Source organism: Novosphingobium sp. FG137 (assembly GCF_057809735.1).
On the sequence record NZ_JBMDKN010000003.1, the window covers coordinates 227,474 to 456,162 of the forward strand.

Annotated in this window: 201 protein-coding genes and 3 tRNA genes (2 of these 204 running past the window's edge); 95 read left to right on the forward strand and 109 right to left on the reverse strand. The window is 65.9% G+C overall.

The genetic code is table 11. The annotated features are described in order from the left end of the window. The 3 genes in view from ACODS2_RS10635 to ACODS2_RS10645 are tightly spaced (at most 10 nt apart) and all read left to right on the forward strand, a layout consistent with a single transcriptional unit that may run on beyond the window. A protein-coding gene (locus ACODS2_RS10635; protein ID WP_488998780.1) for a TIGR03087 family PEP-CTERM/XrtA system glycosyltransferase crosses the window boundary here: on the forward strand, positions 1 to 1,078 show its 3' portion. Its footprint begins 149 nt before the window's first position; only the last 1,078 of its 1,227 coding nucleotides appear in the window; its start codon lies off the left edge, out of view; the stop codon is at positions 1,076 to 1,078. Further along, positions 1,068 to 2,642, forward strand: coding sequence for an exosortase A (gene xrtA, locus ACODS2_RS10640; protein ID WP_488998781.1), 1,575 nt, complete (start codon positions 1,068 to 1,070; stop codon positions 2,640 to 2,642). Before ACODS2_RS10635 ends, xrtA begins: the two co-directional genes overlap by 11 nt. A 10-nt stretch (positions 2,643 to 2,652) precedes the next feature. Next, positions 2,653 to 4,542 (forward strand): XrtA/PEP-CTERM system amidotransferase, encoded by a 1,890-nt coding sequence (locus ACODS2_RS10645; protein WP_488998782.1) that lies wholly within the window; start codon positions 2,653 to 2,655, stop codon positions 4,540 to 4,542. Positions 4,543 to 4,668: 126 nt separating this feature from the next. Here the strand turns inward: ACODS2_RS10645 and ACODS2_RS10650 are convergent, their stop codons facing one another. Beyond that, complete coding sequence (locus ACODS2_RS10650) at positions 4,669 to 5,019, reverse strand: hypothetical protein (protein ID WP_488998783.1); 351 nt, start codon at positions 5,017 to 5,019, stop codon at positions 4,669 to 4,671. Between ACODS2_RS10650 and ACODS2_RS10655 the strand changes: the two genes are divergently transcribed. Continuing rightward, positions 4,999 to 6,912, forward strand: a complete 1,914-nt coding sequence (locus ACODS2_RS10655) for an EAL domain-containing protein (RefSeq protein ID WP_488998784.1) — start codon at positions 4,999 to 5,001, stop codon at positions 6,910 to 6,912. The two genes, ACODS2_RS10650 and ACODS2_RS10655, sit on opposite strands and share 21 nt — an antisense overlap. Before the next feature lie 291 nt (positions 6,913 to 7,203). Here the strand turns inward: ACODS2_RS10655 and zapE are convergent, their stop codons facing one another. From zapE to ACODS2_RS10675, 4 genes are all read right to left on the reverse strand, one after another. Continuing rightward, positions 7,204 to 8,322, reverse strand: a complete 1,119-nt coding sequence (zapE, locus tag ACODS2_RS10660; protein ID WP_488998785.1) for a cell division protein ZapE — start codon at positions 8,320 to 8,322, stop codon at positions 7,204 to 7,206. Continuing rightward, the gene (locus tag ACODS2_RS10665) at positions 8,319 to 8,789 is read right to left on the reverse strand and encodes a PaaI family thioesterase (RefSeq protein WP_488998786.1); all 471 of its coding nucleotides are present in this window, start codon (positions 8,787 to 8,789) and stop codon (positions 8,319 to 8,321) included. Before ACODS2_RS10665 ends, zapE begins: the two co-directional genes overlap by 4 nt. 39 nt (positions 8,790 to 8,828) lie before the next feature. After that, on the reverse strand, positions 8,829 to 9,611 hold the full coding sequence (locus ACODS2_RS10670; RefSeq protein WP_298165550.1) for a succinate dehydrogenase iron-sulfur subunit: 783 nt from the start codon (positions 9,609 to 9,611) through the stop codon (positions 8,829 to 8,831). Positions 9,612 to 9,860: 249 nt separating this feature from the next. Then, positions 9,861 to 10,043 (reverse strand): Flp family type IVb pilin, encoded by a 183-nt coding sequence (locus ACODS2_RS10675; protein ID WP_298173024.1) that lies wholly within the window; start codon positions 10,041 to 10,043, stop codon positions 9,861 to 9,863. Positions 10,044 to 10,346: 303 nt separating this feature from the next. Here ACODS2_RS10675 and ACODS2_RS10680 point away from each other — a divergent pair, with 303 nt between their 5' ends. Then, positions 10,347 to 10,979, forward strand: coding sequence for a class I SAM-dependent methyltransferase (locus tag ACODS2_RS10680; protein ID WP_298173026.1), 633 nt, complete (start codon positions 10,347 to 10,349; stop codon positions 10,977 to 10,979). Positions 10,980 to 11,069: 90 nt separating this feature from the next. Here ACODS2_RS10680 and ACODS2_RS10685 read toward each other — a convergent pair whose 3' ends face one another. After that, positions 11,070 to 13,877 carry an Rne/Rng family ribonuclease gene (locus ACODS2_RS10685; RefSeq protein ID WP_488998787.1) on the reverse strand — a complete coding sequence of 936 codons (2,808 nt, stop codon included), beginning with the start codon at positions 13,875 to 13,877 and terminating at the stop codon, positions 11,070 to 11,072. Positions 13,878 to 14,547: 670 nt separating this feature from the next. On the opposite strand from ACODS2_RS10685, the gene ACODS2_RS10690 reads away from it, so the two are divergent. From ACODS2_RS10690 to ACODS2_RS10720, 7 genes are all read left to right on the forward strand, one after another. Continuing rightward, a complete protein-coding gene (locus ACODS2_RS10690) occupies positions 14,548 to 15,432 on the forward strand; it encodes an N-acetylmuramoyl-L-alanine amidase family protein (protein WP_488998788.1) in 885 nt (294 codons plus the stop codon). Positions 15,433 to 15,481: 49 nt separating this feature from the next. Continuing rightward, a complete protein-coding gene (locus ACODS2_RS10695; protein ID WP_488998789.1) occupies positions 15,482 to 18,025 on the forward strand; it encodes a penicillin-binding protein 1A in 2,544 nt (847 codons plus the stop codon). A gap of 96 nt (positions 18,026 to 18,121) precedes the next feature. Then, positions 18,122 to 18,664, forward strand: a complete 543-nt coding sequence (locus ACODS2_RS10700; RefSeq protein WP_298173038.1) for a peroxiredoxin — start codon at positions 18,122 to 18,124, stop codon at positions 18,662 to 18,664. Between the two features lie 89 nt (positions 18,665 to 18,753). Continuing rightward, complete coding sequence (prfB, locus tag ACODS2_RS10705; RefSeq protein ID WP_488998790.1) at positions 18,754 to 19,881, forward strand: peptide chain release factor 2; 1,128 nt, start codon at positions 18,754 to 18,756, stop codon at positions 19,879 to 19,881. Positions 19,882 to 19,910: 29 nt separating this feature from the next. Further along, complete coding sequence (locus ACODS2_RS10710; protein WP_298173044.1) at positions 19,911 to 20,630, forward strand: class I SAM-dependent methyltransferase; 720 nt, start codon at positions 19,911 to 19,913, stop codon at positions 20,628 to 20,630. A 9-nt stretch (positions 20,631 to 20,639) separates the two neighbouring features. Further along, on the forward strand, positions 20,640 to 22,049 hold the full coding sequence (locus ACODS2_RS10715) for an NAD(P)H-dependent flavin oxidoreductase (RefSeq protein ID WP_488998791.1): 1,410 nt from the start codon (positions 20,640 to 20,642) through the stop codon (positions 22,047 to 22,049). Between the two features lie 4 nt (positions 22,050 to 22,053). After that, positions 22,054 to 22,761: a lipase family alpha/beta hydrolase gene (locus ACODS2_RS10720; protein ID WP_488998792.1), complete on the forward strand. Its 708-nt coding sequence runs from the start codon at positions 22,054 to 22,056 to the stop codon at positions 22,759 to 22,761. Positions 22,762 to 22,778: 17 nt separating this feature from the next. Here the strand turns inward: ACODS2_RS10720 and ACODS2_RS10725 are convergent, their stop codons facing one another. From ACODS2_RS10725 to ACODS2_RS10735, 3 genes are read right to left on the reverse strand one after another with little or no spacing between them, the layout of a single operon-like run. Next, the gene (locus ACODS2_RS10725) at positions 22,779 to 23,204 is read right to left on the reverse strand and encodes an ester cyclase (RefSeq protein WP_488998793.1); all 426 of its coding nucleotides are present in this window, start codon (positions 23,202 to 23,204) and stop codon (positions 22,779 to 22,781) included. A 1-nt stretch (position 23,205) separates the two neighbouring features. Then, positions 23,206 to 24,513, reverse strand: coding sequence for an ammonium transporter (locus ACODS2_RS10730; protein ID WP_488998794.1), 1,308 nt, complete (start codon positions 24,511 to 24,513; stop codon positions 23,206 to 23,208). Positions 24,514 to 24,546: 33 nt separating this feature from the next. Continuing rightward, on the reverse strand, positions 24,547 to 25,590 hold the full coding sequence (locus tag ACODS2_RS10735; protein ID WP_298173058.1) for a 2-hydroxyacid dehydrogenase: 1,044 nt from the start codon (positions 25,588 to 25,590) through the stop codon (positions 24,547 to 24,549). A 105-nt stretch (positions 25,591 to 25,695) separates the two neighbouring features. On the opposite strand from ACODS2_RS10735, the gene ACODS2_RS10740 reads away from it, so the two are divergent. Next, on the forward strand, positions 25,696 to 26,166 hold the full coding sequence (locus ACODS2_RS10740; protein ID WP_298173062.1) for an SH3 domain-containing protein: 471 nt from the start codon (positions 25,696 to 25,698) through the stop codon (positions 26,164 to 26,166). A gap of 93 nt (positions 26,167 to 26,259) precedes the next feature. On the opposite strand, the gene ACODS2_RS10745 is transcribed toward ACODS2_RS10740, so the two are convergent. Further along, complete coding sequence (locus ACODS2_RS10745) at positions 26,260 to 27,468, reverse strand: acetyl-CoA C-acyltransferase (protein WP_488998795.1); 1,209 nt, start codon at positions 27,466 to 27,468, stop codon at positions 26,260 to 26,262. A gap of 118 nt (positions 27,469 to 27,586) precedes the next feature. Here ACODS2_RS10745 and ACODS2_RS10750 point away from each other — a divergent pair, with 118 nt between their 5' ends. The 23 genes from ACODS2_RS10750 to ACODS2_RS10860 all read left to right on the forward strand — a co-directional run bounded on the left by ACODS2_RS10750 (position 27,587) and on the right by ACODS2_RS10860 (position 48,508). Next, positions 27,587 to 28,336: a prepilin peptidase gene (locus ACODS2_RS10750; RefSeq protein ID WP_488998796.1), complete on the forward strand. Its 750-nt coding sequence runs from the start codon at positions 27,587 to 27,589 to the stop codon at positions 28,334 to 28,336. 199 nt (positions 28,337 to 28,535) lie between these two features. Continuing rightward, the gene (locus ACODS2_RS10755) at positions 28,536 to 28,910 is read left to right on the forward strand and encodes an NADH-quinone oxidoreductase subunit A (protein ID WP_298173075.1); all 375 of its coding nucleotides are present in this window, start codon (positions 28,536 to 28,538) and stop codon (positions 28,908 to 28,910) included. Continuing rightward, positions 28,907 to 29,464 (forward strand): NuoB/complex I 20 kDa subunit family protein, encoded by a 558-nt coding sequence (locus tag ACODS2_RS10760; protein WP_488998797.1) that lies wholly within the window; start codon positions 28,907 to 28,909, stop codon positions 29,462 to 29,464. Before ACODS2_RS10755 ends, ACODS2_RS10760 begins: the two co-directional genes overlap by 4 nt. 13 nt (positions 29,465 to 29,477) lie before the next feature. Continuing rightward, positions 29,478 to 30,407: an NADH-quinone oxidoreductase subunit C gene (locus tag ACODS2_RS10765; RefSeq protein WP_488998798.1), complete on the forward strand. Its 930-nt coding sequence runs from the start codon at positions 29,478 to 29,480 to the stop codon at positions 30,405 to 30,407. Further along, a complete protein-coding gene (locus tag ACODS2_RS10770; protein WP_488998799.1) occupies positions 30,404 to 31,615 on the forward strand; it encodes an NADH-quinone oxidoreductase subunit D in 1,212 nt (403 codons plus the stop codon). Before ACODS2_RS10765 ends, ACODS2_RS10770 begins: the two co-directional genes overlap by 4 nt. Continuing rightward, positions 31,612 to 31,962, forward strand: a complete 351-nt coding sequence (locus ACODS2_RS10775; RefSeq protein ID WP_488998800.1) for a nuclear transport factor 2 family protein — start codon at positions 31,612 to 31,614, stop codon at positions 31,960 to 31,962. Before ACODS2_RS10770 ends, ACODS2_RS10775 begins: the two co-directional genes overlap by 4 nt. Next, positions 31,962 to 32,630 carry a complex I 24 kDa subunit family protein gene (locus ACODS2_RS10780; protein ID WP_488998801.1) on the forward strand — a complete coding sequence of 223 codons (669 nt, stop codon included), beginning with the start codon at positions 31,962 to 31,964 and terminating at the stop codon, positions 32,628 to 32,630. Before ACODS2_RS10775 ends, ACODS2_RS10780 begins: the two co-directional genes overlap by 1 nt. Further along, a complete protein-coding gene (locus ACODS2_RS10785; protein ID WP_488998802.1) occupies positions 32,630 to 32,806 on the forward strand; it encodes a hypothetical protein in 177 nt (58 codons plus the stop codon). Before ACODS2_RS10780 ends, ACODS2_RS10785 begins: the two co-directional genes overlap by 1 nt. Continuing rightward, positions 32,796 to 34,079, forward strand: coding sequence for an NADH-quinone oxidoreductase subunit NuoF (gene nuoF, locus ACODS2_RS10790; protein ID WP_488998803.1), 1,284 nt, complete (start codon positions 32,796 to 32,798; stop codon positions 34,077 to 34,079). The genes ACODS2_RS10785 and nuoF overlap by 11 nt, the downstream gene beginning before the upstream one ends. Further along, positions 34,076 to 34,774, forward strand: a complete 699-nt coding sequence (locus ACODS2_RS10795; RefSeq protein ID WP_488998804.1) for a hypothetical protein — start codon at positions 34,076 to 34,078, stop codon at positions 34,772 to 34,774. Before nuoF ends, ACODS2_RS10795 begins: the two co-directional genes overlap by 4 nt. 42 nt (positions 34,775 to 34,816) lie before the next feature. Continuing rightward, a complete protein-coding gene (nuoG, locus tag ACODS2_RS10800; RefSeq protein WP_488998805.1) occupies positions 34,817 to 36,826 on the forward strand; it encodes an NADH-quinone oxidoreductase subunit NuoG in 2,010 nt (669 codons plus the stop codon). Continuing rightward, positions 36,823 to 37,866 carry an NADH-quinone oxidoreductase subunit NuoH gene (nuoH, locus tag ACODS2_RS10805; protein ID WP_488998806.1) on the forward strand — a complete coding sequence of 348 codons (1,044 nt, stop codon included), beginning with the start codon at positions 36,823 to 36,825 and terminating at the stop codon, positions 37,864 to 37,866. The genes nuoG and nuoH overlap by 4 nt, the downstream gene beginning before the upstream one ends. Beyond that, positions 37,863 to 38,336 (forward strand): hypothetical protein, encoded by a 474-nt coding sequence (locus ACODS2_RS10810; RefSeq protein ID WP_488998807.1) that lies wholly within the window; start codon positions 37,863 to 37,865, stop codon positions 38,334 to 38,336. The genes nuoH and ACODS2_RS10810 overlap by 4 nt, the downstream gene beginning before the upstream one ends. Next, complete coding sequence (gene nuoI, locus ACODS2_RS10815; protein ID WP_488998808.1) at positions 38,333 to 38,818, forward strand: NADH-quinone oxidoreductase subunit NuoI; 486 nt, start codon at positions 38,333 to 38,335, stop codon at positions 38,816 to 38,818. The genes ACODS2_RS10810 and nuoI overlap by 4 nt, the downstream gene beginning before the upstream one ends. A 12-nt stretch (positions 38,819 to 38,830) precedes the next feature. Further along, positions 38,831 to 39,448 (forward strand): NADH-quinone oxidoreductase subunit J, encoded by a 618-nt coding sequence (locus ACODS2_RS10820; protein WP_488998809.1) that lies wholly within the window; start codon positions 38,831 to 38,833, stop codon positions 39,446 to 39,448. 130 nt (positions 39,449 to 39,578) lie between these two features. Further along, the gene (nuoK, locus tag ACODS2_RS10825) at positions 39,579 to 39,884 is read left to right on the forward strand and encodes an NADH-quinone oxidoreductase subunit NuoK (protein WP_298166096.1); all 306 of its coding nucleotides are present in this window, start codon (positions 39,579 to 39,581) and stop codon (positions 39,882 to 39,884) included. Between the two features lie 6 nt (positions 39,885 to 39,890). Continuing rightward, a complete protein-coding gene (gene nuoL, locus ACODS2_RS10830) occupies positions 39,891 to 41,939 on the forward strand; it encodes an NADH-quinone oxidoreductase subunit L (protein WP_488998810.1) in 2,049 nt (682 codons plus the stop codon). Continuing rightward, positions 41,936 to 43,519 carry an NADH-quinone oxidoreductase subunit M gene (locus ACODS2_RS10835; protein ID WP_488998811.1) on the forward strand — a complete coding sequence of 528 codons (1,584 nt, stop codon included), beginning with the start codon at positions 41,936 to 41,938 and terminating at the stop codon, positions 43,517 to 43,519. Before nuoL ends, ACODS2_RS10835 begins: the two co-directional genes overlap by 4 nt. Further along, positions 43,519 to 44,982 (forward strand): NADH-quinone oxidoreductase subunit NuoN, encoded by a 1,464-nt coding sequence (nuoN, locus tag ACODS2_RS10840; RefSeq protein WP_488998812.1) that lies wholly within the window; start codon positions 43,519 to 43,521, stop codon positions 44,980 to 44,982. Before ACODS2_RS10835 ends, nuoN begins: the two co-directional genes overlap by 1 nt. A 15-nt stretch (positions 44,983 to 44,997) precedes the next feature. Continuing rightward, the gene (locus ACODS2_RS10845) at positions 44,998 to 45,753 is read left to right on the forward strand and encodes a biotin--[acetyl-CoA-carboxylase] ligase (RefSeq protein ID WP_488998813.1); all 756 of its coding nucleotides are present in this window, start codon (positions 44,998 to 45,000) and stop codon (positions 45,751 to 45,753) included. Next, the gene (locus ACODS2_RS10850) at positions 45,737 to 46,522 is read left to right on the forward strand and encodes a type III pantothenate kinase (RefSeq protein ID WP_298166588.1); all 786 of its coding nucleotides are present in this window, start codon (positions 45,737 to 45,739) and stop codon (positions 46,520 to 46,522) included. The genes ACODS2_RS10845 and ACODS2_RS10850 overlap by 17 nt, the downstream gene beginning before the upstream one ends. Positions 46,523 to 46,578: 56 nt before the next feature. After that, the gene (locus ACODS2_RS10855; protein ID WP_488998814.1) at positions 46,579 to 48,231 is read left to right on the forward strand and encodes a ribonuclease J; all 1,653 of its coding nucleotides are present in this window, start codon (positions 46,579 to 46,581) and stop codon (positions 48,229 to 48,231) included. Between the two features lie 4 nt (positions 48,232 to 48,235). Further along, on the forward strand, positions 48,236 to 48,508 hold the full coding sequence (locus tag ACODS2_RS10860) for a DUF1467 family protein (protein WP_421838900.1): 273 nt from the start codon (positions 48,236 to 48,238) through the stop codon (positions 48,506 to 48,508). Positions 48,509 to 48,627: 119 nt separating this feature from the next. Here ACODS2_RS10860 and phoB read toward each other — a convergent pair whose 3' ends face one another. The 7 genes from phoB to ACODS2_RS10895 all read right to left on the reverse strand — a co-directional run bounded on the left by phoB (position 48,628) and on the right by ACODS2_RS10895 (position 55,871). Then, complete coding sequence (phoB, locus tag ACODS2_RS10865; RefSeq protein ID WP_421838899.1) at positions 48,628 to 49,317, reverse strand: phosphate regulon transcriptional regulator PhoB; 690 nt, start codon at positions 49,315 to 49,317, stop codon at positions 48,628 to 48,630. A gap of 78 nt (positions 49,318 to 49,395) precedes the next feature. Then, on the reverse strand, positions 49,396 to 50,079 hold the full coding sequence (gene phoU, locus ACODS2_RS10870) for a phosphate signaling complex protein PhoU (protein ID WP_488998815.1): 684 nt from the start codon (positions 50,077 to 50,079) through the stop codon (positions 49,396 to 49,398). Between the two features lie 21 nt (positions 50,080 to 50,100). Continuing rightward, the gene (pstB, locus tag ACODS2_RS10875) at positions 50,101 to 50,928 is read right to left on the reverse strand and encodes a phosphate ABC transporter ATP-binding protein PstB (RefSeq protein WP_421838897.1); all 828 of its coding nucleotides are present in this window, start codon (positions 50,926 to 50,928) and stop codon (positions 50,101 to 50,103) included. Between the two features lies 1 nt (position 50,929). Beyond that, the gene (pstA, locus tag ACODS2_RS10880) at positions 50,930 to 52,201 is read right to left on the reverse strand and encodes a phosphate ABC transporter permease PstA (RefSeq protein ID WP_488998816.1); all 1,272 of its coding nucleotides are present in this window, start codon (positions 52,199 to 52,201) and stop codon (positions 50,930 to 50,932) included. A 9-nt stretch (positions 52,202 to 52,210) separates the two neighbouring features. After that, positions 52,211 to 53,593: a phosphate ABC transporter permease subunit PstC gene (gene pstC, locus ACODS2_RS10885; protein ID WP_488998817.1), complete on the reverse strand. Its 1,383-nt coding sequence runs from the start codon at positions 53,591 to 53,593 to the stop codon at positions 52,211 to 52,213. 17 nt (positions 53,594 to 53,610) lie between these two features. Next, positions 53,611 to 54,657, reverse strand: coding sequence for a substrate-binding domain-containing protein (locus ACODS2_RS10890; protein WP_488998818.1), 1,047 nt, complete (start codon positions 54,655 to 54,657; stop codon positions 53,611 to 53,613). A gap of 59 nt (positions 54,658 to 54,716) precedes the next feature. Further along, positions 54,717 to 55,871, reverse strand: a complete 1,155-nt coding sequence (locus ACODS2_RS10895; protein WP_488998819.1) for a sensor histidine kinase — start codon at positions 55,869 to 55,871, stop codon at positions 54,717 to 54,719. A 356-nt stretch (positions 55,872 to 56,227) separates the two neighbouring features. Between ACODS2_RS10895 and ACODS2_RS10900 the strand changes: the two genes are divergently transcribed. Continuing rightward, complete coding sequence (locus ACODS2_RS10900) at positions 56,228 to 56,869, forward strand: DUF2490 domain-containing protein (protein ID WP_488998820.1); 642 nt, start codon at positions 56,228 to 56,230, stop codon at positions 56,867 to 56,869. Between the two features lie 11 nt (positions 56,870 to 56,880). On the opposite strand, the gene ACODS2_RS10905 is transcribed toward ACODS2_RS10900, so the two are convergent. The 4 genes from ACODS2_RS10905 to recJ form a co-directional block, all read right to left on the reverse strand. Then, a complete protein-coding gene (locus tag ACODS2_RS10905; protein ID WP_488998821.1) occupies positions 56,881 to 57,126 on the reverse strand; it encodes a hypothetical protein in 246 nt (81 codons plus the stop codon). Between the two features lie 56 nt (positions 57,127 to 57,182). Beyond that, positions 57,183 to 57,257 (reverse strand) — tRNA-Glu (locus tag ACODS2_RS10910). 87 nt (positions 57,258 to 57,344) lie between these two features. Continuing rightward, positions 57,345 to 57,419 (reverse strand) — tRNA-Glu (locus ACODS2_RS10915). 103 nt (positions 57,420 to 57,522) lie between these two features. Next, positions 57,523 to 59,298, reverse strand: a complete 1,776-nt coding sequence (gene recJ / locus ACODS2_RS10920) for a single-stranded-DNA-specific exonuclease RecJ (protein ID WP_488998822.1) — start codon at positions 59,296 to 59,298, stop codon at positions 57,523 to 57,525. 219 nt (positions 59,299 to 59,517) lie between these two features. Between recJ and ACODS2_RS10925 the strand changes: the two genes are divergently transcribed. The 4 genes from ACODS2_RS10925 (at position 59,518) to ACODS2_RS10940 (ending at position 62,744) form a co-directional block, all read left to right on the forward strand. Beyond that, positions 59,518 to 60,810 (forward strand): hypothetical protein, encoded by a 1,293-nt coding sequence (locus ACODS2_RS10925; RefSeq protein WP_488998823.1) that lies wholly within the window; start codon positions 59,518 to 59,520, stop codon positions 60,808 to 60,810. Positions 60,811 to 60,817: 7 nt separating this feature from the next. Next, positions 60,818 to 61,297: a flavodoxin family protein gene (locus ACODS2_RS10930; RefSeq protein ID WP_488999033.1), complete on the forward strand. Its 480-nt coding sequence runs from the start codon at positions 60,818 to 60,820 to the stop codon at positions 61,295 to 61,297. 111 nt (positions 61,298 to 61,408) lie between these two features. After that, positions 61,409 to 62,143 carry a hypothetical protein gene (locus ACODS2_RS10935; protein ID WP_488998824.1) on the forward strand — a complete coding sequence of 245 codons (735 nt, stop codon included), beginning with the start codon at positions 61,409 to 61,411 and terminating at the stop codon, positions 62,141 to 62,143. A 52-nt stretch (positions 62,144 to 62,195) separates the two neighbouring features. Beyond that, positions 62,196 to 62,744, forward strand: a complete 549-nt coding sequence (locus tag ACODS2_RS10940) for an AHH domain-containing protein (protein WP_488998825.1) — start codon at positions 62,196 to 62,198, stop codon at positions 62,742 to 62,744. On the opposite strand, the gene ACODS2_RS10945 is transcribed toward ACODS2_RS10940, so the two are convergent. The 3 genes from ACODS2_RS10945 to leuA form a co-directional block, all read right to left on the reverse strand. Next, positions 62,741 to 63,718 (reverse strand): NAD(P)H-dependent flavin oxidoreductase, encoded by a 978-nt coding sequence (locus ACODS2_RS10945; RefSeq protein ID WP_298167245.1) that lies wholly within the window; start codon positions 63,716 to 63,718, stop codon positions 62,741 to 62,743. The two genes, ACODS2_RS10940 and ACODS2_RS10945, sit on opposite strands and share 4 nt — an antisense overlap. An 88-nt stretch (positions 63,719 to 63,806) precedes the next feature. Further along, complete coding sequence (locus ACODS2_RS10950; RefSeq protein ID WP_488998826.1) at positions 63,807 to 64,853, reverse strand: amidohydrolase family protein; 1,047 nt, start codon at positions 64,851 to 64,853, stop codon at positions 63,807 to 63,809. A 552-nt stretch (positions 64,854 to 65,405) separates the two neighbouring features. Beyond that, on the reverse strand, positions 65,406 to 67,076 hold the full coding sequence (gene leuA / locus ACODS2_RS10955) for a 2-isopropylmalate synthase (RefSeq protein WP_488998827.1): 1,671 nt from the start codon (positions 67,074 to 67,076) through the stop codon (positions 65,406 to 65,408). A 195-nt stretch (positions 67,077 to 67,271) separates the two neighbouring features. Between leuA and ACODS2_RS10960 the strand changes: the two genes are divergently transcribed. Then, a complete protein-coding gene (locus ACODS2_RS10960; protein WP_488998828.1) occupies positions 67,272 to 68,411 on the forward strand; it encodes an epoxide hydrolase family protein in 1,140 nt (379 codons plus the stop codon). A 41-nt stretch (positions 68,412 to 68,452) separates the two neighbouring features. On the opposite strand, the gene ACODS2_RS10965 is transcribed toward ACODS2_RS10960, so the two are convergent. From ACODS2_RS10965 to miaA, 6 genes are all read right to left on the reverse strand, one after another. Beyond that, on the reverse strand, positions 68,453 to 69,121 hold the full coding sequence (locus ACODS2_RS10965; RefSeq protein ID WP_488998829.1) for a YceI family protein: 669 nt from the start codon (positions 69,119 to 69,121) through the stop codon (positions 68,453 to 68,455). A 70-nt stretch (positions 69,122 to 69,191) separates the two neighbouring features. After that, on the reverse strand, positions 69,192 to 69,485 hold the full coding sequence (locus ACODS2_RS10970) for an I78 family peptidase inhibitor (protein ID WP_488998830.1): 294 nt from the start codon (positions 69,483 to 69,485) through the stop codon (positions 69,192 to 69,194). 151 nt (positions 69,486 to 69,636) lie between these two features. Next, on the reverse strand, positions 69,637 to 70,656 hold the full coding sequence (gene ilvC, locus ACODS2_RS10975; RefSeq protein ID WP_298167267.1) for a ketol-acid reductoisomerase: 1,020 nt from the start codon (positions 70,654 to 70,656) through the stop codon (positions 69,637 to 69,639). Positions 70,657 to 70,835: 179 nt separating this feature from the next. Continuing rightward, positions 70,836 to 71,357 carry an acetolactate synthase small subunit gene (ilvN, locus tag ACODS2_RS10980; RefSeq protein WP_488998831.1) on the reverse strand — a complete coding sequence of 174 codons (522 nt, stop codon included), beginning with the start codon at positions 71,355 to 71,357 and terminating at the stop codon, positions 70,836 to 70,838. Positions 71,358 to 71,370: 13 nt separating this feature from the next. Next, positions 71,371 to 73,119, reverse strand: coding sequence for a biosynthetic-type acetolactate synthase large subunit (ilvB, locus tag ACODS2_RS10985; RefSeq protein ID WP_488998832.1), 1,749 nt, complete (start codon positions 73,117 to 73,119; stop codon positions 71,371 to 71,373). 256 nt (positions 73,120 to 73,375) lie between these two features. Then, positions 73,376 to 74,326 carry a tRNA (adenosine(37)-N6)-dimethylallyltransferase MiaA gene (miaA, locus tag ACODS2_RS10990; protein WP_488998833.1) on the reverse strand — a complete coding sequence of 317 codons (951 nt, stop codon included), beginning with the start codon at positions 74,324 to 74,326 and terminating at the stop codon, positions 73,376 to 73,378. On the opposite strand from miaA, the gene serB reads away from it, so the two are divergent. After that, positions 74,319 to 75,227 (forward strand): phosphoserine phosphatase SerB, encoded by a 909-nt coding sequence (gene serB / locus ACODS2_RS10995; protein ID WP_488998834.1) that lies wholly within the window; start codon positions 74,319 to 74,321, stop codon positions 75,225 to 75,227. The genes miaA and serB overlap by 8 nt on opposite strands. A 57-nt stretch (positions 75,228 to 75,284) precedes the next feature. Beyond that, on the forward strand, positions 75,285 to 76,109 hold the full coding sequence (locus ACODS2_RS11000; RefSeq protein WP_488998835.1) for a Coq4 family protein: 825 nt from the start codon (positions 75,285 to 75,287) through the stop codon (positions 76,107 to 76,109). A gap of 153 nt (positions 76,110 to 76,262) precedes the next feature. Here ACODS2_RS11000 and purL read toward each other — a convergent pair whose 3' ends face one another. Genes purL through ACODS2_RS11015 form a run of 3 tightly spaced genes read right to left on the reverse strand, consistent with a single transcriptional unit; the run spans position 76,263 to position 79,580 of the window. Next, the gene (gene purL, locus ACODS2_RS11005) at positions 76,263 to 78,476 is read right to left on the reverse strand and encodes a phosphoribosylformylglycinamidine synthase subunit PurL (RefSeq protein WP_488998836.1); all 2,214 of its coding nucleotides are present in this window, start codon (positions 78,474 to 78,476) and stop codon (positions 76,263 to 76,265) included. Between the two features lie 39 nt (positions 78,477 to 78,515). Then, positions 78,516 to 79,175 carry a hypothetical protein gene (locus ACODS2_RS11010; RefSeq protein ID WP_488998837.1) on the reverse strand — a complete coding sequence of 220 codons (660 nt, stop codon included), beginning with the start codon at positions 79,173 to 79,175 and terminating at the stop codon, positions 78,516 to 78,518. A 6-nt stretch (positions 79,176 to 79,181) separates the two neighbouring features. Continuing rightward, entirely contained in the window at positions 79,182 to 79,580 is a 399-nt protein-coding gene (locus ACODS2_RS11015) for a DUF2177 family protein (protein WP_488998838.1), read from the reverse strand. Positions 79,581 to 79,641: 61 nt separating this feature from the next. Between ACODS2_RS11015 and ACODS2_RS11020 the strand changes: the two genes are divergently transcribed. The 5 genes from ACODS2_RS11020 (at position 79,642) to queA (ending at position 83,326) form a co-directional block, all read left to right on the forward strand. Then, complete coding sequence (locus ACODS2_RS11020) at positions 79,642 to 79,899, forward strand: exodeoxyribonuclease VII small subunit (RefSeq protein WP_488998839.1); 258 nt, start codon at positions 79,642 to 79,644, stop codon at positions 79,897 to 79,899. Next, positions 79,896 to 80,813: a polyprenyl synthetase family protein gene (locus ACODS2_RS11025; protein WP_298171079.1), complete on the forward strand. Its 918-nt coding sequence runs from the start codon at positions 79,896 to 79,898 to the stop codon at positions 80,811 to 80,813. Before ACODS2_RS11020 ends, ACODS2_RS11025 begins: the two co-directional genes overlap by 4 nt. A gap of 2 nt (positions 80,814 to 80,815) precedes the next feature. Beyond that, positions 80,816 to 81,337 carry a pantetheine-phosphate adenylyltransferase gene (coaD, locus tag ACODS2_RS11030; protein WP_421838869.1) on the forward strand — a complete coding sequence of 174 codons (522 nt, stop codon included), beginning with the start codon at positions 80,816 to 80,818 and terminating at the stop codon, positions 81,335 to 81,337. Positions 81,338 to 81,469: 132 nt separating this feature from the next. Further along, a complete protein-coding gene (locus ACODS2_RS11035; RefSeq protein ID WP_488998840.1) occupies positions 81,470 to 82,192 on the forward strand; it encodes a peptidylprolyl isomerase in 723 nt (240 codons plus the stop codon). Between the two features lie 99 nt (positions 82,193 to 82,291). After that, positions 82,292 to 83,326 (forward strand): tRNA preQ1(34) S-adenosylmethionine ribosyltransferase-isomerase QueA, encoded by a 1,035-nt coding sequence (gene queA, locus ACODS2_RS11040; RefSeq protein WP_488998841.1) that lies wholly within the window; start codon positions 82,292 to 82,294, stop codon positions 83,324 to 83,326. On the opposite strand, the gene ACODS2_RS11045 is transcribed toward queA, so the two are convergent. The 3 genes from ACODS2_RS11045 to ACODS2_RS11055 all read right to left on the reverse strand — a co-directional run bounded on the left by ACODS2_RS11045 (position 83,327) and on the right by ACODS2_RS11055 (position 85,320). Continuing rightward, positions 83,327 to 84,001 (reverse strand): lipase family protein, encoded by a 675-nt coding sequence (locus ACODS2_RS11045; RefSeq protein ID WP_488998842.1) that lies wholly within the window; start codon positions 83,999 to 84,001, stop codon positions 83,327 to 83,329. 244 nt (positions 84,002 to 84,245) lie between these two features. Further along, positions 84,246 to 84,482, reverse strand: coding sequence for an HP1242/YdcH family protein (locus ACODS2_RS11050; RefSeq protein ID WP_488998843.1), 237 nt, complete (start codon positions 84,480 to 84,482; stop codon positions 84,246 to 84,248). Positions 84,483 to 84,549: 67 nt separating this feature from the next. Then, a complete protein-coding gene (locus tag ACODS2_RS11055; protein WP_488998844.1) occupies positions 84,550 to 85,320 on the reverse strand; it encodes a TSUP family transporter in 771 nt (256 codons plus the stop codon). A gap of 62 nt (positions 85,321 to 85,382) precedes the next feature. Between ACODS2_RS11055 and tgt the strand changes: the two genes are divergently transcribed. The 3 genes from tgt to ACODS2_RS11070 all read left to right on the forward strand — a co-directional run bounded on the left by tgt (position 85,383) and on the right by ACODS2_RS11070 (position 91,146). Beyond that, positions 85,383 to 86,510 (forward strand): tRNA guanosine(34) transglycosylase Tgt, encoded by a 1,128-nt coding sequence (tgt, locus tag ACODS2_RS11060; RefSeq protein WP_488998845.1) that lies wholly within the window; start codon positions 85,383 to 85,385, stop codon positions 86,508 to 86,510. Positions 86,511 to 86,797: 287 nt separating this feature from the next. Further along, positions 86,798 to 88,765: an alpha/beta hydrolase family protein gene (locus tag ACODS2_RS11065; RefSeq protein ID WP_488998846.1), complete on the forward strand. Its 1,968-nt coding sequence runs from the start codon at positions 86,798 to 86,800 to the stop codon at positions 88,763 to 88,765. A 68-nt stretch (positions 88,766 to 88,833) separates the two neighbouring features. Beyond that, positions 88,834 to 91,146 (forward strand): penicillin acylase family protein, encoded by a 2,313-nt coding sequence (locus tag ACODS2_RS11070; RefSeq protein ID WP_488998847.1) that lies wholly within the window; start codon positions 88,834 to 88,836, stop codon positions 91,144 to 91,146. Between the two features lie 131 nt (positions 91,147 to 91,277). On the opposite strand, the gene rpsD is transcribed toward ACODS2_RS11070, so the two are convergent. From rpsD to rpiB, 6 genes are all read right to left on the reverse strand, one after another. Beyond that, complete coding sequence (rpsD, locus tag ACODS2_RS11075) at positions 91,278 to 91,889, reverse strand: 30S ribosomal protein S4 (protein WP_421838861.1); 612 nt, start codon at positions 91,887 to 91,889, stop codon at positions 91,278 to 91,280. 356 nt (positions 91,890 to 92,245) lie between these two features. Continuing rightward, positions 92,246 to 92,983 carry an RNA methyltransferase gene (locus tag ACODS2_RS11080; protein WP_488998848.1) on the reverse strand — a complete coding sequence of 246 codons (738 nt, stop codon included), beginning with the start codon at positions 92,981 to 92,983 and terminating at the stop codon, positions 92,246 to 92,248. Further along, positions 92,980 to 93,456 carry a transcriptional regulator NrdR gene (gene nrdR / locus ACODS2_RS11085; protein WP_488998849.1) on the reverse strand — a complete coding sequence of 159 codons (477 nt, stop codon included), beginning with the start codon at positions 93,454 to 93,456 and terminating at the stop codon, positions 92,980 to 92,982. Before nrdR ends, ACODS2_RS11080 begins: the two co-directional genes overlap by 4 nt. Before the next feature lie 6 nt (positions 93,457 to 93,462). Beyond that, positions 93,463 to 93,666 carry a hypothetical protein gene (locus ACODS2_RS11090; protein ID WP_298174153.1) on the reverse strand — a complete coding sequence of 68 codons (204 nt, stop codon included), beginning with the start codon at positions 93,664 to 93,666 and terminating at the stop codon, positions 93,463 to 93,465. Positions 93,667 to 93,669: 3 nt separating this feature from the next. Then, a complete protein-coding gene (gene glyA / locus ACODS2_RS11095; protein ID WP_488998850.1) occupies positions 93,670 to 94,980 on the reverse strand; it encodes a serine hydroxymethyltransferase in 1,311 nt (436 codons plus the stop codon). 12 nt (positions 94,981 to 94,992) lie between these two features. Continuing rightward, the gene (rpiB, locus tag ACODS2_RS11100; protein WP_488998851.1) at positions 94,993 to 95,433 is read right to left on the reverse strand and encodes a ribose 5-phosphate isomerase B; all 441 of its coding nucleotides are present in this window, start codon (positions 95,431 to 95,433) and stop codon (positions 94,993 to 94,995) included. 216 nt (positions 95,434 to 95,649) lie between these two features. On the opposite strand from rpiB, the gene ACODS2_RS11105 reads away from it, so the two are divergent. The 3 genes from ACODS2_RS11105 to ACODS2_RS11115 all read left to right on the forward strand — a co-directional run bounded on the left by ACODS2_RS11105 (position 95,650) and on the right by ACODS2_RS11115 (position 99,136). Next, on the forward strand, positions 95,650 to 97,335 hold the full coding sequence (locus ACODS2_RS11105; RefSeq protein WP_488998852.1) for a M20/M25/M40 family metallo-hydrolase: 1,686 nt from the start codon (positions 95,650 to 95,652) through the stop codon (positions 97,333 to 97,335). A gap of 65 nt (positions 97,336 to 97,400) precedes the next feature. Further along, positions 97,401 to 98,684 (forward strand): flavin-dependent oxidoreductase, encoded by a 1,284-nt coding sequence (locus ACODS2_RS11110; RefSeq protein ID WP_488998853.1) that lies wholly within the window; start codon positions 97,401 to 97,403, stop codon positions 98,682 to 98,684. After that, complete coding sequence (locus tag ACODS2_RS11115; protein WP_488998854.1) at positions 98,681 to 99,136, forward strand: DUF3237 domain-containing protein; 456 nt, start codon at positions 98,681 to 98,683, stop codon at positions 99,134 to 99,136. Before ACODS2_RS11110 ends, ACODS2_RS11115 begins: the two co-directional genes overlap by 4 nt. Positions 99,137 to 99,217: 81 nt before the next feature. Here the strand turns inward: ACODS2_RS11115 and ACODS2_RS11120 are convergent, their stop codons facing one another. The 5 genes from ACODS2_RS11120 to ACODS2_RS11140 all read right to left on the reverse strand — a co-directional run bounded on the left by ACODS2_RS11120 (position 99,218) and on the right by ACODS2_RS11140 (position 105,520). Further along, entirely contained in the window at positions 99,218 to 100,525 is a 1,308-nt protein-coding gene (locus tag ACODS2_RS11120; protein ID WP_488998855.1) for a hypothetical protein, read from the reverse strand. Between the two features lie 86 nt (positions 100,526 to 100,611). Further along, positions 100,612 to 102,624, reverse strand: a complete 2,013-nt coding sequence (gene rpoD, locus ACODS2_RS11125) for an RNA polymerase sigma factor RpoD (RefSeq protein WP_488998856.1) — start codon at positions 102,622 to 102,624, stop codon at positions 100,612 to 100,614. A 45-nt stretch (positions 102,625 to 102,669) separates the two neighbouring features. Further along, complete coding sequence (gene dnaG / locus ACODS2_RS11130; protein WP_488998857.1) at positions 102,670 to 104,541, reverse strand: DNA primase; 1,872 nt, start codon at positions 104,539 to 104,541, stop codon at positions 102,670 to 102,672. Further along, positions 104,541 to 104,993 carry an endonuclease domain-containing protein gene (locus tag ACODS2_RS11135; protein ID WP_488998858.1) on the reverse strand — a complete coding sequence of 151 codons (453 nt, stop codon included), beginning with the start codon at positions 104,991 to 104,993 and terminating at the stop codon, positions 104,541 to 104,543. The genes dnaG and ACODS2_RS11135 overlap by 1 nt, the downstream gene beginning before the upstream one ends. 74 nt (positions 104,994 to 105,067) lie before the next feature. After that, positions 105,068 to 105,520 (reverse strand): GatB/YqeY domain-containing protein, encoded by a 453-nt coding sequence (locus ACODS2_RS11140; protein WP_488998859.1) that lies wholly within the window; start codon positions 105,518 to 105,520, stop codon positions 105,068 to 105,070. Between the two features lie 162 nt (positions 105,521 to 105,682). On the opposite strand from ACODS2_RS11140, the gene carA reads away from it, so the two are divergent. After that, entirely contained in the window at positions 105,683 to 106,852 is a 1,170-nt protein-coding gene (carA, locus tag ACODS2_RS11145) for a glutamine-hydrolyzing carbamoyl-phosphate synthase small subunit (RefSeq protein ID WP_488998860.1), read from the forward strand. A gap of 140 nt (positions 106,853 to 106,992) precedes the next feature. Here carA and ACODS2_RS11150 read toward each other — a convergent pair whose 3' ends face one another. Beyond that, positions 106,993 to 107,352, reverse strand: coding sequence for an endonuclease domain-containing protein (locus ACODS2_RS11150; RefSeq protein ID WP_488998861.1), 360 nt, complete (start codon positions 107,350 to 107,352; stop codon positions 106,993 to 106,995). A 66-nt stretch (positions 107,353 to 107,418) separates the two neighbouring features. Between ACODS2_RS11150 and carB the strand changes: the two genes are divergently transcribed. Next, positions 107,419 to 110,778, forward strand: a complete 3,360-nt coding sequence (carB, locus tag ACODS2_RS11155; RefSeq protein ID WP_488998862.1) for a carbamoyl-phosphate synthase large subunit — start codon at positions 107,419 to 107,421, stop codon at positions 110,776 to 110,778. Positions 110,779 to 110,887: 109 nt separating this feature from the next. Further along, positions 110,888 to 111,364 carry a transcription elongation factor GreA gene (greA, locus tag ACODS2_RS11160; protein ID WP_421838848.1) on the forward strand — a complete coding sequence of 159 codons (477 nt, stop codon included), beginning with the start codon at positions 110,888 to 110,890 and terminating at the stop codon, positions 111,362 to 111,364. A gap of 127 nt (positions 111,365 to 111,491) precedes the next feature. Here the strand turns inward: greA and ACODS2_RS11165 are convergent, their stop codons facing one another. From ACODS2_RS11165 to ACODS2_RS11185, 5 genes are all read right to left on the reverse strand, one after another. Then, a complete protein-coding gene (locus ACODS2_RS11165) occupies positions 111,492 to 111,716 on the reverse strand; it encodes a DUF4170 domain-containing protein (RefSeq protein WP_421839855.1) in 225 nt (74 codons plus the stop codon). Positions 111,717 to 111,805: 89 nt separating this feature from the next. After that, the gene (locus ACODS2_RS11170) at positions 111,806 to 112,246 is read right to left on the reverse strand and encodes a hypothetical protein (protein WP_488998863.1); all 441 of its coding nucleotides are present in this window, start codon (positions 112,244 to 112,246) and stop codon (positions 111,806 to 111,808) included. Beyond that, on the reverse strand, positions 112,243 to 112,548 hold the full coding sequence (locus ACODS2_RS11175; protein WP_488998864.1) for a hypothetical protein: 306 nt from the start codon (positions 112,546 to 112,548) through the stop codon (positions 112,243 to 112,245). Before ACODS2_RS11175 ends, ACODS2_RS11170 begins: the two co-directional genes overlap by 4 nt. Continuing rightward, positions 112,545 to 112,928: a hypothetical protein gene (locus ACODS2_RS11180; RefSeq protein ID WP_488998865.1), complete on the reverse strand. Its 384-nt coding sequence runs from the start codon at positions 112,926 to 112,928 to the stop codon at positions 112,545 to 112,547. The genes ACODS2_RS11175 and ACODS2_RS11180 overlap by 4 nt, the downstream gene beginning before the upstream one ends. 8 nt (positions 112,929 to 112,936) lie before the next feature. Next, complete coding sequence (locus tag ACODS2_RS11185; protein WP_488998866.1) at positions 112,937 to 113,581, reverse strand: hypothetical protein; 645 nt, start codon at positions 113,579 to 113,581, stop codon at positions 112,937 to 112,939. A 262-nt stretch (positions 113,582 to 113,843) separates the two neighbouring features. Here ACODS2_RS11185 and eno point away from each other — a divergent pair, with 262 nt between their 5' ends. The 3 genes from eno to ACODS2_RS11200 all read left to right on the forward strand — a co-directional run bounded on the left by eno (position 113,844) and on the right by ACODS2_RS11200 (position 117,354). Further along, positions 113,844 to 115,127 carry a phosphopyruvate hydratase gene (eno, locus tag ACODS2_RS11190; RefSeq protein WP_488998867.1) on the forward strand — a complete coding sequence of 428 codons (1,284 nt, stop codon included), beginning with the start codon at positions 113,844 to 113,846 and terminating at the stop codon, positions 115,125 to 115,127. Between the two features lie 71 nt (positions 115,128 to 115,198). Beyond that, positions 115,199 to 116,293 carry a phosphotransferase family protein gene (locus ACODS2_RS11195; protein ID WP_488998868.1) on the forward strand — a complete coding sequence of 365 codons (1,095 nt, stop codon included), beginning with the start codon at positions 115,199 to 115,201 and terminating at the stop codon, positions 116,291 to 116,293. Continuing rightward, on the forward strand, positions 116,287 to 117,354 hold the full coding sequence (locus ACODS2_RS11200) for an Rv3169 family protein (RefSeq protein WP_488998869.1): 1,068 nt from the start codon (positions 116,287 to 116,289) through the stop codon (positions 117,352 to 117,354). The genes ACODS2_RS11195 and ACODS2_RS11200 overlap by 7 nt, the downstream gene beginning before the upstream one ends. Before the next feature lie 199 nt (positions 117,355 to 117,553). Here ACODS2_RS11200 and ACODS2_RS11205 read toward each other — a convergent pair whose 3' ends face one another. Next, positions 117,554 to 118,612, reverse strand: a complete 1,059-nt coding sequence (locus ACODS2_RS11205; protein WP_488998870.1) for a peptidylprolyl isomerase — start codon at positions 118,610 to 118,612, stop codon at positions 117,554 to 117,556. Positions 118,613 to 118,691: 79 nt separating this feature from the next. On the opposite strand from ACODS2_RS11205, the gene ACODS2_RS11210 reads away from it, so the two are divergent. The 3 genes from ACODS2_RS11210 (at position 118,692) to ACODS2_RS11220 (ending at position 120,760) form a co-directional block, all read left to right on the forward strand. After that, positions 118,692 to 118,782 (forward strand) — tRNA-Ser (locus tag ACODS2_RS11210). 103 nt (positions 118,783 to 118,885) lie between these two features. Then, a complete protein-coding gene (locus ACODS2_RS11215) occupies positions 118,886 to 119,185 on the forward strand; it encodes an Arm DNA-binding domain-containing protein (RefSeq protein ID WP_488998871.1) in 300 nt (99 codons plus the stop codon). Positions 119,186 to 119,233: 48 nt separating this feature from the next. Beyond that, positions 119,234 to 120,760: a pyridoxal phosphate-dependent decarboxylase family protein gene (locus tag ACODS2_RS11220; RefSeq protein WP_488998872.1), complete on the forward strand. Its 1,527-nt coding sequence runs from the start codon at positions 119,234 to 119,236 to the stop codon at positions 120,758 to 120,760. A 183-nt stretch (positions 120,761 to 120,943) separates the two neighbouring features. On the opposite strand, the gene ACODS2_RS11225 is transcribed toward ACODS2_RS11220, so the two are convergent. Then, positions 120,944 to 121,282, reverse strand: a complete 339-nt coding sequence (locus tag ACODS2_RS11225) for an HAD family hydrolase (RefSeq protein ID WP_488998873.1) — start codon at positions 121,280 to 121,282, stop codon at positions 120,944 to 120,946. 17 nt (positions 121,283 to 121,299) lie between these two features. Here ACODS2_RS11225 and ACODS2_RS11230 point away from each other — a divergent pair, with 17 nt between their 5' ends. The 4 genes from ACODS2_RS11230 (at position 121,300) to ACODS2_RS11245 (ending at position 124,229) form a co-directional block, all read left to right on the forward strand. Beyond that, positions 121,300 to 121,863, forward strand: a complete 564-nt coding sequence (locus tag ACODS2_RS11230) for a hypothetical protein (RefSeq protein WP_488998874.1) — start codon at positions 121,300 to 121,302, stop codon at positions 121,861 to 121,863. Positions 121,864 to 121,969: 106 nt separating this feature from the next. Continuing rightward, positions 121,970 to 122,317, forward strand: coding sequence for a YciI family protein (locus ACODS2_RS11235; protein WP_488998875.1), 348 nt, complete (start codon positions 121,970 to 121,972; stop codon positions 122,315 to 122,317). Between the two features lie 4 nt (positions 122,318 to 122,321). Continuing rightward, positions 122,322 to 123,539, forward strand: coding sequence for an RNA polymerase sigma factor (locus ACODS2_RS11240; protein ID WP_488998876.1), 1,218 nt, complete (start codon positions 122,322 to 122,324; stop codon positions 123,537 to 123,539). Positions 123,540 to 123,590: 51 nt separating this feature from the next. Continuing rightward, entirely contained in the window at positions 123,591 to 124,229 is a 639-nt protein-coding gene (locus tag ACODS2_RS11245) for a glutathione S-transferase family protein (RefSeq protein ID WP_488998877.1), read from the forward strand. Positions 124,230 to 124,709: 480 nt separating this feature from the next. Here ACODS2_RS11245 and ACODS2_RS11250 read toward each other — a convergent pair whose 3' ends face one another. The 22 genes from ACODS2_RS11250 to ACODS2_RS11355 all read right to left on the reverse strand — a co-directional run bounded on the left by ACODS2_RS11250 (position 124,710) and on the right by ACODS2_RS11355 (position 159,148). Beyond that, positions 124,710 to 127,283: a hypothetical protein gene (locus ACODS2_RS11250; protein WP_488998878.1), complete on the reverse strand. Its 2,574-nt coding sequence runs from the start codon at positions 127,281 to 127,283 to the stop codon at positions 124,710 to 124,712. 31 nt (positions 127,284 to 127,314) lie between these two features. Then, positions 127,315 to 128,145, reverse strand: coding sequence for a fimbrial biogenesis chaperone (locus ACODS2_RS11255; RefSeq protein WP_488998879.1), 831 nt, complete (start codon positions 128,143 to 128,145; stop codon positions 127,315 to 127,317). Positions 128,146 to 128,244: 99 nt separating this feature from the next. Continuing rightward, positions 128,245 to 128,748 carry a DUF4402 domain-containing protein gene (locus ACODS2_RS11260; RefSeq protein WP_488998880.1) on the reverse strand — a complete coding sequence of 168 codons (504 nt, stop codon included), beginning with the start codon at positions 128,746 to 128,748 and terminating at the stop codon, positions 128,245 to 128,247. Between the two features lie 313 nt (positions 128,749 to 129,061). Next, positions 129,062 to 129,979: an NAD-dependent epimerase/dehydratase family protein gene (locus tag ACODS2_RS11265; protein WP_488998881.1), complete on the reverse strand. Its 918-nt coding sequence runs from the start codon at positions 129,977 to 129,979 to the stop codon at positions 129,062 to 129,064. A 45-nt stretch (positions 129,980 to 130,024) separates the two neighbouring features. Further along, positions 130,025 to 130,741: a hypothetical protein gene (locus ACODS2_RS11270; protein WP_488998882.1), complete on the reverse strand. Its 717-nt coding sequence runs from the start codon at positions 130,739 to 130,741 to the stop codon at positions 130,025 to 130,027. Between the two features lie 16 nt (positions 130,742 to 130,757). Beyond that, positions 130,758 to 134,177 (reverse strand): DUF6519 domain-containing protein, encoded by a 3,420-nt coding sequence (locus ACODS2_RS11275; RefSeq protein ID WP_488998883.1) that lies wholly within the window; start codon positions 134,175 to 134,177, stop codon positions 130,758 to 130,760. A 1-nt stretch (position 134,178) separates the two neighbouring features. Next, positions 134,179 to 136,404, reverse strand: a complete 2,226-nt coding sequence (locus tag ACODS2_RS11280; protein ID WP_488998884.1) for a hypothetical protein — start codon at positions 136,402 to 136,404, stop codon at positions 134,179 to 134,181. Positions 136,405 to 136,412: 8 nt separating this feature from the next. Beyond that, the gene (locus ACODS2_RS11285; protein WP_488998885.1) at positions 136,413 to 138,749 is read right to left on the reverse strand and encodes a baseplate J/gp47 family protein; all 2,337 of its coding nucleotides are present in this window, start codon (positions 138,747 to 138,749) and stop codon (positions 136,413 to 136,415) included. Beyond that, positions 138,749 to 141,196: a baseplate J/gp47 family protein gene (locus ACODS2_RS11290; protein ID WP_488998886.1), complete on the reverse strand. Its 2,448-nt coding sequence runs from the start codon at positions 141,194 to 141,196 to the stop codon at positions 138,749 to 138,751. The genes ACODS2_RS11285 and ACODS2_RS11290 overlap by 1 nt, the downstream gene beginning before the upstream one ends. Further along, positions 141,193 to 141,573: a GPW/gp25 family protein gene (locus tag ACODS2_RS11295; protein WP_298173987.1), complete on the reverse strand. Its 381-nt coding sequence runs from the start codon at positions 141,571 to 141,573 to the stop codon at positions 141,193 to 141,195. The genes ACODS2_RS11290 and ACODS2_RS11295 overlap by 4 nt, the downstream gene beginning before the upstream one ends. Before the next feature lie 13 nt (positions 141,574 to 141,586). After that, the gene (locus ACODS2_RS11300; RefSeq protein ID WP_488998887.1) at positions 141,587 to 141,928 is read right to left on the reverse strand and encodes a hypothetical protein; all 342 of its coding nucleotides are present in this window, start codon (positions 141,926 to 141,928) and stop codon (positions 141,587 to 141,589) included. 12 nt (positions 141,929 to 141,940) lie between these two features. Beyond that, on the reverse strand, positions 141,941 to 142,504 hold the full coding sequence (locus ACODS2_RS11305) for a phage baseplate assembly protein V (protein WP_488998888.1): 564 nt from the start codon (positions 142,502 to 142,504) through the stop codon (positions 141,941 to 141,943). Between the two features lie 3 nt (positions 142,505 to 142,507). Further along, a complete protein-coding gene (locus ACODS2_RS11310; RefSeq protein ID WP_488998889.1) occupies positions 142,508 to 143,572 on the reverse strand; it encodes a contractile injection system protein, VgrG/Pvc8 family in 1,065 nt (354 codons plus the stop codon). Between the two features lie 13 nt (positions 143,573 to 143,585). Beyond that, the gene (locus ACODS2_RS11315; protein ID WP_488998890.1) at positions 143,586 to 143,864 is read right to left on the reverse strand and encodes a hypothetical protein; all 279 of its coding nucleotides are present in this window, start codon (positions 143,862 to 143,864) and stop codon (positions 143,586 to 143,588) included. A 17-nt stretch (positions 143,865 to 143,881) separates the two neighbouring features. Further along, positions 143,882 to 144,673, reverse strand: coding sequence for a hypothetical protein (locus ACODS2_RS11320; protein WP_488998891.1), 792 nt, complete (start codon positions 144,671 to 144,673; stop codon positions 143,882 to 143,884). 4 nt (positions 144,674 to 144,677) lie between these two features. Then, positions 144,678 to 151,436 carry an eCIS core domain-containing protein gene (locus ACODS2_RS11325; RefSeq protein ID WP_488998892.1) on the reverse strand — a complete coding sequence of 2,253 codons (6,759 nt, stop codon included), beginning with the start codon at positions 151,434 to 151,436 and terminating at the stop codon, positions 144,678 to 144,680. Continuing rightward, the gene (locus tag ACODS2_RS11330) at positions 151,433 to 153,319 is read right to left on the reverse strand and encodes an ATP-binding protein (RefSeq protein WP_488998893.1); all 1,887 of its coding nucleotides are present in this window, start codon (positions 153,317 to 153,319) and stop codon (positions 151,433 to 151,435) included. The genes ACODS2_RS11325 and ACODS2_RS11330 overlap by 4 nt, the downstream gene beginning before the upstream one ends. Then, positions 153,316 to 154,611 (reverse strand): Pvc16 family protein, encoded by a 1,296-nt coding sequence (locus tag ACODS2_RS11335; protein ID WP_488998894.1) that lies wholly within the window; start codon positions 154,609 to 154,611, stop codon positions 153,316 to 153,318. The genes ACODS2_RS11330 and ACODS2_RS11335 overlap by 4 nt, the downstream gene beginning before the upstream one ends. Before the next feature lie 5 nt (positions 154,612 to 154,616). Continuing rightward, positions 154,617 to 155,408, reverse strand: coding sequence for a hypothetical protein (locus ACODS2_RS11340; RefSeq protein ID WP_488998895.1), 792 nt, complete (start codon positions 155,406 to 155,408; stop codon positions 154,617 to 154,619). Next, on the reverse strand, positions 155,405 to 156,169 hold the full coding sequence (locus tag ACODS2_RS11345; protein ID WP_488998896.1) for a hypothetical protein: 765 nt from the start codon (positions 156,167 to 156,169) through the stop codon (positions 155,405 to 155,407). The genes ACODS2_RS11340 and ACODS2_RS11345 overlap by 4 nt, the downstream gene beginning before the upstream one ends. Next, positions 156,166 to 156,666 carry a phage tail protein gene (locus ACODS2_RS11350; protein ID WP_298174010.1) on the reverse strand — a complete coding sequence of 167 codons (501 nt, stop codon included), beginning with the start codon at positions 156,664 to 156,666 and terminating at the stop codon, positions 156,166 to 156,168. The genes ACODS2_RS11345 and ACODS2_RS11350 overlap by 4 nt, the downstream gene beginning before the upstream one ends. 22 nt (positions 156,667 to 156,688) lie before the next feature. Further along, positions 156,689 to 159,148, reverse strand: coding sequence for a phage tail sheath family protein (locus tag ACODS2_RS11355; RefSeq protein ID WP_488998897.1), 2,460 nt, complete (start codon positions 159,146 to 159,148; stop codon positions 156,689 to 156,691). A gap of 511 nt (positions 159,149 to 159,659) precedes the next feature. Between ACODS2_RS11355 and ACODS2_RS11360 the strand changes: the two genes are divergently transcribed. Then, positions 159,660 to 161,186: an acyl-CoA carboxylase subunit beta gene (locus tag ACODS2_RS11360; protein WP_488998898.1), complete on the forward strand. Its 1,527-nt coding sequence runs from the start codon at positions 159,660 to 159,662 to the stop codon at positions 161,184 to 161,186. Here the strand turns inward: ACODS2_RS11360 and ACODS2_RS11365 are convergent. Further along, entirely contained in the window at positions 161,183 to 162,055 is an 873-nt protein-coding gene (locus ACODS2_RS11365) for a LysR family transcriptional regulator (protein ID WP_488998899.1), read from the reverse strand. The two genes, ACODS2_RS11360 and ACODS2_RS11365, sit on opposite strands and share 4 nt — an antisense overlap. Before the next feature lie 99 nt (positions 162,056 to 162,154). Here ACODS2_RS11365 and ACODS2_RS11370 point away from each other — a divergent pair, with 99 nt between their 5' ends. Then, entirely contained in the window at positions 162,155 to 163,159 is a 1,005-nt protein-coding gene (locus ACODS2_RS11370) for an alcohol dehydrogenase catalytic domain-containing protein (RefSeq protein ID WP_488998900.1), read from the forward strand. Between the two features lie 10 nt (positions 163,160 to 163,169). Beyond that, positions 163,170 to 164,051 (forward strand): oxidoreductase, encoded by an 882-nt coding sequence (locus tag ACODS2_RS11375; protein WP_488998901.1) that lies wholly within the window; start codon positions 163,170 to 163,172, stop codon positions 164,049 to 164,051. A 41-nt stretch (positions 164,052 to 164,092) separates the two neighbouring features. Here ACODS2_RS11375 and ACODS2_RS11380 read toward each other — a convergent pair whose 3' ends face one another. After that, a complete protein-coding gene (locus tag ACODS2_RS11380; protein ID WP_488998902.1) occupies positions 164,093 to 164,569 on the reverse strand; it encodes a nuclear transport factor 2 family protein in 477 nt (158 codons plus the stop codon). Between the two features lie 15 nt (positions 164,570 to 164,584). Further along, the gene (locus tag ACODS2_RS11385; protein WP_488998903.1) at positions 164,585 to 165,328 is read right to left on the reverse strand and encodes an SDR family NAD(P)-dependent oxidoreductase; all 744 of its coding nucleotides are present in this window, start codon (positions 165,326 to 165,328) and stop codon (positions 164,585 to 164,587) included. Positions 165,329 to 165,463: 135 nt separating this feature from the next. Between ACODS2_RS11385 and ACODS2_RS11390 the strand changes: the two genes are divergently transcribed. Then, positions 165,464 to 165,802, forward strand: a complete 339-nt coding sequence (locus tag ACODS2_RS11390; RefSeq protein ID WP_488998904.1) for a helix-turn-helix domain-containing protein — start codon at positions 165,464 to 165,466, stop codon at positions 165,800 to 165,802. Positions 165,803 to 165,823: 21 nt separating this feature from the next. On the opposite strand, the gene ACODS2_RS11395 is transcribed toward ACODS2_RS11390, so the two are convergent. The 5 genes from ACODS2_RS11395 to ACODS2_RS11415 are packed head-to-tail and all read right to left on the reverse strand — an operon-like array spanning position 165,824 to position 172,186. Continuing rightward, complete coding sequence (locus tag ACODS2_RS11395) at positions 165,824 to 166,474, reverse strand: TetR/AcrR family transcriptional regulator (RefSeq protein WP_298174028.1); 651 nt, start codon at positions 166,472 to 166,474, stop codon at positions 165,824 to 165,826. Positions 166,475 to 166,482: 8 nt separating this feature from the next. Next, complete coding sequence (locus tag ACODS2_RS11400; protein WP_488998905.1) at positions 166,483 to 168,129, reverse strand: long-chain-fatty-acid--CoA ligase; 1,647 nt, start codon at positions 168,127 to 168,129, stop codon at positions 166,483 to 166,485. Beyond that, a complete protein-coding gene (locus tag ACODS2_RS11405) occupies positions 168,126 to 169,154 on the reverse strand; it encodes a phosphotransferase family protein (RefSeq protein WP_488998906.1) in 1,029 nt (342 codons plus the stop codon). Before ACODS2_RS11405 ends, ACODS2_RS11400 begins: the two co-directional genes overlap by 4 nt. Beyond that, positions 169,142 to 169,885, reverse strand: a complete 744-nt coding sequence (locus tag ACODS2_RS11410) for an SDR family NAD(P)-dependent oxidoreductase (protein ID WP_488998907.1) — start codon at positions 169,883 to 169,885, stop codon at positions 169,142 to 169,144. Before ACODS2_RS11410 ends, ACODS2_RS11405 begins: the two co-directional genes overlap by 13 nt. An 18-nt stretch (positions 169,886 to 169,903) precedes the next feature. Continuing rightward, the gene (locus tag ACODS2_RS11415; protein WP_488998908.1) at positions 169,904 to 172,186 is read right to left on the reverse strand and encodes a TonB-dependent receptor; all 2,283 of its coding nucleotides are present in this window, start codon (positions 172,184 to 172,186) and stop codon (positions 169,904 to 169,906) included. 338 nt (positions 172,187 to 172,524) lie between these two features. Here ACODS2_RS11415 and ACODS2_RS11420 point away from each other — a divergent pair, with 338 nt between their 5' ends. From ACODS2_RS11420 to ACODS2_RS11445, 6 genes are all read left to right on the forward strand, one after another. Next, positions 172,525 to 173,280 (forward strand): SDR family NAD(P)-dependent oxidoreductase, encoded by a 756-nt coding sequence (locus ACODS2_RS11420; protein ID WP_488998909.1) that lies wholly within the window; start codon positions 172,525 to 172,527, stop codon positions 173,278 to 173,280. Between the two features lie 19 nt (positions 173,281 to 173,299). Then, on the forward strand, positions 173,300 to 174,604 hold the full coding sequence (locus ACODS2_RS11425; protein WP_488998910.1) for an acyl-CoA dehydrogenase family protein: 1,305 nt from the start codon (positions 173,300 to 173,302) through the stop codon (positions 174,602 to 174,604). After that, positions 174,604 to 175,065: a nuclear transport factor 2 family protein gene (locus ACODS2_RS11430; RefSeq protein ID WP_488998911.1), complete on the forward strand. Its 462-nt coding sequence runs from the start codon at positions 174,604 to 174,606 to the stop codon at positions 175,063 to 175,065. Before ACODS2_RS11425 ends, ACODS2_RS11430 begins: the two co-directional genes overlap by 1 nt. Positions 175,066 to 175,091: 26 nt before the next feature. Then, entirely contained in the window at positions 175,092 to 175,895 is an 804-nt protein-coding gene (locus ACODS2_RS11435; protein WP_488998912.1) for an alpha/beta fold hydrolase, read from the forward strand. 11 nt (positions 175,896 to 175,906) lie between these two features. Further along, positions 175,907 to 177,028 (forward strand): NADH:flavin oxidoreductase, encoded by a 1,122-nt coding sequence (locus tag ACODS2_RS11440; protein WP_488998913.1) that lies wholly within the window; start codon positions 175,907 to 175,909, stop codon positions 177,026 to 177,028. Positions 177,029 to 177,107: 79 nt separating this feature from the next. Beyond that, complete coding sequence (locus ACODS2_RS11445; protein ID WP_488998914.1) at positions 177,108 to 178,769, forward strand: flavin-containing monooxygenase; 1,662 nt, start codon at positions 177,108 to 177,110, stop codon at positions 178,767 to 178,769. A 9-nt stretch (positions 178,770 to 178,778) separates the two neighbouring features. On the opposite strand, the gene ACODS2_RS11450 is transcribed toward ACODS2_RS11445, so the two are convergent. The 6 genes from ACODS2_RS11450 to ACODS2_RS11475 are packed head-to-tail and all read right to left on the reverse strand — an operon-like array spanning position 178,779 to position 186,271. Next, the gene (locus tag ACODS2_RS11450) at positions 178,779 to 180,053 is read right to left on the reverse strand and encodes a TolC family protein (RefSeq protein ID WP_488998915.1); all 1,275 of its coding nucleotides are present in this window, start codon (positions 180,051 to 180,053) and stop codon (positions 178,779 to 178,781) included. Beyond that, a complete protein-coding gene (locus tag ACODS2_RS11455; RefSeq protein ID WP_421837969.1) occupies positions 180,050 to 180,349 on the reverse strand; it encodes a DUF3240 family protein in 300 nt (99 codons plus the stop codon). Before ACODS2_RS11455 ends, ACODS2_RS11450 begins: the two co-directional genes overlap by 4 nt. Next, on the reverse strand, positions 180,342 to 183,419 hold the full coding sequence (locus ACODS2_RS11460; protein ID WP_488998916.1) for an efflux RND transporter permease subunit: 3,078 nt from the start codon (positions 183,417 to 183,419) through the stop codon (positions 180,342 to 180,344). Before ACODS2_RS11460 ends, ACODS2_RS11455 begins: the two co-directional genes overlap by 8 nt. 13 nt (positions 183,420 to 183,432) lie before the next feature. Further along, positions 183,433 to 184,545 (reverse strand): efflux RND transporter periplasmic adaptor subunit, encoded by a 1,113-nt coding sequence (locus tag ACODS2_RS11465; protein ID WP_488998917.1) that lies wholly within the window; start codon positions 184,543 to 184,545, stop codon positions 183,433 to 183,435. A 29-nt stretch (positions 184,546 to 184,574) separates the two neighbouring features. Beyond that, positions 184,575 to 185,600, reverse strand: coding sequence for a sensor histidine kinase (locus ACODS2_RS11470; RefSeq protein ID WP_488998918.1), 1,026 nt, complete (start codon positions 185,598 to 185,600; stop codon positions 184,575 to 184,577). After that, entirely contained in the window at positions 185,597 to 186,271 is a 675-nt protein-coding gene (locus tag ACODS2_RS11475; protein WP_298170280.1) for a response regulator, read from the reverse strand. Before ACODS2_RS11475 ends, ACODS2_RS11470 begins: the two co-directional genes overlap by 4 nt. Before the next feature lie 219 nt (positions 186,272 to 186,490). On the opposite strand from ACODS2_RS11475, the gene ACODS2_RS11480 reads away from it, so the two are divergent. Continuing rightward, positions 186,491 to 189,301, forward strand: a complete 2,811-nt coding sequence (locus tag ACODS2_RS11480; RefSeq protein WP_488998919.1) for a winged helix-turn-helix domain-containing protein — start codon at positions 186,491 to 186,493, stop codon at positions 189,299 to 189,301. On the opposite strand, the gene ACODS2_RS11485 is transcribed toward ACODS2_RS11480, so the two are convergent. Both ACODS2_RS11485 and ACODS2_RS11490 read right to left on the reverse strand, forming a co-directional pair. Next, complete coding sequence (locus ACODS2_RS11485) at positions 189,302 to 190,393, reverse strand: alkene reductase (protein ID WP_488998920.1); 1,092 nt, start codon at positions 190,391 to 190,393, stop codon at positions 189,302 to 189,304. Between the two features lie 25 nt (positions 190,394 to 190,418). After that, positions 190,419 to 191,180, reverse strand: a complete 762-nt coding sequence (locus ACODS2_RS11490) for an SDR family NAD(P)-dependent oxidoreductase (protein WP_488998921.1) — start codon at positions 191,178 to 191,180, stop codon at positions 190,419 to 190,421. Between the two features lie 130 nt (positions 191,181 to 191,310). Here ACODS2_RS11490 and ACODS2_RS11495 point away from each other — a divergent pair, with 130 nt between their 5' ends. Beyond that, a complete protein-coding gene (locus tag ACODS2_RS11495; RefSeq protein WP_488998922.1) occupies positions 191,311 to 192,228 on the forward strand; it encodes an SMP-30/gluconolactonase/LRE family protein in 918 nt (305 codons plus the stop codon). Here ACODS2_RS11495 and ACODS2_RS11500 read toward each other — a convergent pair. The 4 genes from ACODS2_RS11500 to ACODS2_RS11515 form a co-directional block, all read right to left on the reverse strand. Then, positions 192,218 to 193,324 carry an NAD(P)/FAD-dependent oxidoreductase gene (locus tag ACODS2_RS11500; protein WP_488998923.1) on the reverse strand — a complete coding sequence of 369 codons (1,107 nt, stop codon included), beginning with the start codon at positions 193,322 to 193,324 and terminating at the stop codon, positions 192,218 to 192,220. The two genes, ACODS2_RS11495 and ACODS2_RS11500, sit on opposite strands and share 11 nt — an antisense overlap. An 88-nt stretch (positions 193,325 to 193,412) precedes the next feature. After that, complete coding sequence (locus ACODS2_RS11505) at positions 193,413 to 194,384, reverse strand: DODA-type extradiol aromatic ring-opening family dioxygenase (RefSeq protein WP_488998924.1); 972 nt, start codon at positions 194,382 to 194,384, stop codon at positions 193,413 to 193,415. Then, on the reverse strand, positions 194,384 to 195,259 hold the full coding sequence (locus tag ACODS2_RS11510) for an alpha/beta fold hydrolase (protein WP_488998925.1): 876 nt from the start codon (positions 195,257 to 195,259) through the stop codon (positions 194,384 to 194,386). The genes ACODS2_RS11505 and ACODS2_RS11510 overlap by 1 nt, the downstream gene beginning before the upstream one ends. Position 195,260: 1 nt before the next feature. Next, complete coding sequence (locus ACODS2_RS11515; protein ID WP_488998926.1) at positions 195,261 to 196,490, reverse strand: LLM class flavin-dependent oxidoreductase; 1,230 nt, start codon at positions 196,488 to 196,490, stop codon at positions 195,261 to 195,263. A gap of 286 nt (positions 196,491 to 196,776) precedes the next feature. Between ACODS2_RS11515 and ACODS2_RS11520 the strand changes: the two genes are divergently transcribed. After that, positions 196,777 to 199,128: a TonB-dependent receptor gene (locus ACODS2_RS11520; RefSeq protein WP_488998927.1), complete on the forward strand. Its 2,352-nt coding sequence runs from the start codon at positions 196,777 to 196,779 to the stop codon at positions 199,126 to 199,128. A gap of 9 nt (positions 199,129 to 199,137) precedes the next feature. On the opposite strand, the gene ACODS2_RS11525 is transcribed toward ACODS2_RS11520, so the two are convergent. Beyond that, positions 199,138 to 200,583: a helicase HerA domain-containing protein gene (locus ACODS2_RS11525; RefSeq protein ID WP_488998928.1), complete on the reverse strand. Its 1,446-nt coding sequence runs from the start codon at positions 200,581 to 200,583 to the stop codon at positions 199,138 to 199,140. A gap of 144 nt (positions 200,584 to 200,727) precedes the next feature. Between ACODS2_RS11525 and ACODS2_RS11530 the strand changes: the two genes are divergently transcribed. The 3 genes from ACODS2_RS11530 (at position 200,728) to ACODS2_RS11540 (ending at position 204,517) form a co-directional block, all read left to right on the forward strand. Continuing rightward, a complete protein-coding gene (locus ACODS2_RS11530; RefSeq protein WP_488998929.1) occupies positions 200,728 to 202,299 on the forward strand; it encodes an AMP-binding protein in 1,572 nt (523 codons plus the stop codon). 87 nt (positions 202,300 to 202,386) lie between these two features. After that, positions 202,387 to 202,791, forward strand: coding sequence for an MAPEG family protein (locus ACODS2_RS11535; RefSeq protein ID WP_298170314.1), 405 nt, complete (start codon positions 202,387 to 202,389; stop codon positions 202,789 to 202,791). A 4-nt stretch (positions 202,792 to 202,795) separates the two neighbouring features. Further along, a complete protein-coding gene (locus ACODS2_RS11540) occupies positions 202,796 to 204,517 on the forward strand; it encodes an N-acyl-D-amino-acid deacylase family protein (protein WP_488998930.1) in 1,722 nt (573 codons plus the stop codon). A 3-nt stretch (positions 204,518 to 204,520) separates the two neighbouring features. Here ACODS2_RS11540 and ACODS2_RS11545 read toward each other — a convergent pair whose 3' ends face one another. Next, complete coding sequence (locus ACODS2_RS11545; protein WP_488998931.1) at positions 204,521 to 205,309, reverse strand: SDR family oxidoreductase; 789 nt, start codon at positions 205,307 to 205,309, stop codon at positions 204,521 to 204,523. A 147-nt stretch (positions 205,310 to 205,456) separates the two neighbouring features. On the opposite strand from ACODS2_RS11545, the gene ACODS2_RS11550 reads away from it, so the two are divergent. Then, complete coding sequence (locus ACODS2_RS11550) at positions 205,457 to 206,317, forward strand: enoyl-CoA hydratase (protein WP_488998932.1); 861 nt, start codon at positions 205,457 to 205,459, stop codon at positions 206,315 to 206,317. On the opposite strand, the gene ACODS2_RS11555 is transcribed toward ACODS2_RS11550, so the two are convergent. From ACODS2_RS11555 to ACODS2_RS11565, 3 genes are read right to left on the reverse strand one after another with little or no spacing between them, the layout of a single operon-like run. After that, positions 206,314 to 208,488: a GH92 family glycosyl hydrolase gene (locus ACODS2_RS11555; protein ID WP_488998933.1), complete on the reverse strand. Its 2,175-nt coding sequence runs from the start codon at positions 208,486 to 208,488 to the stop codon at positions 206,314 to 206,316. The genes ACODS2_RS11550 and ACODS2_RS11555 overlap by 4 nt on opposite strands. Beyond that, positions 208,485 to 210,047 (reverse strand): alpha-amylase family glycosyl hydrolase, encoded by a 1,563-nt coding sequence (locus ACODS2_RS11560; protein WP_488998934.1) that lies wholly within the window; start codon positions 210,045 to 210,047, stop codon positions 208,485 to 208,487. The genes ACODS2_RS11555 and ACODS2_RS11560 overlap by 4 nt, the downstream gene beginning before the upstream one ends. Next, on the reverse strand, positions 210,044 to 210,853 hold the full coding sequence (locus ACODS2_RS11565; protein WP_488998935.1) for a phytanoyl-CoA dioxygenase family protein: 810 nt from the start codon (positions 210,851 to 210,853) through the stop codon (positions 210,044 to 210,046). Before ACODS2_RS11565 ends, ACODS2_RS11560 begins: the two co-directional genes overlap by 4 nt. A gap of 132 nt (positions 210,854 to 210,985) precedes the next feature. Here ACODS2_RS11565 and ACODS2_RS11570 point away from each other — a divergent pair, with 132 nt between their 5' ends. Together ACODS2_RS11570 and ACODS2_RS11575 are read left to right on the forward strand one after the other, a co-directional pair. Next, entirely contained in the window at positions 210,986 to 211,831 is an 846-nt protein-coding gene (locus ACODS2_RS11570; RefSeq protein ID WP_488998936.1) for a helix-turn-helix transcriptional regulator, read from the forward strand. Positions 211,832 to 211,922: 91 nt separating this feature from the next. After that, positions 211,923 to 212,600, forward strand: a complete 678-nt coding sequence (locus ACODS2_RS11575) for a TetR/AcrR family transcriptional regulator (protein WP_488998937.1) — start codon at positions 211,923 to 211,925, stop codon at positions 212,598 to 212,600. 8 nt (positions 212,601 to 212,608) lie between these two features. Here ACODS2_RS11575 and ACODS2_RS11580 read toward each other — a convergent pair whose 3' ends face one another. From ACODS2_RS11580 to ACODS2_RS11590, 3 genes are all read right to left on the reverse strand, one after another. Continuing rightward, on the reverse strand, positions 212,609 to 212,962 hold the full coding sequence (locus tag ACODS2_RS11580) for an EthD domain-containing protein (RefSeq protein ID WP_488998938.1): 354 nt from the start codon (positions 212,960 to 212,962) through the stop codon (positions 212,609 to 212,611). 84 nt (positions 212,963 to 213,046) lie between these two features. Continuing rightward, a complete protein-coding gene (locus ACODS2_RS11585; RefSeq protein WP_488998939.1) occupies positions 213,047 to 214,642 on the reverse strand; it encodes an amino acid ABC transporter ATP-binding/permease protein in 1,596 nt (531 codons plus the stop codon). Then, complete coding sequence (locus ACODS2_RS11590) at positions 214,639 to 216,165, reverse strand: ATP-binding cassette domain-containing protein (RefSeq protein WP_488998940.1); 1,527 nt, start codon at positions 216,163 to 216,165, stop codon at positions 214,639 to 214,641. The genes ACODS2_RS11585 and ACODS2_RS11590 overlap by 4 nt, the downstream gene beginning before the upstream one ends. Positions 216,166 to 216,249: 84 nt before the next feature. On the opposite strand from ACODS2_RS11590, the gene ACODS2_RS11595 reads away from it, so the two are divergent. From ACODS2_RS11595 to ACODS2_RS11630, 8 genes are all read left to right on the forward strand, one after another. Further along, positions 216,250 to 217,839 carry a cytochrome ubiquinol oxidase subunit I gene (locus ACODS2_RS11595; RefSeq protein WP_488998941.1) on the forward strand — a complete coding sequence of 530 codons (1,590 nt, stop codon included), beginning with the start codon at positions 216,250 to 216,252 and terminating at the stop codon, positions 217,837 to 217,839. Between the two features lie 12 nt (positions 217,840 to 217,851). Then, complete coding sequence (gene cydB, locus ACODS2_RS11600) at positions 217,852 to 219,000, forward strand: cytochrome d ubiquinol oxidase subunit II (protein WP_488998942.1); 1,149 nt, start codon at positions 217,852 to 217,854, stop codon at positions 218,998 to 219,000. A gap of 14 nt (positions 219,001 to 219,014) precedes the next feature. After that, entirely contained in the window at positions 219,015 to 219,131 is a 117-nt protein-coding gene (gene cydX, locus ACODS2_RS11605; protein ID WP_298170350.1) for a cytochrome bd-I oxidase subunit CydX, read from the forward strand. A gap of 27 nt (positions 219,132 to 219,158) precedes the next feature. Continuing rightward, entirely contained in the window at positions 219,159 to 219,956 is a 798-nt protein-coding gene (locus ACODS2_RS11610; RefSeq protein ID WP_488998943.1) for an SDR family oxidoreductase, read from the forward strand. Then, positions 219,956 to 220,939 (forward strand): NADPH:quinone reductase, encoded by a 984-nt coding sequence (locus ACODS2_RS11615; protein WP_488998944.1) that lies wholly within the window; start codon positions 219,956 to 219,958, stop codon positions 220,937 to 220,939. The genes ACODS2_RS11610 and ACODS2_RS11615 overlap by 1 nt, the downstream gene beginning before the upstream one ends. Positions 220,940 to 221,034: 95 nt before the next feature. After that, complete coding sequence (locus tag ACODS2_RS11620) at positions 221,035 to 222,414, forward strand: peptide MFS transporter (protein WP_488998945.1); 1,380 nt, start codon at positions 221,035 to 221,037, stop codon at positions 222,412 to 222,414. Then, positions 222,414 to 223,154: an aldolase gene (locus ACODS2_RS11625; protein ID WP_488998946.1), complete on the forward strand. Its 741-nt coding sequence runs from the start codon at positions 222,414 to 222,416 to the stop codon at positions 223,152 to 223,154. Before ACODS2_RS11620 ends, ACODS2_RS11625 begins: the two co-directional genes overlap by 1 nt. Continuing rightward, positions 223,144 to 224,379: an MFS transporter gene (locus tag ACODS2_RS11630; protein ID WP_488998947.1), complete on the forward strand. Its 1,236-nt coding sequence runs from the start codon at positions 223,144 to 223,146 to the stop codon at positions 224,377 to 224,379. The genes ACODS2_RS11625 and ACODS2_RS11630 overlap by 11 nt, the downstream gene beginning before the upstream one ends. 98 nt (positions 224,380 to 224,477) lie before the next feature. On the opposite strand, the gene ACODS2_RS11635 is transcribed toward ACODS2_RS11630, so the two are convergent. The 4 genes in view from ACODS2_RS11635 to ACODS2_RS11650 are tightly spaced (each overlapping or abutting the next) and all read right to left on the reverse strand, a layout consistent with a single transcriptional unit that may run on beyond the window. Next, positions 224,478 to 225,257: an enoyl-CoA hydratase-related protein gene (locus ACODS2_RS11635; protein ID WP_488998948.1), complete on the reverse strand. Its 780-nt coding sequence runs from the start codon at positions 225,255 to 225,257 to the stop codon at positions 224,478 to 224,480. Beyond that, the gene (locus ACODS2_RS11640; RefSeq protein ID WP_488998949.1) at positions 225,254 to 227,335 is read right to left on the reverse strand and encodes an acetate--CoA ligase family protein; all 2,082 of its coding nucleotides are present in this window, start codon (positions 227,333 to 227,335) and stop codon (positions 225,254 to 225,256) included. The genes ACODS2_RS11635 and ACODS2_RS11640 overlap by 4 nt, the downstream gene beginning before the upstream one ends. Then, on the reverse strand, positions 227,332 to 228,480 hold the full coding sequence (locus ACODS2_RS11645; RefSeq protein ID WP_421838006.1) for an acyl-CoA dehydrogenase family protein: 1,149 nt from the start codon (positions 228,478 to 228,480) through the stop codon (positions 227,332 to 227,334). Before ACODS2_RS11645 ends, ACODS2_RS11640 begins: the two co-directional genes overlap by 4 nt. Then, a protein-coding gene (locus ACODS2_RS11650; RefSeq protein WP_488998950.1) for a thioesterase family protein crosses the window boundary here: on the reverse strand, positions 228,480 to 228,689 show its end. The gene runs 357 nt beyond the window's last position; 210 of the gene's 567 nt are visible here — the last part of the coding sequence; its start codon lies beyond the right edge, outside the window — the gene reads right to left on this strand; its stop codon occupies positions 228,480 to 228,482. The genes ACODS2_RS11645 and ACODS2_RS11650 overlap by 1 nt, the downstream gene beginning before the upstream one ends.

Sequence of the window (228,689 nt, forward strand, 5' to 3'; positions counted from 1 at the left end):
GGAAAGCGCAGTCGCCGCGATTGCGACCAGCCACTGCATCGTGCGCCGCAGTGCGCCGCTTCCGCTCGCAGCACTTGCGGCGCTGGGGCAGGGGCTGCCGGTCAGCCTGGCCGCGTTTGCCTCCGCCAAGTTGCAGCGCTGGGTGCATAAATTGCTGGAAACCCGCCCGATTTCGGCGATCTTCGTGTTTTCCGGGCAGATGGCCCAATATGTGCCGCCCGAATTCCGGGGGCGGGTGGTGATGGATTTCGTCGACGTCGATTCGGCGAAGTTTGAAGCCTATTCCCAGACCGGTGCGCTGCCGCGCCGGCTGCTCTATGCCCGCGAGGCGCGGCTGCTGCGCCGGTTCGAGGAACTGGCGGCGCGCCGCGCGACAACGAGCCTCTTCATCAGCCGCGAGGAGCGCGCGCTGTTCGAAAGCCGGCTGACCGGAAGCGCGCGGCCAGATGTGCGCGCGCTGGGCAATGGCATCGATACTGAACTGTTCGATCCGGCGATGGTCGAACCCGCACCGGAACTGTCGGGCGAAGGCCCCGGCATCGTGTTCACCGGGCAGATGGACTATGTGCCCAACGTGACTGCGGTGGAGCTCTTCGCGCACGAAGTGATGCCGCGCATCCGGGCGGTCCATCCGGATGCGCGCTTCGCTATCGTCGGCCGTGCGCCAACGGCTGCGGTGCGGGCGCTTGAGGGGATCAATGGCACTTTCGTGACCGGCGCTGTTGCCGATGTGCGGCCGTGGTTGGCGGGGTCGGATCTGGTCACCGCGCCGCTGCTCATCGCGCGCGGGGTGCAGAACAAGGTGCTCGAGGCGATGGCCATGGCGCGCCCGGTGCTGCTGACGCCTGCTGCGGCGACGGGCATCGGCGGGGCCGACGGGGAGCACTTCGCGCTGGCCGAGGCACCCTTGGCACTAGCGGATCGCGCGCTGGCGCTGCTGGCGGACCGCGCTGCGGCTGCCGCCCTGGGCGCTGCGGCGCGGCGCTTCGTCGTGGCCGAATGCGGCTGGGACCGCGTGCTGGCGCCCTTGCGCGAACTGATTGCCGGTCCGCCGGAGTCGGCAGCCGATGCTGCCTGAAAGCGCGCTTCCGGCGCGGCACCAAGGCCTGCTGACGCGCCTGTTTGCGCGCGTGCCGGGCCACTGGCGCGCGCCGTTGATCCGGCTGGTCGCGGTGTGGCTGGCGCTGATCGTCCTGTTCTTCGGCGATTGGCGCGACATGGCCTGGCAGTGGTGGGAGAGTTCCACCTACAACCATATCCTGCTCATTCCGCCGATCCTCGGTTGGCTCGCCATGCAGCGCGGCGCCGAAACCGCACAGATCGTGCCGCGTGCCTGGTGGCCGGGCCTGATCGTGACGGGCGGAGCGGTGTTCCTATGGGTGCTGGGCGACTTTTCGGGGCTCAATCTGGCACGGCAGCTGGCGGTCGTGGTGATGCTGCAAGGGGCGGCGCTGGCGCTGCTGGGGCCGCGGGTCGCTGCCGCACAGCTCTTTCCGCTGGGCTACATGCTCACGCTGGTGCCTTTTGGCGATGAGCTGATCCCGTTTCTCCAGACGATCACCGCCAAGCTGACCATGCTGCTGCTGGCGCTGAGCCAGATCCCGGCAACGATCGACGGCGTGTTCATCACCACACGCTTCGGCTACTTCGAAGTGGCGGAGGCCTGTTCCGGGGTGAAGTTCCTGATCGCGATGCTCGCCTATGGCGCGCTTGTCTCCAACGTCTGCTTTGCGAGCTGGCGGCGCCGTGCGGGCTTCATGGCGCTGTCGCTGGTGGTGCCGGTACTTGCGAACGGCGTGAGGGCGTGGGGTACGGTCTACATCGCCAGCTGGCGCGGGATCGAATTTGCCGCAAGCTTTGACCACATCTTCTATGGCTGGGTGTTCTTCGCACTGGTCATGGGGCTAGTCATGGCTGTCGGATGGCGCTTCTTCGACCGCAAGATCGATGCGCCGCTGGTCGACGGGGCGGCCATTGCAGCCTCGCCGCTGCTGGCGCGGCTGGAGCGCATGGCGCTGCCCACCACGGCTGCGCTTGGCGGGATCGCCGCCCTCGCTCTGGCGGGCCTTGCCTGGAGCGCGGCGGCAAGCCGGATCGCAGCACCCATGCCAGACCTTATCGCGCTTCAGACAGTACCTGGCTGGCAGTTTGACAACGGCAGCCCGAAAGCCGAGTGGCACCCGCTCCACGGCGGCGCCGATCACCGGCTGGTGGCGCGCTACACCGATGGCAAGGGCCACGTGGTCGATATGTCCTTCGCGCTCTACGCCGCGCAAGGCGATGGCAAGGAGGCCGGGGGCTTTGGCCAGGGCGCCTTGCCGCTCGGCAGCCGCTGGGCATGGGAGGAGCCGGGCCCGGGCTTTGCCGATGCCCGCAGCGACGTGATTCAGGCGCCGGGCCCGATCCACCGCCTTGCCGTGACCTGGCTGCGCAGCGGTGATCTGCTCACAGGGAGCAACACCCGGCTCAAACTCGCCAACATGGAGGACCGCCTTCTGCTGCGCGCGCGCCCGACGATGACCTTGATTCTTTCCGCCGAGGCCGGTGAGGGCGCGCCGCCGCCCGATGAATCGATCCGCAGCTTCCTTGCCGCCACCGGCCCCATCGCGCCGTGGATGGACCGCATGGCGCGCGTCCGGTAAGCGCTGGCTTATGTGCGGCATTGCCGGGATCTTCCACACCGAGGGCCTGAAGCCCGTCGATCCCGACCGGGTCGCGCGCATGTGCGCGGTCGCGGCGCATCGCGGGCCGGACGGGCAAGGGGTCTGGACCGCGCCGGGGGTGGGGCTTGGGCACCTGCGCCTTGCCATCATCGACCTTGCGGGATCGCCGCAACCGATGGCCTCGTCCGATGGTGCGGCCATGCTGGTGTTCAACGGCGAGATCTACAATTTCCGCGAATTGCGCCGCGAATTGCAGGCCGAGGGCGCGACGTTCCACACCGACGGTGACAGCGAGGTGATCCTCGCGGCCTGGCAGCGCTGGGGGGTGAACTGCCTGCCGCGCCTCCACGGCATGTTCGCCTTTGCGCTCTATGACCTGCGGCAGCGCACATTGCTGCTGGCGCGGGATCGGCTGGGGGTGAAGCCGCTCCATATGGCGACGCTGGCCGATGGCAGCGTGATCTTCGGGTCCGAGCTGAAGCAGCTCCTCGCGCACCCTTCGCTGCGGCGCGAGATCGATCCGCTGGCGGTGGAGGACTACCTCGCCTGGGGCTTTGTGCCCGATACGCGCGCGATCCTGAAGGGCGTGGAAAAGCTGCCGGCAGGGCACTACCGCCTGCTGCGCCACGATGCCCCGCCGCCGCCGCCGGTGCAGTGGTGGGACGTCTCGTTCGAACGCCGCGAGCGTGGGAGCGAGGCCGATCTCGGCGCGCATCTGCTGCACCACCTGCGCGAGGCAGTGACTTCGCGCATGGTCGCCGACGTGCCGCTGGGCGCTTTCCTTTCGGGCGGGGTGGACAGCTCCAGCGTCGTCGCGCTGATGGCCGAGGCGAGCCGCGAGCCGGTGAAGACCTGCACGATCGGTTTCGATGTGAAGGCGCTCGACGAGACCGACTATGCGGGCCGCATAGCCGCGCAATATGGCACCGAACACCATCAGCGGATCGTCGGCGCGGAAGACTTCGCGCTGGTCGACACGCTCGCGGCGATGTTCGACGAACCGTTCGCCGATGCCTCCGCCTTGCCGACCTACCGCGTCTCGCAACTGGCGCGCGAACATGTGACCGTGGCGCTATCGGGCGATGGGGCGGACGAAGCCTTTGCCGGATATCGCCGCCAGACCTTCCAGCACCGCGAGGAGCAGGTGCGCGCCTTCCTGCCCGCTGCGGTGCGCCGTCCGCTGCTGGGCGGGCTCGGCGCAGCTTATCCGAAACTGGACTGGGCCCCGCGCCCGCTTCGCGCCAAGACCACGCTGCTCAGTCTCGCTGGGACCGGCGAGGAGGGCTATGCGCGGGCGCTGGCGGTGACCGGGCCGGAACTGCGCATGGGCCTCTATTCCGACGAATTTCGGCGCCTGCGCGGGGATTACCGCGCCGAGCAACCATTCGTGGAGCTGATGCGCGGAGCGCCAGCGCGCAGCGGGCTGGACCGGGCGCAATATGCCGATCTCAAGTTCTACCTGCCCGGCGACATCCTGACCAAGGTCGACCGCACGAGCATGGCGGTGAGCCTTGAGGCGCGCGAGCCGCTGCTCGATCATCGCCTGATCGAATTCGGCGCGCGCCTGCCCGAACGGGTGCGCGTGCGCGGGCGGACAGGCAAATGGCTGATGAAGGAGGCCATGCGGCGCTATCTTCCCGAGGATATCCTGTTCCGGCAGAAGATGGGATTTGTCACCCCCATCGCCGCGTGGCTGCGCGGGCCGCTGGCAGGAGAGGCGCGGCAGGTGGTTTCCGGCGGGACTCTCGCCCGCACGGGCTGGTTCGACACCGCCCGTCTGGCGGCTTTGGCCGAGGCGCATATCGCCGGGACGAGCGATCACAGTCGGCTCATCTGGCAATTGCTGATGCTGGACCGAAGTTTGAAGATAATCCTTTAAAAACAGATTATTAAAGGCGTACACGGCTGAATCCGTTTGTCGAATATTAAACCTATATAAACCATTTCGGACTATGGCCGGGTGTCACCAACCCTATTTGGGCGGTCCATGCGGCGGGTTTTGCGATCAACATTGGGTTTTTCCCTCCTGGTGGCGTTGCTCCTCGCAATGTTCGCCACGGGAGAGCCGTTGGCGCATTCCTACTGGAATGTGGTGTTCAAAAGCCTCCGGCGTGACGCTCCCACGAACACCGTGCTGCTGACTGTGGATGACCGCAGCGGGTGGACGACTGCCGAACAGGCCGATCTGCTGAACAAGCTTCGCCGGCAAATGCCGCGCCGGGTCTTCTTCGATGCGACAATTCCGGCCGGAGAAAGCAAGGCTGGCGACACCGCTTTGATGCAGGCGCTGCAAAGCTTCGATTCCGATATTGCCGTTGTCGCGCGCGCCGAGAAGATGGACGACTTCGACGATCACGCCTTCACCTTGCCATCGGCACAGGTGGTGAGGAACACGAAGGTCGTGGCGTCCGCTTGGCGCTCCAATTTTGTCTACTACGCGATTTCCGCACCCTACACGGTCACGATCCATGGCCGGGAATATCAGACATTGGGTGCGGCGCTGGCTGGCGTGCAGAGCGGCGTCGAATCCGACTACTATCCAGATTTTTCAATTGATCCCCAATCAATTCCCCGGGTCCGCTCGCAGGACATTCTGAGCGGGGCACCCCTGCCATCCGGTCTCGCCGGGCGTACGGTGATCGTGACCTCGCTCGAGCGGGTTCCGTCGATCCGGTACTTCGGGCACCGGCTGGTTCCGGCCGTCGCGCTCGATATCGCTGGTGCGGCGGGTCTCGCCCTGCCGTTCTCTGTGTCATTCGGCCAGAAGTTCGGTTCGATCCCCATGCTGCTGTTGGCCGCGTTGATGGTGGTGCAAGGCGCTCGGGCAAAGCGGCGCGCCAAGCTGGCATGGTACGTCGCGACCGTTGCCACGATCATCGGTCTGCCTGCTCTTTTGCGCACACAGGGTATCGTATTTCCGCCGGACTGCGCGCTGATCTTCATTTCCGTCTATGCCGCGCTGCGCCTTTGGCAAAAGCGGGCACGGCGAATCCAGCTGACGAGCGCTGCCGGCCTGCCCAACCTCCTTGCGTTCACCAACGGCACGATGCCGGTGGGGGCAGACATGGTCGTGGCAGTTGTCGCGCGGTATGAGGAAATGCTCGCAACCTTGCCGCATGAACTGCACGGCGAATTTGCCCGTGCCATTGCAAGACGCATAACCGCAGGTTCCGGAACGGACACGATCTACCATGGCGAAAGCGGCCAGTTTGCCTGGTCCGAAGAAGCGCGTCCGCTCGAAACGCAGCTCGACCACCTTGAAGGGCTGCGCGCCCTGTTTGCCTCGCCGCTCCAGATCGGGGCGCATACGTTCGATACGAACATCCATTTCGGCCTCGATCGCAACGAGGGGCTCGATGTGCCGACCCGGCTCAATTCGGCTCTCGCCAGCGCCAACCAGGCCATGGCGAGCGGCCGATCGATCGAGATGTTCGAGGCCAGCCGCCTGGCAGAAGCGCCGTGGGAGCTTTCGCTGCACGCGCGGATCGAGGAAGGCCTGCGCAATGGCGAGATCTGGCTTGCATTCCAGCCGCAGTTCGACCTGACCAACAATCGCATCTGTGGGGGCGAAGCGCTGATCCGCTGGAACCATCCGACACGCGGTGCGATTGCGCCCGATGCCTTCATTCTTCAGGCAGAACGCGCCGGCCGAATCGATGCCCTGACCTACTGGGTGCTCGATCTGGCGATCACCGCGACACTGGCGCTCAATACGCGAGGGCCGCGGTTCCAGATGAGCATCAATCTTTCGGCGCAGATGGTCGACAAGCCTGATCTCGTCAGCAACTTTTCCGAGATCGTGCGCCGCCGGGGTATCGATCCTGCGCTGCTGACGGTCGAGATCACCGAGACTTCCAGTGTCCGGAACCGGCCCGCAGCCTGCCAGAATCTGGCACGTCTGCGTGAACTGGGCTTCCGCCTTTCCATTGACGATTTCGGGACCGGCGAGGCGAGCCTTGCCTATCTGGCCGACCTGCCGAGCGACGAACTCAAGATCGATCGGCGCTTTGTCGCCCGGATGATCTCGAGCCCGCGGGACCGGATCATCGTCGCCAATACCATCAGTCTTGCTCATGCACTGGGCCAGAGGGTCGTCGCCGAGGGTATCGAAGACGCGCCGACGCTCCAACTCCTGCGCGACCTCGGGTGCGACTGCGCGCAGGGTTATCACCTCGGCAAGCCGATCGCCTTTGCCGAATTCGAGAAGGATTACGATGCCAGTCTGAGGCAAGGACGGCGATCCGTTTAGACGTTGTTAACCAAACCCATTAGTGATAAAAGCGTGCAGTCCACTTTTCGGGAGGCACTCATGCTTTGGCACTGGCTGTTTAAGTGATCGACCCAAGATCACCGGTTTCCCGGTGGTCTTGCATCGTGAATGGCGCGAATCGCTCAATATGAGCGCTCAAGGTGCAACTGCCTTGGGCGCTCATATTTTTTGTTCGGGTCACGCAGACTGACTTTCGAAGCGGAAGACGGTTAACGCAATCGCTTCGGATTTGGAGCAATTTGCTCTAGCTGCGTACGCAGCGGCGAAAGTTCAGGCTTCGCCGTGGCCCAGCGCGAGATACTCGCGGCTCTGCATCTCGATCAGACGGCTGACCGTACGCTCGAATTCGAATCGGCCGTCACCCGCAGGGTAGAGATCCGCTGGCTCTGCATCGGCTGTCGCGATCAGATTAACCTTGTGCTCGTATAGCGCGTCGATCAGCGTGACGAAGCGCGCGGCCTCGTTGCGCTGATCTGGCCCGAGCTGCGGGATGCCGACCAGGATCACCGTGTGATAATTGCGCGCGATGGCAAGATAGTCTGCCGCGCCGCGTGCCTCGCCGCAGAGGCGCTTGAAGCTGAACACGGCCACGCCTTTGAGGCTCTTTGGCACGTGCAGCACCCGCCCGCCGCCAAGATCGAGCGAACCGGTGGGAACATGCAGACTGTCCTCCGGCGGATAGTCCGTCATGCGGAAGAACGCCTCGCGCACCGCGGCCGTTGCCTCGGGTCCATTGGGCACGTGCCAAGTGCCGACACCCTGCATGCGGGCCATGCGGTAGTCCGTGGGGCCGTTGAGCGCGATCACCTCGAGCCGGTTTTCAATCAGCGCGATGAAGGGGAGGAAGTGCTCGCGGTTGAGCCCGTCCTTGTAGAGCTCACTCGGCGCGCGGTTCGATGTGGTGACCACGGTAACGCCGAGATCGGCAATCAGGGCGGTGAACAGGCGGCCCATGATCATCGCATCGGCGCTGTTGTTCACCACCATCTCGTCAAATGCGAGGACGCGCGCTTCGGCCGCGATGGCAGCGGCGACCGGGGGAATCGGGTCGCCGCGCTCCTTCTGGCGCTCGACGCGCAGACGGGCATGAACGTCGAGCATGAATTCGTGGAAGTGCGCCCGGCGCTTGGGGCCTGCTTCCAGCGTATCGTGGAACAGGTCCATCAGCATCGACTTGCCGCGCCCCACTCCGCCCCACATGTAGAGGCCGCGCGGCGGGGCAGGGGGCTTGGCTCCCAGCAGGCGGCCGACGAGGCCGGGCTTTGGGGCGGGCCGCTCCAGCTCCTGCTGGAGCGAATCGAGCCGCGCGGCTGCCGCAGCCTGTTCGGGATCGGGTTTGAGTTCGCCAGCCGCGACAAGCGCGGCATAGCGCTGCACAAGGCCGCTCATCGCGCCGAGGGCTTGCGCACGGTTCCATTGAAGGCGGCGACGAGATGGTCTTCCTGCACCACCGTGCCGCGCAGGAACAGGAGGCGGCGCGTTTCGCGCAGGACTTCCACCACGGCATCAAGCGGCTTGCCGACAATGCCCGCACCGATGAACTGGGTGGACAGATCCAGCGTGACCGAGCCTGCAGCATCGCCATCGATCGCGTGGCGCATGCAGGCGAACAGCGAGACGTCGATCAGCGAAAGCGTGATGCCGCCGTGGACCGCATCGAGCAGGTTGCTGTGGCGGCGCTCCGGAAACATGCGCAGCCGCACCGCCGGGCCGCCACCGGGCAAGTCCTCGCGGCGCACCAGCAACCGGCCCATGACATAGGCATTGAACCGATCCTGATCCTTCAGGTCCCAGGTATACCAGCCGGGATGGTCCGCAGCGGGGCCATAGGTGAAGGCAGCGTTGTCGACGGTCATATCGGTCGGGGGCATGTCAGGCGCGGGGCCGGATGCAGGTCAGAGCGAGCGCTCGACCTGCATCTTCTTGATTTCCGCGATCGCGCGCGCCGGCGAGAGGCCCTTGGGGCAGACGTTGGCGCAGTTCATGATCGTGTGGCAACGATAGAGGCGGAAGGGGTCTTCCAGCTCGTCAAGCCGTTCGCCAGTCATCTCGTCGCGGCTGTCGGCCAGCCAACGGTAGGCCTGGAGCAAGATGGCCGGACCGAGGAACTTGTCGGAGTTCCACCAGTAGCTGGGGCATGAGGTGCTGCAGCAGGCACACAGGATGCATTCGTAGAGGCCATCGAGCTTTTCGCGCTGCTCGGGGCTCTGCAAGCGCTCCTTACCCGAAGGCGTGGGCGAGACAGTCTGCAGCCAGGGACGAATCGAGGCGTACTGCGCGTAGAAGTGGGTGAAATCGGGGACGAGGTCCTTGATCACTTCCATGTGCGGCAGCGGGGTGATGCGAATCTCGCCCTTGAGGTCCGAAATCGCGGTGGTGCAGGCAAGGCCGTTGCGGCCGTTGAGGTTCATCGCGCACGAACCGCAGATGCCTTCGCGGCAGGAGCGGCGGAAGGTCAGCGTCGGGTCCTGTTCGCCCTTCATCTTGATCAGCGCATCAAGCACCATCGGGCCGCACTGGTCGAGATCGATCTCGAAGGTATCGTAGCGCGGGTTCTCGCCGCTATCCGGATCGTAGCGATAGACCTTGAACTTCTGGATCTTCCCTTGCGTGGCCGCCGGGAAGTGCCGCGACTTGCCATTGACCTTGGAATTCTTCGGAAGCGTGAAGGTCGCCATCGAGCCGTCCTTGTTGATCAGATACGTTGATCGGGTTCGAAAAAAGGATGAACAGTCCTTAGCGAAACCGTGGCCGTGGGCAAGGGGGCAGGGGGGCATTCGCACCCTGTCCAAGGTGACAGGTAATCCCTTGTTCGGTGTCCGTGGATGACGGCACCGGCTCACAAGTGGCAACAAGCACTGAGCACAAACGAAAGGGGCGGGGAACCGAAGTTCCCCGCCCCCGAACGTTTCGCTTGCGCGAAGCTCTTAGAGCTTGCCGTCCGAAGCGTTGTTCATCTGGGTCGAAACCAGGTTGAACGTGTTCGACAGCGAGTTGCCCAGCGCGCCCATGGCGGTGATCGCGGCAACAGCGATGAGAGCGGCGATCAGGCCGTATTCGATTGCGGTCGCGCCATCTTCGTTAGCGAGAATGTTCTTGAAAAGCGTCATGTTCGATCTCCTGAGTTGGCGCCCCACGCGCCACTCACCCCTCGTGTCTTCCGTGGTGAGCAAGGCCTTATCTACGCACAACCTTCTAACAATCCCCTAACGCGGAAAAGGGTATGCAGGTTTGGCTGCCGGTAAAATACTTTTATGAATCAGGTGGATGTGGCGCTGAGCGGGCTGTTTGGCGCGAAAACTGTGACACAAAATAGAAATCAATCGACTCGGTGAAACGCTTCACCGCGGCGCTTGTCGGCCTGCGCCGGGGCGTGCAACAACAGCGCCAGTCGGCATGGAGGGGTTAGCGGCATGGGATTCAAGGCATTCTGGGATCGGCACATGGTGCCACGGCTCATCCGGACCTGCTGCGGCGCGGATGCGATCATGGAGCTGCGCGGGCAGGTTGTGCCCAAGGCGCGCGGCGCGGTGTTCGAGATCGGCTGCGGCGGCGGCTACAACCAGCAGTTCTATGACCAAGGCGCGGTCACGTCCTTCGCCGGGATCGACCCATCGGACAAGCTGCTCGATTTCGCGCGGGCGGAAGCGGCGAAGAAGGGCTGGGCAGCGGATATCCGCCATGGCGTGGGCGAAGCGATTCCCTTCGCCAGCGAGAGCTTCGATACGGTGGTGTGCACCTACACCTTGTGCTCAGTGAGCGATCCGCAGCGCGTGCTGGCGGAGATGCGCCGCATCCTGAAGCCGGGCGGGCAGTTCCTGTTCCTCGAACACGGCAGCGCGCCCGATGAGGATGTGCAGCGCTGGCAGCAGCGCATCGAGCCATTCTGGAAGCCGATTGCCGGGGGCTGCCATCTGACGCGCCCGGTTACTGCGGCGGTGCGTCATGCGGGCTTCGAGGTCGACCCTATCGGCAAGGGCTATCTGCCCGGCAATCCGCGCTGGGCAGCGTGGATGGAATGGGGCACCGCAACGCGCCTCGCCTGACCAGGCGCGCTGCGCCCCAGCAAACGAAAGGCCCTCCCCGGCATGGGCGCCGGGGAGGGCCTTCGTGTTTGTGCGCCAGACTGATCTGGATCAGGCGCCGAAGGTGCGCTGCCACCAGCCGCGACGAGGCTCGCCCGGCTTGTCATCAGCCGGAGCAGCGGCGGCAGCCGGTGCTTCTGCCGGTGTTTCCGGCGCGGGCTCGGTGGCAGCGGTTTCCTCTGCGGGTGCAGCGGGTGCCTCTGCTTCGGGCGAATCGCTCTTCTTGCGGCGCGAGCGTTTCGGCTTGGCGGGGGCTTCGGCTTCCGCTTCTGCAACCGGTTCAGCCGCAGGGACTTCGGCAACAACCTCGGCAACCGGCGCTTCCGCTTCGGCGGCTTCGGCCTTCTTGCGGCGCGAGCGCTTTGGCTTGGCAGGGGCTTCGGTCTCGACCTCGGCCACTACCGGTTCCGCAGCGGGCTCGGCTACGGGAGCCTCGGCTTCGACCTCGACCGGCTGGGCATCTGCCTTGCGGCGACGCGAGCGACGCGGCTTGGCAGGTGCTTCCTCGGCTGCCTCGACCAGAACGGGCGCTTCGGCGGCTTCGGCAGCTTCGTCGCCGGCCTTGGTCCCGTCACCTTGGGCCCCGTCATCCTGCGCTTCGTCGCCCTGTGACTCATCACCCTGAGCATCGCCGTCACCACGGCCTCCGCGCCGACGACGGCCGCGGCGGCGGCGCTTGCGCGGTCCGCGCTCGTCATTGCGATCTTCGGAGCGTTCGCCGCCTTCGCTGCGCTCGCCGTCCTCCTCGCCTTCGTCGTCGCCGTCGGCCTCGCCGCCTTCACCTTCGTCGGCTGCCGACTGGGCGATCTCGTTGCCATCACGATCGCGGCCACGGCCCCGGCGGCGCTTGCGGCGCTTGCGACGACCGCCTTCGCCATCTGCCTCATCGCGGTCCCGCCGTTCGCTGCGCGGCTCGTCCTGCGCCTCGGTCTCTTCCTCTTCGGCGTAGTCGTCGTCCTCGTCGATGTCCGTTTCAGGCTCGATGATCGGTTCGAAGCGCGGCACGAACGAGGGCTTGGGCCCACGCGAGGCAACGCGCATCTTGGCGCCTTCGTTCTCGCCTTCAGGGATTACCTCGACCGAAACGCCATAGCGCTCCTCGATCTCGGCCAGATCAGCGCGCTTGGCGTTGAGCACGTAGATCGCCGCTTCCTGGCTGGCATAAAGCGAGATGATCGTGCCCTTGCCCTTGGCGGCTTCGTCCTCGATCATGCGCAGCGCCGAAAGCCCGGCAGAGGACGCTGTGCGGACAAGGCCCGAGCCATCGCAGTGCGGGCAGGCGCGGGTCGTCGCTTCAAGCACGCCGGTGCGCAGGCGCTGGCGGCTCATTTCCATGAGGCCGAAGCCCGAGATGCGGCCGACCTGGATGCGCGCGCGGTCGTTGCGCAGCGCTTCCTTCATCGCCTTCTCGACCTTGCGGACGTTGGAGCCGTACTCCATGTCGATGAAGTCGATCACCACGAGGCCGGCCATGTCGCGCAGGCGCAACTGGCGGGCAATCTCGCGCGCGGCTTCAAGGTTGGTGGCGACCGCAGTTTGCTCGATGCCGTGTTCCTTGGTGGAACGGCCCGAGTTGATGTCGATCGAGACGAGCGCCTCGGTCGGGTTGATCACGAGGTAGCCGCCACTCTTCAGTTGGACGACAGGATCGTACATCGCGGTAAGCTGGTCTTCGGCGCCATAGCGCTGGAACAGCGGCACCGGATCGACATATTGGCGCACACGCTTGGCATGGCTGGGCATCAGGAGCTTCATGAAGTCCTTTGCGGCACGGTAGCCGTGCTCGCCTTCGACGACGACTTCCTCGATGTCGCGATTATAGATGTCGCGGATCGCGCGCTTGATAAGGTCGCTGTCCGAATGGATCAGCGCGGGCGCGGAGGACTTCAGCGTGCGTTCGCGGATCTCGTCCCACAGGCGGGCGAGGTAGTCGAAATCGCGCTTGATCTCGGGCTTGGTGCGCTGGAGGCCAGCCGTGCGCACGATGCAGCTCATCGTGCGGGGCAGCTCGAGCTCGGCCATGATCGACTTGAGGCGCTTGCGGTCTGCCGCCGAGTTGATCTTGCGGCTGATGCCGCCGCCATGGCTCGAATTGGGCATGAGCACGCAGTAGCGGCCCGCGAGGCTGAGGTAGGTGGTGAGGGCAGCGCCCTTGTTGCCGCGCTCTTCCTTGACGACCTGGACGAGCAGCACCTGGCGGCGCTGGATCACGTCCTGGATTTTGTAGCGGCGGCGCAGCGCCATGCGGCGGGCGCGCAGATCGTCTGCCTCACGCGCCTGGGCGCGGGGCGCGCGCTGGCGACGTGGGCGGCGCGAACGGCCGCCTTCGTCGTCGGAGCCTTCCTCGCCCTGTTCGTCACCGGCTTCGTCGCCGCCGTTGCCGTCTTCGTCTTCAAAGCCATTTTCGACGACGCCGCCCTCGATCGTGGCGACTTCGTCCTTCTCCGAAGTATCGACTTCGGTGACGCCTTCGTCGCCATCGTAATCGTAGCGGTCGTCGCCGCCTTCCTCGTCATCGAGGTCGTCGTGCTCGGCCTCGTCGGCAGCGCGCAGTGCGGCTTCTTCCTCGGCGTGGGCCGCTTCCTCGGCTAGGAGCGCCTCGCGGTCTTCCTTGGGGATCTGGTAGTAATCGGGATGAATCTCGCTGAAGGCGAGGAACCCGTGCCGATTGCCGCCGAAATCGACGAAAGCCGCCTGCAACGACGGTTCGACGCGGGTTACCTTGGCGAGATAGATGTTGCCCTTGATCTGCTTGTGATCAGCAGATTCGAAATCGAACTCTTCAATCCGGTTGCCATTGAGCACCGCCACCCGGGTTTCTTCCGGGTGGCGCGCATCGATCAGCATGCGCGTGGTCATTATAAAGTCTCCAGCCGCGCGGCCACGGGGGTGAACCCGGGTTCTGGGCGCGGTTCAATGTGAAAGCGCGATAGCCGTCTTGGCCGGGCCTGGCAGATGCCGGGGCCGGGGCGAGGCGTTTCGCGAATGCGGGTTTGCCGGTTCGGAGCGCGGGAAAGGCCGCTTTTGCGTGCCCGATGCGCTCGCCGCCCGGCGGCGGTTGGTGCGTGTCTGCCCAGATGGCATTCCGTGGGATGGTCCGTGGCGACTGGCACGGACCTATGCACGCCAAGCCTGCGCGGGCCCCTGTGGGGCTCCTCGGCTCGAACGTTGCACGGATTTCCATCAAGACATCAACCTCTGGCGCGAAAAAGGTCGAATACGGCCAAAACCAAGGCCGCGATCCCTTCTTCGCTGGTACTTCAGGTCCGGGCAAAAACCGTGTCAGGGCAACGCCTTGTCCCGATTATCTGTGACGCGCGCGTTAGCACTGCGGCAGGTTTCGGAGGCGGAGCCGAGGCCGATCCGGGCTCGTTCCAGATTGGCACTGCTAGCACCGGAATTACCAACCAGCAATTAAAACCATGACCGGGCGGCTGCGGTCCGATGGCGCTCCCCGATGGCGCTCTGGTGGAACACGTAGCAATTCCTGCTGGACCGCCCGGCAGTCTGCATTGCATAGCCGCGAGCCATGAGAGGGCGTGTGCTGATCGGGGTGGTGCTGGGCGTGCCGTTGGCCGTCATGACGGCAGCCGCGATCCTCATGGCCCTGGCGTTTGCCGCGCCGGCCCGCAATCCCGACTATGTGATCCGGATCGCCCTGCCTTCGGGGGCGGCGCAGATCGGGCTGCCCAAGATCGAAGGCCCGGCCGATGCGAGCCGGCCCCTCGTGGTGATCGATGCCGGGCACGGCGGGCATGACCCCGGCGCGAGCGGGCAGCATGGCGAGCGGGAGAAGAAGATCACGCTTTCGCTTGCGCTGGCGCTGCGCGATGCCTTGCTCGCGGGTGGCCGTGTGCGGGTGGCGATGACACGCGATGGCGACCGCTTCCTCGCGCTCGAGGAGCGATCGGGAATCGCGCGGCGGCTGAAGGCCGATCTGTTCATTTCCATCCACGCCGATGCTTCGGAATCGCCCGAGGCAACCGGAGCGACGGTTTATACTCTGTCCGACCGGGGCTCCGACGCGGTGGCCGATGCAGTCGCGCGGCGGGAAAACAAGTCCGACACCGTGAACGGCGTGGAACTGGGCGGCAAATCCGATGCGGTGACGGCGATTCTGGTGAGCCTCTCGCAGCGCGAAATGCGTGAGCGTTCGAGGGCGTTTGCTGCGCTTGTGCTGCGCGAGGGAGATGGCAAGATGCGCTTCCACACCGATCCGGAGCGTGAGGCGGCGTTCGTCGTGCTGAAATCGCTCGACCTGCCCTCGGCCCTGATCGAGGCTGGCTACATCAGCAGCCCGGACGACGCGCGGGCGCTGGCCAATCCGGGCTGGCGCAAGGGGTTTGCCGCATCCGTTGCCACTGCGATCGAGATCTATCTTGCGCGGACCAACATCGCCTTGGTCGTTCCCTGAAGCTCGCCACTGGCATTTCCGCGAAAGGCCATGCTAAAGCGCCGCGCAGATGGCGAATGATCCCAACCTTCCCGGCGGTGATGGCACTTCGGTGCGTTGGCGCATCCAGCGCAATGCAGCGGGGCTGCTGGGCCGGGCGCGGGAGCTCTGGCGCACGCAGGTCTGGGTACGCCGTGCGGGCTATGCGCTGGGCGTGCTGGCGGTGCTCTATCTGATCCTCTGGGTCACCGTGATCCGCACGCTGCCATCGGCGGACAAGCTGCTCACCTATCAGCCGCCGCTGCCGACCATGGTGCGCGGCAATGATGGCGAGATCGTCTCCAGCTATGCGCGCGAGCGGCGGGTGCAGCTGCGCTATGTCGATTTTCCCGAGCCGCTGATCCACGCCTTCCTTTCGGCTGAGGACAAATCCTTCTTCAGCCATGGCGGCGTCGACATTACCGGCCTGATCGGCGCGATGGTGGACTACACGCTGAAATTCGGTTCGGGCGAGCGCGCACGCGGCGGCTCCACCATCACCCAGCAGGTGGCCAAGAACATCCTGATCGGCAACGAATATTCGGTCACGCGCAAGCTCAAGGAAATGATCCTCGCGCGGCGCATCGAGAGTGTCCTCAACAAGCAGCAGATCCTCGAGCTTTATCTCAACGAGATCCCGCTGGGGCGGCAGAGCTTTGGCGTGCAGGCGGCGGCGCGGGCCTATTTCGACAAAGATGTGGGCGATCTCAAGCTCCACGAAGTCGCGTTCCTCGCGATCCTGCCCAAGGCGCCGGAAACTTATGGCCGCGCCAAGTTTGCCGAAAAGGCGCTGGAGCGGCGCGCCTATGTGCTGGACCAGATGGTCAAGAACGGCTGGGCGACTCCGGCTGAGGCGGCCGAAGCCAAGGCGCAGCCGCTGGGCCTCGTGCCCCGGCGCGCTGAAAACTACACGGCAGATGCGGGCTATTTCCTCGAGGAAGTGCGGCGCCAGCTGATCGACAAGTTCGGCGAGAACGCCGATGGCGGCCCCAACAGCGTCTATGCCGGCGGCCTGTGGGTGCGCACCTCGCTCGATACCGAGCTCCAGACAGCGGCACAGACAGCGCTGCGCACGGGCCTCCTTCGCTTCAGCGGCGGACGGGCCTGGAACGGACCGATCGCCAAGCTCGACGTTTCAGGGAATTGGCAGTCCGAACTCGTCACCAGCAACCTTGCGATCCGCTATCAGGACTGGCGGATCGGCGTGGTGCTGGAGAAGCGCGGCGCCAATAGTCAGGGAGGGGATGGGCGGATCGGATTTTCCGACGGCACCACCGGGCCGCTCTGGGCGATGCCGAGCGCGATGAAGCCCGGTGACGTGATCGCGGCAGCGCCTTCTGGCGGCGGCTGGGCCGTGCGCGTCATCCCCGAAGTTTCCGGCGGCATGGTGGTGGAAGAGCCATTCAGCGGGCGCGTGCTGGCGATGCAGGGCGGGTTTGATTCCCGGCTGGGCTCGTTCAACCGCGCAACACAGGCGGTGCGCCAGCCGGGTTCGACGATCAAGCCGTTCGTCTATGCAACGGCGCTCGACAACGGGATGACCCCAGCCTCGATGGTGCTCGATGGCACGTTCTGCGTCTATCAGGGTGCGGCGCTGGGGCAGAAATGTTTCCGCAACTTCGGCAATGAAGGCGGCTCGGGCAGCCACACGATGCGCTGGGGCCTTGAGCAATCGCGCAACCTGATGACCGTGCGCATCGCCAACGACATCGGCATGGACAAGGTGGTCCGCACGATCAAGGGCGTCGGGATCGGGGATTATCAGCCCTATCTTTCGATGGCGCTGGGCGCGGGCGATACGACCGCGGCGAAGATGGCGAATGCCTATGCTGCGCTCGCCAACCATGGCCGCCAGCACGAGCAGACGCTGATTGACTATGTGCAGAACCGCGATGGCAAGGTGATCTGGAAGGCCGACAACCGCGATTGCTCCGGCTGCAACATGGCGCAGTGGGACGGCAAGCCGATGCCGCGCATGAAGCCGACCGGCAAGCAGGTGATGGACTCCCGCACCGCCTATCAGGTGGTACACATGCTGGAAGGCGTTGTCGTGCGCGGCACGGCGCTGACGCTGGCGGACCTCAACCTGCCGCTGTTCGGCAAGACAGGCACGACCAGTGGGCCTACCAACGTGTGGTTTGCCGGTGGCTCGCCCGATATCGTAAGCGCGCTCTATCTTGGCTATGACCAGCCCCGCAGCCTCGGCGGCTATGCCCAGGGCGGGCGGATCGCCGCGCCGATCTTCAAGGAATTCGTGCAGCGGACCCGGGCGCGCTGGAGCGATACGCCCTTCACCGTGCCCGAAGGCATCCGCATGGTGAAGATCGACCGGGTGACCGGACGGCAGGTCTTTGGCGGGATACCGCAGGATTATGAGCGGCAGGCTTCGGTGATCTGGGAAGCGTTCAAGCCCAACAGCGAGCCGACCCGCACATTCCGGCCGGAAGACCAGACGCTGAAGGACGCGGTGCTCGAGGCGATCCGCAAGGCGCGCGCGGCCAAGGGTGACGGCGCGGGCGAGGACGTACCGGTGGAAGAAGGCGACTTCGTCGAGGACAAGGGCGGCATTTATTGAGTCGTGCCGGGCTGGCAGGAAAATGGGGACTGTCCCTATTTTTCCTGCACCAATTGCCGGTTCCCGCTCGGCAAACTTGCTGATATGCTCCTCTCCATGATCAAGCCAGTTATGGCCGCTGCTGCGGCGCTCGCCCTTCTTGTCCCCGCTGCCGCCAACGCGGAGCTGACCCAGGGTGCTGTCGCGCCCGATTTCACGACGATGGGGGCACTCGCCGGCAAGCCGATGAAGGTGAACCTCAAGGCGCTGCTCGCGAAGGGGCCGGTTGTTCTCTACTTCTACCCCAAGGCGTTCACGCAGGGCTGCACGATGGAAGCGCATGCCTTTGCCGAGGCGACGGCCGATTTCGCCAAGGCTGGGGCCACGGTGATCGGCATGTCCAACGACGACCTGCCGACGTTGCAGAAGTTTTCCACGGCCGAGTGCCGCGACAAGTTTGCGGTGGCGGCTGCTTCGAAGGACGTCATCAAGGCCTATGACGTGTCGCTCAAGGTCGCCGGGATTTCGAGCGGGCTGACCAAGCGCACCAGCTACGTGATCGCGAAGAACGGCAAGATCGTGCTTGTCCATTCGGACATGGACTACAAGGATCACGTGAAGCTCACGCTTGAGGCGGTCCAGAAGCTCAAGAAGGGCTGAGCGCGAGGCGCCAAGCCCCAAGCGCCTCTTTACAAGGCGCGCCGCTTCGCTAAGCGGCTGGGCTCCCGCAATCTGGAGTGAGACCCGTCATGCGTGCCGAAGGGCAGGCCCATATCGACCGCATCGAGGCCGCGCTGCGGCTCGTGCGCAAGTTCCTCGACTGGGACCGCGCGGTGCGGCGGCTCGATGAACTCAACGCGCGGGTCGAGGACCCGAAGCTGTGGGACGATCCCAAGCAGGCCGAAGTGGTGATGCGCGAGCGGCGGCGCCTTGAGGCGTCGATCGGCACGGTGAACGAGATCAGCGCCGAAATGGCCGATGCCATCGAATTCGTCGAACTCGGCGAGATGGAAGGCGACGAAGCGACGGTTGGGGAAGGGCTGGCGAGCCTTGCCGCTCTCGCTGAGCGCGCGGATGCGGACAAGGTTCAGGCGTTGCTGGCGGGCGAGGCGGACGGATCGAACGCGTTCCTCGAAGTCCACGCCGGGGCAGGCGGCACCGAAAGCCAGGACTGGGCCGAGATGCTGCAGCGCATGTATACGCGCTGGGCGGAGCGCCACGGGTTCAAGGTCGATCTACTGGACTATCACGCCGGCGAAGCCGCCGGGATCAAGAGCGCGACGCTGCTGATAAAGGGCGAAAACGCCTACGGTTATGCCAAGACCGAGAGCGGCGTGCACCGGCTGGTGCGCATCAGCCCCTACGACAGCTCGGCACGGCGGCACACCTCTTTCAGCTCGGTCTGGGTCTATCCCGAGATCGACGACGACATCGACATCGAGATCAACCCCGCCGATCTCAAGATCGACACCTACCGCGCTTCGGGCGCGGGCGGGCAGCACGTGAACACCACCGATTCGGCCGTGCGCATCACCCACGTGCCTTCGGGCATTGTCGTGGCCAGCCAGATCGACCGTTCGCAGCACAAGAACCGCGCGACCGCGATGGGCATGCTGAAGGCGCGGCTCTACGAGGCGGAGCTGGCCAAGCGCGAGGCGGCGGCGAGCGGCGAATATGCCGCCAAGACCGAAATTGGCTGGGGACACCAGATCCGTTCCTACGTGCTCCAGCCCTATCAGCAGGTGAAGGATCTGCGCACCGGCGTGGTTAGCACCAACCCGACCGACGTGCTTGATGGCGCGCTCGATCCGTTCATGGCCGCGGCGTTGGCGCAGCGGGTGACGGGCGAGAAGGTGACCGTGGAAGACGACGATTGAGAACGGCTGCGGCCTTTTTGGCCGGGCTGATGGCGCTGACGGCCTGCCGCGCGGCAGATGCCGGCGATACTGATCGTGCGCCGCGCAATCGCGCGTTTCCCAGTGCCGACCGTCCGGTTGCGAAAGTCGTCTCGACCCAGTGGGCGCCAGAGGAAGCGCGCGACAAGCAGGGCGAAGCGACAAGCGTGATGGACGAGGCCGAGGTGGCCTCGGGCATGACCGTTGCCGATATCGGCGCGGGTGAGGGGTACTACACGGTGCGCCTTGCCGCACGGGTGGGCCCCAGGGGGCGGGTACTGGCGCAGGACATCGACGAGGGCGCGCTTGGCCGGCTGGGTGCGCGGATCGAGCGCGAGCAGCTTACGTCGGTCTCGATTCTGCGGGGCGCGCCCGATGATCCGCGCTTGCCGGCGCGCAGCTTCGACCGCGTGTTCATGATCCACATGTACCACGAGATCGCGGAGCCCTATCCGTTCCTCTGGCGGCTGTGGCCGTCGCTGAAGCCTGGCGGCTCGGTTGTGGTGGTCGACGCCGATCGCCCCACCGACCGGCACGGAACGCCACCCGCCTTGCTTTTTTGCGAATTCGAGACAGCGGGCTTTCGCTTGACCGCGTTTCGCCGTAAGCCGGATGTATCAGGCTATTATGCTCAGTTCGTACCTGCGGGCAGCGGGCCGCCTGAGCCGAGCAAGATGCAATCGTGCCATGCCGGTGCCAATGGCTCTGGTGGCAAGGTTGGGGGTCTCTAAGGGAAGACGATGTCTGCGTTCAAGGGTTTGAAGCCGATCCTGTATGGCGGCCGCGAAGTGTGGCCTCTGATCGAGGGCGGCAAGGGTGTTGCGGCAACCAACCATGCGAGTTCGGGCGCGTGGGCAGCCGCTGGGGGCATCGGCACGGTCAGCGCGGTGAATGCCGACAGCTATGACGCGACCGGCAAGATCATTCCGCAGATCTACGAGCAGCTGACCCGCAAGGAACGCCATGAACAGCTGATCCGCTATGGCATCGACGGGGCGGTGGAGCAGGTCCGCCGGGCCTATGATCTGGCGGGCGGAAACGGCGCGATCAATATCAACGTGCTGTGGGAAATGGGCGGCGCGCAGCCGATCCTCGAAGGCGTGCTCTCACGGACGCGTGGGCTGATTGCAGGGGTCACCTGCGGCGCAGGAATGCCTTACAAGCTTTCGGAAATCGCGGCGCGGCATCAGGTATATTATCTTCCCATCGTTTCTTCGGGCCGCGCGTTTCGGGCGCTGTGGAAGCGGGCCTACCACAAGGTGCCGGAATGGCTGGGCGCGGTGGTCTATGAAGATCCGTGGCTGGCGGGTGGGCACAATGGCCTCTCCAACGCTGAGGACCCGAAGAAGCCCGAGGACCCGTACCCCCGCGTGAAAATGCTGCGCGATGTGATGCGCACCGAAGGCGTGCCGGACAGCGTGCCGATTGTGATGGCAGGCGGCGTGTGGTTCCTGCGCGAGTGGGACAACTGGATCGACAATCCCGAGCTCGGCTCGATCGCGTTCCAGTTCGGCACCCGGCCGCTGCTGACCGAGGAGAGCCCGATTCCGAAGGCGTGGAAGGAACATCTGCGCACGCTGGAGCCGGGCGACGTGCTGCTCCACCGCTTTTCGCCGACGGGGTTCTATTCCTCCGCCGTGCGCAACCCCTTCCTGCGCGCGCTCGAAGCCCGCAGCGAGCGGCAGATCCCTTATTCCAAGGTTTCGGCAGGCGAGCACACCGTGCAGCTCGACGTGGGCGTGAAGGGCAAGAACTTCTGGGTGACACCGGCAGACCGCGACCGTGCGCGCACGTGGTTCGGCGCAGGCTTCACCCATGCGCTGCGCACGCCCGATGACACCGTGATCTTCGTGACGACCGCAGAGCGCGAGACCATCCAGCAGGACCAGAAGGACTGCATGGGCTGCCTTTCGCACTGCGGGTTCTCCTCGTGGAAGGACCACGACGACTACACCACCGGCCGCCTCGCCGATCCGCGCAGCTTCTGCATCCAGAAGACCTTGCAGGACATCGCGCATGGCGGGCCGATCGACGAGAACCTGATGTTTGCCGGTCACGCGGCGTACAGGTTCAAGCAGGACCCGTTCTATTCCAACAACTTCACGCCCACCGTGAAGCAACTGGTGGACCGCATCCTGACGGGGGACTGAGGGCTTGGCAGCAGAGTCCGATCCCTCAGGGGCAAAGGCCCCGCCGCGCTGGCGCTGGGCGCTGGAATTCCTGGCCTTGCCGCAGATTCAGGCCGCGCCCTTGCGCCGCCCGGTCGTGGTGCCGCCGTTCGGGCGAGGGCGACCGGTCATCGTGATCCCGGGGCTGCTTTCGAACGACCGTTCGACCGCCCTGCTGCGCAATTCGCTCAGCAAGGCGGGGTTCGTTGTCGAGGGCTGGGAGCAGGGGCTCAACACCGGTGCGCAGCCGGAAAAGATCGCGCGGCTGGAAGAGCGGATTTGCAAACTGGCCGAGCAATCGGGCGAACCGGTCGTGCTGATCGGCTGGAGCCTTGGCGGCATGTTTGCGCGCGTGCTGGCGCAGCGCCATCCGGATGCCTGCAGTCTGGTGATGACTTTGGGTTCGCCCTTTTCGGGTGACCGGCGGGCGAACAACGCCTGGCGCGTCTATGAAGCGCTCAACGATCACACGGTGGATGCGGTGCCCTTTGCCGAGGACCCGGGCGAGAAGCCGCCGGTGCGCACGATCGCGGTATGGTCAAGGCGCGACGGCATCGTTGCGCCGCGCAGCGCGGCGGGCGAGGCGGGGCAGGCGGACCGGGTGGTCGAAGTGCCGTTCAAGCATTTCGAAATGGCAAGCGCGCGCGGGGCGGTACAGGCCGTGTTGGGGTTGCTGCGCGAAGAGCTGGGGTAGGGGCGGGGTGTACGCCCTCAGCCCCGGTTGGCCTGCAATTGCTGGAACACGCCGAGGCGGTCGGCGATCTGCCAATGGCCGGTGAGGCGGTCCTCGGCGTCGAAGCTGTATGAAGTCGCGCCAGACATGCGGATCGTGCGGCCGGTGGCAGGAAAACCGGGGAAATCGCCGAGATGAGTGGCCTCCCAGGCCCATGTCATGATCACGGCGTCCGCGTCTTCGGCCATGCGCAGCGCGGTGAAGCGCTGATCGGGGAAGGGCGCTCTTGACTGGATGAGGCGCTCGGTAAACGCGGCGGGATCCAGCGTGCGGCCTTCCCACGGATCGCCGGGATCGTGGTAGACGGTGTAGGCGGGGGCAAGGTAGGCGGTCACTGCCTCTGCCTCACCCCGGTTCCAGACGGACTCGATGAAGGCAGCGAGGCGAGCCTTGCGTACGCTCACCTTATTCAAACTCCCAGGCGCGTTCGCCGTGGCTGGTGAGGTCGAGGCCCTCGCGTTCCTCGTCCTCGGTCACGCGCATCGGGATCACCATGGCGACTGCGAGAGCGCAGATCACGGTGCCCAGCGCGCTCCATGCGGCGACAGCGCCGACGCCTGCGGCCTGCGCGAAGAACTGGCGGAACAGGCCCATGCCCTCGGCATACCCGGTGCCGCCGAGTGATGGCTCGAGGAAAATCGCGAGCAGCAGCGAGCCGACGATGCCGCCCATGCCGTGGACGGCGAAGACATCGAGCGAATCGTCGATCTCGATCCGGCGCTTGACCAGCAGGATCATCGGGTAGCAGACGGCGGCGGCAGCAAGGCCGAACAGAATTGCGGCGCCCGGCGCGATGAAGCCGGCTGCGGGCGTCACGGTCGCCAGGCCCGCAACCGCGCCGGTGGCAAAGCCGACCGACGTGGGCTTGCCGATGCTGACCTTTTCGATTGCGAGCCAGGCGAGCGCAGCGGCGCATGCGGCGGCATGGGTGTTGATGATCGCCGAGGCGGCATCATCCGTCGCGGCGAGCGAGGAGCCGCCGTTGAAGCCGAACCAGCCGACCCAGAGCATGGCCGCGCCAATCATTGTGAGTGCGGGTGAATGCGGCAGCATCTGCGTGCGCGGGAAGCCGCTGCGCTTACCGATCAGCAGCGCAGCGACCAGCGCGGAAACGCCCGCGGTGGTGTGGACGACGATGCCGCCGGCAAAATCCATCGTGCCGAGACGGCTCGCCAGCCAGCCGCCGCCCCAGATCCAGTGCGCGACAGGGGCGTAGACGATCAGGCTCCAGAGGGCCGTGAACGCGACGACCCAGCCGAAGCGGGCACGATCGACCCAGGCGCCGACCATGAGTGCGGGCGTGATCGCCGCGAACATCATCTGGAACAGCACGTAGGCGCTTTCGGGGACGAGCGTGCCTTCGCGCACATTGCCGAGCTGGCCGAGCATCCACGCCGAGCCGCCGCCCAGCCAGCCGCTCGAAACCGGACCGAAGGCCAGTGTATAGCCCACCACGATCCACAGCAGCGAGGTGATCGCGGCAATCGCACCGATCTGGATGGCAACCGCGAGGAAGCCCTTGGCACGCACCAGCCCGCCATAGAACAGCGTGAGGCCCGGCAGCGTCATCAGGAGGACAAGCGCGGAGGAGGCGAGCAGCCACGCGGTATCGCCGCTATCGGCTGCATCCACGGCTTCAGCGGCCTGGGCGTGGCCCAGCGCGGGCAGCGCAAGGGCGCTGGCGGCAAAGGCCACCGCGAAGAACTTCTTCATTCCGAACACTCCCCCACGCGATTCGCTTTGTTCTTATGCCCAGCCTTCGAGGACCTGATCGGGCGGACGATGCCCATCGGCCCAGAAACGGATGTTTGCAACAACCTTGTCGCCGGAAGCGGTGCGCCCTTCGAATGTGGCGCTGCCCATGTGCGGGAGGAGTGAGACGTTGCCGAGCGCGAGGAGGCGCGGATCGATCTTCGGCTCGTGCGCGAAGACATCGAGCCCGGCGCCGCCGATACGGCCGGCCTGCAGCGCCTCGATCAGCGCATTCTCGTCTACCACATCGCCGCGCGCGGTGTTCACGAGATAGGCCTCGGGCTTCATCAGCGCGATGCGGCGCGCGTCCATCAGCATGTGCGTTTCGGGGGTCGAGGGGCAGTGGAGGGTGACGATATCCGCCTCGCGCACCAGCGCATCGACATCGGCCTCATACCGCGCGCCGACCATGCGTTCGAACGCTTCAGGCAGGCGCTGGCGGTTGTGGTAGACGATCTCGAGCCCGAAGGCGCGGGCGCGGTGGGCGACGGCCTGGCCGATGCGGCCCATGCCGATGATGCCGAGCCGCTTGCCGCTGATGCGGTGGCCGAGGAGGGTGGACGGTGCCCAACCGGCCCAGTCACCCGATCGGATCACGCGGCCACCTTCGGCAAGGCGGCGCGAGACGGCGATGATCAGCGACATCGTCATGTCCGCCGTATCATCGGTAAACACGCCGGGGGTGTTGGTGACGAGGATCTTGCGGGCGCGAGCCGCTGCGAGGTCGATATGGTCCGTGCCTGCACCGAAGCTGGCGATAAGGCCGAGCTGCGGACCGGCGGAGGCAATGAGGTCCGCGTCGATCCGGTCGGTGACGGTGGGGACGAGGACGTGGGCTTCCTGCATCGCGGCGCGGATCTCGTCCTGCGACAGCGCCCGATCATCGGGGTTGAGCGTGACATCGAACAGCTCTGCCATGCGCGCTTCCGTTTCAGGCAGCAGGCGGCGGGTCACGAAGACGCGGGGGCGGCCTTCGATCCGGCGGGTGGGCCGGTAGTCGGCGCCTGGGGAACCTGAGGGCGTGTGGGCTGCGGGCATGGCGTATCGCTATGCCGCCTCGCGCCCTGCGGTCAAGCACCCGGTTGCCCGGACGCGCGAATGCTGTATCGCAGCGGGGGCGGCGAAGATGAAGGAAGGTTGAGCGTGCCCCGGTCTGGAAGGCGAATTGCGATCATTGTCCTGCTCGGCATGCTGATGGGAACACCGGCGCACGCGGCGGATGACGAGAACAGCCCTTACTGGGCCTCGTTGCGCGGCCAGCCGGCCAACTTGCGCGTGGGGCCGGGGCGCGAGTATCGCATCAGCTGGGTCTATGTGCGCGCAGGGCTGCCGATGAAAGTGCTGCGCACGATCGGTGGCTGGCGGCTGGTCGAGGATATCGACGGTGCGCGGGGCTGGATGCTGGCCCAGTTCCTCACCCGCACGCGCACCGCAACGGTGAAAGGCACGGTGGCGGAAATCCGCGAGAATTCGGATGGCAGCGGCCGGCTGCTGTGGCGCGTGGAGCCCGGCGTTACGGGCAAACTCGGCGATTGCGGGCCGGTCTGGTGCAAGTTCGATATCGATGGCCGGCGCGGCTATGTGGCCAAGGCTGCGGCTTGGGGCGCCGAGTAGGCGCGTAGCACGTTACCCCTCCGACCTGCCTTCGGCAGGCCACCTCCCCATTTGTGCTGCGCAAAAATGGGGAGGACCGATAGGGATTCCCGCTTAGACCAGCTCGATCGCGACTGCGGTTGCTTCGCCGCCGCCGATGCACAGGCTTGCAACACCGCGCTTCTTGCCGTGGCGCTGGAGTGCGCCGATCAGCGTGGTGACGATGCGGGCGCCCGAGGCGCCGATGGGGTGGCCGAGCGCGGTGGCGCCGCCGTGGACGTTGATCTTCTCGTGGCTGATGCCGAGATCGTGCATCGCGAACATCGCGACGCAGGCGAAGGCCTCGTTCACTTCGAACAGATCGACATCCGCGACGCTCCAGCTGGCCTTGTCGAGCAGCTTGGTGATCGCGCCGACGGGGGCGGTGGTGAAGTCCTTGGGTGCCTGGGCGTGCGCGGCCATCGCCACGACGCGGGCGACGGGGGTGAGGCCATCGGCGGCGGCAACGCTCTCACGCGTCAGCACCAGCGCGGCAGCGCCGTCCGAGATCGAGGAGGAGGTGGCGGCGGTGATCGTGCCGTCCTTGGCGAAGGCAGGCTTCAGAGCGGGGATCTTGTCCGGCTTGCCCTTGCCGGGGGCCTCGTCGGTATCGACCACGGTTTCGCCGCTGCGCGACTTCACCGTGACCGGCGCGATCTCGGCGACAAAGGCACCTTCGGCAATCGCGGTCTGCGCGCGGCGCAGCGATTCGATGGCGTAGGCATCCTGCTGTTCGCGGGTGAGCTGGTATTCGTTGGCGGTGTCCTGCGCGAAGGTGCCCATGGCGCGGCCGGGCTCGTAGGCGTCTTCAAGGCCATCGAGGAACATGTGGTCATAAGCCGTATCATGGCCGATGCGCGCGCCCGAGCGGTGCTTCTTGAGGAGGTAGGGCGCGTTCGTCATGCTTTCCATGCCGCCCGCGACGACCATGTCGATGGAACCCGAAGCCAGCGCTTCCGCCCCCATGATCAGCGCCTGCATGCCCGAACCGCAGACTTTGTTGACCGTGGTCGCCTGCACCGAAGTGGGGAGCCCGGCGTGGATTGCGGCCTGACGCGCAGGGGCCTGGCCGAGGCCGGCTGGGAGCACACAGCCCATGTACAGCCGCTCAACCTTGTCGCCCGAGATTCCGGCACGCTCGACCGCAGCCTTGACCGCCGTGGCGCCGAGCTGGGTGGCGGGGACATCGGCCAGCGATCCCTGCATCGCGCCCATCGGGGTGCGCGCAAAGGACAGAATGACGACGGGATCGGCGCTCGAGAACGCGGGGGAGAGTTGGACCATGGAAACCATTCCTGTGCTAAGGGACCGCGCCAGGCCCCGGGGTTACGGTTGATGTAGACCCCGGGCGAGACGATTTCAATTCGCGAAGGGGCGCAAATGCTATGCGAGGGCGGGCTGCATGCTGATCGTGTTCATCCTTGGCGCGATGGTGCTGGGCGCGGTGATCGGCAGCTTTCTGGGCGTCGTGCTCATCCGGATGCCGGATGGGCGGCCGCTGGTCATGACGCGCTCGGCCTGCGATACCTGCGATAAGGAACTGGAGCCGTTCGAGCTCGTGCCGATCCTTTCGTGGGTGATCCAGGGCGGCAAGTGCCGCGAGTGCGGCTCTGCAATCGATCGCTGGCAGCTTGCGGCGGAGCTGGGCGGGGCGACAATCGGCGCGATGGCCGTGATGCTGAGCACCTTTCCGATCTGGGCGATGGTGCTTGGCTGGCAGCTGCTGCTGCTCGCGATGCTGGACCTGCGCCATATGTGGCTACCGCGCCAGCTTTCGGCGCTGCTGGGGGCCAGCGGCGCGCTGTTCGCGCTGGTTATGGGCTATTGGTCCGAGGATGTGATGGCCGTTGTCCAGTCCATGGTGGGCGGCGTCTTCGGCTTCGCGGTGCTGTGGCTGCTGGGGCAGGGCTATCTCGCCTGGCGCGGACAGGAGGGTTTGGGAGGCGGCGACCCGCCGCTGCTGGGCGCAATCGGGCTCTGGCTGGGGCCGCTGGGGGTCATCCACACGCTGCTGGTGGCGAGCCTTGGCGGACTGGCGGTTGCCGCCGTGCTGCGCGCCGCAGGGCAGCGCATCACGCGCGATACGATGCTGCCGCTCGGCACCCTGCTGGCGCTGGCGGCGTGGCCGGTGTTCTTGTGGCAGGGGATGTGATATTGCAAATCGGTATCACTTCCTGATCATTCGTATGCAGCGCCACAGCGCACGGAAAACCGTGGGAAGCGGGGTCATCCACAGACAAAAGCTTGGATTTTGAGCCTCATCGGGCGATGCCGCACTTGCACATGGCCACGCCCGGGACTAGGGCGCGGGGCGACATAGAAACAGGCGAGTCAATCCTTTGGCCGAGCAACTGCCTTACCTCGCGCAATATCTGCCGATCCTCATTTTCCTCGGCATCGCACTCGCGCTTTCCTGCGTGTTCGTGTTCCTGCCGATGGGCGTTTCGCGGCTCACCGGGGCACACAACCCCAATGCCGAGAAGCTCAGCGAGTATGAATGCGGCTTCCCCGCGTTCGAGGATCCGCGCAGCCAGTTCGACGTGCGCTTCTACCTCGTGGCGATCCTGTTCATCATCTTCGACCTTGAAGCAGCGTTCCTGTTTCCGTGGGCGGTAAGCCTGAAGGAAAGCGGCTGGGCTGGCTGGGGCACGATGATGGTGTTCCTGTTCGAGCTGATCATCGGCTTCATCTACGCCTGGAAGAAGGGCGCGCTGGATTGGGAATGAGCAACATGACGTCCTCATCGATCATCCCTGCCACTGCGGCGGACCTGCCTGCGGCGCCTGATGCCGCCTTCTTCGACAGCCTGAACGCCGAGGTTTCGGACAAGGGTTTCCTTGTCGTCGGCACCGAGGAACTGTTTCAGTGGGCGCGCACCGGCTCGCTGTGGTGGATGACCTTCGGCCTTGCCTGCTGCGCGGTCGAGATGATCCACGTGAACATGCCGCGTTATGATATGGAGCGCTTCGGCGTTGCCCCGCGCGCCTCTCCGCGCCAGTCGGACGTGATGATCGTGGCCGGCACGCTGTGCAACAAGATGGCCCCGGCGCTGCGCAAGGTCTACGATCAGATGTCGGACCCCAAGTACGTCATCTCGATGGGCAGCTGCGCCAATGGCGGTGGCTATTATCACTACAGCTATTCAGTGGTGCGCGGGTGCGACCGGATCGTGCCGGTCGACATCTACGTACCCGGCTGCCCCCCGACTGCCGAGGCGCTGCTGTATGGCGTGATGCAGCTGCAGCGGAAGATCCGCCGCGCCGGCACGATCGAGCGTTGAGGGGATTGCCGAAATGACCGTGCTTCATTCCGCCCCCCGCTACGCGCCGTTCGACGGCGTGCTGGAAACGCTGAGCGGCGCGCTGGGCGCTGACGTGATCTCCGCGCGCGAGCAGCATGGCGAGATCGTCATCCATGTCGTGCGCGAGCGGATCGTCGAGGTGCTGCGGGCCCTTCGCGATACCCACGAATATCAGCAGCTGATGGACATTGCAGGCGCCGATTATCCCTCGCGGCCCGAGCGGTTCGAGGTGGTCTACTGCCTGCTTTCGCTGACGAAGAACCACCGGCTGATCGTCAAGGTTTCGACCGACGAGGCGACACCGGTGCCGACCGCGACGGTGCTCTGGCCCAATGCCAGCTGGTACGAGCGCGAAGTCTACGACATGTACGGCGTGCTCTTCGCCGGGCACCCGGACCTGCGCCGCATCCTGACCGATTACGGTTTTCAGGGCCATCCGTTCCGCAAAGACTTCCCGCTGACGGGCTATGTCGAGCTGCGCTATTCGGAAGAGGACAAGCGCGTCGTCTACGAGAAGGTGGAACTCGCGCAGGATCTCCGCCAGTTCGATTTCATGAGCCCGTGGGAAGGCGCTGACTACGTGCTGCCGGGCGACGAGAAGGCGGCGCCCGTGCCGCCCGCTCCCGCGCCGGTTGCGACCGCGCCCGATACCAAGGGCGAGGCGAAGGCCGACGTGCCCAAGACCACCGACAAGCCCGCCGATACCGGCGCTGGCGAGAAGGCCAATGCCGAAGCTGCAAAGACGGTTTCGCCGGGAGCGCCCGTCGCCACTGCAACGCCTGAGCCCGGCGCGCCCGATCCGACCGAGAACCGGCCCGCGAAGAAGCCCCGCGCGGAGAACACGCCGACGGTCCCTGCCGAGAGCGAGGCCGAAAAGCCCAAGCGTACGCGCAAGCCCAAGACCGAGGGAGAAGGCGCATGAGCCTGAGCCTTGAACAGTCGCCCACCACCGGCGACGAGGTCATCAGCAACTACACGATCAACTTCGGCCCGCAGCACCCGGCGGCGCACGGCGTGCTGCGCATGGTGATGGAGCTGGACGGCGAGATCATCGAGCGGATCGACCCGCATGTCGGCCTGCTCCACCGCGGCACCGAAAAGCTGATCGAGCACAAGACCTACCTGCAGGCGCTGCCCTATTTCGACCGGCTGGACTACTGCTCGCCGCTGGCGATGGAGCACACGTATGTGCTCGCGGTGGAAAAGCTGCTCAATATCGAAGTACCGCTGCGCGCCCAGTATCTGCGCGTCTTGTTCGCCGAGCTGACGCGCATCTGCAACCACATGCTGAACCTCGGCAGCCACGTGATGGACGTCGGCGCGATGACGCCGAACCTGTGGTTGTTCGAGATCCGCGAGGATTGCCTCAACTTCTTCGAACGCGCTTCTGGCGCGCGCATGCATGCGGCGTGGTTCCGCCCCGGCGGCGTGCATCAGGATGTGCCGCTCAAGCTGCTGACCGACATTGCCGATTGGCTGGATACGCGGTTGCCGCAGATCTTCGAGGACGCGATGAGCCTCGTTGTCGACAACCGCATCTTCAAGCAGCGCAACGTCGATATCGCCGTGGTGAGCCGCGAGGACGCGATTGCCTGGGGCTTTTCGGGTCCGATGATCCGCGCCGCGGGCATTCCGTGGGACTTGCGCAAGAGCCAGCCCTACGACGTCTATGACCGCATGGACTTCGAAATTCCGGTTGGCACCCGCTCGGATTGCTACGACCGGTTCATGGTCCGCGTGGAAGAAGTGCGCCAGTCCGCGCGCATCATGAAGCAGTGCTTGGCCGAAATGCCCGAAGGCCCGGTTTCGAGCAGCGACCGCAAGGTCGTGCCGCCCAAGCGCGGCGAGATGAAGCAATCGATGGAAGCGCTGATCCATCACTTCAAGCTCTACACCGAAGGCTTCCACGTGCCGGCGGGCGAAGTCTACGTCGCGACCGAAAGCCCCAAGGGCGAGTTCGGCGTTTATCTCGTGTCGGACGGTTCGAACAAACCCTACCGCTGCAAGATCCGCCCGACGGCGTTTTCGCACCTGCAGGCGATGGACTTCATGTCGAAGGGCCACATGCTGCCCGACGCGACCGCCATTCTGGGCGCGATCGATGTGGTGTTCGGGGAGTGCGACCGGTGAGCAATCTTGCCACCGCCAAGGCCATGATTGCCGCCTACAATGCGCAGGATGTGGATACCTACGTGTCCTACATGACCGACGGTGCCTGCGAGGCGAACTATCGCGGTGATGTCGTGCGCGAAGGCAAGGAAGGCACGCGTTCGGGCCTTGCTGCCGCGTTTGCGCGCTGGCCGCAGAACCATGCCGAGATCATCGAGGCTCAGGCCATCGGCAATTACGTGCTGATGCGCGAACATGTGACGCGCGGGCCGGCGACCGATGGTTCACCGCTGGTCGAGCCGTTCGACGTCGTCGCGGTCTATTCTTTCGAAGGCGAGAAGTGCTCTCGCGTGGAGTTCATTCGCTGATGGCTGACCGTCATATCGAACCTGATACCCCCGAACTCCGCGCCCGCTGGGGCGGTTTTGCGTGGACGGCTGAGAATGCCGAGAAGGCCAAGGAAATCATCGCACGCTATCCGGCGGGGCGGCAGCGCTCGGCGGTGATGCCGCTGCTCGATCTCGCGCAGCGCCAGGTCGGTGCGGAAGAGAACACGCAAGGCTGGCTGCCGATTCCGGTGATGGAATACGTGGCGCAGCAGCTCGACATGCCGATCATCCGCGTGGTCGAGGTGGCGACGTTCTACACGATGTACAACATTGCGCCGATCGGCCGGTTCCACGTGCAGGTCTGCGGGACGACGCCGTGCATGCTGCGCGGATCAGACGACATCATGGCGGCGTGCAAGGCGCGCGGGCTCAAGAAGGGCCACACGACCGACGACGGCGTGTTCACGCTGACCGAAGTGGAATGCATGGGCAACTGCGCCTCCGCGCCGATGGTCCAGATCAACGACGACAACTACGAGGACCTGACTGCGGCAGACATGACGCGCATCCTCGATGAACTCGCTGCGGGCAAGCAGCCCAAGACGGGCACGCAGCTGCCGGGCCGCCATACGGTCGAGCCCGCCGGCGCGCTGAGCTCGCTGACCGCGATGGCGGCGGCGAACCACGATTACCGGGGGGAATGGTGATGGCCCTCAAGCCGATCCTGATTGCTGTCGGCGCGGTGCTGATTGGGCTCGGGATGCTCGATCTGGCGCGTGACGGGTCGCTGGGCACTTGGGCGATTGCCATTGCCGCGCTGCTGATCGCTTTTGCGACGCGCGGCGATGCGCCGAAGAAGAACGGAGCGGACAATGCTCGCTGACAAGGACCGCATTTTCACCAACCTCTACGGCTATCAGCCGTGGAACCTGAAAGCGGCGCAGGCGCGCGGGGATTGGGATAACACCAAGGCCCTGATGGAGCGCGGGCAGGACGCGATCATCGACGAAATAAAGGCGAGCGGCCTGCGCGGTCGCGGCGGTGCGGGCTTCCCGACCGGGATGAAGTGGTCGTTCATGCCCAAGGAGAGCAAGGACGGCCGTCCGAGCTTCCTCGTGATCAATGCCGACGAATCCGAACCCGGTTCCTGCAAGGACCGCGAAATCATCCGCCACGATCCGCACAAGCTGATCGAGGGCGCGCTGGTCGCGGGCTATGCGATGCGCGCGCGGGCGGCCTACATCTACATTCGCGGCGAGTACATCCGCGAGGCGGAGACGCTGTTTGCAGCCGTGGCCGAAGCCTATGAGGCAGGGCTGCTGGGCAAGAACGCCTGCGGTTCGGGCTATGATTTCGACGTCTTCGTCCACCGGGGCGCGGGCGCTTACATCTGCGGCGAAGAGACCGCGATGATCGAGAGCCTTGAGGGCAAGAAGGGCCAGCCGCGCCTCAAGCCGCCGTTCCCGGCAGGCGCGGGGCTCTATGGCTGCCCGACGACGGTGAACAACGTCGAGAGCATCGCCGTGGCGCCTACGATCCTGCGGCGCGGCGCGGCGTGGTTTTCGAGCTTCGGGCGTGACAACAACAAGGGCACCAAGCTCTTCCAGATCAGTGGGCATGTCGAAAAGCCCTGCGTGGTTGAGGAAGCGATGAGCATCCCCTTCAGCGAACTGATCGAGAAGCATTGCGGCGGCATTCGCGGCGGGCGCGACAATCTGCTCGCGGTGATCCCCGGCGGGTCTTCGGTGCCCTTGGTGCCGGCGGCGGAAATCTGGGACGCGCCGATGGATTTCGATGGGCTCAAGGCCGTCGGTTCGGGCCTTGGCACGGCGGCTGTGATCGTGATGGACAAGTCCACCGACATCGTCCGCGCGATTGCCCGCCTCTCGTACTTCTACAAGCACGAGAGCTGCGGCCAGTGCACCCCGTGCCGCGAAGGCACCGGCTGGATGTGGCGCGTGATGGAACGCCTGCGCACCGGCGATGCGGCGGTCGAAGAGATCGACATGCTCCAGCAGGTGACCAAGCAGGTCGAAGGCCACACCATCTGCGCGCTCGGCGACGCGGCGGCTTGGCCGATCCAGGGCCTGATCAAGCACTTCCGGCCCGAAATCGAGCGCCGGATTGCGGAGAATGCGCGGGAGGCCGCGGAGTGAGGCTTGCCGATCATCTTGTTGCCTCACTGCTGATCGGGGGAGGCATGCTTTGCGGCCTTGCCGGCGCAGCTATGGCGCAGGATACGGGAAGTCTTGTCCGCCCGGAGCCCGCACAGCTTGGCGAAAAGGCCGGTGAGGTGGCTGCGCGCAAGACGATGGCGGCGTATGCAATCTGTTTGCTCAAGCGCAATCGCGGCGGGGTCATGTACTACCTTGGAACATTCCCGGGCGGCGCGGATGCAAACAAGCGGGCGGCTCGGTTGTCTGTGAGCGATTGTATCGACAACGGTAGCCTCCAATTCAGCGAAAGCGCGTTTCGGGGCGCGGCTTACCAAGCGCTTTATCGCCAGGAATTTGCGTTCAAATCTGTAGACAGCGTTTCTGACCGTGCCTCACCAGATTACACGGCCGGTTCGGACGGCACTCAGGAAAAAGACCTGCAAGCTATTGGTTTGCGTCAATTTTCTGACTGTGTGGTGCGGGCAAATCCCGTGGTTGTCCACGCTCTTGCCATCAGCGTGGTCGGATCGGGTCAGGAAAACTCGGCTTTCGGTACGCTTGCTCCAAATCTTTCGGCTTGCCTTCCAAAGGGCCAGACCTTGGCTTTCTCGAGGAACATTCTGCGCAACGCCTTGATCGAGGTGCTTTATCGGCTCCGCGTGTCGGATCCGCTTTCGAAACAGGGTCAGAAGTGATGAACAGGCCGCTCAATTCGAACAATCTGAGGGGGCTCCGCAATGCCTAAACTCAAAGTAGACGGCGTAGAGCTCGAAGTCCCCGCAGGCGCGACGGTGCTGCAGGCGTGCGAGCTCGCCGGCAAGGAAATCCCCCGCTTCTGCTATCACGAGCGGCTCAGCATCGCGGGCAACTGCCGCATGTGTATGGTCGAGGTGAAGCCCGGGCCGCCCAAGCCGCAGGCTTCGTGTGCGCTGCCAGCCTCCGAAGGCCAGGAAATCCGCACCGATAGCGAGATGGTCAAGAAGGCGCGCGAGGGGGTGATGGAGTTTCTCCTCATCAACCACCCGCTCGATTGCCCAATCTGCGATCAGGGCGGCGAATGCGATCTGCAGGACCAGTCGGTCGCTTATGGCCGCGGTGCCTCGCGCTATGACGAGAACAAGCGCGCGGTGACCGACAAGTACATGGGCCCGCTGATCAAGACGACGATGACGCGGTGCATCCACTGCACCCGCTGCGTGCGCTTCTCCGAGGAGATCGCGGGCGTGGACGAGATCGGCGCGCTCTATCGCGGCGAGGGGATGCAGATTTCGACGTACCTTGAAGGCGCGGCGAAGCACGAGCTTTCGGCCAATGTTATCGACTTGTGCCCGGTCGGCGCGCTCACCTCGAAGCCTTATGCGTTTGAGGCGCGTCCGTGGGAGCTCAAGAAGACGCTGGGCATCGACGTGTCCGATGCGGTCGGCTCCAACATCCGCATCGACAGCCGGGGCCGCGAGGTACTGCGCATCCTGCCGCGCGTTAACGATGACGTGAACGAGGAATGGCTTTCGGACCGCGCGCGCTATGTGGTCGATGGCCTGACGCGGCGCCGTCTGGACAAGCCGTGGCTGCGCAAGGATGGCAAGCTGACGGCGGCGAACTGGGCCGAGGCATTCGACGCGGTGGCCAAGATCAATCCCGGCGCTTCGGTCGCGGTGATTGCGGGCGATCAGGTCGATTGCGAGACGATGTTTGCGGCCAAGGCACTGGCGCACGCGCTGGGTTCGAGCCTGCTCGAAGGGCGCCAGACGGGGCTGGCCTATACCGCGAGCAACATGGCGGCGGTGGCCTTCAATTCGACGCTGAACGGCATCGAGGAAGCTGACGCAATCCTCATCGTGGGCAGCCACGTGCGCGATGAAGCGCCGCTGGTGAACACGCGGCTCCGCAAGGCGGCGAAGAAGGGCGCGAAGGTCTTCGTGATCGGCGCTGCCTGGGAGCCGACTTACCCGGCGACCTTCCTTGGCGATGATGCGGCGATCCTGAACGATGTGCCCGCCGAAGTGGTGGCCGCCTTCGAAGGTGCGAAGAAGCCCGCGATCATCATTGGCGGGGCTGGCCTTGCCAAGGGCGCGCTAGAGGCTGGTCTGGCGTTTGCCGAGCGCTTCAAGCTGGTGACGGAAGAGTGGAACGGCTTCAACGTGCTCCACATGGCCGCGAGCCGCATGGGCGGGCTGATGCTGGGCTATGCGCAGGCTGGCGGGCTGGGTGATCTGGTCGCGGCCAAGCCAAAGATGGTGATCTCGCTGGGGGCGGACGAGGTGGATTACACCAAGTTTGCTGGCTCGATGATCGTGCATATCGGCCATCACGGCGACAAGGCGGCGCATGCGGCGGATGTGATCCTGCCGGCGGCGGCCTTCACCGAAAAGGACGGCACTTACGTTAACACCGAAGGCCGGGTGCAGTATTCCGAGCGCGCGGTCTATGCGCCCGGGGACGCGCGCGAGGACTGGACGATCCTGCGCGCGATGGCCGACGCGCTGGGCGTTTCGGTGGGCTTCGACAGCTTCGAGCAGCTGCGCGCCGCGATGATCGCCGAAGTGCCGGCGCTGGGTTCGGAAGGTCTTGCCGATTACGGCGCGCTGCCTGCGGCTCCGAAGGGCGCGAAGGCCGAGGGCGTGATCGCGGGTTACCCGATCAAGGACCACTATCTGACGAATGCCATCGCGCGTTCGAGCCCGACCTTGCAGCGCTGTTCGGCCGAACTGCTGCACGGCGAAAGCTTTGCGGAGGCCGCGGAATGATCCCGTTTTTCCAGAATCTCGGGCTTTCCTTTGAAGCCGCCTGGGGCCTTTCCACGGTCCTCGAAATCCTGCTGATCGCCCTGCCGGTGATGCTGGCGGTGGCGCTGGTGATCTATGCCGACCGCAAGATCTGGGCCTCGATGGCGCTGCGGCGCGGGCCGAACGTGGTGGGGCCATTCGGCATCCTCCAGTCGTTCGCGGACGGCCTCAAGGTGTTCCTGCAGGAAACCATCATCCCCTCGGCGGCAAACAAGGGCCTGTTCCTGATCGCGCCGATCATCACGTTTACCGTGGCGCTGATGGCCTGGGCGGTGATTCCGTTCAATTCGGGCGCGGTGCTGGCGGATATCAATGTGGGCCTGCTCTACGTCCTCGCGATCTCGTCGCTGGGGGTTTACGGGGTGGTGATCGCGGGCTGGTCGTCGAACTCGAAATACCCATTTTTCAGCGCGATGCGCGCTTCGGCGCAGATGATTTCCTATGAAGTCTCGATCGGGTTCATTCTGGTCTGCGTGGTGCTGTGGGCGGGCTCGTTCAATCTGAACGACATCGTCAAGGCGCAGAAGGACCACGTCTGGATCATCAACGGTTTCGTGGCGAACCCGCTGTTGTTCCCGGTCTGGGTGATGTTCCTGATCTCAGGGATGGCCGAAACCGCGCGCGCGCCGTTCGACTTGACCGAGGCGGAAAGCGAGCTCGTCGCGGGCTATCAGACCGAATACTCCTCGATGGCCTTCGCGCTCTACTGGCTGGGCGAATATGCCAACGTGCTGCTGATGTGCGCGCTGAACGCCACGCTGTTCTGGGGCGGGTGGCTGCCGCCGCTGGATATTCCGGTGCTCTATCTGGTGCCCGGCCTCGTCTGGCTGCTGCTCAAGATCCTGTTTTTCTTCTTCATCTTCAGCTGGGTCAAGGCGACGGTGCCGCGCTACCGCTATGACCAGCTGATGCGGCTGGGCTGGAAGATCTTCCTGCCGCTCTCGCTGTTCTTCGTGTTCGCGATCAGCGGGTATCTGATGGCGACGGGGCATTTCGCGTGAGGCTCCGTATCGCAATTTGCGCCTTGGTTGGTACGGCTCTTACCACATCCTCGGCTCACGCAACCGAGACGAGTGGGTTAGAGCAGTCCGGAATGCTTGTGGCCTGCTTCTTCTTCAAGAATGCCGAGGGCTTCAAACCGGGACTTGCCATCTTCATTCCCTCAACCGGGGTGAAGGACAAACCTGTTGAGCCGGAACAAATTCGCAATCCAGATGGTCTTATCAGTTCGGCTGGTTTTGATCGAGTTCGGATCCAGAACGGCAAGACCGTGTTCTCGGGCAAAAATACGATGACGATAACCTTCTCTGGCGGCGAAGTTTATCATGCCGAACTTCAAGTCGAAGGGGGCAGGACAGACAGCGGGACATGCGTAGTCAAGGCCGAAAAAGGTGTCACAGAGGCCATGAACGACTTTGACGGCTTTCATGAATCTATGAACGAACAAGAGAAGGACGGGTCCAAACAATGACCGTCGGACAGATCATCAAATCGTTCACTCTCTGGGAGTTCCTCAAGGCGCATTGGCTGACCTTGAAGTACCTCTTCAAGCCCAAGGCGACGATCAACTACCCGTTCGAGAAGAACCCGCTCTCCCCGCGCTTTCGCGGCGAGCATGCGCTGCGCCGCTATCCCAACGGCGAAGAGCGCTGCATCGCGTGCAAGCTGTGCGAGGCGGTGTGCCCGGCGCAGGCGATCACCATCGAGGCCGAACCGCGCGAGGACGGCAGCCGCCGCACCACGCGCTATGATATCGACATGACCAAGTGCATCTTCTGCGGCTTTTGCCAGGAAGCCTGCCCGGTCGATGCCATCGTCGAAGGGCCGAACTTCGAATACGCCACCGAAACGCGCGAGGAACTGCTCTACGACAAGACCAAGCTGCTCGCGAACGGGGACAAGTGGGAGCGTGCGCTCGCCGCGAACCTTGAAGCCGATGCACCGTACCGCTAGGGGCCGCGCGACATGATGCAGGTGTTCGCTTTTTATCTCTTCGCGAGCCTCGTGATTGCCTCCGGCGCGATCACGATCCTTGCCCGCAATCCGGTGCATTCGGTGCTGTGGCTGATCCTCGCGTTCTTCAACGCGGCGGGGCTGATGGTGCTGGTGGGCGCGGAGTTCATCGCGATGCTGCTGGTCATCGTCTACGTCGGCGCGGTCGCGGTGCTGTTCCTGTTCGTGGTCATGATGCTCGACATCGACTTTTCGGAAATGCGCGCGGGCTTCATCAAGAACGCGCCGCTGGGCGTGCTGATCGCGGCTGTGCTGCTGTGCGAACTGGTGCTGGGCGTGGGCGCCTGGAAGACCGGCGCGCTGCAACTGGGCGTTGCGAACGGGGCTTCGGCGACGCCGGAGGGGCTTTCGAACACGGCTGCCATCGGCGCGCTGCTCTACACGCGCTATCTGTTTCTGTTCGAGGCGGCGGGCATCGTCCTGCTCGTCGCGATGATCGGCGCGATCGTGCTGACGCACCGCCAGCGCAGCGATACGCGCGGGCAGAACGTGGGCCGGCAGGTCGCGCGGCGTCCGGAAGACGCGACCGTGAATGTGAAGCCCGCCGTGGGCCAAGGGGTGACGCTGTGATGCGCAAGTATTCCCGCGCTCCGCTCACCCTGAGCTTGTCGAAGGGTGCTTGCGCGGCGGTTGTGTGCGGGCTTCGACAAGCTCAGCCTGAGCGGGTTTTGGGTATGGTTCAGGATCAGGGGGCCGGGCTGTGATTGGCATTGAACACTATGTCGTGGTGAGCTCGATCCTGTTCGTGCTCGGCGTGCTGGGGATCTTCCTCAACCGCAAGAACGTGATCGTCATCCTCATGGCGATCGAGCTGATCCTGCTGGCGGTGAACATCAATTTCGTCGCGTTCAGCGCGTTCCTGCACGACCTTGTCGGCCAGATCTTCGCGATGTTCGTGCTGACCGTGGCGGCGGGCGAGGCGGCGATCGGGCTTGCCATTCTCGTCATCTACTTCCGTGGACGCGGCACGATTGCCGTGGACGACGTCAACCGGATGAAGGGGTAGACCACCGTGCATCCGATCCAGATTATCGTGTTCCTGCCGCTGCTGGCGGCGCTGGTCGCAGGACTGGGCGCTCGGCTGATCGGCAAGGTGCCGGCCAAGCTCGTGACGACGGGGGCGTTGTTTACCTCGTGCGCGCTGTCGTGGCCGATCTTCCTTTCGTTCCTGAGTGGCAATGCCGAAGCCTCGGTGGTGCCGGTGCTGCAATGGGTGCGTTCGGGCGATCTCGACTTTCAGTGGGCGCTTCGTGTCGATACGCTGACTGCGATCATGCTGGTGGTTATCACCAGCGTCTCGGCCCTCGTCCACCTGTACTCTTGGGGCTACATGGATGAGGACCCGGACCAGCCGCGGTTCTTCGCCTACCTCTCGCTGTTCACCTTCGCGATGTTGATGCTGGTGACGGCGGACAACCTCGTGCAGATGTTCTTCGGCTGGGAAGGGGTGGGCCTGGCCTCGTACCTCCTGATCGGGTTCTGGTTCAGGAAGCCGAGCGCAAACGCCGCCGCGATGAAGGCCTTCGTGGTCAACCGCGTGGGTGACCTTGGCTTCATGATGGGCATTTTCGGGACGTTTCTGGTGTTCGGCACCGTCTCGATCCCCGCGATCCTCGCGGCTGCGCCGGGCATGGCGGGCTCGACCATCGGGTTCCTCGGCTACCGGCTCGATACGATGACGGTGCTGTGCATCCTCCTGTTCATCGGCGCGATGGGCAAGTCGGCGCAGCTTGGCCTCCACACCTGGCTGCCGGACGCGATGGAAGGCCCGACCCCGGTTTCGGCGCTGATCCACGCCGCGACCATGGTGACCGCAGGCGTGTTCATGGTCTGCCGCCTTTCGCCGATGTTCCAGACGAGCGAAACCGCGATGACTGTGGTGACCTATGTCGGCGCGGCGACCTGCTTCTTTGCCGCGACCATCGGCACGACGCAGTGGGACATCAAGCGGGTGATCGCCTATTCGACCTGCTCGCAGCTCGGCTACATGTTCGTGGCGGCGGGCGTGGGCGCGCCGGGTGCGGCGATGTTCCACTTGTTCACCCACGCCTTCTTCAAGGCGCTGCTGTTCCTTGGCGCGGGCTCGGTCATCCATGCGATGCACCATGAGCAGGACATGCGCTTCTATGGCGGCCTCAGGAAGCACATCCCGCTTACCTTCTGGGCGATGATGATGGGCACGCTGGCCATCACTGGTGTCGGCATTGTCGACGTGTTCGGTTTCGCAGGGTTCTATTCCAAGGATTCGATCCTCGAGGCGGCTTATGCCAGCGGGACGGGCGCCGGCCACTTCGGCTTCTGGTGCGGCATTATCGCCGCACTGATGACGAGCTTCTATTCGTGGCGGCTGATGTTCCTGACCTTCTGGGGCAAGCCGCGCTGGGAGCAATCCGAGCATATCCAGCACGCTGTTCACGATTCTCATGGGCATGATGCGCACGACCAGGGTCATGACGATCATGGCCACGATCATGGGCATGCGCACAGCCATGATGGCACTGCAGGCTATCACCCGCACGAGAGCCCGTTTTCGATGCTGGTGCCGCTGGCGCTGCTGTCGGTCGGTGCGGTGTTGGCGGGCTTTGTGTTCCACGGTGCGTTCATCAGCGAAGGCAGCGGCGAATTCTGGAAGAGCAGCGTCGCCTTCAGCGAGCACCTGATCCACGCGATGCACGGCGTGCCGGAGTGGGTGAAGTGGGCTCCGTTCGGCGTGATGGTAACCGGCGTTGCAATCGCGTACTTCGCCTACATCGCGAACCCCGGCTTCCCGGCGGCGTTCACTGCCCAGATCGGACCGCTCTACCGGTTCGTGCTGAACAAGTGGTACTTCGACGAGCTCTACAACGCGGTGTTCGTGAAGCCTGCGATGGCGCTCGGCCGGGTGTTCTGGAAGCAGGGTGACATCGGCATCATCGACCGCTTCGGCCCCAATGGCGCGGCGGCGCTGGTCGCCCGCAGCAGCCGGATCGCAGTGCGGCTGCAGTCCGGATACCTCAACAGCTATGCGCTGGTCATGCTCGTCGGCCTTGTCGGCGCGGTCAGCTGGGTGATTGCGAAATGAGCGGCTTTCCCATTCTCAGCCTGATGCTTCTCGTGCCGCTGGTCGGCGCGGTAGCCTGCCTGATGGCGGGGCGCGAAGCTGCGCGCGCGATCGCGCTGGCGGTGACGCTGGTCGATCTCGTGCTCGGCGCGGTGCTCTGGTCGCAGTACCAGATCGGCGGGCCGCAGTGGCAGTTCCAGGAACATGCCTCGGTGTTTGCCGGCTTCGAATGGAAGCTTGGCATCGACGGGATCGCACTGCTGCTGATCGCTTTGACCGTGTTCCTCATGCCGATCTGCATCGGCGCGAGCTGGAACGCGATCGAGAAGCGCGCGGGTGAGTATTACGCCAACTTCCTGATCATGGAGACGCTGATGATCGGCGTCTTCACCGCGCAGGACCTGTTCCTGTTCTACATCATGTTCGAAGCCGGCCTGATCCCGATGTATCTCATCATCGGCATCTGGGGCGGCGCGGACCGCATCTACGCCAGCTACAAGTTCTTCCTCTACACGCTGCTCGGATCGGTGCTGATGCTGATCGCGATGATGTGGATGGTGAACGAGGCGGGCACGAGCGATATCCCGACGCTGATGGCCTACAGCTTCCCGGTGAAGGCGCAGACCTGGCTGTGGCTGGCGTTCTTCGCGAGCTTCGCGGTCAAGATGCCGATGTGGCCGACGCACACCTGGCTGCCTGATGCGCACGTGCAGGCGCCGACCGCAGGTTCGGTGATCCTCGCGGGCGTGCTGCTCAAGATGGGCGGCTACGGCTTCATCCGCTTCTCGCTGCCGATGTTTCCCGAGGCTTCGGCGCAGTTCGCGCCGCTGATCTACGGGCTTTCGATGGCGGCGGTCGTCATCACCTCGCTGATCGCGCTGGTGCAGCACGACATGAAGAAGCTGATCGCCTATTCCTCGGTCGCGCACATGGCGATCGTTACGGTGGGCCTGTTCGCGTTCAACCGGCAGGGGCTTGAGGGCTCGATGATCGTGATGCTGAGCCATGGCATCGTGTCGGGCGCGCTCTTCCTTGCGGTGGGCGTGATCTACGACCGGCTGCACACGCGCGAGATCGACCGCTACGGCGGCCTTGCGATTAACATGCCGGCTTATGCGCTGTTCTTCATGCTGTTCACGATGGCCTCGGTCGGCCTGCCGGGCACGAGCGGCTTCGTCGGCGAGTTCCTTTCGCTGCTGGGCATATACGCGCAATCGAGCTGGGTGGCGCTGGTGTGCACGACCGGTATCATCCTTGGCGCTGCCTACATGCTCTATCTCTATCGCCGCGTGGTGTTCGGCGTTCAGAAGAACGCGGACGCGGCGGCGATGCCCGATCTTGATGCGCGCGAATGGGCGATGATGATCCCCCTCGGCATCGCGGTGCTGTGGATGGGGGTCTATCCGGAAACCTTCCTCGCGCCGATGCGCAAGGATATCGCAGGCCTTGAAGCGCGACTGGCGCAGGCGCGGCCCAAGGGCGACGCCGATGTGCAACTGTCGGCTGTTCCGCCGGTCGCGGCGACACATGAACATGGGGATGCAATGGAACACGGCTCAGGATCCCACGGGGCCGAAGCCCGGCATGAGGGAGCACGCTGATGGAACTGCTCCGTTCGCTGGCGATAACCGGGACCGAGGAAGTCCTCAGCATCTCCGGCCTGATCCTGCTGCTGGCCGCCGCATGGGGCGGTGACAAGGCAAGCCGCGTGATTTCGATCGCGGCGGTGGCTGCGCTCACCGTCTGCGCGGTGCTGACCGTACCGGCGCTGAGCCAGGCTGCGATGGGCCCCGGCGTCGTTGCATGGAGCGGCCAGTTCAGCGGCGATGCCTTCGCCGCGTTCGGCAAGCTGCTGATCTATGCCGGTGCTGCCGTCACGCTGATCGTCGCGCCCGCTTTCTTCGAGCGCAGCAACGCGATGCGCGCGGAATTCCCGCTGCTGGTGCTGTTTGCCGCGATGGGCATGGGCATGATGGTTTCGGCGACCGATATGCTCGCGCTCTACATCGGGCTCGAGCTCAACAGCCTTGCCGCCTATGTCATGGCCGCGTTCCTGCGCAGCGACGAGCGTTCGGCCGAAGCGGGCCTCAAGTACTTCGTGCTGGGCTCGCTCGCCTCGGGCATCCTGCTTTATGGCGTGAGTCTGACCTACGGCTTCACCGGCAGCACCAGCTTTGCCGGCATTCACGCCGCGCTGGCCGGGCCGCTTTCGATGGGGGCTACTTTCGGGATCGTGTTCGTGCTGGCCGGCCTTGCCTTCAAGGTCAGTGCCGCGCCGTTCCACATGTGGACGCCGGACGTCTATGAAGGCGCGCCGACCCCGGTGACGACGTTCTTCGCGACCGCGCCCAAGGTGGCGGCGCTGGCGCTGCTGATGCGGGTCAGCCTGTTTGCCTTTGGCGCACAGCCGGGCGCGTGGCAGCAGATCGTGATCTTCGTCGCTCTGCTTTCCATCGTGATCGGTGCGCTCGGCGCGATCGGGCAGGACAATATCAAGCGGCTCCTCGCTTATTCGTCGATCAACAATGTCGGCTTCATGCTGATCGGCCTTGCCTGCGCGAACGAGGCGGGCGCGGCGGCGATGCTGGTTTACCTTGCGATTTATGTGGCGATGTCGGTTGCGGGATTTGTCGCGGTGCTGATGCTGCGCGACGAAAGCGGCGCGCCGGTTGAATCCATCGCGGCAATGGCTGGGCTTTCCAAGACCCGTCCGATGCTGGCACTGGCGTTGGCGGCAGTCATGTTCAGCCTCGCGGGCATTCCGCCGCTGTTTGGGTTCTGGGGCAAGTTCGTGGTGTTCCAGGCGGCAGTGCAGGCAAACCTGCTCAGTCTCGCGGCCATCGGTATCGCAGCCTCGGTGATCGGCGCGTTCTACTACATCAAGGTCGTCAAGGTGATGTACTTCGACGAAGCGGCCGATGTGGTGACGGGCGAGAGCGACATGGCGCAGCGCGTGCTGCTGTTCGTCTCCGTCGTGGCGATTTCGCCGCTGGGCTGGCTGGTGACCAAGCCGCTGGGCGTGCTGGCGAGCAATGCCGCGGCCGCATTGTTCCACATCGCATGACACGCTGAGCGGGCAGTGCCGGACCCGCTGATAAAGGTCGTCGCGGAGATCGCCTCGACCAATTCGGTCCTGCTGGCGCGGCTGGCCAATGGTGAGGCTCCGGCGGAAGGCCACTGGCTGGTGGCGGACCGGCAGACCTCCGGGCGCGGGCGCGCCGGGCGGGTGTGGACCGGCGGGCTTGGCAACTTCATGGGATCGACTGCGGTTGCCTTGCGCGACAGCGAGGCCTTGCCGCAGACGCTGGCGCTGGTGGCGGGGGTGAGCGTTCACCGGGCGCTCAAGGCGGTCGTCCCAGCGCTTTCCGACCTTTCGCTGAAATGGCCCAATGACTTGCTGGTGGGCGAGGCCAAGCTGGGCGGCATCCTGCTGGAGCGGCAGCGCGATGCGGTGATCGTCGGCATCGGGGTCAATCTGGCGGAAGCGCCCGAGGTGGCGGGCCGCAAGACGGTTTCGCTCGCTGCACTGGGGTTTGCGGTGAGCCGGGATGTATTTGCCTCGGCCCTGGCGGAGACCTGGGCCGAAGACCTGACGACATGGCATGCCGGCGGCTGGCCCATGCTGCGCGCCGAATGGCTGGCAAGAACGCTGCCCAAGGGCACGCTGCTCGGCGTAAACCTCACCGAAGAGGGCCATGTGATCGGCGGTTTTGCGGGGTTGGAGCCCGATGGCGCGGTCCTTCTGCGCTTGGCGGACGGTTCGGTCCGTGCCATCCACGCAGGAGATGTCGAGCTTATCGGCGCAAGTGGAGAGAGCCATGCTTCTGGCGGTTGACGTCGGCAACACCAATGTCGTGTTCGCGCTCTTCGATGGGCGCGAAATCCGTTCGCGCTGGCGCGTGGCCACCGATCCGCGGCGCACGGCGGACGAGTACGCGGTTTGGCTTCTCCAGCTGATGCAGCTGCAAGGCTTCGACCGCGAGCGGGTGCGGCAGATCCTGATTTCCACCGTGGTGCCGCGCGCGCTGCACAATCTGCAGGTGCTGGGGCAGAAGTATTTCGGCATCGATCCGCTGGTGGCCGGGCAGCCGCCAGTCGAGTGGGGCTTTGTCGCCGATGTCGAGCAGCCGCGCTCGCTGGGCGCGGACCGCGCGGTGAACACCGTGGCGGCGCACGCGAAGTATGAGGGAGACCTCATCGTAGTCGATTTCGGCACCGCGACGACCTTCGACGTGGTCGATGCGAGCGGGGCCTACAAGGGCGGAATCATCGCGCCGGGCATCAATCTCTCGCTCGATGCGCTGGTGACGGCGGCGGCCAAACTGCCCCGGATTGCCATCGCGCCGCCGCAGGGCAACAACCGCAGCGTCATCGGCCGTAACACTGAAGATCAGATGCAGATCGGAGTGTTCTGGGGCTATGTGGCGATGATGGAAGGCCTGATATCGCGCCTGCGCAACGAAATCGGACGCCCTGCCAAAGTGGTTGCCACCGGCGGGCTGGCGGTGCTGTTCGACCAGCACACGTCGATTTTCGACCATGTCGATACCGACCTGACGCTGGATGGCATCGCCATTCTGGCGGAACGCGTTGCCGCCCGCTGACCATCGAGCGCGCCGCTAGAACCAGGCCTTCGGGCCGCTAATGAACTGGAAATGCTGTGAAACCCGGTAAGGAATTGCTGTTTCTCGCGCTCGGAGGATCCGGCGAGATCGGCATGAACGTCAATCTCTATGGCTGCAACGGCAAGTGGTTGATGGTCGATCTCGGCATGACTTTTGCCGATCCCTATTATCCCGGCGTCGACCTCGTGTTTGCCGACCTTTCGTTCATCGAGGAGCGGCTCGACGATCTGGTCGGGATCGTGCTGACCCACGCGCACGAGGACCATATCGGCGCGGTGCCCTATTTTGCTCTGGACCTCGGCGTGCCGCTCTATGCGACGCCGTTCACCGCGCGGCTGGTGGCGGAGAAGCTCGCCGAGGCGGGGATTTCCAAGCAAGTCACGCTCAACACGATTCCCAACGATTCGTCGCTGAGCCTCGGGCCGTTCGATATCCGCTATGTGCCGCTGGCGCACTCGATTGCCGAGGGCAATGCCCTGGTGATCGAGACGCCGCATGGCCGCGTGTTTCACACCGGCGACTGGAAGCTGGATGACCAGCCGCTGATCGGCGTTCCGGCGACCGAGGGCGAACTCACCGCGCTGGGTGACGAGGGCGTGCTGGCGCTGGTGTGCGATTCGACCAACGTGTTCAATCCCAAGCCCTCCGGCTCCGAAGGCGCGGTGCGTGACGGGCTGATGGAGATGGTGGCCGGCCTCAAGGGCAAGCGCGTGGTGGTGACGACCTTCGCCTCCAACGTGGCGCGGCTGCAGACGCTGGGCGAGGTGGCCGTGGCGACCGGGCGCAAGCTCTGTGTGGCGGGGCGTTCGCTCGACCGGATCATCGGGGTGGCGCAGGCGAGCGGCTATCTCGAGCATTTTCCCGAGACGGTGAGCATGGACGCGGCGATGGACGTGCCGCGCGGGCAGCTCATGGTGCTTGCCACCGGCGGGCAGGGCGAGGCGCGCGCGGCGCTGGCGCGGATCGCTTCGGACACGCATCCCGTAAAGCTCGAAAAGGGCGACGCGGTACTCTTCTCCAGCCGCCAGATCCCCGGCAATGAGATTGCCATCGGCCGGGTGCAGAACCAGCTGGCAGCGAAGGGCGTGGAAATTCTGACCGACCGGCAGGGCATGATCCATGTTTCCGGCCATCCGGGGCGGCCCGAACTTGAGGCGCTCTACAGCTGGATCCGGCCGGAGATGCTTGTGCCGGTGCACGGCGAGATGCGCCACATGGCCGAGCAGGCGCGGCTGGGCAAGGCAAGCGGCATCCCCCGCACGATCGTCCAGAAGAACGGCGATGTGGTGCGGCTGGCCCCGAACGGGCCGGTGAAGCTCTCGGAAGTGCGCAACGGACGGCTGGTTCTCGATGGCGACATCATTGCGCCTGCCGATGGCAGCGCAATGGGGCAGCGGCGCAAGCTGGCGGAGAGCGGCCTGGTGGTCGCGGCGCTGGCGGTTTCGGCGGCGGGCAAGCTGACGTCTGCGGTGGAGATTGCCGCAGTCGGGCTGCCGCTTGAAGAGGACATGGACGAGTTCATCGCAGAAGCGCAGGTCGATGTCGAGAAGGCCGTGACTGCGATCAAGGGCGACAAGAAGCGCGACCGTGCCGGCATATCCGAGACGGTGCGACTGACCGTCCGGCGCGCGGCACAGCGCTGGTCGGGAAAGAAGCCCGTGGTTCAGGTCATGTTGCGGGAGGGGTGAAGCGATGAAGTGGACATCGATCATCGCGATCTGGGCGCTGTTCTGGGTGCTCTCGGCATTCCTCGTGATGCCGTTCGGCGTGCGCACCTCTGATGAGTTGGGCATCGCCAAGGTGCCGGGGCAAGCGCCCAGCGCGCCGGGGAACTTCAATCCGCGCCGTATTCTGCTCCGCGCGACCGTGCTCTCGACGGTGCTGTTCTGGCTCTACTACGCGAACTACGTGAACCGCTGGATCACGATTCAAGACCTGGATATCGCGCCCCTGCTGGGGATTTGAAGTTCAAGAGTCTGGTTCGCGCAGAGGCGCGCAGGCGCAGAGAACAGAGACGGTAGACAGCAAGGCGGCAGCGCCGCAGCCTTTCATCCTCTCTCTGCGCCTCTGCGCGAAACCCTGATTCAGACGCCTTCGAGCGCGTAGCCGGCCGAGCGCACGGTGCGCACCGGATCGGCGGCACCGGGGATCGCGATGGCCTGGCGCAGGCGGCGGATGTGGACGTCCACCGTGCGCAGCTCGATGTCGCTACCGCTGCCCCACACCGCATCGAGCAACTGCCCGCGCGAGAAGACGCGGCCCGGATGTTCCATGAAATGGCGCAGCAGGCGGAACTCAGTAGGGCCGATCTTGATCGCCTGCCCGCGCCGCGTGACACGGTGCGCAGTGGGATCGAGCGCGAGATCGCCGACGGTGATCGTCTCACCCGCAAGCGCCGGGCGCACGCGGCGCAGCACCGCGCCGACGCGGGCAATCAGCTCGCGCGGGGAGAAGGGCTTGGTGACATAGTCGTCCGCGCCAGTTTCGAGGCCGCGCACGCGGTCATCCTCGTCGCTCCGGGCGGTGAGGATGATGATGGGGACGTGGGCCGTCGCCTTGTTGCGGCGTAGGCGGCGGCAGACTTCGATGCCGCTGGTGCCGCCGATCATCCAGTCGAGCAGGACGAGGTCCGGCGTGTCCTCGGCGGCGAGGAGCAGGGCTTCATCGCCATCGTCGGTGGTACGCACGTCATAGCCCTCGCCGCGAAACCGGTACTCGACCAGTTCCGCGAGCGCGGTATCATCCTCTACCAGCAGCAGCTTCGGCGCGGACATTGTGAACCCCTGATACGACAGTCATGACAGTGACTTTGCGCAGACACGACAATTGTTACGCCGTCGTGACGAGGGGCGTCAGGCTGGTGGCAGGACCTCGTCACGCTCAGGCAGGTAGGCGCCCGTCGCGGCATAATAGACCATTTCGGCGATGTTGGTGGCATGATCGCCGATACGCTCGATGTTGCGCGCGACGAACATGAGCTGGGCGACCGAGCTGATCGTGGCCGGGTTTTCAACCATGTAGGAGACGAAGTTGCGGAACACGCTGTCGTAGAAGGCATCGACCTTGGCGTCGCGCTTGACGATCTCGGCCGCGGCGACCGGATCACGCGCGGCATAGGCCGTGAGCACGTCGTGGACCATGTCACCCGCCAGCTCGTTCATCACCGGCAGCAGGGTCAGCGGCTCGAACCGCTTGCGGCCCTCGATGTGGCCGACGCGCTTGGCGATGTTCTTGGCGTAGTCGCCAATGCGTTCGATCACGCCGGCGATCTTGAGTGCGGCGATCACCTCGCGCAGATCGTCGGCCATCGGGGCGCGGAGGGCGAGGACGCGGACGGAGAGGCGGTCGACCTCTCCCTCCAGCTGATCGATCCGTTTGTCGCGCGCGATCACGCCATCGGCAAGGTCCTGGTTTCCGGTGACGAGCGCGTCCATGGCCTCGGCTACCGAAAGCTCGGCCAATCCGCCCATTTCGGCCACCAGACCGCGCAGACGGGTAATGTCCTCGTCGAACGCCTTGACGGTATGTTCAGCCATTGCAATTCCTTACCCGTGCTCTCAACCGTAGCGGCCGGTGATGTAGTCCTTGGTCTTTTCCTCACGCGGATTTGTGAAGATGTCCGAGGTTGTACCGTATTCCACGATCTTGCCGAGATGGAAAAACGCCGTGCGCTGCGAGACGCGTGCCGCCTGCTGCATCGAGTGCGTGACGATGACGATGGCATAGCGGCCACGCAGATCGTCGATCAGCTCTTCGATGCGCGCGGTGGCGATCGGGTCCAGCGCCGAGCAGGGCTCGTCCATCAGGATCACTTCGGGATCGACTGCGATGGCGCGTGCGATGCACAGGCGCTGCTGCTGGCCGCCGGAAAGCGCGGTGCCGCTGTCGGTCAGCCGGTCCTTCACTTCGTCCCACAGGCCCGCGCGCTGGAGCGACTGCTCGACGATGCCGTCAAGCTCCGACCTGCTCGCGGTGATCCCGTGGATGCGCGGGCCATAGGCGATGTTCTCGTAGATCGACTTGGGGAAGGGATTAGGCTTCTGAAACACCATGCCGACGCGCGCCCGCAGCTGCACGACGTCCATCCCCGAGCGATAGATGTCCATCCCGTCGAGCAGGATTTCGCCTTCCACGCGGGCGCTGGGGATCGTGTCGTTCATGCGGTTGAGGCTGCGCAGGAAGGTCGATTTGCCGCAGCCCGAAGGACCGATGAACGCGGTCACGTAGTTCTGGGGGATCTCGATCGAGACATCGTCGATCGCGCACTTCTGGCCATAGAAGACCGAAACGCCGCGTGCGCTGATCTTGGAGGGGCCGACCGGATCGGGAAACACCGACGCCGCAGGCTGGTTCGCCGCATCTGCAGCAGGGACTGGAGCGTTCATGTTACCACCGTTTCTCGAAGCGGTTGCGCAGATAGATCGCGATGCCATTCATCACGAGCAGGAAGATGAGCAGCACGACGATCGCCGCGCTGGTGCGTTCGATGAAGCCGCGATCGATTTCGTCCGACCACAGGAAGATCTGCACGGGAAGGACCGTGGCGGGCGAGGTGAAGTCGCTTGGCGGGCTGGCGACAAAGGCGCGCATGCCGATCATCAGCAGCGGCGCGGTTTCGCCCAGTGCGCGGGCCATGCCGATGATCGTGCCGGTGAGAATGCCGGGGAGGGCAAGCGGCAGCACGTGGTGGAAGACCACTTGCACAGGGCTGGCCCCCATGGCGAGTGCGGCGTCGCGGATCGAGGGCGGCACGGACTTGATCGCGTTGCGCCCGGAAATGACGATGACCGGCATGGTCATCAGCGCGAGCGTCATGCCGCCGATCAGCGGGGCCGAGCGGTAATTGGGGAAGGCCGCAAGGAACACCGCAAGGCCGAGCAGGCCGAAGATGATCGAGGGCACGGCAGCAAGGTTGTTGATCGAGATTTCGATCAGGTCCGTCCAGCGGTTCCGGGTCGCGTATTCCTCAAGATAGAGGGCCGAGAGCACCCCGACCGGGAAGGCCAGCACGAGGGTGATGAACATCGTCATCATCGAGCCCTTGAGCGCGCCCCAGATGCCCACGCTTTGCGGGTTGGTCGCATCGGCGCGAACGAGGAAGCCGGTATCGAAAGCGCGCACCAGCGTGCCTTCACGGGCCATGCTGGCGGCATGCTGGCGCAGCGCCGGCTCACCGCCGCCGCGCATGGCATTGGCGAGGTCGTCACTGGCCGGGAGCGAAACGGTGAGTTCGTCGCTCATCAGCAGCGCGGGATCGCTGATCAGTTTCGCGCCGACATCACGCCAGGCGCCGGGATCAAGCAGGCCCTCGCCGCCGGTGCCGAATGCCTTGTTCGCGGCGGCATTGACTACTCCGGGCAGGCCGGCCGATTCCAGCCCGCCGAGCGGATCGGGCTGGGCAAGGCGTGCCGGATCGATCTCGAGGTGGCCGTGGATCGGTACGGAAAAGCGCAGTTCGGAGCGGTGGAATCCGGCCCAGCCGCTGGAAGCCATGGAGCCCAGCAGGAAGACGAGCACGAGCGCGGAGAAGCTCACCGCGCCGAGGCCAGCAAGGCGGAACCACCGGTCCGCGCGGAAGCGGCGCGCAAGGCCGGCCTCCATGCGCGCCTGGCGGATGGCGCGGCGGTCGTTGGTGGCTGTGAGATCGTTGGTCGACATGGATCAGCCCTACTCGTAGGCTTCGCGGTAGCGCTTCACCACGCGCAGCGCGATGAAATTGAGCGTGAGCGTGACAAGGAAGAGGACCATTCCCAGCGCGAAGGCGGACAGTGTCGCCGGGTGATCGAAGCTGCCCTCGCCGGTGAGCATCGCGACGATCTGGAATGTGACGGTCGTCATCGAAGCAAAGGGGTTGCCGGTCAGGTTGGCCGAGGCGCCGGCGGCCATGACCACGATCATGGTCTCGCCGATGGCGCGGCTTACAGCCAGCATGATGCCTGCGACGATGCCGGGCAGTGCGGCGGGGATCAGCACCTTGCGGATCGTTTCGGCGCGGGTGGCGCCCATCGCAAGGCTGCCGTCACGCATCGCCTGGGGCACGGCAGCGATGCTGTCGTCCGCCATCGAGGAGACGAAGGGAATGATCATCACGCCCATGACGAGGCCGGCCGCCATGGCGCTTTCGGTGGAGGCGTTGGCAATGCCGATTGCCTGCGCCAAATCGCGCACGGCGGGCGCAACCGTGAGCGCGGCGAAATAGCCGTAGACCACGGTCGGCACGCCCGCGAGAATTTCCAGCAAGGGCTTCATCACCTTGCGCACCGAAGCATCGGCATATTGGGTGAGGTAGACCGCGCTCATCAGGCCGAGCGGGATGGCGACCGCCATGGCGATGATCGCGCCAATGTAGATCGTGCCCCAGAACAACGGAATCGCTCCGAAGGCGCCGCCATCGGGCGCGCCGGTGCTCATCGGATCGGGCGCCCAATGCGTGCCCAGCAGGAAATCGAGCGGAGAGACCATGCCGAAGAAGCGCACCGTTTCGAACACGAGGCTGGCAACGATGCCGATCGTGGTGAGGATCGCCACCAGCGACGCGATGAGCAGCAGCGCCATGACCGCACGTTCGACCCGCGTGCGTGCGGTGAAATCCGGGCGCAGGCGCAGGAACGCAAAAGCGCCGCCCGCGAAGGCGATCACCAGCGTCACCATCAGGCCGAGGGTGTTGTAGCGCGCGATCGCGACCCGGTAGGGTTCGACCAGCCCTTGCGCTTCGGTGTTGAACACGGCCTGCGCCGCGCCGGTGGCGACCGCCCGGGCCTCGCCCATGATCGCTTCGCGCTCGAAGCCGAACGCGGGCAGCGCAGCGGCGGCAGGATCGGCGAGGACATGCTGCAGGACGAGCCCCGGGCTGATCGCATCCCACAGCAGTGCGAAGAGCAGGGTGGGCACAGCCACCCACAACCCGACATACCACGCGTGGAAATCGGGAAGTGAATTGATGCGACCACCCGGCGCAGACTTGCGGAAAGCCCAGGCGCGCGAGCGCCCGGCCAGCCAGCCAACCAGACCCAGCCCGAAGGCTAGAATGAAGAGAATGGCTGGCGACATGGCCCCTTGTCCGGTCCTTACTTCAGCTGCGAGCCATCGAGCACGGGCAGCTCGCTCGCTGCCTTGGCGCTGGCGGCCAGCACGTCATCAGGTGCCACGACCATGCCGGCCTTGGCGAGGACGCCGTCCTTGCTCCAAAGCTTCGCCCACTGGTTCACATAGGCCTGGAGGCCCGGGATCGCCTTGAGGTGCGCCTTCTTCACATAGATGTAGAGCGGGCGGGCACCGGGGTAGGAGAAGTCGGTGATCGTCGCATAAGTCGGCGAGACGCCGCCCATGGTCAGGCCCTTCAGCTTGTCGCGGTTCTCTTCGAGATAGGAATAGCCGAAGATGCCGATCGCCTTGGGATTGGCCTCGATCTTCTGGACGATCAAGTTGTCGTTCTCGCCCGCATCGACATAGGCGCCGTCTTCGCGCACTTCACCGCAGACCGCGTCATGCTGCTTCTTGTCGCTGTCCTTGAGGGACTTCATCGCGGGATCGCTCTCGCAGCCCTTGGTGAGGATGAGCTCCTTCAGCGCATCGCGCGTGCCGGACGTCGACGGCGGGCCGTAGACGAGGATCGGCTCGGCAGGGAGGGCGGGGTTCACGTCCTTCCAAGTCTTGGCGGTGTTGGGCTTGCCGAACGGGGTCTTGGCGAGCGCTTTGTAGACGTCTTCGGGGGTCAGCGCGATGCCGGGGCCGTTGGTGCCTTCGGCGAAGGCGACACCATCAAGCCCGACCTGGATCTCGACGATCTCCTTCACGTTGTTCTTCTGGCATTCCTCGAATTCGGACTTCTTCATCCGGCGCGAGGCGTCCTCGATATCGGGGTGCTGCGGGCCGACACCGGCGCAGAACAGCTTCATGCCGGCGCCCGTGCCGGTCGATTCGATGATCGGCGACTTGATGGACGGGTCTTCCTTGGCAAGTGCTTCCGCAACGGCCTTGGCGAACGGATAGACCGTGGAAGAACCCACGGCGCGGACCTGATCGCGGCTTGCGCTCTGCCCGCCGCCACAAGCGGCGAGACCAAGCGTGGCGAGGACCAGCACCGATCCGGATATGAGGCGATTCGCAGTCATTTGATGTTTTCCCTTTGACGCAGCGTCACTCGGCGCCATGTGACCATTGCGTGACAGTTTTATGACATCGGGTGTTGCATGGTTGGCGCGAGCGCAAAGCGCACGATGACGGAAGTGCCCTTGCCCAGCTCGCTGGAAATGTCGAGCTTGCCACGGTGTCTTTCAACGATGTGCTTGACGATGGCAAGGCCGAGCCCGGTTCCGCCCGCCGCGTGGCTGCGACCCGGATCGGTGCGGTAGAAGCGGCGGGTGAGATAGGGCAGGTGATCGGCGTGGATGCCTTCGCCCCGGTCCACCACCTTGAGCACGGCCTCGCCGCCCTCGCTAGCCACGTCCACCCGCACGGGCTGGTCATGGTCGCCGTATTTCAGCGCGTTGTCGATCAGATTGCGGATGAGCTGATCGAGCTGCTGGCGATCCCCGACCACAAGTGCGGAGGTCGTCTGCACCTCGATCCGCTTTTCGCCGACAGTCGCGCCCATCTCGCCGCAGATGCTGGCCGCGAGCTGGCCGAGATCGAGCGTCTCACGCGGAATATCGTGCTTTTCCGCCTCGATGCGCGAGAGCGACATGAGATCCTCAACGAGATTCTGCAGCCGGCGCGATTCGCGCAGCACCGTCGCGTGGAAGCGCGCTGCCGTCGCGGCGTCGACCTTGGCATCGGGATCGGCGAGCGTTTCGATATAGCCGATGATCGACGCGAGCGGCGTGCGCAGCTCATGGCTGGCATTGGCGACGAAATCGGTATGCGAGCGGCTGATATCTGCTTCGGCGGTGCGGTTGACGAGTTCGATCAGCGAATAGCGCTGGTCGATGCTGACGCGGCGCACGTGCCACAGGCTGCGCGCGCCAGTGAGCCCGCGCACGATCGCATCCCCCTGTGGCTTGTCGAGCAGGGTGATCGCCTCCGGATGACGCAGGGCGACGCGCGCGTCCTGCCCTACGATATGCGAGCCCAGCGCCTCGCGTGCGGCGGCATTGGCGGCGGCGATGCGCTGACCATCAAGCATCAGCACAGGCACGCTGAAGGGTTCGACCAGCTCTACCATGGCCTGGCGCGAGACGGTGCCTTCGTCGGCCATGCGCACGGCGATCTGCGGTTCGGGCCGAGCCAGCCACAAGGTGCCGAACCACAGGATGAGGACCGCGACACCCAGGCCCGGATTGGTGCCGAGCACGACCATGGCGATGACCGTGCCAAGGGCGACGACCATGCTCGGCCAGGGAAGGTTTGGCGATTCCATGAGGCTGCTTGATACCACCGGTGTTACCGACCCGTGACAAGCGCTGCGACCACGGCCTTCGGCGCCGGACTTTTTCCGGACAAGGGTCCAATAGGCGAGGGGAGAGGGTGCATGCAAGCCGGGCTACTACGGCTTTACCGCCGACTTTTGCCGGAGCTCCGGCTGGCTGTCACAAACCGCGCTTGATTGTCAAAAAGGCATCATGATTGACACAATCTGTAACATTAATGTCATCAAACCGTCATAGTGCGCGGGGGCCGTCCTGAAAGGCCCACGCTTTGTCCCGCAAATTCATACATATCGCTGTTCCTGTCCTCGCCACTGCCATGGCGCTCACCGCGGCCGGTACGGCCCAAGCGCGCGACGATGCGCAAGGCTGGGCGGCGGCCACCGTCAATGTCGACCTCGGCGGGGGCTTTCGCGCCAGCAACGAAACCGTGCTGCGCTTCAGCGATATCCGTGGCGGACTCTATGAGGTCGAGGACAACCTGATGGTCGGCTACAAACCGAACAAGCAGGTCACGCTGTGGCTCGGCTATACGCACAATCCCCAGTACGACCATGGCGACTTCACGCGCATGGAGCACCGTTTTCGCCAGCAGGTGAATGTCGACAACTTTGCTCAGATCGGTGGGATCAAGTTTTCCGGCCGCGTGCGGCTAGAGGAGCGGTGGCGTGAAGGGCAGGGCGGCCCCGCATGGCGGTTGCGCCCATTCATCAAGGCATCCATGCCGGTTGCGGGCAAGGTGAACCTTGTTGCCAGCCATGAGAGCTTCATTGATCTGAACACCTCCGCTTTCCAGCGCGTGCGCGGCGAGGAGCGGATGCGCAACTTCGTGGGCCTTTCCGCGCCGCTCAGCAAAAAGCTCGGGATCGAGGCGGGCTACCTGCTGCAGCACGGTTTCGTGCGCGGCGCTGCGGACAATCACGACCACGTCTTTTCGGTCGCGCTGACGGGCAACTTCTGAAGCCCATTGCTCTAGGTGCCGGCGAAGTAGAACTTGGCGGCCGTTGACAGGGTGATGATCGCCAGCATCGAGCAGAGCGCCGAAATGAACCCCCAGGGCACGGCGCTGATGCGATCGAGATCGCGGCGGCGGCGTTCACGGCGCTCGCGCAGGCCGGCGAGCAAGCCGCAGATCAGCATGACCGCGCCGAGGCCGACAAATTCCGCCGTGTAGCTGAGCGAATCGAAGTCCATCGCATCCCGCGCCGATGGCGCCATTCGCATGTCAGACCAAGTGCCGGGAGGCGGTTGCCAGGTGGCCGGTGCCGTCCGGCTGGTGACCCCTACGGGAATCGAACCCGTGTTTCAGCCGTGAGAGGGCCGCGTCCTAACCGCTAGACGAAGGGGCCTTGCCGTAAACCGGGTCGGCGGTCCCGCCCCGGTCGTATTCTTCTTGCCCGGGCCCATTGGCAGGAGTTGGGCGCCTGGCATTCAGTTGGTGACCCCTACGGGAATCGAACCCGTGTTTCAGCCGTGAAAGGGCCGCGTCCTAACCGCTAGACGAAGGGGCCACTGGCTGAGGCCGCGTGGCAGGCCCGCGCGTCTAGGACGGTGTATCGGATTGGTCAACCCCCTCCCTGTGGAGACGCAAACGCCTGTCCCAAGGGGAAGGTCTCAGTCGGCAAAGGCCGCGTCCTCGACATGGAGTTCGGCGGCCGGGCGGCTGCCCCAGTCATCGATCTTGGCACGGCCGGCAAGCCAGAACTGGCGCCCGCGCGCGCCGTGGAGGAGGGCCTGGCCCATCTCGCTCTCACCCGCGCGGAAGGCCATGGCCTTGAACGAGCGGCCATCCTGCCCGCTTGCGATCATCCGCACATGATCCGCGCCAACAATGTCGCACTTGATCAGGCGCACCGGCCCGACGGCCACGCGGGGGCCGGGCCAGCCCATGCCGAACGGGCCGGCAGCCTCGAGCCGCTCGACGAGATCGGGAGTGAGGCCGCCGGGCGCGAGGCTGAGATCGAGCAGCAGCGACTGGCTCTGCCGCGCTGCCGCAACATCACGGGCGAGGCGCTCGTCGAGCCAGTCGGCAAGGCGCTCGGTGCCGCCCGCGGCCACAGTCAGCCCGCAGGCCATGGCATGGCCGCCGCCCGCGATCAGCAGCCCCGCCGCCCGCGCGGCAATGATCGCCGCGCCCAGATCGACGCCGGGGATCGAGCGGCCCGAGCCTTTGCCGTTGCCTTCAGAATCGCCATCCTCGGCGATGACCAGCGTGGGCCGGCCGGTCTTTTCCTTGATGCGGCCGGCCACGATGCCGATCACCCCCGGATGCCAGCCCGCGCCGTGCACCACGACTACGCTGCGGTTGTGCTGCGCCAGAACCTGCGCTTCGGCGGCTTCCTGCACGACCTGCTCGATGGCCCGGCGCTCGTCGTTGAGTTCGGATAGGCGCGCCGCAATGGTGCGGGCTTCCTCCGAATCCGAAGTGGTCAGCAGCCGCACGCCGAGGCTCGAATCGCCGATGCGCCCCGCCGCATTGATGCGCGGACCGAGCGCGAAACCGAGATCGCTGCAAGTGGGCGCGCGGGTGAGGCGGCTGGCGTCGATCAGCGCGGCGAGGCCGACATTGGCGCGGCGCGCCATGATCTTGAGGCCCTGCGCCACGAATGCGCGGTTCACGCCCCGGATCTGCGCCACATCGGCCACCGTGCCGAGCGCGACGAGATCGAGCAGGCCCATGAGATCGGGCGCCGCCGAAGCGCCGACCAGGCCGCGTGCGCGCAAGGTTCGCAGCGTTGCGACCGCAAGGAGGAACGCAACGCCGACTGCGGCCATGTGGCCATGGCTGGCGGCCTCGTCGCTTTCGTCGAGCCGGTTGGGATTGACCAGTGCCGCGGCGGGGGGAAGCTCCGGATTGCACTTATGGTGATCGACGACGATGACATCGACACCTTCCGCGCGCGCGGCCGAAAGGGCTTCATACGCCATCGCGCCGCAATCGACCGTGACGATGAGCTGCGCACCCTCGCGCGCCAGTTTGACGAGGCCCTCGGCCGAAGGGCCATAGCCTTCGAGCAGGCGGTCCGGGATATAGGGCCGCGCTTGAACGCCAAGGCTGGCGAGGAAGCGGATCAGCAGCGCGGCGCTGGTCGCGCCATCGACGTCGTAGTCGCCATAGACAGCAATCGCCTCGCCTCTCGCGATCGCATCGGCGAGGCGCACGGCAGCTGCATCCATGTCGTTGAAGATCGAAGGGTCGGGCAGGAAATCGCGCAAGGTGGGGCGGCGGTGGCGCTCCAGATCGTGGCGTTCCACACCGCGCGCCAGGAGCAACTGATCAACAAGGCCATCGAGCTGGCCGAGAGCGCCGCCGGCAAGGTCCATATTGCCGCCGCGCCAGCGCCAGGCGAGGCCGGACAGCGAATGGGTGATGGCGGTGACCGGGATCATGCTGAAGGCGCTAACCGATCGCGGCGGCGCGGGGAAGGGCGGGGCAGATGCTGCCCACATTCCGCTGCATATCTGTGCGCCAGATCATCGCATCACCGCAGCGCGATTGACAGAAGGCCTGCGGATATGGTCGCATCTGGCAAAAGGGTAATCCGGTCGCGCCATACGAACAGGCAGAGGGGGGCACAGGCACCACTCTTGCAAAAGGGGTTTGAGCCGATGACCAAGAACAGCATCCGTCTGATCGTTGCCGCAGGGAGCGCGAGTGTCGTGCTCGTCGGCATCGGCGTGGCGCAGACATCCGCACCGATTGCCCGCTATGAGATGCGGGCCGGCACCACCTCCGGCCTGATGGGCGGCATGGCGGGCATGCGTGGCGGAGGGATGGGCGCGGCGATGAGCATGGCTTTCGGCGGCGGCAATCGCAACGCGCCGCAGCACGAGCTGTGGCTCGATCTGGGTTCGAGCCGGGTTCCTGCCGGTGGTCCGCCCAAGGCCGACCACTTCATGCCCGCTGGCGCCAGGCTCGGGCTTTCGGTGCCGCTGAAGACACCGGTGAAGGGACCGGTCGGCCCCGAGGAACCGGTCGAGAAGCGCGACTTCAAACGGCCAAAGGGGCGCATGCTGATCTTCTGGGGCTGCGGCGAGCATGCGCCCGCCGGTCAGCCGGTGGTGATCGACTTCGCGAAGATCGCCGCAGGGCAGATGCCGCCGGGCCTGTGGACGAGCAATGTGCCGATGGAGCGCCGTGTCTCCTATTCGAGCAGCAAGACTTATGGTTCGTGGCCCAACGACGAGGGCAAGACGTCGGTCCGGACCGACAGTTCGCTGATCGGCGCGCACAAGATTGCGGGCAATTACTCGCCCGAGATGAATTTTACCCTGACCAAGGACTTCATGGGCGCGCTCAGAACTTCGAGCGCTCCGCAGCCCAGCGGGGCGACCTTGCTGCGCTGGAACGCGCTGCCCGATGCGACCGGCTATCACGCCTCGCTGATCGGTGGGAAGATGGATAAAGGCAGCGAGATGAGCGACATGGTGTGGTGGTCTTCGAGCGCGACGCGCGAGTTCGGCGGCGGGCTTTCGGACTGGCTCTCGCCTGCGACGGTGGCCAAGCTGGTGGCCAGCAAGACCGTGCTGGCGCCCGCGACGACCACGTGCACTGTCCCTGCCGAGGTCAAGGCAGCCGCACCGCAGTTCCAGATGGTCACGCTCTATGCCTATGGGCCTGAGGAAAGCTTCGTCTATCCCCCGCGCCCGGCCAATCCCAAGACGCCGTGGAAGCCGGAATGGACCGCCGATATCCGCCACCGTTCGATGACCGGGTTCCTGCTCGGCATGCCGGGCATGGACGAGGCCGATGCCGGAAACGGTCGCAACCAAGGCCAGCAATCGCAGCAGCAATGCCAGCCCAAGCCGAAGAAGCGCGGGCTGGGCGGGCTTGGCGGCCTGATCGGCGGCGCGCTGGGCGGCGCGGTGAGTGGTGCTGGCGGCAGCGGAGACGGCTGCTGAACCGGCCATGCTGCTGATCATCTGGCACAGCCGCACCGGCGGCGCCCGCGTGATGGCCGAGGCCGCGCTGCGGGGGGCCGCCGACGAGGGCGATGCGCGTTTGCTTCCCGCCGAGGAGGCTGACCCGGAGCAGCTTCTTGCCGCGCAGGGCTATCTCTTCGTGTGCCCGGAAAACCTCGGCACGATGAGCGGGGCGATGAAGGAATTCTTCGATCGCTGCTATTATCCGATGCTCGGGCAGATCGAGGGCCTGCCCTTTGCGACGGCAATTTCGGCCGGATCGGATGGATCAGGCGCCGAGCGGCAGATCGAGCGGATCGTCACCGGCTGGCGGCTGCGCCGAATCGCCGAAGGGCTCATCGTGAACCTCGAAGCGCAGACACCGGAGGCCATTCTTGCCCCCAAGACGGTGCCTGCGGCGGCGCTGAAAAGATGCTACGATTTGGGACAGTCTTTTGCGGCCGGGTTGGCGATGGGCCTGTTCTAGGGGGCTGGCGCAGCGGATTTATCCGATTCCGTTCCGTTTTGGCTGCACGGGACTCGACGGCTGCATAACATTGGTGTCTCTGCTGATCAGAGTGAGGGAGCTTATCTGGTGGTGATCGAGCGTGCCGCAGGGCGTGAGCCTCTTGCCGCGCTGCTGTTCGGTCGGGATGACCGGCCGACTGCGGACGCTGTGGCCGACCTCGCCGTCGGGCCCGACGGGTTCTCGATCCTCAATGCAAGGCAGGCACCACAAGGGCAGGCGGAACTGCTCCGGGACGGGTTGACCTTCGACCTTGCCGGGCTCGCCCCCGCGCCGAAGAAGGACCTACCGGCTGCGGTGCACCGCGTCGCTTTGTCCAATGATTTCAATTGGGATTCGCTGGAGGCCACATCGTTTCGGGTGGGGCCGCACCTTGCGGGTGCCGAGCATCTCCTGCCGGTGCTGCGGGTCGCGGCAGCCATCCTGCGGCACTTGACCCAGTTGAAGGGTCTGCAGGCGATCGTCTGGCGGCCTGCCCGTATCGTGATGTCGCCGGCATGGTTTGCCGAAGCGGTCGGCGTCTGGCTGGCCGGCGGTCCGTTCCCCGCTCTCGCGCTGACTGCATTGGCGCGCAATCAGAGCGGGATCGAAAGCGAAGGGTTGGGCTTTCTCACGGGCCAGGAATTTACCCTCTATGCGCGGGCTGGCGGGCCGAACCGCGAGGACAGCCGCATCGCGGTGCGCCTCACCGATTGGCTTGTCACGCATGGGCGCGTTGATGCCGCGCGCGAAGTCGTTCTCGCCGGCGTGGGGGCGGTGTGGATCGAGCCGGACGGGGGCAACAGGCTTAACGTGGCGCCGCGTTAGGTAAAGGAAGCTTGCTTGCAGCAATTAAAGCACGCTTGCGAGCGCAGCATTAATGTACCTGCGCAAACATGGGCGCATGGTTCCTGCTGGACAAAAAGCCAGGGGAAGAATCCCCTTCCGCTCGGTGAATGTACCGGGCAAATCCGGCTATTCACCCGGTCTGCAGCGCCATCACCTGCTGCCCCGCGCACTCCTCAATCGCCGGGCGTTCAACCGCATGATCGGTGCGCTCACACCCGATCGCATCGGCTTTCACGACTTTCGCGCCAACGGGCTGCTGCTGCCCGCGACCGAAAGCGGCGCGCAGCGGATCGGCCTGCCGTTACACCGGGGGCCGCACGGAACCTATTCGGAAATGGTTACCGAACGGGTCGGACAGATCGAACTCGGCTGGAGCCGCACGCGCCAGTATGACATCGAACTGGCGAGCATGGAGGCGCTGATGCGGCTCGACCTGCTGCAACGCGCGCTGCGTCGCCGCTTATTGAGCCCGCCCAAAGGCGAGGAAATCGTGCTCAACAAGCACGATCCCGCTCTGGACTACAGCCATCTCGACCGCATGGCCGAGATGCTGTGGGAAGCGACGGAGAGCAGGCTTTAGAGGAAGGGCGCGCTGTCGGCGCTGAGGCCGGCGGCGGCCTCGCGGTACTGCGCAGTGAGCGTGGCGACACGCTCGGCCACGGTCTCGACCTTGTCGACCGCGCCGATGCCCTGGCCCGAACCCCAGATGTCCTTCCACGCCTTGGCTTCGGTGTTGCCGCCCGAGCCGAAGTTCATCGCCGAAGGATCGCTTACGGGCAAGTTATCGGGATCGAGCCCGGCCTTGACGATCGAGCCGCGCAGGTAGTTGCCGTGAACGCCGGTGAAGAGGTTCGAATAGACGATGTCCTGCGCGCGGCTGCTGACGATTTCCTGCTTGTAGCCTTCCGCCGCGCGGGCTTCCGTCGTGGCGATCCAGGCCGAGCCGATATAGGCGAAATCGGCGCCCAGCGCCTGCGCGGCGAGGATCGAGCGGCCGTGGGCGATGGCGCCCGAAAGCGCGATCAGGCCATCGAACCAGGTGCGGATTTCCTGCATCAGCGCGAACGGCGAAAGCGCGCCGGCATGGCCGCCAGCCCCTGCGGCGACGGGGATAAGCCCGTCCGCGCCCTTTTCGATGGCCTTGCGGGCGAAGCGGTCGTTGATCACGTCATGCAGCACGATGCCGCCCCAGCGGTGCGCGGCCTGGTTGATATCTTCCCGCGCGCCCAGCGAGGTGATCAGCATGGGCACCTGCCACTTTTCGCAGAGTGCCATGTCCTCATCGAGGCGGTTGTTGGTCTTGTGGACGATCTGGTTGACCGCGAAGGGTGCGGCCGGGCTTTCCGGATGATCGCGGTTGTGCGCGGCCAGCGTCTCGGTGATTTCATGTAGCCATTCGTCGAGCTGGCTGATCGGGCGCGCATTGAGCGACGGGAAGCTGCCGATGATGCCTGCCTTGCACTGCGCGATGACGAGTTCGGGGCCGGAAATGATGAACAGCGGCGAACCGATGACTGGTAGGCGCAGGTTCTTGAACAGCGGGGGAAGCGGCATCCGTGAAGCTCCGATTTAAGCGGGCGGTTAAACCGAGCTTTAGCAGGAGAAGCGGCGCTGTCAAACGCCAGCGCCGCTCCCTTTATGGCTAGGCGGCCAGCAGGTGCTCGATGCCGTAAGTCCGCGCTGCATTGCCTGCGAAGAGCGCGTGCTTCTCTTCCGCCGAAGCGCCATGGGCGAGGCGCTTGAAAGTGTTCCAGAGCACCGGGTAGGTCGCGCCCCAGCGGTCGACGGGGTAGTTGCTTTCGAACATCCCGCGTTCCGGCCCGAAGGCATCGATGCAGGTCTCGATATAGGGGCGCCACATCGCGGCGAGGGTTTCGGAAGCCGTGCCGGCAGCCGGGCCCTGTTCGGGCATGCCGCAGAAGGCCATGGCGAGGCCACCCAGTTTGACCGAGACATTGGGGCACTTTGCCAGTTCGCGGATGCTCTCGCGCCAGACGTCGAAGCGTTCGTGGAGCTTGCCCTTGTAGCTCGCGGTGCCGAGCGGGGTGCCGCAATGATCGAGCACGATCGGCTGATCGGGGAAGGCGCGGGCGAGGCTGATGACATCGGGCAGCTGCGGTTCGAGCAGCCATGCATCGAAGGTGAGGCCCATCGTGCCAAGGTGCTTGAACCCGGCGCGGAAGGCGTCGCTGGTGTACAGCCCGGCAGGCGCGTGGAATGGCGGGCCGAGCACTTCGGGATCGGCATCCCAGGCCGCGGCATGGCGAATGCCCTTGAAGCGGCCGTTACCCGCAGCGACCAGCGCTTCGAGAACCGGCACAGCGCCGTCGCCCAGCGTCATGTCGGCATGGCCGATGATCGCGGCGCAGGGGCGGTAGCTGCCATAGAGTCCGCTGGCGCCCTGTGCGGCGACGCCGTTGACAAACTCGACCTCGCCCACCGGCTTCATCGCATGCTCGGCCCCGTTCCGGTAGAATGCGCCGCATTCCATGAACACCGTTCCGACGATGTTGTGCCCGCTGTGCGTATCGGCGTGAAGGGTGTCGAAATTGTAGTAAGCCGCCGGAACCAGCGTTTCGACAAAGGGATGCAGCGGAGTCGGGAACGAGGCGACCAGCGGGCGCAGATCCCACAGGTGATGGTGCGGGTCGATGATCGGCAGATCGGGTTCGATGATCTCTTCAGGCATGGCTCTCTCTCGTGGTCGGCCTCTTGGCGGGCGCGCTGGGGGAGTATGCAGCATGGCGGACGAAAGGGAAGGGGGCGACCTCGCCACCCTCGTCATTCCCTCTTACTCATTCGTCATTCCCGCGTTCGGGGATGCCGAAGGGTTGGGGTGGGTGCGCGTGAAGTTGACACAGTTGACACTGTCCAGAGGGAAATAGGCGTTCCCGGAGATTTGGCCTCTATCATACTGATTTTGCGAGATAATGAGCGAAACAATGTCCAGCATGCCGCGAGGAATAACAGACGCGCGCGTCTGTTATTCCGATGGCGGATACACGGTGCCTGTCTTCCGTCCGGCCTTGCGCCGGTGAGGGGCGGGCCGGGTGCGATCCTGGTCGGAACTACGGTTCAAAGAGCGGCGCGGATCATGCCTCAAGTGGGGGTGTGTAGGAAAGAGCCTTGTGGCTCCGGACACCGGGCGCGCGGAAGAGCTTCGGGTATCACCCCTCCGACCCGCCTTCGGCGGGCCACCTCCCCATTTGTGCTGCGCAAAAATGGTGAGGAACTGGGGGCGTTAGCCCGCCGCGTTCGCCGCGCTCAAAATTGCGCGGACGCTGGCGGTGGCGACGTCCTCGTCAATGCCAACGCCCCAGATGACTTTGCCATCGGGGCCAGTGCATTCGACGTAGGCAGCGGCGCGGGCGTCGCTGCCGGCCTGGAGGGCATGCTCGGCGTAGTCGCGCACGTCGATGCTGATGCCGAAGCCGTCCTTGAGGGTGGCGACGACCGAGGAGATCAGGCCATTGCCGCGGCCGGAGACCGAGCGGACTTCGCCATCGACGGCGATCTTGCCGGCGAAGACGCGGGTGCCGTCGGGCGCGCGGGCTTCCTCGTAGTCGACGAGGGTGAAGCGCTGCTCGCCTTCGAGGTGATAGGTCTTCTGGAACACGGCCCAGATATCGCCGGCCTGCAGTTCGCGTCCGACTTCATCGGCGAGGTCCTGCACGTGGCGCGAGAAGTGCGCCTGCATCTTCTTGGGCAGCTTGAGGCCCTGATCCTGTTCGAGCACCCAGGCGAAGCCGCCCTTGCCGGATTGCGAGTTGACGCGGATGACCGCCTCGTAGCTGCGGCCAAGATCGGCGGGGTCGATGGGCAGGTAGGGGACCGCCCACAGTTCATCGTTCTGCGTTTCCCGCGCGGCAAAGCCCTTCTTGATCGCATCCTGGTGGCTGCCGGAGAAGGCGGTGAAGACGAGTTCGCCGCCATAGGGGTGGCGCGGGTGGACGGGGAGTTGGTTGCAGTACTCGACGGTCTGGATGACCTTGTCGATGTCCGAGAAATCGAGGCCAGGATCGATCCCCTGAGTGTACATATTGAGCGCGACGGTGACGAGGCAGCAGTTGCCGGTGCGCTCGCCGTTGCCGAACAGGCAGCCCTCGACGCGGTCCGCACCGGCCATCAGGCCAAGTTCGGCGGCAGCGACGCCGGTGCCGCGATCGTTGTGGGTGTGGAGGCTGATCACTGCGCGGTCGCGGTTCGGCAGGTTGCGGCAGAAGTATTCGATCTGGTCGGCGTAGATATTGGGCGTCGCTGCCTCGACCGTCGCGGGGAGGTTGAGGATGATCGGCTTGTCCGTAGTGGGCTGAAGCACTTCCATCACCGCCTCGCAGCACTCGATGCTGAAATCGAGTTCGGCGGTGGAGAAGGTCTCCGGGCTATATTCGAAGTGCCAGTCCGTCTCAGGGAAACGGGCGGCCTGATCGCGCAGGAACGTCGCGCCGGCGCGGGCGATTTCCTTGATCTCGGCGGGTTCCATGCCGAACACGACCTTGCGCCACAGCGGTGAGACCGCGTTGTAGACGTGGACGATTGCCTGCTTTGCGCCCGCAAGGCTTTCGAACGAAGTCTTGATCAGATCCTCGCGCGATTGCGTCAGCACCTGGATGAAGACGTCATCCGGAATGCGGCCGGAATCGACCAGTCCGCGGATGAAATCATACTCGGTCGCGCCTGCGCTGGGGAAACCGACTTCGATTTCCTTGAGGCCGAGGCTGAGCAGCAGATCGAAGAAGCGCGACTTCTTGTCCGCATCCATCGGATCGATCAGCGACTGGTTGCCATCGCGCATATCGGTGGAGAGCCAGCGCGGGGCCTGCGTGATCGTGCGGCTGGGCCACAGGCGGTTTTCCAGCGGAACCTGCGGGAAGGGGCGGTACTTGACCGAGGGATTCTTCATCATGGACATGGGATGGCTTTCGGATCTGGCAATTGCGACTTCATGACGGGAGACCCTTGGGCGCTGAAGGCGCGCCTATCGGCCGCCTTGCTTCACGCCCAAGGGCGGATAAGTCGCAGGGTAAAGTCCAGAGCGCGGATCATGCGTTTAGCCTATGGTGAAAGGCGCTGCGCTTGTCCAGAATGAATGCAAAAGGAGAGCATGATGTCTGAAGCAGTCGAGCCGTTTGAATACCGCGTTCCGCAGGCGGCGCTGGATGATCTGCATGCGCGGCTCGATATGGCGCGCTGGCCGGAGCGCGAGGCGGTGGACGATTGGACGCAAGGCGTGCCGCTGGCGGCGTTGCAGGATTTCGTGCGCTATTGGCGGCATGAGTATGACTGGCGCAAGTGCGAGAACTGGCTGAACGGGCTGGGGCTCTTCACGACGACCATCGATGGGGTGGCGATCCGGTTTCTGCATGTGAAATCGAAGCATGAGGATGCTGCGCCGCTGATCATGACCCATGGGTGGCCGGGCTCTATCCTCGAGTTTCGCGGCGTGATCGATGCGCTGACCGATCCGGAAGCGCATGGGGGGAAGGCGGCGGATGCTTTTCATCTGGTGATCCCGTGCCTGCCGGGCTTTGGTCTTTCGGGGAAGCCGGAGAAGCACGGCTGGGGCGTCGAGAAGATCGCGAGAGGCTGGGGCGTGCTGATGGCGCGGCTGGGCTATGCGCGGTGGTTTGCGCAAGGGGGCGACTGGGGCTCCATCGTGACGACGCAGATCGGCATTCAGGCCATCGAGGGCTGTGCGGGCATCCACCTCAACATGCCGATTTCGCGGCCGCTGCCGGAAGATATGGCGGACCCTTCGCCGGCGGAGCTCAAGGCGCTGGGCGCGCTGAAGTACTATCAGGATTGGGATTCGGGCTATTCCAAAGAGCAATCCACCCGGCCGCAGACGATCGGCTATTCGCTTGTCGATTCGCCAGTGGGGCTGGCGGGCTGGATCTATGAAAAGATGTGGGCTTGGACCGACCACGACGGCATGCCCGAAAGCGCGCTGAGCCGGGATGCGATGCTCGACAATATCATGCTCTATTGGCTGCCGGCGGCGGGCGCTTCTTCGGCGCGGCTCTATTGGGAGAGCTTTGGCAGCGCGGGCGGCGGGGATATCGCGATGCCCATAGCGGTAAGTGCATTCCCCAAGGAAGTGCTACCGACGCCGCGCAAGTGGATGGAGCGGCACTGCGCCAAGATCGTCCACTGGGGCGAGATGGCCAAGGGCGGGCACTTCGCCGCGTGGGAGCAGCCCGCAGCTTTCGTGGGAGAGCTGCGGACTGCGTTTGCGCTGATGCGGTAGTTTCTAAGCTCTCTCCCTTGAAGGGGAGAGAGCACAGGCAATCAGCCCTTCTTCTCGAAGGCGATGGTGATTTCGAGCTTCACTTCGTCGGCCACCAGCGGGGCGAAGAAGCCGAGGCCGAAATCGCTGCGCTTGATCGTGGATTCGCCGTGGAAGCCGATTGTGGCTGCCTTGTTGAAGAAATTGGTCCCAGCGCCGCTGAACTTCGCGGTGAACGTGGCGGGCTTGGTGACGCCATTGAGTGTGAGGTTGCCCTCGACCGTGGCGCTCAGGCCGTCTGCGCCGGGGATCACCTTGGTCGAGACGAAGACGGCGTCGGCCGCGTTGGCGCCAAAGAAATCGGCCTTGCCGCCATCGGCACCGGGTTTGAGGAGGTGCGCGGTGAGCGCCTGATCTACCGTGACGACCTTCGAGACCGGGATCGTCGCGGTCAGCTTTGCGGCTGCGGGATTGGCGGGATCGAACGTCATCGAACCGCCGAGCTGGCCGAACAAGCCGAAATAATCGTTGAAACCGAGATGGTTGACCCGCCACGCGATCATCGAGTGGGTGGCATCGACGGTGTAGTTACCGGCGGTGACGCGCGACTTGTCGAGCGTGCCCGGGGGCGTGCTGGGCATCTGCGAGAGCGACGGCGCGGCGAGCGCGGCCAGCGCGAGGGGCAGGGCGAGCGTCAGGGTGGTGCGTGCGGCGCGGGGGAAGCGGATCACGGGCGATCTCCGGTGCGAGTGTGCCGGAGTGGCTGCCACAGCAGGATGGCTGATGGCAAGCGCGTCGCGATCAGCCGCAGCGCATGACGGCTATGCGCCCGGTCTCGTCGATGATCACATTGAGCCGATCGGGATTCTGATCGAGCGTGATGGCCTGCCCAGGGGCGATCCAGCGGACGGGATGAGGGCGGGCAACCTGGCCCACGGTGCTGCGCACCTCGGCAATGGCCCGTGCGCCCACAAAACGGGCGGTGAGAGCAAGGCTGCAGGTATCGGGGGCTATGGGTTCTGCCTTCAGGGGCAGGGCTGATGCGGCGCACAGCGGCAGCAATGCGAGCGCCGCCGCGCCAGACCGAAACGTCATTTCTGTGAATTCCCCGATACTTCAAAATTGCCCGATACTTCGAAACTGGAGGTATCGGTTTGGGGGTAAATCCACAATCGCCGGTGGGCGGTTTCCTTATGTCGTTCGTCGAAGGGCGGACCGCACGGGCCCGCCCTTCCGCATTTTCGGATCAGTTCTTGGCCTTGTCGACCAGCTTGTTGGCGCCGATCCACGGCATCATCGCGCGCAGCTGGGCACCGGTCTTCTCGATCGGGTGGGCTGCCGCGGCCTTGCGGGCGGCCTTCAATTCCGGCTGGCCGGCGCGGTTGTCGAGCACGAACGACTTCACGAAGCGGCCCGACTGGATGTCGGCCAGAACGCGCTTCATTTCCGCCTTGGTCTCGTCGGTGATGATGCGCGGACCCGTGGTGATGTCGCCGTATTCGGCGGTGTTCGAGATCGAGTAGCGCATGTTGGCGATGCCGCCTTCATAAAGCAGGTCGACGATCAGCTTGGTTTCGTGCAGGCACTCGAAATAGGCCATTTCGGGGGCGTAGCCGGCTTCGACCAGCGTTTCGAACCCGGCCTGGATGAGGTGGGTGATGCCGCCGCACAGCACGGCCTGCTCGCCGAACAGGTCGGTTTCGCACTCTTCCTTGAAGTTCGTCTCGATGATGCCCGAACGGCCTCCGCCGACACCGCTCGCATAGGCGAGGCCGACATCGTGGGCGTTGCCGGTCGCGTCCTGATGGACGGCGATGAGGCAGGGGACGCCGCCGCCGCGCACGTATTCGCTGCGGACGGTGTGGCCGGGGCCCTTGGGCGCGATCATGATCACGTCGATATCGGCGCGCGGCTCGATCAGGCCGAAGTGGACGTTGAGGCCGTGGGCGAAGGCGAGCGCCGCGCCGGGCTTCATGTTGGCATGAAGGTCTTCGGCGTAGATCGCGGCCTGATGCTCATCGGGTGCGAGGACCATGAGGATATCGGCCCAGGCTGCTGCTTCGGCGTTCGAGAGGACCTTGAAGCCGGCGGCTTCGGCCTTCTTGGCGGTGGCCGAACCGGCACGCAGTGCGATGGCGACGTCCTTGACGCCGCTGTCACGCAGGTTCTGGGCATGGGCGTGGCCCTGCGAGCCGTAGCCGAGGACAGCGATCTTCTTGTCCGTGATGAGGTTCAGATCGCAATCGGCGTCGTAATAGACCTTCATAGTATGCTTCCCTCGCGTCTTGGGCGTCATGCTGAACTTGGTTCAGTATCCATCTTTCCGCCCGCGCTGTGGCCTTCCGTAAGAAGACCGTGCTTGCGGCACGATGGACCCTGAAACAAGTTCAGGGTGACGGGTGTTTGGTGGTTCGGTTGCTGTTGGTTCTCGAATTTCCGTAGTTTCTAAGCCGCCTGCGCGCCGCGGATCATGCCGACGATGCCGGTGCGGCCGACCTCGACGAGGCCGAGCTCCTTCATCAGGCTGACGAAGCTGTCGATCTTCTCGGGCGCGCCGGTCAGTTCGAAGACGAAGCTGCCGGTCGTGGTATCGACGACCTTGGCGCGGAAAACATCGGCGAGGCGCAGCGCCTCGACGCGGTTCTCGCCCTTGCCCGCAACCTTGATGAGCGCGAGCTCGCGCTCGACGTAAGGGCCGACTTCGGTGAGATCGACGACCTTGTGCACGGGCACGAGGCGTTCGAGCTGCGCGCGGATCTGGTCGATCACTTCGGGCGGGCCGTGGGTGACGATGGTGATGCGGCTGACATCATGGCCATCGGTGATGTCTGCCACCGTCAGGCTGTCGATATTGTAGCCGCGCGCGGTGAACAGGCCCGCGATCTTGGCGAGAATACCGGCTTCGTTGTCGACGGTGATGGTGAGGACGTGGCGCTCTGCAGCGGCGATGGTCGTTTCAGCGGTCATGGCTCGGCTCCCCTCAGACCAGCGCCTTGGCGGCGTCGTCCATCGTGCCGGACACGCTGTCACCATACAGGATCATGTCAGTGTGCGCCGCGCCGCTCGGGATCATCGGGTAGCAGTTCACTTCCTTGGCAACGAGGCAATCGACGAAGACCGGGCCGGGATGGTCGATCATCGCCTGGATGCCGGCATCGAGCTCGCTTTCGTCGGTGATGCGGATGCCCTTCCAGCCATAGGCTTCGGCGAGCTTCACGAAATCGGGCAGGCTGTCCGAATAGGAGTTCGAATAGCGGCTTTCGTAGGTCAGTTCCTGCCACTGGCGGACCATGCCCATCCATTCGTTGTTGAGCACGAAGACCTTGACCGGCAGGCGATACTGCGTGGCGGTGCCGAGCTCCTGGATGTTCATCTGGATCGAGGCATCGCCCGCGATGTCGATCACGAGCGCATCGGGGAAGCCGACTTGCGCGCCGATCGCGGCGGGCAGGCCATAGCCCATCGTGCCGAGGCCGCCCGAAGTGAGCCACTTGTTGGGGCCGGAGAAGTGGAAATACTGCGCCGCCCACATCTGGTGCTGGCCGACTTCGGTGGTGATGACCGGATCGTGCCTGCGCGTCAGCTCGTAGAGCCGCTCGACCGCATATTGCGGCATGATCGCCTCGCTCCGGTGCGGATAGGCGAGGGACTTGCGCGCGCGCCAGCCATCGATGCGGGTAAACCATTCGGTGAGGTCCGCCGCTTCGTGGCGAGCTTCGTGCCACGCGCCAAGAAGCTGCTTCAGCACCTTCGCGCAATCGCCGACAATGGGAAGATCGGCGCGCACCGTCTTGTTGATCGAGGCGCGGTCGATATCGATGTGGATGCGCTTGGAATTCGGCGAGAAGGCATCGAGCCGACCGGTGACGCGGTCGTCAAAGCGGGCGCCGATAGCGACGATGAGGTCGGCGCGGTTCATCGCCATGTTGGCTTCATAAGTGCCATGCATGCCGAGCATGCCGAGCCAGGCGGGATGTTCTGCCGGGAAGGCGCCAAGGCCCATGAGCGTGGAGGTGACGGGCGCGCCGGTGAGGGCCTGCAGCTCGCGCAGCAGGGCGGCCGCCTCGGGCCCTGAATTGATCACGCCGCCGCCAGTGTAGAAGATCGGCGCCTGCGCGGCGGCGATCATCTGCACGGCCTGGGCGATATCCTCGCGGGCGGCTTCCAGTTGCGGGGTGTAGCGCGTGCGTTCGCGCAGCGGCTTGCCCGTCCACGGTGCGAGGCCGATCTGGACGTCCTTGGGGATATCGATCACGACCGGGCCGGGGCGGCCCTGCGTGGCGATGCGGAAGGCTTCGGCGACGACTTCGCCAAGCTCGGCCGGGTCCTTCACCAGATAGTTGTGCTTGGTGCAGTGGCGCGTGATGCCGACGGTATCGCATTCCTGGAACGCATCAGACCCGATCAGCGCGGTAGGCACCTGGCCGGTGATGACGACAAGCGGGATCGAATCCATGAAAGCATCGGCAATGCCGGTGACCGCGTTGGTAGCGCCGGGGCCGGAAGTGACGAGCACGACGCCGGGCTTGCCGGTAGCGCGGGCATAGCCTTCCGCGGCATGGGCGGCGCCTGCTTCGTGGCGGACGAGAATGTGGCGAATGCGCTCTTCACCGAACAGGGCATCGTAAATCGGCAGCACCGCACCGCCGGGATAGCCGAACACGCATTCGACTCCCTGTGCAACCAGGCTTTCGACAAGAATCTCTGCGCCGCTGCGCTCGTTCTTCACGCTCAATTCCCTTCCCGGCCCGGTGTTCCCTACTGGGTCTTGCCCCGGATGCCGCTGCGAACCGGCGCGTTAGCCGTGCTGCCGCGCCGTTCAAACCAAAATCTGCCGGATCAAGGGCCGAATCCCACGAAAACCCGGAAAAAATGCGGCCCGGAGCAGAGGCAGACTGCACCGGGCCAAGCATGCCGCGGGTGGGACTGGAGGTCTTACCCGGCGGTGAGTGTGGGGTATACGACATAAAATGCCGCGTCAATCGCTAATCGCGTAATAATGCTTCAATCAAGGTGCCTGATGGGGAATTTTGCAACGTGATGCGCGGCCACGCGGGGGGTGGTTGATGCCTCAGCCAGGTGTATTGCCGCTTGGCATAGCGGCGCGTGGCCTGGCTTCCTGCCGCGATGGCCTCGGCTTCGGAGCACGCGCCGGCAAGAAAATCAGTGACTTCCGGCACGCCGATGGCGCGCATCACGGGGAGGGCGGGATCAAGATTGCGGGCCAGCAACGCCTCGACTTCGGCGAGCGCGCCGCCGCGCCACATCTGCGCGAAGCGGCGGTCGCAGCGTTCATAGAGCCATGTGCGATCGGGCATCAGGATCAGCGGGCGCAGCGCTACGGCGTGGCCGATGCCACCGGTACGCTCGGCTTGCCATGCCGCAAGAGGGCGACCGGTGGAGCGCACGACTTCGAGCGCGCGGGCTACGCGCGCGCTGTCGGCCGGGGCGAGCGCGGCGGCGCGCTCCGGGTCTTCGCGGGTGAGGGCGGCATAGGCTTGCTCCACCGGCAAGGCGCGCACGGCGGCGCGCACCTCGGGATCGATGGCGGGCACGGGGGCGATGCCATCGAGCAGGGTGCGGATGTAAAGTCCGGTGCCGCCGACGAGGATGGGGAGCGCACCTTGCCCGTGCGCGGCGGCGATTTCGGTGCGGGCAGCGGCGGCCCAATCGGCGGCGGTACAGGCCTCGGCCCCGTCCCACGCGCCGAACAGGCGGTGGGGGACGCCGCGCATCTCGTCTGCCGTGGGGCGGGCGCTTAAGACGGTGAGGTCGGCGTAGACTTGCGCGCTATCGGCATTGATGACCACGGCCTTGCCTGTGGCGGCAAGCGCGGTGCGCACGGCGAGATCGCTCTTGCCGCTGGCCGTCGGCCCTGCAATGAGCGCGAGCGGCGGCAGGCTGGCCGCGCTTGAAGGGGAATGATCGGTGCTCATCGCACGGCTGATAGCAGAGCCCGAGACGCTTGGTGACACCTTAGGTGATCGGCTTGCGCTCGCCATGGAGCAGATCGAGGACGCGGGCTGGGAAGTGGCCGGCGCGGGCATGCTCGCGGAAGTCGAGGACGTGCTCGAGATGGAGCTGATCGAGGAAGCGGAAGCGCCCGATGTCGGCGCAGTTCGGCGCATTCTGGACCAGTGCTTCCCGAGCACTGACCTCCTGCTTTCGCGCGAAGCCATCGAAGTGCCGCGGCTGTTTGTCTCGGACATGGATTCGACCATGATCGGGCAGGAATGCATTGATGAACTGGCGGATTTTGCAGGGCTGAAGGAACGGATCGCGGCGATCACAGAGCGGGCGATGCGGGGCGAGCTCGATTTCGAGGCGGCGCTGCGTGAACGCGTGGGGCTGCTGAAGGACCTTTCCGAAAGCGCGATTGCGCAGTGCCTTGAACAGCGCATCCGCCCGATGGACGGTGCGCGCACGCTGGTTGCGACCTTGAAGGCGCTGGGCGCGCGGACGGTGCTGGTGACCGGCGGTTTCCACGCCTTTGCCGATCCGGTGGCGGAGCAACTGGGCTTCGAGCATGTCGTGGCGAACCGGCTGGGCGTGCACGGCGGCAAGCTGACGGGCGACGTGGTCGGCGGGATCGTCGACAGTTCGGTCAAGCGCAAGGTGCTGTTGGATGAGGCAGCGCTGTTGGGCGAGGGCGCGGGTTCGCTGGCGACCGGCGACGGCGCGAACGACATTCCGATGCTGGAGGCGGCGACCCATGGCATCGCCTATCGCGCCAAGCCCAAGGCGCGCGCGGCAGCGGATGGGTGGATCGAGCGGGGCGATCTGACCGCGATCCTTTCGCTTTATGGCATTGCGCGGGAGAACTGGGTGGTGTCTTGACGCGATATTAACACTGGTGTTAGTAGTGCCGCAGAACCTGATTCTGCGGAGGCCTGCGTGAACGCTCTGACTGCCCGTTTCGAAGCTGATACCTCACGCGATTTCCTGCAGCTGCCGCTGTTCGACGAGCGGCGGCCGCAGCTGCGTCTGCGGCCAGCCAAGGCGCTGCACCATTTCCGCGAACTGCTGAAGGACAAGGAAAACACCGAGGAGGTGTTCTACATCTTCGAGGCGCTGCCGTGGCGCGATCTGCGCAAGTCCGGCGAGCGGTTCCTGACTTCGGAGCGCGGCATGGATATCCGGGTGAAGGAACCCGATCTGCCGACGATCCTCGATGATCACGCGGCGCTGCGGCGGATGCCGGAGGGCTCGCTTGCGCATGCCTATTGCGACTTCATGGAGAAGGAAGGGCTCACCGCGGCGGGCCTCGTCGAGGAGTTCCAGCGCTTCGCCAAGGACAAGCCCAAGTATAACGACCAGTTCCAGTGGTACATGAACCGCATGCGAGATGTGCATGATATGCTTCATGTTCTCACCGGCTATGGCCGCGATGCGCTGGGCGAGGCCTGCGTGCTGGCATTCACCTACAGCCAGCAGCCTTCGCCGGCGCACCTGTTCATTGGCTATATGGCTGGGCTCAACATCGGCAAGCAGGTCAAGAGCAGCGCCCCGGTGCTGCGTGCGATCCGCGAGGCGCAAGGGCTGGGCAAGGCTTGCCCGCGTCTGGTCGAGCAATCAATCACCGAACTCTTGCCGCTGCCGCTGCAGGAAGTGCGCCGCCGCCTGAACATCACGCCCGCGATGCATTATCGTGCGGCGCATGCGGTGTGGCAGTCGATGGGGGTCGATCCCTACGACCTGCTGGGCAAGAAGGCGGCGTAAAGAACCCCTCCGCCTTCGCTCCGCTCAGGCACCTCCCCATTTGGGCTTAGCCAAAATGGAGAGGAAGATAGAAGCGCTGCCTGCCTGATCCTCTCCATTTTCCCGCAGGGCAAATGGGGAGGTGGCCTGCCGCAGGCAGGTCGGAGGGGTTCTTTACCCCTCCATCCAATCCTTGAAAAACGCCTCGTTGGCCTCACGCAGCGCCGCGATTTCCACCGCAAACCCCGGGCCGCTGACGGCGGTGCCGCCGGTGGTGCCGATGCGGGTCATCGGGATGCCGGCGGCCTGAATTGTCTCGGCCACCGCGCTCGTCACGATATAGCGGCCCTGATCCTCACCGAAGGCGGTGAAGTGATCGCCGATTTCCTCGAGCATGCAGCCGATACCGCTGGCGAGCGCCATTTCCGCAAGGGCTACCAGCAGGCCGCCGTCTGAAACGTCATGAACTGCGCTGACCTTTCCGGCGGCGATCAGGCTGCGCACGAATTCGCCGTGGGCGCGTTCGGCGGCGAGATCGACCGGCGGGGGCGGGCCGTCCTCGAGGCCGTGGATTTCGCGCAGCCAGAGTGACTGGCCGAGGTGGCCCCCCAAAGTCCCTTCATCGCTGTGGCCGATCACGAAGATGGCCTCGCCGTCCGCCTTGAACGCGATCTTCGCCATGGTTTCATGGTTTTCCATGAGGCCGACGCCGCCGATCGCTGGGGTGGGGAGGATGGCGGAGCCGCCACCGGTCGCCTTGCTCTCGTTGTAGAGCGAGACGTTGCCGCTCACGATCGGATAGTCGAGCGCGCGGCAGGCTTCGCCCATGCCGCGCAGGGCTTCGACGATCTGGGCCATGATTTCGGGGCGCTGGGGGTTGGCGAAGTTCAGGCAATTGGTGATAGCCAAAGGCTTGGCGCCGACCGCCGAGATATTGCGGTAGGTTTCGGCCACAGCCTGCTTGCCGCCTTCGTATGGGTCGGCAAAGCAATAGCGCGGGGTGCAGTCGGTGCTCATCGCGAGCGCCTTCTGCGTGCCGTGGATGCGCACGACGGCGGCGTCACCGCCCGACTTCTGCAGCGTGTCCGCGCCGACTTGCGAATCATACTGCTCCCAGATCCAGCGGCGGCTGGCGAGATCGGCGCTGCCGATAAGCTTGAGGAGGTCCGCGCCCAGGTCCGCGCTTGCGGGCACGTTCCCGAGCGGCTTCACCCCGGCCCATGCCTTGTAGTCCGCAAGGCTCAGCGCCGGACGATCATAGAGCGGGGCATCTTCGGCAAGGGGTCCGAGCGGGATGTTGCACACCGTCTCGCCCTGGAAGGTGAGGACCATGTGCCCGGTATCGGTCACTTCGCCGATGACCGCGAAATCGAGTTCCCACTTCTTGAAGATCGCCTCGGCCATGGCTTCCTTGCCGGGCTTCAGCACCATGAGCATGCGCTCCTGGCTTTCCGAGAGCATCATCTCGTAGGGCGTCATGCCCTCTTCGCGGCACGGCACTTTGTCCATGTCGAGCACGATGCCAGCCTTGCCGTTGGTCGCCATTTCGACCGACGAGGAGGTAAGGCCAGCCGCGCCCATGTCCTGGATCGCGACGATGGCGTCGGTCGCCATGAGTTCGAGGCACGCTTCGATAAGGAGCTTTTCGGTGAAGGGATCGCCGACTTGCACGGTGGGACGCTTGGCTTCCGAATCCTCGCCGAAATCGGCGCTGGCCATGGTTGCGCCGTGGATGCCGTCGCGCCCGGTCTTGGAGCCGACGTAGACGATCGGATTGCCGATGCCGGTGGCGGCGGAATAGAAGATCTTGTCCTGATCGGCGACGCCCACAGTCATCGCGTTGACGAGGATGTTGCCGTCATAGGCAGGGTGGAAGTTGGTCTCGCCGCCAACGGTCGGCACGCCGACGCAGTTGCCATATCCGCCGATGCCCGCGACGACGCCCTGCACGAGGTGCTTCATCTTGGGGTGATCGGGCCGGCCGAAACGCAGCGCGTTCATGTTGGCGACCGGGCGCGCGCCCATGGTGAACACATCGCGCAGGATGCCGCCCACGCCCGTCGCTGCGCCTTGGTAAGGCTCGATGTAGGAGGGGTGGTTGTGGCTCTCCATCTTGAAGATGGCGGCGAGCTTGGTGCCGTCCGGCCCGTCGCCGATATCGATCACGCCCGCGTTCTCGCCGGGCCCGCAGATGACCCAAGGTGCTTCGGTCGGCAGCTTCTTCAAGTGGATGCGGCTCGATTTGTAGGAGCAGTGCTCCGACCACATCACCGAGAAGATGCCGAGCTCGACGAGGTTCGGCTCGCGCCCCAGCGCGTGAAGCACGCGGGCGTATTCTTCCTCGGACAGCCCGTGGGCGGCGACGGTTTCTGCGGTGATCTCGGCCATGCGGGGGGCTTTAGCGACGGAGCGCGGCCAAGGCGAGTCTCAAGAGAAGCGGTTTTGCCGGGTTGATTGCAGCCAAACGCCAAGCGCCGAAATCAGAACGTAGGCAAACAGCGCGGTCAGCGGCAGGCTGGCATCGACCACAGTCGTGCGAGCGCCGAACCAGTCGATCGATTGAACCAGCGCGAGCACCACGGCCAGCACGCCCAGCGCCCATCGGGCGCGCGGCGAAACAGGCCGCGTGCGCCAGACATAGAACGCCAGCGCGCCGTAGATGAGAGCGAGTTCCAGCGGCTTTTCGACCAGCGGCAGGTCCCACAGTCCCAACCCGAGCAGGGGCGGCGATCCCGCCAGCGTGAGATCGGGCCGATGGACGAGAAGATCGAGCAGCCAGTGCGAGAGCACTGCGGCGGCGGCGAGCAGAGCGGCGGCGGCGCTGCGCCAGATCAGCCAGACCAGTGCCGCAAAGCCTGCCGCCCATACGCCGGTGCCGAACAGGCTGTGCGTATAGGGCATGTCGTAGAGATCGAGCCAGTTGCTGGCGGTGATCCCCGGCACCATGCGGAAATGCTCGATGCCGAGAAGGGCGAAGGTGAAGAAGCCGAAATCGATGAGCTGGGTGCCGACCATCAGCACACCGAGCGGCGGAGCCTTGCGCGCCGTGGCGGCGATGAAGGCGGGGGCAAAATGGCCGACGAACATGGGGCCTCAGCCGGCGAAAGCGCGTGCGGCCCAAGTGGCGGCAACTGCGGCGGTCATGGTGGCGAAGGCGCCCCAGCAGACATCAATTGCGGTCACGTAACTTGGCCAGCGGGCGAGCGTGGCCTGATTGGTGAAATCGTATGTCGCGTAGCACAGCGCGCCGAGCAGGGCGCCGTTGAGCGCTGCGGCGCCAAGGCCCCCTGCTATGCCGGGACGGATCGCGAACCAGACCATGCCGCCAAGGTAAACGAGGTAGAAAATGCCCGCTGGCGCAAGGCGGAAGGTGGGGGCGAGCAGGTCTCCGAGTGCCGGCCGGTAGAGGTTTGGCCCGGCCCAGCCGAGCCACAGCGCATCGAGCGCCCCGAACACGAGGGCCGCCACGACATAGGCGATTACGAGTTGCATCCACGGTCTCCCTGCCTCGAAGCTTGACCGGCTGCGGCTCGCCCGTCAATGCTGGCACGCGATGGTAGACCAACCCGACATCGGCTCGCTGAGTTTCGAGGAAGCCCTGAAAGCGCTGGAGGATATCGTCCGCCGGCTGGAAAGCGGCGAGGCGCCGCTCGACGAATCAATCGACCTCTACGCGCGGGGGGATGCGCTGCGCGCGCATTGCCAGAAGCGCCTGGATGCGGCGCAGGCGCGGATCGAGGCGATTGTCACGGACGGGCAGGGACGCGCTGCGGGCATCAAGCCGTTTGATGAAGGAAACGCCGGGGCATGACCGCGATGGAACGGACGGGGCCCTGGCAGGACCTGCTGCGCCCGGCGCTGGTGCGCATCGCCGAGGATATCGACAGCAGCTTCGATGCGCTGCTGCCGCTGGCGAACGACCCGCGCGATAGGCTGATCGAGGCGATGCGCTATGCCGCGATCGGCGGCGGCAAGCGGCTGCGCCCGCTGCTGGTGCTGGCCACCGCCAGCCTGTTTGGCGCGGACCGCTCCATGGCGATCCGGGTGGGCACCGCGATCGAGGCAATCCACGTCTATTCGCTGATCCACGATGATCTGCCGTGCATGGATGACGACGCGCTGCGCCACGGCAAGCCGACGCTGCATGTCGCCTTCGATGAGGCGACGGCAGTGCTGGCGGGAGACGCGCTGCACGACTTTGCCTTCGAGGTGCTGTCTGATCCCAACCTGTCGGGCGATCCGTTCGTGCGGATCGAACTGGTGCGCACGCTGGCGCTCGCCAGCGGCATGAACGGCATGGCCGGCGGGCAGATGATGGATATCGCCGCCGAGACCGCTTCGTTCGATCTGCCGACGGTGACCCGGCTCCAGCAATTGAAGACCGGCGCGCTGCTGAGCGCGGCGGTGGAAATGGGCGCTATCATCGGGCGCATTCCGGCCGAGGGGCGCTCGCACTTGCGCGGCTATGCCCGCGATATCGGGCTTGCCTTCCAGATCGCCGACGATCTGCTCGATGCCGAGGGCGACGAGGAAGCGGCGGGCAAGGCGCTGCGCAAGGACGAGCAGGCGGGCAAGGAGACCTTCCTTTCGCTGCTCGGGCCGGAGCGGGCGCGCGAGCAGGCGCATATGCTGGTCGAGCAGGCGGTGCAGTTTCTGTCCTCCTATGGGGAGGAAGCGGACCTGCTGCGTGCGCTGGCATGGTTCATTGTCGAAAGGGATCGGTAGAAATGGGAGAGGCGGGAAGCAGGATCGGGGTATACCCCGGCACGTTCGACCCGATCACGCTGGGGCATCTCGATATCATTCGCCGGGGGGCAAAGCTGGTCGACAAGCTGATCATCGGCGTGACGACCAATCCTTCGAAGAACCCGATGTTCACGCCCGAGGAGCGCATGGCCATGGTCACGCGTGAAGTGGCGGCGCAGGGGATCGAAAACGTCTCGGTCATGGGCTTCAACGCGCTGCTGATGAAGTTTGCCGAGAAGCAGGGCGCAAGCGTGATCGTGCGCGGGCTGCGCGCGGTGGCGGACTTCGAGTACGAATACCAGATGGCCGGCATGAACCAGCAGCTCAACGACGGCATCGAGACGGTGTTCCTGATGGCCGACGTCAGCCTGCAGCCGATCGCTTCCAAGCTGGTCAAGGAAATCGCGCTGTTTGGCGGCGACATTCACCGGTTCGTTACGCCGACAGTGCGTGATGAAGTGGTGGAGCGGGTGGAACGCCAGGGGAGGCTTGGCGACTACTGAACGCGGCCCGGTGAACGCGGCCCGGTGAACGCCGGGCCGGGGGCGATTTGTTCATTGCGGCGTCATCGCCGGGGGGCTATCCGGCGCACATCGGCAGATCTGATCGGCCAGAGTGATTAGGAATTGGGTTTGATGGCATCGCGTTTGTTCACCAGGATCACGCTCGGGCTCGCGCTCGGCGCGGCGCTCATCGCCCCGATTTCGCCGGCCATGGCCCAGCGCCCGCCGGAGAAGGAAGCGATCAAGCCGATCAAGATCGATCCGATCCAGCATGCGCAGACGATCATGTATGCCGTCGATGCCGATATCTCGCATGATCCCGACAACGTGCTGCTGCTCGATCTTTCGAACGGCGGGCGCGTGGCGATCCGGCTCATGCCGGAATGGGCGCCCCACCATGTCGAGCGGATCAAGACGCTGACCAAGGAAGGCTTCTACAACGGGGTGATCTTCCACCGCGTGATCGAGGGCTTCATGGCGCAGACCGGCGATCCCACTGGCACCGGGCAGGGCGGTTCGAAGCTGCCGGACCTCAGTGCCGAATTCAACGATATCCCGCACTTGCGCGGCACCGTTTCGATGGCGCGCACGGAAGAGCCGAATTCGGCTAACAGCCAGTTCTTCATCGTGTTCTATCCGCGCTTCGCGCTTGACCACAAATATACCAACTTCGGGCGGGTGATCGCGGGGATGGATATCGTCGATTCCATCGTGCGCGGCGAGCCGCCGAAGAATCCGACCAAGATCGTGCAGGCAAGCTTGGCGTCCGAGGGCAAGGCCCCGCCGCCGCCGCCCGCGCCGGCTGCGCCCGCAGCGTTTACCGCAGACATGCTGAGCAATTCCCAGTCCAACTGAGGGTTGCTGGCGCGGCTTGGCGCGAGGGTTTGTCATTTAGTTTGTCCGCACGCCCGCTGAGCTTGTCGAAGCAACGCAGCGGCGCTAGCAGCCATACCCATGCGTGTAGACCTGTTTGATTTCGAGCTTCCGCCCGAGCGCATTGCGTTGCGCCCCGCCTCTCCGCGCGATTCGGCCAAGCTGCTTGGCGTGGGGGCGCAAGGGCCGTTCACCGATGCCGCGGTGCGCGATCTGCCTACATTGCTGCGCGCGGGCGATGTTCTGGTATTCAACGATACGCGGGTGATCCCGGCGCAGCTGGACGGCGAAGTCGGCAATGCCCGGATCGGCGCGACCTTGCACAAGCGGATGGACCTGCGCCGCTGGCAGGCCTTCGTGCGCAACGGGCGGCGGCTGAAGCCGGGCGTGGTGGTCACGTTCGGCGCGGGCGTGACGGGAACCGCCGAGGAGCGCCATGCCGACGGCAGCTGGACGCTGGCGTTCGGCGGCGAGGAGCCGGTCGAGGTGCTGCTTGAGCGGGCGGGCACGATGCCGCTGCCGCCCTATATCGCGGGCAAGCGCGCGGTCGATGAGCGCGACCGCGAGGATTACCAGACGATGTTCGCAGCAGAAGACGGCGCAGTGGCCGCGCCGACCGCCGCGCTGCACTTCACGCCCGAACTGATGGCCGCGCTCGCCCAGGCGGGCGTGCTGCATGAGACGCTGACCCTGCACGTGGGGGCGGGCACGTTCCTGCCGGTCAAGGCCGACGATACCGACGACCACGCGATGCACGCCGAATGGGGCCGGATCGAACCCGAAACGGCGGCGCGGCTCAATGCTGCCCGCGCCGCCGGAGGACGCATCATCGCGGTAGGCACCACCAGCTTGCGCCTGCTGGAAAGCGCGGCGGATGAAGCCCGCGTGATCCACCCCTTTGCGGGCGATACCAGCATCTTCATCACGCCGGGCTACCGCTTCCGCGCGATCGATGGGCTGATGACCAACTTCCACCTGCCCAAATCGACGCTGATGATGCTGGTCAGCGCGCTGATGGGGCTGGAGCGGATGCAGGCGGCCTATGCCTATGCCATCGCCAATGATTACCGCTTCTATAGCTACGGCGATTCCAGCCTGCTGATCCCAGCGGGCTGACTAGAAGGGTTGTTCTAACCCCCTTGATGCCCCGGGGCCCGAGCCAAGCCACGCGACGATCGGGGGTAATAAATGGGCGCTGAAGCCCATAGCGCCCGTGTCAATTTGGACTACCGTCCCCAGATGCTTGCCGATCATCTGGGTGCCTTTCGAAATTGGGTCCCACTTATTGTTGATGTTGAAGAACTGCTTTGGATTGCTGATTGATACCCCCATCTGGGAAACCGTCGGACCATTGATCGCCACACCCTGAAGACCCATTTTTGCCGCGATGATCTGAGCAAGGCCACCACCCAGAGAATGACCGACCAGCATGACTCGACTGTTTGGCCCGGCAAAATACTGTGCTTGACGTGTAAACTCTATTGCCCCCGCAACTTGGTCTAGCAGTCTTTGTCTTGCTGCGAGCAAAAGAATGCCAAGGAGTTTTGATTGTGTGCCCAAAACTGCTGTCAAACCCATTCCGGCAAAACCTATATCAGCAAACTTATCGCCGGAATCTGTAAGCTCCGATTCATCGGTGTCGGTGCCGGCAAAAGCAACGATCACATCCTGTTTTCCGCTACTTGCCACCGTATACCGTGCTGCCTTGAAACCGCTCGGCAACTGACCAAAGTACACGCGTGTATATGTCGGAACTAACGGGTCATTGGCATAGTATGCTGCGTCTGCCATTCGAGCGAAATCCAGATACGTCGGTCCCGGCATACATCCTGCTCCCACATCATTCCCATTTGGACGAGAAGTGAAAGGGATTTAAGTATAGTCTGCTTCCTAGCTTGACAAGTGCTTGCCTTGCTAGCGGTTATAGTCTGCTGGCGATCTGCCGCTTCTGGTCGAGAACATACTTAAGTTGCTGGAAATGCACTATTTGCAATTACAGCTTTGGGGTGAAACTTGGGAAACTGACGGAATCAGCCTAGGCCGCGACCATCTCTGCCACGGCATCGAGCACGGTGAGGCGCTGCTTCTTGAGGTCTTCGAGGTGATGGTCGGAGGTCGGCTCGATCCCGGTTTCGGCGCGGTGGATCGCCTTGTCGAGCTGGTAGTAGGCATCGCTGAGCTTCTGGAAATGCGCGTAGCCGAGCTTTAGTGCGTGGAGCTTTGCGGCGGCATCCGGAAATGCGGCGGCAAGATCGTGGGCGGAATGGCTCATGGGTGGTCTCCTCGTTGGGGTCTGGGAGGAGCCTAGCAGGACGGGAGGGGCGGCGAATTGCGGCCGGTCAATTCGCGAACCAGCTCCACACCAGTTTGCCGGTCAGCGCCAAGCTGGCGGTGACGAGCAGCGGGCGGATCAGCGCCGCGCCGTAGCGGGTGGCAAGCCGCGTGCCGATCATGGCGCCCACCATCGAGCCTGCGCCCATGCAGATACCGAGCAGCCAGATGACCTGCCCGCCCAGCGCAAAGACCACGAGGCTGGCGACATTGCTGGCGAGGTTGAGCAGCTTGGTGAGGCCCGTGGCGCGGGTGAGGCCGAGGCCGCGCAAGGCCACCAGCGTGGCGGCGAAGAACTGGCCGGTGCCGGGGCCGAAGAAGCCATCGTAGAAGCCGATGCTGCCAGCGACGGGGAGATAGGCCCCTTCGGAGAGGCGCGGCTTGCCCGGTGCATCGCCCATACGGGGGGAGAGCAGGGTGTAGAGCGCAGCGCCCATCAGCAGCAGGGGTACGACGAGGCGCAGGACTTTGGCATCGAAGTGCTGGATGACGAGCGCGCCTGCGCCTGCGCCGAGGAAAGCGGCGATCGTGGCAGGCAGATTGGGGCGCAGCTTGAACAGCCCGGCGCGGTGATAGCGCGTGGTGGCCACAGTAGCGCCCATGGCAGACTGCAGCTTGTTGGTGCCGAGCATGAGGTGCGGCGGCAGCCCGGCGTAGATCAGCGCCGGAAGCGTCAGAAGCCCGCCGCCTCCCGCAATGGCATCGATGCAACCCGTCAGCACGGCAAGGGCGGTCAGCGCGGGATAGAGCCAGGGGGCGAGGACGAAAGCTTCGTGCATTTGCGCCCCATGGCGTTTGTGCGTAAGGCGCACAACCTCTCCCGCACCCGAGAACTTGCGCAATGACCCGCTTTTCCTTCGCCGTCCACGCCACCGATGGCCGTGCCCGCACCGGCGCGATCACGATGCAGCGCGGCACGATCCGCACGCCCGCGTTCATGCCGGTGGGAACGGCGGGCACGGTCAAGGCGATGAAGGTGGAGGATGTCGCGGCGACGGGTGCCGACATCATCCTCGGCAACACCTACCACCTGATGCTGCGGCCCGGCGCGGAGCGGATGGCGCGGCTGGGCGGGCTGCACAATTTCATGCGGTGGGACAAGCCGATCCTGACCGACAGCGGCGGCTATCAGGTGATGAGCCTTTCCGACTTGCGCAAGATCACCGAGGAAGGCGTGACCTTCGCAAGCCATATCGACGGTTCGCGGCACAACCTTACGCCGGAGCGCAGCATGGAGATTCAGCGGCTGCTGGGTAGCGACATCGTGATGGCTTTCGATGAGTGCCCCAAGATCGACCAGCCGCGCGACGTGATCGCACGCAGCATGGACATGTCGATGCGCTGGGCAAAGCGCAGCCGCGACGGCTTCGATGCGGGCGGCGCGCATGCTGAACGCGCGGCGCTGTTCGGCATCCAGCAGGGCGGGCTCGACAAGGAGCTGCGTGCGGCGAGCGCCGGGGCGCTGCGGGATATCGGCTTCGATGGCTATGCCATCGGCGGGCTGGCGGTGGGCGAGGGGCAGGAGGCGATGTTTGCCACGCTCGATTTCGCGCCGGGCCAGCTGCCGGAGGATCGTCCGCGCTACCTCATGGGCGTTGGCAAGCCCGATGACCTTGTCGGCGCGGTGGAGCGCGGGGTCGACATGTTCGACTGCGTGCTGCCGACGCGTTCGGGCCGCAACGGGCAGGGCTTCACCTGGGACGGGCCGCTCAACATGCGCAACGCGAAGCACGCCGAGGATATGGGGCCGCTCGATCCGGAGTGCACATGCCCGGTGTGCGCCAAGTATAGCCGGGCCTACCTGCACCACCTCCACAAGGCGGGCGAGATGCTGGGCGCGATGCTGCTGACCGAGCACAACCTCTCGTTCTACCAGCAACTGATGGCCGCGATGCGCGGCGCGATTGCCGAGGGGCGGTTTGCGGCCTTTGCGGCGGGGTTCCGGGCAAGATATCTGGCGAAGCGCTGAATTCAGGTCAGGTTGACACAGTTGACACGGTCCTGAGGGGAAACTCCGACCCCTCTTTTCGCACGCAAACGGCACCAGCGTTGACAGCGCGGCGAGCGGGTTTCTTCACGGTTTCACAGAGCAAGGCTGCACCCTAACGGGCCGGGCTTGTGTAGGACAGCGCCTTGCGTTGCCCAGCGTTCGCGCGGGTTCCATATCGGCGCTGTTCGCGCTTGCATGGCGGCAGTCTTGCGATGAGGATGCGATGGCTTTTCCGGGGGAGGCCAAGCTTGCGCATTGCGTTGTGGATGATGGGATTGAGCGCCGCGAGCCTGTCCGGCGCGGGCAGCGCGCTGGCTCAGGCGGACGAGGGCGCCATGATCGCGGCGAAGTTTGGCGCGCTTGAATCCGTGCGGCAGATCAGCCTTTCGACCGATGGCTCCAAGATTGCCTACGTCGCGCCGCAAGGTGATGGCGGGGCACGGCTTATGGTCGTCGATCTTGCGGGAGACGGCGTGCCCAAGGCGGTGCTGGCTCAGCGGCCCGGGCCGGAGACGCTGCGGTCTTGCAGCTGGGCCACGGCGACGCGGCTCGTCTGCCGCAATACCACCGTCTATGACTACGGCGGTTATCTGCTTCCGATCAGCCGCCTCTTCGCGCTCGACAGTGATGGCGGGAATGTCCAGCGCGTTTCGGCCGGGACCGGCAGCGATACGCTGGGCTCGGTGGCGCTGACGGGCGGATCGGTGATCGACTGGGCCGCTGTGCCTGGCAAGCCGGGTCGCATCCTCGTGACGCGCTTCTTCGTGCCGCAGCAGGCCTCGCAAGTCGGCATCAAGCGCGATGTGACGGGCTTCGGGGTCGAGGAAGTCGACGTCACCAGCCTCTCGCGCCATACCGTCGAGCGGCCTGTTGCCGAGGCCAGCGAGTATATCAGCGACGGCCATGGCAATGTGCGCATCATGGGCGTGCAGCCCATCGACGGGAATGGCGATCGGCGCGGACAGGTCACTTATTCGTTCCGCCAGCCCGGATCGCGCGAGTGGCAGAGCCTTTCGAAGGTAAGGCTCGATGCATCCGGCCGGGAGGAGGGCTTCAATCCGTTGGCGATCGATGCGGCGCGCAACGTGGTCTATGGCTGGCAAGCGCTGAACGGGGCGCAAGCGCTCTACACCATGGCGCTCGACGGGTCGGGCAAGCAGGAGCTGGTGCTGGCGCGCGATGGGGTCGATGTCGACGGTCTGATCCAGATCGGGCGCGACCAGCGTGTGGTCGGCGCGAGCTATGCAACAGACCGGCGCATGGTCGAGTTCTTCGATCCCGCGCTCAAGAAGCTTGGCGCGGGGCTGGGCAAGGCGCTGCCGGGGCAGCCGAGCGTGGCCTTCATGGATGCAAGCGACGACGGCAAGTTGCTGCTGCTGGCATCGAGCGACGTCGATCCGGGGACGTTCTACCGCTATGACCCCGCAACCCGGCAACTCGCGCCGCTGCTGCCGGTGCGCGCGGAGCTGGCCGGCGTGACGATGGGCACGATGAAATCGGTGACCTATCCGGCGGCGGACGGGACGATGATCCCGGCCTATCTGACGCTGCCGCCAGGCAGTTCGGGCAAGAACCTGCCCGCCATCGTCATGCCGCACGGCGGACCATCTTCGCGCGACGAGTGGGGTTTTGACTGGCTGGTGCAGTTCTTTGCGGTGCGCGGATATGCAGTGCTGCAGCCGAATTTCCGCGGCTCTGCGGGCTATGGCAGCAACTGGTACCAGCGCAATGGCTTCCGTTCGTGGCGCACCGCAATCGGCGATGTCAATGATGCGGGCCGCTGGCTCACGGCGCAGGGCATCGCCGCACCGGGCAAGCTGGGAATCGTGGGCTGGTCCTATGGCGGGTATGCCGCCCTGCAAAGCTCGGTGCTCGATCCCGAACTGTTCAAGGCAATCGTGGCAGTGGCGCCGGTGACCGATCTGCAGCGGCTACGTGTAGACAGCAGCAAGCTTGGCCGCGACTTCATCGGAGAGGGGCCGCAAGTGACCGAGGGATCGCCGGCGCAGAATGCCAGCCGGATCAAGGCCCCGGTCCTGCTGTTCCACGGCGATCACGACGTCAATGTCGATATCGCGCAATCGCGGATCATGGAGGACAAGCTGCGCGCGGCGGGCAAGGCGGTGACACTGGTGACGTTCCCCGGGCTCGATCACCAGCTGTTCTCCGCAGCAGCGCGCACGCGGGTGCTGGCGGAGAGCGATGCGTTTCTGCGGAAGGCCATGGGTTTCTAGCTCGGGAAAGCGATTGCCTTCCGGGCCCTGCCGCAGCACCTTGGTATCCGGTGAGGATGGGGGGTGTGATGCGGCGGATTGGGGTTGTGCTGGCAGGGCTGCTGGCGGCGGTTTCGGGCACGGCGGTGATGGCGCAGGAGGTGCCGCCTTCGGTGGTCCGCGAGGCTCGGGTGGTGCCGGGGCTGCAGGCGGCCGGCGAGATCGTGATCGACCGGGCAGGCATTCCGCATATCTATGCCGAGTCGGCGCGCGACGGGTTTTTCCTGCAGGGCTATGCCGTGGCGCGTGACCGGCTGTGGCAGATCGACTTGTGGCGCAAGCGCGGGCTGGGGCGGCTTTCGGCGAGTTTTGGGCCAGCCTACGTGGCGCAGGACCGGGCGGCGCGGCTGCTGCTGTATCGCGGGGATATGGTCAAGGAATGGGCGGCCTATCCGGCGGCAGCGAAGGGTTGGACCGAGGCGTTTGTGTCCGGAATCAATGCCTTCGTTGCCGATGTTGAGGCGGGGCGGCAGCCGATGCCGGTGGAGTTTGCCGCGAGCGCCAGCCGGCCCGAGCGCTGGACGGCGGACGATGTCGTGCGCATTCGCTCCAATGCGCTGGCAAGCAATCTGGCCTCCGAGGTCGACCGGGCGCGGGCGCTGTGTGGCGGGGCCGGTGCCTATGAGTCGATGCGCGCGCCGCTGGAGCCAGCGACGCACAAACTGGTGATGCCCAAGGGGCTCGATCCGTGCAGCATCCCCAAGGACGTGCTGGACGAATACCTGCTGGGCACGAGCGAGGTGCGCTTTGATGGCAAGGCGCTGGCCCTGGCACCGCGCGATCCCGAAGTGCAGGAGGGATCGAACAACTGGGTGATCGCGCCTGCCCGTAGCGCGACGGGGCGGGCGATCATGGCCAACGATCCGCACCGCACGCACAGCGTGCCGAACTTGCGCTATCTTTCGCATATCGACACGCCCGAGCTGAAAATTGCGGGTGCGGGCGAGCCGGCGCTGCCGGGGATGAGCCTGGGGCACAACGAGGATGCGGCCTGGGCGCTGACGATCTTTGCCATCGACCAGCAGGACCTGGTGGTGAACCCCAAGGGCACGAAGTTGACCGAAGTGCGCGAGAGCATCGCGGTGAAGGGCGAGGGCCCGCGTGAGGTCGTGCTGAAGTTCACCGCAGATGGCCCGGTGATCCATGAGGATGCGGCCAGTGGGCGCAGCTTTGCCTTGCGCGCGACGGGGAACCAGCCGGGCGCTTCGGCCTATTTCAACGCGGCCTGGGCCTTTACGGCGAAGAGCTGGGAGGACTTCCGCGCGGCGCAGACACACTGGGGGGCGCCGCCGCTCAACCTGCTCTATGCCGACAGGGGCGGCACGACGGGCTGGATGGCGGCCGGGTTCGTGCCGAAGCGTGCGGCGGGCGACGGGCTGCTGCCGGTGCCGGCGGGTAAGGCCTATGGCTGGAATGGGCTGCTCGACGGCGCGCTGATGCCGGCGATCAAGGACCCGGCGCAGGGGTGGTTTGCGACGGCCAACCAGTACAACGTGCCGACGGGCTATCCGCATATGCTGGGTCTCGAATGGTCCAATCCGAGCCGGATGGCGCGGATTACCGAGGTGATCGCGGCGAAGCCCAAATTCGGCATCACCGATGCGATGGCGCTGCAGAACGACGTGACTTCGCCCTTTGCGCGGCGGGTGGTGAAACTGCTGGGCGGGCTTGAAGGGAGGACTGTGGATGAGACAGGCGCGCTGACGCTGCTGCGCGGCTGGGATGGCGGGCTCGGCGCGGAGAGCGCGGCGGCGGCGCTCTACGAGATCTGGGCGCGGCGCTATCTGCCACAGGCCGCGGTGAAGGCGATCGTGCCTGAGGCAGCGCGGGAAGCGATCGGCACAGTTGCGCTGAACGGCGTCGTTCAGACGCTTGAGGAAGGCAAGCTGCCGGCGCAGCTCAGCCATGCGATCCTGCTCGATTCGCTGGGGAGCGCGTGGGCCGAGACGACGCGGCGGCTGGGGCCGGATTCGGCGCAGTGGCGCTGGGGCAAGCTCCATGTCGCGGATTTTCGTCCGGCGCTCGCCATTCCAGGCCGCGAGAGCGAGCAGCGGGTGGGGCCGCTGGGGATCGGCGGCGGGTCTTCGACCCCCAATGCCGCAAGCTGGTCGGGCGATTTCCTGCTGACGGCCGGGCCTTCGGTGCGACTGGTTATGGACGTAGGCGCGTGGGACAACAGCGTGGCGATCAACACGCCGGGGCAATCTGGCGATCCGGCGAGCCCGCATTACCGCGATCTGTTCGCGCGCTGGGCGGGCGGGGCTTATGTGCCCTTCGTGTGGAGCCGGGCGCGGGTGTTGCAGGAAGCGGAGCGGATCATCGCGGTGACGCCGGGGGAGTAGGGCTTTACCCCTCCGTCAGCCTTGTGGGCTGACACCTCCCCATTTGCACTTCGTGAAAATGGGGAGGATCTGAAACGAAAAAAGGCGGGGTGTTCGCCCCGCCTTCTTCGTGTTCTGTATTTAACCGTGGATCAGCGTGAGTAGAACTCGACGACCAGGTTCGGTTCCATCTTCACCGGGTAGGGCACTTCATCCAGCGTCGGGACGCGAACGAAGGTCGCCTTGTCGGCTTCGGCGGCGACGTAATCGGGAATGTCACGCTCGGCCAGCGACTGGGCTTCGGCGATCAGCGCCATTTCCTTGGCCTTGGGGCCGAGGGTCAGCACGTCGCCCGGGCGGACGCGGCGGCTGGCGATGTTGCACTTCACGCCGTTGACGCGGATGTGGCCGTGGCTGACGATCTGGCGGGCCGAGAAGATCGTCGGCGCGAACTTGGCGCGGTAGACGATCATGTCGAGGCGCTGTTCGAGCAGACCGATGAGGTTCTGGCCGGTATCACCCTTCATGGACGCCGCTTCCTGATAGGTGCGCTTGAACTGCTTTTCGGTGACGTCGCCGTAGTAGCCGCGCAGCTTCTGCTTGGCGCGCAGCTGGATGCCGAAGTCCGACACCTTGCTCTTGCGGCGCTGGCCGTGCTGGCCGGGGCCATAGGCGCGGCGGTTGACCGAGCTCTTCGGGCGGCCCCAGATGTTTTCGCCAAGACGGCGGTCAATCTTGTGCTTCGATGCCTTGCGCTTCGACATGGCAAGTCCTTTCAATTTGCTATGCGGCCAGCCTGAGCCGACCTATGGGAACCAGCCTTGAGGCCGGCGTTTCGTAGACCCGGAACCGCACCATGTTCCCATACGGGGCATGCGGCCACTGCTTCACCGGGCGTGCAGGGCCAATTGCGAAGGCGCGCCTAGACCAGCGAATGCGGGGAATGTCAAGGCGGGAGTGCGTTTCCTGCGTGGATGCGCAGAGAAGCAGGAAGAGATGGTTCGCGCAGAGATCGCAGAGTTCGCAGAGACGGGTTGAAGACCTTCGGTGCAGCCAACTTCGGCTCTCTCTGCGAACTCGGCGATCTCTGCGCGAACCAATATGGAAATAGGGACAGTCCCTATTTGTCCCTCGGGCCGGGCTTGCGCATGAGGGTGGTGAGCACGCCGCGCATGGTGCGCACTTCGAGGTGATTCCAGCCGGGCTTGGTCAGCATGTTGCGCAAGGTGCGGTGGGTCACGTCGGCGCGGCTGTAGGGTTCGAAGTAGCCGCGCGGCTCAAGGAGGCCGGTGATGTGGCCGATGAGACCTTCGAGCTCCTCCTGCGGGGCAGGGGGGAGGAGGGGGTCTTCGGCTGGCGGCTGCGTGAGGCCGGCCTGGGGCGCATGCTTGGACCATTCGTAGGCGCACAGGATGACTGCTTGCGCGAGATTGAGCGAGCCGAATTCGGGGTTGATCGGCACGGTGATGATGCTGCGGGCAAGCGCGACATCATCTGTTTCGAGGCCGGAGCGTTCGGGGCCGAAGACGAAGGCGGTTCCGCCCACGGCGGTGGCGGCTTCCTTCGCGGCTTCCTCGGGCGTGAGGACAGGCTTGGTGACGCCGCGTTTGCGCACGGTGGTGGCATAGACATGCGCGCAGTCCGCTACCGCATCGGCCAGGGTTTCGTAGACTTCGGCGTTCGCGAGCACGATGTCTGCGCCGGCGGCGGCGGGACCGGCACTAGGATTGGGCCAGCCATCGCGCGGGGCGACGAGGCGCATGCGGGTGAGGCCGAAGTTCAGCATGGCGCGCGCGGCCTTGCCGATGTTTTCGCCGAGCTGGGGCCGGACGAGGACGATAACGGGGTTTGCAGTCACTTCCCGCCGACCTCGCGCACGGTGCTGGCGAATTCCTCGAAATCGCGCGCTTCGGTGAAATCGCGGTAGACGGATGCGAAGCGGATGTAGGCGACGCTGTCGAGCTGGCGCAGGCCTTCCATCACCATTTCGCCGATCTGGCGGCTTTCAACTTCGGCATCGCCCAGCGTTTCGAGCTGGCGCTGGATGCCCGAGACGAGGCGTTCGATGCGTTCGGGCGCGACCGGGCGCTTGCGGCAGGCGAGCGCGACGGACTGTTCGATCTTGGCGCGGTCGAAGGGTTCGCGTCGAGGTTCGCCGCCCGGCACGCCCGCCTTCACCACCATGACCTCGCGCAGCTGCACGCGCTCGAACGTGGTGAAGCGCGCGCCGCAGCCTTCGCACTGGCGGCGCCGGCGGATCGAGGTGTTGTCCTCGCTCGGCCGGCTGTCCTTTACCTGACTCTCTTCATGGGCACAGAAGGGGCAACGCATGCGGTATTATTTTATGCGCTGCCAGAAGGCATAGCCTGCGCCGACGGCAAGGCCGAGGGGCAGCGACACGAACGGGAGCAGCGCGCCCGCCACGGCGCCGATACCCGCGCCGATCAGGACCGGCTTGGTCGACGGGTGGTCCATGCCCTGCTTCGCCATGCCGCTGATTTCAGTCTGGGCGCGGCCCAGAAGATCGTTGTTGTCAGACATGGTTCAAAGCTCCGGATAGATGGGGAAGCGGGCGCACAGGGATTCAACCCGCTCGCGCACGCGTTGTTCCACCTGACCATCGCCTTCATCGCCATTGCGCGAAAGGCCATCGACGACTTCGGCGATAAGGGCACCGATCTGGCGGAATTCGTCCTCGCGGAAGCCGCGGGTGGTGCCGGCGGGGGTGCCGAGCCGGATGCCCGAGGTGACGAAAGGTGAGCGCGTATCGAAGGGGATGCCGTTCTTGTTGCAAGTGAGCCAGGCGCGGTCGAGGCCCTTCTCGGCAGCCTTGCCGGTCACGTCCTTGGGCGTGAGATCGACCAGCATCGAGTGGTTGTCGGTGCCGCCCGAGACGATGCCGAGGCCGGCTTCCTGCAGGCTCGCGGCGAGCGCGCGGGCGTTGGCGACGACCTGGTGGGCGTAGGCTGCAAATTCGGGCTTCAGCGCTTCGGCAAAGGCGACGGCCTTGGCGGCGATGATATGCATCAGCGGGCCGCCCTGCATGCCGGGGAACACCGCCATGTTGATCTTCTTGGCGAGCGCTTCATCGTTGGTGAGGATCACGCCTGAGCGCGGGCCGCGCAGCGACTTGTGCGTAGTGGTGGTGACGACATGGGCGTGCGGGATCGGCGAGGGATGCGCGCCGCCCGCGACGAGGCCGGAGATGTGCGACATGTCGACCAGCAGGTACGCGCCGATCTCGTCCGCGATGGTGCGGAAGGCTTCCCAATCCCATACGCGCGAATAGGCGGTGCCGCCGGCGATGATGAGCTTGGGCTTGTGCTCATGGGCAGTGGCGCGGACCGCGTCCATGTCGATCTGGTGATCCTCGCGGCGCACGCCATAAGCGACCGGCTTGAACCACTTGCCCGACATGTTGACCGGCGAGCCATGGGTGAGGTGGCCGCCTGAATTGAGATCGAGGCCCATGAACGTGTCACCCGGCTCAAGCAAGGCGAGGAACACGGCCTGATTCATCTGGCTGCCTGAATTGGGCTGCACATTGGCGAACTGGCAGCCGAACAGCTGCTTCGCGCGCTCGATCGCGAGCGTTTCGACGACGTCGGCATATTCGCAGCCGCCATAGTAGCGCTTGCCGGGGTAGCCTTCGGCGTACTTGTTGGTGAAGACCGAGCCGGCCGCTTCAAGGCACGCAAGGCTGGTGATGTTCTCGGACGCGATCAGTTCGATCTTGGTCTGCTGGCGGTTCAGCTCACCGCGGATCGCGGCGTAGACTTCGGGATCGGCGGCGGCGAGGTGTTCGGTGAAGAAGCCGGCTTTGCGAATTTCCTGCGCTGGTGCTGCAATGTTCATCGGCGTAGCTCCTTATGCGAGGGCAGGGGTGGAAAGTTTGGCGACGCGGCCTTCGTGGCGGCCGCCGAGGAATTCACCTGCGAGGAAAGCCTCAAGGCAGGCCTTGGCCATTTCGGGACCGATCAGGCGGGCGCCCATGGCAATCGCGTTGGCGTTGTTGTGCGAGCGGCTGAGTGCGGCCGAGAGCGGCTCGTTGACCAGTGCGCAGCGCAGCGCCGGATGGCGGTTTACCGCGATCGAAATGCCGATGCCCGAGCCGCAGAGCGCGACGCCGCGATCTGCGTTGCCCGAGGCAACTGCTTCGGCGATCTTGTAGCCGTAGTCCGGGTAGTCGACGCTGGCGGTGCTGTCCGGCCCGAGATCGAGCACTTCGTGGCCGAGCGCGGCGATATGGGCGGCGAGTTCGGCCTTGAGATCGAAGGCGGCGTGGTCCGAGGCGATGGCGATGCGCATGGGCGGAGGGTGGTCCTGAGCCGGGGGATTCGTGTGTCCAGAGCGCTTTAGGAGGGTTGGCCGAGCTTTGCCAGTGCGCCCGATTGCCTTAAGTGCAGTATTAGGAAAAATAATAACAAGGAAGAACCCTTCCGCCGCATCAGTGCCGGGTCTGGGGGGTATGCATCTTGCGCAAACCTTTCGATCAGGCTTGGTTGCAAAGGAGAGGGAGAGAACATGAGCAAACGGCTGATCCTGCTGGCGGCGCTAGTGCTGGGCATTTTGCTGGGTATTCGTGCGACGACCCCGCCTGCGCCGGTGGGGGCCGATGCGCCGCCGCAGGTCTTTGCCGCCGGGCGCGCGATGGCCGATGTGCGCATGATCGCGGCGCGGCCGCACCTTGCCGCCTCGCCCGAGAACGTCGCCGTGCGCGCCCATATCGGGCGGCGGATGGCGGCAATGGGGATGGCGGTGCACGAGACGCCGTTCACCGCGCCGCCAGAGAGCGCCAAGCGGCTCGCGTGGTGGAGCGGGAAGGACGTGCCGGCGCCGGTGCTCACCAACGTGATCGGGGTGCTTCCGGGCAAGGACCGCAGCCTGCCCGCCGTGTTGCTGATGGCGCACCACGATACCGTGGGCGGATCGCCGGGGGCGGCGGATGATACCGCAGGCGTTGCATCGCTGCTGGAGACGGTTCGGGCGGTGAGGGCCGGGGGGCAGCCTGCGCGCGACCTCATCGTCCTCATCACCGATGGCGAGGAACTGGGGCTCGATGGGGCGCGGCACTTCTTTACCGCCGATCCCTTGCGCGCGCATGTCGGCGCGGTGATCAATGTGGAGGCGCGCGGCGGCGGTGGGCGGACGACGCTGTTTGAGACCTCGGCGGACAACGGCGCCGCGATTGGGCGGGCGGCGGGGGCGATCGCGCGGCCCGGCGGCTCCAGCCTCGCGGTGTTCATCTACAAGGTGCTGCCCAACGATACCGACCTCACCGAAACGCGCGGCGGTCCTTGGACAGGCTACAACTTCGCGTTCATCGGGCGTCCGCAGCTCTATCATTCGCCCAAGGCGACCCCCGATGCGCTCGATCAGGGGGCGCTGCAGGACATGGGCGCGCAAGTGCTCGATCTGACGCGGGCGCTGCTGATGGCCGAACCGCTGCCGGGCAGGGCGCCGGACGTGGTGTTCTTCGATGCGCTAGGCTTTGCGCTGGTGGTCTATCCGGCATGGGGTGGCTGGGCGATGCTGGCGGTGGGGGCCGTGTGCCTCGGCCTTGCCGCGCGGCGTGACGGCGGCTGGAGGGATGGCCTGGCGGGTGCTGCGCGGATGCTGGCGTTGATCGGGCTCGCCGGGGTGATGCTGTGGGCGGTGAACGCGCTTTCGATCGGGCCGGGCAAGGTGAATTACTATGACCGGCTGGCGGCGATCCCGCGGCTGGAAGTGATGGCGCTGTGCGGGGGGCTGGCGGCGTTCCTGCTGGCGCTGGGGGCATGGAAGGCCAAACCGGCGGGGCTGGTGGGCGCGGCGCTGCCGCTCTTCCTGCTGGGACTGGTGCTGCAAGCGCTGGCACCGACGGCGGCCTATATAGTGGTGTTGCCGGTCATGTTGGCGGCGCTCGCCATGGCGGCGGGCGAGAGTGCGGGCGGGCGGCTGGTCACGCTGGCGCTGGGCGCGCCGGTGATCGGCTACATGATCTCGATGGGCCATTTCGTGATGCAGGGCGTGGGCCCGAGCCTGCCGATGGCGGCCGCGCTGCCGCTAGCTCTCGCGGTGCTGGCTGTGCTGCCGCTGTGGGAGGGCCTGAGCGCGCGGACCACGCGGATGGCGGCGGCGGTGCTGCTGGTGGCGGCGCTGGGGACGGCGCTGACGGTGCGGCTCGATCCGCTGGCGGATACCGTTCCGCCCTACAGCGCGGACAAGTGAGAGCCGTTGCAACGCCGAAGCCGAGCCTGTAGCGCCGCTATGGAACATAACATTCGGGGGAATGGATGGCCCAGAACGAGGTCTTGATTGCGGGCGGCGGCATTGGCGGGCTGGTACTGGCGCTGACGCTGCACCAGATCGGCGTGCGCTGCACGGTGCTCGAAAGCGTGCGCAAATTGAGGCCGATGGGGGTGGGGATCAACCTGCAGCCCAATGCGGTGCGCGAACTGGAAGACCTTGGCATTGGCGAGGCCGAGCTTGACGCAGTCGGCATCCCGGCGCGCGAATGGGCGCTGGTCGGGCTGAACGGCAAGGACATCTATGCCGAGCCGCGCGGCAAGCTCGCAGGGTATCGCTGGCACCAGTATGCGGTGCACCGGGGGCAGTTTCATATGCTGCTCTACCGCACGGTGCTGGAGCGGCTGGGGCCGGACGCGGTGCGGCTGGGGCGGCGGGTTTCGGGCTATCGCAAGGGCGCCGATGGCGGCGTGACGGCGCTGGTCGAGCGGGCGGATGGCGGGCGCGAGGAGATCAGCGGCGCGCTGCTGATCGGCGCGGACGGCATCCATTCGGCGATCCGGGCGCAGATGCATCCCGAACAGCCGCCGATCCACTGGGGCGGGACGATCATGTGGCGCGGCACGGCGCGCGGGATACCGATCCGCAGCGGCTCCTCGTTCGTGGGGCTGGGGACGAGCCGGCACCGGGTGGTGCTCTATCCGATTTCGCACCCCGATGCGGACGGCATGGCGGACATCAACTGGATCGCCGAGCAGACCTTTGATGCAAGCCATGACTGGACGCAATCGGGCTGGTTCCGTCCCGTCGCGCTGGCCGAGTTTGCGCATGAGTTCGAAGGCTTTGTCTACAACTGGCTCGATCTGCCGGCGCTGCTGGCCGGGTCAGACGTGGCCTATGAAAACCCGATGATCGACCGCGATCCGCTGCCGACATGGGTGGACGGGCCGGTCCTGCTGATCGGCGATGCAGCGCATCCGATGTATCCGACGGGCTCCAATGGCGCTTCGCAGGCGATCATCGACGCGCGGGTGCTGGGGCGGATCATGACGCAGCAGGGGGTGAACGCGGGGACGCTGGCGGCGTTCGATGCCGAGCTGTGCGGCCCCATCGGCGCGGTGGCGATGCGCAACCGGGGGGCGGGGCCGTTCGGCCTGCTCAACATGGTGGACGAGCGCTGCGGCGGGCAGTTCGACGATATCGACGCGGTGATCCCGGCGGAAGAACGCGCGGCGTTCATGCTGGCGTACCAGAAGGCGGCGGGCTTTGCGAAAGAGCAGCTCAATGCGGCGCCGCCGACGATCCCGGCGGGGGCTAGGGTTTTGGTATGACGATAGCGCTGGAACATGTCTGCGATCTGGTGGTCGAACTTTCGCCGCCGCACGAAATGGGCGCGGCGCTTGCGGGCACACGGCGGATCATTCCGATTGTCGGCGGGACGGCGAGCGGCGCTCGGATCAACGGGCGCATCCTCAACGTCGGCGCAGACTGGCAGACGGTGCAGGCGGGCGGCGTGGCGCAACTCGACGCGCGCTATGCGATTGAGACCGACGACGGCGCGGTGATCGAAGTGGTGAGCCAGGGCATCCGCCACGCCTCCGCCGAAGTCGCGGCGCGGATCGTGGCGGGGGAGGCGGTGCCGCCTTCCGAATACTACATGCGCACCGCGATCCGGCTGGATAGCGGGCATCCGGACTACACGTGGGTGGCGCGCTCGATCTATGTCGCGGATGGCGGCAAGGTGGGGAATACGGTGCGGCTGGGGGTTTGGCGGGTGGGTTAGGCTGATAAGAGGAGCAGTCGATAAGGCAGCTTGGACAATCGACCTCTGCCTCGGAGAACAGGGGGCGCAAAAATTAACCCTTCAGTGCTCAGCTCTTTCCTGAAGTTGAATGGAAGCTGCACCCGTTGGTGATCCCCATCTAATGGCTGGCAGGGTGATCCAATGGAAGATATTGCGACCGTTGCTTGCAAGGGGCGGTACTTTATTCAGGAGACGCGGTGAAAATACGTTTAATGTCGCCGATGCCATCCGAAAACGAACCGATTGTGGATCGATGAGCTCGGTATAAACGATAGTCCCATTGGGATCGACCAATGCGCGGGTCGTTATCACACCACGCACAGCGTCAAGCTGCTGCTTTTTTCCTTCCAATAGCAATTTCTCGCCACCCAGTTCCTCCAACGTCGCCTTGCGGGGTGAAACAGGAATATCGTCCGAGCCATTGTGCTGTCGGGCGGCTTGGAGCATCAGATCGTAGTAGGGTTTATTGAGCCGCCCAAAACGGGCTAAGACCCTGACGGCCTCGTCAGGATGAGGCGCCCCAAACTTCCCCGCCATCTCAAACTCGGCCAGCGCGCGCGCTGCGAAAAGGTTGTCTGGTTGCGCGGACAAGAGCGACCTAGCGCGGGCCGGGGCCTTGCTGACGATCAGCTGGGCCAGCAAAACGCCAGCATCCTGCTTTCCGTTTGCAGCAGCCTCTTCAATCCATCGGAAGTTTTCCGGCTTGCGAGCTATCGTCAGCAGGTCGTCGCTTGGAGAAGACCCCCAATCTTCAGCCGTGACCTTCCATATGCCCAAAATGCGCGCTTTGAGGAAATACTGGCGTGCAAGCGCCGGGTTGGCTGGCGTGCCCACGCCCCTGCGACTGGCGATTCCCAGCCAGTAGAACACATTGTTCGGCCCGAAATTGCGGCCGGGTTGCTCTCCTGCGAGATACTCCATCAGTCTCACGCCCAGCTGCGGATCGGCCGGACAGGTGATAGACGATACGGCATCGAGCGCACGTTCCGCATTGACGATGCGCGGCTTCAAAAGGGCTCCGGCATAGAGATAGATGTCGTCTGCCCTTTGGCTGCCTAGAAGCGCGGCGGCCTCCCCTGCCTTTGGGAGCGAGGCAGCGATCATTTGCGCAGTTCGCAGGCCTTTGTCGCCGTATTCGCCGCCCGAACAGTTTGGTACGATTGCAGACAGGCGTTGCTCGTCCTGAATGGTCCATGACGTTTCGGCCGATGCAGGTGCTGCGGCAGAAATGCATGCCATCGCAAAAAAGATGCGCTTTCTAGTCATCAAACACCTTATCCTTGATGACGCAATGAGAGCAATGTCCGCCAATTCCCATGAAACTTCAATGGTTGCTTTTCCGCTCAATACCATTGAATCTTCGGCCATTCTCTCCCGACGAAACAATCCAGCGCGCAAATGAAAAGGGCCCCGCCGCAGCGGAGCCCCAATTCGTAAACAGGGACTGTCCCTATTTATTGATCCAGGAACGAACGCATCTTCCGTGACCGGCTCGGGTGCTTCAGCTTGCGCAGCGCCTTCGCTTCGATCTGGCGAATGCGCTCGCGCGTCACCGAGAATTGCTGGCCGACTTCCTCGAGCGTGTGATCGGTGTTCATGCCGATGCCGAAGCGCATGCGCAGCACGCGTTCCTCGCGCGGGGTGAGGCTGGCGAGGACGCGGGTGACGGTTTCCTTGAGGTTGGCTTGAATCGCCGCGTCCACCGGGATCACCGCGTTCTTGTCCTCGATGAAATCGCCGAGGTGGCTGTCTTCCTCGTCGCCGATCGGCGTTTCGAGGGAGATCGGCTCCTTGGCGATCTTCATCACCTTGCGGACTTTTTCGAGCGGCATCGACAGACGCTCGGCCATTTCCTCCGGCGTCGGCTCGCGGCCCTGCTCGTGCAGGAACTGGCGGCTGGTGCGCACCAGCTTGTTGATCGTCTCGATCATGTGAACCGGGATGCGGATCGTGCGCGCCTGATCGGCAATCGAGCGCGTGATCGCCTGCCGGATCCACCAGGTGGCATAGGTGCTGAACTTGTAGCCGCGGCGGTACTCGAACTTGTCGACCGCCTTCATCAGGCCGATGTTGCCTTCCTGAATGAGATCCAGGAACTGCAGGCCGCGGTTGGTGTACTTCTTGGCGATCGAGATCACGAGGCGCAGGTTCGCCTCGACCATTTCCTTCTTGGCGATGCGCGCCTCGCGCTCGCCCTTCTGGACCATGTTCACGATGCGGCGGAACTCACCGAGCGACATGCCGGTGGCGGCTGCGATATCGGCGATCTCGGCGCGGATGCGCTCGACCGGATCGGCTTCGTTCAGCGCGAAGGCGGCCCACTTCTTGTCGCGGGTCGCAAGTGCCTGCAGCCAGCCCTCATCAAGCTCGCGCCCGACGTACTGATCGAGGAAGTCCTTGCGCGGCACCTTGTGGCGCTCGGCCAGACGCAGCATCTGGCCGCCGAGCGTGGTGAGGCGGCGATTGAAGGCGTAGAGGTTGTCGACCAGATACTCGATCTTGGTCGCGTGGAACTGCACGCTTTCGACCTGCGCGGTGAGATCCTCGCGAAGCTGCTGGTACTGAAGTTCCTTGGCGGCGGGGAAATCGAGCCCGGCGCCGAGCGCGTTCAGCCGCTGCGCCTGCACCATTTCGAAGGTGCGGAACAGGCTGGTGATATGGGCAAACTTCTCGAGCGCTTCGGGCTTGAGCTGCGCTTCCATCTGCGCGAGGCTGAGGGTGTTGTCCTCTTCCTCTTCCTCGGCCGGGCGCTTGGCGCGGCGTTCGGTGAGCTCGTCGTCCTCGTCTTCGGCGGATTCCTCCTCCTCGACGTCCTCTTCTTCCTTGAAGGAGGGGCCGGCCGTGGCTTCGCTGATCTCGCCGTCACCGGTTTCCTCGCCGTCCTCGGAGAGGTTCTCGGGCTGCGGCTCCTTTGAGAGCATCGCGTCGAGATCGAGGATCTCGCGCAGCTGCATTTCGCCCGCGTTGAGCGCCTCGGACCACTGGATGATCGCGTGGAAGGTGATCGGGCTTTCGCACAGGCCCAGGATCATGGTGTCTCGGCCGGCCTCGATGCGCTTGGCGATGGCGATCTCGCCCTCGCGGCTCAAGAGCTCGACCGCGCCCATTTCGCGCAGGTACATGCGCACCGGATCGTCGGTGCGTTCGATGGTTTCCTTGCGCTTCGAGACAAGGTCCGGGCGCTCGTCGACCTGTTCGGCCTCGTCGGCGTCGTCTTCGGCGGCCTTGTCTTCAGGATCGACCGCGTCCTCGTCGCTCTCGACGATGTTCACGCCCATCTCCGAGATCGCGGCCATGATGTCCTCGATCTGGTCGGCAGACATCTGGTCCTGCGGCAGGGCCTCGTTGAGTTCGTCTACTGTGATGATCCCGCGCCGCTTCGCGCGGGCAATCAGCTTCCGGATGGAAGCATCGTTGAGATCGATCAGCGGAGCGTCGCCGGTGTCAGTCGTGTCGTTGGAAGCCATCTAATCCCGGTACCATCTGTGCGCGCGCGGACTGCAACTCCCCTGTTACATCCCGGCGCGGGTGCGGCCCATTTGCCCCAACCGGGCCAGCAGCGCCAGCCTTCGTTGCAGCAAACGTTGCTGTTCGGCGAATGTTTCGTCGGAAAACTCCGCTTCATGCCGACGCGTGGCCTCTGCCAGCGCGGCTTCGACGGCCGGCAATCCGACCAGCAGATCGACCGCTTCGGCGAGTTCCTCCGCCGCATCGGGTGCCTTGCCGTCCAGAAAACCGAATCGCATTCCGGCGTAATCGTCCGCCAGCGGTGCCCGGAGGCCCCGTCTTGCCAATATGGTAAGAACATTGCTGCTTTCAAGCGGCTGCCCAGGACTTTGGGCACCGCTGTGGACCATATCGATCAGCGCATCGAGCAGCGCGGCAAGGCCGGGATCGGCAACCTCGAGCCGGGCGAGCGTTTCGGCGTGGCGCGCGATCTGCTGCGGCTGATCGATCAGGCCGGTGAGGACCGCCGCGAGCAAGGGTCGGCCTTCGCCCACGGCCTGCATCCGCGCGGTGACGGAGGCCGAAAGCGGCGGCGGCGCGGGCTTCCACGGGCCTTTCCGGCCGGGACCCGGGCTGCGCTGCGCGGGTTGGAACGGGGGCCGCTCGCGCTGGGGGTAGGCGAGCGCGCCGAAGCGGTCGAGCAGATCGCGGCGGTAGAGCCCCTTGATATCGCCGTCGCCAATCGTCTCGACATGCGCCATCAGGCGGGCTTTGAGCCCGGCCTTGTCCTCAGGCGTGGCGAAGGGGCCGGCCTGGCGCTCGATATCCCAGAGCACTTCGACCATCGGGCGCGCGGCGGCGAGGACCTCTTCCATCGCAGGGGCCCCGCGCTGCTTGATGAGGTCATCGGGATCGAGCCCGGCGGGAAGCACCGCGATCCGGAGCGAATGGCCGGGGCGCAGCAGCGGCAGCGCGCGGACAATGGCGCGCGCGGCGGCGCGTTGGCCGGCGCTGTCGCCGTCGAAGCACAGCACCGGGCATTCGGTCATCCGCCAGAGCCGCTCGATCTGGTCTTCGGTGAGCGCCGTGCCCAAAGGGGCAACCGCCTCGCTGATGCCCGCAGCGGCGAGCGCGACGACATCCATATAGCCCTCGACCACGACGACGCGGCCGGACTGGCGGCTGGCCGGGGAAGCGCGGTGCAGGTTGTAGACCGTGCGGCCCTTGTCGAAGAGCGGGGTATCCGGGGAGTTGAGGTACTTGGGTGCGTCCGTTTTCGTCTTGTCGAGGATGCGGCCGCCGAAGGCGATCACGCGGCCGCGCGGATCGCAGATCGGGAGCATCAGGCGGCCGCGAAACCGGTCGTAGGGATCGCGGCCTTCGACAACGATCCTGAGGCCCGCCTCGATCAACATGCCTTCCGGGAACTGGGAGAGCGCCTCCTTCAGCGCGGTGCGGCTATCGGGCGCGTAGCCGAAGCCGAACTCCTTGACGACATTGGCCGGAAACCCGCGCGAGGCGAGGTAGGCGCGGGCCTGCGCGCCCTGATCCTCGGCGAGGCTTTTGACGAAGAAGGCCTGGGCTGCGGCCATGACATCATGGAGCGACTTCTGCTCTTCAGCCCGCTTTGCCGCGCGGGGATCGGGCGCGGGGACTTCCATGCCCGCGCTTGCGGCGAGTTCCTTCACCGCGTCGAGGAAGGGCAGGCCCTGATGGTCGGTCATCCAGCGGATCGCGTCGCCATGCGCGCCGCAGCCGAAGCAATGATAGAAGCCCTTCTCGTCGTTGATCGTGAAGCTGGGCGTCTTTTCGTTGTGGAACGGGCAGCAGGCCTTGAACTCGCGCCCTGCCTTCTGGACGCGCACGCTGCGCCCGATCAGCGCGGAGAGCGAGACGCGGGTGCGCAGTTCTTCGAGCCATTGGGGGGTTAGGGACATCAGGGCCTTCCACCGCGCAGCGGGTGGATCCACAAACTCCCCTCCCGCTCGCGGGAGGGGCTGGGGGAGGGCATGTTATCGAGCGTTTCCCCGATACGAGCCACAACACCCTCAAGATTGTCCATCACTTCGTAATTCCAGAACCGCACGACCTTGTAACCCTCGCTTTCGAGGAAGCGGGTCCGGCGCGCATCATAGTCCACTGTTGCAGAGTGCTGACCGCCATCGAGTTCGATGACAAGGCGCTTTTCCCGGGAGGCAAAGTCACAGATGTATTGACCGACGGGAAACTGACGGTTGAAGCGCACCCCTCGTACCTGTCGCGCTCTTAGAGCGCCCCAAAGCTTGCGTTCGGCTTCGGTGGCATTCCTGCGCAATTCCCGCGAGCGTGGGGTGGGGCGGGAGTAGCCCTTGTCATTCTCCCGGAACCACTCTTTGCCATGCTCGTCCAAGTATGCTCTCCGAATGGTCGGGCTGCTGCGCGAACATGCCCTCCCCCAGCCCCTCCCGCAGGCGGGAGGGGGGTCTATGCCAGCGCCGCCTTCACCAGACCGCTCGCTTTGCCCATATCGAGCTGGCTGCCGTGGCGGGCCTTGAGGGTGGCGACAACTTTGCCCATGTCCTTCATCGAGGTTGCGCCGAGTTCGGCCTTGATCGCCTCGATCGCGGCCTTGGTGTCGTCCTCGCTCATCTGGGCGGGGAGGAATTCCTCGATCACCGCGAGCTCGGCCTGCTCGATATCGGCGAGCTCCTGGCGGCCGCCCTCCAGATAGAGCGTGATCGATTCGCGGCGCTGCTTGGCCATCTTCTGGAGGACGTCGACCACCAGCACATCGTCATCGGGCGTGCTGGATGCGGTGCGCAGCTCGATGTCCTTGTCCTTCAGCTTGGCAAGGATGAGGCGGACGGCGGCGAGGCGGGGTTTGTCGCCTGCTTTCATGGCACTGATCTGGGCGGCCTTGATCGTATCGCGGATCATGAGAGTACGTATTCCTGTGGATGGAGCGCCGTCACACGGCGCGAGACCCTGTGACTTAGGCGAAACTTTCTGCCTTCGCTAGGTTGACGGCAAGGGTCGAGGGGCCTAGCGACCGAGCCTTAGCGACATCGCCAGAACCATGCCCACGGAGCGCCCCCTACAATGGCCGACCCCGCCTACACGCACGCGCCAAAACCAGCTGGAGCCACGGGCGTTCTCGTCCTCGCCGATGGTTCGGTGGCCTGGGGTCGCGGCTTTGGTGCGGTCGGCACGGCGGTGGGCGAGGTGTGCTTCAACACCGCAATGACGGGCTATCAGGAAGTGCTGACCGACCCTTCCTACGCCGGGCAGGTGGTGACTTTCACCTTCCCGCATATCGGCAATGTCGGCACAAACCCTGAGGACATGGAAAGCCATGACGTGCCGGGCGCCATCGGCCTCGTGGTGCGCGAGGATGTGACCGATCCGGCCAACTTCCGCAGCGTGGAGCCGCTGCAGGCCTGGCTTGCGGCGCGGGGCAAGATCGGCCTCTCGGGGATCGACACCCGCGCGCTGACGCGGCGCATCCGGCTGGCCGGCGCGCCCAATGCGGTGATCGCGCATGATCCGGAGGGCCAGTTCGATATTCCGGCGCTGATCGCCGAGGCGCAGGGCTGGCCCGGCCTTGAAGGCATGGACCTGGCCCGCGTGGTGAGCCGCGAGGAGCAGGACGAGTGGCAAGGCGGCGTCTGGCATCTGGGGCAAGGTTATGCCCGCTCGCCGCACGATCCGCGGCCGCATGTCGTGGCGATCGATTATGGCGCGAAGGACAATATCTTCCGCAATCTGGTGCGGGCCGGCGCGCAGGTGACGGTGGTTCCCGCCGAAACTGCGCTGGAGACGGTGCTGGCGCTGGAACCGGCGGGTGTGTTCCTTTCCAACGGGCCGGGCGATCCGGCGGCGACGGGGGCTTACGCGGTGCCGGTGATCCAGGGGCTGCTGGAGCGCGACATTCCGGTCTTCGGCATCTGCCTTGGTCACCAGATGCTCGGCCTCGCGGCGGGCGCGCGCACGATCAAGATGCACCAGGGCCACCGCGGCGCGAACCACCCGGTGAAGCGCCATGCGGATGGCGTGGTCGAGATCACCTCGATGAACCACGGCTTTGCGGTGGACAATTCCGCGCTGCCCGAGGGCGTGGATGAGACGCATGTTTCGCTGTTCGATGGCTCGAACTGCGGGATTTCGATTTCTGGCAAGAAGGCGTTCGGCGTGCAGTATCACCCCGAGGCGAGCCCGGGACCGCAGGATAGCTTCTATCTGTTTGAGAAGTTTGTGGGGATGCTGGGGTGAGGTGCTATCTCGATAACCCGGTTACCCCCACCCAACCCTCCCCCGACCGGGGGAGGGCTTTTTCGGTTGAGCACCGCAGTGGCGCATCGCGCAACCTGCCCCTCCCCCGGTCGGGGGAGGCTGGGTGGGGGTGCTCGGCGCTAGAAGGGATCGCTGCGATTTCGGGCGAGCGCGAGTTCCTGCGCGATCGCCGTCAGGACGCCGTCCGTGTTGGCGAGGACATCGTTGTTCCAGAAGCGGATCACGCGGTAGCCTTGGGCTTCGATCAGGCGCGTGCGCGCCGCATCTGCCTCGCTATCGGCGTGTTGCCCTCCGTCGAGTTCGATGGCGAGGCGCAAACTGCGGCACGCAAAATCGACGATAGCATTGCCGATGGGATATTGCCGGGTAAAGCGCGCGCCAAGTTGTTCGCCTCTCACCCGAGACCAAAGGCGTTTTTCCGCTTCCGTAGGATCTTTGCGCAGTTTGCGCGCCACCGGCGTCAGGCGTTTTTCGCTCATGCGTCGTGCACCCCCACCCAACCCTCCCCCGACCGGGGGAGGGCTTTAGTACACTAAGGCCGGTCCATGCCCAAACGCACTGACATCTCCTCGATCCTGATCATCGGCGCCGGGCCGATCGTCATCGGCCAGGCTTGCGAGTTCGATTATTCGGGCACGCAGGCGGTCAAGGCGCTGAAGGAGGAGGGCTACCGCGTGGTCCTCGTCAATTCGAACCCGGCGACGATCATGACCGATCCGGACATGGCGGACGCGACTTATGTCGAGCCGATCACGCCCGAGATCGTGGCGAAGATCATCGCGAAGGAGCGCCCCGATGCGGTGCTGCCGACGATGGGCGGGCAGACCGCGCTGAACACCGCGCTGGCGCTCGCGAACGACGGCACGCTGGAGAAGTACGGCTGCATCATGATCGGCGCGGATGCCGAGGCCATCGACAAGGCCGAGGACCGCATGAAGTTCCGCGATGCGATGGACAAGATCGGGCTTGAATCCGCCCGTTCCGGCATCGCGCACACGGTGGACGAAGCGCTCGCCGTGCTGGAGCGCACCGGGCTGCCCTCGATCATCCGGCCGAGCTTCACGATGGGCGGCACCGGCGGCGGGATTGCCTATAACAAGGACGAATTCGTCAAGATCGTGCGCGGCGGGCTGGAAGCTTCGCCGACCACCGAAGTGCTGATCGAGGAATCGCTGCTCGGCTGGAAAGAGTACGAGATGGAGGTCGTTCGCGACCGCAAGGACAACTGCATCATCATCTGCTCGATCGAAAACGTCGATCCGATGGGCGTCCACACCGGCGATTCGATCACGGTCGCCCCGGCGCTGACGCTCACCGACAAGGAATACCAGATCATGCGCAATGCATCGATCGCGGTCTTGCGGGAAATCGGCGTGGAAACAGGCGGTTCCAACGTGCAGTTCGCGGTCAACCCGAAGGACGGGCGGCTGATCGTGATCGAGATGAACCCGCGCGTTTCGCGCTCGTCTGCGCTGGCATCCAAGGCGACCGGCTTCCCGATTGCGAAGGTCGCGGCCAAGCTGGCGGTGGGCTACACGCTCGACGAGATCATGAACGACATCACCGGCGCGACCCCGGCGGCGTTCGAGCCGACGCTGGACTATGTCGTGACGAAGATCCCGCGCTTTGCCTTTGAGAAGTTCAAGGGCGCGGAGCCGCTGCTCGGCACGGCGATGAAGTCGGTCGGCGAAGTCATGGCGATTGGCCGCAATTTCCAGGAATCGATGCAGAAGGCGCTGCGCGGGCTGGAGACCGGGCTCGACGGGTTCAACCGCGTGGTGGAGCTGGAAGGTGCGACGCGCGACCAGATCGTGGCGGCGCTGAGCCGGGCGACGCCGGAGCGGCTGCTGGTGATCGGGCAGGCCTTCCGCGAGGGGCTGAGCGTCGACGAGATCCACGCCGTCACCAAGTACGAGCCGTGGTTCCTGCGCCAGATCGAGGCGATCATTGCTGAGGAAAAGCGCATCAACGTGGAGGGGCTCCCGATTGACGCGGCGGGCCTTCGGCGCCTGAAGTCGATGGGCTTTTCCGACAAGCGGCTGGCAACGCTGGCGGTGCGGTCGGTCGGCGTGGCGGGCGGCATGGCAGAGACGACAGCGCGCCGTTCGGGCCTGATCCACGACGTGCTGAACGCGATGGCCGGCGCGACGAGCGAGGAAGAAGTGCGCGCGCTGCGCCACAAGCTGGGCGTGCGCCCGGTGTTCAAGCGGATCGACAGCTGCGCGGCCGAGTTCGAGGCGGTGACGCCCTATATGTACTCGACGTATGAAAGCGGCCTGTTCGGCGCGCCGGAATGCGAATCCGCGCCGACGGACCGCAACAAGATCGTGATCCTGGGCGGCGGGCCGAACCGGATCGGGCAGGGGATCGAGTTCGATTATTGCTGCTGCCACGCCTGCTTCGCGCTGGGCGATACGGACCCGGCGAGCGGCGAGGCCGGGGCCGGCTTCGAGACGATCATGATCAACTGCAACCCCGAGACGGTCTCGACCGACTACGACACTTCGGACCGGCTCTATTTCGAGCCGCTGACCGCCGAGGACGTGCTCGAAGTGCTGGAGGCAGAGAAGGCCAACGGCACGCTGGTGGGCGTGATCGTGCAGTTCGGCGGGCAGACGCCGCTGAAGCTGGCGCAGGCGCTGGAGGATGCGGGCATTCCGATCCTGGGCACTTCACCCGATGCGATTGACCTCGCCGAGGACCGCGAGCGCTTCAACCATCTGGTCGAGAAGCTTGGCTTGCGCCAGCCGCTGGGCGGCATGGCGCGCAGCCGCGACGAGGCGGTCGCGGTGGCGACTCGCATCGGCTATCCGGTGCTGATCCGGCCTTCGTATGTGCTCGGCGGCCGGGCGATGGAGATCGTCGACAGCCAGGCGCAGCTCGATGATTATATCGCGACCGCGGTGAAGGTTTCGGGCGATAGCCCGGTGCTGATCGACCAGTATCTGCGCGATGCGATCGAATGCGACGTCGATGCGCTGGCCGATGGCGACGACGTGGTTGTTGCGGGCGTGATGCAGCATATCGAGGAGGCCGGCATCCATTCGGGCGACAGCGCCTGCACCCTGCCGCCCTATAGCCTGCCGGACGAAATCATTGCCGAGATGGAACGACAGGCCGTGTTGCTGGCCAAGGCGCTGAGCGTGCGCGGCCTGATGAATATCCAGTTCGCGGTGAAGGACGGCGAGGTTTACCTCATCGAGGTGAACCCGCGCGCCAGCCGCACGGTGCCGTTCGTCGCCAAGGCCATCGGCCAGCCGATTGCCAAGTATGCCGCGCGGATCATGGCGGGCGAGAAGATCAGGAACCTGCCGCCGATCAAGCGCGATGTGCCCTATATGGCGGTCAAGGAAGCGGTGTTCCCGTTTGCGCGCTTCCCGGGTGTCGATCCTGTGCTTTCGCCCGAGATGAAATCGACCGGCGAAGTCATGGGCATCGACAGCGGCTTCCCGGTGGCCTTTGCCAAGGCGCAGCTGGGCGCGGGGATGGTGCTGCCGCAGACGGGGACGGTGTTCGTGTCCGTGAAGGACAGCGACAAACCGGTGATCCTGCCCGCAGTGCAGAAGCTCGATGCACTCGGCTTCCGCATCGTGGCGACGGGCGGGACGGCGACGTTCCTGACCGCGGCGGGCGTGAAGGTCGAGCGGGTCAACAAGGTGGCCGAAGGGCGGCCGCATATCGTCGACCGGATCATCGATGGCGAGATCGCGCTGATCTTCAACACCACCGAAGGTTGGCAGAGCCACAAGGATTCGCAATCGATCCGGGGCAGCGCGCTCTATGGCAAGGTGCCTTATTTCACCACGGCGGCGGCATCTGTCGCGGCGGCGGCTGCGATCGAGGCTCTGCGCAGCGCCGAACTTGCGGTACGCTCCTTGCAGGATTATTATCAGCCCTCCACATGATCCCCATTAACGCGGCGATTGGGGCCCGGTTCGGCATAGTGCTGGCTGGGGTGGAACGGTTTTCCTCTTGTCCGGCGTGGCAAGGGATTGAAAGGGTAAAGGATTAGGGATGGCAAGTGTTGAGAAGCTGCCGATGCTGGCTGAAGGCTATGCGAAGCTGACGGCGGAGCTGAAGGCGCTGCGCGAAGAGCGTCCCCTGATCGTCGATGCGATCGAGGAAGCCCGCGCGCACGGCGATCTTTCCGAAAATGCCGAATACCATGCCGCGAAAGAGCGACAGGGCCAGGTCGAGGCCGGGATCAGCGATCTGGAAGACAAGATCAGCCGCGCGCAGATCATCGATCCGACGACGCTTTCCGGCGATCGCATCGTGTTCGGCGCGACCGTCACGCTGCTCGACGATGCAGACAAGCCGGTGCGCTACCAGATCGTGGGCCAGGCCGAGGCGGACGCCAAGGTCGGCCGCATCAGCTACAACTCGCCGCTGGGCCGCGCGCTGATCGGCCGCCGGGTCGAGGACGAGATCGAAGTGACGGTGCCTTCGGGCGACCGGTTCTACGTGGTCGAGAAGATCGAGTTTATTTGAGCGCTCGGCCTCTCACCCATTCGTCATTGCGAGCGTAGCGAAGCAATCCAGAGCAGTGTGCACTTACGCTCTGGATTGCTTCGCTACGCTCGCAATGACGAGGTTTGGTGATGCAAGGGGGTAACCCTCACTCCGGCTTGTGCAGGGCCGGTTCCAGCAGGCGGTGGAGGTGGACGACCACGTAGCGCATCTCGGCATCGTCCACGGTGCGCTGGGCACAGCTGCGCCAGGCATCTTCGGCGCTGGCATAGTCGGGATAGACGCCGACGAGATCGATCGCGTTCAGATCGGTAAATTCAAGGTGCTGCGGGTCCTTGACCCGCCCGCCCATGACGAGGTGCAGTTTCTGCATGGCTGGCTTGTCCGTTTCCTTGGGGAGGAAGCGCGGCACTGGCAAAAAAGAGAGGGGTGCGCAAGCGCCGGACGCTACGGAAGTCGCCGTTAATCAGCCTTCTTGCCCGGCAAGCGGCGTGTGATTACCGGGCCGAGCGTGCGCAGGGCCTTGCCGGCAAGGTCAGTCAGGCGAGCCTTGTTCGATTTGGCGGGCGCTTCGGCTTCGTCAGCGCTGCTGGCGGCAGCCGCCTTTTCACCCACTGCGCCTGCCACATAGGCTGCGGCGAGCTCGAGGCCGACCGCCGCAATATCCGCCGCGCGGCGGGGCAGCGACATGCGCGAAAGCGTGCCCTTGCGGGTCGCCTTGTCACCGACAACGCCGCTGCCGGTGCGGGCGATCGCTCCGGCGACCAGCGCGCCGAGCAGGATGCCGCCGGCGACCATTGCGACGGGATGCTCCTCGACGAAGCCCTTGACCTTGCCGAGCGGATCGGTGGCGGTTTCGGGCGTCGCGGGCGCTTCGGACTGCGGGGCTTCGCTATCGCTCATGTTTCGTCCTCGTCCGCTCCGGCCGCAGGGGCACAGCGGTTCTTGATCAGGGCAATGAGGGGGCGGCGGAAGAACCATGCGGCGAGGAGCGCCAGTGTGCCGCCGATGACGGGCACGTTGTCCTTGGCGATGGCCTTGGCTTCGTCCACGGTATCGAGCACCCGGTCCATCGCGGCTTCCTTGATGCGCGTGGGGATCGGACGTTCGGCAAGGTCGGTGCGCAACGTGGTGATCTGGCCACGCACACGCGCCCAGGCCTGATCGCGGCGGCTGCGGGCTTCTTGCAGCGTCTCGTCGCTCATGCCGGGCCGTCCTTGCCCTTGAGCGCGCGGGCGATGGACCGGGCGCGGCGGACGACGCCGAGTACGCTGAGGCCGGTGAGCGCAAGGAGGCCGAGAACAACCACGGCCAGCGCACCCCAAGGCCCGAGCAGCGGGGCCAGCGCGAGCAGCAGTCCCATCACCAGCGCCATCAGTGCGAAGAAGAGCAGCGCGAGCGCCAGCGCGGCGAGCGCGAGGATGCCCTTGGCGCGGCCGAGCACGAAGCCTGCCCGCGCCTTCTGGAATTCGATCTCCGCTGCGAGGAGCGTCTGGCCGTCTTCCAGCAGTGCGCGCGCGCCGCCGAGCAGGGTATCATCCCCTGCCGCCGCCTCGTCCGTGGTGCGGGCCGCCTCCTCGGTCACGCGCGGGTTCAGGCTTCCGCCGTTTCGCTGTCTGTTTTCGCCGGCTTGCGGCGCAGGAAGCGCGTGAGCACGAACCCGGCGACCGCTGCGATGCCGAGCGCCTTGACCGGGCTCTTCTTCACGAAGGTCACGATCTCTTCGCCGATCTCGGGAATGTCCTTGGCTTCGAGCGTGGCGGCAGTCGACTGCAGCGTGTGCGCCGCGCCGCGGGCGTAGTCGCCATATTGCACGCCGAGCTTTTCGTCGATCACGCCGGCGTTGCTCTCGATCGTCTCACCCAGAGTCGAGAGCGCAGCGGTGGCCTTGCCCTTGCCTTGACGCGCGAGATCGAGCGCGACGACCTTGGCCTGCTCGGCATATTCGCCGGCCTTTTCGGTGTATTCGCTGGCGGTGGCAGCCACAGTCTCGGTGATCGCGGCGGTGCGTTCGCGCGCTTCGCCGGTCAGGTTCGCGGCGCTCGCCTTGGCATCCTCGATCGCCTTGCCGAAGCGGGTGGTGACGGCATCTGCGGTTTCTGTGATGGTCTCGTCGATCTGCGCGATCTCGGCAGGCACGGCTTCAGCGACGGTTTCGACCACCTTGAGCGCGGCCTTTTTGCGGGTTTTGGACTTGGCGGCGGCTTCGGGAGCCGCGTTCTCGGGGGTATCGGTCATCGTGCGGGTCCTTTCGCGGGGGCGATTCTGGAATGGTGAACAGTCCTAGACCAATTGCCGCAGGTGCGAAAGGCGCGCGCACCTGGATTTAGCGTGTGCCAGAGACTGGTGGGCGCGGCTGCCCGGCCGGATTTGCCGCTTGCCTTCCATAACTGCGCAAGGGCGTGCCGGTTCCAAGCTTGACCTTGTCACCCCGGCAAAGCGCCGATAGGGGCGCGGCATCACGTCGTCACACTCTCACGTCACCAAACGAGGAAATGCCATGACCGCGATCATCGACATTCACGCCCGCGAGATCCTCGATAGCCGGGGCAACCCGACCGTCGAAGTCGATGTGCTGCTGGAGGACGGCTCGTTCGGCCGCGCTGCGGTGCCTTCGGGCGCTTCGACCGGCGCGCATGAAGCGGTCGAGCTGCGCGATGGCGATCCCGCGCGCTACAAGGGCAAGGGCGTGCTGCAGGCGGTCGGCGCGGTGAACGGCGAGATCGCCGGCGCGCTGGTGGACATGGACGCCGAAGACCAGCGCGATATCGACCTTGCGATGATCGCGCTCGACGGCACCGAGAACAAGAGCCGCCTTGGCGCGAACGCGATCCTGGGCACCAGCCTTGCGGTGGCCAAGGCTGCGGCGGACGCGCGCGGCCTGCCGCTCTACAGCTATGTCGGCGGGGTTTCGGCGCACCTGCTGCCGGTTCCGATGATGAACATCATCAACGGCGGAGAACATGCCGACAACCCGATCGACTTCCAGGAATTCATGATCATGCCGGTCGGCGCGCCGACTTTGGCCGAAGCCGTGCGCTGGGGCAGCGAAGTGTTCCACACGCTGAAGAAGGCGCTCTACCAGAAGGGCCTCGCCACGGGCGTGGGCGACGAGGGCGGCTTTGCCCCCAACATCGCCAGCACGCGCGATGCGCTCGATTTCGTGATGGCCTCGATCGAGCAGGCCGGGTTCAAGCCGGGGACGGACATCGTGCTCGCGCTCGATTGCGCGGCGACCGAGTTCTTCAAGAACGGCAAGTACGAGATCAGCGGCGAGGGGCTCTCGCTCTCGCCCGAAGCGATGGCGGATTATCTTGCCGCGCTGACCGATGCCTATCCGATCCGTTCGATCGAGGACGGCATGAGCGAAGACGATTTCGAGGGCTGGGCCGCGCTGACGAACAAGATCGGCAAGAAGGTGCAGCTGGTGGGCGACGATCTGTTTGTCACCAACCCCAAGCGCCTGACGATGGGCATCGCCAAGGGCCTCGCTAATTCGCTGCTGGTGAAGGTCAACCAGATCGGAACGCTGACCGAGACGCTGGAGGCGGTGAGCATCGCGCAGCGCAATGGCTATACCGCGGTCATGTCGCACCGTTCGGGCGAGACCGAGGACGCGACGATTGCCGACCTCGCGGTTGCCACCAACTGCGGCCAGATCAAGACCGGCAGCCTCGCGCGCTCGGACCGGCTGGCCAAGTACAACCAGCTCATCCGCATCGAGGAAGAGCTGGGCCAGTCGGCACGCTATGCAGGCGCGGCGGCGTTTGGCCGTCTCGCCTGATTTAAGCGGGCGCTTAAAAACACTTCACAACCGTGCCGCTCTCTGCCAGCCTTGCTGGCGGAGAGTGATGCATGGGTGAATTTCCGACGACGGCTGCGGCGGTAACGCCGGGCTGGATCGAAGCTGGGCTGGCGCGCGCCGGGCTGCTGGGTGATGCGCGGATCACCGGGCTGGAATGGAAGGCCATCGGCACCGGACAGGTGGGCGATACGGCGCGCTTCACGCTGACCTACGACCGGCCCACGGCCGCGCCGCCGACGCTGGCGGGCAAGTTTGCCTCTGCCGATCCGACCAGTCGCGGCACGGCGGCGGCCATGATGCTCTATGTCAAGGAAGTGGGCTTCTACCGCGCGTTCGCGGCGGAAATCGCGGTGCGGACGCCGAAAGTCTATGCCGCCGAGATCAATGCCGAGGGCACCGATTTCGTCCTGCTGTTCGAGGACTTGGCGCCGGAGCGGGGCGGGAACCAGCTGGAGGGCTGCGACCTTGCCGATGCCGAGGCAGCGATCCGGCAGGCGGCGGCGCTCCACAGCGCAACCATCGGCCATCCCGCAGTGCTGAATGCAGACTGGCTCCACGGGCGCGAGGGGCTGCTGACGCAGATCGGTCAGCTCTACCATCAGGCCCACGCCATCTTCCGTGAGCGCTACGACGGGCAGCTTGCGCCCGATGCCATGGCGCTGTGCGACGAACTCGACCGGCGGGTAGAGGGCTGGCTGGGCCGTCAGCCCGAGGAGCCCTGCCTGATCCATGGCGATTTCCGGCTCGACAACATGCTGTTCGGGGTGGGGGGCGGTGCGGAACCGATTGCCATCGTCGATTGGCAAACCTGCGCCATCGGCTGCGGGATGACCGACGTCGGCTACTTCATGGGCTGCGGCATCGGCAGCACGCTCAGGCGGCCTAACGAGGCGGCGCTGCTGGCGCTCTATGCCGAGGAAATGGCGCGGCACGGCGCGCCGATTGCGCACGATGTGATGATGCGACGCTACCGGATCGGGGCGCTCCATGGCCTCTTCACCGCCGTTTTCAGCGCGGCCTTCGTTGTGCGCACCGAGCGGGGGGATGCCAACTTCCTTTCGATGGCGCGCGGCGCGGCCGAACTCGCGCTCGATCATGATAGCATCGGCGCTTTGGACGCCATGATGGAGACAAAGACATGCTGACCAAGGGCGACGACTTCCCGCTGCACCAGACCCCGGAGCCAGTCGCCTACTCCGGCACCGACCGCAATTTCTACGACCGCTACTTCTTCAACGGCTATGCGCCGGACGGCTCGGACTTCTTCGCGGCGGCCTTCGGCATCTATCCGCACCTCAACGTGGCGGATGCGCATTTCTGCTTCATCAAGGACGGGGTGCAGCATTCGCTCCACGCCTCGCGCGAACTGGCGATGGAGCGGCTGGACCTGACCTGCGGGCCGATCGCGATCCGTGTCGAGGAGCCGCTGCGGCAGCTTTCGATCAGCGTTGAAGGCGAAGGCATCCGCGCCGAGATCGTGTTCACCGGCCGCGCCTTTCCCATCGAGGAGCCGCGCTTCATCCACCGCATCGGCCCGCGTACCTTCATGGACTACACGCGGCTGACGCAGAACGGACACTACACCGGCTGGGTCGAGATCGACGGGGTGCGCACGGTGCTGAAGCCGGGAACGGCAGGCACGCGCGACCGCAGCTGGGGCGTGCGCCCGGTTGGCACGAGCGATACGCAGCCGCATGGGCACGGCGTGGTGCCGCAGTTCTTCTGGCAGTGGACGCCGATCAATTTGCCCACTCGCAGCGTGTTCTTCCATATCAACGCCGATGCGCATGGCGCGCCTTGGAACACCCGCGCAGTGATCGCGCCCGATGGCGCGGGGCATGATGGTTTCACGGAGACGCCTTCCGCGACGCTCGATGCGCCGTTGCAGCCGGGCACGTTGTGGCCTGCGGGCGGCACGCTGACTGTGGGCGGCGGCGATGAGCCGTTGACGCTGACCTTCGAACCCTTGCAGCGCTTCCAGATGCGCGGGCTGGGCTATACCTCGCCCACGTGGGGGCATGGGCTCTATCATGGCGCGCTCGAGGTTGAGCGCGAGGACATTGTGCTGGCGGACGTGGACCCGAAGCGGATGGACAATTTCCATGTGCAGATCGTCAGCCGCGTCACGACGAGCGCAGGCGAGGTGGGCACCGGTGTGTTCGAGCAGCTGATTTTCGGGGCTTATGCGCCGCTTGGGCTGGGGTGAGGGCAGGCGGTCTGCGTCCCCTCTACACACACTTCGTCACCCTGAACTTGTTTCAGGGTCCATCGTGCGGCAAGCGCGGTGTTTGCCGATAGAGGGCAAACCGCGCGGCATGGTGTTCTCACCGCAAGCCTCCGCGTGGGCTGAGAGATGGACCCTGAAACAAGTTCAGGGTGACGTTTTTTGTGCGGAAGAACTAGTGCTAAGGCACCCGCCGCACCGGCACCGGCACGTTGCAGATATCCACCCCGCCCGCTGGCCGAATGTAGAAGGAATCGCGCCGGTTGGCCCGCGCATCGGCGTAGCTGGCGAAGCTTTTGCTTTCGGTGGAGAGATACTCGTAGCGCGGCAGATCGGGCACATCGCTGCCGATGCGGATGCTGAGGATCGGGGTGCGCTCCTCCGCCGTCTTGTAGAAGCCGATATCGCCGGTGCCGCGCGGCAGGCTGGAGAGGTGCTCCATCCCCTCGATCACCCGGCCGACGACGGCGATATTGCGATCCAGCTGGCGCGGGGCCTGGCCGATGACGGCGTAGAGCTCGGCGCCCGAGCCGGTGTCAGGCGGATAATCGCGGCCGACGCCAACGGTGCCGTAGCAGTGGATGGGCCAGGCCTTGGTGAAGTCGCTTCCCACAGGCCAACCGCCTTCCCAGCCCACGTAGGCGGCGTAGCTGTCGCCAGCCGAGCCGACCACGTGTGGCGGTGCACTTTTGGCTCTTGACGACGCGCCCGGAATCTCAAGGTTGCGAAGCACCTGATATACGTAGGCTGCACCCCCGCTACGGTCGCGATATCGCGCCGACTTCAAGACTGTTTCAGCCTGCTCGTACTCCTCCGCCGGCACCACCTTCAGCCCCGCAGGCAGCGGCTTGGCCTTCGCCTTGTCCTCACCGTCCGGATCGCCCCATTGCACGACATAGCCGTCCTGCACGCGGTTGACGCTGGTGCCGTCCCACCACTTCGCGGCGGCGAGTGCGCGGATATTGCCGATCCACCCTTGCGAAAACGGCGCTGGCAGCAACTGGATCACCACCCGCCGCGCCGCGCCCTTGGCATCGGGCGCGAGGTCCATGACCAGCAGATCAGACGGTGCAATCGCCGTCCAGTCCGCCGCCGGGGCTGCCGCAACGATTTCGGTCGGCGCGAGCGCTGACGTCTTTGCAGGGGCAGCGGCGGGCGCAGACTCCTTCGTGGGGGCAGGGGCGGGCGCGGCGTTGCAGCTGGCGAGCAAGGCAACAGAGAGCAGAAAGGGATGTTTCATCACAAACGACTTGTGCCAGCCTTCGCAGCCTTGCGGAAGTGGTTGCTTGCCGTTAGGGGCAACGCCTTCCAGTGCATGCGGAGCGGTGGCCGAGTGGTCGAAGGCGCTCGCCTGGAAAGTGAGTATACGCCAAAAGCGTATCCAGGGTTCGAATCCCTGCCGCTCCGCCAGCCACCTTGCCAAGGGCCTCCTAAGACTGCTGGAATTCGGTGATTTTTGGCGCTTTTGCGCTAGAGGTTGTTCTCTATTTGCACCGATTTGTCCGGGGCGTCGATGCTCAGTGACCCGGCGGTTCGCCAAGCCAAGGCGCGAGACAAGGATGACAAGCTTTCAGACTCCGAGGGACTCTATCTTTATGTGACGAAGGCAGGGCATTGCAGTTGGCGGTTCAGATACCGATTTGACGGTAAAGAGCGTCGCTTGATGCTGGGTTCCTACTCAGAGGTGTCGCTCAAGGTTGCACGAGAGCGCAAGGCCGAGGCGCGGCGTTTGCTCGTCGAGGGAACGGACGCTGGTTTCGAGGCGAAGAAGGCGGCCATCGAGAGGAAGCTTGCGACGTCAAATACCTTCTAGGTGGTGGCCCCTAACTGGTTCGAGCTTCTGAAGGATCGATGGACGCCCGTGAACGCGGATGACGTGATCACGAGCCTGGACAATGATGTCTTTCCGATGGTGGGCGCGTTGCCAGCGACCGAGATCGATGAGCCGGTGGGAGGCAAAATGAATAACGAGGAATTCCGCGCGCTGGGCCATCGTCTGGTCGATTGGGCGGCGGACTATCGCCGCGATCTGGCAGCGCGCCCGGTCGGGGGGGATTTCGCCCCGGGCCGGGTCCGCGCGATGCTGGAGCAGACCGCGCCCGAGGCTGGCGGCGGGCTGGACGCGGTGCTTGCCGCGCTCGACACGGTTGTCCTGCCCAACATGGTCCACTGGCAGCACCCGCGATACTTCGGCTGGTTTCCGACCGGCGGGCAGGAAGCCGGGGTGCTGGGCGAGCTGGTTTCCGCGGTGCTCGGCAGTGTGGGGCTTTCGTGGGAATCCTCGCCCGCGCTGACCGAGGTCGAGGAAGTGGTAACCGGCTGGTGCCGCCAGCTGTTCGATCTGCCCGAGGTCTATCAGGGCGTGATTCAGGACAGCGCTTCCACCGCGACGCTGGTGGCGCTGCTTGCCGCGCGCGAACGCGCTTCGGACTATGCGCAGTTTGGCGGCGGCTTGCAGGCGCTGGAGCGCCCGTTGGTCGTCTATTACGGCGAAAGCAGCCACAGCTCGGTCGAGAAGGCGGCGCTGCTGGCGGGCTTCGGGCGCGACAACTTGCGCAAGATTCCCGGCGGCGCGGACGATGCCATGGCGCTCGATGTACTCGCCGCGCAGATCGCAGCCGATATTGCCGCGCGATGTGTTCCCTGCGCGATCGTGGCCTCCAGCGGATCGACCGGAACCCTGGCGTTCGATCCGCTGGAAGACCTGGCGGCGCTCGCGGCGCGGCACGGAGTGTGGCTGCATGTCGATGCGGCGATGGCGGGGGCGGCGCTGATCCTGCCGGAGATGCGGGGGCGCTTTGCCGGGATCGGGCAGGCGGATTCCATCGTGATCAACGCCCACAAGTGGCTTGGCGTGCCGTTCGACTGCAGCCTCTATTTCGTGCGCGAACCGGAGGCGCTCGAGCGGGTGATGTCGACCAATCCGGCCTATCTCCAGTCTGCGCGTGATAACGAGGTGCGCAATTATCGCGATTGGGGTCTGCCGCTGGGCCGCCGCTTTCGCGCGCTCAAGCTGTGGTTCGTGTTGGCGGATCTCGGCGCGGAGGGCTTGCGCGCCAAGCTGCGCAAGGATCTCGCGCTGGCCAAGGATCTGGCCGCCAAGGTTGCGGCGGCGCCCGGCTGGCGGCTGGTGCGGCCCCTGCGGTTGCAGACTGTCTGCGTGGTACACGAGCCGGAGGGCCTCAGCGGCGCGGCACTCGATGCGCATACGCGCCGCTGGGCTGCTGCGGTCAATGCGTCCGGGGAGGCGTGGCTATCGCCCTCGCAGATCGATGGACGCTGGTTCGTGCGTGTCTCGATCGGGGCGGAACGGACCGGCGCCGAGGATGTGGCGCGCGCGTGGGCGGCGATGCAGGCCGAAGCTGAACGCAGCGCCGCCGCTGGATAGAGCGCAGGGCCACTATTCCTCGGATGTCGGGTGCAGGCAGCACCGTGCCGGTGCATCGACCGAAGCCAATAGCGCGGAATCCTTCGCGCCGTGCCTCCGCATGAAGGGGCACCCGGTCACCGTCCTCAAGGAACGTGGGCATCTCGCCGCCGGGGAGCGCGATCGGCGCCCGCCCGCCCTTGGTCAGTTCGAGCAGGCTGCCGGCCCCGCCTGGATCTGAGCCGGAAAGCGTGCCAGTGCCGAGGAGGTCACCCGGCGCAAGGTTGCATCCGCCACCAGGACGGTATCGCCAACTAGCTCCTGGGCCGTTTCGATCATGGAGAGGGTGAAGCCTTTGGCACCGTATCCGTAGAGCTTCAAATTGCGCGCCTCGCTTGCCTCACGTGTCTCTCGCACAATTCTGGCGTCTTCGAATGGGCGCAGCATGTCCAAAAACGCCTGCTCGGCTGCGTCAAAAAACCGCATGTTGTGCCAGAGCGTGTCATCGGCATCGAGACAAATCAATTCGATCGGCATGGCCATCCCATATGTGCCCCCTTGTGCGCGGCACCACTCCGTTCATTGTCTCGCTGAGTACTGCGTTTTGCGAGTCGATTCTGATGGTTGTCATGTCTGGCGCGGCGTCGCCAAGCTTCGGGGTTGCCAAATGGCCGATCCCGTCTGGCAAATGGCAAAAGCCGCGGATCGGCCTAAAGCCAGCACAGCCGATCGAAGCAGCTTTCAGCGGCAAACCGAGCGCGAATCCTTGCCTTCCCGCGCGCCTGTTTCGCGGATTTGTGCCGAAGCGCTACTCGGTCGCGGAGCTGATGCAGCCGGCGGGCTTGACCCACAGCGGGTCGGATGAGCACATAACGTCCAACCACGAACTGCTATCCCCCGCGATCGCGACTAACCTCGCGGTGAAGCGCGGGATGCTTGCTCCAGACGAGTTTATGCACGACCGAGACACGCTCAGCGGAAACATGAGTGACTATCTTCGCCGTCAGGACGTCGCGAGCCTCGGCGGTGGCCGCCCGGTCACCAGCCTTTCGCTCGATGCGCTGAGGACGAGCCTCAGGGCGGCAAACGCGGCCTCTGTTATCCCTCTGGAGCCCTGCGCCTGATGCGCCGCGCGCGTTTTCCGGCTCTCGTCTGTCCCAATGGCGGCTTCCCGCGCGTCATCCCTGCAGGCGGGCCACCGGGCCTCGCCGCACAATGGAGGACAAACCAATGCAGTACATGATCATCAACTACGTTCCGCCTGTTACCGTGGGTGCCGACGGGGTGCCGGAATACGGCTCCGAAATGGCGCTGTGGCAGGCCTACACCAAGGCCCTGATCGACGCTGGCGTGATGCGCGGCGGCAATGCACTGCACGCCGGAGCGACGGCGACCACGGTCCGCGTGCGCGATGGGCAGCGAGACCTTCACGACGGCCCCTATGCCGACAGCAAGGAAGAGCTTGGCGGCTACTTCATCATCGAAGTCGACACCCTCGACGATGCGCTGCTGTGGGCTGCGCGCAATCCCGCTGCGAGCACCGGCGCGGTCGAGGTCAGGCCGATCGTGACCTACTGACCTGATGCCGCACCGGCCCTCTCCCAACGCGGTCGAGGCGGCGGCGCGGCTAGCCTATGGTCGTCTGGTCGCGCTGCTGACGGCGCGCTCGGGCGATCTGGCAGGGGCCGAGGACGCACTCGGGGACGCCCTTCTCGCCGCGCTGGAGCGCTGGCCCGAGCTCGGCGTCCCCGCCAATCCGCAGGCCTGGCTGCTCACCGTCGCTCGGCGCAAACTGATCGACCGCGCCCGCCGCGCCGCGCGCGCCGATGCCGCGCAGGCCGAGATCGAGCGCATGCACGAGGAAGCGGAGGTTGCGATGAACGAAGCCCAACTCTTCCCCGACCGCCGCTTGGGGCTGATGCTCGCCTGCGCGCACCCGGCTGTTGACCCGACCGCGCGCACGCCGCTGATGTTGCAGGCGATCCTCGGGCTGTCGGCCGAGCGCATGGCGCCGGTTTTCCTGACCTCGCCCGCAGCAATGACCAAGCGCCTCGTGCGCGCCAAAGCCAAGATCGCAGCATCCGGCATCGGCTTCGCCGAGCCCGAGCCCGAGGAACTCGCCGAGCGCCTCGATCCTGTTCTCGACGCGCTCTACGCCGCCTTCACCGTCGGTCGCGATGATCGAGGTCGTGGAGGGCTTGCAGAGGAGGCGCTCTGGCTTACCCGGCTGCTTGCAGAGCTAGCGCCCGAAGCGCCTGAGGCGTTAGGGCTGCTGGCGCTGATGCTGTTTGTCACCGCCCGTGTTCCCGCTACGCGTGAGGGCTCCTTCATACCGCTGAGCCGCCAAGATCCGGCAGACTGGAACGCGGCCATGTTGGAGGAGGCCGAGGCTCTGCTGCGCCGAGCCGTGGATTTCCGGCGCCCAGGACGCATTCAGGTCGAGGCTGCGATTCAGGCTGTCCATGCCGAGCGTCGCCGCAGCGGACGGACCGACTGGGCAGCGATCCTGAAGCTGTACGAGGGGCTCGCCGGCCTTTCCGCGACTGTCGGCGCGCACGTTGCGTGGGCTGCGGCGCTTGCACAGTCGGGCGAGGCGGAGGCCGCACTCGCCAGACTTGGCGCAATCGATCCTGCGGCGGTAGCGGCGCACCAGCCCTTCTGGGCGACACGCGCCTTCGCGCTTGCGCAGAGCGGCCGAAGTGCCGAGGCGGCGGATGCCTATTTGCGCGCCGCCGCCTTGGCGGAAGACCCTTCCCTGCGCGCTTTTCTCCTCGAACAGAGCGCAAGATTGCAGAATTAGCGAGCGCGCCTGTCCCAATGCCCGCTGTCCGGACGTCATCGATCACCAAGCATGGAGGTGATGATGACAGAAGTAACAGTAATCGGCCTGCCCCAGAGCAATTTCGTGTGGGCCGTGCGGATCGCGCTGGCGGAAAAGGGCATTGTTCATGAGGTGATGCCCGTCCCGCCGCACAGCCTCGAGGTGCTGGCAGTACACCCGCTTGGCAAGGTCCCGGTGCTGCGGCACGGCGACGTTGCGATCGCCGAATCCCGTGCAATCATCGACTATGTCGACGAGGCCTTTGACGGCGCTCGACTGGTGCCGCAAAACCTTACCGGACGTATCGCCAGTGACATGTGGACCGCGATCGTGACGACCTCGGTCGAACCTCTGCTGATCCGGCAATTCCTGTTCGCGCACATGTTTCCTGGGACGCCCGACAACCTGCCCGACCCCGATCGGATCAACGCGCTGCTGCCGGAAGTCGCCTCGATGCTCGACATGCTTGAGGTCGCACTTGCTGCTGGCCAGATCGGCGGCGAGGCATTCCTCCGAGTCGACGCTTACCTCGTTCCGATCCTCTTCTACTGCCGTAGCACGCCGACCGGCGCTGAACTGATCAGCCAACGCCCACGGCTAGGCGCTTATCTTGAACGCCACCTCGCGCGCGACAGCGTCGCGGCAACCATGCCGCAAGCTGCGGCTTGAGCGCTGCCCGTCGGGGCCCTCTGCTGACCGGCGCATCGTCGGACACCGGGGGCCCCAACGGTCTGCTGCTTTCGAGCCGCGACTGGCGCGTATTCGGTGTGAGCCGGCGCGACAGCTGCATTCCTGTGCCGGTCAAGAACCAAACACTCGATATCCCGCGACGCAGCCGCGACTGCCTCGACCATTTCGAACCGGCTCGACGAGACCGGCAGCGTTGACGTCCTCGTCTGCAACGCGGGCTTCGCGCTCATCGCCGGTGCGGTTCATGAGTTTACGGCCTAGTCTCCGGAGGTTCGCCTTTGAGTGTGGGAGCCGAGATTCCAACGTTCGGATAGACATGGATGCCTCCATCATTGATGGGGACTGCGGCGGGGGCTTTGCTCAAGCGTGAAGAATAAATGGGTTGTAAATCAGTGGATTAAGATTGGATCGCCAATCCCTGCCGGTCCGCCAGATTTTCAAGGCTGGCCGCGACGCCGATCAGCGCCCGACAATGATATGCGCGTCGGACACCAGAAGCGTCTCGCGGCTGAGAGTGACCGGCACGGGCGCCGCATGCGCCGCCTCCAGCCGCCACTGGCCCACCGGCACGCCGTCGAAATAAGCAAGACCTTCGAAATCGCTGCGCGTTACGGCAAAGCGTTTGCCGGTGGCATCGACCAGCGCGACCTCGATACCTGGCAGCGGCCTGCGCAGATCGCCATTGACGGTTTCGACCTGGGCTTCGATCTCGCCGGTCTGGCGCAGCGGCACGGCGACATCGAGCACCTGGCCGGCGCGCAGCACTGCGGTTACCCCGGGCTGCACCGGCCGCAGCCGCAGGTCGGGGAGCGATGCCAGTTGCACTTCCATGTCGATGCCGGTGCCCGGCATCAGCCCGCCGATCCGCGCCCGGCCGTCGCTGGCGGTCGCTTCGCGGCGGACACTGCTGTCGACGATGAAACTGGCACCGGCGATGTCGGGCTCGCCCGGTCCTTGCGCGCCATCGCCATCGGCATCTTCAAAGACATGTGGCTGCAATGTGGCGCTGCGGCTTATGCCGGCGGCGGCAAGGTGATAGCCGCGCCGGTCCGGGAACAACGCTGCCGAGAGCGACAGTCCGACCCGCCAGGCCTTGGCGCCATAACCGGCGCCGACACCGACCGAAAAGACACCGAAGTGGCGCTGCACGGTCGCTGCAATGCTGGCGGCACCGCGCTCTGCATCCCAGCCAAGATCGACCCCGAGGCTGCCGCGCTGCGTGGCGCGGGCGGCAGAGAGGCCGATCTGGCGCAGGCGCAGCCCTTGGTTGGCGCTGATATCGACGCCTGCACGCAGGCGCCAGCTGCCGACGGCGCGCGCGACGGCAAAGTTGCCAAGAAAGGTCGGCTTGTCTCCGCTGCGCTTTTCCAGGCTGGCACCTTGGCTCAAACGCCAGTCGCCCAGCGCCAGTGCCAGGCTGGCATCGACCCGATCGAGGGTGCTGCCGCTGCGATTGACCGAATGCCGCCAGCCGATGAGCAGCGGCAGGCTGCGGCGCCCTGCTGCAATGCGCGTTTCAGCCGAAATGCCGAATTCGCGTGCCAGATCGCTAACGGCAGTCGGCAGCGACGGCCCGCTGAGACCGCCATAATCGGCGACATCGAACTTGATGTTGGTCTGCCCCCATTGCCGCACACCCCGCAGCGCGAGCGCCGGGCGGCCATGCCCATCGCCGGCGACCAGCAGGCTGCCAAAGCCGCCCAGCAGCGCGGCATGGACCCCCGCCGCCAGCGCCGGTGTGCCGCCATCCAGAGGCGCACGCACATCGACCCGCATCGAGACGCCGCCACGCAGGCCATGTTCGACGGTGGCAAAGGCGACCTTGCCCGAAGCGGTCTGCGTCGCTGCCGGTGTGCCGATCAGCGGCACGCCGCCATCGACAACGCCGGCGGCGTAGACCCATTCGTTTTCAGGATTGAGTTCGCTGCCGACATAGCGGCTGAACGAGCGCTCCTCGACTTCGCCATGTGGACCGAAGAGCTTGACCACATAATCATTGGCACCCGAACGCAGCGGCACATCGGAAAAGACGTAATCGCCGCTGGCATCGGGCTTGTCGCATACCGCCACCAGCCGGTCGTCGCGGTGCAGTTCGGCATCCCAGCCAAGCGGCAGCGGCCCGCGCAGCTCGATCTGGTCGAACAGGTCGGCGCGCCAGGTAGGGCGGTTGGATATGACAAGCCCGCGGCCGCTGCTGGCAACACCGATCAGCGGCTGTGCCGGCGCGTTGACATCGCCGATGGCAAAGCTGCGGGCGTGGAGAAAGCCGAGTTGATCGGCGGCTTCGCTATCGCGACCGAGCGAGAGGCGGACGCTGGTCTTGCCGCTGCTCTCACCGGCCAGCCGCGCGCGTGCCGTCATGCCCGCCAGATCGGCGACCATTTCGGCCTGGCCTGCGACAGAACTGCTGCGGCTGCCGCTTTCGCCGGTGAGCGCAAGGTCCATGGTCGGCAGGCCGATCAGGCCCCAGGGATTGGCGATGCGCGGGAAATGCGGCCGCGCCGGTTCGGCACCGCGCAGCGCCTTGGCCCGGCGCTCGGCGCGTTCTAGACGCGCGATGACCGGTAGTGGTTCGCTGGAATCGATGCTGATCCGCAAATTGGCTTCATCGTGCCGCACCGTGACCGGCAGCAACCGGGCAAAGGCCGCCATGGCAAGGCAGGGGCCTTCGGGCGACGGCGTGAGCGCGGCGGCGGGCACGGGCACGCGCCGATCGGGAGCATGGAGCTCTATCACGGGTTGGCCGGCATCTTCCGCATGGCCGATCTCGAGCGCATCGAGCACCGGCAGCAGCGGAAGGCACAGCCCGGCCGGTGTGGTGTAGACCGGCAGGGATTCGAGCAGCTGGTAGCGGCCAAGGTAGAGCGCGACGATGCTGAGGTCGTCGCGACCGGCGCGCGGGCCACGGGTGCCGGTTACCCGCGCCGGTTCGGTGCCGAACAGATCGTCAAAGACCTTGTCGCTGTCCTGCGACTGGGCGTGCGCCGGGGCGGCCAGCAGCAGTGCTGCCAGCAAAGCGAAGAGAAATCGCATGGCCCCGCACCGGTCGCTCGTTCCAGTCGGTTCAGAGCTGGACGCGGCGCGTGGCGATCAGCCCCGGCGCCTTGGGATCGGACGAGACGTAATCGATGCGCACGTCATGGCCGATCAGCTTGGCCCTGATGTCCGCCGGCAGTGGCAGCATCACGTCGCGGTCGGTGTTGGGGGTATAGATGGCGATGCCGCGCACGCTGTAGACCGGGTTGGCCTCGCCTGCGATCGTCAGCCGCAGATCGCCATAAGTCGAACGCGTGCCGGCGCGGGTCAGCTTCACGACCAGCATGTTGTCGCCCTCGCGGGAAAGCGCCGCATTGTCGACCGTCGCGGTGGCGTCGAGCGTGCCGATCCGCACGATGACCGGGATGGTGACCGAGCGTACGGCGATGAGCTGGATCGACAGCGAGCCGTCGTTGGCGTCTTCGGCGGGCGCGGCCGTTGCCGTTCCGACATTGGTCGGCGCAGCCATGAGCCGCAGATGGCTGCGATATTCGCCCGGAGCGAGGCCTGCTGGCGGCGTGACCGACACGCGCAGCGACTGGCGGGCGCCGGGCTCGAGGATAACGCGGCGCGGTGAGAAGCGGATCATGTCGGCGGCGAACAGCTCGCCAGCGCGGGTGTCGGTGGCGGTTTCCAGCGCACCGTCGCGGCGCATGCGACGGTTTTCGACATCGATGCGGTAGGCGGTCTGGGCGTCGCTCTTGTTGACCAGGATCAGCTCGGTGCTGCGTTCGGCACCGGCGAGGACGACGCGGGTCGGCGCGACCATCAGCTGGGCGGCGGCAGGCGTCGGCAGCGATTGAACGGCGAGCGCCGCAAGCAACGGCGCGATGCGCGCAAGGCGGGTAGAAAAGTACATGGCAGGGGACTTTCCTTGGATGGGGCAGGCGCGGCTGGACCGGGTCGGAGCCCGGAGCACCTTGCGGGCGATCCGGGCTCCTTCCCCTGCCAGAGACGATTACTGGTATTCGACGGCGACGACGAAGCGGCCGGTGTACTTGCCGGCGGCCTGGCGGACACCAACGTCGAGCGTGCCGCCGACGGTGAAGCTGTCTGCGCCCTTGACGAGACGGCCGTTGTCCTTCGAACCCGTGAAGTCGAACACCTTCATGCCATCACCCTTCTCGTTGGTGATCTCGATGCCGCCCGGAAGCGAGATCGTGTAGACGGCGTCGGCTTCGCCCTTCACTTCGAAAGAAGCGGCGGTGTGGTCGGCGGTCAGGCAGGTCAGCGCAGCGCCGCACTTCTTGTCACCGGCGGGGGTCACGACGACCTTGTCACCCTGCGTCAGCGACGGAGCGATGGTGCCGAAGTACAGCGACGAGGTGTTGGCGATTTCGAGCGGGGCGATGATCTTGGCGCCGGCGCCGGCATCGGCGGTGACGGGCGCAGCGTTGGCAGCGGTCGCGCCAGCAATGGCGAGGACAGTGCCGAGAGCGAGGGTCGAGATGAAGTTGCGCATTCGTGTTCTCCGTTTTGATTGCCATCTGGCAGAAACGAGCGTCGGAACTGTTCCGGCTCTGCCCCCCTCTTTTCAAGGACCGTGCCAAGTGGGTTCTTGCGGGAGAATCGCGCAGAAAGGCGCCATACTGTTCAGAATGGCTGCTGGTTTTTCGCCAAACTGCAAAAATGAACTTTGCAAACTGCTAGGACGCTGCAGCTTGCGAACCGCTGACGTCGAAGTCAGTGGCATGGACACGCAAAAGCGTCTGGCTGATGCTGCCAGGGCTGCCGGTCGGCGCTTTGCCTTCTGATCCGGCCCGTTTCGCCGGCCTTCACAACGCGGCGAGCGCGCTGGCAACGAGGCGGGCCAGGTCGCCATCATGCGCAAAACCGGCGCGCTCGGCCGCCGGGGTTTCGAGCGGGGGCTGCGTGCCGAACATGGCTTCGAGCGCTGTGTCAGGCTCCCAGGAAACGAGGTTCGGCTCTACGCCGCATTGCCGCGCGATTTCGGCGGCAAGATCGCTCATCGCGATGCGCAGTGCCGGCAGCGTGACCGCGCGGGTCGGCGGTAGGAGCGCGGCATCCAGCGCCAGGGCGTGGACGAGGTTCGCGGCGCAGCACGTGATCGACTGCGCGCAGATCGTGGCTCCGGCGGAGACCGGGCAGATGAAGGGCTCGCCTGCCTTCAGCGCATGGAACATGTCGCTGATGAACGCCGATTTGAGGCCCGAGGGGCCATTGGGGCGCGCGAGAATGCCGGGGAGGCGCACGGTTACCCCATCGATCAGGCCGCGATTGGAGAACATCGCCACCGCCTGTTCCATCATCGCCTTGTGCCCGCCGTAGATCATCTTCGGGACAAGCGGGGTCGCATCATCGACATGCGCGGGAAGGGGATCGCCGAAGACCGCGATCGAACTGGCAAAGACCACGCGCGGGCGCCCGCCCGTCTCCGCCACTTCGAGCAGCAGATCGTACATCGCATCGACATTGATCCGGCGCGAGGCGGCGGGATCGGCCTCCGCCGCGCCCCCGGGCACCGTGGCGAGGTGGATCAGGGCCTTGCAGTCATCCGCCAGCGCTGCAGCCCGGACCGAGGCTTCACCGAGATCACCCGCGATGGCGCGGGCGCCAGCTGGAATGCCGCCCGCTGCGGTATCGATGCCCACCACCCCATGGCCCGCCGCAAGAAGCTGCTGGACGAGCGCTCGCCCGACAAAACCGCCTGCACCTGTTACCACGATCGTCATGTCCGGCCTGCTCCTCGCGAAAATTGCTGCGAGACGCATGCCACATCATCGGAACTGGTGCGCGCCGGATTCCGCTGCGCGCATGTCGAGCAGGGGATAGAAACGGAACTCGGCGCCTCTGCCCGTGAAGCTTGGCGGCGCGGGATCGTGGAATACGACGGTTCCGGCTGGGTCCAGCACTTCGACATCGAGCCGGGCGGAAGGCTCGGTGTAAGTGGCGCCGACCACCGAGTAAGTGTCGTCTTCGGTCACGTGCATGGCGCGATAGTCGTTCACGGCATCGAACTCGAAGCGAAAGTAGCCGCCCGCATCGGTCTTGGCCGTGCGCCGCGCGATCTGCGCCAAGCGCGGATCGGTGGTGTCTTCTCCGACGATCCGGACCAAATGATCCGGCGCTGGCTCGCCATCGGCATCGAGGACATAGCCGTGGAATATGGGCTTGCTGCCAAGGCCCTCGGCAAGCTGACCGGCGAGCCTGGCAAGGCTTGCCACCTCGCGTTGCAGATCGTGGGCGCGACGGGCCCGCTGCTCGGCGAGCGAGGCTGCGGCCCCGTCGCTCTCGGATGCTGCCAGCCGCTTGGCTTCGCGCCGCTGCGACTGGGCGAGGCCGGTAATCAGCGCCTCCTGCAATTGCAGCATCTGCGGGGCGATGCGGGCAATCTGGCCGAACACGCTGTCGATCGCTGCCTGCTGGTCTGCGGCGGTATGGCGGGGGCCGGATTGCGAAAAGGCCTTCATGCTCTCGGCGTTGAAACGCGCCATGATCGTTCTCCGGTGGTCAGGGTTGGGGCATGAACGCCTTCTTGGCGCCCGTCGCGAGGTGGCTTTCGATGCCGTGATCGTCGCCGCACAGTTCCTTGCAGAACGCGGTGCCGAGCACGAGGTTGTGCGCAACCGCTCGTTCGACGCCGTTCGCCTTGAGGCAATGGGTCGATTGGTTGCTGTCGGCCGTATTGAGGATCCCGAAGCTGAGCACCGAGAAGAACGCGCGGCCCCAAGTTTCGGCGAGGCGGTTGTCGCTGATGCGCACCGACGATCCGGCAGCGACCAGATCGGCCACGGCAACGCGGCCATCGACATGGTATTCGAACTGGTTGTCGCAGGCGGAGACATCGTCGAGCGAGAGCAGCAGGACCGAACTCAGGTCCGCGCCCTTGGGTGCCGAGCGCATCAGGAAGCTCACCTGATTATCATTGAACGCCAGCTTGCCCGTGGGCAGGCGCGGCCAGATGCCCTTGGTGAAGACGCCAAGCCGCGCCACGGTGCAGGCATCGACGCCGAGGTTGTAGCCCATCGCTTCGGCCACCTTGAGCACGGCCGCGAGCAGCAGGCCGAGCGTCCATTCACGGCTTACGCCGAAGTTGGCGACGAGAACCGTGCGGGCCATCGGGTCGGAGACCTTCTCGGCCATGGCTTCGCTGAGGAAGCGGTTGTCGGTGATCGCCATCGGCCCGGCGCCGAGCAGGAACAGAGCCCGGCCGAGCGGTTGTTCGACCTGATTGCCGTGGATGCGCAGCTGGCCACCAGCCTGGCGAGCGCGCGCTGCGCCTTCGGCCATCATTACTTTTGCATGGCCGTACTTGGCCGTGCCGGGCAGATTGAGCGTGAGCGCGAGCCAGATGTGAATGCCCGCGCGGATGCCCTCCTGCGCCGCTTCGGCGGGCTCCTTGCCGGGCACGCCGTTGGCGCGGATCACGTTGCGTTCGATCGTGAGGCCATCGGCCACCAGCACGAACACCCCGCAGACCGGCGTGAGCCAGTCCCGGCCGTTGTGTTCGATCACATTGCCTTCGATCACCAGATCGGTGGTCAGCGCGAGCGATATGCCGCCATAGCCGAGAAACAGGATCATCGCCGATTTCGGCTGGGCGACCGTGTGGCGCAGGCAGTGGGCGATGCGGTTCCCGGCAATCCTGAGATCGTGAACCGTGACCAGTTCCAGCCCGGTCTTCAGGCTGAACCCGAAGAAGCGGACCACCGCGATCCCGTTGGCTCCGTGCCGGGCAATCACGTTGTCGGCAATCTCGATCTCGTAGAGGTCACCCGCCGATACGAAGCGCACGGGGCCATCGCCGTTGTCCGGCGGGACGCTGCTGTCAGTTGGATCGCAGGGGGCGCAGGGGTCTTCCAGGTCGATATCGGGGATGTCGGAACCATCCGGGTTTTGCTCGTCGATCCGCCGGATGCTGCCGAGCGTGATGCCGTTGCCCATGCCGCCAACGATGACGTTGCCGCGCACCAGCACGTTGACGCTACCGCCGCCGAGCTGGATGCCGCCGCGCGCCGCATCGGCGTCCTCGGCCCGGTCCGGCGCGGCGCGCTTGTGGAAGATCCGCTCGAGCGCAGCGGGGAGCGGTTCGATGATGTTGTCCTCGATCTCGATCGCCTTGCCTTCGGCATAGACGGCGGTCCAGGGCGAGAAGACCTCACGCGCATCGCGGAACTGGATCAGGCAGTCTGCAAGGCGCACCGCCTTGCTGGAGCGCACGGCAGCCACGGGGCCGTTGCCGCCTTCGAGCGCCAGCGCTTCAACGCAGATGTCTTCGCTGCGGGTGATGGTCACCGCAGTCGATCCGTCGCCGGTTTCATCGGGCGCGACGATGCGCGAGCGCGGGCCGCAGCCGTGGATGGTCACGTTGTGGAGGCCGTCGATCACCACGGCTTCGCGGAATGTGCCGGGAAGCACGCAGACGGATCCGCCAGCGGGCGGCAAGGACGCAAGCGCGGCGGCAATCGTATCGAACATGCCGAAGCTCTCGATCCCGTCGCCGACGGTGACCGTGCAGCAGCCGCGAATGCGGGTGAGCGGCAGGAACGGCGGGCGGCAATCGTCGACCAGCACGCCGGTTGCGCTGCCGGCGGCCGAGCCGGTCCATTCGATGAGGCCGAGGGGCGCGCGGTAGCGCCGGATGCCGTTCGGTGCCGCGCCGCTCGGCAGCGCCAGTTGCCACGGCACGATCGCGGCAGGGGCCGCCGGGCGGGCCGCGATGATCCAGTGATCGCCGGGGCGCAGCGGCGCGCCGTTGAAGGTGACGCTGAGGCCGGTGTTGCCGAGCTTGGTGGTTGCGACGGGAATCGCGGCGGGCGAGGCAAGGTCGTCGCCCCGGTCCCACACGCGCACGTAGAGGAAGTCGTCGTCGGGATCGGCTGGATCGTTGAACTGCGCCTTGTCGCCGCGTCCGGTCCAGTTGGCAAAGCCTTCGGAGGCGAGCAGCGGGGTGTCGATCTCGAAGGTCTGATTATCCGGATCGTAGCTGACGAGGACCTTGCACAAGTGCCCGGCCACTTCGGACACGCGCTCGCCGTTGGGCAGGGCGGCGGACCACGGCAGCAGCTCGACGACCATGTCCTTGAGCGGCCAGTGCGCCGCATCGCGCGGCAGGGTCAGCAGCTTGAGCAGGACGTTCTGCCCGCCCTTTGCGGAGATCTTCGCGCGGTAGAGCGGGGCGGCATTGTTATAGCCCCAGGTGTAGTGGCCGGCATCGACCATCTGGACGCGGATGGCCTGATTTTCCGCGCCGAGATAGCCGCCCGGCTGCGGCGGTGAACACAGATCGCCGACGGTTATGGGCGCGGTGAAGCCCACGGTCAGCGTTGCGGTCGTCGTCATCTCCATGTCGGGGGCGATGGTGCCCATCGGCGCGAAGCTGGCGAGCGCGGCGGCCCAGGCAGCGGGGCAGGCGGTGCCGGTGACACCGGACATGACGTGGACCCGGCGCATCGTGCGCCAGCGCGCCGAGGTATCGGGTCCGCCGAGAGCGACTTCGAACAGCTCGCTGTCTTCCACCGCGGTGACCGGCTGCTGCCAGGCTTCGATCCACACGAGATCGGTGCGCTTGACGCCCGGTGCGGGCGGCGCGGGGGCGGCGGCCTTGTCGAAGTTGAGCCAGTCCTTCTGCTCGAGGAAATGCTCGCTTCCCGCCGTTTCGAGCCGCAATCCGCCGAGGTAGAGCTCGCCCGGGGTCAGCGTGAAATCGAGCTTGCCGCCGCTCACTGCAAAGCCCGCAGGGAGGAAGCCCGCACCCGGCGCGCCATAGGCTCCGATGGCGTGGATGCGGGTGCGCCGCAGCTCCTCCGCTTCGATCGAAGAGGCTTCGTTGAAATCGTCATCGGTCAGCACGCGGCCTTGCTGATGGCGGACCCCGGCGTACTGCTTGCGCTGGTCCCCCAGCTGCCGCGACAGGTCGATGGTCGACATCTCAGTTCTCCACGATCACGGCCGGCAACCGGCCAAAGGGCATGTATTCGTCGATCTTGGCGCGCAGGCCGTCGAGCCGGACGGGGCGGCGCTCGCCCGCCCAGGCGCCGATCTCGCACTGCTCCTCCGATCCGCGCTGGATCTGCGCCGGCGCATTGGGCGAAAGCTCCGCGTAGGCGGGATTGCCGAACCGGCGCGAGGCGAACAGGCGCTGCAGATCGGCCACTTCGTGCGATTCATACGGGTGCGGCACGCGCGAGCCCGGCCCCCGCGCGGAAAAGCGGAAGCAGCCGGATTGGAGATCGGTGACATCGGCGCGGGCGGCGATCAGGACATTGGTGGCATCGAGCTTTTCGACATCGAGCGCGAGGGCATTGATCGCCGCGCCGATCACAGTGCAGTTCGTCATGGTCACCGCCGTGCGCGGGGCTACAATTCCGGTGGCGCCGGTCTGGCCGGCATCGATGATGCAATTGCGCAGGATCAGCCGGTCGAGCGAGGCACCCGCGCCGCTGAGGACAATGCCGGGGAGAATGCAGTTCTCGATGACGAGTTCATCGAGGGTGCCTGCCACGATGAGGCCGCAAGGCGGGATCGCGCCCCCGCCGCCGTCGATACCGCCGGGATCAAGCGTGCAGAACCGTAGCGAGACCCTGCCGTAGGAACCCTCGAGCCGCAGCTGGCCCGAAAGCGCGCCGATCCACAGCCCGTCGATCACCAGCGCGCGGTTGTTGCCCGCCGCGCCGAGCCTCCAGTCGGCGGCGAGGCGCACATAGGGCCTCTCCTGCTCGCGCGCGCGGATCGTGAGGTCGGTGATGGCGGGCTGATTGGGCGGATTGTCGAAGGTCGTGCTGTCGGACAGTTCGAGCACCCCGCTGGTCGGCACTCCGGCGGCGGTTGCACGCTGGGCCCAGAGCGCGGTCGCCGCAGTCCGCGCGGTGCGCCGGGCGAAGGCACCCGCACCGATCGGCGCGCTCATGCCGGTGGTATAGCGCGCGCGCAGGTCCGTGGGCGGCGCGGCGCCGGGATCGAACAGCATGCGCCCGCGTGCCGGATCGAACAGCAGATCGATCCCGGCGGGTGTGTTGCGGTTCCAGTCGCTGAGGTCAGCCGCGCGCATGGCCGCGCGCGGGACGGGCGCGGCGCCCTTTAGGCCGAGCGACACGGCATCCTTGAGGACCACTGCACCGCTGTCATCCGTCAGCGTAAGCGCAAGGATCTGCGCGAAGACGCCTGCGCCGGTCAGTACTGTGCCTTGCGGCAATCCGGCGAGAACGCGCTGCAGCGCCGCGCGCGCGGCAAAGCGCTGTCCCGCGATCTGTCCGAGGCTTTTGGCACAGGCGCGGCGGGTGGCCTGGCTGGCGATCAGGGCGGTGCTGCGGACCCACCCGATGACGGCATCGCCGATTTCGAAGGTTTCCTCGTTGTAGAGGCGGCAATCGATCACGCGGGGGAGCTCGCCTTCGGCTGCGGTGCGCCAGGCGCTCCAGTCCGTTCGCGCCAGCCCCCGGGCGAACAACGGCACATCGCGTCCGCTGGGGTCAAAGCTGTAGCCATCACGGGTGCCGGCGAGGTTCTTGACGAGCCGGGGTGTGACATTGCGGAATTCGACGAGCGTCAGCCGGTGCAGGTGAAAGCCCAGAACGGGGATGCCGCGCAGGCCAAGCCGATCGTGCGGACGGCGCATTTCCGGGGTGTGGTGGAATTCATCGAAGGCACCGCCGGTGAGCAGCGCGCCGCGCACCGAGCGCAGATCGGCAAGGCCGCCTTCGGGCGTGCCTGTCACCCGGCCGGGCGCTGCGGGACCATCAAGGCCATGCCGATTGCGGGCAAGGCGGCGGAATTCCTCGACCAGCTTGGCATCCCACCCGGCGATATCGTCGCAGAGCTGCTCCAGCACCGCGAGGGTGCCCTTGCGGCGGCGGTAGTAGATCGTCTTGGCGACATCGCTGCGCCGCCCGCGCGGATTGAGTGCGGAGACCAGCCGGGCGGCGACCAGCTCGGCGATGTAGGGCACCGCCCAGTCGTCTGCGAGTTCGACGAACATGTCGTCCCACAAGCGGTCCTGGCTGCGCTTCATCACCGCCGCCTGGCTGGCGAAGGCCCGCAGCAGCGCGCGCAGGGCCGAACCGCCTTCGGTCTCGTCCGCCTCGCGGATCGCGGGGGGCACCCAGTCCCACAGCCGCTCGGTGTAGTATTCGCGGTAGAAGTCGCGTGCAGTTCCCATGTCGAGCCCTATCCTGCCAGCCGGCCGTTGACGCGCACGCCGCCGCCCGCAAAATCGAAATAGGCCCCGGCGGCGGGCACGCGCGCGACATCGCCAAACGGGGTTCCATCGAAGCTCAGCGCGCGCAGCGCTGTGACGCCGGGAACTTCCATGATCGCCCTGATCACCACACTGGCGAACAGCGTGCTGTCCGGCCCGAGCTGCTCGGGCCGCAGCAGACCGCCAGTGCCGGGGAGGCCCGCCGGGGCGAACAGCGCCTTGCCGACCGCAGCGGCGACCGCATCGGCCACGTAGTCCGGCGAAACCGTGATATCGACGTCGAGCCGGGCGGATTGGGCGGCGGCACTGATCACGGTGATCGGCGCATCGTCTTCCGCGAGCGCACGCAGAGCCGCGCGGATCGGCGTGGCAAGCTGCGGATCGCCGATGTAGCGCACCACGGCGGCCGGGCGTTGGCCGGTCTTGTCCCACGCCCACACCGCGCGGGCAGAGCGCACGCCCGATGTCTGCGCCGCAGCCGCCGCGATATCGACGAGCGAGATCGCACGCCCGAGGAGGAGCGCCGAGGCCGGGCCGCGCGTGCGGATCTCACCAGCGGCTTCGGCATCGGCGCCGCCGAACGCGGGCAGGACGTTGCGCACCGAGCGCAGCTTGGCGATCGGCCGGGCGAGTTGCTTCACCGAATCCGCCGGCGGCACCGCCGATCCGGCGCCGAAGCGATAATCGGCAACGACTTGCGCGCCCGTCGGCAAACGCATCGCGCCGCCGAAGTCGATATCGGTCTCGCCATCCGCATCGTGCCGCACGACGTAGACCTGCGCGTCGGCAGGCTGGCCGTAGAAGCTACTGGCCTCGCGCCACGCCACCCCGCCGACATGGATGACCAAAGTGCTGACCCGCCCGGCGGCGTTCGCGGCGGCAAGGTAAGTCAGCGGCTTCTTCCTGAGCCGGAAGCTCTGGAGCGGCAGGGCGGCGTTGCCTGTGCCGATCACCTCGCCGTGAACGCTCTCGCCCCGCGTGGCGAGGAAGGTATTGCCATAGAGCGTCACCGGCTGGACGAGCTGCTGCGGCCAGACCGGCGTATCGGACAGGGTGGCCGAGCGCGAGGCCGCATCGAGCGTGCCGCTGGTGACCACAGCCTCGCCGTGCGTATCTTCGAGCGCGAGGTGCGTGACCGCCATGCGCGGCGGATCGACGAGACCCGGCATGTGGAGCGGATCGCCGCTGGCGAGCGTATCCTTGAGCGGCGCATGGAGCGTGGCGGCATCGGCCATCGCATAGTGGACCACCAGCCCCGGCAGATCGGCTTCCGCATAGGGGAGGGCGCTGTCGAGAGTGATCGTCGTCGTACCGGCCATGACGGCGGGGCTCACGAGCTTGCTGACCTTGTTGTCGCTGTCGGTCAGTGTGCTCGTCAATCCGGCAAGCACGGTGAACTGCGCCTCGCTGGCGCTGATCACACGGCGGGCGGTGAGGACGCCCCCGGCCTCGAACGCAACGATATCGCCGGCCTGGATCGGCACGCGCGCCTCAAGCGCCAGCGTCGCGCCCGCAAGCACCGCCGGATCGCCCGAAACTGCAGCGTGCTTCCACACCCCGCAGCGGGCGCCGCCGCGCAGCAGCCGGGTGTTGGCAAATGTCGCGCCAGAGGGCGGCGTGACTGCGGCGGCGAATTCCACGAAGGTGACCGCGCGGCGGATGCGCAGGGCCATCGCGGCGGTCTGGGCAATGCGGGTGGCAACCAGTCCGCCCGGCGCCGCGATGACCACCAGCGTGCCGCTGCCCGCGCGCAGCGAGCTTGCCACGACGGGCAGGCCGGTGAGCGGTGAGGGCAGGGCGTTTGCGGGCACGCGGTCGACTGCGAGCCGGTTGATGCGCGGTTCGACCGTTTCGGATTGCTGCGCTTCGAACACTTGCGGCGGGCTGCCTGCAAATGCGCCCGAGCGGAATGCCGTGCCTTGCGGAATGGTGACGGGGCGCACGCCATCTGCCTGCGCCGAGAGCCAGACCGATGCGCCCAGACCGGGGCGGGGCTTGTAGCCGAGCAGGCCGATCAGCGCCCGCACCTGCGCCGGATCGCTGGCTGTGCCGAGATAGGCGGCATTGCAGGTCTGCATGTCGTAGAAGCTGGTGACGTCGCCCATGTAGGCGAACATTTCGGTGAGCATGACGCCGAAATCGGCGCGGTCACGCGCGCGCCATGCATCGAGCAGCGGTTCGCGGCCGATCGCGCCGAGCAGCGACGTCCGCCAATCCGCGAAGGTCCCGATGGCGCGCGGGATCGCCGGCAGGCCTGCCGCAATGCCCAAGCCGTTGCAATCGTGGGTGTCACAGGTGCAGGCCATCAGGCGCCCCCTTCCATGATCAGCCGCACCGCGCCGCGTTCGGGCAGTGCGCGGCTGTTGGTCACACGCACGAGCTCGCTCAGCCCCACAGGCAACGCGAGTTCGTCAAAGCTGCGCCATTCGAAATAGCCGGGGCGGCGCACGCGCATCGCTTCAACCCCGCGGACGCCGGGAACGCCTTGCAGCGCATCTATCAGCGCCGCGCGCGAGAGCGGCATGCCGAAGGTGAAGTTGTCCGGATCGAAGAAGCCGCCGCCCTGACCCGTCGTGCCGAACAGTGCGGCGAGCGCCGCTTCCTCGACCTCGCCGCGATAGGCATTGGCCGCAACGCAGAGCCGGATTTCGAGATCGAAATCGGCGTAACGCGGTTCCATCAGCTTGACCTCGCGCCCTGCCTGCCGGGCGCGGTTGAGCAGGAGCATGAGATTTTTGCGCAAACCTGCTGAAACGATGGTGGTTTCGTGCGGATCGGGCGTCACGAAGATCGTCGGCCAGCTGCCGGTCCAGCGGCTTGTCGCGCCTGCTTTCTGGACGGCGAGGTCGCGCTCGGCGATGCGCGCATAGTCGTCCGGCTGGACCGCGCGGTGGGTGATCGCGCGGAACGCCTGCGGGGCGTTGGTGCGGATGGCCTGCGCGGTTTCGGGATCGCGCCCGCCAGTGCCGGCCAGCGGATTGTTGACCGAGAGGACGCCGGCAACCGCGATGGGCAGCACGGTCAGCGTATCGGGCGCGACATTGCCCCGGCTGCCGTTGCCGAGGCGGTAGCGGACGGTGAAGCGGCTTCCCGCTGCCGGAGCCATGCCGAATTCGCCATCACCGAAGCGCAGGGTCGTGCCTTCGCCGGTGGCATAGTCGATCAGTTCGGTGACCTTGCCGAAGCGTTCGAAACCGACGACGCGGCGGTAGAGCCCGTCTTCGAGCGTGAACAGCGGGTCGTCGGGCTCCGCCGTGGTTTCGCCGACCAGGCTGGGCCGCCATTCCCACTCCGCCTTCTCGTCTTCGCACAGCACTTGCACTTCAGGCCGGAGGGCGCCGGACTTGTCCGCATGCCACACCAGCGGCGTCTCGTCCGATCCGGCCAGCGAAAACAAGGTCTTGACCCGCGCCGCCAGATCGGCGGCACTGCCCGGATCGGGATAGCAGACGGTGCTGTCAGGCCCGACCCGCTCGACCGCCATCGGCAGGCGGGCGTCGGGATCGGCTGGATCATCGGGCGGGCCGATGCGGAAGCGTGTCTCGTGGTAGGCACCCGCGGTGGCGGGCAGGATATTGGCGCGCAGCACCAGCGTTTCGAGATCGAGATCGAACGGCGCGGGCGCTTCGAGCTCGAGCCGGGTGATCGGCGCAGCGGTCAGCGGATCAACTTCGTCGCGCGCGTCCTTCAGCCGCACCACCAGCCGGCGCTCAGGGATGTCGGGTGAGGGCGGGCGCGTCAGCAGCAGCACCCAGCGACCTTTTGGATCGATGGCGTTATCGGGCTGCAGCTCGGTCTCGTGCGCGCCCGTGATCGTCAGTTCGGTCGTGCCGGCGAGGAGGCAGGTGTCGTTCTCGTCCCAGACATAGGCGGGGATTTCGTTGCGCGCGGGATCGATCGCGAACTTCGCGGGGGCCTTGGGCGGCAATGCAATCGGGCGATCCGCGAGCCCCCGGCCGATCTCGAACACCAGCTGGCGCTGCGCATCGGTGATCGCGGTGCCCGCATCGACAAAGCCTGCGGCCGAGGCCTGAACGTCGATCCACGCAAACGCGCCCGCTCCGTCGTCGAGCGGATAGTCGACCAGCCGGGCGAGGTGGCGCAGCGAACGGCGCTGGCTGGCCTGATCGAGCCGTCCTTCGCGATTGAGCCGGTCGTTGGCATAGGCGAACTCGTCGCCCAACGCAGCCGTCAGTTCGAGCACCATCATGCCGATGTCGGCTTCGAGGCGGTCCTGCCACTCGGGGTAGCGCTGCGCGGCAAAGTCGGTCAGGGCGCGGCGGATGCTCCAGAAATCGCGCGCGCGGTAGTCGACCGGGAAATCGATGCGCTCGTCCGGTGGGCAGGGGCGCGGCTCCGTTTCGCAATCGAGATCGCTGTCGCAGGCGGCCTTGAAGCTGAAGCGGACGTTGTTGAAGTAAGGGTCGATGACCGGACTATCGATGCGCAGGCGGTAGTCGCCGAACCCGCCGGGCATGGCGGTGAGGAATTGCAGCACGGCGCGGCCATCGACCGGCGGCGGCAGCGGGGAGACGCTCTGGAGCACCGGCACGCGCGCCGGATCGACGGCGCCGATCGCCTCGATGTGAATGTCGTCCACCGGCAGCGCGGCCAGTTGCGCGGCCACTGCGGCAGGCAGTACATCATGCTGAAGGAACACCGTCAGCACGGTCTGCGAGGGTGAAACCGCGATGAAATCGATGCCCGTCAGCGTGGTCGAGGCACGCAGGAGATCGGCGCGGTCGATGCTCATGGCGTCACCCGCAAGTTGAGATAGCGGCGCTGGCCGAGCACTTTCACGCCGTAGCCGATGCGCACCAGGAGCGCGGCATCATCGGCGCGGACGGTGACTTCGGTGACGGTGATCACATCGCCCAGCCACTTTGTCAGCGCCTGGTAGATCGTGGCCTGCGCCAGCGTTGCCGCCACTTCGCCGCCCGGCGCAAAGACCATGCGCTTCACTCCGCAGCCGAAATCGGGGCGGTTGATCCGCTCGCCCGGCGCGGTGAGCAGCACCTGCATGACGAGCTGTTCGACATGCGCATCGAAGCTCTGCTCCTGCGCGAGCCGCCCGCGCGCGGGATCGACTGCCAGCGGATAATGCAGACTGGTGAACGGCGGTTCGGCCATCAGGCGTCCCTTCTCATGATCCGCTCGCGCGTGGCTGGACGGCGACAACCGAAACCGGCCCCTGCGGCACCTGATCGCCGGCAAGGCAGAGGCCGACGCAGTCTTGCGCAAGGGTTGGCTGGCCGCCGACGGTGGTGCGGAGGTTGACCGTGATCCACTGCACCGTGAGGCACGGATGCGGCACGGTGCCCACGCCGACCGGGATCTGGAACGGGCAGCCGGCAATCGTGAACACGTCGCTCGCCAGCGCCAGCGGCGCCCCGGCCTTGGCGCGGGTGTTGGCGGATGCGACCGCGACAGAGCCGCCGTGCGGGCATTGCAGCGTCGAGGCGGTGGTGAGGAGGGGCTGTGCCATGCGCTGGTGCCCTCACATCACACTGAACGCGCCGGAATTGACCGACACGCCGCTATCGCTGACCTCGACCTTGCCGACACTTCCCGCCGACTGCGAGACGACGCCTTCCGCACCCACGCTGTGGGTGGCCTGGCCCGCTTCGGTCACGACCTTGTCGTTCCAGGTCGTGCTCGCCTCGGTATTGTTCTTGAGCACGACTTCGCCGGAGCTGTCGTCGATGGTGAGGCTGACGGACTCTGTGACGATCAGCTTGATATCGGGCGAGGTGGCGGCTTGCGGCAGTTGGTCCTTCGACCAGTAACAGCCAGTCCAGATCGGGCGGGAAACCTTGCCGCCTTCAAATTCGACCCAGACCCCGGCCCCCACCGGCGGAATGAAATACATGCCGACACCCGGCCCCGCATAAGGCACGCAGGGCATCGCCCAGACGCTGGCATCCCCCAGCACGGCAGGGCAGGACACCTGCATACGCCCGCAGTTTTCCGGGTCCTGATTGTCGATCACGATGCCGGCATACTTGCCCCAGACGTGGTCGTTGTGGGCCTGCTGGAACGCGATGAAGGGATCGGTCAGCATGGGTCAGTTCCAGCCGTTGCGCACCAGCGTCACCGTCATCAGGTGATCGTTGGCATCGATGGAATGGGCAACGCGGGCGACGAGGTATTTGCCTGAATGCCGTTTGCCGGCACCGTGCAACTCGGCGACGGTGTGGGCCCGCACGACCTGTTTGAGCCGCCGTTCGCGCACCGCCAGCGTGGCAGTCACGAACCAGCCTTCCTCGATCAGCGCGGCTTCGCTGCGGGCGATGAGATCGCCGGCATCGTCCACCGGATGGGTCAGCCGGGCGCGGCGCGGGCTGGTGACGATATCCGCAAGCGCCTTTGCCGCCATCGGCGCGAGTGGCGAGCGATCGACGCTGCCGTCCATGTCGGCGGCGGCGAAGATATCGCGGCCCGCAGCATCGGTGGCGACGACGCGCTCGGCATCCCACTCGATCACGGCATCGTCGATGTTGCGCTCGCTGCCCGCCAGGTTGAACACCACCGCCGGGGCCTGATCGACCGGCGGGCGGACGACATTGGCAGATGCGAGCGTGGTCTTCGGATCGTAGGTGATCCAGAACCAGCAGCCGTTGCGGCGGGCGAGGCGGCGCAGCAGGTGCAGATCGGATTCGCGCTGGACGAGCGCGTTCTTGGTCTCGTCGTGTACCACGCTGGTCGGGAGCACGATCCGGTCCGGCGCGATGCCGGCCTTGCCCAGCAGTTCCAGGATCGCGCCGTCATCGGTGGTTGAAGGCCAGACCTTGACGGTCACCTCGCGCGCCATCGCGATGGTGGCATCGCCGCCGACGACATCGAGCGTCGACCCATCGCCGCCGGTAACAACCGAGAGGCGCTGGCGGGTCACCGGGCCGCGCACAAGGATCGCGGTGGTGCCGCCATCGACGACGCGCACGGCAAGCTCGGCCTCCGGCCCCAGCCGGTCCTCGCTGACGAACTGCAGATCGCCGTCTTCAATCGCGATGTCGTAGGACAGGACGAATGTCGTGCTCGCGCCGACTGCTTCCACGACTTCGACCCGATCCGGCTGGACGAAGCCGGGATCGCTGGTGCCGCCGGGCAGTACTTCGCATCCGAGTGCCACGCGCGCATCACTCCTACCGCTTGACCGGAATCTTGACTTCGCGAAGCTCGCTCAGGGCCTCGGCCGTCATCGTGTCGTTGATCTCGCCAAGCCGCCAGAAGCCGGCCGGGTCGCTCAGGTAGAGCGCGGCGAGATGATCGGGCCGCTCGCCCTGCCGTCTGAGGTGCCGCCCGCGCAGCGCCTGCGCGGCGGGCGGGGCGGGGGGCACGGCTTCGACCGTGCGGCCGCGCGCATCGGTGGTGAGCACCATGGGCAGATCGGCATAGCGGCTCTTGGGATCAAACAGGGACATGATCGCGCTCCGGCCTGTTAGAGTGGCAACATGCCGACGATGGATTCGACGGCATTGGCGAGGTTCGCGGTGGCGAGGACTTCCTTCTGGCCACGCGTGAACTTGTAGCAGGCGACTGCCAGCGCGGCGGCGGCGCCGGTTGCCGGATCGCCGGTGACCTGCACCAGATCGTCCTCGGTCAGCACCTGCACGCCGATCGTCGCTTTCGCGCGGATCGGGTAGAGCGTCGGCGAGAACGCCTGCTCGTCGATCGAGAGCGACTTGATCCGCACCGGTACGATGCGTCCGGGCCCCCAGAAGAACAGCACGATCGGCGCGTCACGGCGTTCGAGCGCGGGCTCGAGACTGGCACCGCCGCCCACTTCCATCCCGCCCGCGCCGATCGAGACGCTGACCGAGCCGAGCAGATTGCCGAGCAGGCTGTCGCCGGGCGGGTACATCAGCATCTCGATCGCCGCGAGCCGGTCCGCGACCCCCGCCAGCAAGGCCACGGGATGGCTCTCGGGCGTCTCCAGCGCGTCGGTCGCATCGACCTCAAGGACCAGCGAAAAGGTCTCCTGCGGGTCGTAGGGCTGCGAAAGCGCGATCTGGCTGTCGCGGTAGGCCTTGACCTCGGCTTCGTTGGTGAGAACGCCGTCCTTGCGCTCTTCGTAGACGCGCTTGGCCGGGGGCTGCCACGGGGTGAGCGAGCGTGTCAGCGTTTCGGGATTGTACTGGAACATGATGATGTTGGGCAGCGGCACCAGCATCGGTGCGCCGAAGTAGATCAGGGCTCCCTTGAGCAGCAGCGGGCCGTTCGGATAGGTCATCGCATCACCGCCTTTCGAAGCCGAATGCGGCGGATTCGAACGCTGCGACTTGGGCTTTCTTGACCTCTTTCAGGACATCCGAGCTGACGGACTCTGGCTTGTAGGCCGGCGGCACGGTGGAGCCGGTCTTCTTGCCCGAGGCATTCACCAGCGAGTTGTAGTAATCGATCTCGTGCTTATCGAGCGCGGTCTTGAGCTTGGTGTTCATGTGATCCTGCATCCAGGTGTAGGACTTGCACGCGGCAGTGAAGATCGCGGTGCTGAGCTCGGCATCGGTCACCGGCTTGCCCTTGACCCTGGGCAGATCACCCTTGGCGAAGGTCTTGCCCGCGCGCTGGGCGGCGAGGGCCTGCAGGCCCTTCTTGTCGGCAACGGCTGCGGCATGATCGCCGAGGAAGGTGCGGAACTTCCCGTGAATCGCCGCGCCCTGCGATGGTCCTGCGTTCGGCAGGTCGTCGGGCTCCACCGAAACGTGGACGTTGCCGAGCGTGTGGGCGTGCACGGAAAGCAGGATCGTGGGCATGTTCGGCCCGCGGTCGCCGCTGTCGTTCGCGGCCACCCGGATCCCGTCGGTCGCCCCCGGCGCATTGCCGATGGTCGCGACCCGTCCGTCCGAGGCAGCCTTTATGTTGGGATAGAGCCCGAGCGAATGCGGGAAAGGCTGATGCCGGTCCTTGGTGTTCACCAGATATTCGATGAGCAGATACTGCACGGTGTGGTGCGAGGCCCGATCGGTGCCCTTCTGCTGGTCCGGATTGTCCTTCTGGCCATACGTGCCGAGCCGCAGCCCGATCTGGCCATAGTCCTTGCCGCCGTGAACCGTGCGCTTGCCGGGCTTGGTATCGGTGTATTCGGCCCATGTTGGCACGGCATCGCCCGGCAGATCGCGCGTCGGCGGCGGATTGACATAGGCTTCGGCGAGCGTCTTGGCCTTGTTGCCAAGCGTCAGCGCCTTGCCTTTCTTGCCGCTCGTGGTGGTGAAGATACCCGGCCCCGGCTGCAGGCCCTGCAATGCCAGCCGCGTCTTGGCCTGATAGATCGCCCGCTTCGCACCAGCCTTGGGGAAAGTAACGTCGATCACGTCATCCCACAGCTTGGCAGTGCCGCCGATCATCGGCAGGTGGAGGTAGGTGACCGCAAAGGTCTTGAACGGATCGTCGAGCGTGATCGTGTCGCGCTTCCTGCCGTCGGGCCCGGGCTGCTTGCTGGTGTTGAACTCGATATCGACCGAGACGCCGGTGACGCCGAAGAAGAACTCTTCGAGCAGGGTTTCGAGCCGGCCGACGTTGAGGATCGGCGCGGTTTCGGTCTTGGCCTTCGTCGTGCCCGCGTCGGACTTGATCTTCACGTCCTGCAAGGCGCCGCCGAGCAGGTGGGGAATGCCATCGGCGACATCCTGCTTCCGGTTCGTCAGGATATACTCGCGGATCGCATCGGCGGCGGCGTCAAACGGATCCTTGAAGGTGATGCGCGATCCGGCCGAGCCCTTGGGGCCGAGCGCTTCGGTCAGCTTTTCGGACAATGTCGCGCGCAGCCCCGGCGCGGCCTTGTTAACGTCGGCAGCGCGCGGGGGCGTCTTCTTCAGCGTGGCCGCGTTTTCCTCCAGCGAGGTGGAATCGCCCAGCTTCAGGAAGAACTTCTCGGCAATATCGGTGAGGCTTGGGGCGATGCCCGCGCCGTGGCTGACCGGGCGCGGCGCCGGGGCCGGATCGCGCGACGCCTGCGCAAGGCGATCGGCCTGGCGTTCGGCCCCGCGATCGATGCGCCAGCGCGCCGGGCCGGAGTCGGCACTGCCGGAGACCGGCTGTGCCGAATGGCGCGTGCCGAGCGGGCGCGGCCCGGTCTGCTGCAGCACGTGCGCTAGCTCGTGATGGAGCACATCGCGCCCGCCGCCGCCACCGGTCGTCACTGCGCTGTCGAGATAGACATGGCTGCCGCTGGTCGCCGCGCGCGCCCCCGATGCCCTGAGGCTGCTATCGACCGCGCCGCCCTGATGCACCCGCACATGCGCGAAATCGTGGCCATAGCCGCGCTGCGCCGCCGCGCGATCGCCCGAGCCCAGCGCCGCGCCGCGGCCGGCGGGAAGCTGCGGCGGCGCCGGCGGCATGGCCGCCCCGTCCGCAAGCTTGGGCGCAACGTCGCCGGTCACGAACGATGTCGCCAGATCGGGCACCGTCAGCTTGGGGATCGACTTCAGGAACGGCACGCGGATCAGCAGGGCGTGCCATTCGTCGGTGATTTCCTGCCCGGCGAGCTTGAGATAGGGATCGAGCGAGGCCTTGACGTAGTCGCGCCAGAGAATGTTGGGATCGATGCTGGCCTTGCGCATCTCGTCGGCAACGGTCTTGAACAGTTCGTCATAGACCTTGCGCATCGGCGTCGCGTTGACGACGCTGCGAACGAGCTGGATCGGCTTGCGGTACTTGAGCGGCAGGTGGTCGATGACGAAATTGAGGACCATCTCGATGATCGCCTCTAGCGGCACCAGTTCGCTCGGCAGCTCGAAGTTCGCCAGCCCCTCGATGATGCCGTCGAAGCGCTGGTAGACCGCCTTGAATTCCTCCAGCGCATCGGCGGCCTTGTCGATGCCGAATTCCTTCAGCGAGACGCCTTCGAGCCGGTAGAGGTTGCGCGCGATCACGCGCATGATGAGCGCGGCCCAGGGTGAGCCCTGAATGCCCAGCTCCACCTTGTGCATCGCAAAGCTGGTGTACTGGTGCATCGTCTCGGCCCCGTGGACGAGCTTGCTCCCGCCGCCGAGGAGGCCTGCGACGACCCGCTTGATCGAGCTGTCCTTGGCCTCGTCGCCCGAATTGGCCTTGCCCTTGAGCACGCCCATCCGGCCGGCGAGGGCCATCGCCCCCTCGATCGCGGCAAAGGTCGGCGGTGTCGGGTCGCCCAGCACCAGCCAGCCCCAGAGCACTTCGCGCGAGAGGTCCTGGCTGATCTGGCCGGCCAGCTTCTCGAACAGCGGGCCGACATCGCCGTTGAGGACCGACTTGATCATCGCGTATTCGCCGCTGCCCCAGAATTGCAGGATCGATCCGGTGATCTCGGCGGCGGCAAGGGCTTCGGAAACGCCCGGTACTTCGGCAAATGCGATCTGGATGGCCAGCGTCAGCATGCTGGCGCCCTCGGTCAGGACTTCGCCGAGGATCTCTAGATTGCGCAGGGTGATATGCAGATCGAGCGCGTAGCCGAGTTCGGACAGCAGCTGCGTATCGTCGGACCAGATCTCCTTCTGCTCGGTCTTGCCAGTGCGGTTGTCGGTGCGCATGATCGTCACCAGATGCACGCGCGGGTCGCCGGGTTTGTTGGCCTTGCCGTTGATAATGAGGTTGCGCGTGCCGATCGCCTCGCGCTCCCATTCGACGACCGAGGGCACCCCCAGCATTTCCGGTTCGTAAGTAAAGGTCTCGTGCACCGTGATCAGCTGGTAGACCGCGTTGCCGGCATCGAAGGATTCGCCGGCCCCGTCGGGCGAACCATCGGAGCCTTTGAGCACGAAGCCGCGACCGGCGATGCGCAGAACGTTCTCGCTCTTGAGCCCCTGGACGACGACGGAATCGGCCTGATGCTCCTTGACCGTCGCAGCGAATTCGCCCGCCAGCGTGCGCAGGATGCGGACGCGGCGGTCGAGGTCCTCGGCCGGGAAAGTCAATTCCAGCTTTGCGAGGAGCTGCGCGTTGGCGGGGTTGCCGGCGAAGGCGGCGGCACCATCGATATGGCGATGGAGCGGCAAGATGATGTCGAACCGGTCGGTGCCCGCGATGCGGATGCTTTCGCCGATCACGGTCGAGGAGCCGAGTTTGCGCGTGAGCACCGGCGCGAGTTCGAGCATCAGCGCGGTCATCTGCAGCTTCTGTTCGGCACTGGTCGAAGGCTGGACGTTGCCGGCGAAGATCTGCGTCAGCTCCAGCGCGCGGCGCGGAGCGTCGAAGAAGGCGTTCGGGTCCTTGAGCAGGGATTTTTGCACTCGCTCCCATTGCGCGGCGATCAGCGGCCCGACGTAGCGGCGCTCGATATTGGTCGCCCGGCGCAGCGGCCCGGCAAGCGAGGCCAGATCGCTGCGCATCTGGCTGAGGACGGCGGCATTCGCGCCGGCGCGGTCGGATGTCAGCCTGGCGAGCGTGATCAGCCACAATCTGGGGCCACCCTCGAAGCTGTCTGGCCAGCCGAGCACAGTTCCCTTGTCGGTGACCAGATCGGGCACGCCGGGCAAATTGGCGAGGGTCTCGGCCAGATCGCCAAGTCCGCCGATGACCCATCCCGTGTACCCATCGAGATGGGCTTCATAGAGAAGCGGCGCGACATAGAGTTCGTCGGGTTTGAGTGTGCTGGTCAATGCCTCGACCACCGGATGGTCGCGTTCGGGCGCCTTCCCCTGTTTGCGCACCAGCAGTTCGGGCACGCGCTTGCGGTCCTCGCCGGGCCGCACGAAGAGGATCGTCGATTCCTTGGGCACCCGATAGCGGGCCGGGACCTTGAAGAGATCTTCCGTCGCGCCCAGCGCGATATTGACGACAGGCGTGTGGCGGATCGAACCATCGGGCAGCACCGTGTTGACGCCCGCCTGATCCTTCAGCGCCGCCTGCAGCTGGGTGAGCAGGGTGCCGTAGTAGGCCGAGTAGACAAGCTCGATCATCGCCGCGCCGGACACCGGGAAGCCCTTGATCTCGCCGGGCGGGAAGTCCTTCGCGAATTCCGCCAGCGTGGCCGGCACGGGCTGGAAAGGCTCCAGCAGCGCGACATAGCTGCGCGTCACGCCCGCCTGTTCGGCCAGATAATCGGCAAAGATCGCCTTGGTGAGGCGATCATACCCGAACAGGCTGGCCGTATCGAAAAACAGCTCCAGCATGCGGCGATAGCCGAGCGCCGCCTCATCCTGCTGGCGGATCCGCGCGGTCTCGTCTGCGGCCGTTTCGGGCGCTTTTGCTGCCTGCAGCAAGCGGCTTTCCAGCCGGTAGAGGCTGAGCAGCAGGATGCCGTAGACCATGTCGTCGGTGACCGCTGCAGCCACATCGCGGGCCGGATCGGCGCTCTTGGGATCAATCGCGGGTAGCTCGCGCAGGTCGAGCGACTTTTCGCGCGCAGCGAAAGCGCTGTCGATGGCGAAGGTCACCTGCGCGACGGCGGCGGCGGCAGCCTTGCGGTTGCGCGCGAGCGTCGTGCCCGAGGGCAGGCCGCCGTTTTCGAGCCGGGCCGCAATTCCCAGCGCTGCGATCAGCCCGGGTTCGACTTTCGCGAGCCCCTTGATCGACCCGACGCGCGCGCGGATCGCCTTGCGCAGGGCGTCCGCCATGATCACCTGTTCCTTGGCGGCTCCGGGCTGCGGGGTGTCCGAAGCGGCAGTCGCGGCCTCGATCCGCCGCCATGCCTCGGCCGAGCGCGCAGCAATCGGCGCGATGCGCGCCCCGGCATCGGCGGCGATGGCGATGACTTCGGGCTCGACTTTCGCATTGCGGGCAAGGTTGGCGAGGCCCTGCTTGTCCGCATAGATTTCCATGACCCGGCGCTTGAGCTTGAACCGTTCGAGCGGATCCTTTGAGCCCTTGAGCAGCGTTTCGATGGCGCCGAACGTCTGGAGACGCACGGTATCGAACGCCGCGAGCGCCCGGAGCGCGACAGCGGTGCGCTCGTGCGGCATGAGCGGGTTGTAGAGCAGTGCCTCGGCGATGGCGGCACCGATTGTCTCGTCGAACTTGCCGGCGGGATCGAGGTTCTGGCCGACACGGCCGAGCCCGTAAAAATCGTTTCGCGCCACCGCGACGACAGCGGCGGGGTAGTATTTCTTCGCCACGGGGTGCCTGGTCAGCTCGGCGATGACCCACGAAGCATTGGCCGGGCGCGTCGCTTCGTAAAAAGACCAACTGCCGAACGCGGTGACTGTGGGGGGCTTGTCGCCAGCCATGGCGGCGGCATCGGCATTGGCGCCGAGCGCCTTGAAGCAATCGTGGTAAAACGCGCCGAAGGCGGCTCGGTCGGCAAGCTTTGCGCGCTCGCGCAGGGCGGCGAGGGCCGCATCGCTGTCCTGCCCATCGATGGCCGCGCGGATTGCGGCGATCTCTTCCTTCATCGCGGCATCGGGTTCGGTCGCGAGATGGCGGTCGAGCACGGCGATGGCGCTGGCCGTGCCGGTCGCCGCGCTCAGCAGTTCGAGCTTGGCAAAGCGGGTGCCGATATCGATCCCGCCGGCCAGCTTGGCCGCCTTGCTGCGCACTTCGTCGTTGAGCGCCTCGTCCGCCGCGTTGGCAGGCCCCGGCGCGCACTGGACCGGCCCGCTGCCGAAGAGAGGCTGTGCCGCCAGCAGACCGCGCGCGTTGCGCCGCCCGGTCTGCTGCAGCACGTGGGTGATCTCGTGGCCGATCAGCGCGCGTCCGGCAGGGGCGCCCGGATCGAAGCGGCCGGGTGCGAAGTAGATCGCCGTTCCGCTGGCAAAGGCGCTGGCACCAAGCGCGGAAACCGCTGACCCGGCGGCGACATCGCGGTGAATGCGCACGGCCCGCAGGTCCGCTGCAAAGGCGGCCTCCAGCGAGCCGAGCAAGGCGGGATCAAGCGGCGCGCCGACGCTTCCGGGCGCGGTGAAACCGGCAGCCGGAGCCGCTGAGAGCCCTCGCGAAAGGCCGCCTTCGCCGCGCGCATAGCCCGCACCGCGCTGGTCGGCCTGCCGCTCGTGCGCAGTACGATGGCGCAGCGCGAAGGCTGGTCGTGGCGGCGCGCCGTGGCCGCCGGTGCGGCGCGGGGAGCGGGCAGGCGCGGTCATCCCGGCTCACCCAGCGCCGCGGCAAGATCGCGGTCCGAGAGGCTGACCCCTTCCTTGCCGAGTTCGCGCGCCAGCATCTCGCCGAGCAGGCGCGCCGTGGGCGGCGAGCCTGTGCGCCGCGCGCTGAAGGCCGCCGAAAGCGCGGCGTTCTTGATCAGCGCCCCGCTCGCCTCGATCTCGGCCACGCGGGCAAGTTGCGGATCGAGCTTGCGGGCCTGCGCACGCGGAAACAGCGCGGCAATCGCCTTACGCCAGATTTCCGCACGCGCTGGCGCATCCGGCGCGTGGAAATCGACGATGTGGCGGATGCGGCGCAGGAAGGCGCTGTCGATGTTGGCCTTGAGGTTGGTCGCCAGAATGACGATGCCGGGATAGGCCTCCAGCGCGGTCATCAGCACGCTGCTGTCGTAATTGGCGAAGCGATCGTTGGCGTTGTGCACGTCCTCGACTCGCTTGGCATAGAGCGCGTCGGCCTCGTCGAAGAACAGCACTGAACGCTGCGCAGCGCGCGAGCCGAGGAGCTGCTGGAGGTGCTGCGCGGTCTCGCCCACCCATTTGCTGACGACCGCAGAGAGATCGACCGCGAGCAGATCGAGCCCGAGATCGGCGGCAATCACGTTGGCGGCCATTGTCTTGCCGGTGCCGGGAGGCCCCGCAAACAGGGCCACGAGGCCGCGGCCATAGGGAAACAGCCGCGCCGCTGCCGGTTCGGCCCAGAGCCGCAGCCGTTCGCGCGCTTCGAAGGTCACTTCCTCGAGCCGGGCGCGGGTCGCATCGCGCAGCACGAGATCGTCCCAGCTGAAGGCGGCATAAATGCGCCGCGTCAGCGGGCCGCATTCCCCGCGCAGATGGTCGCGCAGGGCGAGGCTGGCGGCGGCGGCGCTGACCGGGCGAGTGGCGGCCACGCCGGCGATTTGCCCGATCGAGGCATCGTGGCACAGCGCCAGATCGGCGAGCTTTCCCACCGGCCACTTCGCGCTTTGCGGCAGCAGCATCCGCCACAGCCTTTCGCGCTCGGCCGGGCCGGGTGCAGCTGGAACCACATCGCGGTCATCGAAATCCGGATCGGCGGGGAGCGGCGAGCCGCCGCCATGAACGATCTGCACCGGATAACAGGCAACGCCGGAGGGCGCGGCGAGGTCCGCATCGGTGGCGGCGAAGAACGGGACGCAGCCATCAAGGAAGGCCTGCCGGTGCAGGCGCACGGCGGCTTCGTCTGCTGCGGCAAGAGCGCCGGCATCGACGGCAAGCACCGGCAAACCGATCCGCCGGCCGAGCGCGGCGGCAAACCAGCGCGCGGCCAGCCGGTCTTCGGTGACGAGGCGGATGCGCGTGCGCCGCCCCGCGTTAAGGCCCGCGCGCAGGTTGCTCGCGATGGTATCGAGCGGCCACTCGGCAAGTTCCGGCCCGAGGGGAAGGATCTGCGCCCGCCCGGCGAGCGCCCGGTCGAGCTCATGATCGCCGCCGAGCCACGCGAGAATGGCAGGGTCCAGCGAAAGCGCCGCACCGCCATCGACCAGCGCATGTTCCTGCACCAGCCGCCACAGCAGCAAGGGCGACCCGCTTGGCAGGCGCGGCCTCAGCGCGTGGCCGAACAGGCTGCTGACGAGGAGGACGGTGACGTGCCCCGACGATGCCTCGCGCGCCACCAGCGCGGCCCGAAGCGCGGGGTCGTAGGCGGCGGTCCAGAGCACGGCGAGGATATCGCGTTCCAGCGCATCGAGCACGAAGAGGTCTGCCAGCCGGTTCAGCCGTCCCTCGGGCAGCGGCGGCGGGACAGACGCCCCATCGAGCGCGGCAAGCACCCGGTCCTGCTCATGAAGGCGCTCGCCCACGGGATCGACCGCGTTTGCTTCAGCATCGCCGACTGGCTGGACCGTCATGGCACGGTCTCCCACCAGGGGCCGGATTCGGCCGAACGGACGATGAGCCGGATCGGCAGGACGCTGCCCGGCACGGCGCTGGCGGGAAAGCGAAAGCGCAGGGTCGTCGTCGCGGCGGCGGGCGAGGAGGGCGTGTGGAACTGCCCGGGCCCTGGCGGTGAAGTCGCGCTGCGGGTCAGCCGTTCGGCGCCGGCAAAGACCATGAGGTCGCCATCTGCCAGCAGGTGCGGCTGGAACCGGTCGACCTTGATCGTCCGCACTGTGCCGTCCGTCACGGACAGGATGGCGGGTGCGATCGCGAAGCCGATCTGGTTCGAGACCGCATCGAAATCGCGCTGCGATCCATCGGGCAGGGTCTTGCGCGCCGTGGTGCGGACCATCGCGCCATAGATCCCCGGCAGCACCGCAGTGCCGCTCACGGTGGGCTGGACATCCACGCTCAGCACCGAACCATCGGTTGCCAGTTTCCACGCGGCATCGGCGACCACCGGATCGCTCCAGTCGCGGTGCGTGAGCAGCAGCGCCGTGCTGTCGCCCTTGAGATCAGCACCAGAAATCGCAAGCCGTCCGCCATAGGGCACCGACGCCGGCGACATGTCGATCCGCCGCGCCTCCGTCTCACCCGGGGGCGTGAATTCGAGCGTGTTGGTCACCGCATCGATGCGCGGTTCGCCGCGCACGAAGGTGTGGACGCCGACCATGAGCACGCGGCTGCTGCGGGTCGTGGTTTCCTCAGGCTCGAGCAGGGTGGCGGCGACTTCGTAGTAGGCGGCAAGGCGCACCGGACCCGTGCCCGCCTGCCAATACTGCGCAGCTTCGGTCGCTTCGGTTGGCCGCAGGGTGGCGCGCAGCATGTTGCGGTGGCCGCGCATACCGGTCGGCATCACCAGCACCGGGCCGCTTTTCCCGATAGCGATGGTCGTGTCGTCGATCTTCGCGGTGTCGCGCAGGGTCTTGAGCGCAAGACCCATCATCAGCTGGTCGGCGAGCGCCCTGAGGTTGGCATCGGCAATGTTGGAGCGCGGGGTGAGCACGTAGGACAGCGTCAGCCCCATCGGCTTCAGCCGCAGCGGATTCTCGCCGCCGGCGGGCCAGTCCTGCGCTACCGTGTGGGCGGCCTCGCGCACATGATAGAGATAGAAGCTGAGCGCGTGTGCGCCGTTCACCGCATCGGGCGGACCGGCCGAGACATTGAGCGTGGCCGACCCGGGCCAGACGGGAAAGGCCGGCAGCCGCTCGCTGAGCAGCGTAGTGAAGCAGCGCGTGACGAGGCTGAGATCGAGCAGCGCCATGGCGATCAGCCTTGTCCGATCCCGAAGCGCAGGATGCCGAGGCTGTGGGCCAGATCGCTGCGCGGCGCGGCGGCCGAGGCGACGGCGACGACGCGGGCAGTGCCTGCAGTCTCGATGGGCGACGGAGCAGGCTTGCGAGCGGCTTCAGCCTTTGGTGGATGGGCTTTGGGTTCTGCCACCGCGGCAGGGCGCGCGGCGGCTGCGGAAGGGGCTCGCGGCAGAGGGGCTGCCGGAGGCTTTGGCGGAACGAGCGCGCGCACGGGCTGCTGCGGGGCAGGCGGTGCGGGCGGTGCCAATGGGGTGACGCGCATGGTCGGGGCGTTGGCAGGCGCGGATTGCTGGCTGGCCTGCGCCGGCTGCGTAGTGGGCATATCCGGGCCTGCTGTGCGCACGGGCGATCGCGTGATGCGCGGTGCGATCTGGTTGAAGAACGCATCAGCCATGGCCAGCGGATCGGGCGGGGCAACCGATTGCGCGGCGGCGGCTTGTGTTGCGGCTGGCGCATCCGGTGCCACTGCCGGGGCGCGGGGTGTGGCGCTCTCAGGCAGAAGCGAAACCGGCAGGCTTGGCCTGAGCGGCGATGCAGGCGGATCGGGCAACTGCGCCATTGGCTGGTCCACCCGGACCGATGTGCGGTGCTCAGGCGGGAAGGCGGCAGCGGCTGGCGGTCTGGCCGGGACCAGCGGCGCCTCCTCAGGCAGCCAGGCGGCGACTTGCGCAAAGGGATCGAACGGCGCTTCGCCGCCTGATCGCGGCACGGCTGCCGCGCGGCTGAGCAGGCGCTCGCGGTAGTTCATGCGCCGCCCCCCAGCCGGAGCGCAAAGGCGCGCCGCACGCCGCGCGGCAGGCCAAGGATTTCGGAAAGCCCCCAGTGGTAGCCGCTGGCAAGCTCGTGGACCTCGCCGAGAACTGCCTCGCGTTCGTCCAGCAGGCGCTGGAGGGTGAAAGTCTGGATATCGAACCGTGCCAGCGCCGGGTGGCCGCACTCGGCGCAAGGGGCCTCGAGATCCACATCGAGCAGCGGCGCCAATGCATCGAGCCGTCCGTCGAGATCGGTGAGGCCTTTGCCGTGATCGCCAAGCATGGCGGCGGCGAGCAGTGCCAGACCGGCCTGATGCCCGCCAAGCGCTGCGGCATCCTCCTCCTCCGCATCCGGCAGGTGGATGACCGCACCAGTGCTATCCTGAACCGTACGCAGGGCGATCACGGTGCCGGGCGCGCGGTTGCTTTCGATCTGTTGCTGCAGTTCGGAGAGCGTGAACGAGAGATCGTAAGGCGCTGCGCAGGCGGGGCATTCGAGCGAGGAGATGATGCGATCACCCCACAGCCCCCGGTGCAGCACCGCCAGCAGCCTGTCGCGGTCGCTGGCTGAAAGCGCGGCAACGGCACCCGGTGGATCGGCCAGCCGGGCAAGCAACCGGGCTGCCGCGCGCGTGTCGATGCCATCAAGCGAAAGCTCGTCGTGGCCGGTCGGCTCACGCAGGCGAAGAGTTTGCGATTCCGGAAAGCTGGCGCGTGGGATCACGCGCTCGGCCCAAGCGCGCGCGCCCACGGTCATGTCTCGGCAGGTTCAGCAACATCGAGATCGCGCACCCAGCCTTCGTTCTGGATGACGATGTGTTCGAACGCCACGGCATGCCCGTTGGCATCGAGCTCGGGCAGGGCCTGATACTCGGAAACCCAGCAGCGGAAGACCTTGTAGGTCTTGGCGATCACCCCCTGCTCGTTGAGCAGTTCGATGAGGATATCCTTGCGAAAGCCCTTGAGCGTCTGAACAATGCCGCCTTCGACCGTATAGACCTTGTTCGCCCAGTCCTCGAATTCGAGATCGTGGGTGACTCCGCGCTCGAGCGTGATCGGCTCGAATTTCCAGACCGAGGGCGAATGGCGCGAGGTGCTGGCATCGCCGCCTTCGCGGTGGGAGACGATCTCGGTGCTGCGCTTGAGCGCGGAGACCTTCGATACCCCCGCGACATAGCGGCCATCCCATTTCACACGGAATTTCATGTTCTTGTAGGGATCGAACCGGTGGGTATTTACGGGAAACTGGACCATTGAAAGACCCTTTCGGAAGGTGTCAGACCTGGATCTGTCCGGCCATCTGCTGCAGCGTCAGCACGACGAACTCGGCAGGCTTCAGCGGGGCGAAACCGACGACGATGTTGACGATGCCGAGGTTCCGGTCGTTCTGGGTGGTCGTGCTGGCGTCGCACTTCACGAAGTAGGCGTCCCTGGGCGACTGGCCCTGGAAGGCCCCCTGGCGGAACAGGTTGTTCATGAACGCGCCCACGTTCAGCCGGATCTGCGCCCAGAGCGATTCATCGTTGGGTTCGAACACGACCCATTTGACGCCGCGGTAGAGGCTCTCCTCGATGTAGAGCGCCAGCCGCCGGATCGGCACGTACTTGTATTCGGAGGCGAAGCCATCGTCGCCGTCCATGGTGCGGGCGCCCCAGTTGACGATGCCGTTGGGGAAAACGCGGATGGTGTTGATGCCCTTGGGGTTCATCACCCCGTTTTCGCCGTCGGTGAACCGGTACTGGACCCCGGTCACCCCGCGCAGATCGGCCTCGGTCCCGGCGGGTGCTTTCCACACCCCGCGCGCGGCATCGATCCGCGCCATCAGGCCCGCGATCGCGCCGCTTGGCCCCACGAACACGTCCTTGCCCGCCTCGGTGATCTTGAGGTTCGGGTAGAACACCGCCGCGTAGTCCTTGACGAGGCCGATGCGCAGCGTGTCGACGCCGACCGTCGGACCTGCAGCCTTTTGGGAATCGGTCCAGTCGGACGGCGGATCCATGATCAGGAACGCGCGGCGGCGCTGGCAGAAGATGCTGGCCGGCCCCCACAGGGCGCGGCTGGTTGCATCGGAATGGCCTGAATCCTTTGGCAGAACGAGCAGATTGAACAAGTCGATCTCGCGGTCGGCCGTCTGATAGGCGCGCTCGTAGTCTGCCGCGCTGGGCGGCCCGCCGTTGACCCCGGCAACGACGCCCGCCTGGAACGCGCCGCCGGCGCTGCCGAGGCTGTAATACCGGGTGTTCTGGTTGAAGCTGGCGCCGATGTCGGTCCCCGAGGTGGTTACGGCCGCCGAAAGGGTGTCGGGGCCGCTGACGGGGAGGATCGCCAGACGCGAACCCCAGACCTCTGCCGTCCAGGGGAACAAGGGATTGGCTGCTCGCATGCCCTGGATGGCGGCGGCGATGAGCCCCAGCTTCTCGCGTACGCCGTCCGAAACCGGATCGGGGGGCGCGGCCGGTTTGGCGCTGTTGCGGTCCTGGAAGAAGCGGGGATCGGCGATGGGCAAGGCCGGCGCCGCCACTGCTGTCGGCGTGGTCGCGAGCAGAGGACCGAGCGGCACGTCGACTCCGCCGATGGTGATCTTGCCTAGTGCGGTGCCGCCGGTCTGCTTGAGTTCGGCAAAGGCGATGGCGTTTGTTCCGGCAGCGTGGTTGGGCGCGAACACGATGCCGCTGGGGGCGGGCCGGCTGGCAGCCCAGCGCGATACTTCCGCGCCGCCCTGCGCGGTTCCCAGCATGAGTGCGGCGGCAATGTCGGTCGCCGGGTTCGGGCCGGGGAAGATCTTCACGTCACCATTGGCCGATGCGATGCGCAGCAGCTTGGTCGTCTGATTGTTCTCGCCGGTTTGCCCGGCAGGTCCGGTCTCCAGGGTGACCGTCACCACTGACGGGCTCACCCGCGCGTTGATGAGCGCGGCAAGCGCGGTGCGGATGTTCGTCTGGATGGTCGCGGGGTTGAGCAGCGGGGCGACGGTGAAATCGAGATCGCCGAGATCGACCAGCTGCGCCGGGCCGCCATCGACCGAAATGCGGAACTGAAAGTTGGTGCGGGATGCCGTCTTGCCGAACAGCGCGATGAGCTCGCTGCGCAGGATGGCGTTCGATGCCGCAGCGATGGGACGCCCCCCTTGCGAGAAGCCGGGGCCGCCCGGTGCAGCACTGGAATCGACCGCGGTGACGAGCTGCGATTGCTGGGTCAGGATGTCGGCTGCATAGCGCGGACTAGCCGGGTTCATGCTGAGGCCGACGTAGTATTCGCCATCGACCCTGGTATCCGCGCCGGTGCTGCTTCTGGCCCAGCGGAACACTTCCATGTTGAAGGTCGCCTCCGGATCGCCGGTGCCATAGCTGACGCCGATGCGGATATCGTTGCCCAGCGCGCCGGGGGACCGCGCGGTGATATCGAGCGACGGCAGCTTGCTTTCGGTCAGCAGCTGGACCTTGGCCGCCTTGACGGTCTTGGCGCCCATTTCGTCGGCGATGCGCGAGACGTAGCACTGGGTTCCGCCGTTCTGGAAAAACAGCCGGACGGCGCGGGCGAGATCGCCGCCAGCGTTCTGGCTGGTGAATGCACGCTCGAAATCCTCGATGCTCAGGCACTGGATCGGATCGTAGAGCGGGCCTTTCAGCGTGCGCCCGACAAAGAGGCCGATCGATGTGCCGACGCCGGTTATCGTCCTGACACCGCTGGGAATTTCCTGAACGTATACACCGGGATAGGTGAGGCTGACGGGCATGGCGCGCTTCCTTGCAAGTCCGGGCGGTGCTGACCGTTTCTGGCGCACCCGAGGGTTTTCGGCCGATGGATGATCGGTCGAAGCAAAAGGAGACAGTAAACTCCAGCAACAGGCATGTTGTCGGAGAGTAAAAAGGGCTGACTACCGGTGCTAATCCGGAAAAATAGGGGAAATCAGATAAAATTCGCCGACAAGACGCCTCGACCCCCGGAACCGTCACATACGGCGATCCCGTTGGCAAAATATGTGGCGAAACCGCTGAAAATGTGCGTTTTTTGCTTCGTTCCTCGAAGGAACGTTGTTCGACCCGTATTCGAACCGTGTCAAAATATGTGATTTTTTGCAGGAGTGTCAACTGTAGATCGTCGCGCAAAAAACACAGTCTATCCGCGAATACTATAGGTTAACTCGGAATAAACTACACATTTGTAACCTGGCGACTCGAATCGATCAGTGCCCCTTTCCCGTCGCCGCGGGACATGCCACATCGCTTGCCGGGAGAGACCAAGCGATGACCTGGCAAGCCGAAATCGATGAATTGCGCCGCCGCGAGGCCATGGCCGAGAAGATGGGCGGGGCCGAAAAGGTCGCGCGCCAGCATGGGCGGGGCAAGCTTGATGCGCGGGCGCGGATCGCAGGGCTCGTCGACGCTGGGTCCTTCCGTGAGATTGGCAAGATCGCCGGCAAGGGGCACTACAATGCTGCGGGCGACCTGACTGACCTCAGCGCTTCGAACCTGATCTTCGGCCGCGCCGACATCGAAGGCCGCCCGGTGGTCGCGTCCGCCGATGATTTCACCGTGCGCGGCGGGGCTGCAGATGCTGCCATCCATCGCAAGTTCACGCAGTGCGAAAAGATGGCCCACACCTTGGGCATCCCGATCATCCGCATGGTCGACGGAACCGGCGGCGGCGGCTCGGTGCGCACGCTGGAGGAAATCGGCGCGACATACGTGCCGGCGGTCCCCGGCTGGTCCGATGTGATCCGCAACCTCGATACCGTGCCCGTGGTTGCCCTCGCGCTCGGGCCGACAGCGGGGCTGGGCGCGGCGCGCGTGGTGGCGAGCCACTACTCGCTGATGGTGAAAGGGCTCTCGCAGCTCTTTGCAGCCGGGCCGGCGGTGGTCGAGGCGCTGGGCGAGGCGAGCGACAAGGAAAGTCTGGGCGGCAGCGCGATCCACACCCGCAACGGCGTGGTGGATGACGAAGTGGCGAGCGAAGCCGAGGCGTTCCAGCGCGCCCGCCGTTTCCTCTCCTACCTGCCCAGCCGCGTCGGCCAGCCTGCCCCGCGCACCAAGCCGCGCGACCGCGTCGATCGCCGCGAGGAGTTCCTCCTCTCCGCCGTCCCGCGTGATTCCAGGCAGGTCTATTCGATGCGCAAGGTGGCCGAAGCCGTGGCCGACAAGGGCAGCGTGTTTGAAATGGGCCGCCAGTGGGGCCGCGCCGCGATCACCGCCTTTGCCCGGTTCGACGGCTGGCCGGTGGCGCTGCTCGCCAGCGATCCTTCGTTCCTCGGCGGATCGTGGGAAGCCCGCACATCCGAGAAGGTCGAGCGCTTCGTCAAGCTGGCAGACCAGTTCCGCCTGCCGATCGTCCATCTCGTCGACAATCCCGGTTTCATGATCGGCCTGGCCGCCGAAACCAGCGGCACGATCCGCTATGGCGTGCAGGCGATGAACGCGATCTACCGCGCGACGGTCCCGCTCGCTTCGGTCATCGTGCGGCGCGCCTATGGCATCGCGGGGAGCGCGATGAGCAATGCGGACGAGTTCCAGTACCGCTTCGCCTGGCCTTCGGGCGACTGGGGCAGCTTGCCGATCGAGGGCGGGATCGAAGTGGCCTACAAGTCCGAGCTCGAACAGGCTGAGGACCCGGCCGCGCATCTCGCCGCGATCCGCGAGCGTCTGAACAGGGTGCGCTCGCCCTTCCGCACCGCCGAACGCTATGCCGTGGAGGACATCATCGATCCGCGCGACACCCGCCCGCTGCTGTGCGAATTTGCCGAATTGGCATGGGCGAGACTGGGCACTGCAAGCTAGCGGTGCGTCGCTAGACGCTCCAGCACGAGATCAAGCAGCGCGCGCAGGCGCGGCTGGCGTTTCATGTCGCGGTGATAGCCGAGCCAGGTGTCCCGCGAGGGCGGCGCGAGCCCCAGGTCTACAGCCTCGATCCCCGGTGTGGCCTGCCCGAGGGGTATGGGCAACACGGCGAGCCCCACGCCCAATGCACAGAGCTGTGCCTGCATGTCGCGGCTGTTGCTCCGCGCGGCGATCCGTGCGCCCGGCAGCGACTGCATCAACCAATCGACATCGGGCATTGCGCTGAAGGCGGTATCCATCACGACCACCGGCCAGGCCCTGCCATCGCCCGCCCCGGGTTTCGCGCCGCCGGCTTGCGTATAGACCGCATAGGGCATCGTTATCAGCCGCCGTGCGATCACCTCCGGCTCGTCGAACCCGGTGATGCGGAACACCAGATCGGCCTCGCGCCGCGCAAGGCTGTAGACCCGCGCATCGGTGAGCGTTTCGACCACGACGCCCGGATGCCGCCGGTGGAATTCCGCGAGCACGGGCGCGAGCACGATCCGCCCGAACCAGTCGGAGCAGGTCAGCCGCAACATGCCCTCCAGCCCCGCTTCGCTCCCCGCCAGTTCGCGCGCCAGCGCCTGCGCTTCGGCCTCCATCCGCTCGGCGTGGCGCAGCATGACCGCGCCGTCGTCGGTGAGGACGAAGCCATCGCTGCTGCGCTGGAACAGCGTGAGACCGATCGCTTCCTCAAGCGCGCGCAGCCGCCGCCCCATCGTGGGCTGCGATTGCCCGATCCGGCGCGCGGCGCGGCCAAGCGTACCCTCGCGCGCGATGGCGAGGAACACCGGCAGATCGCTCCATTCGAGAGGGGGTGTTGGCATCGCCTGATCCATTCAAAATTGAATGAATATCATGCATTCATTTGGATTTCAGTTCAAGTCTGAACCGGTCATCCTCGGGCCATCACGAGGAGAAAGACCATGTCCCACAATACCATGCTCGCTGCCATCGTCGAAACCGCCGATGGTCCCTTCATCATCCGCGAAATCGCCCGCCCGGTTCCGGCCAGCCGGCAAGTGCTGGTGCGCGTGCAGGCCAGCGGCACCAATCCGCTCGATGCCAAGATCCGCGCCGGGCAGGCCGCCCACGCCCGTCAGGCCTTGCCCGCCGTGCTCGGCATGGACCTTGCCGGGGTGGTCGAAAAGGTCGGCAGCGGCGTTTCGGGCTTTGCGCCCGGCGACGAAGTCTACGGCTTCACCGGCGGAGTGGCCGGGATGCAGGGCTCGCAGGCACAGTATGTCGCGGCCGATGCGCGGCTGCTGGCGCACAAGCCCGCCAATCTGACAATGCGCGAGGCGGCGGTGCTGCCGCTGGTGGTGATCACTGCCTGGGAAGGCCTGATCGACCGGGCCGGGATCCGCCCGGGGCAGACGGTGCTCGTGCTGGGCGGTGCTGGCGGGGTTGGCCATGTCGCAGTGCAGATCGCGCTGGCCCACGGCGCAAAGGTCTATGCCACTGCGTTCCGCCCTGATCATGAGTATCTGCGGGGCCTCGGCGCGGTGCCGATCGACGCGGAGCAGCCGGTCGAGGACTTTGTTGCCGAGCACACCGGCGGCGCGGGCTTCGATGTCGTCTATGATACCGGCGGCGGGGCGATGCTCGATGCCGCGTTCAAGGCGGTGCGGCGGCTGGGCCATGTGGTCAGCTGCCTCGGCTGGGGCACGCATCCGCTGGCGCCGCTTTCGTTCAAGCAGGCGACCTATTCGGGCGTCTTCACGCTCCACGCGCTGCTGGCGGATGAAGGCCGCGCCCATTTCGGCAAGATCCTGGAAGCCGCCGCTGCCCTTGCCGAAGGCGGGCAACTGCTTCCCCGGCTCGATCCGCGCAGCTTCACGCTGGCCGAAGCGGCAGCTGCCTACGACGCCGTGCTGGGGCGCAACGGCGCCGAACGCCAGCGCGGCAAGATCGCCATCTCGATTGATTGAGGAAGAGACCATGAGCACTCCAAACCCAGCCTCCCACTCTGGCCCCAACTCCGATAAAGTCTGGCTCATAACCGGCGCATCCTCTGGTTTTGGCCGGATCCTTGCCGAACTGGCGCTGGCACGCGGCGATGCCGTTGTCGCCGCCGCCCGCAATCCCGCCGCACTCGCCGACCTTGGCGAGCGCTATCCGCAGCACCTGATGCCCTTTGCACTGGATGTGACCGACCGCCATGGCCCGGCCGCTGCTGTCGCCGCCATCGGGGAGCGGTTCGGGCGGCTCGACGTGCTGGTCAACAACGCCGGTTTCGGCCTGATCGGCGCGGTTGAGGAACTGGAGCCGCACGAATATCGCCCGATGTTCGAGACCAACCTGTTCGGCCTGATCGAGACGACCCGTGCCGCGCTGCCGCTGATGCGGCGCAGTGGGGGCGGCCGGATCGTGAACCTGTCGTCGGTCGGCGGCTTCACCGGCCGGCAGGGTTTCGGCCTCTACAACGCCAGCAAGTTCGCGGTCGAAGGCCTTTCCGAAGCGCTTGCGGAGGAAGTCGCGCCGTTCGAGATCAAGGTGATCATCGTCGAGCCCGGCGCGTTCCGCACGGCGTTTCTGGGCCGCTCGATCACCGCTGGGGCGACGCGCCTCGCTGCCTATGAGCCGACCAGCGGCGCGACCCGCGATTTCAGCGCCGCCAACAACGGCGCACAGCCCGGCGATCCGGCACGCGGAATGGCGCTGCTGATGCAGGCCATTCTGGCCGAAGCACCCCCGCTGCGCCTGCCACTGGGTCGCGATGCGCTGGTGCGGATCGATCGCAAGCTGGCGATGGTTGCGGCCGATATCGCGCCTTGGCGGTCACGCTCCGAAGCCACCGCGTTTGATGGTCCGACGCTATGAGCCGGGGGCCATTTCAGCCCATGGCGAGTGATGCCGCTTGCTCAGGCGAAAGCCATGGGCAGGCGGTGCACGATCCGCATCGCGTTGATCAGCCAGCGGCCATCGCGCCGCTCGAGCCTGGGGAAGTACTGACCGGCCTCGATTGGCGTGATCGTGCCCTGCGCGCCGAACGTGCCCTGCGGCCAGCCGTCTGCGGGTTCGAGTGTTGCGGCAATGGCGAAGACCATGAACTGGGCGTCGACGATTGCGACATCGCCAGTGATCGTGATGATCGGCGCAGAAATGATGTTCTGGCTCCACTCTCCACGGCCGTGCGGCAGCATCATCTGTCCGACAGCACCATGGATCGCCCGCCTTCCTTGCAGTGTGCCGATCGGCGTCAGCTCATCGCCGGCCGCGTTGAATATCTCGATTGTGGCATCTTCAGCGAACAGATCGGCCATGGCATCTGCATCGCGGGCATCATGCGCGCGTGCGTACAGCCCGAGCACATTGCTGATAAGGGTGGTGTCGTCCATGTGCGTTGCTCCTGCCTAGATGAAGTAGCCGCCCGAAACTTCGATGCGCTGGGCGTTGACCCAGGCCATTTCCGGCCCGAGCAGCGCGGCAACCACGCCCGAAATGTCCTCCACTTCGCCGACCCGGGCAAGCGCGGTCTCGCGCTCGACCATCGTCACGAACTCGGCAGGAATGCCCCCCGCCAGCCCGGTGTGGACGGCGCCGGGCGCGACGGTGTTGACGCGGATGCCGCGCGGGCCAAACTCCTTGGCCATGTAGCGGGTGAGCGTCTCCAGCCCGCCCTTGAACGCGGCATAGGGCGCGACGCCTACGCTGGCGACGCGGGTGGTCGCGCTGCCGATGTTCACGATCGAACCTCCGTGGGCAAAGAGCGGCAGCAGCGCCTGGGTCAGGAAGAACGGACCTTTGAGGTGGACGCGGTAGAGCGCATCGAACGCCTCCTCGCTGAAGGTTTCGATCGGCTCGAATCCGCCTTCACCGGCATTGTTGACCAGCGCGCCGAGGGCACTGGCGCCCCAGCGATCGGCGAGCAGGCGGCGCACTTCATCACGAAACGCGGCGAAAGTATCGCTGCGTGCCACATCAAGATAGAGCGCGGCTGCTTCACCGCCGTCCTGTGCGATCTGCCGCACGAGGGCTTGGGCTTCGTCCTTGCCAGTGCGGTAGGTGGCGATGACGGCCATCCCTTTCGCGGCGCAGGCGCGGGCAATATCGCGGCCAATGCCGCGACTGGCGCCTGTGATGATAACGGTCTGCATGGGGATTCCTCCAGCGATTGTCTGTCGCTGGTCAGTACCCGGCCGGCCATGAACCTGTCTTTGTGCGATCCTGCTCGCGATTTGCACGATCGTGCCTCAGATCGCCGGCAAACCATCGCGCTCGTCCCCGATCCGATGCAAGCGCGCATCGGCCGCGCGATCGCATACATCTGCCGCCATTTCGCGCGGCCCATCGCGGTGGCGGAGCTGGCGGACATCGCCGCACTCAGCAAGTCCGCATTCCACCGCCAGTTCAAGGCAGCGACGGGGCTGAGTCCTGTCCAGTTCCAGAAGCGGCTGCGCCTGCTGCACGCGCGCTCGGCGCTAATCAGAGCAGGCGGCAGCGTGGCCCAGGCTGGCCACGCGGTTGGCTTTGATAGTGTCGCGCAGTTCACCCGCGACTATGCGCGGTTCTTTGGTCTCCCGCCCGCCAAGGACCGCAACCGCATCCGGCGGGCGTTGCTCGGCGCATGACTTCCAGCCGCGCCTCTTCCGTCAGCTCGTGGTTCGCCGCAGCATGCTGATCGTGTTGTCACGGTAGTGCTGCATGAGGGTGTGCAGGTTGATCGCGGAAGGATTGGCCAGCCATTGGTAGACGAGACCGAAGATGAACGCGCTGAATTCCACCGCAAAGCTTTCCGGATCGACACCGGGGCGCACTTCGCCATCGCTGATCGCCTGCGCCAGCCAGCGCGCCGTATCCTTGCGATAGGCGATGTGGTTGGCGGCAAGGCGGCGGCGGACCAGCGGGTAGCTGCTGATCGATTCAAACCACAGGATATACATCGCCTGCATCTGCTTGGTGCGGTTGAGCAGGAAGAACTCCACCGCATCGAGCGCGCCTTCGATGGCAGCAAGCCCAGTGTTTTTCCCGACGAAGCGGCGCAGCTCTGCCGCCCACTTCTCGTTGAAGTCCCGCACCAGGAAGCCGAACAGCGTTTCCTTTGAACCGAAGCGATTGCTGGCAAGACCGCGGCTGTAGCCGGCGCGTTCGCCCACTTCCTTGAGCGTGGTGTTGTGCGTGCCATGCTCGCAGATGAGGTGCATGGCCGCCTCGAACATGCGCGCGTCCGAAAGCGCGGTGCGTTCGCCCTGGGTCAGCCTCGGGCGCTCGACCGGAAGTTCGCCGGGAGGGGAGATATTCACGTTCAAACCTAGTCTCCGGAGGTGAACCCAGTTTCCACGATGACAGTCATCCCTCCGGCTTCGAACTGCTCCCTGAGTGTCTTCTTGTCGAACTTGCCGACACTGGTCCTCGGGATGAAGTCCGCATGTGCCCAATACTCGGGTATCATGAATCTGGCAAACCGCTCCCTGAGGCCGGCACGCAATGCGGCGGGGACAACTTGTGAACCGGCCTCGGCGACCACGACCGCGAGCGGGCGTTCCTCCCAGCGCGGATCGGGGATCGCGAAGACGGCGGCCTCGGCCACGCCGGGCAGCGCGGCGATCGCGGTCTCGAGATCGGCCGAGGAAATCCACTCACCGCCCGACTTGATGAGGTCCTTGGCGCGGTCCGTCACCTCGACAAAGCTGAGCGCATCGATCCGGCCGACATCGCCGGTCCTCAGCCAGCCATCGGCGGTGAGGCGGGTATCCTCCGGCGCCTCGTGCAGATAGCCGCCGGTCACCCATGGTCCGCGCAGTTGAAGGTGACCCATGGCCTTGCCGTCTTCGGGAAGCGGGCGGTCTTCGTCATCTACGATCCGCACATGCATGCCGGGGACGGGCCGCCCGGCCTTTGCACGCCATGGGGTCTCGCCCTCAGGGCCGGTTTCGCGCGGGGGGAACGAGAGGACGCACATCGGGCTCGTCTCGGTCATGCCCCAGCCTTGCACGACATCCACGCCCCATGCCGCCTTCACCCGCTCGATCAGGCTGGCCGAGACCGCCGAGCCGCCCGAGACGATGGTGCGGAACGAGGACAGGTCGAGCGGTGCTTTGGCGTGGGCCTGAAGCAGATCGTTGAGGATCGTGGGCACCGCCGCCATCAAGGTCGGGCGCTCCTGCGCGATGAGGCGGGCAAGATGCGCGCTCTGGAGGTGGGGGCCGGGCAGGATCAGGTCGCTGCCCGCAAGCCAGCCCGAATAGGGCATGCCCCAGGCATTGGCATGGAACATCGGCGGGACCATTAGGATGCGGTCGCGGTTCGAAATCGCGAAGGTATCCGCCGCCATCGAGGCAAGGCTGTGGAGCCAGACCGAGCGGTGCGAATAGGCGACGCCCTTGGGCAGGCCGGTGGTGCCCGATGTGTAGCAGATCGCCGCCGCGTCGGTCTCGACGAGCTGCGGCCATGCCCGCATCGGCGCGGCGCTGGCGATCAGGTCCTCATAGCTGTGAAGCTGGCCGGCAAATCCTTCGATGCGCTCCGGGGCGTCGCCGATGACGATGACATGGGCGAGCGCCGGGCATTCGCCGAGCACCGGCGCGACGGCATCGAGCAGCACCGCATCGACCAGCAGCGCGCGGTCTGCGGCATGGTTCATGATGTAGCGGATCTGCTCCGCTGGCAGCCGTACATTGAGCGTATGGAGCACCGCGCCCATGGCCGGGACCGCGAGATAGGCTTCAAGGTGTGCGGGCGAGTTCCAGCAATAGGTCGCGACTGGCTCTCCAGCTGGCAGACCCAGCGCCGCCAGCGCTCCGGCCAGATGGCGCGCGCGGGCGGCAGTTTCGGCAAAGCTGCGCGTCCGGGTGGCGGTGCCGTCGAAGGAAACCACGCGGCTCTGGCCGAACAGGCGCTCGCCGCGATCGAAGATCATCTGCGTTGAAAGCGGATGATCCATCATCGTTGCCTTCACCGCACTTTCCCCTGTTCGAGGATCGCTGCCGCTTCGCAAAGCAGGGCGGGCACATCGCGTTCGAGGCCGCGCGAATAGGCGGTGTCGACCTTGCCGCCCGCGTGAAGCACCCATGCCCCTTCGACGATGGCGGCAAGACGCCATGCGGCGAATACGATGTAGTAGTCGATGTGGTAGTGGTCGAAGCCCGTTACGGCGGACCAATGCTCGGCCAGTGCGCGCGCGGGGAGGGCGCCCGGCCGGTTGGTCAGGCCCTGCACGAAAGGAAAGCCGCGCTCGGCCTCAGGGTCGCGCTGCCAGAAGAACAGGCAGAGGCCGAGATCGACGAGCGGATCGCCCAAGGTCGCCATCTCCCAATCGAGGATGACGCGCAGCTCGGGCTGGTCAGGCGCGACGAGGCAGTTATCGAGGTGGTAGTCGCAATGGATCACGCTCTCCCTGCCGCTGGCGGGCTGGTTGGCGAGCAGCCATGCGCCAATCTCCTCCATCAGCGGAAGATCGCGCACGCGGTCCGCCGCGCGCACCTTGAGCCAGCGTTCGACCTGCCGCTGCACGAAGCCTTCGGGCCGCGCGAAATCGGGCGGGAGAATTGTGCGCCAATCTACCGCATGGACGCGGCCAATGCCTTCGACCACGGCGAGGCCGAGCCGGTTCACCGTCTCGTCGGTATCGGGCCAGCCGGCGGGGAGGTGCTCGGTGAGTGAGAGGCCTTCCACCCATTCGGTGACCGCGAACGGCTGGCCGATAATCGCGGGATCGCCGCACCACGCCACCGCTTTGGGCACGGGCGCAAGCCCTGCCAGCGCGGAGATGACGCGGTACTCGCGCTCGATCCCGGCAGCGGCCTTGTCCGAGATCACGTTGACCGGCGGATGGCGCAGCACGAGCCGGCCTTCGCGGCTTTCGATCAGGCGAGTGACATTGGAATTGCCGCCGGCGAGCACCGGACCAGGCGCGATATCCGTGCGTCCGGTCGCCTCTTCCAGCCATGCCTGCAGGCGCCTTTCGGCGTCTACAGGTTGCACATCAGGCCTCCGTCGGTGAACACGACGGACCCGGTCATGTAGCTCGAGCCCGCGACGGACCAGCACACGTCCGCCATTTCCTCGAGCGTGCCCATGCGCTGGAGCGGAATGCGGCTGATGATGGCCTTGCGCGCGCGTTCGGAAATGGTCGCGGTCATCTCGGTCATCACGAAGCCGGGCACGACCATGTTGACCCGGATCTGCCGCCGCGCGAGTTCCACGGCAAGCACGCGCGTAAGGCCCGTCAGGCCGGCCTTGGAAGCCCCGTAGCAGCTATCGCCCGGAAACCCCCTGAAGCCGACCACCGCGCCCACGTTCACCACCGATCCGCCTGCGGGCATCAGCCCGGCCAGCGCACGGATCATCCGCATCGGGGCGGTGAGATTGGTGGCGAGCGTCGCTTCCCAGTCCTCGTCCGCGATCCGATCGAGCCCGCCGCCGCGGTGCAGCCCGGCATTGTTGACAAGCACATCGAGCCCGCCCCACCGCGCATCGACCTCTGCGGCAATGCGCGCGACGTCATCAGCCTTGGTCACGTCTGCGGAAATGCCAAAGACGTCTCCGCCGATCGCCGCCGCGATCCCGGCAATGCCACGATCGCGGCCGACGATGCAGACCCGCTCGCCCCGGCTGGCGGCGAGCGCGGCAACTGCGTGGCCAATGCCGCGCGATGCCCCGGTCACCAGCCAGCGGCGGGCTTCTGGCCCGGTGGGGGCAGGAACCTCAACCATTTTGCCTGCTGCTCCGGATCAGAACGTCTGCGTCACGGCAACGCCCCACGAACGCGGCGGACGCGCGGCGCCGTAGCTCCAGACGCCCTGGACATCGTAGCCGATGGTCCAGCCGTTCTCGTCGATCAGGTTCTTGCCGAAGACGCTGATCATGGTCTTGTTGATCTTGTAGCTGATCGAGGCGTCGAGCATGTTCTGCCCGCCGTTGCGCAAGTTGGGGTTGTTGAGGAAGGTCAGCTCGTGCGCGCCGATATGGTGCAGTTCTGCATTCACCATCAGCGTGCCGGGGCCGACATTGTTTTCATAGGATGCGCGCAGATCCCAGGTCCACTTCGGCGCGCGGCGGATCTTGAGGAACGTCGCATCGACCGGCGTGCCGGTGCTGTAGATGTCCCCGAAGAAGTCCTTGTACTTGGCATCGAGGTACCCGAGGTTGCCGCCAATGGTGAAGTTCTGGGTGACCCGCGCGGTCAGATCCAGCTCGACGCCCTTGAGATCGGCCTTGGAGGCGTTGATCGTGCGGTTTTCGCGCCCTGTCGAGGTGCCGGGGGCCGGCACGTCGAGGTCCTGCTGCATGTCCTTGTACTTCATCATGTAGAACGCGCCGTTGAGGCGGACCCGGTCATTCAGGAACTGAGTCTTGAAGCCCAGCTCGTAGTTGTCGAGCGTCTCGGGGTTATAGGGCGTGGTGGCAGCGCCGATCGTGGCGGGGCGGCCGTTGAACCCGCCGCCGCGATAGCCGCGCGACCATAGCGCGTAAGTCATGACTTCAGGCGTGAAGTTGTAGCTGAGGCTGACCTTGGGGGTGAACTTCGACCAGCTCGCCTGGATCGGTGTCGGCATCACGATGTTGACCCCGGCCACCGGCGGGAGCGTGACGATCGGGTTCTTCTCTTCCAGCGTGCCGTAGATGAAGATCGTCTTGTCGTTCACCTGCGTGGTCTTGGTGTCATGGGTGTAGCGCCCGCCGACGGTGAGCTTGAGCTTGTCGGTAAACTTGTAGTCGCCTTCGAAGTAACCGGCCCACGACTTGGTCGTCTGCGTCACGTCCTGGGCGCTGGTGAGCAGCGGCGGGCCGGCAAAGCCAATGTAGTTCTTGAGGTTGATCGTGTACTTGGAGAACCACTGGTAACCGCCGAGCACGAAGGTGAGCGGGCCATTGCCCCCCATGATGAGGCGGGCCTCATTCGTCACCTGCCGCCAGCGGGCAGGGCGATCGGTGTGGTAAAGCGTCTGCGGGGTGGAATCGAAGTCCTGATTGATCGATTCCTTGGTCTTCAGGTACCCGAGGATATACTCGAAATCGAGGTTGCTGCCGAGCTCGTACTTCAGTTTGCCGATGGCCATGTCGAGCTGGAAGCGGGCGCTCTTGTCGACCGGGGCATTGCTGACGCTGACATAGCGGTCACCCGTGATCGGCTGATCGGGCTTGGGCGAGCAATACTTGTAGGCCGCGCAGAACAGGTCGGTCGGCTTTGCCAGCGCCGAAAGCTGCGGCGGGTCCTGCCGGGTGAGCTGGTGATCATAGCTCAGGCTGATTTCCAGCGCCGGGGTGGGGGTGAGCAGCAGCTGGCCGCCGATGGCGCGGAAATCGGACTTCTGACCGGGCTGGTTGAAGGTCTTGTTGAAGATGTAGCCGTCGGACGAGTTGTAGGCGCCGGAGACCTTGAAGGCGACATTGGGCGCAAGGCCCATGCTGACGACGCCCTGGAAGTCGAAGGTGTCGAAGCTGGAGTAGGTGCCGCGCACCTTGCCGGTCAGTTCCTGCGTCGGGCGCGAACGAGCGAGATTGATTACACCGCCGGTGGCGTTGCGGCCAAACAGCGTGCCCTGCGGTCCGCGCAGCACCTCGACGCGGTCGACGTCGATGGCTTTCAGCAGGCTGCCCGAGCTCTGGCCGAGGTAGATATCGTCGATCACCACGCCGACGGCGGGATCGACCGACTTCTCCACGTCGGCCACACCGATGCCGCGGATGTAGATGGCAGCAACGCCGCCCGGGCCCTGCTGGGTATCATCGATCAGCACGTTGGGCGCGGAGTTGGCAAAGTCGCGGACGTCGGAATCGAAGCGCTTGGCCAGATCGGTCGCGCCAAGTGCGCTGATCGAGGAGGACACGCTTTGCAGGTTTTCCGTACGCTTGCGCGCCGTCACAACGATCGCTTCAAGCCCCTCACTCGATTCGCTGGTGCTCGCGTCGCTGGCGCCCGCCTGCTGGGCGTGAACTTTGCCCGCAACCAGTCCGGCGGCTGAAATGGACGCCGCCAGAAGCGCGCGCATTGCCTTTACCGACATGCTCATCCCGTCTCTCCCTCTCATGCCCCGCTCTTCCGGCGTGGCCCCATTATCCTCGGCGGCTTCGTCCATTTTGCCTGCGCTTGCGGGCGGGGCACTCCCCGTCCTGTCGCGCAGCGGACCTCACTGCCTGCGCGGGGTCTATCAAACTTGCTATACCCAAACAAGTTATATTGCGGAGAGTGTACCCGTTTGAATCCGCGGCGCTTTGACATTGACTAGCATTTTTGGGGAATATGCGCGGATTGTGCCGGTCTGCGCGCGTTCGGACGTCTCAAATTTTGCTTGTCTGAAACTAGTAAGTGTGGTCCACAAGGCGCCATAACGAACAAGGGAGAGGTCCGATGAGCGGCAGGCTCGAGGGCAAGGTGGCGCTCATTTCCGGCGGAGCGAGCGGACTCGGCGAGGCCCAGGCCATGCTCTATGCCCGCGAAGGCGCGCGCGTGCTGATCGGCGACCTTCAGGAAGATCTGGGCGCGGGCGTTGTCGCCAAGATCAAGGATGCGGGCGGCGAGGCTGCTTTCACCCGGCTCGACGTGACCGACCTTGCCAGCTGGCAAGCAGCCGTGGCGCTGACAGTCGCAACCTTCGGCAAGCTGACGACGCTGGTGAACAATGCCGGCATCTTCCACCCAGGCGGAATTGTGGACGAAACGCCCGAAGGCTGGGCGAAGATGGTCGCGGTCAACCAGACCGGCGTGTTCTACGGCATGAAGGCAGGCGCGCCCGAACTGGTGAAAGCTGGCTCCGGCTCTGCCATCGTCAACATTTCCTCGCTCTACGGCCTCATCGGCAGCCCCGGCGCGATCAGCTACCACGCCTCCAAGGCCGCCGTGCGCGTGATGGGTAAGGGCGCTGCGCTTGAGTTCGTGAAGCAGGGCGTGCGCGTGAACACGATCTTTCCCGGCCAGATCCGCACGCCGATCCTGGGCGATATCACGCCTGAGCAGGACGCGGCGATCAAGGCTTCGATCCCCATGGGCGTGGTCGGCGAACCGATGGACATCGCCCACGCCTCGCTGTTCCTCGCCTCTGACGAGGCGCGCTACGTCACGGGTGCGGAACTGTGGGTCGATGGGGGCTGGTATGCAGGTTGCTGAGAAGGTGAGCATTTAAGCGATGGCGTGGGATTTTTCGACCGAACCCGAGTTTGCCGAGAAGCTCGACTGGATGCGCGATTTCGTGAAGCGCGAGATCGAGCCGATGGACCTTGTGTTCCGCGGTCCCGGCGATCCTTTCGACCCGCGTTCGAAGGCGCGCCGGATCATGAAGCCGCTGCAGCAGGTGGTGAAGGACAAGGGCCTGTGGGCGTGTCACCTCGGCCCCGAGCTTGGCGGACAGGGCTATGGCCAGCTGCACCTCGGCCTGATGAACGAGATTCTCGGGCGCAGCCGCTTTGCGCCGACCGTGTTCGGCACGCAGGCGCCTGATACCGGCAATGCCGAAATCCTCGCGCGCTTCGGCACCGAGGACCAGAAGGCGCGCTATCTCCAGCCGCTGCTCGATGGCGATATCGTCTCGTGCTTTTCGATGACCGAGCCGCAGGCGGGCGCCGATCCCGGCGAGTTCCTCTGCCGCGCGCGCGCCGATGGCGATGACTGGGTGATCGAGGGCGAGAAGTGGTTCGCCAGCCACGCCGACATGTCGGAATTCCTCATCGTGATGTGCATCACCGATCCCGATGTGGCGGTGCATGCGGGTTCCTCCACGATCATCGTTCCGCGCGATGCGCCGGGGCTGGAGATCGTGCGCAACACGGCTGTCGGACCCAAGGACGAGATTGGCAGCGGGGTGCACGGCTACTTGCGCTTCAACCAGTGCCGCGTGCCCCTGGCCAACACGCTTGGCACGGTTGGCGGCGGCTTCAACGTAGCGCAGTCGCGCCTTGGCGGCGGGCGCATCCACCATGCGATGCGCACGGTCGGCATGCTCAACAAGGCGCTCGACATGATGTGCGAGCGCGCCGTCAGCCGCGTGACCAAGGGCGAGCGGCTGGCCGACAAGCAGATGGTGCAGGAGCGGATCGCCGACAGCTACACCCAGATCACCCAGTTCCGCCTGCATGTGCTCTATGCCGCGTGGCTGCTGGATCAGGACAAGGGCTATACCCACCGCGTCCGGCGCGAGATTTCGGCGATCAAGGCGGCAATGCCCGGCGTGCTGCGCGATGTGGTCTACCGCGCGCTGCACCTCCACGGCTCGCTCGGCATGTCGAATGAAACGCCGCTGATGGACATGTGGCAGTACGTGCCGGAAATGGGGATCGTCGATGGACCGACCGAAGTTCACAAGGTCTCGGTCGCCAAGGACATCCTGCGCCGCGTCGATCCGGCGCCCGGCCAGTGGCCGACCTACTTCGTTCCCCACACGCGCGAGGCTGCTCTGGCGAAGTTTGCGCCCTATCTTGAAGAGGATGCCGAGTGATGGCGACAACGCTCGAACAGCGCCTTGATATGCTGGAATCCCGGCTCGCGCTGCAAGACCTGACCTCCGACTATTGCCTCGGTTTCGACAAGCGCGACATGGGGTGCTTTCTCGCAATCTGGTGGCCTGACGCGGTGTGGGAAATTGGCCCACCGTTCGGCGATTTCGTGGGCCATGAAGGCGTAGTCCATGCGGTGGAGGACATTCTCTGGCCGGCGTGGAAGGATTCGACCCACTACACCACCAACTTGCGGGTGACGCCGGAGAGCGCTGACGTGATGACGGGCATCTGCGACGTCTATTGCATCGGCAACAGCATCGACGGCCAGGCGCAGAGCGTGGCGGCGACCTATCGTGACCGCTTCGAGCGGCGCGATGGCGTGTGGAAGATCGCGCGCCGCAAGGTGACCATGCAGCATTTCAGCCCGCTGACGGGCATAACGCTTTCCGCACCGCAATAGCGGGCGGCGAATCTGGGAGAGAAACGATGGCGCGGTTCGATTGCGGCGAAGGCCGTTCGGTCTACTATGAACACCATCGCGGTGCGGGCGTGCCGGTTGTCCTCATTCACGGCTGGGCGATGTCCGGCCGGATCTGGGCAGGCACGGTCGAGACGCTCAAGGCAGCAGGCCATGCGGTGATCGTGGTCGATCACCGGGGCTGCGGCCAGTCCGACCGCGTTTTCGATGATGTTTCGATTGCGGCCATCGCGGCCGATGTCGCCGGCATCGTGCGCCACTGCACGGAGAAGCCGGTCGTGCTCAACGGCTGGTCTTTGGGCGGAGCGGTTGCGGTAGAAGCGGCTGGCCAGCTCGGCGCGGGATGCGCGGGCGTGGTGCTGACCTGCGGCGCGGCGCCCCGGTTCATCAAATCGGACGATTTCCCTTATGGCGGTGAGCCGGGCTCGCTCGAAGCGACGAAGGAAGCGCTCGGCGGCGACCGCGCGGCCTTCTTCCGCGGCCTTGCCGGCGGCGTCTGCGCAAAGCCGGTGAGCGAAGCCATGGTCGACTGGATGTGGGCCGCTTTCATCGACAGCGGGCCGGGCGTGATCGAATCTCTGATGGATCTGGGCCGCGTGGACCAGCGCGCGGCGCTGAAGGCGCTGGCGGTGCCGTTGCTGTCCATCGTCGGCGGCGCGGATGCAATCCTCGATCCGGGCGTGGGCAAGGCGGCGGCGGAGATGGCGCCCCACGGTACGCTCGCGCTGATCGAGGGCTGCGGTCATGCGCCCTTCATCGAGGATGCCGAGGCGTACAACAGCGCGCTCCGCGATTTTCTGGCCAAGCTCTGACCCGAGGCGAGATGACCAAAATGACGTCACTTGATCCGTTTTTCACGCCGTTTGACTGCAAGTCGCTCCACCTTGCCAATCGCTTCCTGATGGCGCCGATGTCGCGCTATTTCGCGCCGGGCGGCATCCTTACGCAGGAATCGGCAGACTACTACCGCCGCCGCATCGAAGGCGGCGTCGCTGCCGTGATCACCGAGGGTGTGGCCGTCGACCGGCCCGGCGCTGTCGCAGCTGATACGGTGCCGGCCTTCCACGGCGAGGAAGGCCTTGCGGCCTGGGCGCGCGCCACCGCCGGTGTCCACCGCGCGGGCGGGGCGATGATCCCGCAGCTCTGGCACGTTGGCGGGTGCGAGGACTTCAACTGGCCGGATTCGCCCCATCCGCCGCTCGAAAGCCCCTCGGGCCTTGTCGGTCCCGACATTCCGGGCGGACGCGTGATGACGTCCAGCGATATCGACGAAGTGATCGCCTCCTTCGCGCGCGGCGCTCTCGAAGCGCAGCGGATCGGCTGCGATGCGGTCGAGCTGCACGGCGCACATGGCTACCTCTTCGACCAGTTCTTCTGGACGGCGACCAACAAGCGTGATGACCGCTACGGCGGCGATGACATTGCCCAGCGCGGGCGGTTTGCCGCCGATTGCGTGGCGGCAGTGCGCGCGGCGGTCGGGCCGGACTTCACGATCATCTTCCGCATCTCGCAATGGAAGACCTACCAGTACGACGCCAAGATCGCGCGGGATCCGGGCGAGCTGGAGCGCTGGGTCGCGCCGCTCTCGGACGCCGGGGTGGATATCTTCCACTGCTCCGAACGGCGCTTCTGGGAAGCTGCCTTCCCCGAAGAGGATGATCGCAACCTTGCCGGGTGGACCAAGCACATCACCGCCAAGCCGACGATCACCGTGGGTTCGGTGGGGCTCGACCGCGATCTGATGGAGGATTTTGTTGCGGGCGAATCCGTGCCGACGCTCAAGTCCATGGATGAACTGGTGCGGCGCTTCGAGCGCGGGGACTTCGATCTCGTCGCCGTGGGCCGCGCGCTGCTGGCCGATCCGAACTGGCTGCAGAAGGTGCGCGCCGGGGCGGTGGACCAGCTGAAGCCTTATTCGAAGGCCTGCATGGAAACACTCTACTGAACACGCAGGATTGCCCTGCAACACACTGATTTTGAACCTATCGCGGCTGCATGCGATGGCCGCAAGGAGAGGATGACCGATGACCACCACCACCATTGCCCCAGAGGCTGGGGCGGCTTCCGCAACCACCGGCGCCGACCGGCCGGACTTCGATGCCATCGCGATCGGTGCAGGCTTTGCCGGCATCGCGCTCATTCACTACCTGCGCGAGGCAGGGCTTTCGATCCGCGTGTTCGATCGCGCCTCGGACGTGGGCGGGACCTGGGCGTGGAACCGCTATCCGGGCGCTGCGACCGACAGCGAAAGCTATTACTACTGCCTGACCTTCTCGAAGGAGATCCTGCAGGAGTGGAAGTGGACCCAGCGCTATCCGGGCCGCGCCGAGACGCAGGCCTACATGCGCTACGTCGTCGACAAGTGCGACATGATGCCGCACATCAAGCTGAACACCGAGATCACCGAGGCGCGCTATCTGGCGGACAAGGGCTGGTGGCAGGTCACGACCGGGACCGGGGAATCGTTTACCTGCAAATACTTCATCAGCGGAATGGGCATGATTTCTCAGCCCGAGATTCCCGCGCTCAAGGGCCTCGACAGTTTCAAGGGGCCGATCTTCCACTCCTCGCGCTGGCCAGAAGGGCTGGACTATGCCGGCAAGCGCGTTGGCGTCATCGGCGCAGGCGCGACGTCGGTGCAGATGGTGCCCGAACTCGCCAAGACAGCCGCCGACGTGACGGTGTTCCAGCGCACGCCCAACTACATCCTCCCCGCCATGCAGCGCCCGATGACGCCGGAGTGGGAGAAGGAGATCAAGGACAACTACGACGCGATCATCGCCAAGTGCCGCAACCACGTGTTCGGCATGGCTTTCGACAGCCCGGTGGGGCGCAACGTGCTCGATGCGACACCCGAGGAGCGCCAGCGCATCTTCGAGGAGAACTGGAACGGCAGCTTCCGCTGGGTGTTCGAGACCTTCGACGATCTCCTCGCCAGCCCCGAGGCCAACAAGCTTGCCGGTGATTTCATCACGAGCAAGATGAAGGCGCGGGTCAACGATCCCGAACTCGCCGAGCTGCTCTGCCCGACCTATGACGACTACCCGCTCTTCGCCAAGCGGCCGCCGCTCGATCACGGCTATCTGGAAGCGTTCAACCGCGACAACGTGCACCTCGTCGATATCAAGAAGCGCGAGCCGCTGGTTGAAGTGACCGAAACCGGGGTGCGCACGACGGCGAAGGACTACGAGTTCGACATCATCGTGCTGGCGACAGGCTTCAAGGCCTATACCGGCGCGCTCGAAGCGTTCCCGATCATCGGCGCCAGCGGCGAGACGCTGAACGAGAAGTGGGGAACGGTTTCGGGCAGCATCATGGGCGTTTGCGTAGCGGACTTCCCCAACATGTTCATGGTCACCGGTCCGCAGGCGCCCTTTGCCAACCTCCCGACCTCGATCGAGCAGAACGTGATCTGGATCACCGCCTGCATCCGCAAGATGGAGCATGAAGGCCATGCCACGTTCTGGCCCAAGGCCGAGGCCGAGGCTGCCTGGACCAAGCAGACCGCCGACATCCACGCACAGACGCTGATGGCGCAGGGCGACAAGGTCAATTCGTGGATGATGGGCGCCAACCGTGCCGACAAGGGTGCGCGCGTGCTGATCTACTTCGGCGGTGCGAACTTCTACTACGACGCGATGGACCAGTCGGCAGCGGCAGGCTTTCCGGAGCTCGAGTTCCGCTGACCGGCAGCCTCACGGTGCGGCGCTGGCGTCCCCATGGTCGTCGGCGTCGATCCACACAACGTGGGAATCGATCTCGAGCTTGAGGATCGCGCGCAGCGCCGCCATCCGCGCAGCGATTTCCTCGCGCCGGGCGTCGCTGGCCTGGCGCTGGGCGAAGAGGACGTCGGCCAGATCGATGGCGCCGAGCTTGCCGCCCGCGATGGTGCGATCGGCCACGGCATCGGCAGCCTTTGCTGATTGCGCCAGCGCCTGCCACCCCGCCAGCCGCGTTTCGGCAAGCGCGCGGTCTGCCGCCGCCATGGCCGCGACCGAGCGCTGCACCCCGGCAAGGTCCTGCGCTGCAGCACGGGCATTGGCAGCGGCTTCCTCGGCCTGATAGCGCCGGTAGCCGCCGCCGAGCGGCATCGTCGCGACGACGCCAAGCCCGCGTTCCATCCCCCCGCGCTCGCTGAAGGCGCGCACGCCAAACGAAGGGTCGGCATGGCGCTCGGCGCGGGCGCGATCGGCGGCGAAGCCCTCGCGGTCGGCCATGGCCTGTGCCGCGCCGATTTCGTGGCTGCGCTCGATGACCAGCTTGGCCAGCGTATCAAAGCCGATCGACGGCTCGGCCGGCATTGTCGGCGCGGGGGGATCGGGGGGCAGGGGAATGCTCGGGAACGTGGCGGCAAGGCGCGCGCGGGCCTCGGCGGCGCGGGCGAGCGCATCGGCGCGCTGGCCGCGTGCACGCGAAAGGGCGGCGCGGGCCTGATCGACATCGAGCGCGGCGGCATCGCGCAGCGCCGCACGCCGCTCGACAGCCGCCAGCGCGCGTTCGAGATGGTTGATATTGGCGGCGTCGCTTGCGGCCAGGGCGCCTGCCTCGACCCAATCGAACCATTGCTGCGAAAGCGCCAGTGCGGCCTGATGGCGGGCATCGGCCATCTGGTTCTGCGCGAAGCTCACGCCTGCCGCGCCGGTCTTGCGGTCGAGCCTGGCCTTGCCGGGAAGGCGGAAGGGCCGCGACACAGTGGCATCGAACTCGGCAAAGTTGCCCTCGCGGTCGACACTTCGGTTGAGGGCCGTGGCAGAAATCGAGACTTCCTGCGTGCCCCGCGCCAGCGCACCGGCCTGCGCGCGCGCGGCATCGATGCGAGCGGCAGCGGAAAGCACGCCGGGGTAGCTGTCGAGCGCTTCGCTGACGAGGGGCGCGGGGGGCAGGTCCGCCCGCTGGTCAAGCGGGGGCGCTGTCTGTGCAAGTGCCAGGCTGGGCAGGAGTAGTGCGGCAAAGAGGGTAAGGCGGATCATGCCACGCGCCCCCGTTCAAGCACCGGGCTGGTATACCAGCGCACCGCGCCGCTGCGCCGGACGCGGCCGAGCGCTGCGAGCGCTTCGGGAAGGTCCGCTTGCGCCAGCACGAGTTCGATGGCCCGCCGGTCCAGCCGCGCGGTCACGCGTTCAGCCGTCGTGGCATCGGAAAAGTCCAGCCCGAGCACGGCTTCGGCCCGCACGTGGACGGGGGCCTTGAGCGCGCCGCGCAAGGCTTCGCCGATGGTTTCGGCATCTGCGGCGGCGCAGTGGAGCGTGAGCAGTACGTCAGCCATTGGCGCGTTCCTCGGGGCTTTCGCCGAAGCGTTCGAACAGGATCGGCAGCAGCACGAGCGTGAGCAGGGTCGAGCTGACCAGCCCGCCAATCACCACGATCGCGAGCGGCTGCTGGATCTCGGAGCCGGGGCCGGTGGCAAACAGCAGCGGCACGAGGCCGAAGGCGGTGATGCTCGCCGTCATCAGCACAGGGCGCAGGCGGCGTTCGGCACCGAGCCGGACCGCTTCGGCCATCGGCGTTCCTTCCGCGCGCAGCTGGCGGAAGTATGAGACGAGAACGAGGCCGTTGAGCACCGCAATGCCAAGCAGCGCGATGAAGCCGACCGATGCGGGCACCGAAAGATACTGGCCCGCCGCCCATAGCGCGACAATGCCGCCGACCATCGCGAAGGGAATGTTGACGAGGATCAGCAGCGCCGCGCGCAGCGACCGCAACGTGGCGAGGAGCACGAAGAAAATGAGGAGCAGCGCGGCGGGGACCACCAGTGAGAGCCGTGCGGCGGCGCGCTGCTGGTTCTCGAACTGGCCGCCCCACACCACGCGGTATCCGGCGGGCAGGGGCACCCTGGCATGCACGGCGGCCTTGGCGTCCTCGACATAGCCGACAAGATCGCGGCCCGAGACGAAGGCCTGCACGAGGGCATAGCGCGAGCCGTTTTCGTGATCGATCTTCACCGGGCCTGCGACCGGGCGAACATGCGCAACATCGCTCAGCCGCACGGTCTGGCCATCGGCGCCGCGCAGCAGGGTATCGGCAAAGGCGGCGGGATTGGCCTGCACGCCATCGGCTCCGCGCAGCACGATGGGGATGCGGCGGTTGCCTTCCGCGACGATCCCCGCGCGCACGCCTTCCAGCTGGCCGCGCAGGGTATCCTCGATCATATCGACCGATATGCCCGCGCGCCCGGCCGCGAGGCGGTCGATATCGATCTGAAGATAATCGACGCGGTCATTGGCGACGGTCATCACTTCTGTCGCGCCGCGTGTTGCCTTGAGGATTGCCTCGACCTGGCCTGCCAGCTTGCCGAGCGTCGCGCCGTCAGGGCCGAAGATCTTGACCGCAAGATCCCCGCGCGAGCCGGTGAGCATTTCGGAAACGCGCATCTCGATCGGCTGGGTGAAGCTCGCGCCGATTCCCGGCAGCAGCGCCATGGCGTGGCGCATGTCCTCGATGATAGCTTCCTTGCTCCCGCGCCATTCGCTCTGCGGCTTCAGCGTGACGAACGTGTCGGTCTCGTTGAGGCCCATCGGATCGAGCCCGAGTTCGTCCGCGCCGACGCGTGAGATCACGCGGTCGACTTCGGGGACTTTCGCCTTGAGCAGGCGCTGCGCGGCAAGGTCTCCGGCGACAGAGTGGGGCAGGCCGATGGACGGGCTCTTGACCAGCTGGACGATGACGCTGCCCTCGTCCATCTGCGGCATGAAGGTCTTGCCCACCGCGCCATAGGCGACGACGGCGGCGGCAAGGCCCAAACCGGCAGCGCCATAAACGAACTTCGGGCGGGCGAAGGCGGCGGCCAGCAGCGCACGGTAACGCGGCGTCAGCCAGCGCATGATCCACGGTTCGCCGTGCGCGCCAGACTTGAGGCCGAGCGAGGCGAGCACGGGAACGAGCGTCAGCGCCAGCAGCAGCGCGGCGACGAGCGCAAAGATGATCGTCAGCGCGACGGGAGCGAAGAGCTTGCCTTCGAGGCCTTCGAGCGAAACCAGCGGAAGGAACACGAGCGCGATGATGAGGAGGCCCGCCGAGACGGGCACGATCACGTCGCTGGTTGCGCGGAACACGTGATGCAGGCGCGGGGATTGGTCTTCGGCGCGCGCCTGGCCGAGCCGCTCGACCACGTTTTCCACGACGACGACCGCGCCGTCGACCAGCATGCCGATGGCAATGGCTAGGCCGCCAAGGCTCATGAGATTGGCGGTGAGGCCCCAGCTGCGCATGAGGATGAAGCAGATCAGCGCCGCCATCGGCAATGTGGTCGCCACGATCGCGGCGGCCCGCCAATCGCCAAGGAACACCACGAGCAGCACCACGACGAGGATGGTCGCTTCGAGCAACGCTTCCTCCACCGTGCCGACCGCGCGGTCGATCAGGTCGGAGCGGTCGTAGAAGGTGGTGATCTTCATGCCCGGCGGCAGGCTGTGCTGCAGTTCGGCGAGGCGGGCCTTGACGCCGGTGACGACCTTGCGCGCATCCGCGCCGCGCAGGGCGATGACGAGGCCTTCGACCGTCTCGCCGTGTCCATCTGCGCTGACCGCGCCGTAGCGGGTGAGGCTGCCATTGCTGACGCTAGCCACATCGCCCAGCCGCAGCACGCGGCCGCCCGGAGCGCGGAGCACCAGCGCGCGCAGATCATCGAGCGTGCGGATGGCGCCAACAGCGCGCACGATCAGCGCGTTCTCGCCATTGGCGAGGCGGCCCGCGCCATCGTTGCGGTTGCCGCTTTCGACCGCATCCTTCACATCGGCCATGGTCAGCCCCGCAGCGCCCAGCGCAAGCGGATCGGGGCGCACTTCGAAGGTGCGGACGTAGCCGCCCAGCGCGTTGACATCTGCCACGCCGGGGACCGTGCGCAGCGCCGGGCGGATCGTCCAGTCGAGCGCAGTGCGCCGCGCTTCGAGGCTTTGCGGGCCATCGATGGTGAACATGAAGAGTTCGGACAGCGGCGTGGAAATCGGAGCAAGACCGCCGCTGACCCCGCCGGGAAGATCGCCCATCACACCTGCCAGCCGCTCGCTCACCTGCTGGCGCGCCCAGTAGATATCGGTGCCGTCGATGAAGTCGATGGTGATATCGGCAATCGCGTACTTGGCGGTGGCGCGCAGCACGGCCTGCTTGGGCAGCCCCAGCATTTCCTGTTCGATCGGTGCGAGGATGCGGGTCTCGACCTCGTCCGGCGTCATGCCGGGCGCCTTGAGGATGATCTTCACCTGTGTCGGCGCGATATCCGGATAGGCATCGATGGGCAGGTTGGCGAAAGTCCAGCCGCCGATCCCGGCCACGACCAGCGCAGCGGCCAGCACGAGCAGGCGGTAGGACAGCGCCTTGGCGAGAAGTTCGCGGAGCATTGCGGCTGCGCGATCAGTTGGCGCTGGCGAGGGTGGCGAGCTCGCTCACCCCGCTCACCGCGACGCGTTCGCCGGGGGCGAGGCCCTTGGTGATGACCGCGCTTTCGCCCGACTGACCGCCGACCGTGACAGGCCGCATCCTGACGCCGCCGCGCACCGCGACGAACACGATCTTGCCGCCATTGACCTCGCCCAGCGCCGAGACGGGAATGCGCACTGCGCCGGTGGGGGCCGGGCCTTCGATGCCGATTGCAGTGGCGCTACCTGCTGCCGCACTCCCGGCAGGAATCGTGGCTGTCACCGTGGCGGACCGCGTGGTGGGATCGAGCGACTGGCCGACTGCGCTCACGGTGCCGGAAACCGTGCCGATGCGCACGATCATGCCGGGTTTGACCGCAGCGAGCAGCCGCTCCGGCAGCTGCGCGGTCACCTGCAACGGTCCGCCGCCATCGATCACGAACGGTGCCATGGCCGGGTCGACCGCCTTGCCGGTCTCCGCGCTCATCGCGCTGATCCTGCCGCTGATCGGTGCGCTCAGGGTATAGCCCGCACCGCCCGCGCGTCCGCCCGGAACAAGCCCGATCAGCCGCGCCTGCTCGCCTACGTCGATGTCGCTCTGCCGCGCGAGCGAGGCGGCTTCGTCGGCGCGGGCGGGGGCGATGATCCCCTCGCGCGCAAGCTGGCCGAGCCGCGCTGCCTGCGCGCGGGCCACGCCCTGCCGCGCGTGGGCGCGGGCGAGTTCGGCGGTGAGGCTCACCATGTCGCGGCTGGCAACGGTGGCGAGCGGCTGGCCTGCGGTCACATCCTGTCCGCTCACGACGAAAATGCGCGTGATGACGCCGGGAAACTGCGCGGCGACGGCCACGCGCGCATTGGGCTGGGGCATGATCTGCGCGGGCAGTTCGGCCACCGGCATCGTCTGCGCGGAGGCAGCAACCGCCAGCGTGAGGCCCAGCGCGTGCATCTGTTCGGCGGTCAGCGGGATCATGCCGTCCTTCGCCGCTGCGGGCGCGGCATTGGCGGCGGGTGCGGCCGTTCCCGCTGCGTGCGAGGCCATCCACCACCAGCCCCCGCCAGCCAGCAGCACGGCGGCGGCGCCGCCAAGGATCCAGGAATTCTGCTTCATGGTGCGTGCCCTAGTGCGAAAAGCTGACGTCAGTCTGACGAGGCGGCGGGCAGAAACTGCAGCCGCAGTTCGCGCGCCGACGCGCTGGTTTCGAGCGTGCCGCCATGGGCGCGCAAGATCCGCTCGACAATCGCGAGGCCAAGCCCCGCGCCATCGCGGCTGGCATGATCGGCGCGGCGGTGGCGCTGGGTGAGGGTCGCCAGCTGTTCGGTAGAAAGGCCCGGGCCTTCATCGCGCACCGCGAGCATTCCGCCCACGCCGGTGCGCACCGTGACGCAGCCTCCGGCAGGGCTCGCCCGCAGCGCGTTCTCGATCAGGTTGCGCAGTGCCGCGCCAATGGCCTCGCGCCGCCCGATGACCATGACCGGCGCATCCGCTTCGAGCGCAAGCCGCATCCCCCGGTCGAGCGCGATCGGCGCGAGTTGGGCGATCACGTCGCCCGCAACATCGCCGAGATCGACCGGCGTGGGCGCGATCTGCGCGGCGTGATCGGCGTCGATCTGGGCAAGCAGCATGAGCTGGTCGATGAGGCGCCGCATCCGCGCGACATCCCCGCGCATGCGTCCGGCATCGGGATGTTCGAGCCGGTCGAGCTCGAGCGAGAGCAACGTAAGCGGCGTGCGCAGTTCGTGTGCGATATCGGCGGCAAAGGCTTCGTGCAGCGCCGCCGCGCCATCGATCCGCCCGAGCACCCGGTTGATCGCATCGGCAAACGGGCGCGCCTCGATCGGAAAATCGGTGGTATCGACGCGCACGCCGCGGGTTTCCCCGGCACGCGCATCGATCTGCGCTGCGGCATCGATCAGCGGGCGCACCCCGCTCTTGATCGCCCAGCGCCCGGCCAGCGCCATCGGCAGGATCAGCACCGCCATCGGCAGCAGCACGTGTTCGCTCAGTTCATGGATCGCGCGGGCGAATGCATTGTGATCGCCCAGATTGCTGAACGAGATGCGGTACTCGATGCCGATCACGATCAGCAGCAGCAGCGCGCCGAGCCCGCCGACCCAGGCCAGGCTCGCCGTCAGCCGCCGTACGATCGAAGGCGGCCGGCTCATGCGCCGCGCGCCCGTGCCATATAGCCTACACCGCGGATTGTATGGAGTTCCAGTGCGGCCCCGGCCTCCTCAAGCTTGCGGCGCAGGCGCGAGATCGTGGCTTCCACCGCGTTCGGCGTGACGGCTTCGTCGAACGTGTACAGACTGTTTTCGATCACCGCCCGGCGCACGACCTGCCCTGCGCGGCGCAGCAGGAGTTCGATGAGGGCGGCCTCGCGGCGCGTCAGCTCCAGCGTGGTGCCGGCAACCGTCACACGCTGGCTGGCCGGATCGAATGCCAGGTTGCCGAGGGCAAGCACGGCATCCTGCCGCCCGCCGGGCCGGCGCAGCAGCGCGCGCAGGCGGGCGGCCAGTTCGCTCATCGCAAAGGGCTTGGGGAGATAGTCGTCCGCCCCCGCATCAAGGCCGCGTATGCGATCCTCCAGCGCATCGCGGGCGGTGAGCACGAGGATCGGCGGGCGCGGACCATGCTGCGCGCGCATCCAGTCCACGCCGTCGCCATCAGGCAGGCCCAGATCGAGCACGATCCCGTCGAACAGCGTGCCGGCCAATGCATCCTCTGCCGCTGCCAGCGTATGGACCGCGTCGCAGACATGGCCCTGCGCGCCGAGGCCATCGGCGATCAGGCCGGCCAGCCGTTCGTTGTCCTCGATGATCAGAACCCGCGCCATGCCACCCTGCTTTCATCAGCCGGGGGGCAATAGCAAGCGAGCCTGACGGGAGGCTGACGGCATCGGGGGCAGTGCCTGTCTTCGCCGCGCACCTAACTTTCGGCTGGCAACCTGCATCCGCGCTCGCGGTATTGGGTGCTGACAAGAAACCGGCGCGAGACCTATACTCGCTGCCTAGGGAGCTGCAGAAACATGCGGTCCACGGGGGAAATGACTGCAGTGGCCAGATCGCGAAATCCGGGAAGACCGGCCACGGCCGGGACCGGCACTTCGGGGCAGGGCGAAAGTTCTGCTGCGTGGAGCGGGCCGAGCGCGCTGCTTGCCACCCGGATCGCCCCGCCGCGCCTGCGGCTCAGCGATATCATCGCCCGCCAGCCGCTTGTCGCCAAGTTCGAACGCGCGCTCGATGTGACGCTGACGGTCGTGACGGCGCCGGCGGGCTACGGTAAATCGACCGCTCTCGGCGAATGGTACCTCAAGCTGCGCGAGCGGGGGATCGCGGCGGCCTGGCTCACGGTCGATGATCTCGACAACGATCCCAACATGTTCGCGCACCATCTCGTCGCGACGATCGATCACAACATCCCGGCGCTGCGCGGCGCGCTGCACGGCGTGATCGAGCACCGCATGGACGTGGACTTGCGCATCACCTCGACCGCGATCGTCAATGCGATCGAAGCCTCCGGCCAGCCGGTCGTCCTCATCATCGACGATCTGCACGAGGTGACGAACCCGGACGTGCTGCAGGTGATCAGCCTGCTCGCCAATGCGGGGAGTGGCTGCCTCCACCTTGTCGTCAGTTCGCGCAGCAAGCCGAGCATCCGGCTGGCGAAGCTGCGCGCGCTGGGGGAAAGCGCCGAGCTTTCCGCGCGGGATTTCCAGTTCGACCGGGAGGAAGTGCGCCGCTTCCTGATGCAGACATCGAGCGAGCCTTTCGACGAGGCGTTCATCGATCAGGTCTTCGAGCGGACCGAGGGCTGGGTGGTCGGTCTCAAGCTCGCCGCGCTGTCGTTCCGCCAGGACCAGCGGCCGCGCCTGCCGCAAATGACCTCGGCCACCAGCATCGGGGTCGAGGAGTTCCTGCGCGACGAAGTGCTGGCGCGCCTGCCGGCCGACATTGCCGCGTTCGCCCGCGATGTTGCGATCATCGGCGAGTTTTCAGCCGAACTTTGCGATGCGGCGCTGGGCCGCGAAGACAGCGTGCGCATGATCGACGAATTGGAGGCACGGCAGCTCTTCATCAGCCGCGTGGGCCAGTCCGGGTGGTTCCGCTTCCACCGTCTGTTCAGCGACGCGATGATGGCGATCGGCGCGCGCACCGCTCCGGGCCGCGAGGCAGAATTGCACCGCGCGGCGGCGGAATGGTTCGAGCACAAGGGCTTTCCCGGCCGCGCGGCGCGCCATGCCTTCGCGACCGAGAACCCGGAGATTGCGGCGGACATCCTCTCGCGCGTGTCGACGGCGCTGGTCGAATCCGGGCGCGGCGCGACACTGGTGCGCTATGGCTCGAGCTTGCCGCAGGAACTGCTGGGCGACTATCCGGCGCTCCAGCTCGATCAGGTCTATTCGCTGACTCTGTCGTGGCACTTCAGCGAAGCGCGGCGGATTCTGCAAAGCGTGCGCGCCAATCTGACGAACGGCGCGCGCACCGCAAAGTGGCGCGACGCGGGGCTCGATGTCGATGAAGTGCTGCGCAAGCAGGTCTATTGCGAGATGCAGCTGGCCATCCTGCGCGACGAGATGGTGCCTGCCGAAGCGCTGGCCCGGCAATGGCTGGAGATGGAGGGCAAATACACCGCTTTCGACGACGCGGTGACGCAGACGTCGCTGATCTATGCGCAGCGCGAACAGTTCGATTGCCGCTCGCTGGCCGCATCGAGCCGTGCCCGCGCCGTCTTCGTCGATTACGGCAACCGCTGGGGATCGATCTGGCACGATTGCATCATCGGTGCGGGTTATCTCCAGATCGGCCAGCTCGAACGCGCGCGGGCCATCTTTCAAGGCGCGTTCGACACCGCGACCGAGATCGTCGGGCGCACCAATCCGACCACGGCGATGCCCGCGCTGCACCTTTCCGAAGTGCTTTACGAGCGCAATGAAATCGACGGCGCGCGGGCGCTGACGGAGGAGTTCCTGCCGCTCGCCGGGCAGACCGGCCTCGTCGATCAGCTGGTTGCAGGATACCAGACGCGGGTGCGCATTGCGGCGCTGGATTCGGTCGGCGCGGCGCTGCGGGTGCTGGATGAGGGCGAGGAGATCGGCGTCGCGCGGGGCTTCGACCGCCTCAGCGCGTTTCTGGTCGCGCAGCGCCTGCAGTTGCTGGCCTCGGCAGGTGAGGTCGCCGACGTGCGCAGGATCGGGGCGCTGGGCAATCTGACCGGCGATATCGAACGCTTCGCACCCGCGCGTGGGATGACCACCGCAGCCGCGGCGCGGGCCTTTGCCGCCGCCATCGTTGCCCAGATCGAGAACAACCTCTCGGCGGCGGAATCGCTGCTCGGGCGGTGGCTGCGGTTCCTCTCGGACCGGGGGTGCATCCGGCTCGGCGCGCGCTTCTGCATCCTGCTTGCCCAGGTCCAGATCGTGATGGGCGAATCCAAATCGGCGCACCGCACCTTGCGCACGGGCTTGCAGTTCGGCGCCAAGGGGAGCCTGCTGCGCACTTTCCTCGACAGCAACGAGGCCGTACGCGTGCAGCTCCAGCAGATGCGGCTCACCGCCGGAGGGGGCGACAGCGAGATCGTGCCCTATCTTGGCCAGTTGCAGCACCTCCTCAGCGGCAACAGCACGCCAGCCATCCCGGCGGTCGATATCGACGAACTGGGCGGCCAGTACGATTCGCTCAACGACCGCGAATCCGAACTGCTGCTGATGATCTCGATGGGGATGATGAACAGCCAGATTGCCGAGGAGACCGGCCTCACGCTTGGCACGGTCAAATGGTATCTCCAGCAGATCTACGCCAAGCTGGGCGTCAACCGCCGCTCGGAAGCGACCTTCAAGGCGCGCCAGCTCGGCCTGATCCGCTGATCATGCCATCGCCGGATAATCGGTGTAGCCCTGCTCCAGCGGCTGGCCAGGAATGCCATAGACGGTGCTGTAATCGGGCACCGCGAGCGCCGCGCCGGCGCGGAGGCGCGCGGGCAGATCGGGGTTCGCGATAAAGGGCTGGCCGAAGGACACGAGGTCGGTACCGCCCTGATCAACCAGAGCCGCCGCACTCTCTCCCGAAAATCCGCCATTGGCGATAAGCGTGCCGCCATAGTGCCGCCGCGCGAAGGCGCAGGGGGCGGCGAGCAGCAGCTCAGGCTGATCGTCCCCGGCCAGCGGCTCCATCATGTGCAGGTAGGCCAGATCGGCATCGCCCAGCAGCGCTAGGACTTCGGCGAAAGTCTCGGCAGTGCGGCTGTCATCCATGCCATGCGCGCGGCTGGCGGGTGACAGCTTGACCCCGACATTGGCACCGAAGGCCTGCTGCGCTGCCGCGACCACTTCGAGCAGGAAGCGCGCCCGGTTGCGCGCGGTGCCGCCATAGGTATCGATGCGGCGGTTGCTGCCATCACGCAGGAACTGGTCGACGAGGTAGCCGAAAGCGCCGTGGATCTCGATCCCGTCGAATCCGGCCTGCCGCGCGCGGTCAGCCGCCTTGCCGAACGCGCGGGCAAGCCCCGCGACTTCCTCGATCGCCAGTTCGCGGGGGGTGGAGAGTGGCTGCTTGCCGAGCGGAGTGTGAAGCTCGCCCACGCCCGCAATGGCGCTCGGTGCCAGCGGGGCCTGCCCGCCGGGCATGAGCGAGACGTGGGCAACGCGCCCCGAATGCCACAACTGCGCAAAGATCCGGCCGCCAGCCGCGTGGACCGCTTCGGTCACCTGCCGCCAGGCCTCGATGAAACGGTCGGCATAGAGTCCCGGCGCGCCCATGTAGGCAGCGCTGGTGTCCGAGATCATGATGCATTCGGTGACGATGAGGCCCGCGCTGGCCCGCTGCGCGTAATACTCCGCCATGACCGCATTGGGCATTGCATCGGATGCGCGCAGCCGGGTCATCGGGGCCATGATGATGCGGTTCGGCAAGGCGTGGGAGCCAAGCGTAACGGGGGTGAACAGCGCAGGGTAGTACACGGTGCCTCCTTCCGTGGTCGCGGCGTCAGATCGCGCAGTAGCCGCCATCGACAGCCACGTTGGCGCCGAGCATGAAGCTGGCCTCGTCCGAGAGCATCCATGCCGCCGCGCGCGCGAGTTCGAGCGGCGCGCCGAGCCGGCCGATCGGGTGCCGTGCGAGCAGGATGTCACGCAGGCCGTCATAGGCTGCCATCTGGCTGGTCATCATCGGGGTCTCGACCACGCCGGGGGAGAGCGCGTTGACCCGGATGCCCTGCGATCCGTAATCGAGCGCTGCCCCGCGCGTCAGGCCGAGTACGCCCGCCTTGGCGCCGCAATAGGCTACCATGTTGTATTGGCCGAGTTCGGCAAGGCTCGAGGCATTGTTGACGATCGCGCCGCCGCCGCCCGCCAGCATGGCCGGGATCTCGAAGCGCATGCAGTTCCACACGCCCTTGAGATTGGCGGCGATCACCGCATCGAAAGCGTCCTCCGGATAGTCTGCTGCGGGCACGAGCGGTCCGTCGATCCCGGCATTGTTGAACGCCCCATCGAGCCGGCCGAATTGGGACATGGCAAAGTCGACCATCGCCTTGCAATCATCCGCCAGCGCCACATCCACGCGGCAGGGAACCGCAGTCCCGCCCGCCGCCGCAATCTCCTGCACCGCCGCTTCGACCGCTGCCAGCGTGCGCCCTGCCGCGATCACCCGCGCGCCTTCGGCCGCAAAGTGCTGCGCGGCGGCAAGGCCGATCCCGCTGCCCGCGCCTGTCACGATCACCACTTTCCCGTTCAGTTGCCCTGCCATCGCGCGCTCTCCCCTTGCTTGCTTTGGCACCAGCGTAGCGCACCCGGCGCGCCGGGCACCTAACTTTCAGCGGGTGAATCGATCCCGGCCGCAGCCTAGGGCCGCTCTGGACAAAGCACGGGAGAGCAACATGACCGAGTTCGAAGTGATCGCCAGCGGCCTGCTGTTTCCGGAAGGGCCGATCGTGATGGCCGATGGCAGCGTGCTGTTCGTCGAGATCGCGCGCGGAACGCTCAGCCGCGCTTGGCCGGACGGAACGGTGGAGGTTGTGGCCGAAACCGGCGGCGGCCCCAATGGCGCGGCAATCGGCCCTGATGGCAAGGCCTATATCTGCAACAACGGCGGCTTCGAATGGCACGAAGTGAACGGCGCGCTGCTCCCCGGTCTAACCCCGCCGGACTACACCGGCGGCAGCATCCAGCGCGTCGATCTCGCCAATGGCGCGGTCGAGACGCTCTATACCCATTGCGGCGATGTGCCGCTCAAGGGCCCTAATGACATCGTCTTCGATGCGCACGGCGGGTTCTGGTTCACCGACAACGGCAAGCGCTATGCCCGCCACGAGGATGTCGGCGCGGTCTACTATGCACGCTGCGACGGCTCCCACATCAGCGAGCAGGTCTATCCGTGCAGCCACGCCAATGGCATCGGCCTTTCGCCCGATGGGGGGACGCTCTACGTTTCGGAAACGATGGTCGGCCGGGTCTGGCACTACAAGGTAACGGCGCCGGGCGTGGTCGAGGTTCCCGCCGGGCTGCTCAATCCCGAGGCCCTGCTTTATGGCGCGCCCGGCTTTGAACTCTACGATTCCATGGCGATCGAGGCGAATGGCAACGTCTGCGTCGCCGCGCTGGCGACTGGCGGAATCCGGGTGATTTCGCCCGAGGGCCGGTCGGTCGATCTGGTCGAAACGGGCGATCCCGCCACCACCAACATCGCCTTTGGCGGCGAGGACATGCAGACGGCATGGATGACACTTTCGGGCGCGGGGCAGCTTGTGAAGATGCGCTGGCCGCGGCCGGGCCTGCGGCTCAATTTCAACGCCTGAGGCGCGCCGCGACCTCGTCGGCGATGGCGAGGCTTGCGGTCAGGCCCGGGGATTCGATGCCGAACAGGTTGACGAGCCCCGGCACGCCGTGGACGCCCGCGTCATCGATCCGGAAGTCGGCATCCGGCATGCCGGGTCCGGCGATCTTGGGGCGGATGCCGGTGTAGTCGGCATGGAGCCGCTCGGCATCGAGGGCGGGATAGTAAGTGCGGATGGCCTCCACGAAGCGCGCCAAGCGGCTCTCATCGAAGCTGTAGTCGGCGGTTTCGGTCCAGCTCACATCCGGCCCGAACTTGGCCTGCCCGCCCATGTCGAGCGTGAGGTGGATGCCGAGGCCACCCTGCTCGGGCACGGGATAGACCAGATGCGCGAAAGGCGCGCGGCCGCTCATGCGGAAATAGTGCCCCTTGGCAAACCACGCTTGCGGCACATGCTGCGGCGCAAGGCCGTCCAGCCGTGCGGCCAGCGCCGGGGCATGGAGCCCGGCGCAATTGACGACCGTCTGCGCCTGTAGTTCCATCGGCTCGGCGCCCCCGACACGCAGCATGATGCCGTCCGCCGTGCAGGCCCCGCCTGCCACCTCGGCACCCAGCACGACCATCCCGCCATGGGTCGCCAGATCCCCTTCCAGCGCCAGCATCAGCGCATGGCTGTCGACGATCCCGGTCGAGGGTGAGAAGAGCGCGCTGTGACCCATGACTTCGGGCTCCAGCCGGGCGATATCGGCGGCGGAGAGCCATTCCAGATCGGCCACGTCATTGGCAAAGGCATTCGCCCGGATCGCTTCGAGCCGCCCGACCTGCGCGGGGCCAGCCGCCACGATGATCTTGCCCAGCCGCCGGTGCGGCACGCCCCGCGCAGCGCAATAGGCATAGAGCCGCGCCTTGCCCTCGCGGCAGAGCCGGGCCTTGAGCGAGCCGGGCGGATAGTAGATGCCCGCGTGGATCACCTCGGAGTTGCGGCTGCTCGTCTCGCTGCCGATCAGGCCCGCCCGTTCGAGCACCAGCACTTCGCGCCCCGCCGCGGCCAGTGCCGCCCCGCAGGCAAGCCCCACCACGCCCGCACCGATCACCACGCAATCGACGCGCTCGCTCATGCAGGCATTGCCCGGTCAGGCTGGCGTGAGGCGGCGGGGCTCATATCCGGGAGGATGTAGAGCATGGCTTGCGCTTGCGGCAAAGGGATCATGCCTGAGCGGTCTCCGCTTCGGCGGTTGCGTGGATCAGGCCGAAGCCGGTGATCCAACTGGGCAACGCGCGGTAATAGCGCTGTTCGATGCGGCAGAGGCCGCGCCCATATTCGTCGAACGCAGCAAAGGCGGCGATCCAGTTGCGGATTTCGCTGCCGCCGCGCCCGCCCATCGCGATCACTTCGGCGTCGCTCTGGCGAACGATGGCGGCAAGATCGCCGGCGGTGAACCGGCCCAGCAACCAGGTGTCCCACGCCGGGTTGAGCGATTGCAGCGGCCCTTCGCCGCGCCCGTGCTCGCGCCCGGCGGCGATCACGTTGGCGGTGCGGACGGCGAGCGATTCCTCCGTCCAGGTGGTGCCCTCGATCATCCGGCGCTGCACTTCGGGCGGCGCGCTGACAAAGGTGGGCAGTGGCGGATCGTGCGAGAGCCCGCCCGAGCCGAGGAAAAGCACCTTCAGGTCGGGCCGCTCATCGCGCAAATAGGCGCCGATGGCCCGGCCCAGCGCTTCGGACCGCGACAGCGGCGGGCGCAGATCGCCGCCGCAATTGGTGAAGACCGGGACGACCGGGACGCTGGCAGCATCCTCGAACAGCTTGTCGAGCGCCATCACGATGCCGTGGTCGAACAGCGCATCGTAGGATGTGGTGACATCCACGCCCGCGCCGTGCAGGTGGCTCACCAGCGCCCGCGCCACATCCTCACGCACCGCCAGCGGCTTGGCCGTCGTTCCGAAATCGCCGAGCGTGCGGGCGCGCATTGCGACAAGGAACGCGGGCATCAGCTTCAGCGAGAAGCCGCTGTTGTGATCGTTGCCGAACTTGATGACGAGATCGGGCGCAAAGTCCGCCACCGCGCGGCGGGCCTCGGCGATCTCGGCAGCGACTTCGGCGTCCTCCTCTTCGCTCAGCAGATCGGAAAAGTTCATGAGCCCGCCGTGGCTCATGCACAGCACCTGCGCTGCCATCAGGCGGCCCCTTTGCTGCGTCCGCCCAGCAGGAACTGCAGCGAGAGCCGGTTGTATTCCTCCGGCTTCTCGTACTGTGGCCAGTGCCCGCAGTTCTGCATCACCGCAAATTCGGAAGCCGGGATCCAGCTGGCGATCTCGCGCCCGGTCTCGACCGAGGCGGTGGGGTCCTTGCTGGTCCAGATCACCAGGGTAGGCGCCTTGATCAGGCCCATATTGGCAGGCGTCATCAGGTTGCGCCGCCTCGGCTCCTCTACCTGCAGGCAGAGGATGCGGCGCATCGCTTCCTTCATCCCCGGCTGCGCATAGATCCGCGTGCGGCAGGCGACGAGATCGTCGGTGACGACGGAAGGATCGGCCATCAGCCATTCGAGCCGGGGCCGGGTGAGCGTTTCCGGGTCTTCCACCGCCGCGAGGGTCATGTCGTAGACGGTCTTCATCACCGCCGGGTTCATCGTCGCGCCGCCCATGGTGTTGAGCACGAGGCGGTCAACCCGGTCCGGATAATGGATTGCGAACCACGCCGCGATCCAGCCCCCCATCGATTCGCCGCAGATCGATGCGCTGGCGAACCCCAGCGCATCGAGCGTGGCCGCAAGGTGCGCGGAGTAGTCCGGCATTTCGTAGGCCACGTCCGGCTTGTCGGTCCAGCCGTGGCCCAGATAGTCGATCAGCACCGTATCGAAATGCGCGGCATGCGCATCGAGATTGCGCAGGAACGCCTCGGCATGGCCGCCCGTCCCGTGGAGGAAGATCAGCTTGGGCGCGGAGCGGTCCCCTGCGCGGATGAAGCGGGTCCGTACCCCGCCGGCGTCGAGATAGCCTTGCTCGAACGCCGAGCGGTGCACATCGCCCCAAAGACTGGCGTAGTCCATCTCAGGCTGCGGCCTTGCGGTGGATGTTCGGCCCGATCTTGTCGGTGAAGTTGGGCAGCACCTTGCGGGTCATCAGATCGAGGTGCTTCATCATCATCTTCTGCGGCAGCAGCTCGTTGGGCGTGAACAGCCAGAGGTAATCGATCGGCATCGTCTTCAGCGCCGCTTCGAGCTGGCGGTTCACCGTATCGGGGCTGCCGCAGAACAGGATGCCGCGCTTGATGAATTCTGGGATGGTCGAGGGGATGTCGCGCCAGTCCTCGCCCTGCTTCGCCAGCACCGCGTTGAAGCCGAACTGCGCGAAGAAGTAGATCCACTCGAACATCGCAAGCTCAGCAAATTCCATCGCTTCGGCATCGGTTTCGCCTACGATCATGTAGCGCGCGAAGCCCAGTTTCTCGCCGCGCCGCGTGCTGACACCCGCTTTCTCCCAGCCGCGCTGCGCCGCATCAATCTGCTGCGAGACGATCTCCGGATCGCACATGATCCCGATCGGGATGAGGCCGTTGGAAGCCGCCGTCTCGATCGAGCTGTGGCTGACCGAGAACGGCTCGAACATGATCGGCCGCTTACGGTTGTACATCGCAGGCGCGACGCCGACTTCGACGAGGTTCCCATCGGCATCAAGGCTGCGGCCACCCATCTCGCGGCTCATGCGCTGGCCGGGCCAGGCCGTCCGCGGTGCCGGGATCGTCCAGAAATCGCCCTTGTGCGAGAAGGTGTCGTTGTCCCAGGCTTTGAGGATGATCTCGAGGTGTTCGTAGAACAGCTTGCGGCGGTCATCGTCGTACTGCTTGGGATCGGTGATGTTGTCGGCCAGACTGTAGCGGTGCTGCGCCATGGTGTTGATCCAGCGCGTCTGCACCCCGCGCGCAAAGCCGGCAAAGGCGCGGCCCTGCGTCATCTGATCGAGCATGGTCACTTCGGCAGCGACCCGCAGCGGATCGTGCACCGGCAGCACATAGCCCAGCGCGCCGAAGTTGAGGTGCTTGGTCTGATTGGCAAGATAGAGCCCCAGCATGGAGGGGCTGTTCGACAGCGTCATGCCCTCGACCGAGAGGTGGTGCTCGGTAAAGCCCATGCCGAAATAGCCGTACTCGTCCATGAACTGGGCGATTTCGGTCAGGTCCTTCAGCATGCGCTGATAGAGATCGGTGCGCCGCCCGGCGAGGCCTTGCATGAGTTCTTCCCGTGAACCCACGGTCGGCGGGATGAAGAATGCGACTTCCATAGTGTTCTCCCAACATGGCGTTCTGCAGCAGCGGTCTGCGCTGCCCGGATCTGGCAGTCCTGATGCGGGAAGAGACGCCAGGGCGCGGCGAAAGCCACCTTTCTTTCGGCCAGAATCAGCGCGGTGGCGGTGCTGCCGGGCGCAAGGCCGCGTCGCGCTCGGAGCGGAATTGCGCCGCGCAATTCGTCCGAAGGTGCAAGCTATCCAAAAGTAAGGTGAGCCGTTTCCGCGCCTGCGCCATCAGGAATCGTCGAATCGAGAAAAACAATCGAGGGAGAGCGCTGCCGTGACCATTCCATCCGCCAAGTCGCCAATTCGCCATTGGCCGCTGCTCGCCGGAGCCGCAGTCGCCGGATTGGCTTTCCTGCCCACCGCGCCAGCACTCGCGCAGCAGGCCGCCGCTACGGCGCAGGCAAGCGCCGGCAGCACGCAAGGCGGGATCGAGGAAATCATCGTCACGGCCCGCAAGCGGCGCGAAAAGCTGCAGGAAGTGCCGATTGCCATTTCCGCGCTGACCGGCGCGCAATTGCAGCGCCGTGACGTGCAGAGCGTGATGGATATGTCGTCCGTCGTGCCCAACTTCCAGGCGCCGCGAAACACGGTGTCGTTCTCCGCGCCGCAGTTCTACTTGCGCGGTGCGGGCCGCGCGAACAACAACTGGAACGCGGAAAACGCCGTCGCCGTCTTCGTTGACGACATCTACCTGCAATCGACCGCCGCGGCCTATATCGACCAGATCGATTTCGAACGGGTTGAAGTGCTGCGCGGGCCGCAAGGCACGCTTTATGGCCGCAACGCCACGGTAGGTGCGATCAAGTTCATCCCGCGCCGTCCCGATCTGACTGCGGTGCAGGCCTCGCTCACCGGCGCGGTCGGCAGCAACAACCGCGGCGATATCAAGGGCTACGTCTCGATTCCTCTGATTGCCGACAAACTGGCGATCAAGCTCGATGCCTACCTCACGCAGAACGATGGCTTCATGAAGCTGGTCGACAACGCCAACAAGGTTCTGAGCGACGACGTTTCGCGCACCAAGCACTATGGCGGCCGCTTCTCCAGCCTGTGGCAGCCGACGGCGGGCGTCGAGTTCGAGCTCAATGTCGACGGCTACAAGCAGGACGACGGCACCAATCTCTCGACCCCGATCGTGCCCGATAATCCCATGTCGCTGGCGCAGCTGCTCTCGAAAAGCGGCACATCGAATTTTCGTCCGCTCTATGGCCCCAATCGCGGTTCGTTCGAGCCGCTCACCGCGCAGGGCGGTTTCCGCAAGTGGCCGGGCTCGCACTATGATGGCTACGGAATCGTCTTCAAGAGCAGTATTGAAACCGGGCTCGGCACGTTCAAGTCGATCAGCGGCTTCCGTAAGTACACCGGCGATTATGTCACCCAGCTCAGCGGGCGCAGCTCGCGCTCGACGATCTTTGGCGTCACCATCGGCAGCACGGTGGAGACGCACGAGGACTACAAGCAGTTCAGCCAGGAATTCCAGCTGACCGGCTCGATCGCGGAGACGTTCAAGTACACCGCCGGGCTCTACTACTTCAGCAACCAGTGGCACCAGTTGCAGTATGGCTCGACCATCGGCGTGCCGGTGGAGTTCTCGCCGGTCGTTCACCCCGGCTACACCGAGCGGTTTGGCGGCTCCTATCAGGACACCAACCTCGATTCGAAGAGCTATGCGGTCTACTTCGATGCGAGCTGGGAGCTGGTGAAGAACCTCTCGCTGATCGGCGGCGCGCGGCAGACCTGGGACAAGAAGAAGATCGCGTATGATTCCCGCTTCGAGGACAACCTGACCCGCTATCCCGGCTTCCCGGTTAACCCGGCGCGCGATTACGCGCGCTTCACCCCGCGCGTGGGCCTCAACTGGCAGGCGACCCCCGATATCCTGCTCTATGGAACCTATACCGAAGGCTACAAGGCGGGCAATCTCGAGGGAGACCGTGCAACGAGCCCCGGGCCGGCTTCGAACTACCTCGAACCTGAAACGGTCAAGACCTTCGAAGCGGGGATCAAGGCCGAATGGTTTGGCCGGACGCTGCGAACAAACCTCACGGCCTTCAGCAGCAAGTTCAAGAACCACGCTGACCTCATTTCGCCGCAGACGGTCGCGCTGTCCGACCAGCGCATCAACGGCCTTGAACTCGAGATCAACTGGTCCCCGGTGCGCGCACTACAATTCTACGGCAACCTCGGCTTGCTCGATGCGAAGTATACCCGCGCGGATCCGACTCATCCGATCTTTGCGCCCGATTTCTATGGCTTCGCCCCCGGCCTCAACGCCAAGCCGGTGGCCGCGCCGGACTACAGCTTCAGCGTGGGCGCAACGTTCGAGCAGCCCATCGGCAATCTCGGCAGCCTGGCCCTGACCGGCTCTGTCGATGGCGTCGGCAAGCAGTTCAACGGCCTCGGCGTTGCCAACCTCGATTCCGAGATCGTGCCCGCCTATGCCGTCGCCAACACCAGCGTGACCTTCAAGACCGCGCATGACCGGGTGACGCTGACCGCCGGCCTCAACAACGTGTTCGACAAGACCTACTGGGTTACCGGCTTCTTCGGATCAGTGCCCGAATATGCCGGGCGCAACTATGCCAACGGCCGCAACTGGTACGTGCGGCTGGGCTACCGGTTCTGACGCGGGGGCTCAGGGCTCAGTGGGTGAAGTCGTCCAGCCCAGCGCGGGGATCGTGATCGAGCGGCGGCCCGAAAGGTCGGTGCGCGCCACGATGATGTCGCGCTCTTCCATGTAGCTCAGCACCCGCCGCGCGCGCCCGAGCGAGCTGGTGCCATAGACCAGCGCCAGTTCCTGATCGCTGGGGCAAGGGCGGCCCTCGCTGGCGGCGCGCGCGATGAGGAGGAAGGCGCCCAGCATGTCATCCGGCACGCGGCGGCCGGCTTCGAGCGCTGGCGCCCATTCGTCCTCCAGTCCTTCGAAAATGCCGGCGCGGGCGGCAGCCAGACGGCGGGTGAAGCCGGCGAGATCGAGCGGGGCCTGCCGCAGGCCGTGCATCCGGCAGCGAACCTGAAAGTCCTGAAACAGCACCGCGGTCGTCTTGCCGGTCGCTTCCTCGTCCGATCCGATCGCGCGCAGGGCGGCGACCATGACCGGTTCGGGTTCGACCGGTTCGAGCGGCTCTTCGGCGACCGGCGCAATCGGCATGCGCGCCAGTTCTTCGAGCACGAGCGTGGCCGGCTGGGGGCGCGGTGTCGGGGCGGGCGGGGGGAGGGGCGCTTCGTCGAGCCCTGCCAGCAGGAATTCGCGCATGTCGGGCGCGGGTGCATCGGGCAGCGGCACCAGCACCGGGCTGCTGCTGCGCGCAGATGTCTCGACCGGGCCGATCCGCAGCATCACCGGACGCCGCGCGATGGCGGGGCCAAGGCCGAGGAAGGTGCCGCGCGCCAGATCGCGGATGGATTCGGCCTGCCGCCGCTCCATGCCTAGCAGATCGGCTGCGCGTGCCATGTCGATATCGAGGAACGTGCGGCCCATCAGGAAGTTACTCGCCTCCGCCGCCACGTTCTTGGAAAGCTTGGCGAGGCGCTGCGTGGCGATGATCCCGGCAAGCCCGCGTTTGCGCCCGCGCGACATGAGGTTGGTCATCGCGCCCAGTGAAGCGCGGCGGACCTCCTCGCTGACTTCCGCGCCGGCGGCAGGGGCAAAGATCTGCGCTTCATCAACCACCACGAGCGCGGGAAACCAGTGCTCGCGCGGGGCGTCGAAGAGGCCGGAGAGGAACGCGGCGGCGCAGCGCATCTGCCCTTCCATCTCCAGCCCTTCAAGGCTGAGGACCACGGAAGTGCGGTGCTCCCGGCAGCGCCGCGCAAAGTGCGCGATCTCGCCAATGGAATAGTCGATCGCCTCTACCGAGACATGGCCATAGGGGCCGGACAGCGTGACGAAATCGCCCTCGGGATCGATGATGACCTGCTGGACCTGCCCGGCACTCTTCTCCAGCAAGCGGCGCAGCAGATGCGACTTGCCCGAGCCGGAATTGCCCTGGACGAGCAGGCGGGTCGCCAGCAGCTCCTCCAGATCGACCAGTGCCGCACCCCCGGCACCATCGAATCCCATGTCTACCTTGAGTGTCATCACGCGCCGCATGGCCCGTTTGCGCCGCGCGGGGCAATACCCGTAAGCAGGCTTAGGCGGTGATAACGGCGCGCTGCCACATTGAACAGCTCCTGCCGTGGCAGCGAAGCTCGTAGAGCAAGGCGAAAGAGGGAGATTCGCGGCGTGAACAAGTCGGTCAGTCTGGGGCAGGCCCTGCGGCACGCGGTGCACATGCGCGGCGATGGCGTGGCTGTCATCGATGGCGCCAGATCGTTCACATGGAATGCCTTTGCGGACCGCGTCGCGCGGCTTGCGGGGGCGTTTGCCGTGCTTGGTCTCAAGCCGGGCGGCCGTGTCGTACTGCTCTCGCTTAACAGCCACCATTCGCTGGAATGCTTCTTCGCTGCGATCCACGCGGGCGGGGCGATCACTCCGCTCAACCACCGTCTGGCGTTGGGTGAACTGTGCGATCAGGTGGCGGACTGCAAGCCGGATGTGATCGTGCTGGGCACCGATTTCTGCGACCTTGGCGGCGATCTGCTGGCGGCGGCGGGCGGCGCGGTGCCGCTTCTCCACGCGGGAGAGGGCGATGCGCCCGCCGGAATGCGCAGCCTTGAAGGCCTTATCGAGGAAACCGCACCCCTGCCCGATCAGGGGCGCGGCGGCGATGATCTTGCCGTCCTGATGTACACCAGCGGCACCACGAGCGCGGCGAAGGGCGTCATGCTGAGCCACGCCAATTTTGTCGCCAATACCGCGAACACCTACGGCGAACTCGGTTTCGGACCCGATATCGTCCATCTGCATCACGGCCCGCTGTTCCATGTCGCAGCCGCGGCCCGGGTGTTCTCGGTGACCCACGCGGCGGGCACCCACGTGTTGCTGCCGCGCTTTGTCGCGGGTGAAGTCATAGCGGCGATCGAGTGGACGGGCGTCACCCACGCCACATTCGTGCCGACAATGCTGCGCGCGATGCTCGACGATCCGGCGCTGATCGAAGCCGATCTCAGCTCGCTGCGCGTGCTTTCCTACGGGTCTGCACCAATGCCCGAAGCGCTGCTCAGGGAAATCATGGCGGCGCTGCCCAATGTCGGCTTTCTTCAGTCCTACGGCATGACCGAACTTTCGCCGGTGGTGACCATCCTCGATTGCTACGACCATCTGCCCGAGCGGTGGGCAAGCGGCCGCCTGCGGTCGGCGGGAAGGCCTGTGATGTTCGCCGAAGTGGGCATCGTCAATGCGCAGGACCGTCTGCTTCCGGCCGGGGAAGCCGGCGAGATCGTCGCGCGCGGGCCGAACGTCATGCTCGGCTACTGGAACCGGCCCGACCTCACCGCAGAGGCACTGCGTGGCGGCTGGATGCACACCGGTGACATCGGCTACTTCGACGATGAGGGCTATCTCTTCGTGATCGACCGGCTGAAGGACATGATCATTTCCGGGGGCGAGAACGTCTACTCGCTCGAGGTCGAGAACGCGCTGTCCGCGCACCCGGCGGTTTCGCAATGTGCCGTATTCGGCCGCCCGCACGAACACTGGGGTGAGGCGGTTCATGCCGTCGCGACCCTGAAGGCGGGCATGGCGGCGACGGAGCGCGAGCTTATCGACCACTGCCGGAACATCCTTGCGCACTACAAATGCCCGCGCACACTGGAGATCCGCGACCAGCCGATGCCGCTGAGCGGCGCGAACAAGATTTCAAAGGCCGCGCTGAAGGAAGAACTGCGGGCCCGCGAGAATGCAGGGAAGGTTTGACCAGATTGGTGCCAAAAGTGCGAGTTGCCGCCGGGTCCCCGCTGCGTCAGCCTCTATCCAAAGCACAAGGGAAGAGGCGCGCGCACTGTGATCGATCCATACGTCTATGTCGTGATCGTCAGCGCGCTGGCGCTGCTGGCCTACTATTTCACGCTGCTGATGGCGGGGCTGGCGCGCGGGCGGTTCAAGATTGCGGTGCCCTCGCATAGCGGCCCCGAGGAGTACGAGCGCTACGTCCGCGCGCATCAGAACACGCTGGAGCATCTTGTGCTGTTCCTGCCCGGCATGTGGCTCTTCGCCTATGTGGTGAGCCCGTATTGGGCCGCCGGGATCGGCGCGATCTGGCCCTTCATGCGGGTACTTTATGCGCGCGGCTATCATCAGGCGGCCGAGAAGCGGCTGATCCCGCTCTATATCTCGATGCCGCCGATCTACACGTTCGTGCTCGGCTCGCTGATCGGCGGGATCGTGCGCGTGGTTCAGGGAGGATAAGCCCATGCAGGCCGATTATGACATCGTGATCCGGGGCAGCACGATCGCCGACGGCAGCGGCGGCGACCTGATCGAGGGCGATCTCGCCATCGCGGGCGGGCGCATCGCCGCCATCGGCGCGTTCAGCGGACGCGGCGCAGAGGAAATCGACGCCAAAGGCCGGATCGTCACCCCCGGCTTCATCGACGTCCACACGCATTACGACGGCCAGTGCATCTGGGCCGAAGAGCTCTCGCCTTCCTCCGCGCATGGGGTGACAGCTGCGGTGATGGGCAATTGCGGCGTCGGCTTCGCGCCCTGCCGCAAGGCCGATCACGAGATGCTGATCAACGTGATGGAAGGCGTCGAGGATATCCCCGGCGTGGTGATGACCGAGGGGCTTGCGTGGGACTGGGAGACGTTCCCGGAGTATCTCGACAAAGTTGCGGCCGGAAAGCGCGATATCGATATCGCCGCGTACCTGCCGCACTCGCCCCTGCGCGTCTATGCGATGGGCGAGCGCGGTGCGGCGCGCGAACCGGCGACCGAGGCGGACCTTGCACTGATGCGGCACCTGACGGCCGAGGCGATGCGCGCGGGCGCGATCGGCTTTGCCACTTCGCGTCTCTCGATCCACAAAACCGCCGATGGCGGCGCGATCCCCACGTTCGATGCCGATATTGCCGAACTGGAAGCGATCACGCGCGGCATGGGGGATGTGGGGGCCGGCACGTTCCAGGTCGTACTCGATGCCTTTGTCGGGTGGGACAAGGAATACCGCGTGATCGAGCGGGTGATTGCCGCCAGCGGACGGCCCGCCACGTTCACGCTCGCCTCCGGCAACGATGCGCCGCCGCGCTGGCGGCGGGTGCTCGAAAAGCTGGAGGCGACCAATGCGGCGGGCGGAGTGGCCCACGCTCAGGTCATGCCGCGTCCGATCGGCCTGATCGCGGGGCTGGAGCTCACAGTGCATCCCTTCGTGCTCTGCCCGAGCTGGTCGAAGATCGCGCACCTTTCGATTCCCGAACAAGTCGCCGCGATGCGCGATCCGGCCCTGCGCGAGGCCTTGCTGAGCGAGGATTTCGCGCCCGGCCACCCGTTCAACGCGCTGGCGCGCAGCTGGCGCTGGCTGTTCCCGCTCGATAATCCGCCGGACTATGCCCCGCCCGCGCACATGAGCATGGCAGGGCAGGCCGCCGCGCGCGGCTGCACGCCGCAGGAGATCGCCTACGACCGGCTTCTGGAAACGAACGGGCGCGGCCTGTTCCTGGCCGCACTGGGCAATTACGAGAACGCGACGCTGGACAGCGCGCACGAGATGCTGCGCCATCCCTATTGCGTTCCCGGCCTCGGCGATGGCGGCGCGCATTACGGCGCGATCTGCGATGCGAGCTATTCGACCTACCTGCTCACCCAGTTCGTGAAAGGCGCGGGGCCGCTCAAGCTGGAACTGGCCGATGCCGTCCACATGCTCACCCGCAAGGCGGCGCGGGCGGTCGGGCTTGATGATCGCGGCCTACTGAAGGTGGGCGCGCGGGCCGATCTGAACGTGATCGACCTCGACGGCCTCTCGCTGCATCTGCCCGAAGTCGTGCGCGATCTGCCTGCCGGCGGACGCCGCCTGCACCAACGCGCGAGCGGCTACGAAGCGACCATCGTGGCCGGTGAGGTTATCCGGCGCTTCGACCAATCGACCGGCGCGCGGCCGGGCAAGCTGATCCGCGGGGCGGGGTACGCACTGAATTAGCGCCTAGAAGATCGACGTCCCCATCCCGCCATCGACGACCAGCGACTGGCCGGTGAGGAAGCTCGACTGCGCGCTGCACAGCATGGCCACCAGCGCGCCCAGGTCTTCGGCATCGCCGAAGCGACCGGCGGGAATGCGCACCGCTTTCACGAAAGACGCGACTTCCTCGTCATAAGTGCGCCCGTTTGCCGCCACGCGCGGGCCCATCATTTCCTCGATCCCGGGCGTGTGGTGCATCCCCGGCAGCACGGAATTGACCGTCACCTTGAAGCGGGCGAGCTCCTTGGAAATCGCATGGCAATAGTTGGCCAGCGCCGCGCGCGGCGGGCCTGAAAGCACGCGCATTGCCGCCGGATACTTCGCCGCCCCGGTGCTGATGTTGACGATCCGGCCCCAGCGCCGCTCGACCATCGGCACTGAAACCGCCTTGATGTAGTCAATCGGGCTGAGCAGCGCGGTCGCGACGGAGCGTTCGAATTCCTCGCGGGAGACGTCGCGGAAATCGCCGGTGAAGGGCGGCGGGGCGCAAGTCGCGACGAGGATATCGGGATCGGGGCAGGCGGCAAGGATCGCGGCGCGGCCCTCGTCGCTGGCGTGGTCTGCCGCGATCCCGTGCACCTTACCGCCAGTCTCGGCGGCAATGGCGGCGCAAGTTGCCTCTAGCCGATCCTTGCCGCGCGCCGAAATGAACACCTCCACGCCTTCGCGCGCCAAAGCCAGCGCGGCGCCGCGCCCCATCCCGGCGCTGCCGCCGTTGACCAGTGCCTTGCGGCCCGCAATTCCCAGATCCATCGTCAAATCCCCAACCGTTCGCTGCGAGGCATCCTGCCTCATGACACCTGCGTAAACTGGCGAATATGCGGGCGGACAGGCCCGCGCCGCCAGTGCATTACCGTGTCAAATGCGCCGCCGCAGGGGCAACAGGAAGGGATAACTATCATGCGTGACATGCCGGCATTCGAGGACATCCGCTATGACAGGCCCGCAGACCGCGTTGCCCGGATCACGCTGGCCCGGCCCGACAAGCACAACGCGCAGTCGCTGCGCATGCTCTACGAAATCAATGACGCGCTCGATATCGCGATGGACGATGACGAAGTGAACGTCGTGATCTTCGCGGCGGACGGCAAGAACTTCTCCTCCGGGCATGACCTTGGCGACCGCGACCGCATCGGTGATCTGCGTCCGCCTATCCTCGGCTTTGGCGGCTATCGCAGTCCGGGGCCGCAGGGCCACATGTCGCGCGAGCAGGAAATCTACCTCGGCTTCTGCTGGCGCTGGCGCAACTTGCCCAAGCCGATCATCGTGTCTGTGCAGGGCAAAGCGATCGCGGGCGGGCTCATGCTGATCTGGCCGTTCGACCTGATCATCGCAGCCGACGATGTGGAATTCTCCGATCCGGTGGTGGCATTCGGCATGAACGGGCACGAATTCTTCGTCCACGCGTTCGAACTTGGCCACCGCAAGGCCAAGCAGATGCTGTTCACGGGCGAGCCGATCGGCGCGGCGGAGGCCAAGACGCTTGGCATGGTCAACGAAGTTGTGCCCCGCGCCGAACTTGAGAGCTTCACGCTCAAGATGGCCGAAAAGATCGCCTCGCGCCCGGCCATCGGGCTCAAGACTGCCAAGATGAGCGTCAACCAGTCGATGGACGCACAGGGCATGTGGAACGCGATCCAGTCCGCGTTCAACCTCCATCAGTTCGGCCATGCCAACAACTTTGCGCTCTATGACCAGCTTGTCGATCCGCAGGGTCTGGAGATCATCAAGCGCGAGGCGCGGGCCAGCCGGAAGGACTAGAGATCGAAATCCAGTCGCCCGCCGGTTGCCAGTTTGCGATGCGGGATGCGGGTGGGCGGCAATGGCTGCCCATCGAGGCGCAGCGCTCGCAGCCTGTCGCCCTTGCCCCGGCTTTCGATCACGAGCGGACGGCGGCCGGGAACGGTGATGGTTGCGCGGCGCACCAGCGGCACCCCGGCGACATAGGTGCCGCTCGAAGGATCCACCGGATAGAACCCGAGGGCGGCGAACACATACCACGCGCTCATCTGTCCGGCGTCTTCGTTGCCCATGATCCCGGCCGGGACATCGCGATAGAAATCGTGCGCGATCCGCGCGATCAGGCGGTGGCCGGTCTCCGGGCTGTCGGTGAAGGCATAGAGCCAGGCGATGTGGTGGCTCGGCTCGTTACCGTGCGCATATTGGCCGATCATCGCTTCCTGGCCGAGGTATTCGGCGCCTTTGGTGGCGGTGAGGCCGAAGAAAAAGCGGTCAAGCATGGTCTTGAGTCCAGCCTTGCCGCCCCACGCCTCGATCAAGCCGCGCGTATCATGCAGCGCCGGCGTCCACGTGTATTGCCAGGCGTTGGCTTCGGTGTAATCGCCCGGATTGTTGAGCGGCGATGTGGGCGCAAGTGGGTCAAACGGCGTGCGCCAGTGGCCCTTGCTGTCGCGCCCGCGGGCAAGGCGCGTTTCGGGATCGATCAACTGGCGCCAGCCAGCCGCGCGTGCATCGAAGCGGTGGGCGAGGGCGGTCTCGCCCAGCATGGCTGCCATGCGCGCGGTCGCCGCATCGCCAATCCCGGCTTCGAGCGAGCGCGAAACCGCCTCGCCGCCGACGAGATCGAAGGGGTAGTAGCCGTAGCGGTCGTAGATCGACCAGACCGAGAGGGAATCGTCGCCCGGATAGAGCGGTTTGGCATCGCGCGTGGAGGTCGCCACCATGGCCGCGAGCGCGCGTTTGCCATCGAACCCGCGAAAGCCCTTGGCCCAGGCATCGGCGATCACGGGCAGCGCCGGTTCGCCGATCATCGTGCCCGTCTCGCCGCCCCAGATCGGCCATTTCGGTAGCCGCCCAGCTGCATCGCAGTGATCGAGCAGCGTATTCACAAAATCGTCGACGCGCTCGGGCACCAGCAGCGTGTAGAGCGGATTGGCCGCGCGGAAGCTGTCCCACAGCGAGAGCGTCGAATAGCGCAGGCCCTTTGCCACTTGCCGCAGCTTGCCATCCGGACCGCGCCAGCGGCCATCAACGTCGCTGACGACCGAGGGATGCAGGAACAGATGGTAGAGCGCGGTTGCCAGGATGCGCTGTTGCTGCGCGGGTGCATCGATGCGTACCCGGTCGAGCAGGGCGCTCCATTCGCTGCGGCTCTCAGTGGCGATAGCGTCGAAGTCCCACCCGCCGCGCTCGTCACGATTGCGCCGTGCGCCGGTCCGGTCGGTCGTCGAAAGCCCGATGCGCACCAGAAGGGTGGCGTCCTCGCCCAGATCGAAGCCCAGCAGATAGCGCGGCGCGGCGTCTCCGGCGCGCGGCGGCAGGGTTCCGACCTCGGCAATGGGCCGGTTGAACTGGGCCGACCACGCCACGTGCCGGGTGGTCCAGTTCTGCCGCAGGGCCTCGCCTTCAAAGCCATCGGCGCTGAAGGTGTTGGCGACCGACTGCACCGGCTGACGGTCCGTCCTGAAGGTAAGGCCGTGCTGCAGATCGACCAGCACCCACACCCGGCCGCTGCGCGCAAAGCGGTAGCGGTGGAAGGCGCTGCGCAAGCTGGAGGTCAGTTCCACCCGCACGCCGTTGTCCGCCAGCGTCACCGCATAGTAGCCCGGTCGTGCCACTTCGCTGGCCTTGGCATAGGTGCTGGCCAGGTCTTCGCGCCGATCAAGGCAGGGTTGCAGCAGGACATCGCCGAGTTCGGGAATGCCCGTCCCGCTCGCGCGGTTCTGTGAAAAGCCGAGAAGGCGCGGGGCGCGGTACTGATAGCCGGAGGTATACTCCCAGCCTGAGGCGGCGTTGTCAGGTCCGGGCTGGATCATGCCGAAGGGGCGGCTCGGGCCGGGGAAGGTGTGCCCGGTGCCGTCCGTACCGATGAAGGGATCGACAAGGCCCGCGCGGTCCTCCGCTGCCCGGCCCACGAGTGGCCATGCCCCCGCCGCTGCGGTCAGCGCCAGCATCTGGCGGCGATCGATCACGGCGCCGTGGTCCAGACAGTCGCCGAATAGGGCGGCGCGGCGAGGCGGCCTGCGTCGTTCCGCCGCGCCTCGCCATAGCGCCGCACCGCACCGCTTGGCAGCGGCAGGCTGGCGCTTTCGTCCGCACCGCCGAAATTGAACAGCACCAGCGCCTTGCCCGCTTTTGCCCGCCGCTCGATCAACACGAGGTTCTTCTCCTGCGCCACAACCCGCGTCTCGCCATGCCCCAGCGCCGGCCAGCGCGCCCGCAAGGCTGCCAGCTTCCGGTAGGTTTCGAGCAGCGAGCCCGGCCGCCCGGCCTGCTCCGCCACCGAGACCCCGTCGCCCGGACCGTTGCTGTCGGGCGTGTGATAGGCCTCGGGGTATTGCCGATACCAGGCCGCATTCTCCGCCGCCATCGGATCGGGCACCCAGCGGAAGGCCTGCCGCAGCGGAATGTCGCGCGCGTCGGCGTTGGCGGGCTGGTCTCCCTTGGCGGCATAGTCATCGGTCTGCGTGCCCGACATGCCGATTTCCTGCCCGTAGTAGAGGCTCGGCACCCACCCCGTGAGCAGGGTGATCGCTGCGCCCAGCCGAAGGATCTCTGCCCGCCGCGCCGCGCCATGGGCAAAGCGCGGCGTGTCGTGGTTCTCAACGAACACGAGCTGGCTCCGCCCCGCCGGAACGGCCGTGTTCGATCCTGCAATGGCTGCCGCGAACCCCGCCGCATCGAGCTTGCCTGCCGCGTGCCAGATCGGGAACGCGAAGACCCGGTCGACCTTGCCCCTGGCAAAGAACGCGGCGCCGTCGCCCCAATCGGCCTGCTCGGCAATGATCGTCAGCTTCGGATTGAGGCCGTGCAGCTTGGTGATGATCGGCGCCCAGAAACCGGCCAGGAGGTCTTTCAACACGCCCGCGTTGTCGAGATCGTCCATCATGTGGTCGATGCGAAAGCCGTCCACCCCGTCGGAAGGATCGCCATCGCCATCAGGATCGGCCCAGCGGGCAAGGTAGCGCGCGAAGTAGCTCTGAACTTCGGGCTCGGCGAGATTGACGGTGAACACCTGCCGCTTCTGGCCCGGCCAGACGATGAAATCGTTGGTTCCCAGCAAGGTCGGCACTGGCGTGGTGTTCGTGCCGTCGCGATAGAGCAGGAACTTGCCGTAAGCGCTCTCAGGGTGCCCGGCAGAAGCGGTGCGCCATTCATGCCGGTCTGAAACGTACTGGATTTCCTCGTCCAGCACGATCTTCATCCCCCGCGCATGGGCATCGCGCACCAGCGCCGCGAAATCCGCCATGGTGCCGAATTCGGGATCGATCCCCTCGAAATCGTCAGCAAAGTAGTTGTGGTAGAATTGCGAGGGATAGAGCGGCGTCAGCATCACCGTCGTCACCCCTAGCCGCTGCAGATAATCGAGCCGCTGGCGGATGCCGATGAGATCGCCCTGCCGGTCGCCATTGCTGTCGGCAAAGCTGCGCACAAAGATGTGGTAGACCATCTCGGGCGGCGGTGAGACAGGCCGTGCCTCGGCCGGAGTGGCAAGGGCCAGCAGGGCCGCGAGAGCGATGCCCCACTTCATCGTGCAAGTCCGCCATCGAACAGCACCGGATTGAGCGGTGAGGCCGCACGATCTCCCGGTGCGAGCCCCGGCAGCCACCGCGCCAGATCGGTCTGCTGCATGGCATTGACCGGCTCGGCCACGATCATTTCTGCATCGACGTAGATCATCGTCATAACCGAACGCGGCTGCTCGCTGAGGTTTGGCCCGGCGCGGTGGAAGGTCCAGCCGCCGTGGAAACTGACATCGCCCAGCGCATAGGCCGCGCGGTCGATCGGGTGCCCCTGCGCTTCCATTTCGGCAGTGATCCGCGCCTCGCTTTCGTCCGAAATCGGGAGATTGCGGCCGAGCTCGCTGTGATGGCTCCCGGAATAGAACTCCAGCGGCCCCATCTCTGGCGGCACGGGCTGGAGCGGGATCCACGCGGTGATTGCCCGGTCGTTGGCGAGCGGCCAGTAATACTGGTCGGCATGCGCCGGGGTGATCCCGCCGGAGGGCTCCTTGTAAAGCGACTGGTCGTGATAGAGCCGCACGCCCTTCACGCCCATCAGCTGCGCCGCCACACCGGCCAGCCGCTGCCCGAACACGAAGCGGCGCGCCAGCTCGGACGAGCGCCACAGGTTCATCACCTGCAGAAAAGCCTGATCATAGGTCTCGCGCTCTTCGAGCGGCTTGTCCTGCGTGTTGAGCGCGAGCGTCAGCTGGGTGATTTCTTCGCCGTAGTGCCCCAGCGTCTCCGCATCGAGCAGGCCCGGCAGGCGCACGAAGCCCTCGCGCGCGTAGCGCTCGATCAGGTCGTGCGGGACAGCGTAGGGCAGATCGAGCATGGCAGGCGCGCTTTCCGTCTTGCAGGGGGGCGGTCCGGCACTGGACCGCTTGCCAGACTATACCTGTAGCGTTTCCTCCCACCATCCGGCACGATTGCGACAATTCCGGCGATAAGCTATCAATATCTTGTCATGCTGCCCGCACTGTCCGAACCTGTCGCCCTCCCGCCCGGACGTTCGGTTCGCCTTGAGCGGGTTCACCAGCCACGCGGCGCGCCCGTGCCCGACCGGTTCCTCCATTTCCACGGCCCCGCCGAACTCGTGTTCCTTGAGCAAGGCAGCGGCAGCTTCATCAGCGAAGCGGGCGAATGGCCGTTCTCGCCGGGCTCGGTCCTCTATGCCCCCGGCATGGCGATCCACGACTTTGCTTTTGCGCCCGGCGAACGCTGCTGGACGCTTGTTCAGTTCGATCCGCTCGCCGTCGATCCCGGTCTCCCCGCGCTCCCGCAAGTCGCCTGCGCGGCCAAACCCGGTTCGCTTGGCGCGCAGCGCATGGCGCTGCTGCTGGACTGGCTTGCGGGCAGCCTCGCGGACGATACCCCTGAAGCGCAGGTGCGCGTGATCCTAGAGGCCCTTGTGCTTGCGCTGAAGGACGCGTTCGGGTCGCATGGCGGGCGAGGCACCGGGCCAACGGCTGCCCTGTCCCCCTTTCGCCCGCTGCTCCAGCATTGGGAACGCTTTCCCGAAAAGCCTCTTGGGCTAACCCAAGCCGCTTTGCTCTGCGCGCTCTCGCCTTCCTACTTCTCGCGCCGGTTCACCAGCACCTTTGGCAGCGGGTTCGTCACCTACCAGACGCGACTGCGCCTCCAGCAAGCCGCGCGGATGCTCGCAACCGGAGACCTGCCAGTCTCGCAGATCGGCTATCGCACCGGCTTCCAGTCACACGCGTACTTCTCGCAGTGCTATCGTGCCGTTTTCGGCGTGAGCCCATCCACGCACCGCAAGATGCTGCTGGCTGGCAGGAGATCGAACGAGTAGGATTGCCCGGAGTACGGGGTTTTTCGACATGTGAGCCCAGGGCAGGATGGGGATCGGGGCAAGCGGGCGCAAACGGGGCAGGGGCAGGCCAGTGACCGGATCGACGACAAAGACGCGCGTTCTCGATGCTTTGCTGCCCGGGGGCCGCAGCGCGGAACCGGCGCGCTGGCAGCAGCAGAAGAGCGCGCGAACGAGGCTGCGCATTGTCGAGGCGGCGATCGATTGCCTTGTCGAAGAGGGCTACTCCGGGCTCACCACGCAGGATGTGGTGGAGCGCACCGGCGTCTCGCGCGGGGCGATGCATCACCATTTTCCCACCCGCATGGACCTTGTCGGCGCTGTCGTCGAACACGTGTTCTTCGAACGCATGCGCCTGTTTCTCGAAGATTATCTTACGAAGATGCAGCATGCCTCGGAAAGCGAGCGGCTGGAGATCGCCACGGCCGCCCACTGGCGCAGCGTGCAGACCCGCGAATACTCCGCCTACCTCGAACTCGCCGTCGCCGCGCGCACGGACGTGGAACTCGATCAGTTCTTCGGCCCCGTCGCGCGTCGGTACGATGAGGTGTGGATTACCGAGATGATCGAGGCCTTCCCGCACTGGCGCGATCAGTGGGAACAGATGAAGCTGGCCAGCGACTTTGTGAACGTGCTGCACATGGGCCTGCTTCTGCAGCAGCCAGTATTCGGTGAAGCGCGTACGCGGCGGACCCAGCGACTTTCGAACGAAGTGCTGCGTCAGGTCTACGCAGGCATTCTGGTGGTCTGAAGCGCCGCTCAGCCCGGCATAGCGGAACGGTGCTGCTCCACCCGGTAGACGCGCATGCGCGGCCGGTCGAACAGGCGCTCCTCGTCCTCGGTTATCTCGCGCCGTGTCTCGGGCTCGGCCAGCGCGGCAAAACATGCGGCCATCGCCGCCTCGTCGGCAAATTCGATCTCCATCGCCACGTCGAAGTCGTACTCGATGTCGCTGCCATCCATTGGGTTAAGGTGCTTGCGTTCATAGCGGATCGCCCAGGGGCCCAGCACCTTCTCACCGATCAGGCGATGGTGTGTCTCGTAATAGGCGATGAAATCAGCCTTGCTCATGTCGGGGCGACGCTTGAGCAGAGTGAGGACGGTGACTGTCATGTGGGCCTCCCCTTCGATGGGGGCAGTCTATCCGATCGGCGGCACTGGTGCGGCTGGCGAATAGGTTAGGCCGGCGGCGCCGGGCTATCCGGCTGCGGGGGCAACCCGCTCGACCGGAACCTGAACCTGCGCCAATGCCAGCGGCGCCGGGCGGTGCGAGGCGATCAGCAGGCCGGCTCCCCTTGCATCCAGCCAGGCACGGAGCGCTGCGACAAGGGCGGCTTCGGTCGCGGAATCGAGGCCCTCGGTCGGCTCGTCGAGCAGCAGCCAGGGCCGATCCGCCAGCAGTGCGCGTGCCAGCGAGAGGCGTTTGCGCTCACCGCCAGAGAGAATGCCGCCATCCTCGCCCAGCATGGTATCGAGGCCCTGCGGCATGCGCTGGATCCGCTCCCACAGTTGCGCGGTGCGCAGCGCCTGTTCCATGGCCGCCGTGTCGATCCCCGGCCGCGCGAGGCGCAGGTTGTCGGCAACCGTGCCGGCGATCAGCATCGGCTCCTGCGGCGCAAGCGCGATCTGCTGGCGGATGGCCGCACCCGGCAGCGCCGCCAGTGCAGTGCCGCCAAGGGTGAGGCTGTGTGCAGGAGCGCGCAGCCCCGCCAGTGCCTCGATCACCTGCGTCTTGCCCGATCCCGATGCCCCGGTCAGCGCAATGCGGCTGCCCGGCGCGAAGTCCGCCGTGCCAAGGCCCAGCGTGGCAGGCGCTGCGGCGACGGTCGGCTCGCTCTGCGGTGCAGGCAGGGCGAGCAGCACCCGCAGCCGTTCCGTGCCTTCGGCGACGGCGGCTTCCCGCGCGCTGGAGCGGGCAATGGCGGCCACCGCCTCGATACTCGCTGTTGCCGCCAGCATGGCGAGGGCGGTCAGCGGCGGCGAGGCTGCGCTGGAAAGTAGCGTCGCGGCGGCGGCCACTGCGCTGGCGAAAATGAGCAACCCGCTGCTCGCCGCCTCGATCCGGGCCAGCTTGCGCTGCGCATCATCGAGCCGGTCGGCCTCGGCGACCAGCAGGGCGGTGACGCGGTCTGCCAGCCCGTACGTGATGATCTCGTTGCGCGCTCCGGCGTAGTCTACCAGCATGCGCCGCAGCCGCGCGGTCGCCTCTGCCGCTTCGGCGGCCGGCGCGGCGCTCAGGCGGGGCGGCAACGCGGCGAGCGCGGTGAGCAAGAGTGCCAGGACGGCCACGAGCAGCAGCGCCGCGAGCCATCCTGCCAGCGCCACGGCGCCCAATCCGATCAGCATCGTGCCGAAGGCCGCCGGAATGCCGGGCCGCCGCACGACAAGATCTTCCAGCGCTGCGATATCGCCGATCAGCCGCGCGCTCGCATCCCCGCTGGCGAGGTCCGGTGCGCTGCGGCCTTCGGCATGGGCGAGCCGGGCAAACAGAGTGCTGCGCAGGCCCGCCAGCGCATGGAGCGCGGCCTCGTGGCTCCACAGCCGCTCGCCATAGCGCGCGGCGGTGCGCACCACTGCCAATCCGCGGATCGCGGCGCTGGGGATCAGGTAGTTGAAGCCCGCGATGGCCATCGCGCCGCTTGCCCCCGCGAGCGCGGCAGCGGTGAGGAACCAGCCCGAAAGCGCCAGCAGCACAAGGCCGCCGACCCCGGCTGCGAGCGCCGCCACAAAGCCGAGCACGATGCGGCTCCTGACGCGCGGCGGGAGCGGAAGGGGAAAGCGCACCGTGATCACAGCGCGATCACCTGATCGGCGGCGGCGGCAAGGCGCTCGTCATGCGTGGCGACAATCACCGCACGCTTCTGCGCTTCTGCCACCAGCAGCGCGATGATGCGTTCGGCGCTGGCCGTATCGAGGTCCGCCGTCGGCTCGTCGGCAAGCAGCAGCGCGCGGTCTGCGATCAGCGCGCGGGCAAGGCCGAGCCGCCGCCGCTCGCCGCCCGAAAGCCAAGCGCCGTGGTGATCGATCGCGGTGGCAAGGCCATCCGCCCGGCGCGCGAGCAGGGCATCCAGCCCGACCGCGCGCGCGGCTTCCGCTACGTCCGTTGCGGCAGCATCGGGCCGGCCGAGCCGCAGGTTGTCGTCCAGCGTCGTTGGCAGCAGCAGTGGCACTTGCCCGGCCCATGCGATGGCCTCTGCCGGCAGGGTTGCGAGCATGCCCTCGCTAGGCGCGACTTGCCCGGCAATCGCGCCGAGGAGGCTGGTCTTGCCGCTGCCAGTCGGCCCGGTCACGCAGACAAGGCCGCGCGCACCAAGTTCGAAGCTGATCGGGCCGATGCGGTTGCCGGGCCAGGCGACGACCACGTCGCGTAGCGCGACTTGGCTGGATGCGGCGGGGCGGGGCACGGGTTCGGAAACCTCCTCCAGCGCCTTCTCGGCTGCTTCGCCCAGTTGCTTCTCGTGGTACGCGGCAGCGAGGCGGCGCATCGGCAGGTAGAATTCGGGCGCCATCACCAGCACGAAGAACGCCGCGCGGTAATCGAGCTGTTCGGGCGGGGTGAACGGCAGCAGGCCGAGCAGGCTGAACCCGCAATAGACCGCAACCAAAGCCACGCTCAGCGCGGCGAAGAATTCGAGCACCGCGCTTGAAAGGAACGCCGCGCGCAGGACCGCGATCGTGCGCTCCGCCACATCCTGCGCGGCGCCGCCAGCCTGGCGTGCGATGCGGTCTTCCGCGGCGAAATGCCGGATGATCGGCAGGTGCCGGATGCGGTCGACATAGAGCGCGGACAGTGCAGTGATTGCCGCCATCTGCCGGTCCGCCGCCTGCCGCGCGGCGCCGCCGGCGAGGACCATGCCGATCACGAAGGGGATCAGCGTGAGAAACAGGATCAGCGCGGCCACCCGGCTCTGCAACGCGACCACGAGAACGACAAGCACGGGGGCAAGCGTGGCGGACTTGCGGACTGGATTGAACCGCGCGGCCCGCGCCTGTTCGGCGGCGACATGGTCGATCCCCAGCGTCGCGGTAGCGCCGAGCGCAGGCGCAGAGGGGCCCGCGATTGCGAGCAGGCGGGGAAACAGCTCTCCGCGCCGCAGGCGGGCCAGCGCGCGGCCTGCATCGAATCCGATGACCTGCGCGCCGTACTGGCTGGCAAGCCGCAGCAGGCCGCCGAGCAGCATGAGCGCGGCACCGGCGGCGATGCCCGACGTGCCTTGCAACTGCGCTTCGAGCGCACTTGCCGCGCCCCATGCGAAGACGCTCGCCCCGATGATATCGGATGTCCAGGCGAAGCCTGCCGCTTTGGCTATCCTCATGATTTGGATTCGTTTATTTGGATGAAGGCGGCAGCCACAGACTCGGGATCGCTGCCATGCCGCAGCCGCGAAAGGGCACATGCGATGGATATGGCAGTGGTGGAACTATCCCGGCTGCAGTTCGCATTGACCGCGCTGTACCATTTCCTGTTCGTGCCGCTCACGCTCGGCTTGTCGTTCATTCTGGTCATCATGGAAAGTGTCTATGTGATGACCGACCGCCCGATCTGGCGGGATATCACCCGTTTCTGGAGCAAGCTGTTCGGGATCAACTTCGTTCTCGGCGTGGCGACGGGCCTTACCATGGAGTTCGAGTTCGGCACCAACTGGTCCTACTATTCGCACTATGTGGGCGACATTTTCGGCGCGCCGCTGGCGATCGAGGGGCTGATGGCCTTCTTCCTCGAGGCGACCTTCGTGGGGCTGATGTTCTTCGGCTGGGACAAGCTGAGCGCTCGCCAGCACCTTTTCACCACCTTCATGGTCGCACTCGGCTCGAACCTTTCGGCACTGTGGATTCTCATCGCCAATGGCTGGATGCAGCACCCGGTGGGCGCCGAATTCAATCCGGTCACGATGCGCATGGAAGTGACGAACTTCTATGACGTGGTCTTCAATCCCGTCGCGCAGGCCAAGTTCGTTCACACGGTGAGCGCGGGCTATGTTACGGCGAGCATGTTCGTGCTGGGTGTCTCCGCCTGGTATCTCCTCAAGGGACGGCACCTGGAACTCGCCAAGCGCAGCTTTGCGGTGGCGGCCGCGTTCGGGCTTGCTTCGGCGCTGTCGGTCGTCGTGCTGGGGGACGAGAGCGGCTATACGCTGACCGACAACCAGAAGATGAAGCTCGCGGCGGTCGAGGCGGAATGGCACACCGAGCCGGCACCGGCGGGCATCGCCGTCTTCGGGCTGCCTTCGAACACCGGGCGCGAGACACTATTCGAGATCAAGATCCCCTATGTGCTCGGCATTATCGGCACGCGCAGCCTGACCGGGCAGGTCGAGGGCATCTACCCGCTGGTTGCGCATGCGCGCACGCGCATTGAGCACGGCCTGATTGCTTATGACGCGGTGGAAAAGCTCAAGACCAACCCCAAGGACCTTGCTGCGCGCGCGCAGTTCGAAAGCGCAAAAGAAGATCTCGGCTATGCCTTGCTGCTGAAGCGCTTTGTCGCCGATCCGCGCAAAGCGGACCGTGGGGCGCTCGACAAGGCGGCGTGGTCGACCGTGCCTAACGTGCCCGCGCTGTTCTGGCTGTTTCGCGGCATGGCGGGGCTCGGGTTCCTGTTCATCGGGTTCTTTGCGACCGCGCTGGTGCTTGCCAATACCCGCCGCTTCGATGCGAAGTGGTTCTTGCGTGCGGCGGTCGTGATGATCCCGCTGCCGTGGATCGCCATCGAACTGGGCTGGATGGTGGCCGAGATCGGACGCCAGCCCTGGGCGGTTGATGGTGTGCTGCCGACCTTCCTCGGCGCTTCCAGCCTGACCACCGGGCAGATCTGGACGACGATCGCGGGCTTCACCCTGCTTTACAGCGTGCTGGCCGTGATCGAGGTCAGGCTCATGCTCGCAGCGATCCGCAAGGGGCCGGAGGGATACACGCCGTGGCAGCCCCGCCGCGATCCGGTGCCCCCGCCCGGGGCGCCGAGCCCCTATCACAGCGTTCCGGCCGAATGAAGGAGAGCCGCGATGGCGCTGCCGCTTGATTACGAGACACTGCGGCTGATCTGGTGGGTGCTGATCGGGGTGCTGCTGATCGGCTTTGCCCTGACCGACGGATTCGATCTTGGCGCGATGGCGCTGCTGCCGTTCGTTGCGCGCAACGATCTTGAGCGGCGGATGGTGATCAATACTGTCAGCGCGACGTGGGAAGGCAACCAGGTGTGGTTCATTCTCGGCGGCGGAGCGATCTTCGCGGCCTGGCCTTATGTCTATGCGGTGAGTTTCTCGGGATTCTACCTCGCCATGTTTCTCGTGCTGGCGGCGCTGATCTTGCGACCGGTGGGCTTCAAGTACCGCTCCAAGCATTCCGATCCGGCGTGGCGCGCACGGTGGGATTGGGCGCTGTTCACCGGCGGGCTGGTGCCTGCGCTCGTCTTCGGTGTGGCGGTGGGCAACGTGCTGCTGGGCGCGCCGTTCCGGCTCGATAGCGACCTGCGCTCGTTCTACGAGGGCTCGCTGCTGGGCCTGTTCACGCCGTTCAGCCTGCTTGCCGGGCTGCTTTCGGTGGCGATGCTGGTGATGCACGGCGCGGGCTGGCTGGCGATGAAGCTGGAGCCCGGGCCGGTGCAGTTCCGCGCGCGGCGGTATGGCGCGGTGGCGGCCGGTGCGGCGTTCGTGCTGTTTGCGGCAGGCGGCGCCTATGTCGCCTGGGGCGGCCTTGGCTTCCGTGTTGCAGATATGGTCGATACGGGTGGGCCATCCAATCCGCATCTGGCCCGCGCGGTGGCGGCGCCGGGCGGGTGGCTTGCCAACTTTGCGGAGCATCACTGGATGATGGCCGCACCGGTTCTCGGCCTTTTCGGTCCGTTCGTCGCGCTGGCCGGGCTGCGCATGCGGCGCGATGCCTTGGCTTTTTGCGGGTCGTCGCTCGCAGTCATGGGCATAATCGCCACTGTCGGCCTTTCGATGTTCCCGTTCATCCTTCCCAGTTCCATCGACCCCGCATCCAGCCTCACGGTGTGGAACGCTTCATCGAGCCACCTCACGCTGTTCATCATGCTGGTGGTGGTGCTCGTCTTCCTGCCGATCGTGCTGGCCTATACCACCTGGGCCTACCGCGTGATGTTCGGCCGCGTGGGTGCCGAGGAAGTCCGCCTCAATCCCGATATGTACTGATAGGAACAAGCCGCATGTGGTATTTCGCCTGGATCCTCGGCCTTGGCCTTGCCGTAAGCGTCGCAATCCTCAATGGCATCTGGCACGAGTTCCATTCGGACCCGGCCGGTGACAGGACCGTGCAGGACTGAACTGCGGGCGAGACGGGGGTAGGGGTGATGAAGCGGCGCATTGCCGTCATTTCGGCTGCGGCGAGCGGCATCGGCCTTGCCATAGCCGAAACGCTCTGTGCCGATGGCTGGCTGGTCTATGCGGGGGATCAGGATGCGGCAGCGGTTGCGGCGCTTGGTCCCGAGCATGATGGCCTTGCCGCGATGGTCTGCGATGTCAGCGATGCCGCATCGGTCGAGCGGTTCTACGCGTGGGTGGAAGGCGATCTGCTGGTGCGCGGGGCTGCGGGGATCGATCTTCTGGTCAACAACGCCGGGATTGCCGGGCCAACGGCACGGTTCGAGGACCAGCCGGTCGACGCGTGGAACGCCACCATCGGCGTCAACCTCAATGGCATGTTCCTGATGACGCGCCGCGCGATTCCACTGCTGCGCCAGCGCGCGCCGGGCTCCGCCATCATTACCATGAGTTCGACTGCGGGCCTGTTCGGCTGCCCGCTGCGGGGGCCTTATGTGGCCAGCAAGTGGGCGCTGATCGGGCTGACCAAGACGCTCGCGATGGAACTCGGCCCCGAAGGCATCCGCGTCAACGCGATCTGCCCCGGCAGCGTGGAGGGCCCCCGCATCGACCGCGTGATAGCCGCCGATGCAGCAGAGCGCGGCCTGACAATCGCCGAGGTCGAGCACGAGTACAAGCGGCAGACCTCGCTGCGCACTTTCGCCACGCGCGAGGACGTGACCGCGATGGTGCAGTATCTGATCTCGCCCGCTGGGGCGCGGATTTCCGGCCAGGCGATCGCAATCGACGGCCATACCGAAAGCCTGTCGCTGGATATGGAGGCCTGATGCGCGCTGTCTGGTACGAGAGAACGGGGCCTGCTGCCGCAGTATTGCGGTTGGGCGATATCGAGACGCCGCAGCCGGGGCCGGGCGAAGTGCGGGTGCGACTGCATGCCTCGGGCGTCAATCCGTCCGATGTGAAATCGCGCTCCGGCGTGCGGGGGCCGATCGCCTTCCCGCGCGTCATTCCCCATTCCGATGGCGCGGGTGAGATCGAGGCTGTCGGAGAGGGTGTATCGGCGGCGCGGATCGGGACGCGCGTCTGGGTGTGGAATGCGGCTTATCGGCGGCCCTTTGGCACTTGCGCCGAGTTCGTTTGCCTTCCGGAAGGGCAGGCCGTTCCCTTGCCCCAGGGCACGAGCTTCGAGGCAGGCGCATGCCTTGGCATTCCGGGATCGACCGCATGCCATGCCGTGTTCGCCGATGGTGACGTCACCGGGCAGACCGTGCTGGTGACGGGCGGCGCGGGCGCGGTGGGGCACTATGCCATCCAGCTTGCCCGCTGGGGCGGCGCGCGCGTGATCGCGACGGTCAGCGGGCCCGAAAAGGCGGCGGCGGCCGCAGCGGCGGGCGCGCATGCGGTGATCAACTACCGCGACGGCGATGTCGCGGCGGCGATCCTTGCCGCCAACGCGGGGCGTCCGGTCGACCGCGTGGTCGAAGTGGAGTTCGGCGGCAATCTGCCAGTGACCTCGGCGGTGATCGGTGATGGCGGAGTGATCGCGGCTTATGGCTCGATGGCCGATGCCGAGCCGAAGCTGCCGTTCTATCCGCTGATGTTCCGCCATGTGACGCTGCGGATGCTGCTGGTCTATCTGCTTTCCGCGAAGGAGCGGGCGGCGACCGTCGCGAGATTGACCGCCGCGCTGGAAGCTGGCGCGTTGCAGCACGCGCTTGCGGCCACATTCGATCTCACCGAAAGCGCCAGAGCGCACGAGGCGGTCGAATCCGGTCGGCTGATCGGGAACAGCGTGATCACGATTGGCTGAGTTTCGCGATTGACGGATGGGCAGCCTTTCGCCCATCCCCTACACGATCGCACGCACGAACCGATGCGTGCGAAAGCCGGGGGTGAGACAGGATAATGGCGGCCGAAGAGCAGCAGTTCGAACAATTCGCCGGCCATCCCAAGGGTGTCTACTACCTCGCCTTCACCGAAATGTGGGAGCGCTTCTCGTTCTACGGGATGTCCGCGCTGCTGACGCTCTACATGGTGAAGGAGTTGCTGCCCCTCCATGCCGACAAGGTGCTCGGGCTTGCCGCACTGCGCCATGGGCTCAGTTTCAACGGGCCGATGAGCGATGTCGCCTTCGCCTCGATTATCTACGGCTGGTACGCGGGGCTGGTCTATTTCACGCCTATCATCGGCGGCTGGGTTGCCGACCGGGTGCTGGGCCCCAAGCGGACCGTGCTGCTCGGCGTGCTGCTGATGGCCGCCGGGCACGCGGCGATGTCGTTTTACGAGAGCTTCGTCTTCGCACTGCTGCTGCTGATACTCGGATCGGGCTTCCTGAAGGGCAATATCTCGGCGCAAGTCGGCACGCTCTACCCGCGCGAGGATGAATCGCGCCGCTCGCAGGGCTACACGATCTTCGCGACCGGCATCAACATCGGCGCGGCCAGCGGTCCGGTGACGACCGGCCTCGTTGCCGCGATCTGGGGCTTTCATGCCGGCTTCGCGGTGGCGGCAGTGCTCATGCTGGTGGCCATGGTCGGCTACATCCTCGGCCAGCGCCATCTGCCCGATTCCAAGCCGCCAAAATCGAACTCAGGGGCGACCGCGCGCGAGAAAGCACCGCCGCTCACGCCTGCCGAGCGCCGCCGCGTGGCGGTGCTGATTTTCGTTATCGCGCTGACCTTTCCCGCCGAGATCACCTATCCGATGGTGTGGAGCATCGGCATCCTGTGGGTCGACCAGTGGGTCAATCTTGCGACTCCGCTCGGCACCGTGCCTTCCAGCTGGTTTGCCGGCATGGATTCGTTCGGATCGATCTTGGCCGCGCCGATCCTCGTGGCGCTGTGGAGCTGGCAGGCCAAACGCGGTCAGGAACCGGCCAACGTGACCAAGCAGGGCATCGGCACGGCCATCGTTGCGTTTGCCGCGCTGCTCTTCGCGTTTTCCAACCTTGGCGTGACGCAGGAGCACGGCGTAGGTGCGTTCTGGGCGGTTGCGGGCTGGCTGATCATGGGGCTGGGCTGGATGTACTACTGGCCCACCACGATGGCGATTGTGAGCAAGGCGGCGCCTCCGCGGGTCGCCTCGACGCTGATGGGGGTTGCCTTCCTCTCACCCTTCGCCGCGCACGTGACAGCGGGGTGGGTCGGCAGTTACTTCGACACGATGAGCCCCTCCGCATTCTGGACCCTGGATGCCTCCATCGGTGTGGTCGGCGCGGCGGTGATCCTGCTTTTGCGCAAGCCACTGATTCGCGAGCTTGACGGCACGCCGGAGGCAAAAGCCTAATGGACGAGGCCGAGTGGCAGGCGCGGGTTGATCTTGCGGCGAGCCACCGGCTGGCGGTGCATTTCGGATACCACGAGGGCATCGACAACCACTTCACGCTGCTGGTGCCGGGCCACACCGACCGTTTTTTCCTCGCGCCATTCGGCCTGCACTGGTCGGAGATTCGGGCCTCCGATTTCCTCGTTGTGGATTTTGAGGGCAACAAGCTGGCGGGGAAGGGGCCGGTAGAGGATACCGCCTTCCACATCCACGCGCCGCTGCACGCGGCCCGTACCGATGTGCGCTGCGTGATGCACACGCATATGCCCTATGCGACAGCGCTCAGCCTGCTGGAAGAGCCCGAACTCCTGATGGCCAGCCAGAACGCGATCGGCTTTGCCGGGCTGCTGGCGGTTTGTGAATATGCGGGGCTGGCGCTGGACAGCGGCGAGGGCCGGCGCATGGCGGCGGCACTGGGGGACAAGGCGGTGCTGCTGCTGCGCAATCATGGCTTAGTGACGACAGGCAGCAGTGTCGCCGAAGCCTTCAACACGCTCTATTTCTTCGAGCGCGCGGCGATGACCCAGATTCTCGCGCAATCGAGCGGGCAGCGGCTACGGCTGGTGGGCGAACCGGTGGTGGGGGCCACGGTAGAGCAATATACCAGTTCCGCGCAGGTCGAAGGGCTGGACCGCATCGAGCTGCACTTCGCGGCGCTGAAGCGCATGCTGGACCGGCAGGGTTCAGACTATGCCCAGTGAGGCAGGCGCGCGCCGCATAACCGCACCACTGGTGCTCGTTGGCCTGATGGCGACGAGCCTGTTCATCAACTACATCGACCGCGGCAATCTTGCCACGGGCGCGACGCGGATCCGCGCCGACCTGAACCTCAGTGCGACCGCATATGGTGCGCTCGCGGCAGGGTTCTACTTTGCCTACGCCTTCTGCCAGCTGCCGGCCGGCGCTCTGTCAGATCGGCTCGGCGGCAAGCTGGTGCTGGGGCTGGGCGCATTGCTGTGGTCGGTTTCCACGCTGATGACGGGCTTCGTGCAAGGCTTTTACGGCCTGTTCGTGCTGCGCCTGATGCTGGGCATGGGCGAGAGCGTGGCCTTCACGACCACCTCCAAGATCATCGCCAGCAATGTGCCGAAGGCGCAGATGGGGCTGGCCAACGGGCTGATCGGCTTCGGCTACCTTGTCGGCCCGGCGGTGGGTACACTGCTAGGCGGGTTCATGATGGCCCGCTGGGGCTGGCGCGCCACGTTCCTGATTTTCGGCGCGGTCTCGCTGCTGTGGCTCATTCCGTGGAGTCGGGTGCGAATTCATGAGGCGAAACCGGCTGAAACGCCCGGCCAGCCGCGGGTGACCATGCGCCAGATCCTTTCGCGCCGGGCATTATGGGGCGCTTCGCTGGGGCACTTTGCGGGCAACTGGAACTGGTATTTCATCCTCGGTTACCTGCCGATGTACCTTGAGATGCAGCGCGGCTTTTCCAAGGAGCACATGGCGACGGTCGTCTCGAGCGCCTATCTCGTCAACGCGCTGGCCGCGCTCTTGGCGGGCTGGGCGTTCGACAAGCTGATCCAGCGTGGCTGGTCGCGCTCGTTCACGCTCAAGTTGCCGCTGGCGGCGGCGCATCTGGCGGGGCTTGGCTGCATGCTGGCCATGCCGTTCATGCCGATCGGGACCTGTATCGCGCTGCTGTTCGTCTACGAGATTTTCCTCGGGTTCTCGTCGCCCGCCTATTTCATGATCCCGCAGATCATGGGCGGCCCCGCTGCCGCTGCACGCTGGGTGGGTGTGCAGAACATGATGGGCAACATGCCCGGCATCATCGGCGTGTTCTTTGCGGGCGTGCTGATCGACGCAGGCGGCGGCTCTTACGGCACAGCGTTCCTGCTGGCGGGGCTGGTCAACGTGCTTGGCCTGATTGGCTGGCTGGCCATCCTGCCGCGCGTTGCTCCGGTCGATTGGGACGCGGCCTAGAGCAGATTCCGATCCGATTGCATCGGACCGGCTGCTCTAGGCATTTGTTTACCGCGTTTTCCGAGCCAGCAGGTGATTCCACCTGCTTCGAAAACGCTCTAGCGGCCCTTCCACTCCGGCGCGCGGCCTTCGGCAAAGGCGCGCGGACCTTCAAGCGCATCGTCCGATTGCAGCATGGCCTGGTAAGATGGGATCGCGCCGCTGCGCATCAGCTTGTAGCCCGCTTCCACTTCCATACCGGCGGTATCGCGAAGGATATCGCGCGCCGCCGTGATGGCGAGCGGGGCGGAGCGGGCGATGATCGTCGCCAGTTCGAGCGCGCCTTCGATCAGCGCGTCGCCCGGCACGACGCGGCTGGCAAGGCCGAGCGCTGCTGCCTCGTTCGCATCCATCCGCCGCCCGGTCAGGATCATCTCGCGCGCGATCCGCTCCGGGATTGTCTTGGGCAGGCGCAGCAGGCCGCCGGAATCGGGAAGCATGCCGAGCTGCGCTTCGGGCAGCCAGAACTTCGCGGTCTCGCTCGCGACGATCAGGTCGGCCGCCAGCGCCAGCTCGAACCCGCCGCCCACCGCAAGGCCATTGACCGCCGCGATCACCGGCTTGGTGAGGCTGAAGTATTCGGTGAGGCCAGCAAAGCCGCCGGGGCCATGATCGGCATCGACCGCCTCACCATCATTGGCGGCGCCGAGGTCCCAACCGCCGGAAAAGAAACGCCCGGTGCCAGTGACGATCCCCACACGAAGGTCGGGATCGTCGTTCAGCGCCCTGAACGCAGCGTAAAGTTCGAGGCTGGTGGCCACGTCGATGGCATTGGCCTTGGGCCGGTCGAGCGTGATGATCAGGATCCCGTCACGCCGGTCGAGCTTTACTGCGGTCATGGCTGAGCATCCCTCATCCGGATAAGCGCGTCCACCGCAACGGCACCGCTTTGCAGCGCAAGCAGCGGATTGACGTCCATTTCTTCCAGGCGGTCCGCATGGTCCATGGCCCATGCGGCGATCCGGGTGATGGCATCGACCAGCGCCGGCATGTCGCAGCCGGGCTTGCCGCGATAGCCTGTCAGCAGCTTGTGAAGCGGCAGGCCGGCGAGCGCATCCTCGATATCGGCGCGACTTGCTGGGAGGAGGACCTGCGCTGTCTGACGCAGTAGCTCGACGAAAATGCCGCCAGCGCCGATGGTGAGGAACAGGCCGAACTGCGGATCGCGGCCAACGCCGACAATCAGTTCCGCCACTGCACCGCCGACCATTTCCTCGATCAGGAACTGGTCCGAGAGCCCTGCCATGCCATATGCGGCAGCAAGGATCGCCTCGCGGCTGGTGAGGCCGAGCGCGACACCGCCCACTTCGGTCTTGTGGGCAAGATCGGCACCTACCGCTTTGAGAACAAGCGGGAAGGGCGCGGGCAATGCGGCATCGGCAAGGTCCGCTTGGCTGAGCACGCGCCCGCGCGGCACGGGTACGCCGACGGCAGCGAGCGCGGCCTTGCTGCGCACTTCGTCCCATACTCGTGCTTCGCCCGCGCCCGGCAAGGGCTGTTCGGCAAGCGCGGCGGGGGCAGGGCGCGCCCATGCCTCGCCGATCGCAGCGGCGGCGGCGATGGCGCGAAGCGCTTCGGCAAGACCAGCGTCGGGGAGGATGCCATCGGCCAGGAGCGCGGCGGCGATGGGTTCGGGCATCGTTTCCGCAAGGCTGCTCGCCACGATGCGCACCGTGCCTTGCGGCGCCGGGTGCGTGCGCGACGCGGCGCGAAACGCGGCGAGGGTCACGTCCCAATCGGCGGCGGTGCAGCGATCGGCGCGGGGGAAATCGAGGATCAGCAGTGAGGCTTCGAATCCCGCACCCATCATCGCACCGAAGCAGGCCGTCTGCGCCGCTTCGTCGCCCCAGATATAGGTGTGGTAATCGAGCGGGTTGGCGACATGGACGCGCGGGCCGAGGACTTCTTCCAGCGCGGCCTGCGTGGCGGCGGGAAAGTCCGGCGTCTCCAGCCCGGCGGCCTCGGCCAGATCGGCGGTGAGCGAGGCTTCGCCGCCCGAACAGCTGGCACTGGTGATCCGCCGCCCGCGCAAGGGGCCCGCGACATGCAGCAGCTTGAGCGTTTCGAGGAAGGTGGCAGGATCGTGCGCGCGGGCGATCCCGTAGCGCGCGAACAGCGCATCGCAGAGCGCATCGGCTCCGGCGAGCGAACTGGTGTGCGACATGGTGAGCGCAGCGCCCTTGGCCGAAGCGCCCGTCTTGAGCGCGACGATGGGCACGCCAGCGGTGCGCGCGGCAAGGCAGGCTTCGGAGAAGCGGGCGACCGAGCCGAGGCCTTCGAGATGGAGACCGATGGCGCTGACGCGTTCATCCGCGATCAGGGCTTCGATGAGGTCGGCCGGGGTCACATCGGCGCAATTGCCGACCGAAATGACATAGCCGATGGGCAACCCGCGCGCCTGCATGGTGAGATTGAGCGCGAGGTTGCCGCTTTGGCTGACGATGGCGACGCCCCTTTGACCATCTGGGCCACAGTCGATGGGCAGGCAGCCATGCTGGTCGGGCCAGAGCGCCACGCGGTCGAACAGGTTGAGCATGCCGTAGCAATTGGGGCCGATGAGCGGCACGCCCTGCGCGGCGGCGAGCAGCGCGGCCTGCCGTTCGCGGCCTTCCTCACCGCTTTCGGCAAAGTCTGCGGCGTAGCAGATAGCGCCGCCAGTCCCTGCCAGCTCCCCTGCCAGCGCGATGGTGGCGGGCGCGGGGGCGGCGATGAACACCGCGTCCGGCGCCTCAGGCAGCGCCGCCATTTCGGCAAAGCACGGGAGGCCGCCCATCTCCGCCCGTTTCGGGTTTACCGGCCAGATCGGCCCGGCAAACCCCAGAGCACGGCATTGGCGCACGGCTTCCTCAGCCGCCTTGCCGCCGACAATCGCCAAGCTGCGCGGGCGCAGCAGGCGGGCGAGGCGATCCGAGGTCACGCCTCCAGCGGGCGCAGCAGCGCGCGGCTGATGATGTGGCGCTGGATTTCGCTGGTGCCGTCCCAGATGCGCTCCACGCGGGCATCGCGCCAGAAGCGTTCGATGGGGAGCTCGTCCATCAGGCCCATGCCGCCAAAGATCTGGAGGGCATTGTCCGTCACGCGCGCCAACGCTTCGGAGGCGAACAGCTTGGCCATGGCCGCATCGGTATCGGTCATCGTGCCCTGATCGTCCTTCCACGCGGCGCGGAAGGTGAGGAGTTCGGCGGCTTCGAGTTCGGTCTTCATGTCCGCCAGCTTGAAGCCGGTGCCCTGGAATTTGCCGATGGCCTGCCCGAACTGCTTGCGCGTGGCGGCCCACTGGGTCGCCATTTCCAGCACACGCTGCCCGCGCCCGACCGAGGTGGTGGCCACCTGCAGGCGGGTCGAGCCGAGCCACTGGCCCATGAGGTCAAAGCCCCTGTCTAGCTCGCCAAGCAGGCTGGAGGCAGGCACGCGGCAATCTTCGAAGATCAGCTCGCACTGGTGATAGCCCCGGTGCGAGACGCACTTGGGGCCGCGCCTGCGGGTGAGGCCGGGCGTATCAAAATCGACCAAGAAGCAGCTGATCGTTTTCTTGCCGCCCGCCTCACCGGTCGCAGCGCAGAGGATCACGAAATCGGCGACATCGGCATGGCTGATGAAGTGCTTGCTGCCGTTGATCACGAAATCATCGCCGTCTCGGCGTGCAAAGGTGCGCATAGAGCGCACGTCCGAACCGGCATCGGGCTCTGTCATGGCAAGGCAATCGTGCCGCTCGCCCCGGATCGTGGGGAGGAGGTATTCCTCGATCTGGCTGCCCTCGCACCCGCGCAGGATATTGCTGGGGCGGGCGATCATCATCTGCAGGCCGTAGCTTGCCCGGCCCAACTCGCGCTCCATCAGCGTGGTATCGAACGTGCCGAGCCCGCCGCCGCCAAGTTCCGCGGGCATGTTCACCGCATAGAGCCCGAGCGCCTGCGACTTGGCGCGGATTTCGGCGGCCAGATCATCCGGCACGCTGTCGGTCTCTTCGACCATCTTCTCGTGCGGATAAAGCTCGGTCTCGACAAAGCGGCGGACCGTTTCGACCAGCATCTGCTGTTCTGAGGAAAGTTCGAAATGCATCACGTCTTGTCCCGTCTGATACCGATGGAGCGGCCCACTTGCGCGGGGCGTTCGAGCCCGGCGTGCGCGGCGAGCACGGCATGCACCCGCGCGTGAAGCTCAGGTGGCATGGGGGCGGAGCGCCCCGCTGTCATGTCGACATGCACCAGCATCTGCTCACCGGTCGCCAGCAATTCGCCCGTCTCACCGTGGTGCATCGTGTGGAAGAT

Coding starts and splice junctions, on each gene's coding strand:
- xrtA (WP_488998781.1), top strand. CDS start 1,068: ATGCTGCCTGAAAGCGCGCTTCCGGCGCGGCACCAAGGCCTGCTGACG.
- ACODS2_RS10645 (WP_488998782.1), top strand. CDS start 2,653: ATGTGCGGCATTGCCGGGATCTTCCACACCGAGGGCCTGAAGCCCGTC.
- ACODS2_RS10655 (WP_488998784.1), top strand. CDS start 4,999: ATGGACGACTTCGACGATCACGCCTTCACCTTGCCATCGGCACAGGTG.
- zapE (WP_488998785.1), bottom strand. CDS start 8,322: ATGAGCGGCCTTGTGCAGCGCTATGCCGCGCTTGTCGCGGCTGGCGAA.
- ACODS2_RS10665 (WP_488998786.1), bottom strand. CDS start 8,789: ATGACCGTCGACAACGCTGCCTTCACCTATGGCCCCGCTGCGGACCAT.
- ACODS2_RS10670 (WP_298165550.1), bottom strand. CDS start 9,611: ATGGCGACCTTCACGCTTCCGAAGAATTCCAAGGTCAATGGCAAGTCG.
- ACODS2_RS10675 (WP_298173024.1), bottom strand. CDS start 10,043: ATGACGCTTTTCAAGAACATTCTCGCTAACGAAGATGGCGCGACCGCA.
- ACODS2_RS10680 (WP_298173026.1), top strand. CDS start 10,347: ATGGGATTCAAGGCATTCTGGGATCGGCACATGGTGCCACGGCTCATC.
- ACODS2_RS10685 (WP_488998787.1), bottom strand. CDS start 13,877: ATGACCACGCGCATGCTGATCGATGCGCGCCACCCGGAAGAAACCCGG.
- ACODS2_RS10690 (WP_488998788.1), top strand. CDS start 14,548: ATGAGAGGGCGTGTGCTGATCGGGGTGGTGCTGGGCGTGCCGTTGGCC.
- ACODS2_RS10695 (WP_488998789.1), top strand. CDS start 15,482: ATGGCGAATGATCCCAACCTTCCCGGCGGTGATGGCACTTCGGTGCGT.
- ACODS2_RS10700 (WP_298173038.1), top strand. CDS start 18,122: ATGATCAAGCCAGTTATGGCCGCTGCTGCGGCGCTCGCCCTTCTTGTC.
- prfB (WP_488998790.1), top strand. CDS start 18,754: ATGCGTGCCGAAGGGCAGGCCCATATCGACCGCATCGAGGCCGCGCTG.
- ACODS2_RS10710 (WP_298173044.1), top strand. CDS start 19,911: ATGGCGCTGACGGCCTGCCGCGCGGCAGATGCCGGCGATACTGATCGT.
- ACODS2_RS10715 (WP_488998791.1), top strand. CDS start 20,640: ATGTCTGCGTTCAAGGGTTTGAAGCCGATCCTGTATGGCGGCCGCGAA.
- ACODS2_RS10730 (WP_488998794.1), bottom strand. CDS start 24,513: ATGAAGAAGTTCTTCGCGGTGGCCTTTGCCGCCAGCGCCCTTGCGCTG.
- ACODS2_RS10735 (WP_298173058.1), bottom strand. CDS start 25,590: ATGCCCGCAGCCCACACGCCCTCAGGTTCCCCAGGCGCCGACTACCGG.
- ACODS2_RS10745 (WP_488998795.1), bottom strand. CDS start 27,468: ATGGTCCAACTCTCCCCCGCGTTCTCGAGCGCCGATCCCGTCGTCATT.
- ACODS2_RS10750 (WP_488998796.1), top strand. CDS start 27,587: ATGCTGATCGTGTTCATCCTTGGCGCGATGGTGCTGGGCGCGGTGATC.
- ACODS2_RS10760 (WP_488998797.1), top strand. CDS start 28,907: ATGAGCAACATGACGTCCTCATCGATCATCCCTGCCACTGCGGCGGAC.
- ACODS2_RS10765 (WP_488998798.1), top strand. CDS start 29,478: ATGACCGTGCTTCATTCCGCCCCCCGCTACGCGCCGTTCGACGGCGTG.
- ACODS2_RS10770 (WP_488998799.1), top strand. CDS start 30,404: ATGAGCCTGAGCCTTGAACAGTCGCCCACCACCGGCGACGAGGTCATC.
- ACODS2_RS10780 (WP_488998801.1), top strand. CDS start 31,962: ATGGCTGACCGTCATATCGAACCTGATACCCCCGAACTCCGCGCCCGC.
- ACODS2_RS10785 (WP_488998802.1), top strand. CDS start 32,630: ATGGCCCTCAAGCCGATCCTGATTGCTGTCGGCGCGGTGCTGATTGGG.
- nuoF (WP_488998803.1), top strand. CDS start 32,796: ATGCTCGCTGACAAGGACCGCATTTTCACCAACCTCTACGGCTATCAG.
- nuoG (WP_488998805.1), top strand. CDS start 34,817: ATGCCTAAACTCAAAGTAGACGGCGTAGAGCTCGAAGTCCCCGCAGGC.
- nuoH (WP_488998806.1), top strand. CDS start 36,823: ATGATCCCGTTTTTCCAGAATCTCGGGCTTTCCTTTGAAGCCGCCTGG.
- nuoI (WP_488998808.1), top strand. CDS start 38,333: ATGACCGTCGGACAGATCATCAAATCGTTCACTCTCTGGGAGTTCCTC.
- ACODS2_RS10820 (WP_488998809.1), top strand. CDS start 38,831: ATGATGCAGGTGTTCGCTTTTTATCTCTTCGCGAGCCTCGTGATTGCC.
- ACODS2_RS10835 (WP_488998811.1), top strand. CDS start 41,936: ATGAGCGGCTTTCCCATTCTCAGCCTGATGCTTCTCGTGCCGCTGGTC.
- nuoN (WP_488998812.1), top strand. CDS start 43,519: ATGGAACTGCTCCGTTCGCTGGCGATAACCGGGACCGAGGAAGTCCTC.
- ACODS2_RS10850 (WP_298166588.1), top strand. CDS start 45,737: ATGCTTCTGGCGGTTGACGTCGGCAACACCAATGTCGTGTTCGCGCTC.
- ACODS2_RS10860 (WP_421838900.1), top strand. CDS start 48,236: ATGAAGTGGACATCGATCATCGCGATCTGGGCGCTGTTCTGGGTGCTC.
- phoB (WP_421838899.1), bottom strand. CDS start 49,317: ATGTCCGCGCCGAAGCTGCTGCTGGTAGAGGATGATACCGCGCTCGCG.
- phoU (WP_488998815.1), bottom strand. CDS start 50,079: ATGGCTGAACATACCGTCAAGGCGTTCGACGAGGACATTACCCGTCTG.
- pstB (WP_421838897.1), bottom strand. CDS start 50,928: ATGAACGCTCCAGTCCCTGCTGCAGATGCGGCGAACCAGCCTGCGGCG.
- pstA (WP_488998816.1), bottom strand. CDS start 52,201: ATGTCGACCAACGATCTCACAGCCACCAACGACCGCCGCGCCATCCGC.
- pstC (WP_488998817.1), bottom strand. CDS start 53,593: ATGTCGCCAGCCATTCTCTTCATTCTAGCCTTCGGGCTGGGTCTGGTT.
- ACODS2_RS10890 (WP_488998818.1), bottom strand. CDS start 54,657: ATGACTGCGAATCGCCTCATATCCGGATCGGTGCTGGTCCTCGCCACG.
- ACODS2_RS10895 (WP_488998819.1), bottom strand. CDS start 55,871: ATGGTCGTCGCCCTTGGCACGGTCATCGCCATGGTCGTGCTCGGCACC.
- ACODS2_RS10900 (WP_488998820.1), top strand. CDS start 56,228: ATGGCGCTCACCGCGGCCGGTACGGCCCAAGCGCGCGACGATGCGCAA.
- ACODS2_RS10905 (WP_488998821.1), bottom strand. CDS start 57,126: ATGGCGCCATCGGCGCGGGATGCGATGGACTTCGATTCGCTCAGCTAC.
- recJ (WP_488998822.1), bottom strand. CDS start 59,298: ATGATCCCGGTCACCGCCATCACCCATTCGCTGTCCGGCCTCGCCTGG.
- ACODS2_RS10925 (WP_488998823.1), top strand. CDS start 59,518: ATGACCAAGAACAGCATCCGTCTGATCGTTGCCGCAGGGAGCGCGAGT.
- ACODS2_RS10930 (WP_488999033.1), top strand. CDS start 60,818: ATGCTGCTGATCATCTGGCACAGCCGCACCGGCGGCGCCCGCGTGATG.
- ACODS2_RS10940 (WP_488998825.1), top strand. CDS start 62,196: ATGTACCTGCGCAAACATGGGCGCATGGTTCCTGCTGGACAAAAAGCC.
- ACODS2_RS10945 (WP_298167245.1), bottom strand. CDS start 63,718: ATGCCGCTTCCCCCGCTGTTCAAGAACCTGCGCCTACCAGTCATCGGT.
- ACODS2_RS10950 (WP_488998826.1), bottom strand. CDS start 64,853: ATGCCTGAAGAGATCATCGAACCCGATCTGCCGATCATCGACCCGCAC.
- leuA (WP_488998827.1), bottom strand. CDS start 67,076: ATGTCCATGATGAAGAATCCCTCGGTCAAGTACCGCCCCTTCCCGCAG.
- ACODS2_RS10960 (WP_488998828.1), top strand. CDS start 67,272: ATGTCTGAAGCAGTCGAGCCGTTTGAATACCGCGTTCCGCAGGCGGCG.
- ACODS2_RS10970 (WP_488998830.1), bottom strand. CDS start 69,485: ATGACGTTTCGGTCTGGCGCGGCGGCGCTCGCATTGCTGCCGCTGTGC.
- ilvC (WP_298167267.1), bottom strand. CDS start 70,656: ATGAAGGTCTATTACGACGCCGATTGCGATCTGAACCTCATCACGGAC.
- ilvN (WP_488998831.1), bottom strand. CDS start 71,357: ATGACCGCTGAAACGACCATCGCCGCTGCAGAGCGCCACGTCCTCACC.
- miaA (WP_488998833.1), bottom strand. CDS start 74,326: ATGAGCACCGATCATTCCCCTTCAAGCGCGGCCAGCCTGCCGCCGCTC.
- purL (WP_488998836.1), bottom strand. CDS start 78,476: ATGGCCGAGATCACCGCAGAAACCGTCGCCGCCCACGGGCTGTCCGAG.
- ACODS2_RS11010 (WP_488998837.1), bottom strand. CDS start 79,175: ATGTTCGTCGGCCATTTTGCCCCCGCCTTCATCGCCGCCACGGCGCGC.
- ACODS2_RS11015 (WP_488998838.1), bottom strand. CDS start 79,580: ATGCAACTCGTAATCGCCTATGTCGTGGCGGCCCTCGTGTTCGGGGCG.
- ACODS2_RS11020 (WP_488998839.1), top strand. CDS start 79,642: ATGGTAGACCAACCCGACATCGGCTCGCTGAGTTTCGAGGAAGCCCTG.
- ACODS2_RS11025 (WP_298171079.1), top strand. CDS start 79,896: ATGACCGCGATGGAACGGACGGGGCCCTGGCAGGACCTGCTGCGCCCG.
- coaD (WP_421838869.1), top strand. CDS start 80,816: ATGGGAGAGGCGGGAAGCAGGATCGGGGTATACCCCGGCACGTTCGAC.
- ACODS2_RS11035 (WP_488998840.1), top strand. CDS start 81,470: ATGGCATCGCGTTTGTTCACCAGGATCACGCTCGGGCTCGCGCTCGGC.
- queA (WP_488998841.1), top strand. CDS start 82,292: ATGCGTGTAGACCTGTTTGATTTCGAGCTTCCGCCCGAGCGCATTGCG.
- ACODS2_RS11045 (WP_488998842.1), bottom strand. CDS start 84,001: ATGGCAGACGCAGCATACTATGCCAATGACCCGTTAGTTCCGACATAT.
- ACODS2_RS11050 (WP_488998843.1), bottom strand. CDS start 84,482: ATGAGCCATTCCGCCCACGATCTTGCCGCCGCATTTCCGGATGCCGCC.
- ACODS2_RS11055 (WP_488998844.1), bottom strand. CDS start 85,320: ATGCACGAAGCTTTCGTCCTCGCCCCCTGGCTCTATCCCGCGCTGACC.
- tgt (WP_488998845.1), top strand. CDS start 85,383: ATGACCCGCTTTTCCTTCGCCGTCCACGCCACCGATGGCCGTGCCCGC.
- ACODS2_RS11065 (WP_488998846.1), top strand. CDS start 86,798: ATGATGGGATTGAGCGCCGCGAGCCTGTCCGGCGCGGGCAGCGCGCTG.
- ACODS2_RS11070 (WP_488998847.1), top strand. CDS start 88,834: ATGCGGCGGATTGGGGTTGTGCTGGCAGGGCTGCTGGCGGCGGTTTCG.
- rpsD (WP_421838861.1), bottom strand. CDS start 91,889: ATGTCGAAGCGCAAGGCATCGAAGCACAAGATTGACCGCCGTCTTGGC.
- nrdR (WP_488998849.1), bottom strand. CDS start 93,456: ATGCGTTGCCCCTTCTGTGCCCATGAAGAGAGTCAGGTAAAGGACAGC.
- ACODS2_RS11090 (WP_298174153.1), bottom strand. CDS start 93,666: ATGTCTGACAACAACGATCTTCTGGGCCGCGCCCAGACTGAAATCAGC.
- glyA (WP_488998850.1), bottom strand. CDS start 94,980: ATGAACATTGCAGCACCAGCGCAGGAAATTCGCAAAGCCGGCTTCTTC.
- rpiB (WP_488998851.1), bottom strand. CDS start 95,433: ATGCGCATCGCCATCGCCTCGGACCACGCCGCCTTCGATCTCAAGGCC.
- ACODS2_RS11105 (WP_488998852.1), top strand. CDS start 95,650: ATGAGCAAACGGCTGATCCTGCTGGCGGCGCTAGTGCTGGGCATTTTG.
- ACODS2_RS11110 (WP_488998853.1), top strand. CDS start 97,401: ATGGCCCAGAACGAGGTCTTGATTGCGGGCGGCGGCATTGGCGGGCTG.
- ACODS2_RS11115 (WP_488998854.1), top strand. CDS start 98,681: ATGACGATAGCGCTGGAACATGTCTGCGATCTGGTGGTCGAACTTTCG.
- ACODS2_RS11120 (WP_488998855.1), bottom strand. CDS start 100,525: ATGGCCGAAGATTCAATGGTATTGAGCGGAAAAGCAACCATTGAAGTT.
- rpoD (WP_488998856.1), bottom strand. CDS start 102,624: ATGGCTTCCAACGACACGACTGACACCGGCGACGCTCCGCTGATCGAT.
- dnaG (WP_488998857.1), bottom strand. CDS start 104,541: ATGTCCCTAACCCCCCAATGGCTCGAAGAACTGCGCACCCGCGTCTCG.
- ACODS2_RS11140 (WP_488998859.1), bottom strand. CDS start 105,520: ATGATCCGCGATACGATCAAGGCCGCCCAGATCAGTGCCATGAAAGCA.
- carA (WP_488998860.1), top strand. CDS start 105,683: ATGGCCGACCCCGCCTACACGCACGCGCCAAAACCAGCTGGAGCCACG.
- ACODS2_RS11150 (WP_488998861.1), bottom strand. CDS start 107,352: ATGAGCGAAAAACGCCTGACGCCGGTGGCGCGCAAACTGCGCAAAGAT.
- carB (WP_488998862.1), top strand. CDS start 107,419: ATGCCCAAACGCACTGACATCTCCTCGATCCTGATCATCGGCGCCGGG.
- greA (WP_421838848.1), top strand. CDS start 110,888: ATGGCAAGTGTTGAGAAGCTGCCGATGCTGGCTGAAGGCTATGCGAAG.
- ACODS2_RS11165 (WP_421839855.1), bottom strand. CDS start 111,716: ATGCAGAAACTGCACCTCGTCATGGGCGGGCGGGTCAAGGACCCGCAG.
- ACODS2_RS11170 (WP_488998863.1), bottom strand. CDS start 112,246: ATGAGCGATAGCGAAGCCCCGCAGTCCGAAGCGCCCGCGACGCCCGAA.
- ACODS2_RS11175 (WP_488998864.1), bottom strand. CDS start 112,548: ATGAGCGACGAGACGCTGCAAGAAGCCCGCAGCCGCCGCGATCAGGCC.
- ACODS2_RS11185 (WP_488998866.1), bottom strand. CDS start 113,581: ATGACCGATACCCCCGAGAACGCGGCTCCCGAAGCCGCCGCCAAGTCC.
- eno (WP_488998867.1), top strand. CDS start 113,844: ATGACCGCGATCATCGACATTCACGCCCGCGAGATCCTCGATAGCCGG.
- ACODS2_RS11195 (WP_488998868.1), top strand. CDS start 115,199: ATGGGTGAATTTCCGACGACGGCTGCGGCGGTAACGCCGGGCTGGATC.
- ACODS2_RS11200 (WP_488998869.1), top strand. CDS start 116,287: ATGCTGACCAAGGGCGACGACTTCCCGCTGCACCAGACCCCGGAGCCA.
- ACODS2_RS11205 (WP_488998870.1), bottom strand. CDS start 118,612: ATGAAACATCCCTTTCTGCTCTCTGTTGCCTTGCTCGCCAGCTGCAAC.
- ACODS2_RS11215 (WP_488998871.1), top strand. CDS start 118,886: ATGCTCAGTGACCCGGCGGTTCGCCAAGCCAAGGCGCGAGACAAGGAT.
- ACODS2_RS11225 (WP_488998873.1), bottom strand. CDS start 121,282: ATGGCCATGCCGATCGAATTGATTTGTCTCGATGCCGATGACACGCTC.
- ACODS2_RS11235 (WP_488998875.1), top strand. CDS start 121,970: ATGCAGTACATGATCATCAACTACGTTCCGCCTGTTACCGTGGGTGCC.
- ACODS2_RS11240 (WP_488998876.1), top strand. CDS start 122,322: ATGCCGCACCGGCCCTCTCCCAACGCGGTCGAGGCGGCGGCGCGGCTA.
- ACODS2_RS11245 (WP_488998877.1), top strand. CDS start 123,591: ATGGAGGTGATGATGACAGAAGTAACAGTAATCGGCCTGCCCCAGAGC.
- ACODS2_RS11250 (WP_488998878.1), bottom strand. CDS start 127,283: ATGCGATTTCTCTTCGCTTTGCTGGCAGCACTGCTGCTGGCCGCCCCG.
- ACODS2_RS11255 (WP_488998879.1), bottom strand. CDS start 128,145: ATGTACTTTTCTACCCGCCTTGCGCGCATCGCGCCGTTGCTTGCGGCG.
- ACODS2_RS11260 (WP_488998880.1), bottom strand. CDS start 128,748: ATGCGCAACTTCATCTCGACCCTCGCTCTCGGCACTGTCCTCGCCATT.
- ACODS2_RS11265 (WP_488998881.1), bottom strand. CDS start 129,979: ATGACGATCGTGGTAACAGGTGCAGGCGGTTTTGTCGGGCGAGCGCTC.
- ACODS2_RS11270 (WP_488998882.1), bottom strand. CDS start 130,741: ATGGCGCGTTTCAACGCCGAGAGCATGAAGGCCTTTTCGCAATCCGGC.
- ACODS2_RS11275 (WP_488998883.1), bottom strand. CDS start 134,177: ATGTCGACCATCGACCTGTCGCGGCAGCTGGGGGACCAGCGCAAGCAG.
- ACODS2_RS11280 (WP_488998884.1), bottom strand. CDS start 136,404: ATGGGAACTGCACGCGACTTCTACCGCGAATACTACACCGAGCGGCTG.
- ACODS2_RS11285 (WP_488998885.1), bottom strand. CDS start 138,749: ATGGCCTGCACCTGTGACACCCACGATTGCAACGGCTTGGGCATTGCG.
- ACODS2_RS11290 (WP_488998886.1), bottom strand. CDS start 141,196: ATGAGCATCGACCGCGCCGATCTCCTGCGTGCCTCGACCACGCTGACG.
- ACODS2_RS11295 (WP_298173987.1), bottom strand. CDS start 141,573: ATGGCCGAACCGCCGTTCACCAGTCTGCATTATCCGCTGGCAGTCGAT.
- ACODS2_RS11300 (WP_488998887.1), bottom strand. CDS start 141,928: ATGGCACAGCCCCTCCTCACCACCGCCTCGACGCTGCAATGCCCGCAC.
- ACODS2_RS11305 (WP_488998888.1), bottom strand. CDS start 142,504: ATGCTGACCGATCCCTTCATCGCGTTCCAGCAGGCCCACAACGACCAC.
- ACODS2_RS11315 (WP_488998890.1), bottom strand. CDS start 143,864: ATGTCCCTGTTTGATCCCAAGAGCCGCTATGCCGATCTGCCCATGGTG.
- ACODS2_RS11320 (WP_488998891.1), bottom strand. CDS start 144,673: ATGACCTATCCGAACGGCCCGCTGCTGCTCAAGGGAGCCCTGATCTAC.
- ACODS2_RS11325 (WP_488998892.1), bottom strand. CDS start 151,436: ATGACCGCGCCTGCCCGCTCCCCGCGCCGCACCGGCGGCCACGGCGCG.
- ACODS2_RS11330 (WP_488998893.1), bottom strand. CDS start 153,319: ATGACGGTCCAGCCAGTCGGCGATGCTGAAGCAAACGCGGTCGATCCC.
- ACODS2_RS11335 (WP_488998894.1), bottom strand. CDS start 154,611: ATGGCGCTGCTCGATCTCAGCCTCGTCACGCGCTGCTTCACTACGCTG.
- ACODS2_RS11340 (WP_488998895.1), bottom strand. CDS start 155,408: ATGAACTACCGCGAGCGCCTGCTCAGCCGCGCGGCAGCCGTGCCGCGA.
- ACODS2_RS11345 (WP_488998896.1), bottom strand. CDS start 156,169: ATGACCGTGGGCGCGCGCGCTTGGGCCGAGCGCGTGATCCCACGCGCC.
- ACODS2_RS11350 (WP_298174010.1), bottom strand. CDS start 156,666: ATGGTCCAGTTTCCCGTAAATACCCACCGGTTCGATCCCTACAAGAAC.
- ACODS2_RS11355 (WP_488998897.1), bottom strand. CDS start 159,148: ATGCCCGTCAGCCTCACCTATCCCGGTGTATACGTTCAGGAAATTCCC.
- ACODS2_RS11360 (WP_488998898.1), top strand. CDS start 159,660: ATGACCTGGCAAGCCGAAATCGATGAATTGCGCCGCCGCGAGGCCATG.
- ACODS2_RS11365 (WP_488998899.1), bottom strand. CDS start 162,055: ATGCCAACACCCCCTCTCGAATGGAGCGATCTGCCGGTGTTCCTCGCC.
- ACODS2_RS11370 (WP_488998900.1), top strand. CDS start 162,155: ATGTCCCACAATACCATGCTCGCTGCCATCGTCGAAACCGCCGATGGT.
- ACODS2_RS11375 (WP_488998901.1), top strand. CDS start 163,170: ATGAGCACTCCAAACCCAGCCTCCCACTCTGGCCCCAACTCCGATAAA.
- ACODS2_RS11380 (WP_488998902.1), bottom strand. CDS start 164,569: ATGGACGACACCACCCTTATCAGCAATGTGCTCGGGCTGTACGCACGC.
- ACODS2_RS11385 (WP_488998903.1), bottom strand. CDS start 165,328: ATGCAGACCGTTATCATCACAGGCGCCAGTCGCGGCATTGGCCGCGAT.
- ACODS2_RS11390 (WP_488998904.1), top strand. CDS start 165,464: ATGCAAGCGCGCATCGGCCGCGCGATCGCATACATCTGCCGCCATTTC.
- ACODS2_RS11410 (WP_488998907.1), bottom strand. CDS start 169,885: ATGGTTGAGGTTCCTGCCCCCACCGGGCCAGAAGCCCGCCGCTGGCTG.
- ACODS2_RS11415 (WP_488998908.1), bottom strand. CDS start 172,186: ATGAGCATGTCGGTAAAGGCAATGCGCGCGCTTCTGGCGGCGTCCATT.
- ACODS2_RS11420 (WP_488998909.1), top strand. CDS start 172,525: ATGAGCGGCAGGCTCGAGGGCAAGGTGGCGCTCATTTCCGGCGGAGCG.
- ACODS2_RS11425 (WP_488998910.1), top strand. CDS start 173,300: ATGGCGTGGGATTTTTCGACCGAACCCGAGTTTGCCGAGAAGCTCGAC.
- ACODS2_RS11430 (WP_488998911.1), top strand. CDS start 174,604: ATGGCGACAACGCTCGAACAGCGCCTTGATATGCTGGAATCCCGGCTC.
- ACODS2_RS11435 (WP_488998912.1), top strand. CDS start 175,092: ATGGCGCGGTTCGATTGCGGCGAAGGCCGTTCGGTCTACTATGAACAC.
- ACODS2_RS11440 (WP_488998913.1), top strand. CDS start 175,907: ATGACCAAAATGACGTCACTTGATCCGTTTTTCACGCCGTTTGACTGC.
- ACODS2_RS11445 (WP_488998914.1), top strand. CDS start 177,108: ATGACCACCACCACCATTGCCCCAGAGGCTGGGGCGGCTTCCGCAACC.
- ACODS2_RS11450 (WP_488998915.1), bottom strand. CDS start 180,053: ATGATCCGCCTTACCCTCTTTGCCGCACTACTCCTGCCCAGCCTGGCA.
- ACODS2_RS11455 (WP_421837969.1), bottom strand. CDS start 180,349: ATGGCTGACGTACTGCTCACGCTCCACTGCGCCGCCGCAGATGCCGAA.
- ACODS2_RS11460 (WP_488998916.1), bottom strand. CDS start 183,419: ATGCTCCGCGAACTTCTCGCCAAGGCGCTGTCCTACCGCCTGCTCGTG.
- ACODS2_RS11465 (WP_488998917.1), bottom strand. CDS start 184,545: ATGAAGCAGAATTCCTGGATCCTTGGCGGCGCCGCCGCCGTGCTGCTG.
- ACODS2_RS11470 (WP_488998918.1), bottom strand. CDS start 185,600: ATGAGCCGGCCGCCTTCGATCGTACGGCGGCTGACGGCGAGCCTGGCC.
- ACODS2_RS11475 (WP_298170280.1), bottom strand. CDS start 186,271: ATGGCGCGGGTTCTGATCATCGAGGACAACGAACGGCTGGCCGGCCTG.
- ACODS2_RS11490 (WP_488998921.1), bottom strand. CDS start 191,180: ATGGCAGGGCAACTGAACGGGAAAGTGGTGATCGTGACAGGCGCGGGC.
- ACODS2_RS11495 (WP_488998922.1), top strand. CDS start 191,311: ATGACCGAGTTCGAAGTGATCGCCAGCGGCCTGCTGTTTCCGGAAGGG.
- ACODS2_RS11500 (WP_488998923.1), bottom strand. CDS start 193,324: ATGAGCGAGCGCGTCGATTGCGTGGTGATCGGTGCGGGCGTGGTGGGG.
- ACODS2_RS11505 (WP_488998924.1), bottom strand. CDS start 194,384: ATGGCAGCGCAGGTGCTGTGCATGAGCCACGGCGGGCTCATGAACTTT.
- ACODS2_RS11510 (WP_488998925.1), bottom strand. CDS start 195,259: ATGGACTACGCCAGTCTTTGGGGCGATGTGCACCGCTCGGCGTTCGAG.
- ACODS2_RS11515 (WP_488998926.1), bottom strand. CDS start 196,490: ATGGAAGTCGCATTCTTCATCCCGCCGACCGTGGGTTCACGGGAAGAA.
- ACODS2_RS11525 (WP_488998928.1), bottom strand. CDS start 200,583: ATGACACTCAAGGTAGACATGGGATTCGATGGTGCCGGGGGTGCGGCA.
- ACODS2_RS11540 (WP_488998930.1), top strand. CDS start 202,796: ATGCAGGCCGATTATGACATCGTGATCCGGGGCAGCACGATCGCCGAC.
- ACODS2_RS11545 (WP_488998931.1), bottom strand. CDS start 205,309: ATGGATCTGGGAATTGCGGGCCGCAAGGCACTGGTCAACGGCGGCAGC.
- ACODS2_RS11550 (WP_488998932.1), top strand. CDS start 205,457: ATGCGTGACATGCCGGCATTCGAGGACATCCGCTATGACAGGCCCGCA.
- ACODS2_RS11560 (WP_488998934.1), bottom strand. CDS start 210,047: ATGAAGTGGGGCATCGCTCTCGCGGCCCTGCTGGCCCTTGCCACTCCG.
- ACODS2_RS11565 (WP_488998935.1), bottom strand. CDS start 210,853: ATGCTCGATCTGCCCTACGCTGTCCCGCACGACCTGATCGAGCGCTAC.
- ACODS2_RS11570 (WP_488998936.1), top strand. CDS start 210,986: ATGCTGCCCGCACTGTCCGAACCTGTCGCCCTCCCGCCCGGACGTTCG.
- ACODS2_RS11580 (WP_488998938.1), bottom strand. CDS start 212,962: ATGACAGTCACCGTCCTCACTCTGCTCAAGCGTCGCCCCGACATGAGC.
- ACODS2_RS11590 (WP_488998940.1), bottom strand. CDS start 216,165: ATGAGGATAGCCAAAGCGGCAGGCTTCGCCTGGACATCCGATATCATC.
- ACODS2_RS11595 (WP_488998941.1), top strand. CDS start 216,250: ATGGATATGGCAGTGGTGGAACTATCCCGGCTGCAGTTCGCATTGACC.
- cydB (WP_488998942.1), top strand. CDS start 217,852: ATGGCGCTGCCGCTTGATTACGAGACACTGCGGCTGATCTGGTGGGTG.
- cydX (WP_298170350.1), top strand. CDS start 219,015: ATGTGGTATTTCGCCTGGATCCTCGGCCTTGGCCTTGCCGTAAGCGTC.
- ACODS2_RS11610 (WP_488998943.1), top strand. CDS start 219,159: ATGAAGCGGCGCATTGCCGTCATTTCGGCTGCGGCGAGCGGCATCGGC.
- ACODS2_RS11615 (WP_488998944.1), top strand. CDS start 219,956: ATGCGCGCTGTCTGGTACGAGAGAACGGGGCCTGCTGCCGCAGTATTG.
- ACODS2_RS11620 (WP_488998945.1), top strand. CDS start 221,035: ATGGCGGCCGAAGAGCAGCAGTTCGAACAATTCGCCGGCCATCCCAAG.
- ACODS2_RS11625 (WP_488998946.1), top strand. CDS start 222,414: ATGGACGAGGCCGAGTGGCAGGCGCGGGTTGATCTTGCGGCGAGCCAC.
- ACODS2_RS11630 (WP_488998947.1), top strand. CDS start 223,144: ATGCCCAGTGAGGCAGGCGCGCGCCGCATAACCGCACCACTGGTGCTC.
- ACODS2_RS11635 (WP_488998948.1), bottom strand. CDS start 225,257: ATGACCGCAGTAAAGCTCGACCGGCGTGACGGGATCCTGATCATCACG.
- ACODS2_RS11645 (WP_421838006.1), bottom strand. CDS start 228,480: ATGCATTTCGAACTTTCCTCAGAACAGCAGATGCTGGTCGAAACGGTC.